172 protein-coding genes, 3 pseudogenes and 2 riboswitches are annotated in these 217,996 nt (G+C 71.7%); of the genes and pseudogenes, 85 read left to right on the top strand and 90 right to left on the bottom strand.

Annotated elements, in window-relative coordinates:
- Positions 1–250: 250 nt before the first annotated feature.
- The 3 genes from ABZ823_RS11880 to ABZ823_RS11870 form a co-directional block, all read right to left on the bottom strand.
- Positions 251–634 (bottom strand): DUF3040 domain-containing protein, encoded by a 384-nt coding sequence (locus tag ABZ823_RS11880; protein ID WP_361657357.1) that lies wholly within the window; start codon positions 632–634, stop codon positions 251–253.
- Between the two features lie 276 nt (positions 635–910).
- Positions 911–1,681, bottom strand: coding sequence for a methyltransferase (locus ABZ823_RS11875; RefSeq protein WP_361657354.1), 771 nt, complete (start codon positions 1,679–1,681; stop codon positions 911–913).
- A gap of 227 nt (positions 1,682–1,908) precedes the next feature.
- Positions 1,909–2,493, bottom strand: a complete 585-nt coding sequence (locus ABZ823_RS11870) for an SAV_6107 family HEPN domain-containing protein (protein ID WP_361657351.1) — start codon at positions 2,491–2,493, stop codon at positions 1,909–1,911.
- A 187-nt stretch (positions 2,494–2,680) separates the two neighbouring features.
- Between ABZ823_RS11870 and ABZ823_RS11865 the strand changes: the two genes are divergently transcribed.
- From ABZ823_RS11865 to ABZ823_RS11850, 4 genes are all read left to right on the top strand, one after another.
- Positions 2,681–3,589, top strand: a complete 909-nt coding sequence (locus ABZ823_RS11865; RefSeq protein ID WP_361657348.1) for an ATP-binding cassette domain-containing protein — start codon at positions 2,681–2,683, stop codon at positions 3,587–3,589.
- Positions 3,561–5,645, top strand: coding sequence for a YhgE/Pip domain-containing protein (locus tag ABZ823_RS11860; RefSeq protein ID WP_361657345.1), 2,085 nt, complete (start codon positions 3,561–3,563; stop codon positions 5,643–5,645). Before ABZ823_RS11865 ends, ABZ823_RS11860 begins: the two co-directional genes overlap by 29 nt.
- Before the next feature lie 56 nt (positions 5,646–5,701).
- The gene (locus ABZ823_RS11855) at positions 5,702–6,334 is read left to right on the top strand and encodes a TetR/AcrR family transcriptional regulator (RefSeq protein ID WP_361657342.1); all 633 of its coding nucleotides are present in this window, start codon (positions 5,702–5,704) and stop codon (positions 6,332–6,334) included.
- 420 nt (positions 6,335–6,754) lie between these two features.
- Positions 6,755–8,281: an NAD(P)/FAD-dependent oxidoreductase gene (locus ABZ823_RS11850; RefSeq protein ID WP_361657339.1), complete on the top strand. Its 1,527-nt coding sequence runs from the start codon at positions 6,755–6,757 to the stop codon at positions 8,279–8,281.
- A 76-nt stretch (positions 8,282–8,357) separates the two neighbouring features.
- Here ABZ823_RS11850 and ABZ823_RS11845 read toward each other — a convergent pair whose 3' ends face one another.
- The 5 genes from ABZ823_RS11845 to ABZ823_RS11825 form a co-directional block, all read right to left on the bottom strand.
- Positions 8,358–9,287, bottom strand: coding sequence for a hypothetical protein (locus ABZ823_RS11845; protein ID WP_361657336.1), 930 nt, complete (start codon positions 9,285–9,287; stop codon positions 8,358–8,360).
- A gap of 56 nt (positions 9,288–9,343) precedes the next feature.
- Positions 9,344–10,267, bottom strand: coding sequence for a methylenetetrahydrofolate reductase [NAD(P)H] (gene metF / locus ABZ823_RS11840; RefSeq protein ID WP_361657333.1), 924 nt, complete (start codon positions 10,265–10,267; stop codon positions 9,344–9,346).
- Between the two features lie 213 nt (positions 10,268–10,480).
- On the bottom strand, positions 10,481–11,131 hold the full coding sequence (gene thiE, locus ABZ823_RS11835) for a thiamine phosphate synthase (RefSeq protein WP_361657330.1): 651 nt from the start codon (positions 11,129–11,131) through the stop codon (positions 10,481–10,483).
- A gap of 112 nt (positions 11,132–11,243) precedes the next feature.
- A complete protein-coding gene (locus tag ABZ823_RS11830; protein WP_234514974.1) occupies positions 11,244–11,609 on the bottom strand; it encodes an Rv2175c family DNA-binding protein in 366 nt (121 codons plus the stop codon).
- A gap of 187 nt (positions 11,610–11,796) precedes the next feature.
- Positions 11,797–13,023: an FAD-dependent oxidoreductase gene (locus ABZ823_RS11825; RefSeq protein ID WP_361657326.1), complete on the bottom strand. Its 1,227-nt coding sequence runs from the start codon at positions 13,021–13,023 to the stop codon at positions 11,797–11,799.
- A 221-nt stretch (positions 13,024–13,244) separates the two neighbouring features.
- Positions 13,245–13,356, top strand: a riboswitch (TPP riboswitch).
- Between ABZ823_RS11825 and thiO the strand changes: the two genes are divergently transcribed.
- From thiO to ABZ823_RS11800, 5 genes and pseudogenes are all read left to right on the top strand, one after another.
- The gene (thiO, locus tag ABZ823_RS11820; RefSeq protein WP_361657323.1) at positions 13,355–14,521 is read left to right on the top strand and encodes a glycine oxidase ThiO; all 1,167 of its coding nucleotides are present in this window, start codon (positions 13,355–13,357) and stop codon (positions 14,519–14,521) included. (Overlaps the previous riboswitch by 2 nt.)
- Entirely contained in the window at positions 14,518–14,718 is a 201-nt protein-coding gene (gene thiS / locus ABZ823_RS11815) for a sulfur carrier protein ThiS (RefSeq protein ID WP_361657320.1), read from the top strand. Before thiO ends, thiS begins: the two co-directional genes overlap by 4 nt.
- Before the next feature lie 4 nt (positions 14,719–14,722).
- Positions 14,723–15,517: a thiazole synthase gene (locus tag ABZ823_RS11810; protein WP_361657317.1), complete on the top strand. Its 795-nt coding sequence runs from the start codon at positions 14,723–14,725 to the stop codon at positions 15,515–15,517.
- Positions 15,518–15,698: 181 nt separating this feature from the next.
- Entirely contained in the window at positions 15,699–17,627 is a 1,929-nt protein-coding gene (pknB, locus tag ABZ823_RS11805; RefSeq protein ID WP_361657314.1) for a Stk1 family PASTA domain-containing Ser/Thr kinase, read from the top strand.
- A gap of 58 nt (positions 17,628–17,685) precedes the next feature.
- Positions 17,686–18,582 (top strand): annotated as a pseudogene (locus ABZ823_RS11800) (deoxyribonuclease IV); the annotation flags it as partial.
- Between the two features lie 23 nt (positions 18,583–18,605).
- On the opposite strand, the gene ABZ823_RS11795 reads toward ABZ823_RS11800, so the two are convergent.
- Entirely contained in the window at positions 18,606–19,238 is a 633-nt protein-coding gene (locus ABZ823_RS11795; RefSeq protein WP_361657311.1) for a sulfite oxidase-like oxidoreductase, read from the bottom strand.
- Positions 19,239–19,392: 154 nt separating this feature from the next.
- On the opposite strand from ABZ823_RS11795, the gene bfr reads away from it, so the two are divergent.
- Positions 19,393–19,872, top strand: coding sequence for a bacterioferritin (bfr, locus tag ABZ823_RS11790; protein WP_361657308.1), 480 nt, complete (start codon positions 19,393–19,395; stop codon positions 19,870–19,872).
- A 13-nt stretch (positions 19,873–19,885) separates the two neighbouring features.
- Here the strand turns inward: bfr and ABZ823_RS11785 are convergent, their stop codons facing one another.
- Together ABZ823_RS11785 and ABZ823_RS11780 are read right to left on the bottom strand one after the other, a co-directional pair.
- Positions 19,886–20,152, bottom strand: coding sequence for a (2Fe-2S)-binding protein (locus ABZ823_RS11785; RefSeq protein WP_361657305.1), 267 nt, complete (start codon positions 20,150–20,152; stop codon positions 19,886–19,888).
- A gap of 148 nt (positions 20,153–20,300) precedes the next feature.
- Positions 20,301–21,653 (bottom strand): class II 3-deoxy-7-phosphoheptulonate synthase, encoded by a 1,353-nt coding sequence (locus ABZ823_RS11780; protein WP_361657302.1) that lies wholly within the window; start codon positions 21,651–21,653, stop codon positions 20,301–20,303.
- A 253-nt stretch (positions 21,654–21,906) separates the two neighbouring features.
- On the opposite strand from ABZ823_RS11780, the gene ABZ823_RS11775 reads away from it, so the two are divergent.
- Positions 21,907–23,841, top strand: coding sequence for an anthranilate synthase family protein (locus tag ABZ823_RS11775; RefSeq protein WP_361657299.1), 1,935 nt, complete (start codon positions 21,907–21,909; stop codon positions 23,839–23,841).
- A gap of 79 nt (positions 23,842–23,920) precedes the next feature.
- Here ABZ823_RS11775 and ABZ823_RS11770 read toward each other — a convergent pair whose 3' ends face one another.
- The 4 genes from ABZ823_RS11770 to ABZ823_RS11755 form a co-directional block, all read right to left on the bottom strand.
- Complete coding sequence (locus ABZ823_RS11770) at positions 23,921–24,949, bottom strand: 6-phosphofructokinase (protein ID WP_361657296.1); 1,029 nt, start codon at positions 24,947–24,949, stop codon at positions 23,921–23,923.
- 193 nt (positions 24,950–25,142) lie between these two features.
- On the bottom strand, positions 25,143–25,838 hold the full coding sequence (locus ABZ823_RS11765; RefSeq protein ID WP_361657294.1) for a response regulator transcription factor: 696 nt from the start codon (positions 25,836–25,838) through the stop codon (positions 25,143–25,145).
- Positions 25,835–27,076 carry a DUF5931 domain-containing protein gene (locus ABZ823_RS11760; RefSeq protein ID WP_361657291.1) on the bottom strand — a complete coding sequence of 414 codons (1,242 nt, stop codon included), beginning with the start codon at positions 27,074–27,076 and terminating at the stop codon, positions 25,835–25,837. The genes ABZ823_RS11765 and ABZ823_RS11760 overlap by 4 nt, the downstream gene beginning before the upstream one ends.
- Before the next feature lie 56 nt (positions 27,077–27,132).
- Positions 27,133–27,873: a lysophospholipid acyltransferase family protein gene (locus tag ABZ823_RS11755; protein WP_361657288.1), complete on the bottom strand. Its 741-nt coding sequence runs from the start codon at positions 27,871–27,873 to the stop codon at positions 27,133–27,135.
- A 146-nt stretch (positions 27,874–28,019) separates the two neighbouring features.
- Here ABZ823_RS11755 and ABZ823_RS11750 point away from each other — a divergent pair, with 146 nt between their 5' ends.
- Together ABZ823_RS11750 and ABZ823_RS11745 are read left to right on the top strand one after the other, a co-directional pair.
- The gene (locus ABZ823_RS11750; RefSeq protein ID WP_361657285.1) at positions 28,020–28,799 is read left to right on the top strand and encodes an alpha/beta fold hydrolase; all 780 of its coding nucleotides are present in this window, start codon (positions 28,020–28,022) and stop codon (positions 28,797–28,799) included.
- A complete protein-coding gene (locus ABZ823_RS11745) occupies positions 28,792–29,376 on the top strand; it encodes a hypothetical protein (RefSeq protein ID WP_361657282.1) in 585 nt (194 codons plus the stop codon). Before ABZ823_RS11750 ends, ABZ823_RS11745 begins: the two co-directional genes overlap by 8 nt.
- A gap of 9 nt (positions 29,377–29,385) precedes the next feature.
- Here ABZ823_RS11745 and ABZ823_RS11740 read toward each other — a convergent pair whose 3' ends face one another.
- The 6 genes and pseudogenes from ABZ823_RS11740 to ABZ823_RS11715 form a co-directional block, all read right to left on the bottom strand.
- Complete coding sequence (locus ABZ823_RS11740) at positions 29,386–30,141, bottom strand: endonuclease/exonuclease/phosphatase family protein (protein WP_361657279.1); 756 nt, start codon at positions 30,139–30,141, stop codon at positions 29,386–29,388.
- A 246-nt stretch (positions 30,142–30,387) separates the two neighbouring features.
- On the bottom strand, positions 30,388–31,341 hold the full coding sequence (locus tag ABZ823_RS11735; protein ID WP_361657276.1) for an ROK family glucokinase: 954 nt from the start codon (positions 31,339–31,341) through the stop codon (positions 30,388–30,390).
- A 186-nt stretch (positions 31,342–31,527) separates the two neighbouring features.
- Positions 31,528–32,052: a DUF5304 family protein gene (locus ABZ823_RS11730; protein WP_361657273.1), complete on the bottom strand. Its 525-nt coding sequence runs from the start codon at positions 32,050–32,052 to the stop codon at positions 31,528–31,530.
- Between the two features lie 101 nt (positions 32,053–32,153).
- On the bottom strand, positions 32,154–33,323 hold the full coding sequence (locus ABZ823_RS11725; RefSeq protein WP_361657271.1) for an ArsA-related P-loop ATPase: 1,170 nt from the start codon (positions 33,321–33,323) through the stop codon (positions 32,154–32,156).
- Between the two features lie 123 nt (positions 33,324–33,446).
- Positions 33,447–33,890: an SRPBCC family protein gene (locus ABZ823_RS11720; protein ID WP_361657269.1), complete on the bottom strand. Its 444-nt coding sequence runs from the start codon at positions 33,888–33,890 to the stop codon at positions 33,447–33,449.
- 160 nt (positions 33,891–34,050) lie between these two features.
- A pseudogene (locus ABZ823_RS11715) lies at positions 34,051–34,849 on the bottom strand (metallophosphoesterase).
- A 307-nt stretch (positions 34,850–35,156) separates the two neighbouring features.
- Between ABZ823_RS11715 and ABZ823_RS11710 the strand changes: the two are divergent.
- Positions 35,157–36,953, top strand: coding sequence for an AMP-binding protein (locus ABZ823_RS11710; protein ID WP_361657266.1), 1,797 nt, complete (start codon positions 35,157–35,159; stop codon positions 36,951–36,953).
- Positions 36,954–37,103: 150 nt separating this feature from the next.
- Here ABZ823_RS11710 and ABZ823_RS11705 read toward each other — a convergent pair whose 3' ends face one another.
- Positions 37,104–38,246, bottom strand: coding sequence for a glycosyltransferase family 4 protein (locus ABZ823_RS11705; RefSeq protein WP_361657263.1), 1,143 nt, complete (start codon positions 38,244–38,246; stop codon positions 37,104–37,106).
- Positions 38,247–38,395: 149 nt separating this feature from the next.
- On the opposite strand from ABZ823_RS11705, the gene ABZ823_RS11700 reads away from it, so the two are divergent.
- Positions 38,396–39,622: a glycosyltransferase 87 family protein gene (locus ABZ823_RS11700; protein ID WP_361657260.1), complete on the top strand. Its 1,227-nt coding sequence runs from the start codon at positions 38,396–38,398 to the stop codon at positions 39,620–39,622.
- Between the two features lie 35 nt (positions 39,623–39,657).
- Here ABZ823_RS11700 and ABZ823_RS11695 read toward each other — a convergent pair whose 3' ends face one another.
- From ABZ823_RS11695 to ABZ823_RS11675, 5 genes are all read right to left on the bottom strand, one after another.
- Complete coding sequence (locus ABZ823_RS11695; RefSeq protein ID WP_361657257.1) at positions 39,658–40,854, bottom strand: hypothetical protein; 1,197 nt, start codon at positions 40,852–40,854, stop codon at positions 39,658–39,660.
- Positions 40,855–40,894: 40 nt separating this feature from the next.
- Positions 40,895–41,920, bottom strand: a complete 1,026-nt coding sequence (locus ABZ823_RS11690) for an NlpC/P60 family protein (protein WP_361657255.1) — start codon at positions 41,918–41,920, stop codon at positions 40,895–40,897.
- Positions 41,921–42,210: 290 nt separating this feature from the next.
- The gene (locus ABZ823_RS11685) at positions 42,211–43,251 is read right to left on the bottom strand and encodes an NlpC/P60 family protein (RefSeq protein ID WP_361657252.1); all 1,041 of its coding nucleotides are present in this window, start codon (positions 43,249–43,251) and stop codon (positions 42,211–42,213) included.
- A gap of 329 nt (positions 43,252–43,580) precedes the next feature.
- Positions 43,581–44,930 carry an NYN domain-containing protein gene (locus ABZ823_RS11680; RefSeq protein ID WP_361657249.1) on the bottom strand — a complete coding sequence of 450 codons (1,350 nt, stop codon included), beginning with the start codon at positions 44,928–44,930 and terminating at the stop codon, positions 43,581–43,583.
- A gap of 34 nt (positions 44,931–44,964) precedes the next feature.
- Complete coding sequence (locus ABZ823_RS11675) at positions 44,965–45,204, bottom strand: hypothetical protein (protein WP_361657247.1); 240 nt, start codon at positions 45,202–45,204, stop codon at positions 44,965–44,967.
- Positions 45,205–45,363: 159 nt separating this feature from the next.
- Here ABZ823_RS11675 and ABZ823_RS11670 point away from each other — a divergent pair, with 159 nt between their 5' ends.
- Complete coding sequence (locus ABZ823_RS11670) at positions 45,364–46,095, top strand: rhomboid family intramembrane serine protease (RefSeq protein WP_361657244.1); 732 nt, start codon at positions 45,364–45,366, stop codon at positions 46,093–46,095.
- Positions 46,092–46,373, top strand: a complete 282-nt coding sequence (locus ABZ823_RS11665) for an Lrp/AsnC ligand binding domain-containing protein (RefSeq protein WP_265566520.1) — start codon at positions 46,092–46,094, stop codon at positions 46,371–46,373. Before ABZ823_RS11670 ends, ABZ823_RS11665 begins: the two co-directional genes overlap by 4 nt.
- Before the next feature lie 62 nt (positions 46,374–46,435).
- On the opposite strand, the pseudogene ABZ823_RS11660 reads toward ABZ823_RS11665, so the two are convergent.
- The 6 genes and pseudogenes from ABZ823_RS11660 to ABZ823_RS11635 all read right to left on the bottom strand — a co-directional run bounded on the left by ABZ823_RS11660 (position 46,436) and on the right by ABZ823_RS11635 (position 53,749).
- Positions 46,436–47,837: pseudogene (locus tag ABZ823_RS11660) on the bottom strand (aminotransferase class V-fold PLP-dependent enzyme).
- Between the two features lie 202 nt (positions 47,838–48,039).
- Positions 48,040–48,156, bottom strand: a riboswitch (SAM riboswitch).
- Between the two features lie 158 nt (positions 48,157–48,314).
- Positions 48,315–49,379 carry an anthranilate phosphoribosyltransferase gene (gene trpD / locus ABZ823_RS11655; protein WP_361657240.1) on the bottom strand — a complete coding sequence of 355 codons (1,065 nt, stop codon included), beginning with the start codon at positions 49,377–49,379 and terminating at the stop codon, positions 48,315–48,317.
- Positions 49,380–49,513: 134 nt separating this feature from the next.
- The gene (locus ABZ823_RS11650) at positions 49,514–51,151 is read right to left on the bottom strand and encodes a cytochrome bc complex cytochrome b subunit (protein ID WP_361657237.1); all 1,638 of its coding nucleotides are present in this window, start codon (positions 51,149–51,151) and stop codon (positions 49,514–49,516) included.
- Entirely contained in the window at positions 51,148–52,206 is a 1,059-nt protein-coding gene (locus tag ABZ823_RS11645; protein ID WP_361657235.1) for a Rieske 2Fe-2S domain-containing protein, read from the bottom strand. Before ABZ823_RS11645 ends, ABZ823_RS11650 begins: the two co-directional genes overlap by 4 nt.
- A complete protein-coding gene (locus ABZ823_RS11640) occupies positions 52,203–53,015 on the bottom strand; it encodes a c-type cytochrome (RefSeq protein WP_361657232.1) in 813 nt (270 codons plus the stop codon). Before ABZ823_RS11640 ends, ABZ823_RS11645 begins: the two co-directional genes overlap by 4 nt.
- Positions 53,016–53,128: 113 nt before the next feature.
- A complete protein-coding gene (locus ABZ823_RS11635) occupies positions 53,129–53,749 on the bottom strand; it encodes a heme-copper oxidase subunit III (RefSeq protein ID WP_361657230.1) in 621 nt (206 codons plus the stop codon).
- 182 nt (positions 53,750–53,931) lie between these two features.
- Here ABZ823_RS11635 and ABZ823_RS11630 point away from each other — a divergent pair, with 182 nt between their 5' ends.
- Positions 53,932–54,333 (top strand): hypothetical protein, encoded by a 402-nt coding sequence (locus tag ABZ823_RS11630; RefSeq protein WP_361657227.1) that lies wholly within the window; start codon positions 53,932–53,934, stop codon positions 54,331–54,333.
- Positions 54,334–54,487: 154 nt separating this feature from the next.
- Here the strand turns inward: ABZ823_RS11630 and ABZ823_RS11625 are convergent, their stop codons facing one another.
- From ABZ823_RS11625 to coxB, 4 genes are all read right to left on the bottom strand, one after another.
- Complete coding sequence (locus ABZ823_RS11625; RefSeq protein ID WP_361657224.1) at positions 54,488–55,759, bottom strand: Ig-like domain-containing protein; 1,272 nt, start codon at positions 55,757–55,759, stop codon at positions 54,488–54,490.
- 128 nt (positions 55,760–55,887) lie between these two features.
- Complete coding sequence (locus ABZ823_RS11620) at positions 55,888–56,286, bottom strand: cytochrome c oxidase subunit 4 (RefSeq protein ID WP_361657222.1); 399 nt, start codon at positions 56,284–56,286, stop codon at positions 55,888–55,890.
- The gene (gene ctaD, locus ABZ823_RS11615) at positions 56,283–58,025 is read right to left on the bottom strand and encodes a cytochrome c oxidase subunit I (RefSeq protein WP_361657220.1); all 1,743 of its coding nucleotides are present in this window, start codon (positions 58,023–58,025) and stop codon (positions 56,283–56,285) included. The genes ABZ823_RS11620 and ctaD overlap by 4 nt, the downstream gene beginning before the upstream one ends.
- Complete coding sequence (coxB, locus tag ABZ823_RS11610) at positions 58,022–58,981, bottom strand: cytochrome c oxidase subunit II (protein WP_361657217.1); 960 nt, start codon at positions 58,979–58,981, stop codon at positions 58,022–58,024. The genes ctaD and coxB overlap by 4 nt, the downstream gene beginning before the upstream one ends.
- Before the next feature lie 258 nt (positions 58,982–59,239).
- Here coxB and ABZ823_RS11605 point away from each other — a divergent pair, with 258 nt between their 5' ends.
- Complete coding sequence (locus tag ABZ823_RS11605) at positions 59,240–60,616, top strand: aminotransferase class V-fold PLP-dependent enzyme (RefSeq protein WP_361657214.1); 1,377 nt, start codon at positions 59,240–59,242, stop codon at positions 60,614–60,616.
- A 90-nt stretch (positions 60,617–60,706) separates the two neighbouring features.
- On the opposite strand, the gene ABZ823_RS11600 is transcribed toward ABZ823_RS11605, so the two are convergent.
- Positions 60,707–61,681, bottom strand: coding sequence for a carbohydrate kinase family protein (locus tag ABZ823_RS11600; protein ID WP_361657211.1), 975 nt, complete (start codon positions 61,679–61,681; stop codon positions 60,707–60,709).
- A 132-nt stretch (positions 61,682–61,813) separates the two neighbouring features.
- Between ABZ823_RS11600 and ABZ823_RS11595 the strand changes: the two genes are divergently transcribed.
- Both ABZ823_RS11595 and ABZ823_RS11590 read left to right on the top strand, forming a co-directional pair.
- Positions 61,814–62,023, top strand: coding sequence for a hypothetical protein (locus ABZ823_RS11595; RefSeq protein WP_361657208.1), 210 nt, complete (start codon positions 61,814–61,816; stop codon positions 62,021–62,023).
- Positions 62,024–62,182: 159 nt separating this feature from the next.
- On the top strand, positions 62,183–63,766 hold the full coding sequence (locus ABZ823_RS11590; protein ID WP_361657205.1) for a hypothetical protein: 1,584 nt from the start codon (positions 62,183–62,185) through the stop codon (positions 63,764–63,766).
- Between the two features lie 81 nt (positions 63,767–63,847).
- On the opposite strand, the gene ABZ823_RS11585 is transcribed toward ABZ823_RS11590, so the two are convergent.
- Positions 63,848–64,204: an iron-sulfur cluster assembly accessory protein gene (locus ABZ823_RS11585; RefSeq protein WP_055491910.1), complete on the bottom strand. Its 357-nt coding sequence runs from the start codon at positions 64,202–64,204 to the stop codon at positions 63,848–63,850.
- Between the two features lie 348 nt (positions 64,205–64,552).
- Here ABZ823_RS11585 and nadA point away from each other — a divergent pair, with 348 nt between their 5' ends.
- Positions 64,553–65,737, top strand: coding sequence for a quinolinate synthase NadA (gene nadA / locus ABZ823_RS11580; protein WP_361657201.1), 1,185 nt, complete (start codon positions 64,553–64,555; stop codon positions 65,735–65,737).
- 92 nt (positions 65,738–65,829) lie between these two features.
- On the opposite strand, the gene ABZ823_RS11575 is transcribed toward nadA, so the two are convergent.
- The 5 genes from ABZ823_RS11575 to ABZ823_RS11555 all read right to left on the bottom strand — a co-directional run bounded on the left by ABZ823_RS11575 (position 65,830) and on the right by ABZ823_RS11555 (position 72,360).
- A complete protein-coding gene (locus ABZ823_RS11575; RefSeq protein WP_361657198.1) occupies positions 65,830–68,955 on the bottom strand; it encodes an efflux RND transporter permease subunit in 3,126 nt (1,041 codons plus the stop codon).
- Positions 68,956–69,145: 190 nt separating this feature from the next.
- Positions 69,146–69,820: a response regulator transcription factor gene (locus tag ABZ823_RS11570; protein WP_361657195.1), complete on the bottom strand. Its 675-nt coding sequence runs from the start codon at positions 69,818–69,820 to the stop codon at positions 69,146–69,148.
- Between the two features lie 22 nt (positions 69,821–69,842).
- Positions 69,843–71,138: a histidine kinase gene (locus ABZ823_RS11565; RefSeq protein WP_361657193.1), complete on the bottom strand. Its 1,296-nt coding sequence runs from the start codon at positions 71,136–71,138 to the stop codon at positions 69,843–69,845.
- Between the two features lie 96 nt (positions 71,139–71,234).
- Positions 71,235–71,513, bottom strand: a complete 279-nt coding sequence (locus ABZ823_RS11560) for a hypothetical protein (protein WP_361657190.1) — start codon at positions 71,511–71,513, stop codon at positions 71,235–71,237.
- Positions 71,514–71,562: 49 nt separating this feature from the next.
- Entirely contained in the window at positions 71,563–72,360 is a 798-nt protein-coding gene (locus tag ABZ823_RS11555; protein ID WP_361657187.1) for a PspA/IM30 family protein, read from the bottom strand.
- Positions 72,361–72,687: 327 nt separating this feature from the next.
- Between ABZ823_RS11555 and ABZ823_RS11550 the strand changes: the two genes are divergently transcribed.
- The 3 genes from ABZ823_RS11550 to ABZ823_RS11540 all read left to right on the top strand — a co-directional run bounded on the left by ABZ823_RS11550 (position 72,688) and on the right by ABZ823_RS11540 (position 75,246).
- Positions 72,688–73,287: a DUF3043 domain-containing protein gene (locus ABZ823_RS11550; RefSeq protein WP_361657184.1), complete on the top strand. Its 600-nt coding sequence runs from the start codon at positions 72,688–72,690 to the stop codon at positions 73,285–73,287.
- 83 nt (positions 73,288–73,370) lie between these two features.
- Positions 73,371–74,108 carry a methyltransferase domain-containing protein gene (locus ABZ823_RS11545; protein ID WP_361657181.1) on the top strand — a complete coding sequence of 246 codons (738 nt, stop codon included), beginning with the start codon at positions 73,371–73,373 and terminating at the stop codon, positions 74,106–74,108.
- A gap of 67 nt (positions 74,109–74,175) precedes the next feature.
- The gene (locus tag ABZ823_RS11540; protein ID WP_361657179.1) at positions 74,176–75,246 is read left to right on the top strand and encodes a trypsin-like peptidase domain-containing protein; all 1,071 of its coding nucleotides are present in this window, start codon (positions 74,176–74,178) and stop codon (positions 75,244–75,246) included.
- Positions 75,247–75,300: 54 nt separating this feature from the next.
- Here ABZ823_RS11540 and ABZ823_RS11535 read toward each other — a convergent pair whose 3' ends face one another.
- On the bottom strand, positions 75,301–75,513 hold the full coding sequence (locus ABZ823_RS11535) for a hypothetical protein (protein ID WP_361657176.1): 213 nt from the start codon (positions 75,511–75,513) through the stop codon (positions 75,301–75,303).
- Between the two features lie 113 nt (positions 75,514–75,626).
- Here ABZ823_RS11535 and ABZ823_RS11530 point away from each other — a divergent pair, with 113 nt between their 5' ends.
- The gene (locus tag ABZ823_RS11530; RefSeq protein WP_361657173.1) at positions 75,627–76,826 is read left to right on the top strand and encodes a bifunctional adenosylcobinamide kinase/adenosylcobinamide-phosphate guanylyltransferase; all 1,200 of its coding nucleotides are present in this window, start codon (positions 75,627–75,629) and stop codon (positions 76,824–76,826) included.
- 81 nt (positions 76,827–76,907) lie between these two features.
- Here ABZ823_RS11530 and ABZ823_RS11525 read toward each other — a convergent pair whose 3' ends face one another.
- Positions 76,908–77,822 (bottom strand): class I SAM-dependent methyltransferase, encoded by a 915-nt coding sequence (locus ABZ823_RS11525; RefSeq protein WP_361657170.1) that lies wholly within the window; start codon positions 77,820–77,822, stop codon positions 76,908–76,910.
- Between the two features lie 197 nt (positions 77,823–78,019).
- On the opposite strand from ABZ823_RS11525, the gene cobT reads away from it, so the two are divergent.
- The 3 genes from cobT (at position 78,020) to ABZ823_RS11510 (ending at position 81,765) form a co-directional block, all read left to right on the top strand.
- Positions 78,020–79,096 (top strand): nicotinate-nucleotide--dimethylbenzimidazole phosphoribosyltransferase, encoded by a 1,077-nt coding sequence (cobT, locus tag ABZ823_RS11520; protein WP_361657167.1) that lies wholly within the window; start codon positions 78,020–78,022, stop codon positions 79,094–79,096.
- Between the two features lie 146 nt (positions 79,097–79,242).
- Positions 79,243–81,036 carry a phosphatidylglycerol lysyltransferase domain-containing protein gene (locus ABZ823_RS11515; RefSeq protein ID WP_361657164.1) on the top strand — a complete coding sequence of 598 codons (1,794 nt, stop codon included), beginning with the start codon at positions 79,243–79,245 and terminating at the stop codon, positions 81,034–81,036.
- Between the two features lie 27 nt (positions 81,037–81,063).
- Positions 81,064–81,765: a hypothetical protein gene (locus tag ABZ823_RS11510; protein WP_361657161.1), complete on the top strand. Its 702-nt coding sequence runs from the start codon at positions 81,064–81,066 to the stop codon at positions 81,763–81,765.
- Here the strand turns inward: ABZ823_RS11510 and ABZ823_RS11505 are convergent.
- A complete protein-coding gene (locus ABZ823_RS11505) occupies positions 81,705–82,466 on the bottom strand; it encodes a hypothetical protein (RefSeq protein WP_361657158.1) in 762 nt (253 codons plus the stop codon). The two genes, ABZ823_RS11510 and ABZ823_RS11505, sit on opposite strands and share 61 nt — an antisense overlap.
- An 89-nt stretch (positions 82,467–82,555) precedes the next feature.
- Here ABZ823_RS11505 and ABZ823_RS11500 point away from each other — a divergent pair, with 89 nt between their 5' ends.
- The 8 genes from ABZ823_RS11500 (at position 82,556) to ABZ823_RS11465 (ending at position 94,465) form a co-directional block, all read left to right on the top strand.
- Positions 82,556–83,338 (top strand): adenosylcobinamide-GDP ribazoletransferase, encoded by a 783-nt coding sequence (locus ABZ823_RS11500; protein WP_361657155.1) that lies wholly within the window; start codon positions 82,556–82,558, stop codon positions 83,336–83,338.
- Positions 83,339–83,752: 414 nt separating this feature from the next.
- Positions 83,753–85,294: a leucyl aminopeptidase gene (locus ABZ823_RS11495; RefSeq protein ID WP_361657152.1), complete on the top strand. Its 1,542-nt coding sequence runs from the start codon at positions 83,753–83,755 to the stop codon at positions 85,292–85,294.
- A gap of 386 nt (positions 85,295–85,680) precedes the next feature.
- The gene (gene lpdA, locus ABZ823_RS11490; RefSeq protein ID WP_361657149.1) at positions 85,681–87,069 is read left to right on the top strand and encodes a dihydrolipoyl dehydrogenase; all 1,389 of its coding nucleotides are present in this window, start codon (positions 85,681–85,683) and stop codon (positions 87,067–87,069) included.
- Between the two features lie 63 nt (positions 87,070–87,132).
- Positions 87,133–88,926, top strand: coding sequence for a 2-oxoglutarate dehydrogenase, E2 component, dihydrolipoamide succinyltransferase (gene sucB, locus ABZ823_RS11485; protein ID WP_361657146.1), 1,794 nt, complete (start codon positions 87,133–87,135; stop codon positions 88,924–88,926).
- Between the two features lie 261 nt (positions 88,927–89,187).
- Positions 89,188–89,811 (top strand): GntR family transcriptional regulator, encoded by a 624-nt coding sequence (locus ABZ823_RS11480; protein ID WP_361657143.1) that lies wholly within the window; start codon positions 89,188–89,190, stop codon positions 89,809–89,811.
- A 283-nt stretch (positions 89,812–90,094) separates the two neighbouring features.
- Positions 90,095–92,797, top strand: coding sequence for a pyruvate dehydrogenase (acetyl-transferring), homodimeric type (gene aceE, locus ABZ823_RS11475; RefSeq protein WP_361657140.1), 2,703 nt, complete (start codon positions 90,095–90,097; stop codon positions 92,795–92,797).
- Positions 92,798–92,879: 82 nt separating this feature from the next.
- Positions 92,880–93,854, top strand: a complete 975-nt coding sequence (locus ABZ823_RS11470) for a WYL domain-containing protein (RefSeq protein WP_361657137.1) — start codon at positions 92,880–92,882, stop codon at positions 93,852–93,854.
- Positions 93,855–93,946: 92 nt separating this feature from the next.
- Positions 93,947–94,465, top strand: coding sequence for a DUF4240 domain-containing protein (locus ABZ823_RS11465; protein WP_361657538.1), 519 nt, complete (start codon positions 93,947–93,949; stop codon positions 94,463–94,465).
- A 126-nt stretch (positions 94,466–94,591) separates the two neighbouring features.
- On the opposite strand, the gene ABZ823_RS11460 is transcribed toward ABZ823_RS11465, so the two are convergent.
- Positions 94,592–95,284 (bottom strand): peptidoglycan recognition protein, encoded by a 693-nt coding sequence (locus ABZ823_RS11460; protein ID WP_361657535.1) that lies wholly within the window; start codon positions 95,282–95,284, stop codon positions 94,592–94,594.
- 300 nt (positions 95,285–95,584) lie between these two features.
- On the opposite strand from ABZ823_RS11460, the gene ABZ823_RS11455 reads away from it, so the two are divergent.
- The gene (locus ABZ823_RS11455; protein WP_361657134.1) at positions 95,585–96,778 is read left to right on the top strand and encodes a MarP family serine protease; all 1,194 of its coding nucleotides are present in this window, start codon (positions 95,585–95,587) and stop codon (positions 96,776–96,778) included.
- A 37-nt stretch (positions 96,779–96,815) separates the two neighbouring features.
- Here the strand turns inward: ABZ823_RS11455 and ABZ823_RS11450 are convergent, their stop codons facing one another.
- Positions 96,816–97,304: a GNAT family N-acetyltransferase gene (locus ABZ823_RS11450; RefSeq protein ID WP_361657131.1), complete on the bottom strand. Its 489-nt coding sequence runs from the start codon at positions 97,302–97,304 to the stop codon at positions 96,816–96,818.
- Positions 97,305–97,400: 96 nt separating this feature from the next.
- Here ABZ823_RS11450 and ABZ823_RS11445 point away from each other — a divergent pair, with 96 nt between their 5' ends.
- Both ABZ823_RS11445 and ABZ823_RS11440 read left to right on the top strand, forming a co-directional pair.
- Positions 97,401–98,303: a TIGR01777 family oxidoreductase gene (locus tag ABZ823_RS11445; protein WP_361657128.1), complete on the top strand. Its 903-nt coding sequence runs from the start codon at positions 97,401–97,403 to the stop codon at positions 98,301–98,303.
- Between the two features lie 208 nt (positions 98,304–98,511).
- Positions 98,512–99,930, top strand: a complete 1,419-nt coding sequence (locus ABZ823_RS11440; protein WP_361657125.1) for an NAD(P)/FAD-dependent oxidoreductase — start codon at positions 98,512–98,514, stop codon at positions 99,928–99,930.
- A gap of 2 nt (positions 99,931–99,932) precedes the next feature.
- Here ABZ823_RS11440 and ABZ823_RS11435 read toward each other — a convergent pair whose 3' ends face one another.
- A complete protein-coding gene (locus ABZ823_RS11435; RefSeq protein WP_361657123.1) occupies positions 99,933–101,408 on the bottom strand; it encodes a regulator in 1,476 nt (491 codons plus the stop codon).
- Positions 101,409–101,707: 299 nt separating this feature from the next.
- Here ABZ823_RS11435 and lipB point away from each other — a divergent pair, with 299 nt between their 5' ends.
- From lipB to ABZ823_RS11415, 4 genes are all read left to right on the top strand, one after another.
- Entirely contained in the window at positions 101,708–102,505 is a 798-nt protein-coding gene (gene lipB, locus ABZ823_RS11430) for a lipoyl(octanoyl) transferase LipB (RefSeq protein WP_361657120.1), read from the top strand.
- 130 nt (positions 102,506–102,635) lie between these two features.
- Positions 102,636–103,601 (top strand): lipoyl synthase, encoded by a 966-nt coding sequence (gene lipA, locus ABZ823_RS11425; protein WP_361657117.1) that lies wholly within the window; start codon positions 102,636–102,638, stop codon positions 103,599–103,601.
- Positions 103,602–103,877: 276 nt separating this feature from the next.
- Positions 103,878–104,075 carry a hypothetical protein gene (locus ABZ823_RS11420; protein WP_361657533.1) on the top strand — a complete coding sequence of 66 codons (198 nt, stop codon included), beginning with the start codon at positions 103,878–103,880 and terminating at the stop codon, positions 104,073–104,075.
- 134 nt (positions 104,076–104,209) lie between these two features.
- A complete protein-coding gene (locus tag ABZ823_RS11415) occupies positions 104,210–104,911 on the top strand; it encodes a DUF4191 domain-containing protein (protein ID WP_361657114.1) in 702 nt (233 codons plus the stop codon).
- Between the two features lie 125 nt (positions 104,912–105,036).
- Here the strand turns inward: ABZ823_RS11415 and ABZ823_RS11410 are convergent, their stop codons facing one another.
- Positions 105,037–105,504, bottom strand: coding sequence for an RDD family protein (locus ABZ823_RS11410; protein ID WP_361657111.1), 468 nt, complete (start codon positions 105,502–105,504; stop codon positions 105,037–105,039).
- A 198-nt stretch (positions 105,505–105,702) separates the two neighbouring features.
- Between ABZ823_RS11410 and glnA the strand changes: the two genes are divergently transcribed.
- From glnA to ABZ823_RS11395, 3 genes are all read left to right on the top strand, one after another.
- Positions 105,703–107,112: a type I glutamate--ammonia ligase gene (gene glnA / locus ABZ823_RS11405; RefSeq protein WP_361657108.1), complete on the top strand. Its 1,410-nt coding sequence runs from the start codon at positions 105,703–105,705 to the stop codon at positions 107,110–107,112.
- 260 nt (positions 107,113–107,372) lie between these two features.
- On the top strand, positions 107,373–108,296 hold the full coding sequence (gene htpX / locus ABZ823_RS11400) for a zinc metalloprotease HtpX (RefSeq protein ID WP_361657106.1): 924 nt from the start codon (positions 107,373–107,375) through the stop codon (positions 108,294–108,296).
- Positions 108,297–108,302: 6 nt separating this feature from the next.
- Positions 108,303–108,887, top strand: a complete 585-nt coding sequence (locus ABZ823_RS11395) for a hypothetical protein (protein WP_361657103.1) — start codon at positions 108,303–108,305, stop codon at positions 108,885–108,887.
- A gap of 18 nt (positions 108,888–108,905) precedes the next feature.
- Here the strand turns inward: ABZ823_RS11395 and ABZ823_RS11390 are convergent, their stop codons facing one another.
- Positions 108,906–109,181, bottom strand: coding sequence for a hypothetical protein (locus ABZ823_RS11390; protein ID WP_361657100.1), 276 nt, complete (start codon positions 109,179–109,181; stop codon positions 108,906–108,908).
- Between the two features lie 267 nt (positions 109,182–109,448).
- Positions 109,449–109,757 carry a hypothetical protein gene (locus ABZ823_RS11385; protein WP_361657098.1) on the bottom strand — a complete coding sequence of 103 codons (309 nt, stop codon included), beginning with the start codon at positions 109,755–109,757 and terminating at the stop codon, positions 109,449–109,451.
- Between the two features lie 385 nt (positions 109,758–110,142).
- On the opposite strand from ABZ823_RS11385, the gene ABZ823_RS11380 reads away from it, so the two are divergent.
- From ABZ823_RS11380 to ABZ823_RS11365, 4 genes are all read left to right on the top strand, one after another.
- Complete coding sequence (locus ABZ823_RS11380; RefSeq protein ID WP_361657095.1) at positions 110,143–110,904, top strand: hypothetical protein; 762 nt, start codon at positions 110,143–110,145, stop codon at positions 110,902–110,904.
- Between the two features lie 311 nt (positions 110,905–111,215).
- The gene (glnII, locus tag ABZ823_RS11375; RefSeq protein WP_361657092.1) at positions 111,216–112,253 is read left to right on the top strand and encodes a glutamine synthetase; all 1,038 of its coding nucleotides are present in this window, start codon (positions 111,216–111,218) and stop codon (positions 112,251–112,253) included.
- A 378-nt stretch (positions 112,254–112,631) separates the two neighbouring features.
- Complete coding sequence (locus tag ABZ823_RS11370) at positions 112,632–113,228, top strand: winged helix-turn-helix domain-containing protein (RefSeq protein WP_361657089.1); 597 nt, start codon at positions 112,632–112,634, stop codon at positions 113,226–113,228.
- Between the two features lie 785 nt (positions 113,229–114,013).
- Complete coding sequence (locus ABZ823_RS11365; RefSeq protein WP_361657087.1) at positions 114,014–115,555, top strand: DUF1996 domain-containing protein; 1,542 nt, start codon at positions 114,014–114,016, stop codon at positions 115,553–115,555.
- 139 nt (positions 115,556–115,694) lie between these two features.
- On the opposite strand, the gene ABZ823_RS11360 is transcribed toward ABZ823_RS11365, so the two are convergent.
- The gene (locus tag ABZ823_RS11360) at positions 115,695–116,123 is read right to left on the bottom strand and encodes a hypothetical protein (protein WP_361657085.1); all 429 of its coding nucleotides are present in this window, start codon (positions 116,121–116,123) and stop codon (positions 115,695–115,697) included.
- Between the two features lie 197 nt (positions 116,124–116,320).
- Between ABZ823_RS11360 and ABZ823_RS11355 the strand changes: the two genes are divergently transcribed.
- The 3 genes from ABZ823_RS11355 (at position 116,321) to ABZ823_RS11345 (ending at position 119,716) form a co-directional block, all read left to right on the top strand.
- Positions 116,321–116,824 (top strand): tetratricopeptide repeat protein, encoded by a 504-nt coding sequence (locus ABZ823_RS11355; RefSeq protein ID WP_361657083.1) that lies wholly within the window; start codon positions 116,321–116,323, stop codon positions 116,822–116,824.
- 99 nt (positions 116,825–116,923) lie between these two features.
- On the top strand, positions 116,924–118,909 hold the full coding sequence (locus tag ABZ823_RS11350; RefSeq protein ID WP_361657530.1) for a hypothetical protein: 1,986 nt from the start codon (positions 116,924–116,926) through the stop codon (positions 118,907–118,909).
- Positions 118,910–119,026: 117 nt separating this feature from the next.
- Positions 119,027–119,716 (top strand): TetR/AcrR family transcriptional regulator, encoded by a 690-nt coding sequence (locus ABZ823_RS11345; protein WP_361657080.1) that lies wholly within the window; start codon positions 119,027–119,029, stop codon positions 119,714–119,716.
- Between the two features lie 8 nt (positions 119,717–119,724).
- On the opposite strand, the gene ABZ823_RS11340 is transcribed toward ABZ823_RS11345, so the two are convergent.
- The 7 genes from ABZ823_RS11340 to ABZ823_RS11310 form a co-directional block, all read right to left on the bottom strand.
- A complete protein-coding gene (locus tag ABZ823_RS11340; RefSeq protein WP_361657077.1) occupies positions 119,725–120,081 on the bottom strand; it encodes an isomerase in 357 nt (118 codons plus the stop codon).
- Positions 120,082–120,184: 103 nt separating this feature from the next.
- Positions 120,185–125,629, bottom strand: a complete 5,445-nt coding sequence (pulA, locus tag ABZ823_RS11335; RefSeq protein ID WP_361657074.1) for a pullulanase-type alpha-1,6-glucosidase — start codon at positions 125,627–125,629, stop codon at positions 120,185–120,187.
- A gap of 216 nt (positions 125,630–125,845) precedes the next feature.
- Positions 125,846–127,225 (bottom strand): alpha-amylase family protein, encoded by a 1,380-nt coding sequence (locus ABZ823_RS11330; protein WP_361657071.1) that lies wholly within the window; start codon positions 127,223–127,225, stop codon positions 125,846–125,848.
- 282 nt (positions 127,226–127,507) lie between these two features.
- Complete coding sequence (locus ABZ823_RS11325) at positions 127,508–129,187, bottom strand: glycoside hydrolase family 13 protein (protein WP_361657069.1); 1,680 nt, start codon at positions 129,185–129,187, stop codon at positions 127,508–127,510.
- Positions 129,188–129,397: 210 nt separating this feature from the next.
- Positions 129,398–130,309 (bottom strand): ABC transporter permease subunit, encoded by a 912-nt coding sequence (locus tag ABZ823_RS11320; RefSeq protein WP_361657066.1) that lies wholly within the window; start codon positions 130,307–130,309, stop codon positions 129,398–129,400.
- A gap of 13 nt (positions 130,310–130,322) precedes the next feature.
- Complete coding sequence (locus ABZ823_RS11315) at positions 130,323–131,327, bottom strand: sugar ABC transporter permease (protein ID WP_361657063.1); 1,005 nt, start codon at positions 131,325–131,327, stop codon at positions 130,323–130,325.
- A gap of 102 nt (positions 131,328–131,429) precedes the next feature.
- Complete coding sequence (locus tag ABZ823_RS11310) at positions 131,430–132,704, bottom strand: extracellular solute-binding protein (protein WP_361657060.1); 1,275 nt, start codon at positions 132,702–132,704, stop codon at positions 131,430–131,432.
- A gap of 426 nt (positions 132,705–133,130) precedes the next feature.
- Between ABZ823_RS11310 and ABZ823_RS11305 the strand changes: the two genes are divergently transcribed.
- Positions 133,131–134,165, top strand: a complete 1,035-nt coding sequence (locus tag ABZ823_RS11305) for a LacI family DNA-binding transcriptional regulator (protein WP_361657057.1) — start codon at positions 133,131–133,133, stop codon at positions 134,163–134,165.
- A gap of 107 nt (positions 134,166–134,272) precedes the next feature.
- Positions 134,273–135,142: a phosphatase PAP2 family protein gene (locus tag ABZ823_RS11300; RefSeq protein WP_361657054.1), complete on the top strand. Its 870-nt coding sequence runs from the start codon at positions 134,273–134,275 to the stop codon at positions 135,140–135,142.
- A 22-nt stretch (positions 135,143–135,164) separates the two neighbouring features.
- Here the strand turns inward: ABZ823_RS11300 and ABZ823_RS11295 are convergent, their stop codons facing one another.
- Positions 135,165–138,164 (bottom strand): bifunctional [glutamine synthetase] adenylyltransferase/[glutamine synthetase]-adenylyl-L-tyrosine phosphorylase, encoded by a 3,000-nt coding sequence (locus ABZ823_RS11295; RefSeq protein WP_361657051.1) that lies wholly within the window; start codon positions 138,162–138,164, stop codon positions 135,165–135,167.
- 612 nt (positions 138,165–138,776) lie between these two features.
- Entirely contained in the window at positions 138,777–139,697 is a 921-nt protein-coding gene (locus tag ABZ823_RS11290; protein WP_361657049.1) for a DUF72 domain-containing protein, read from the bottom strand.
- A 179-nt stretch (positions 139,698–139,876) separates the two neighbouring features.
- On the opposite strand from ABZ823_RS11290, the gene ABZ823_RS11285 reads away from it, so the two are divergent.
- From ABZ823_RS11285 to ABZ823_RS11270, 4 genes are all read left to right on the top strand, one after another.
- Positions 139,877–140,767 carry an alkaline phosphatase family protein gene (locus ABZ823_RS11285; protein ID WP_361657046.1) on the top strand — a complete coding sequence of 297 codons (891 nt, stop codon included), beginning with the start codon at positions 139,877–139,879 and terminating at the stop codon, positions 140,765–140,767.
- Between the two features lies 1 nt (position 140,768).
- The gene (locus ABZ823_RS11280; RefSeq protein ID WP_361657043.1) at positions 140,769–142,097 is read left to right on the top strand and encodes an MFS transporter; all 1,329 of its coding nucleotides are present in this window, start codon (positions 140,769–140,771) and stop codon (positions 142,095–142,097) included.
- Positions 142,094–143,110 carry a TolB-like translocation protein gene (locus ABZ823_RS11275; protein ID WP_361657040.1) on the top strand — a complete coding sequence of 339 codons (1,017 nt, stop codon included), beginning with the start codon at positions 142,094–142,096 and terminating at the stop codon, positions 143,108–143,110. Before ABZ823_RS11280 ends, ABZ823_RS11275 begins: the two co-directional genes overlap by 4 nt.
- Before the next feature lie 255 nt (positions 143,111–143,365).
- Entirely contained in the window at positions 143,366–144,784 is a 1,419-nt protein-coding gene (locus ABZ823_RS11270; RefSeq protein WP_361657037.1) for a sugar porter family MFS transporter, read from the top strand.
- A 154-nt stretch (positions 144,785–144,938) separates the two neighbouring features.
- On the opposite strand, the gene ABZ823_RS11265 is transcribed toward ABZ823_RS11270, so the two are convergent.
- Positions 144,939–146,300, bottom strand: coding sequence for a glutamine synthetase family protein (locus ABZ823_RS11265; protein WP_361657034.1), 1,362 nt, complete (start codon positions 146,298–146,300; stop codon positions 144,939–144,941).
- Positions 146,301–146,861: 561 nt separating this feature from the next.
- On the opposite strand from ABZ823_RS11265, the gene ABZ823_RS11260 reads away from it, so the two are divergent.
- From ABZ823_RS11260 to ABZ823_RS11250, 3 genes are all read left to right on the top strand, one after another.
- A complete protein-coding gene (locus ABZ823_RS11260; RefSeq protein ID WP_361657032.1) occupies positions 146,862–147,551 on the top strand; it encodes a DUF3105 domain-containing protein in 690 nt (229 codons plus the stop codon).
- Entirely contained in the window at positions 147,548–148,171 is a 624-nt protein-coding gene (locus ABZ823_RS11255) for a DUF305 domain-containing protein (RefSeq protein WP_361657029.1), read from the top strand. Before ABZ823_RS11260 ends, ABZ823_RS11255 begins: the two co-directional genes overlap by 4 nt.
- 223 nt (positions 148,172–148,394) lie before the next feature.
- Positions 148,395–150,335, top strand: a complete 1,941-nt coding sequence (locus ABZ823_RS11250; protein WP_361657026.1) for a S53 family peptidase — start codon at positions 148,395–148,397, stop codon at positions 150,333–150,335.
- Positions 150,336–150,412: 77 nt separating this feature from the next.
- Here the strand turns inward: ABZ823_RS11250 and ABZ823_RS11245 are convergent, their stop codons facing one another.
- Positions 150,413–150,565 (bottom strand): hypothetical protein, encoded by a 153-nt coding sequence (locus tag ABZ823_RS11245; protein ID WP_361657024.1) that lies wholly within the window; start codon positions 150,563–150,565, stop codon positions 150,413–150,415.
- Between the two features lie 168 nt (positions 150,566–150,733).
- Between ABZ823_RS11245 and ABZ823_RS11240 the strand changes: the two genes are divergently transcribed.
- Positions 150,734–152,488 (top strand): NAD+ synthase, encoded by a 1,755-nt coding sequence (locus ABZ823_RS11240; RefSeq protein ID WP_361657021.1) that lies wholly within the window; start codon positions 150,734–150,736, stop codon positions 152,486–152,488.
- Between the two features lie 105 nt (positions 152,489–152,593).
- Here the strand turns inward: ABZ823_RS11240 and ABZ823_RS11235 are convergent, their stop codons facing one another.
- The 4 genes from ABZ823_RS11235 to ABZ823_RS11220 form a co-directional block, all read right to left on the bottom strand.
- Complete coding sequence (locus ABZ823_RS11235) at positions 152,594–153,814, bottom strand: MFS transporter (protein WP_361657018.1); 1,221 nt, start codon at positions 153,812–153,814, stop codon at positions 152,594–152,596.
- Between the two features lie 85 nt (positions 153,815–153,899).
- The gene (locus ABZ823_RS11230; protein WP_361657015.1) at positions 153,900–154,937 is read right to left on the bottom strand and encodes an endonuclease/exonuclease/phosphatase family protein; all 1,038 of its coding nucleotides are present in this window, start codon (positions 154,935–154,937) and stop codon (positions 153,900–153,902) included.
- 180 nt (positions 154,938–155,117) lie between these two features.
- Positions 155,118–155,738 carry a TetR/AcrR family transcriptional regulator gene (locus ABZ823_RS11225; RefSeq protein WP_361657013.1) on the bottom strand — a complete coding sequence of 207 codons (621 nt, stop codon included), beginning with the start codon at positions 155,736–155,738 and terminating at the stop codon, positions 155,118–155,120.
- A gap of 104 nt (positions 155,739–155,842) precedes the next feature.
- Positions 155,843–157,435, bottom strand: a complete 1,593-nt coding sequence (locus ABZ823_RS11220) for an MFS transporter (protein ID WP_361657010.1) — start codon at positions 157,433–157,435, stop codon at positions 155,843–155,845.
- Between the two features lie 233 nt (positions 157,436–157,668).
- Here ABZ823_RS11220 and panB point away from each other — a divergent pair, with 233 nt between their 5' ends.
- From panB to ABZ823_RS11205, 3 genes are all read left to right on the top strand, one after another.
- Complete coding sequence (panB, locus tag ABZ823_RS11215; RefSeq protein ID WP_361657007.1) at positions 157,669–158,556, top strand: 3-methyl-2-oxobutanoate hydroxymethyltransferase; 888 nt, start codon at positions 157,669–157,671, stop codon at positions 158,554–158,556.
- Positions 158,557–158,790: 234 nt separating this feature from the next.
- The gene (locus ABZ823_RS11210; protein WP_361657004.1) at positions 158,791–159,816 is read left to right on the top strand and encodes an ATP-binding cassette domain-containing protein; all 1,026 of its coding nucleotides are present in this window, start codon (positions 158,791–158,793) and stop codon (positions 159,814–159,816) included.
- Positions 159,813–160,634 carry an ABC transporter permease gene (locus ABZ823_RS11205; protein WP_361657001.1) on the top strand — a complete coding sequence of 274 codons (822 nt, stop codon included), beginning with the start codon at positions 159,813–159,815 and terminating at the stop codon, positions 160,632–160,634. Before ABZ823_RS11210 ends, ABZ823_RS11205 begins: the two co-directional genes overlap by 4 nt.
- A gap of 26 nt (positions 160,635–160,660) precedes the next feature.
- Here ABZ823_RS11205 and ABZ823_RS11200 read toward each other — a convergent pair whose 3' ends face one another.
- Both ABZ823_RS11200 and ABZ823_RS11195 read right to left on the bottom strand, forming a co-directional pair.
- Positions 160,661–164,029 (bottom strand): BTAD domain-containing putative transcriptional regulator, encoded by a 3,369-nt coding sequence (locus ABZ823_RS11200; protein ID WP_361657527.1) that lies wholly within the window; start codon positions 164,027–164,029, stop codon positions 160,661–160,663.
- 114 nt (positions 164,030–164,143) lie between these two features.
- Complete coding sequence (locus tag ABZ823_RS11195; protein ID WP_361656999.1) at positions 164,144–164,650, bottom strand: DUF6578 domain-containing protein; 507 nt, start codon at positions 164,648–164,650, stop codon at positions 164,144–164,146.
- Positions 164,651–164,752: 102 nt separating this feature from the next.
- On the opposite strand from ABZ823_RS11195, the gene ABZ823_RS11190 reads away from it, so the two are divergent.
- The gene (locus tag ABZ823_RS11190) at positions 164,753–165,550 is read left to right on the top strand and encodes a site-2 protease family protein (RefSeq protein ID WP_361656996.1); all 798 of its coding nucleotides are present in this window, start codon (positions 164,753–164,755) and stop codon (positions 165,548–165,550) included.
- Here ABZ823_RS11190 and ABZ823_RS11185 read toward each other — a convergent pair.
- Genes ABZ823_RS11185 through ABZ823_RS11175 form a run of 3 tightly spaced genes read right to left on the bottom strand, consistent with a single transcriptional unit; the run spans position 165,540 to position 167,819 of the window.
- Entirely contained in the window at positions 165,540–165,779 is a 240-nt protein-coding gene (locus ABZ823_RS11185; RefSeq protein ID WP_361656993.1) for a hypothetical protein, read from the bottom strand. The genes ABZ823_RS11190 and ABZ823_RS11185 overlap by 11 nt on opposite strands.
- A 17-nt stretch (positions 165,780–165,796) precedes the next feature.
- Positions 165,797–166,501: an NADPH-dependent F420 reductase gene (gene npdG / locus ABZ823_RS11180; RefSeq protein WP_361656990.1), complete on the bottom strand. Its 705-nt coding sequence runs from the start codon at positions 166,499–166,501 to the stop codon at positions 165,797–165,799.
- A 37-nt stretch (positions 166,502–166,538) separates the two neighbouring features.
- Positions 166,539–167,819, bottom strand: a complete 1,281-nt coding sequence (locus tag ABZ823_RS11175; RefSeq protein ID WP_361656987.1) for an exo-alpha-sialidase — start codon at positions 167,817–167,819, stop codon at positions 166,539–166,541.
- 134 nt (positions 167,820–167,953) lie between these two features.
- On the opposite strand from ABZ823_RS11175, the gene ABZ823_RS11170 reads away from it, so the two are divergent.
- Together ABZ823_RS11170 and ABZ823_RS11165 are read left to right on the top strand one after the other, a co-directional pair.
- Positions 167,954–168,556 (top strand): hypothetical protein, encoded by a 603-nt coding sequence (locus ABZ823_RS11170; RefSeq protein WP_361656984.1) that lies wholly within the window; start codon positions 167,954–167,956, stop codon positions 168,554–168,556.
- 113 nt (positions 168,557–168,669) lie between these two features.
- A complete protein-coding gene (locus tag ABZ823_RS11165; protein WP_361657524.1) occupies positions 168,670–169,989 on the top strand; it encodes an MFS transporter in 1,320 nt (439 codons plus the stop codon).
- A gap of 70 nt (positions 169,990–170,059) precedes the next feature.
- On the opposite strand, the gene ABZ823_RS11160 is transcribed toward ABZ823_RS11165, so the two are convergent.
- Positions 170,060–170,290, bottom strand: a complete 231-nt coding sequence (locus ABZ823_RS11160; RefSeq protein WP_361656982.1) for a hypothetical protein — start codon at positions 170,288–170,290, stop codon at positions 170,060–170,062.
- 61 nt (positions 170,291–170,351) lie between these two features.
- Between ABZ823_RS11160 and map the strand changes: the two genes are divergently transcribed.
- Positions 170,352–171,209, top strand: a complete 858-nt coding sequence (map, locus tag ABZ823_RS11155; protein ID WP_361656979.1) for a type I methionyl aminopeptidase — start codon at positions 170,352–170,354, stop codon at positions 171,207–171,209.
- 128 nt (positions 171,210–171,337) lie between these two features.
- Positions 171,338–172,006 carry a biliverdin-producing heme oxygenase gene (locus ABZ823_RS11150; protein ID WP_361656977.1) on the top strand — a complete coding sequence of 223 codons (669 nt, stop codon included), beginning with the start codon at positions 171,338–171,340 and terminating at the stop codon, positions 172,004–172,006.
- A 56-nt stretch (positions 172,007–172,062) separates the two neighbouring features.
- Here the strand turns inward: ABZ823_RS11150 and ABZ823_RS11145 are convergent, their stop codons facing one another.
- A complete protein-coding gene (locus tag ABZ823_RS11145; RefSeq protein WP_361656975.1) occupies positions 172,063–172,707 on the bottom strand; it encodes a PhzF family phenazine biosynthesis protein in 645 nt (214 codons plus the stop codon).
- 197 nt (positions 172,708–172,904) lie between these two features.
- Here ABZ823_RS11145 and efeO point away from each other — a divergent pair, with 197 nt between their 5' ends.
- From efeO to ABZ823_RS11125, 4 genes are all read left to right on the top strand, one after another.
- Positions 172,905–174,038, top strand: a complete 1,134-nt coding sequence (gene efeO / locus ABZ823_RS11140; RefSeq protein ID WP_361656972.1) for an iron uptake system protein EfeO — start codon at positions 172,905–172,907, stop codon at positions 174,036–174,038.
- A 17-nt stretch (positions 174,039–174,055) separates the two neighbouring features.
- Positions 174,056–175,327, top strand: a complete 1,272-nt coding sequence (efeB, locus tag ABZ823_RS11135) for an iron uptake transporter deferrochelatase/peroxidase subunit (protein ID WP_361656969.1) — start codon at positions 174,056–174,058, stop codon at positions 175,325–175,327.
- 3 nt (positions 175,328–175,330) lie between these two features.
- Entirely contained in the window at positions 175,331–176,188 is an 858-nt protein-coding gene (gene efeU / locus ABZ823_RS11130) for an iron uptake transporter permease EfeU (protein WP_361656966.1), read from the top strand.
- Positions 176,189–176,340: 152 nt separating this feature from the next.
- Positions 176,341–177,333, top strand: coding sequence for a hypothetical protein (locus ABZ823_RS11125; RefSeq protein WP_361656963.1), 993 nt, complete (start codon positions 176,341–176,343; stop codon positions 177,331–177,333).
- A gap of 18 nt (positions 177,334–177,351) precedes the next feature.
- On the opposite strand, the gene ABZ823_RS11120 is transcribed toward ABZ823_RS11125, so the two are convergent.
- The 4 genes from ABZ823_RS11120 to ABZ823_RS11105 all read right to left on the bottom strand — a co-directional run bounded on the left by ABZ823_RS11120 (position 177,352) and on the right by ABZ823_RS11105 (position 181,849).
- Complete coding sequence (locus tag ABZ823_RS11120) at positions 177,352–178,089, bottom strand: bifunctional DNA primase/polymerase (protein ID WP_361656961.1); 738 nt, start codon at positions 178,087–178,089, stop codon at positions 177,352–177,354.
- Between the two features lie 266 nt (positions 178,090–178,355).
- The gene (locus ABZ823_RS11115; RefSeq protein ID WP_361656958.1) at positions 178,356–179,348 is read right to left on the bottom strand and encodes a small ribosomal subunit Rsm22 family protein; all 993 of its coding nucleotides are present in this window, start codon (positions 179,346–179,348) and stop codon (positions 178,356–178,358) included.
- 12 nt (positions 179,349–179,360) lie between these two features.
- The gene (locus ABZ823_RS11110; protein ID WP_361656955.1) at positions 179,361–180,539 is read right to left on the bottom strand and encodes a serine hydrolase domain-containing protein; all 1,179 of its coding nucleotides are present in this window, start codon (positions 180,537–180,539) and stop codon (positions 179,361–179,363) included.
- Positions 180,488–181,849 carry a multidrug effflux MFS transporter gene (locus tag ABZ823_RS11105; protein WP_361656952.1) on the bottom strand — a complete coding sequence of 454 codons (1,362 nt, stop codon included), beginning with the start codon at positions 181,847–181,849 and terminating at the stop codon, positions 180,488–180,490. Before ABZ823_RS11105 ends, ABZ823_RS11110 begins: the two co-directional genes overlap by 52 nt.
- A gap of 99 nt (positions 181,850–181,948) precedes the next feature.
- Between ABZ823_RS11105 and ABZ823_RS11100 the strand changes: the two genes are divergently transcribed.
- From ABZ823_RS11100 to ABZ823_RS11090, 3 genes are all read left to right on the top strand, one after another.
- Positions 181,949–182,707, top strand: coding sequence for an SDR family oxidoreductase (locus ABZ823_RS11100; RefSeq protein ID WP_361656949.1), 759 nt, complete (start codon positions 181,949–181,951; stop codon positions 182,705–182,707).
- Positions 182,708–183,136: 429 nt separating this feature from the next.
- On the top strand, positions 183,137–183,682 hold the full coding sequence (locus tag ABZ823_RS11095) for a DoxX family membrane protein (RefSeq protein WP_361656946.1): 546 nt from the start codon (positions 183,137–183,139) through the stop codon (positions 183,680–183,682).
- Positions 183,683–183,777: 95 nt separating this feature from the next.
- Entirely contained in the window at positions 183,778–184,146 is a 369-nt protein-coding gene (locus ABZ823_RS11090; RefSeq protein WP_361656943.1) for a MazG-like family protein, read from the top strand.
- Here ABZ823_RS11090 and ABZ823_RS11085 read toward each other — a convergent pair.
- On the bottom strand, positions 184,109–184,858 hold the full coding sequence (locus ABZ823_RS11085; RefSeq protein ID WP_361656940.1) for an alpha/beta fold hydrolase: 750 nt from the start codon (positions 184,856–184,858) through the stop codon (positions 184,109–184,111). The genes ABZ823_RS11090 and ABZ823_RS11085 overlap by 38 nt on opposite strands.
- 70 nt (positions 184,859–184,928) lie before the next feature.
- Positions 184,929–185,894: a 2,3-diaminopropionate biosynthesis protein SbnA gene (gene sbnA, locus ABZ823_RS11080; RefSeq protein WP_361656937.1), complete on the bottom strand. Its 966-nt coding sequence runs from the start codon at positions 185,892–185,894 to the stop codon at positions 184,929–184,931.
- Positions 185,895–186,625: 731 nt separating this feature from the next.
- Here sbnA and ABZ823_RS11075 point away from each other — a divergent pair.
- A complete protein-coding gene (locus ABZ823_RS11075; RefSeq protein WP_361656934.1) occupies positions 186,626–187,498 on the top strand; it encodes an AfsR/SARP family transcriptional regulator in 873 nt (290 codons plus the stop codon).
- Between the two features lie 76 nt (positions 187,499–187,574).
- On the opposite strand, the gene sbnB is transcribed toward ABZ823_RS11075, so the two are convergent.
- Genes sbnB through ABZ823_RS11060 form a run of 3 tightly spaced genes read right to left on the bottom strand, consistent with a single transcriptional unit; the run spans position 187,575 to position 190,980 of the window.
- The gene (gene sbnB / locus ABZ823_RS11070) at positions 187,575–188,618 is read right to left on the bottom strand and encodes a 2,3-diaminopropionate biosynthesis protein SbnB (RefSeq protein ID WP_361656931.1); all 1,044 of its coding nucleotides are present in this window, start codon (positions 188,616–188,618) and stop codon (positions 187,575–187,577) included.
- Between the two features lie 23 nt (positions 188,619–188,641).
- Positions 188,642–189,985, bottom strand: coding sequence for a cation:proton antiporter (locus ABZ823_RS11065; protein ID WP_361656928.1), 1,344 nt, complete (start codon positions 189,983–189,985; stop codon positions 188,642–188,644).
- A gap of 47 nt (positions 189,986–190,032) precedes the next feature.
- Positions 190,033–190,980 carry a TauD/TfdA family dioxygenase gene (locus ABZ823_RS11060; RefSeq protein WP_361656925.1) on the bottom strand — a complete coding sequence of 316 codons (948 nt, stop codon included), beginning with the start codon at positions 190,978–190,980 and terminating at the stop codon, positions 190,033–190,035.
- Between the two features lie 212 nt (positions 190,981–191,192).
- Between ABZ823_RS11060 and ABZ823_RS11055 the strand changes: the two genes are divergently transcribed.
- From ABZ823_RS11055 to ABZ823_RS11035, 5 genes are all read left to right on the top strand, one after another.
- Positions 191,193–195,689 (top strand): amino acid adenylation domain-containing protein, encoded by a 4,497-nt coding sequence (locus tag ABZ823_RS11055; protein WP_361656922.1) that lies wholly within the window; start codon positions 191,193–191,195, stop codon positions 195,687–195,689.
- 68 nt (positions 195,690–195,757) lie between these two features.
- The gene (locus ABZ823_RS11050) at positions 195,758–196,828 is read left to right on the top strand and encodes a ketoacyl-ACP synthase III family protein (protein WP_361656920.1); all 1,071 of its coding nucleotides are present in this window, start codon (positions 195,758–195,760) and stop codon (positions 196,826–196,828) included.
- A gap of 20 nt (positions 196,829–196,848) precedes the next feature.
- Entirely contained in the window at positions 196,849–202,074 is a 5,226-nt protein-coding gene (locus ABZ823_RS11045; protein ID WP_361656917.1) for an acyltransferase domain-containing protein, read from the top strand.
- Positions 202,075–202,124: 50 nt separating this feature from the next.
- Positions 202,125–203,681 carry a tryptophan halogenase family protein gene (locus ABZ823_RS11040; protein WP_361656915.1) on the top strand — a complete coding sequence of 519 codons (1,557 nt, stop codon included), beginning with the start codon at positions 202,125–202,127 and terminating at the stop codon, positions 203,679–203,681.
- On the top strand, positions 203,678–204,253 hold the full coding sequence (locus ABZ823_RS11035; protein ID WP_361656913.1) for a flavin reductase family protein: 576 nt from the start codon (positions 203,678–203,680) through the stop codon (positions 204,251–204,253). Before ABZ823_RS11040 ends, ABZ823_RS11035 begins: the two co-directional genes overlap by 4 nt.
- A gap of 61 nt (positions 204,254–204,314) precedes the next feature.
- Here the strand turns inward: ABZ823_RS11035 and ABZ823_RS11030 are convergent, their stop codons facing one another.
- The 5 genes from ABZ823_RS11030 to ABZ823_RS11010 form a co-directional block, all read right to left on the bottom strand.
- Complete coding sequence (locus ABZ823_RS11030) at positions 204,315–205,658, bottom strand: NAD(P)/FAD-dependent oxidoreductase (RefSeq protein WP_361656910.1); 1,344 nt, start codon at positions 205,656–205,658, stop codon at positions 204,315–204,317.
- Positions 205,655–205,936: an acyl carrier protein gene (locus tag ABZ823_RS11025; RefSeq protein WP_361656907.1), complete on the bottom strand. Its 282-nt coding sequence runs from the start codon at positions 205,934–205,936 to the stop codon at positions 205,655–205,657. Before ABZ823_RS11025 ends, ABZ823_RS11030 begins: the two co-directional genes overlap by 4 nt.
- A 47-nt stretch (positions 205,937–205,983) precedes the next feature.
- Positions 205,984–211,047 carry an amino acid adenylation domain-containing protein gene (locus ABZ823_RS11020; RefSeq protein WP_361656904.1) on the bottom strand — a complete coding sequence of 1,688 codons (5,064 nt, stop codon included), beginning with the start codon at positions 211,045–211,047 and terminating at the stop codon, positions 205,984–205,986.
- A gap of 137 nt (positions 211,048–211,184) precedes the next feature.
- On the bottom strand, positions 211,185–212,678 hold the full coding sequence (locus tag ABZ823_RS11015) for an MFS transporter (RefSeq protein ID WP_361656901.1): 1,494 nt from the start codon (positions 212,676–212,678) through the stop codon (positions 211,185–211,187).
- The coding region (locus ABZ823_RS11010) for an amino acid adenylation domain-containing protein (protein ID WP_361656898.1) at positions 212,675–217,996 on the bottom strand (5,322 nt) is incomplete at its 5' end. The genes ABZ823_RS11015 and ABZ823_RS11010, both read right to left, overlap by 4 nt.

The raw sequence follows: 217,996 nt of genomic DNA, 5'->3' as shown, positions 1-217,996 counted from the left end.
ACTCAAGGGGCCGTCCCGCCGGGCGGGGCGGCCGACGCGGGCGCCTTCCGTCCCGGGAGCGGCGGCGGATGGGCCTCCCTGGCCCCTCTCGCCTGCGCGAAGCGACCGGCGGCCTCCCGTGCCGGCCCACGGCCCGTGAAAGCGTGAGAGGCCCGCGCAACCGGAGCATCCGGCGGCCGGGTATGCGTGAGAGGGCGGCCACCCGATCGGTGGCCGCCCCCTCGCGGAAGTCCTTGGCTTGTGCCTGAGGCTAGTGACCCTGTTCGTCGCGGCGCCGCTGCCAGCGCTGTTCGATACGGTCCATCATGGAGCGCCGCTGCCTGGCCTGCCTGCGGGCGCCCGACGCCCCCTGTTCACCCGGCTTGGGAACCTTGCGCCAACCGGTCACGACTAGCACCGCGCAGCCCAGCATGACGAGGAACCCCACCACGCTGATCCAGATCTGCTGTGCGACCATACCGGCCATGAGGAGCGCGATACCCACCAGGAAGCCCGCCGCCGCCTGGTAGACCCGTCGCCGGGTGTACGTACGCAGCCCGCTTCCCTCAAGCGCTGTCGCGAACTTGGGATCTTCGGCGTACAGCGCTCGCTCCATTTGCTCGAGCATTCGCTGCTCGTGCTCCGAGAGCGGCACGGAGTCCTCCTCATCGTGCAGTCGCCGGGGCGACCGGGGGTCCCCTTCAGGATAGGCAGGGAATCGCCCCCTTGAAACCCGCCCCTCTACGCCAATTGGCCAACCGGGATCCGCCATGGCCGTCCTGGCTCACTGAGGCTTCCATTCCCCAGTGGCCGACCCGTCATGCCGGGCGGTCTCCCTCGATCATACGGCGCACACCCTCCGATCGGGGGTCCTGTGGCGTACTCCATCCGCCGCCGCTTCGCTGATCAGCAGCGCGTCACGGCAGCCGGATCAGACCCCGGCCGCACCCCGGGTCTCACCGAGGACATGGAGCTGTGTGGCCACGGAGTGGAAGGCGGGGACCTCCGCGGCCGTGGCCTCCAGCGCGAGGAGCGCGTCGAGGGCGCCCGGTTCGGTGTCCACGAGGACTCCGGGAACGAGGTCCGCGAAGACCCGGACGCCGTGCACGGCCGATACGCCGAGGCCCGCGTCCTCCACGAGCGCGGTGAGCTGCTCCGCGGTGAATCGGTGGGGCACGGGGTCGCCCTCGCCCCAGCGGCCGTCGGGGTCCTGGAGCGCCTGCTTGGCCTCCTTGAAGTGACCGGCGAGGGCCCGCGCCAGTACGGCGCCGCCGAGCCCCGCGGCGAGCAGGCTCAGCACGCCCTCGGGCCGCAGCGCGGCGACCACGTTGCGGACGCCCTCGGCGGGGTCGTCCACGTACTCCAGGACGCCGTGGCACAGCACGACGTCATAGCCCTCCGGCTCGACCACGTCGAAGAGGCCGTGCGCGTCGCCCTGGACGCCCCGCACCCGGTCGGCGACACCGGCCTCGGCCGCCCGGCGCTCCAGCGCGAACAGGGCGTTCGGGCTGGGGTCGACCACGGTGACGCGGTGGCCGAGGCGGGCGACGGGCACCGCGAAGTTGCCGCTGCCGCCACCGGTGTCGAGGACGTCCAGCACGTCCCGCCCCGTGGCCTTGACGCGGCGGTCCAGGGCGTCCTTGAGGACCTCCCAGACCACGGCGGTACGGAGAGAGGCGCGGGGGCGCATCGGGTCCGACACGGCAGTTGACTCCTCGGCGCGGCACCGCCTGGTGTACGGCGGAGCGATCGGACGGCCTTGGGCCCCGGTACCAGGGCGAAAGGCTTCAGGCGCCTCCACCCTATTGCCTCCGGCGCCCTGCCCGGAGCCCCGACCCACGCCGGCGCCCGGCCCCCACCACCGGGACCCGCACCGCCTCCCATGCCCCGGCGGAAGCCCCGGTGCAATCCGCGGCCGGACCCCCGCGGTCACCCCGCGTCCTGGATCTCCCCCTCTCCGGTCACCCTCTCGCCTGCCTCCCTCCCCCCGGTGTCCCGCCCGCCGCCTTGCCGTGGCTGCGGCAGAACCGGCTGGAGCAGCAGCGTCCGCTCGACCAGGCGCAGGAACATCGCCACGTCCCGTATCAGATCGTCGGCGTCGCGGGTGCTGGCCGCGCCCTGGATGCCGGCCTCGGCGCGGGCGCGGCGAGCGGCACCGGAGGCGAACAGCGCGCTCCACTCGGTGAGTTCGGGCGCGATCTCGGGGAGCACTTCCCAGGCGCTCCTGATCCTGGCGCGGCGGCGGGCCGTCGGCTCCGGCCGTCCGCGCGCGGCGAGCACGGCGGCCGCGGTGCGCAGGGCGGCCAGATGGGCCGTCGCGTACCGCTCGTTGGGGGTTTCCAGCCGGGCCGCCTCGTCCAGTCCGGCGCGGGCCTGGGCGAGCAGGTCCAGCGCGGCGGGCGGAGCCGTGGCCCGGCGCAGTACGGGGTGCACGTCGCTCGCCGGGCCGGTCAGTGAGGGGGCAGGGCCGGTGGCGCGGCGCCGGCGTGCGGCACCCGCGGGATAGCTGGCCATGACGAACCTCCTGTCGTCTGCGTGACGGCGCTGTGGCCGTATGTGCCCATCGTGGGGTACGGCACTGACAATCGGCTCTGACCTGCGCCTTTGCTTCGTTCGTAGGTTCGGGTTATTTTTGCACTGACCAGTCAGTTCAAAACCGGTTCCCGCGACTGGGCCGCGTGCCCCGGGGAACGAGGGGGGCATGGACATGCCGGAGGCAGCGGCCGCCGGGGCCACCGTGGAGGCCGTGGACCTCGGCCTGAAGGGCCCGCGCGGCCAGGTGTTCCGAGGAGTCCGCGTTAAGGCCCCGCCCGGCTCGCTCATCGCCATCGAAGGGCCGTCGGGCTCGGGCCGGACCTGTCTGCTGCTGACGCTCACCGGACGGATGAAGCCGAGCGAGGGCCGTGCCACCGTCGGTGGGCACCACCTACCCAAGGGGATGTCCGCGGTGCGCCGGATCAGCGCGGTCGCGAACGTGTCCGGTGTCACCGACCTGGAGCCGGCGCTGACCGTGGGCGAGCACCTGCGCGAACGGGCCCTGCTGGAGCGCCGGTTCGGCGACTCCCTGCGCGCGCTGCTGCGGCCGCGCAGGGAGCGCGCGGCGGCGGCGAGGCAACGTATCGACGCCGCCCTCACCGCGGCCGGGCTCGACCAGGACGCGCTGCCCAAGGGCCCCTGCACCGCCCTACGCGATCTGGAGCGCCTTGAGGCCCTGCGGCTGTCCGTGGCCCTGGCCCTGATCAGCCGGCCGCGCCTGCTCGCCGTCGACGACGCCGACCTCAAGCTCTCCGCCGGCGAACGCGCCGAGGTCTGGGCCCTGTTGAGGTCCGTGGCCGAGACCGGGACCACGGTGCTCGCGGTGTGTGCCGAGGCCCCGCAGGACGCGATGGTGGTGTCGACGACGCCCGGCCCTCAGGTGCCGCGAGACGGGGACGTGCACCCGCCGGACGGCGAACGCGGCGCGCAGGACGCGCCCCTGGAGGCCGCCACCCCCGAAGAGCCGTCCGGGGACACACCCGAGGAGGCCACCACCCCCGAAGAGCCGTCCGAGGACGGCGCAGACGACGACAAGGAGACGGCGGATGCGCTCGCCGAAACTGGCCGCGCTTGAGCTGAGGCGGTTCGGCAGGGGACGGCTGCCGCGCGCGGCACTGGTCGCGCTCCTGCTGCTGCCGCTGCTGTACGGCGCCCTGTACCTGTGTTCGTTCTGGGACCCGTACGGCCGCCTGGACCGCATCCCCGTGGCACTCGTCGACGACGACAAGGGGGCGACGGCGGACGGCCGGAGGATCACCGCGGGCGACGACCTCGCCGAGGGACTGCGCAAGAGCAAGACCTTCGAGTGGCACGAGGTGAACGCCGACGAGGCCAGGCGGGGCGTCGAGGACGGCACCTACTACCTGTCGCTGACGATGCCGTCCGACTTCAGCCAGCGGATCGCCTCCAGCTCCGGGAAGTCCCCCGAGACCGGCGCCCTCCAGGTGCGGACCAACGACGCGAACAACTACATCGTGGGGCAGATCTCCAAGACGGTGTTCAACGAGGTGCGCGCGGCGGCCTCCACCAAGGCGTCGAGGTCGTTCCTGGACAGGATCTTCATCTCCTTCTCCGACATCCACGGCAAGACCGTGCAGGCCGCCGAGGGGGCCGACCGGCTCACGGGCGGGATCGGCAAGGCGGAGAAGGGCTCCAAGGACCTCGCCGACGGACTCCAGGAGGCCGAGAACGGCAGCGGGAGGCTTTCGAGCGGCCTGACGAAGCTCACCAGGGGCGCGGGCGACCTCCAGAGCGGGGCACAGCAGGTCGCCGACGGCACCCGGGCGCTGGCCGACCGGGTGGACGGAACGGCCGAGAAGGTGCGGCCGTTCCTGAAGAAGAACAGCAGGCAGATCGCCGACACGGCGACAGTGGTGGCCGATTCGGCGGGCGTGATCAGGGACCACCTCGAGGCGTTCGTCACCACGGCCCCGGTCGCGGAGAGCGGCACCCGCAAGGCGTCCGAGACGCTGAACGCGGTCTACGAAAGGCGCTGTGTGGGGCAGCTCCTGCCCGATCCCGCGTGCGACGACCTCAAGAAGGCGAAGGACGCGGCGGCGCAGGCCGCGAAGCTCGCCCACGACGTGAACACGGTGGTGCGGGACTACCACGGCGACATGACCGCCCTGGACGCGGACCTGAAGACGCTCCAGCGGCAGGCCCGGGCCCTCGCCCAGGCGGCACCGCACCTGTCCGAGGACCTCGACGACGCGGTCGCCAAGGTGGACGCGCTCAACAGGGGCGCCGCCCAGGTCGCTCAGGGAGCGAGGACCCTGCACACCGGACTGGGCACCGCGCAGACGGGCGCGGCCGACCTGGACGAGGGCCTCGGCCGGCTGGAGTCGGGCGCGATCGACCTCAACGGAGGCATGTACAAGCTCGCCGACGGCTCCGGGAAGCTCGCGGGCGGGCTGCACGACGGCGCCTCGAAGATACCCGACTACGACAAGCATGACCGCGACCGCCGCACCGACGTGATGGCCGACCCGGTGCAGCTCGCCTCCAGGGACCTGCACAAGGCGCCCAACTACGGCACCGGTTTCGCCCCGTACTTCATTCCGCTGTCCCTGTGGGTCGGCGCCATGGTGGCGTACATGCTGATCCCGCCGCTGAACCGGCGCGCCCTCGCGGCGGGCGCCCCGGCCCGGCGGATCGCGCTGGCGGGCTGGCTGCCGGTGGCCGCCGTGGGCATCCTCCAGACTGCCGCGCTCATGGCCGTGCTGCACTGGGCCATCGGCCTGGAGATGGTGCGGGCGGCCGGCACGATCGGGTTCCTGTTCCTGGTGGCGGCGTGCTTCGCGGCAATCGTGCAGTGGCTGAACGCGTGCTTCGGGGCGGCGGGCCGGATCCTCGTTCTCGCCCTGCTGATGCTCCAGCTGACCTCCGCGGGCGGCACCTACCCCGTGCAGACCAGTCCGTCCTTCTTCAACGCGATCCACCCTTTCCTGCCGATGAGTTACGTCGTCGAGGCCCTCCGCAGGCTCATCACCGGCGGAGGTCTCGGGCCCGTGTGGCAGGCGTGCGCGGTGCTGACGGCATTCACCGTGGGCGCTCTCGCGCTCACCGCCCTGTCAGCCCGCCGCAGGCAGGTGTGGACCCTCAACCGGCTGCACCCGGAACTGACCCTGTGACCGCCGGGGCCGGGCCTGTGCCCTCGGACGCGCCCGTTCCTGTGAGAATCAGGTTCATGGAACGCAGCAGTGCCGCCGCGCCAGGCGGCTCGAGCCGCCGCGAGGCGACCCGGCAGAAGCTCTACGAGGCGGCCGTCACCCTCATCGCGGAGCAGGGCTTCTCCGCGACGACCGTCGACGAGATCGCCGAGCGGGCAGGGGTCGCGAAGGGCACGGTCTACTACAACTTCGCCAGCAAGTCCGTCCTCTTCGAGGAGCTGCTGCGACACGGCGTAGGTCTCCTCACCGCCTCCCTGCGGGAGGCGGCCGAGCAGACCGCCCGGGCCGGCGGCACCAAGGTGGACGCCCTGGACGCCATGATCCGCGCGGGACTCGGCTTCATCGCCCGCTATCCGGCCTTCACCCAGCTGTACGTGGCCGAGCTGTGGCGCACGAACCGGGCCTGGCAGTCCACGCTCATGGTGGTCCGGCGGCAGGTCGTCGCGGCCATCGAGGACGTGCTGCGCGAGGGCGTGGCCAACGGCGAGTTCAGCGAGGAGATCGACGTCCCGCTGACGGCGGCCGCGCTGGTCGGCATGGTCCTGGTGGCGGCCCTGGACTGGCAGTCGTTCCAGCCGGAGCGCTCCTTGGACGACGTCCACGCGGCGCTGTCCAGGCTGATCCAGGGGCGCGTGAGCGGCAGCCGGTAGTGCCTCCGGCGCACGAAGGCGCCGGTCCGAGGTGGCCGCGTCCCCCGCGGACCGCCTCGAACCGGCGCTCTTCGTGTTCCCCCGTGTCCCCCGTCGGGCCCCCGTGCGGTCGTTCCCCCGGGTCTCCCCGTGCCTCGCTTCCGCCGACGGGTCGGCGGAAGGAGCGGGCAAGGGCGCGGGCGCCGTTCCGCCGCCCCGTGCCGGCGGTGTCGGGCCGCACCCCTTTCCGTGCCTCCACTCTCTCGTTCGCGCAGGTCGGATCCCATCCGCGCGCGTACTCATCTCACCGACTAGGTACGGATACTCAGGCCTGAGCGTTCATCCCCACGACAGGGCGGGGCCGGCCTCCCAGATCGCGCCGAAAGGGCTGATCACAGGCTCGAGGCCAGGCTGTCGGCGGTGGCCTATAGAGTCACCGGCATGGCACGGATTGCGGTGATCGGCGCCGGGATGGGCGCGATGGCGGCCGCCGCCCGGCTGGCCGTCGCGGGCCACCGGGTGGTGGTGTACGAACGCACGGAGACATACGGCGGGGCGGTGCGCCGTTTCACACGCGACGGCTTCTCCTTCGACACCGGCCCGGGCCTGCTTCCCCTGCCCGCGGTCTACCGCGACCTGTTCGTCAAGACCGGCAAGGAGCCGCTGGAGAGCTGTGTCGAGCTGGTCCAGGTGGACCCGTCCGCGCGGCACGTCTTCGCGGACGGCACACAGGTCGCGCTGCCGAACGCGTCCCGCGCGGGTGTCGTCTCGGCGCTGGACGCGGCGCTCGGCGGCGGGGCGGGCGAGCGCTGGGGCGACTTCCTGGTACGGGCCCGCGAGGCCTGGGACCGCACGCGCCGCCCGCTCCTGGAGGAGCCGCTGTGGCCCAACTGGCCGGTCCTGGCCAAGCGCGAGCCGTACCCGGCGGTCCCCCACCGGAAGCTGCTGCGCACCCGGCGGGCCGGCACGCTCGCCGAGGTCGGCGCCTTCGAGCTGCGCGATGCGCGGCTGGCGGCCCTCCTGGAGAGCCACGCCCTGGCGCACGGCCTGGATCCCCGGACGGCCCCGGCGAGCGCGGCGGTGCTGCCGTACCTGGAACACGCCTTCGGCACCTGGTATGTGCGCGGCGGGATGCGGGAGCTGGCCCGTGCCGTGTACGAGCGGTGTCTCGCCAGGAAGGTGGAGTTCGTCTTCGGCGCCGAGGTCACCGGGATCGTCGAGAAGGACGGCCGGGCGGCGGGGGTGGAGCTGGCCGTGGACCCCTCCGGGCCGTCCGGCTCCAGGGGAGGGTCGGTGGCGGACGCGGACCATGTGGTCGCCGGGGTGGCGCCCGACGTGCTGGACCGGCTGATGCCGGGGACGGCGCCGGTGCGGGGGGCGCAGGAGGTCGGGCCGCAGCGCGGGATGCCCGGACGGCTGACGGTGCTGCTGGCGCTGCGCGGCGGCCGGCCGGAGGGCACCGCGCACCGGACGGTGGTCCACCCCGCCGATCGTGAGGGCGAGTTGGACCGCCTGTTCGGGGCGGCCGCCGGGCTGCCCACCGCTCCGACGGTGACCGTGCTGCGCCCGGACGATCCCGCGCTGGTGCCCGACACGGGGCACGAGGCGGTCACGCTGACGGTCACGGCGCCGGTGGGTCCCCGCCCGTCCGAGTCCGACGTGGACCGGATCGTCGAGGCCGCCGAGCACGCGATACCCGGTCTTCGCGGCCGTATGCTGTGGCGAGAGGTGCGCAGCCCGGACGACATCGCCGAGGAGACCGGGGCGCCCGGCGGCGCGGTCCCGGCACCCGCCCTCGCGGCGGCCGGCGGCCGGCTGCTACAGCCGTCCAACGGCACACGCCTGCCGGGTCTGTTCACGGTCGGCGGCTGGTCCCACCCCGGCGGCGGCCTCCCCCACGCCGGAATGTCGGGGGCCCTGGTCGCCGGACTGATCGTGGAGGGGCCGGACTTCCGGGGCTCACGGTGAGGCAGCGGGGCGCCCGGTCGTGCGCGAGGGCCCGGTGCTCGGCACCGGGCCCTCGGACACGCTCGACCGCGGTCGCTCAGAAGCGGTAGTGCTCGTCGAAGCCGTGCCCCTGCGAGGTGCTGTTCGACGAGGTGCCGTTCTCCTGGTAGGGGTACGGCTGCTCCTGCGGGAGTTCACCGCCGTACGCGTCGTCGGCGCTGCGCTGCTGGGGGACCCAGACACCGCCGGGCGGGGTCTGGCCGTATGTGCCGGTGGCGTACTGGTCCTGGCCGTACGCCTGCTGTCCGTACTGCTCCTGGCCGCCGTAGGCGGGGTCGTACACGCCTGAGCCGTAGCTCTGGGTGCCGTGGTACGGGTCGGAGTAGCCGTCGTACTGCTGGTGGGTGCCCGGGTAGCCGTAGCCCTCCTGGCCGTAGCCGGAGTAGCCCTCGTAGGCGTAGGCCTGCTGGTCCTGGGGCTGGCCCGCGCTCGCGTAGGACGGGTCCGTGGCGGCCGCGTACGCGGCGCCGTTGTAGACGCCGTACGAACCGGTCTCCTCGGGCAGAGGCTGCGGCTCGTACACGGCGGTCGTCTCGGCGGCGCTCTCCGCGGGCTGGGAGCGGGTGAAGACGTTGTCGTCGTCGTAGGCGTCGTCCTGCTGGTGGGTCGCTCCGGTCATCGGGCCGTCCGGGTCGGGGCCGACGTCCTCCGGTCCGGGCTCCTCGCGGGCCGCCTGGCCCCGGCGGCGCTTGCTGCCGCCGCCCTCGCGGGGACGGTGCCTGACCGCCCAGCCGGCCGCGAAGCCGCGGCGGAACGACAGCGTGACGTAGGTCTGCCCGACCGCGAAGGCGGCCGCGCCGAGTGCGATGACCAGCACGGAGGGGATCAGCACGCCGAACACGACCCCGAGGAAGCCGACGAACGCCAGCAGCCGCCAGCGCAGACGCGCCTTGTACTGCAGCAGCACCTCGCCGAGAAGCCACAGCGCGACGATGCCGAACGCGATGTAGAGGACCGTCCAGCCCATGTACGCCCCTCTCCCAGTGGCCGCTACGCAGTGTGTCGCAGATCGGTGCGACCGGTCTAGGCCCGCTGCGGGTGGTGCAGGCCCAGATTTTCGTAGATTTCCAGCGTCGCCGTCGAGTTGTTGAGTGTAATGAAGTGCAGTCCGGGAACTCCCTCGGCCAGCAGCCTCGCGCAGAACTCCGTGGCGAACTCGATACCGATTGAGCGTACAGCCGTCGGATCGTCTTTCGCTGTGAGGATCCGCTCTTTCAGGGCGGCGGGGAGGGAGGCGTTGCTGAGCTGCGGCAGCCGCTCCAGCATCCGCACACTGGTGACGGGCATGACCTCGGGGATGACCGGGGTCGCGCAGCCGGCCGCGGCGACCCGGTCGCGCAGCCGCAGATACGACTCCGGCTGGAAGAACATCTGGGTGATCGCGTAGTCGGCGCCGGCCCGGCACTTGTCGACGAAGTGCGAGACGTCCGTGTCCCAGTCGCTGGAGCGCGGGTGCATCTCGGGGAAGGCGGCGACACCCACGCAGAAGTCGCCCGACTCCTTGATGAGCCGGACCAGTTCGGCCGCGTAGGTCAGGCCCTTGGGGTGGGCGACCCACTCGCCCATCGGGTCGCCGGGCGGGTCGCCGCGGACCGCGAGCATGTTGCGGATGCCGGCGTCCGCGTACTGGCCGATGATGTTGCGGAGCTCCGCGACGGAGTGGTTGACCGCGGTGAGGTGGGCGACCGGGGTCAGCGTCGTGTCCACGACGATCTGCTGGGTCTCCTTCACCGTGCCCGCACGGGTGGAGCCGCCCGCCCCGTAGGTCACGGAGACGAAGTCCGGGGCGACCGCCTCGACCCTCCTCAGCGCGCTCCACAGGTTCCGCTCGCCCTTGGGGGTCTTCGGCGCCGAGAACTCGAACGAGTACGTCGTCTTGCCGGTGGCGAGGATGTCACGCACCGTCCGCGCGCGATCAGTCCTCGTGGATGCGGTTCCAAGGGCCATAGTCGCAGGTTAGCCAGGGTGAAGCGGTCCCCCAACCGGACGCATTGGATTTGCCCGAATTGTCGCCGTCCTGTCCACCAGTCGGACAGGACGGCACCCTCACGCCCGAATTGTCGATTTGTTGTCCACCAGTCGGACCGCGGCGCGACAAGGCCGGAGAGGCCCGCTGTCGCCGGGGACCCGCGGGCGCCGGGCGCACCGGCCGCGGCGGCGCTACGCCGTCCGCAGCCGCTTCGCGAACTCCGCCGCCGCCGTGCCCGGGTCGTCCGCCTCCGTGATCGCACGGACGACGACCACGCGACGGGCACCGGCCTCCAGCACCTCGTCCAGATTCCCGAGGTCGATGCCGCCGATGGCGAACCAGGGGCGGTCGGTGCCCAGGGCGGCGGTGTGCCGGACCAGGCCGAGGCCGGGGGCGGGACGGCCGGGCTTGGTGGGGGTGGGCCAGCAGGGTCCGGTGCAGAAGTAGTCCACCCCGTCTTGGACGGCGGCGGACTCGGCCTCCGCCGCGGAGTGCGTCGAGCGGCCTATGAGGACGTCGCCGCCGAGAAGGGCGCGGGCCGCGGGGACGGGCAGGTCACCCTGACCGAGGTGCAGAACGTCCGAGGCGGCGGCGTGGGCGATGTCCGCGCGGTCGTTCACCGCCAGCAGCTTTCCGTGGCGGGCACAGGCGTCGGCGAAGACCTCCAGGTGCTCCAGCTCCTCCGCCGCCTCCATGCCCTTGTCGCGCAGCTGCACGATGTCGACGCCGCCGGCCAGGACCGCGTCGAGGAACCCGGCGAGGTCGCCCTGGCGCTTGCGGGCGTCCGTGCACAGGTAGACGCGGGCGTCGGCGAGCCGGGCGGTGCGGGCGGTGTCGGGCACGGTGGATCCCCCCGGGGGTCGGTGGCGTACGGGCCGCGGCGGGCGCGGGCCGGCCGATCGCCGGGGGCCGTGGACCCGCGACCCGTACGCCGGATGGTTGTTCTCGATCGGTTCAGACGGCGAGCGCCTGAGCGCGACGCTTCACCTCCGTGCCGCGATTCTCCCTGAGTGCCTGCGCGGGCGTACCGGGCAGGGTCGGGTCGGAGGTGAAGAGCCACTCGATCATCTCTTCGACCGTAAAGCCGTCGTCCCGCAGCAGGGTCAGGGTGCCGGACAGGCCCTTGACCACCTTGTCCCCGTCGATGAAGGCGGCGGGAACGTGCAGTGCGCGGTTCTCGCCACGGCGTACGGCGATCAGCTGGCCCTCCTTGACCAGCTGCCGCACGCGGGTCACCTCGACGCCGAGTGCTTCGGCGATGTCGGGGACGGTGAGCCAGGCGGGGACGAGAGCATCGATCTTTGCGTCAATCTCGGTCACGGGATCAAGCGTGCCATCCCGGACTGACAGTCGGAAGCGGGGCGCCTCCGGCGGAGTGCCCGGTTGCCTCCGGCGGTGGACACGCAGGGCCCCGGCCTGCCCGCGAACGGAGCACGCCAAGGGGCCGGACGGAGCATGCCGAGGGCCGGACGGAGCATGCCAAGGGGCGGCACGGACGGCCCGGCCCTCAGGCCGTCGCCTCCTTCAGCGGGCGTGACGGATCCGCCAGCAGGTCGGGGTCCATCGGGGTGCCCGACTCGATCAGGCGACGGCCCTGCGCCAGGTCCCGGGGGCGGCCCACCGCCAGCAGGCCCACCAGACGGCCCGAGCGCAGCCAGCACACCGCCCAGGCGGGGCTCTCCGGGTCCCCGCGCCACACCGTCGTGTCGGCGGACGCGTGGTGGCCCACGTACTGGACGAACCGGCCGAACTGCTCCGACCAGAAGTACGGCACGGGGTCGTACGCCATCGGCGTCTCCCCGATGATGTTCGCGGCGACCGTGCGCGGGCCCTGGAGGGCGTTGTCCCAGTGGTGGACCAGCAGGCGCTGCTCGTACCGCCCCGAAGGGAAGGACGCGCAGTCCCCGACCGCGTACACGTCCGGCAACGACGTGCGCAGATGCTCGTCGGCCAGCACCTCCCCGTGCACGCCCAGCTCGATGCCCGAGCCGGCGAGCCACGCGGTGGCCGGGCGCGCTCCGATGCCCACGACCACCGCGCCCGCGGGCACCCGGGACCCGTCGTCGAGCACCACGGCCCCCGGCTCGACGCGGTCCACACGCGCGTGCGTGCGCAGTTCGGCCCCGCTGTCCGCGTACCAGGCCGCCATCGGTGCGGCCACCTCGGCGGGCAGCGCTCCCGCCAGCGGCCGGTCCGCGGCCTCCACCACGGTCACCGCGCAGCCCGCCTCGCGCGCCGCGGTGGCGAACTCGGCACCGATCCATCCCGCGCCCACGACCACGATGTCGTGCTGCTGGGCGAGGACCGGCCGCAGCCGCTCGGCATCGTCCAGCGTGCGCAGCAGATGCACCCCGGGGACGCCCTCCGCGCCCGGCAGCTGGATGGGTTCGGCGCCGGTCGCGAGGACGAGCACGTCGTAGGGGACGGGGCCCTCGGCGGTGTCCAGCTCGTGGTCGCCTGGGCGCAGGCCGACCACCTCGCGGCCCAGCCGCAGCTCGATGCCCAGGGCCTCGAAGTCGACGTCGAATGCGGAGCCCTCGGCCTTGCCGAGCAGTACGGCCTTGGACAGCGGCGGCCTGTCGTAGGGCTGGTGCGGCTCCGCCCCGATCAGCGTCACCGTGCCGGTGAAGCCCTGCTCACGCAGGGCGACCGCGGTCTGCACCCCGGCCATGCCCGCTCCCACGACGACGACGCGCCGTGCCGAACCGCCCCGTGCCTGCGTCTGCTCGCTCACCTGATCACCATAGTCAACTGACAATGTGTCAGTCAGGGGGCATGCTGAGTGACCTGCTGCACAGCACCCGTCCCGCTGCCTGGCACGACCCCGTCCGACCGCGCGTGTACCGGGAACCGGGGGGCGGTCCCTCTTCGCCTACCCGCCGCACGGTCGCACAACCTCGCCCCCATGAGGCTCCCTTACCGGCGCGGACGGGCACGGACTAGGGTGGCCCCCGTACAAGCACTCGCGGGAGCCCGGACGCACCGGGCTGAGAGGGAGGCTGGCGGCCTCCGACCGTACGAACCTGATCCGGGTCATACCGGCGAAGGGAGGGGGCTGGACGCCCATGTCGCCCATACGTACCTCAGACGTCCTCGTCGTCGGGGGCGGGATCATCGGACTGGTCACGGCCTGGCGCGCCGCGCAGCGCGGACTCGCCACCACCGTGGTGGATCCCTCCCCAGGCGGGGGAGCCGCCCAGGTGGCCGCCGGGATGCTCGCCGCCGTCACCGAACTGCACTACGGCGAGCAGACGCTGCTCGCGCTCAACCTGGAGTCCGCCCGCCGCTACCCGGACTTCGCCGCCGAGCTGACCGAGGCCACCGGCCGGGACCTCGGCTACCGCCGGTGCGGCACGCTCGCCGTCGCACTGGACACCGACGACCGCGCCAACCTGCGCGACCTGCACGCCCTGCAACAGCGCTCCGGCCTGGCGTCGGAGTGGCTGAGCGGGCGCGAGTGCCGGCGCCTGGAACCGATGCTCGCGCCGGGTGTGCGCGGCGGGCTCAAGGTCGACGGCGATCACCAGATCGACCCACGGCGGCTCGTCGCGGCGCTGGTCACGGCCTGCGAACGGGCCGGAGTCGTCTTCCACCGGGAGTGGGCCGAGCGGCTGACGGTGCTGAGGGAGCGGGCCGCCGGCATCAGGACCGCCGACGGCACCGACCTCGCCGCGGGGCAGATCGTGCTCGCCGCGGGGAGTCTCAGCGGGCGGCTCGCGGGGGTCCCGGACCAGGTCCTGCCCCCCGTGCGCCCGGTGAAGGGGCAGGTGCTGCGGCTGACCGTGCCGAAGCGGTACGCACCGTTCCTGAGCCGCACCGTGCGCGCCGTCGTCCGCGGCGGCCACCTCTACCTGGTGCCGCGCGAGAACGGCGAGCTGGTGGTGGGCGCGACCAGCGAGGAGCTCGGCTGGGACACGACGGTCACCGCGGGCGGGGTCTACGAGCTGCTGCGCGACGCGCACGAACTGGTCCCCGGGATCACCGAGCTGCCGCTGACCGAGACCCGGGCCGGACTGCGCCCGGGCTCCCCGGACAACGCGCCACTGCTCGGCCCGACGGAACTGGACGGCCTGCTGCTGGCCACGGGGCACTACCGCAACGGCGTCCTGCTCACCCCGGTCACCGGTGACGTCATGGCCCGTGTCCTGGCCACGGGCGAGCTGCCCGCCGAGGCCCGCCCCTTCACCCCCCGGCGGTTCGCCGCCGCCGCGCTCACGGAGCAGCCCGCATGAACATCTCGGTCAACGGGGAGTCCCGCCAGTTCGCTCCCGGCTCCGCGCTCGACGCCGTCGTACGGGCCCTCACCGCGGCCCCCTCCGGCGTGGCCGCCGCTCTCAACGAAACCGTCGTCCCGCGCGCGCAGTGGCCGTCGACGCCCCTGTCCGAGGGGGATCGCGTCGAGGTCCTCACCGCAGTCCAAGGAGGCTGATCCCATGGCCGACGATCCCTTCGTCCTCGGTGGTACGACGTTCTCGTCCCGGTTGATCATGGGGACCGGCGGTGCGCCGAGCCTCGATGTGATGGAGCGCGCGCTGGTGGCGTCCGGCACGCAGCTGACGACGGTCGCGATGCGGCGCGTCGACGCCTCGGTGCACGGCTCGGTGCTGTCCGTGCTCGACCGGCTCGGGATCCGGGTGCTGCCCAACACGGCGGGCTGCTTCACCGCGGGCGAGGCGGTCCTCACCGCCCGTCTCGCCCGCGAGGCGCTGGGCACGGATCTGGTGAAGCTGGAGGTCATCGCCGACGAGCGGACCCTGCTGCCCGACCCGATCGAGCTGCTGGACGCGGCCGAGACGCTGGTCGACGACGGTTTCACGGTGCTGCCGTACACGAACGACGACCCCGTCCTCGCCCGGAAGCTCGAGGACGTCGGCTGCGCCGCGATCATGCCGCTGGGCTCGCCGATCGGATCCGGGCTCGGCATCCGCAACCCACACAACTTCCAGCTGATCGTGGAGCACGCACGCGTGCCGGTGATCCTGGACGCGGGCGCGGGCACGGCCTCGGACGTGGCCCTGGCGATGGAGCTGGGGTGCGCGGGTGTGATGCTCGCCTCGGCGGTCACCCGGGCGCAGGAACCGGTCCTGATGGCGGAGGCGATGCGGCACGCGGTGGAGGCGGGCCGGCTGGCCCGGCAGGCGGGACGCATTCCGCGCCGGCACTTCGCGGAGGCATCGTCGCCGACGGACGGCATGGCTCGGCTGGACCCGGAGCGGCCCGCCTTCTGAGCCCCGGCCGCCTTCCGAGTCCCGGCCCGCCTTCCGAGTCCCGGCCCGCCGTCCGGCGCCGCGCGGCGGGCGGGCGGCGGACGTGCGGGCGCGTGCGGCGCGCGTCACATCTCGGCTGCAGTCCTGCCCCGGTGCAGCGGTGACAGAGAGGGCGGACAGGGTCCCTCGTAGACTCACCTGCGTGGACACGACCCTTCAGGACCCTCTCGTCGGGCAGGTGCTCGACGGCCGCTATCGCGTCGACGCGCGGATCGCGATCGGCGGGATGGCCACGGTCTACCGGGCCGTGGACACCCGTCTCGACCGCGTCCTCGCGCTCAAGGTGATGCACCCGGCGCTCGCAGCGGACGCGTCGTTCGTCGAGCGGTTCATCCGGGAGGCCAAGTCGGTCGCGCGCCTCGCCCACCCCAATGTGGTGCAGGTCTTCGACCAGGGCACCGACAGGTCGTATGTCTACCTCGCCATGGAGTACATCGCGGGGTGCACCCTGCGTGACGTGCTGCGCGAGCGAGGGGCGCTCCAGCCGCGCGCCGCCCTGGACATCCTGGAGCCCGTGCTGGCCGCGCTCGGCGCCGCGCACCGTGCCGGTTTCGTCCACCGGGACATGAAGCCGGAGAACGTTCTGATAGGCGACGACGGCCGGGTCAAGGTGGCCGACTTCGGCCTCGTCCGGGCCGTCGACACCGTCACCAACACCTCGGGCACCGTCCTCGGCACCATCTCCTACCTCGCCCCCGAGCAGATCGAACACGGCACGGCCGACCCCCGGGTCGACGTGTACGCCTGCGGGGTGGCCCTGTACGAGATGCTGACCGGTGCCAAACCGCATCAAGGCGGCTCCCCCGCCCAGGTGCTCTACCAGCACCTGAACGAGGACGTGCCCCCGCCATCGGCCGCCGTGCCGGACCTGGCGGCGGAACTCGACGACGTGGTCGCGGCGGCGACCGCCCGCCGCCCCGAGCTGCGTCCGGACGACGCGGTGGCCCTGCTGGGCCGGGTGCTCGAGGCGCGCAGCGCGCTCACCGCCGAACAGCTGGACGCCGTACCGCCGGGGGCCCTCGCCTCGGAGCACGACAACGCCGGGGACCGCACCAGCGTGATCCCGCGTCTGCTGCCGGTCCGCCCGGGGCACGGCGACCACGGGGTCTCCGAGGACGGTGAGGCCCTGCTCAACCGGACGAGCCGGCTTCAGACCCCGCCGCCCGAGCCCGCCGGGCGCTCCACGCGCCCCCGTGGGCTGCTCGCTCTCGTCCTCGCCGCTCTGGTGGTGTTCGGCGTCGGCGCGGGCGTCTGGTACATCAACTCCGGCCAGTTCACCAAGGTGCCACCGCTGCTGGCGAAGACCGAGGCCGAGGCCCGGGCGCGTCTGAAGGGGGCCGGACTCGAGGCCGGCCCGGTCAACCACGCGTACAGCGACACGGTGAAGCGGGGCACGGTGATCAGCACCGACCCGTCGGCGGGCGCGCGGATCCGCTCCCACGACTCGGTGACGCTGACCCTCTCGGACGGCCCCGAGACGGTACGGGTGCCAGAGGTGAAGGGTTACCCGCTGGCCAAGGCGCAGGACCGGCTGAAGAAGGCCGGTCTGGTCGCGGGCATGGTCACGCAGGCGTTCAGCGAGGACGTGCCCAAGGGCTCCGTGATCGGCACGGACCCGGGTGCGGGCACCCGACGCCACGGCGGTTCGGCGATCGCGCTCACCGTCAGCAAGGGCAGCCCGGTGCAGGTGCCCGAGGTGACCGGCTCCTCCGTCGACGACGCCACGGCGGAGCTGGAGGACGCGGGCCTGAAGGTGAGGATCGCGGACACCCAGGTCACCTCCGAGTTCGACGCCGGGGAGGTCGCCCGGCAGTCCCCGGACCCGGGCCAGGAGGCCGGCGAGGGTGACACGGTCACGCTGACGATCTCCAAGGGCCGCGAGCAGGTGGAGGTGCCGGACGTGGTCGGCGACAACGTCGACGACGCGACGAAGGCCCTGGAAGGCGCGGGCTTCCGGGTCGAGGAGGACCGCGGCCTGCTGGGCCTGTTCGGCGACACGGTCAAGGACCAGTCGGTGAAGGGCGGGCAGAAGGCGCCCAAGGGGTCCACCATCACCATCAAGATCCGCTGACGGGCCTCGGCGACGAGCGGACGTTCGGGCGCCCGGGCACGCGTGACACCCTTGGGGGGTGAGCACCTCCCCGTCTCGTGGCGCCCTCGCCGCGTCCGCCGTCCCCCGCAATCCCATCGGCAGTCATGTCCCCGTGGCGGGCGGTCTGCACTCCGTCGGGCTGGCCTACGCGCGGGACATCGATGCCGAGACCGTGCAGGTCTTCGTCGCCAATCCGCGCGGCTGGGCGACCCCCGCCGGCAGTCAGCGGCAGGACGAGGCGTTCCGGGCCGCGTGTGCCGCCGGGTCGATACCGGTCTACGTCCACGCGCCGTATCTGATCAACTTCGGCTCGCACACCGAGGCGACCGTCGAGAGGTCGGTGGAGTCGCTGAGGCACTCGCTGCGCCGGGGCCGTGACATCGGCGCGCTGGGTGTCGTGGTGCACACCGGCAGCGCCACCGGCGGACGGGAACGGACGATCGCGCTGCGGCAGGTGCGCGAGCGGGTGCTGCCCCTGCTGGACGAGCTGACGCACGACGACGACCCCTACCTCCTGCTGGAGTCGACCGCGGGCCAGGGCGCCTCCCTGTGCTCGCGCACCTGGGACTTCGGGGCGTACTTCGAGGCCCTGGACGCGCATCCCCGGCTGGGCGTGTGTCTCGACACCTGCCATGTCTTCGCCGCCGGGCACGATCTGACGGGGCCGAGCGGCATGCATCAGACGCTGGACCTGCTGGTGGACACCGTCGGCGAGGGGCGGCTGAAACTGGTCCACGCGAACGACTCCAAGGATGTGGTCGGCGCCCACAAGGACCGTCACGCGAACATTGGCTCCGGCCATATAGGCGAGGATCCGTTCCGCGCCCTGATGACCCACCCGGCCACCGCGGGCGTGCCTCTGATCATCGAGACGCCGGGCGGAAAGGAAGGCCACGCGGCGGACGTGGAGCGCCTGAAGAAGCTGCGGGAGGGTGAGCCGGGCCGTCGCGCCGCGGTTCAGAGCTCGGGGCCGTCGCCGGGTTCCTCCTGGTAGGAGTAGCGCTGTTCCCTCCATGGGTCCCCGATGTTGTGGTAGCCCCGCTCCTCCCAGAACCCGCGCCGGTCGGCGATCATGTACTCGATGCCGCGGACCCACTTGGGGCCCTTCCAGGCGTACAGGTGGGGGACGATCAGGCGCAGCGGGAAGCCGTGTTCCGCGGTGAGCAGTTCACCGTCCTTGTGGGTGGCGAAGATCGTGCGGTCCGAGGCGAAGTCGGTGAGGCGGAGGTTGGCGCTGTACCCGTACTCCGCCCAGACCATCACATGGGTGACGGCGGGGGCGGGCGGGGCGATGTCCAGGATCGTCCGGGCCGGGATGCCGCCCCACTCGGCTCCGAGCATGCTGAACTTGGTGACGCAGTGCAGATCCGCCACCACGGTCGCGTACGGCAGGGCCGTGAACTCCTCGTGGTTCCAGGAGTGCTTCTCACCGTCCGCCGTGGCCCCGAACACCCGGAAGTCCCAGCGCTCGGGGCGGAACTTGGGCACCGGACCGTAATGCGTGACGGGCCAGCCCCGCTGAAGTCGCTGTCCCGGCGGAAGCTCGGACCGTACCACTTCTCCTGACGCGCGCTCCACCGGATGACCCATGACTCCATCCTGACAGACCGCGGGGGGTGCATCCGACCAGCCCAACCCTAAATCGGACAACTCGGACTAAGTGTGGACTTACTGGACGCCTTCGTGTGCCGGTGCAATCATGCGGCGCAAGCCGCCAGTCCCCCGCTTGGAAGGAGCCCGGGCGATGCAGGGCGATCCCGAGGTCATCGAATTCCTCAACGAGCAGCTCACCGGCGAGCTGACGGCGATCAACCAGTACTTCCTGCACGCGAAGATGCAGGAGAACTTCGGCTGGTACAAGCTCGCCACGTACACGCGGCGGGAGTCGTTCGACGAGATGAAGCACGCGGAGGTGCTCACCGACCGCATCATCTTCCTGGAGGGTCTGCCGAACTACCAGCGGCTCTTCCATGTGCGGGTGGGGCAGACCGTCAGGGAGATGTTCGAGGCCGACCGGCAGATCGAGGTCGAGGCGATCGACCGGCTCAAGCGGGGCGTCGAGGTCATGCGGAACAAGGGCGACATCACATCCGCGAACATCTTCGAGTCGATCCTCGAGGACGAGGAACACCACATCGACTATCTGGACACCCAGCTGGAGCTGGTGGACAAGCTCGGTGAGGCGCTCTACATCTCGCAGATCATCAAGCAGCCGGACAGCTAGTGCTGCGACCGCACTAGGCGGCGTCCCGACGTCTCCCGGGGCTGCCCAGACCCTGGCCGTCCGGACCGGAGAGAACGGGCTCGCCCCGGTCGGCGAGTTCGCGACGCGGGCAGGCACCCCTGCCCAGCAGCGCCTGGATCCGCCGTACGCACGAGCCGCAGTCCGTGCCCGCCTTGCACGCGGACGCAATCTGCCGGGGGGTGCAGGCGCCGTTCGCCGCGTGCTCCTTGACCTGCCGCTCGGTGATTCCGAAGCAGCTACAGACGTACACGCGGTTCACCTCCCGACGGGATCGCTGGGTCGTGCCATCCCGAATCCTCGGTGAGGCAAACCTAACCTAACCTATCGTTCGGGTCCGCGGAAGCGGCTCGGGGCGCGGATCGCATGTGATCCGCGCCCCACTCAGCGCGCCGTCGTAAGGCCGCGGGCTACTGGTCCCGGTACATCTCCGCGACGAGGAACGCCAGGTCGAGGGACTGGCTGCGGTTCAGCCGCGGGTCGCAGGCCGTCTCGTAGCGCTGGTGCAGATCGTCGACGAAGATCTCGTCGCCGCCGCCCACGCACTCGGTGACATCGTCGCCGGTCAGCTCGACATGGATGCCGCCGGGGTGCGTGCCCAGCTCCTTGTGGACCTCGAAGAAGCCCTTGACCTCGTCGAGCACGTCGTCGAAGCGGCGGGTCTTGTGGCCGGAGGCCGCCTCGAAGGTGTTGCCGTGCATCGGGTCGGTCACCCACGCCACCACCGCACCGGAGGCCGTGACCTTCTCCACCAGCTCGGGCAGCTTGTCGCGGATCTTGTCCGCGCCCATGCGCACGATGAAGGTCAGCCGGCCGGGCTCCCGCTCCGGGTCGAGGCGCTCGATGTACTGGAGCGCGTCCTCGGCCGTGGTCGTCGGACCCAGCTTGATCCCGAGCGGGTTGCGGATCCGGGAGGCGAACTCGATGTGCGCGCCGTCGAGCTGACGGGTGCGCTCACCGATCCACACCATGTGCGCGGACACGTCGTACAGCTGCCCGGTGCGCGAGTCGGTCCGGGTCAGCGCCGACTCGTAGTCGAGCAGCAGCGCCTCGTGCGAGGAGTAGAACTCGACGGTCTTGAACTCCTCCGGGTCGGTCCCGCAGGCGTGCATGAAGTTCAGCGCGTTGTCGATCTCCCGCGCGAGCTGCTCGTAGCGCTGGCCGGACGGCGACGACCTCACGAAGTCCTGGTTCCAGGCGTGCACCTGGCGCAGGTCGGCGTAGCCGCCGGTGGTGAAGGCGCGCACGAGGTTCAGCGTCGAGGCGGACGTGTGGTACATCCGCTTCAGGCGCTCGGGGTCCGGGATCCGGGACTCCTCGGTGAACTCGAAGCCGTTGACGGAGTCGCCGCGGTAGACCGGCAGGGTCACCCCGTCGCGGGTCTCGGTGGGCTTGGAGCGCGGCTTGGAGTACTGGCCGGCGATCCGGCCCACCTTCACGACCGGCACGGAGGCGGCGTACGTGAGCACGGCGCCCATCTGGAGCAGGGTCTTGAGCTTGTTGCGGATGTGATCGGCGGACACCGCGTCGAAGGCCTCCGCGCAGTCGCCGCCCTGCAACAGGAACGCCTCGCCCCTGGCGACGGCTCCCATCCGGGCGCGCAGCTGGTCGCACTCGCCCGCGAAGACGAGCGGCGGATACGACTCGAGGTCCGCGATCACCTTGCGCAGAGCCTCGGGGTCGGGGTACTCGGGCTGCTGCGCCGCGGGCAGGTGTCGCCAGGTGTTGCCAGCGCTTGTGCTGGTCTTAGCGTTCACGGTCACGCTCCCAACATTACGGGGTCGCATGGGGCCTCCCTCCGCGCGCCCAGGAAGTGAGACACCCGCTACACCTGGTGGACATGGGATAGAGTGCGTCGCATGTACGCGCACACGAACCGGAACTGGTGGTGGACCGCTCCCTAGGCGGCCCACTGACGCGCGTACCCACTGACTTCGCGAAGGCCGCCCGAGGGGCGGCCTTCCGTGTTTCCTGCACCGGCCGTTCCCTCTCCCCTCACCGAGAAGGACACGGACCATGCACCTGACCGACCTGCTGACCGATCCACGCCCGTTCGCCCTGCTCCGCCGCCGCACGCCCGGACGTGATCACGACACCGTGGAGGTGCTGGTCGGCACGGTCCAGGAGTACGCGCGTCTCGCCGACCTGCCCGGCGAGGCCCTGGCCCTGGTGCCGTACCGCCAGATCCGCGAGCGGGGCTTCGACGTCCGTGACGACGGCACCCCGCTGCTCGCACTGACGCCCGAGGAGTCCTCGGCACTTCCGCTGGAGGAGGCCCTGGCGCAGCTGCCGCGGCACGACGTCCGGGTCGAGGACGGCGGCTTCGACGTTCCGGACGAGGAGTACGCCGGGATCGTCGGGCGGGTGCTGCGCGAGGAGATCGGGCGGGGCGAGGGCGCGAACTTCGTGATCCGCAGGACGTACGAGGGCCGGGTCCCGGGGTTCTGCCGGGCCGACGCGCTCGCGCTGTTCCGGCGGCTGCTCGTCGGCGAGCGCGGGGCGTACTGGACCTTCGTGGTGCACACCGGCGACCGCACTCTGGTCGGGGCCAGTCCCGAGGTGCATGTGCGGATGTCCGGTGGACCGGGCGAGCGCGAAGCGCTCTCGGCCGAGGGTGGTGGGAGACGGGCGGGCGGGACCGTCGTGATGAACCCGATCAGCGGGACCTACCGCTATCCGGCCGGCGGCCCGACGCCCGAGGACCTGCTGGCGTTCCTCGCCGACGGCAAGGAGATCGAGGAGCTGTCGATGGTGGTGGACGAGGAGCTCAAGATGATGTGCACCGTCGGCGACAGGGGCGGGGTCGTCGTCGGGCCGCGGCTGAAGGAGATGGCGCACCTCGCGCACACCGAGTACGAGCTGCGCGGGCGGTCGTCCCTGGACGTGCGTGAGGTGCTGCGCGAGACCATGTTCGCGGCCACGGTCACCGGCTCCCCCGTGCAGAACGCCTGCCGGGTCATCGAGCGGCACGAGGTCGGCGGGCGCGGTTACTACGCGGGGGCGCTGGCGCTCATCGGCCGGGACGCGGGCGGCGCCCAGACGCTGGACTCCCCCATCCTGATCCGCACCGCCGACATCGACGCGGACGGACGGCTGCGGGTTCCGGTCGGCGCCACCCTCGTGCGCGGCTCCGATCCGGAGGGCGAGGTCGCGGAGACCCACGCCAAGGCGGCGGGGGTACTGGCGGCGCTGGGGGTGAGGCCGTCCCGGCCGGGCGGGGAGCGGCCGCTGCCCCGGCTGGCCGACGACCCCCGGGTGCGGGCGGCGCTGGACGGACGGCGGGCCTCCCTCTCGCCGTTCTGGCTGCGGATGCAGGCACCGTCCGCCGAACTGACCGGGCACGCCCTGGTCGTCGACGGTGAGGACACCTTCACGGCGATGCTCGCGCACGTCCTGAGGTCGTCGGGCCTGGAGGTGACCGTACGGCGCTACGACGAGCCGGGGCTGCGGGAGGCGGTGCTCGCGCACGAGGGTCTCGTGGTGCTCGGGCCGGGCCCCGGCGATCCGTCGGACATGACCGACCCCAAGATGCGCTCCCTGCGGGCGCTGACGGCCCAGGTCGTCCGGGGGCACCCTCACGGGGTGCTGGGTGTCTGCCTGGGCCATGAGCTGCTCGCGGCCGAACTGGGGCTGGAGATCGTCCGCAAGGCGGTGCCGCACCAGGGCGCGCAGACGGAGATCGATCTGTTCGGCCGGCGGGAGACCGTCGGCTTCTACAACAGCTTCGTGGCGCGCTGCGACGACGAGGCGGCGGCGGAGCTGGCCGCGCACGCCGTCGAGGTGAGCCGCGGGGAGGGCGGCGAGGTGCACGCGCTGCGCGGACCCGGTTTCGCGGGGGTGCAGTTCCACCCGGAGTCGGTGCTGACGCTCGACGGCGCCGGCATCGTACGGGAGCTCGCCGGGCGGCTGAGCGGCGCCGGCACGCTCTCCGGGCGGCGACCGGCCCGGTAGCCGTACGGCGCCGGGGGCGGGTGGGCGTGGGGGTGCCCGTGCGGACGGCACCCCCACGAGGAGAGCGTGCGCGGGTCCGTCAGCCGAAGAAGACGCCGACCTCTTCGTACAGCTTCGGGTCGACCGTCTTCAGCTTGGCCGTGGCCTGGGAGAGCGGGACACGGACGATGTCGGTGCCGCGCAGGGCGACCATCTTGCCGAAGTCGCCGTCGCGGACGGCCTCGATGGCGTGCAGGCCGAAGCGGGTGGCGAGCCAGCGGTCGAAGGCGCTGGGGGTGCCGCCGCGCTGGACGTGGCCGAGGACGGTCGTACGGGCCTCCTTGCCCGTGCGCTTCTCGATCTCCTTCGCGAGCCACTCGCCGACACCCGAGAGGCGCACATGCCCGAACGAGTCCAGCGACTGGTCCTTCAGCACCATGTCGCCGTCCTTGGGCATCGCGCCCTCGGCCACCACCACGATCGGGGCGTACGACGCCTTGAACCGTGACGTCACCCAGGCGCACACCTGGTCGACGTCGAAGCGCTGCTCGGGGATGAGGATCACGTTCGCGCCGCCGGCGAGCCCGGAGTGGATCGCGATCCAGCCCGCGTGGCGGCCCATCACCTCCACCACCAGGACCCGCATGTGCGACTCCGCCGTCGTGTGCAGGCGGTCGATCGCCTCGGTCGCGATGTTGACGGCGGTGTCGAAGCCGAAGGTGTAGTCCGTGGCGGACAGGTCGTTGTCGATGGTCTTCGGGACGCCGACGACCTTGACGCCGTACTCGTCGGCCAGGCGCGCCGCGACCCCGAGGGTGTCCTCGCCGCCGATCGCGACGAGCGCGTCGACCTCGTCCTTGGCGAGGTTGTCCTTGATACGGCGGATGCCGTTCTCCTGCTTGAGCGGATTGGTGCGCGAGGAGCCGAGGATCGTGCCGCCGCGGGGCAGGATGCCGCGCACGGCGGGGATGTCCAGTCGCACGGTGTTGCCTTCGAGGGGACCCCGCCAGCCGTCCCGGAAGCCGACGAAGTCGTAGCCGTACTCCTGCACGCCCTTGCGCACGATGCCCCGGATGACGGCGTTGAGCCCGGGGCAGTCGCCGCCTCCGGTCAGTACTCCGACCCGCATGGAAATGTCCCTTCGCCGCGGTTGCCTGATGCGGGTCACGCTAATGGTGACCCATGTCACTTCGGCATGCCCTGAAAGGTCAATTCCGGTGAATGGTCGGCTAGTTGATCACTAGGGACGATTCGGACTTCACTCGAAGGTGGGAAGTGGATGCACCCGTGGCGGTTCGCTCCCGCCGTGCGCCCGGCGTGTGTCAGTCCTCGTCCAGTCCTCGTTCGATCGCGTACCGCACCAGTTCCACCCTGTTGTGCAGCTGGAGCTTGCCGAGGGTGTTCTGCACGTGGTTCTGCACGGTGCGGTGCGAGATGACCAGCCGCTCGGCGATCTGCTTGTAGCTCAGGCCCTTCGCGACCAGCCGCAGCACTTCGGTCTCGCGGTCGGTCAGCCGCGGCGCCTCCGGGTCGCCGGTCCCCGCGGCGGACACCGGCTCGGCGGCGAGACGGCGGTACTCGCCGAGGACCAGGCCCGCGAGACCGGGCGTGAACACCGGGTCGCCGACCGCGGTACGGCGCACCGCGTCGATCAGCTCCTGCGTGGACGCGGACTTCAGCAGATAGCCCGTCGCACCCGACTTCACCGCCTCCAGAACATCTGCGTGCTCACCGCTCGCCGACAGCACCAGGACCCGCAACGCGGGGTTGGCGCCCACGAGTTCCTTGCACACCTGGACACCCGGCTTCGCGGGCAGGTTGAGGTCCAGGACGAGCACGTCGGGGGCGGCGGCCAGGGCGCGGCGCACCGCCTGCTCGCCGTCGCCCGCGGTGGCGACCACGTCGAAGCCGGACTCGGTCAGGTCGCGGGCGACGGCGTCCCGCCACATGGGGTGGTCGTCGACCACCATGACCCTGATCGGTTCCCGCCGCGCGTCGGTGCTGTCGTCCGCGGTCATCGCGTCCCCGTCCTCCCCCGTGAGGCCCCCGGGCCCCCCGCGTCCTTCGGTATCTTCAGTTCCACTTCCGTGCCCTGGCCGGGGAGCGAGACCAGCTCGGCCGTGCCGCCGATGTCGCGGAGCCGGCCGCGGATCGACTGGGCCACCCCGAGCCGCCCCTCGCCCTCGGCCTGGGCGAGCCGTCCCTCCGGGATGCCGGGACCGTCGTCCCGTACGGTCACCACGATGCCGTCCGGCTCGTCCTCGATCAGGATCCAGGCGTGTGCCTCCCGCCCGGCGTGCCTGCGGACGTTGTCCAGGGCGGCGCCGACGGCGGCGGCCAGTTCCCGCGCGATGGCCGGGGCGAGCGGCACCGGGGAGCCGGGCTGGGAGAGCGTCACCCGGGCACCGGCGTACGGGGCCAGCAGCAGGCGCAGGTCCACCGGGCCGTCGCCCTCTTCTCCGTCCGGCTCGTCGACCACGCGGACGACCGCGCCGAGCGCCGCGTCCTCCGACACCCGCGAGGGGGGCACGAGTCCGCCCGAGACCAGGGTGCGCAGCGCGATCTCCTGCTCGCCGGCGAGCCGGCCCAGCTCCGCCGCCTCGCCGCCGAGGGCGCTGCCGCGCCGCTGCACCATGGCCAGCACCTGGAGCACGCTGTCGTGGATGTCCCGGGCCAGCCGCTCCCGCTCACGGGTCGCCGCCTCGATCTCCAGGGCGCGGGCGAGGGTGCGTTCGGAGGCACGGGCGACCTCGACGACGTAGCCGATCGCGATGGAGGCGACCCAGACGAGGACCACGTTGTGGACGGTGTCCCGGGCCGGCGCGCCGCGTTCGACGAGATTCGCCGCGGCGACCAGGGTGGAGGCGAGGGCCGCCCAGCGCCAGCCGCCCTTGACGGCGTACGCGAGGACGGACCCGGCGGTCCATATCGACGGCAGGGTCGGGCCACCCGCGAGGATCCGTTCGTGGCTGTCGGCGAGGGGCGTCAGGAGGATGCCGGAGAGCGCGATGGCGAGGTCGACGGCGAGGAACCGCTTGGTGCAGCTCGCCGCGTTCGCCACCTTGGGCAGCGTGGCCAGCGTCCACACGCTCAGCACCACGTAGTAAACGATCGCCGGCCAGGGCCGTGCGAACCTGCCGTAGGCGGTCGCGAACAGCCCGATCGCGTAGAGCATCGTCAGCACTCGGTACGCGGTGAGCGCGCGCCACAGGGGCTGCTCGACCGACATCCTGACGACCCGCTCGCGCTTGGCCATCCCCCGTGTTCCCCCTCTTCGCCGAGCTCTTGTGCCGAGCCGGACGGACCCTGTCCCTAGGAGCCCTTGCTCTCCTTCGCGGCGTCCTTCTGGACCTGCTTCTCCGCCTTCGCGGCCTCCGCGATCTGCCGCTTGGCGGCGGTCGCGTAGATGTCGACGTATTCCTGGCCGGAGAGCTTCATGATCTCGTACATGACCTCGTCGGTCACCGCGCGCAGCACGAAACGGTCCTGTTCCATGCCCTGGTAGCGACTGAAGTCGAGCGGCCTGCCGATACGGATGCCCGGGCGCATCAGTTTGGGGACGATCTTCCCCGGCGGCTGGATCTTCTCGGTGTCGATCATGGCGACGGGGATGACGGGTGCCCCGGTGGCGAGCGCCACCCGGGCCAGGCCCCCGGGCTTGCCCCGGTAGAGCCGGCCGTCGGGCGAACGGGTGCCCTCCGGGTAGATGCCGAACAGCTCGCCGCGCTCCAGTACCTCGATGCCGCTCTTGATGGCCGCCTCGCCCGCCCCGCGCGCTCCGGAGCGGTCGACGGGGAGCTGGCCCACCCCCTTGAAGAAGGCGGCGGTCAGCCGCCCCTTCACGCCGGGCGTGGTGAAGTACTCGGCCTTCGCGATGAAGGTGACCTTGCGGTCGAGGACCGCGGGCAGGAAGAAGGAGTCCGAGAAGGACAGGTGGTTGCTCGCCAGTATGGCGGGGCCCTCGGCGGGGACATTCTCGAGGCCTTCCACCCAGGGTCTGAAGGCGAGCTTCAGCGGCCCCCCGATGGATACCTTCATCGCGCCGTACAACAACCGAGTGCCTCCTGTGTCCGTGGAACAGACCTTAACCCGGTCCGCCACCAAAGAGTCCGACGGCCCTGGTCGGTGTCAGTACCGTCGCGTACGGTGAAGTACCTGCAATCGCGTGCCCAGCCCCTTTTCATGAACGGAGACCGAACGTGCCGGTCCTCCCCGGAGCCGAGCCGTACCGCCACGAAGGCGGGGAAGTCGGCGTCCTCCTCTGCCACGGCTTCACCGGTTCCCCGCAGTCGCTGCGCCCCTGGGCGGAGTATCTCGCCGAGCGCGGCCTCACCGTCTCGCTGCCGCTGCTGCCCGGGCACGGCACGCGCTGGGAGGACATGCAGCTCACCGGCTGGCACGACTGGTACGCGGAGGTGGACCGCGCTCTGCGCGCCCTGCGCGAGAGCTGCGCACAGGTGTTCGTGGCCGGGCTGTCCATGGGCGGCGCCCTGGCCCTGCGGCTCGCCGCCCGGCACGGGGAGGCGGTCAGCGGCATCGTGGTCGTCAACCCGGCGAACAAGATGCACGGCCTGTCCGCCTACGCCCTCCCGGTGGCCCGTCACCTCGTCCGGGCGACGAAGGGCATCGCCAGCGACATCGCCAAGGAGGGCAGCACGGAGCTGGGGTACGACCGGGTGCCCCTGCACGCCGCGCACTCCCTGCGGAGCTTCTTCCGTGTCGTCGACGGCGAGCTGCCGCAGGTCACCCAGCCGCTGCTGCTTCTGCACAGCCCCCAGGACCATGTGGTCCCGCCCGCCGACTCGGCCCGGATCCTCAGCCGGGTCTCCTCCACGGACGTGCGGGAGATCCTGCTGGAACAGAGCTACCACGTGGCGACGTTGGACCACGACGCGGACCGGATCTTCGAGGAGAGCCTCGCGTTCATCGGCCGGCTCGCGCCCAGCGTCGGCAAGGAAGGGACGGCCGCAGGTGGCTGAGCACGACTCGGACCGAGACAACCGCGAGGACCGCGACCGCGAGAACCGGGAGCCGGACGAGAAGGGCGTTCCCTTCGACGAGGATGCCGCCTGGGCGGCGATCGTCGCGGGGTACGGCCAGGAGCCGCCGGACCCGCCGGAGGCCAGACCGTTCCGGTCGGTCGAGGATCTGGCACTGCCCGATCCGGAGCCGATCGGCGGCAAGGGCGACGAGACGAAGATCGAGCCGGCGAAGCCGCTGGGCAGTTCGATCTCCTTCGCGCCCGGCGTCGGCCCGCGCGACTACAAGGTCCCTGAGTCCTCGGAGGACGATTTCGACGAGGACGACGAGGGGCATTTCGTCCCCCCGGAGCCGCCGCCGCTGCCGATGGCGGACACCACGGCGAAGTTCGCCTGGCTCGGCATGATCGGCGGGCCGGTCCTGCTCCTGCTGGCGGTGGTGTTGGGCTGGGAGATGACGTGGTGGCTGACCACGCTCGCCGTCGGCGGTTTCCTGGGCGGCTGCGCGACGCTGGTGGTGCGGATGAAGACGGACGACGAGGACGGCGACGACCCGGGCCGGGGCGCGGTGGTCTGACCGGCCCGGCTAGGACGAGGGAATCCTGAGGGCGGCCAGGACCGGAAGGTGGTCCGTGGCCGCCCTCAGGTCCGTCTGGGTCACGCCCGGGTGACCGAGCGGGACGCCGCAGCCGAGGACCTCGACGCCGTGCGTGGCGAAGATCGCGTCGATGCGCTGGTGGGGATCGGACGGCGTCCAGGTGTGCTCGCCGCCCCAGGGGGCGGTGGCCCGGGCGTCCTGGAGTGCGGCGGCCAGGCGCGCGAAGGTGGCGCCGTCCGGCCGTTCGTTGAGGTCGCCGCCGACGACCGCGTGAGCCGTGCCGAGGCCGGCGAGCCGGTCGAGCAGCATGCCGCCCTGCGCGTACCGCTCGTCCTTCTGCAGGCTCAGATGGCAGCTGATCACGCCGAGCCGCGCACCGCCGAACCGTACGACCGCCGTCGCGAGCCCCCGCCGGTGCAGGCCCGGGGTGAGCGGCAGCAGCACGTCCTCGGTGCGCTCGACCGTGGCGCGCAGCGAGCACAGCAGGGCCGGTCCGGCGGCGGTGGCGCCGCCCGAGAGGACCACGAGGTTCGAGGCCGCCGCCAGCCGGGCGAGCTTCTTGCGCCAGCGGAAGAAACGGGGGGCCTCCTGGACGAGCACCAGGTCGGGCGCGCAGGCGCTGATCACGCGGGCAAGCGCGTCGGTGTCGTCGCGCATGGAGCGGATGTTGTAGCCGAGGACACGGATGACGGCCGAACCGTCGGGTTCGGTGCGGGAGTTGGGCAGCGTGACGGTCGTCGCCATGCCGATCAAGATACGCCGGGGCGTGGGGCTGCGCGTGCGGGAGGGCGCGTGGGGGCAGCGCTTCGTGGGGCGCGCGGGGAAATCGCAGCCTCCGCCCCGCCGTGATCGCGACTGGGGCTGGCGGCACGCGGAGACAGCGCTTCGTAGCGGCCGCGGGGGCGCAGGTTCCTGGCGTCGCGTGGGGGGCGGAGGTGACCGCCGGGGGAGGCATCCCCTGCGTGCGGTCCGCATCCGCCCCCGGTCGCGTCACATGATCGGGTCGGGCTCCCGGGCCAGGTCCGCGGCGCCGACCAGGCCCGCCTTGTTGCCGAGCTGCGCGGCGATGACGTCGGCGACCGGGCGCCAGTTGCCGCCGACCAGCCAGCGCCGGTACGACTTGCGGATCGGGTCGAGCACCAGCTCGCCCTCGTCCGAGAGGCCGCCGCCGACGATGAAGGCGGAGGGGTCGAACAGCGAGGCCAGGTCGGCGAGCCCGGCCCCGGCCCAGCGGGCCAGCTCGCGGTAGGAGTCGACGGCCACCGCGTCGCCCTGGCGGGCGGCCATGGAGATGTGCTTGCCCTCGATGCCCTCGGGGGTGCCGTCACCGAGCGACAGCAGCACCTCGGCGTTCTCCGGGGTGGCGTTGGCGCGCTGCTTGGCGTACCTCACGAGGGCGCGGCCGGAGGCGTACTGCTCCCAGCAGCCCTGCGAGCCGCAGCCGCACAGCAGGCCGTCCGGGACCATCCGGATGTGGCCGAACTCGGCGGCCACGCCGAAGTGGCCGCGGCGGAGCTTGTTGCCGATGATGATGCCGCCGCCCAGGCCGGTGCCGAGCGTGATGCAGATGACGTTGCGGTGGCCCTTGCCGGCGCCGAACCTGTACTCGCCCCACGCGGCCGCGTTGGCGTCGTTCTCGACGACCACGGGCAGGCCCACGCGGGCCTCGACCTTCTCCTTCAGCGGCTCCTGGCGCCAATCGATGTTCGGCGCGAAGTAGACCAAGGACCGCTGGCGGTTGACGTAGCCGGCTGCGCCGATCCCCACGCCCACGATCTCGTGCCCGGCACGGGCGCCCTCTACGGCAGCGGCAATGGCGTCCACGATGGCCTCGGGCGTGCCCGGAGTCGGCACCTCGTGGCTCGAGAGGATGTTGCCTTCCTCGTCGACCACACCGGCCGCGATCTTCGTACCACCGATGTCGACGCCGATGGTGAGTCCCATGAATCCCTCAGTTTCGGTCGAGCCCCGCTACGGCCAACCGTACCCGAGGGTGCTGAGGGCTGTCGGACGCTCCCCGCGGCCTCCTGGCCGCCGGGCGCTCCGGTGGGACCCGGGAGCCCGGAAGGGGCCGGAGGGGCGGCCGGCCGGGGCCGGGTCGGCGTCGCCGGGCGCCCAGCCCGACGCCCCCTAGTCCAGGTCGATGTGCTCCCCCGGCCCCGGCTCGCCGCCCCGGCGGCGGGGGTCGGCCTCGCCTGAGGTGCGGTTCGTCCAGCGCCTCTCCTGGGCCTCGACGGCGGAGCGGTAGGCCGCGAGCAGCTCCGAACCGGCCGCGGCGAGATGGTCGAAGACATCCGGATTGCGCTCTATCACCGGTTCCACGGCGGCTTTGGCCTGCTGGACCACCTGCTGGACCATCTGCTGGGCCGCACCGGAGGCGGCGGCACCGAACAGGGGTGTCGGCAGCTCGGACAGCTTGTCCGCGACGGCGTCGACGAGCTTGCGCAGCTCCTCGGCGGCCGAGCCGGGCGGCGATCCGTACCGGGCACGGCGGCGGGCCTTTTCCGCGGCGAGGTCCTCGGCGCACGCTGCGGCCCAGGCGTCGGCGTCGGACGCCGTCTCCCCCACGTTCCCGGCCGCGTCGGTCCAGGGGGTATCCCCACCGTCGGCGGCCTTCCCCTGAGCGGCGTCGGACGGGGGGCGCTCTTCGCTCATGGCGGACTCCTGACTGCGGTTCGTACCCCCGACGTTACCCGAACGGGGGTACGCGCCTCACCGTGTACGGGGCCGTTTCCGGGCAGCCCGGACGGCTCTCCTCAGGCCCGGGGCGGCCACAGCTCCGGGTCCGGCGCGAACCGGATGCGCAGCTCGCCCTCCCGCAGCGCGGCCCCGGACACGGTGCAGCGGCGCAGGACCGAGGGCAGCGGGACGACCCGGCGGAACGACCCCGTGGTCACGACCAGTTCGTCCCCGCGCCGGACGAGGTCCAGTTCGTCGCGTATGACGCCGGGCAGCGGGATGTGCCATACGAGCACGCCGTCGTCGGCGAGCCGGTCCGTCACAGGCCACTCGACCGGGGCGGGAGCCTGGTTGACGGCGGGGGCGGCGAGCGCGGCGAGGTCGTCGGCGCCGCGCGGATCGCGGCCGAGGTGGGGCAGGCCGTGGATGCCGTAGGTGCTCCGCCACTCCTCCACGGCCTTGCGCTGCTGGGCGACGAGCCCGGCCGGCCAGGGGTCGAGGGCGTTCTCGGGCACAAGGCGGTTGGCGACCAGGATCTCGGGGCGCAGGGCGCGCAGGGCGAGGCCGGTGGCGGCGGACCGGACGGCGGCGGCGCCGGCCGGGCCCGGTTCGGCGACCAGCCATACGCTCGTGGCCCGGTCGGCGACGACGGCCTCGACGGCGGCCAGTTCGACGTCCCAGCGGGCTGCGGTCTCGTACAGCCACTCGGCGGGCATCGGCACGCCCGCGAGACGGCCGAGGACGGGGCGCAGGGCGCGGGCGGCCTGCCGCTCCGGCGGAAGCAGCCGGCGCAGATAGCGGCGGAGTTCCTCGGGGAGGGCGAGGAGGGCGAGAGCCTGCGGGGCGGGGGGTAGGTCGACGACGAGGAGGTCGTAGGAGTCCGAGAGGGCGGCGTCGCGCAGGGCGCGCAGGAGGGCGAGTTCCTCGGCGCCGGGCAGCGGGGTGACCTCCTCGGGGTCCAGCCGGGCGGCGCCTAGCAGGTCGAGGGCGCCGGACGCGCGGTCCTGGAAGGTGACGAGGTCCTCCCGGAAACGCGCGTCGGCGTCCGGGCGCCAGGCGGTGAGTCCGGGCGCGGCCTCGGCGGGGGTGGTGCCGGTGCGGAGCCCGAGTACGGCACCGAGGGTGTCGGTGCGGTCGGCGCTGAGGACGAGGGTGCGGGTGCCCCGTCGGGCCGCTTCCAGCGCGGTGGCCGCGGCGAGGGTGGTACGGCCGGAGCCGCCGGGGCCGGTGATCAGGATGGTGCGCATGGTCGTGAACGCTACCCGGGCCCGGCGGCGGGGCTGAGCAGGACACCGGCGCGCCCGAGTTGCCGTACCGTTCGGCGCGGCGCCCCGGGTCCCGCTCCGGCAGGGGAAGGCTGAGCCGTTCCCCTACTTCTCGCCCGACTCCACCCGCTTCTTCAGCCCGGCCAGGGCACGGTCGATGATGACCTTCTCCGCCTTGCGCTTGATCATGCCGAGCATCGGGATCTTGACGTCGACCGTCAGCTGGTACGTCACCTCCGTGCCGCCCGAGGCCGCCGGCTTCAGCAGGTACGAGCCGTCGAGGGACCGGAGCATCTGGGACTTGACGAGGGTCCAGGAGACCTCGTTGTCGCCCGTCCAGGTGTATGCCAGCGTCTGGTCGTCCTTGATCGCGCCCGCGTCCATGACCAGGTGCACCTGTTCGGCACGGCCCTGCGCGTCCGTCGCGAGCACCTCGGCCTCCTTCACCTCGCCCGTCCAGTCCGGATAGCGCGCGAAGTCGGCGATCACCCGCATGACATCGGCCGGAGCCGCCTCGATCGTGATGCTCGAGCTGGTGTGTTCCGCCATCGCCGTGGCTCCTCCAGATGCGGTCCGGTGAGGGAGGGTGGTGCGCCCGTGCGCACGTGTGTGCAGCGTGAAGGCTACCGCGCACGCGCCGCGGCGCTACCACCCCACCTGCGGTTCGGCCACCGACCCGTCGCGAGGGGGCGGCCCGGGCGCCCGGGCGTCACCACTGCAGTGCCCAGGGCCTCCCGCTGCCCGCGAAGTGCCCCACGTTCACGCACTCGGTGGCGCCGATCCGCATCCTGCGCACCAGCGGCTGGTGCACATGGCCGAAGAGCGAGTACCGCGGGCGCGTGCGGCGGATCGCCTCCAGCAGGGCCCGGGCTGCCGCGCTCGAAGCGGCGCGCCACCGTGTCGTACACCAGCTCGGGCACCTCCGGCGGGATGTGGGTGCACAGCACGTCCACCTCGCCCACCGCCTCGATCTTCGCGGCGTACTCCTCGTCGCTGATCTCGTACGGGGTCCGCATGGGGGTGCGCAGACCCCCGCCGACGAAGCCGAAGGTCCAACCGCCGATCTCCACCCGCTGGCCGTCCAGCAGGGTGGTGCCGGGGCCCGCGTACTCCTGCCACAGGGCCGGCATGTCGACGTTGCCGTAGGTGGCGTAGGTCGGGGTCGGGAAGGCGGCGAACAGCTCGGCGTACTGCCTGCGCACCGCCTTCTCGATCGCCGCGGCGCGGTCCTCGCCCAGGCCGGCCCACAGCCGGGCGCCGAACGCGCGCGCCTCCTCGAAGCGGCGGGCGGTGCGCAGTTCCACGATCCGGTCGGCGTTCTCCTTGCCGAACAGGTCCGGGAAGATGCCGCGCGAGTGGTCGGCGTAGTCGAGGAAGAGGACCAGGTCGCCCAGACAGACGAGGGCGTCCGCCCCGTCGCCTGCCCTGGCCAGGTCACGTGCGTTGCCGTGCACGTCGCTGACCACATGAACGCGCGTCCTCGGGTTGCCGTCCGGGGTGGGTGCCATGACGATCAAGCGTAGGGGTGTGGGACATATGTGAACAGTGGCGGCCGGACCTGCGGTTACTGGCCAGTCGGGAAAGGGGTGGACTACTGTGCGCGAAGGAACGCCAAGACGTGTGACGCACGGAACATCTCGCCGGGACCCCCTGTCCCGGAGGCCATACCGGCGGGTAACGTCCGGGCAGTCCAGTCGTGCTCAGGGTTTCAACCAACGTCTGCCCGAGGAAACCCTGCGCACCTGCCCGAGCCTTGGACCGCACCGTCGCAGGACACACCGTCGTGGCGTCGGCGCCCTATGAGGAGCAGCAGTCTTGCGCGAGTTCAGCCTTCCGGCTTTGTACGAGGTCCCTGCGGACGGAAATCTGACCGACATCGTCCGCAGAAACGCCGCGCAGCATCCGGACGTCGCCGTTGTCGCCCGCAAGGTGGGCGGTGCCTGGCAGGACGTCACCGCCACCACCTTCCTCGCCGAGGTCCGCAGCGCGGCGAAGGGACTCATCGCCTCCGGTGTGCAGCCGGGCGACCGGGTGGGTCTCATGTCCCGCACCCGCTACGAGTGGACCCTGCTGGACTTCGCGATCTGGAGCGCCGGGGCGGTCACCGTGCCCGTGTACGAGACCAGCTCGCCGGAGCAGGTGGAGTGGATCCTCGGCGACTCGGGAGTGACCGCCTGCCTCGTGGAGCTGGACGCGCACGCCGCGGCCGTCGAGTCGGTGCGCGACCGGCTGCCCGCGCTCAAGCACGTCTGGCAGATCGAGGCCGGGGGCGTTGAGGAGCTGGGCCGCGCCGGCAAGGACGTCAGCGACGCGACGGTCGAGGAGCGCAGCTCGCTCGCCAAGGCCGACGACCCGGCGACGATCGTCTACACCAGCGGGACCACCGGGCGCCCGAAGGGCTGTGTGCTCACGCACCGCAACTTCTTCGCCGAGTGCGGCAACATCGTCGAGCGGCTGCGCCCCCTCTTCCGCACGGGCGAGTGCTCCGTCCTGCTCTTCCTGCCGCTCGCGCACGTCTTCGGGCGTCTGGTGCAGATCGCGCCCATGATGGCCCCGATCAAGCTGGGCTGCGTCCCGGACATCAAGAACCTCACCGACGAACTCGCCGCGTTCCGGCCGACGTTGATCCTCGGCGTGCCGCGCGTCTTCGAGAAGGTCTACAACTCGGCGCGGGCCAAGGCGCGGGCCGAGGGCAAGGGGAAGATCTTCGACAAGGCGGTGGACTCGGCGATCGCCTACAGCCGGGCCCTGGACACCCCGTCCGGTCCCTCGCTCGGTCTGAAGATCAAGCACAAGGCGTTCGACAAGCTCGTCTACAGCAAGCTGCGCGCGGTGCTGGGCGGTCGCGGCGAGTACGCCATCTCCGGCGGCGCCCCGCTCGGCGAGCGCCTCGGCCACTTCTTCCGCGGCATCGGCTTCACGGTCCTGGAGGGCTACGGCCTGACCGAGACCACCGCGGCCACCGCCTTCAACCCCTGGGACCGGCAGAAGATCGGCACGGTGGGCCAGCCGCTGCCGGGCTCGGTGGTCCGGATCGCGGACGACGGCGAGGTGCTGCTGCACGGCGAGCACGTCTTCAGGGAGTACTGGAACAACGAGGCCGCGACCGCGGAGGCGCTGGCCGACGGCTGGTTCCACACCGGTGACATCGGCACCCTCGACGAGGACGGCTATCTGATGATCACCGGCCGCAAGAAGGAGATCATCGTCACCGCGGGCGGCAAGAACGTCGCCCCGGCCGTGATCGAGGACCGCATCCGGGCGCACGCGCTGGTCGCGGAGTGCATGGTGGTGGGTGACGGGCGGCCGTTCGTGGGCGCGCTGATCACCCTCGACGAGGAGTTCCTCGACCGCTGGGCCGCCGAGCAGGGCAAGCCGGCGGGTTCCACCGCGGGGTCGCTGCGCGACGACCCGGATCTGATCGCGGCGATCCAGGACGCGGTCGACGACGGCAACGCCGCGGTGTCGAAGGCGGAATCGGTGCGCAAGTTCCGCATTCTCCCCTCCCAGTTCGACGAGGAGTCGGGTCATCTCACGCCGTCGCTGAAGCTCCGGCGCAGCGTCGTGGCGAAGGACTACGCGGAGGAGATCGAGGCCATCTACCGGAAGTAGCGGCCCGGATCTCAGGTCATGACGCGGTGTCCCCGGCGAGGACCCGCGTCATGGTGCGTTCCGCGCGAAGTCAGGTGACGAGGCGTCGGTTTCTCTGTCATGGCCGCAGCAGCGGCAACAGCCTCACGCCCCTCACGGGGGCGCGCTCCCCTAGAGCAGTTCCCTGAGCGTCTCCGCCAGCAGATCCCAGCGCCACTTCTCCTCGACCCACCGCCTGCCCCGCTCGCCCATGCGGCGGCGCAGCTCCGGGTCGCCGAGGAGGGTGACAATCCGGTCCGCGGTCTCCTCCACGGAGCCGCCCCGCACCACCCAGCCGGTCTCGCCGTCGAGCACCGCGTCCGGGGCGCCGCCCGAGTCGCCGGCGACCACCGGGAGGCCCGTCGCTGACGCCTCCAGGTACACGATGCCGAGGCCCTCGACGTCCAGGCCGCCCCGGCGGGTGCGGCACGGCATCGCGAAGACATCGCCCGCACCGTAGTGCGCGGGCAGCTCGGCCCACGGGACGGCGCCGGTGAAGTGGACGGCGCCTGCGACCCCGGTCTCGTGGGCGAGTCGGCGCAGGTCCTTCTCGTAGGGCCCGCCCCCGACGATCAGCAGGACCGCCTCCGGCTCCTTGGCCAGGATCCGCGGCATCGCCCGGATCAGCGTGTCCTGGCCCTTGCGCCGGACCAGCCGGGACACGCAGACCACCACCGGGCGGTCCGTGAACCCCAGGCGGGCGCGGACCTCGCCGCCGCCCGAGTCCGGATGGAACGTCTTCTCGTCCACCCCGGGGGGCAGTTGCACCATCCGCCCGGCCGCCTGCGGGCTCAGCGCGGAGGCGATCCGCGAGCGGGTGTACTCGCCGAGGTAGGTGATCGTGTCCGTCGACTCGCCGATCCGGCGCAACAGGTCGCGTGCCCCGGGGAGTTGGGCCCAGCCCGCCTCGTGGCCGTGGGTGGTGGCCACCAGTCGCTCCGCCCCGGCCCGGCGCAGCGCCGGCGCCATCAGGCCGAGCGGCGCCGCCGCTCCGAACCACACCGACGTACAGCCGTGCTCCCGCAGCAGCCCCACGGCCCGCCGGGTGGCACCCGGCGTCGGCAGCAGCATCGTCGTCCGGTCCCGTACGACGGTGAAGGGCTGCTCGGCGTCGAAGGCGGCCGTCGCCCGGGCACCTTCGACGCCGCGCTTCCAGGTGGAGGCGTAGACGACCAGGCGCTCGGGGTCCAGGCGCAGCGCCATGTTGTGCAGGAACGCCTGGATGCCGCCGGGGCGGGGCGGGAAGTCGTTGGTCACGATCAGGGTCTTGTGCATCGTCGTTCGACAGTACCGAACCCGACGTGAGACCGTACTCACAGCTCCGTACGGCCGCGCTTGTTGGCCCTCGCACAGTCCGGCGGGCAATCATGGGCCCCGCAGGGCGGCAACGACGCGCGACGCGCCGGAACAGGGGTCGAGTGGACATGGCGGGCACACGGAGGTTCCCGGTCTGGCTGCTCGCCGTATGGGGCCTGACCAGGACGGTCCTGCTCCTCTTCGTCTTCAGGGTGTTCCTCTTCCCCGGCCCGGACGTCACCACCGACGTCTCGGTCATCTACCACGGCTGGTACGAGACCCTGAGCACCGGGACGTTCCCGCGCGACGACGTCACCTGGCAGTACCCGCCCGCCGCCGCGCTCGCCATCCTCTCCCCCGCGCTGCTGCCCTTCCTGGACTACGCGGGGGCCTTCTTCGTCCTCGCCCTCCTCGCCGACCTGGCGGTCCTCTGCCTGCTCGGGTACGCGGGCACCCGCCCCGGCAGGACACTGCGCGGGGCCTGGCTGTGGACGGCCGGCGTTGCCCTCCTCGGCCCGACCGTCTACGCCCGCTACGACGTGATGGTGACCGCGGTGGCGGTGGCGGCGCTGCTGGCCGGGGCCAGGCGACCGTGGGTGATGGGGGCGCTCGCGGGCTTCGGAGCGCTGCTGAAGGTGTGGCCGGTGCTGCTGCTGGCGGGGTCCGCGAGCCGCCGGGCCTGGGCCTCGGCCGCGGCGACGGCCGGTGGCCTGGCCCTGCTGTTCGGCCTGACGGCGCCCGGCGCCTTCGCCTTCCTCACCGCCCAGCGCGACCGCGGCACCGAGGTGGAGTCGATGGGCTCGCTGGTCTTCCATGCCGCCCGGCACTTCGGCTGGAAGGGGCAGGTGCTGCTCAACTACGGCTCGGTGGAGTTCCTCGGCCCCTACGTGGACTGGGTCAGCACGGCGGCCCTGGCCCTGACCGTGATCGCCTTCGGGTGGCTGCTGCTGTGGCGGCTGCGCGTCCGCCGTCTGCCGCCGCACGCGCTCGCGGACGCGGCCTTCGTCGCGGTACTGCTGTTCACGGTGACCAGCCGGGTCATCAGCCCCCAGTACCTGGTGTGGCTGGTGGGGCTCGCGGCGGTGTGCCTGTGCCACCGGGGCAGCCGGATGACCCTGCCCGCCGGACTGATCCTGGCCGCCTGCCTCGCCACCGTCCTGGAGTTCCCCGTCTACTTCGCGAACGTCGTCGCCAGTGACCGGCTGGGCATCGCCCTGCTGCTCGCCCGCAACGTACTGCTGCTGCTCGCCACGGTGACCGCCGCCCACCACCTGTGGCGCACCACGGTCTCCGCGCCGCCACCGACCGTACCGCCCCAGACCCCGCGCACCCAGGAGACTCTCGCGCCCTCCTGACGGGCGTCGGCGAGGACCGCAGGGCGTCCCGCGCCTCAGCCCAGTCGCGCCCGCAGATACGCCCGCCACTGCTCGGTGAACCTCTCCGGTGTCGTGCCGAGGACCCGTTCGAGGGCGGTCTCCACCGCTCCCGTGCGGCCGGGGTGGTCTCCCACCGTGCGGTAGAAGGCGTTCAGCCGGGCCTGTCCCCAACGGTCGGCGATCATCCGGCAGGCCATCCAGCCGCCCTCGTACGCCCGCGCCAGCGCGCCCGGGTCCCGGGAGAAGGCGAAGTCCGCGTCGTTCGGCAGTGCGGCCGGGACGCGTCCCAGGGCGATCGAGCGGCCCAGCTCGGGAGCCGCCTCCCGGGCAGTGCGGCCGCTGCCGCGGTAGGCGACCCAGTCGGCGTATCCCTCGGACAGCCACAGGGGCGTGGCCGCCGTGGTGTGGGCGCGGGTGGCCACATGGGCGGTCTCGTGCCGGACCACGATCTGCTTGCCCAGGTCACCTAGTACGGCGTACGCGTCCGGGTTGACGATGATCCGGTCCGCGGGCGCCTTCCCCGCGCCTCCCGCCTCCCCGGTGGTGACCGCGGCGATCCCCCGGTATCCGGAGGCCTGCGCGCCGAGCAGCCCCGCCATCCCCTGAAGCGACCGAGGTACGAGCACCACGACGTGCCCGACCCAGTCGGTGCCCCACGCCTCGGTGACGGCGGGCACCGACCGGTCGGCGAGGTCCGCGTAGGTCCGCAGTACGTCCCGTGGCTGCCCCACGCCGAGGACGATGCTGTGCGCCCCGCGGACGGTCTCGACGGCGCCCTGCTCCCACAACTGCTCGGGGACCTTCTTCGCGGGCTCGTCGGCGCTGACGTACCAGCGGCCGCCGGTGCGGATCAGCCGCAGCTCACGGGCGGCGGTGACGGGAGCCCGGTCATAGCCCTTGATGCGGTAGCGCAGTTCGGCGACGGCGCTCGCCCGGTCGCCGCTGCGGTGCAGGGCCGTGAGGCGGTACGACCAGGCGGCCAGCGGCACGGCACGCAGGTTGTCGAACTCCGCTGTGCCGGCGCGCTGAGCCTCGGTCGCGAGGAACGCGGGCCGGTTCCCGTCGAGGACGGCGGCCGCGCGCCGGTCGAGGACCTGCTGCACGGCGGCCGTCTGGCTGTCCGGCGCGGGCCGCCCGCCGCAGCCGACGAGCCCGGTGAGCAGCAGCGCACAGCACGCCACGACTCCCCGGACACTCCCACCACCAGCCACCGTCAGATCGTACGTGTCGCTCCCCGTACCCGCGTCGCGCTCAGGGCCGGGTGATCGAGGAGATCGGCATCATCCCGACCGGGTCGTAGCGGACCGCGGCTCCCGGGTGGGGTGCGTGGATGACCTGGCCGCCCCCGACGTACATGGCGACATGGCTCGCGTCGGAGCGGTAGACGACCAGGTCGCCGGGGCGTGCCTGGGAGAGAGGCACCTGGTGGCCGGCGTAACGCTGCTCCTGGGAGGTGCGCGGCAGTCCGACACCCGCCTGCGCGTACGCCCACTGCATGAGGCCCGAACAGTCGAAGCCGCCCGGCCCGTTGGCGCCCCACACATACGGGCGGCCGAGCGCGGAGCGGGCCGCGGCGAGCGCGGCCGCCGCCCGCCCGTCGGGCGCGGACATGCCGGTGAGGTCGGGCACGTCGCCGCCGGAGCGGGACGCCCTGTCGTAAGCGGCGCGCTGGGTCGCGGGCAGGGAGTTGAGCAGCCGTCTCGCCGTGGCGAGTTTCCGCTCGACGGTCCTCTTGTGCCGTGCGACGGCCGCGCGGTTCCTCTCCAGCTCGGCCAGCTCACCGGTGGCGTCCGCGCGTTCCTGGGCCAGCTCGCGCAGGGCGGTCCGGAGGTCCCTGAGCTGCCCTGCCTGGCGGGAGCCGATCCGGTCGAGGGCGGCCGCCCGGTCCAGGTACTCGCCCGGGTCGTCGGACAGCAGCAGCCCGAGGGAGGAGGCGAAGCCGCCGGAGCGGTACTGGGCCCCGGCGAGCGAACCCAGCGCGTCCCGCAGGGCGTTGACGCGCTCCTGCTGCCGGGCGATCCGGTCCTGCGCCTGGTCGACCTGCCGGCGCAGCGAACCGGCTTGCTCACTCGCCTTGTTGTATGCCTCGGTGGCCTGCTCGGCCTCCAGGTACAGCCGGTCCACCGTGACCCCGGGGTCACGGGGCGGAGCCGGAGCGGCGTCCGCCGGTGCGGCACCGAGCGCCGTGGCGGCTGCCGCCGCCGCGGCGGCGGACAGAACGGCGGCTGTCTTCCTCAGAGCCTGGTTCGCCTCCGGAGCGCCCGAGCCGGTGTCCATTCGGCGCGTCGGACGCATGGCGCCACGGCCCCGGCCGAGGCCGGTTGGTGCAAGGCGACGATGGGACCCCACGACCGGTCGCACTCCCTTCCGCTGACAAACCCCGCCGCACGGCGGGGGAAACGCGGCAGACAGTAGCCGGGCGATCACTCGTGGTCCAAAGACCGAGACGGGCACACAACGCGGCGCCCCGCCGCTGACGCAGGTCATCGGCGGGGCGTGGGGTCAGCGGGCGTCGCCGGAATTCGCCCGTTCGGGCGGGAGTGGCGTCCCGGTCGCGGGGGACCCGGTCAGACTCGGACGCCGAACATGAAGGGCCCGCCGATCGTGTTCATCGACTCGTAGCGGACGACGGTGCCGGTGCGGGGGGCGTGCAGGATCTGGCCGTTGCCCGCGTAGAGGCCCACGTGGTGGATGTCGTTGAAGAAGAAGACCAGGTCGCCGACCTTCAGGTCGTTGACCGAGTAGATCCGGGTGCCTATGTTGGCCTGTTCCTGCGAGGTGCGCGGGATGGAGACGCCGGCCTGCGCGTACGCCCAGGAGGTCAGGCCCGAGCAGTCGAAGGAGGTCGGGCCCGTGGCGCCGTAGACGTAGGGCGAGCCGATCCTGGTCTGGGCGGCGGAGAACGCGGCGCCGGCCCGGCTGGAGGCGGAGCCGGTGTCGCCGCCGAGGACGCTGCGCTCACTGGCGCGGCTGGCCCTGCTCTGCTCGGCGGCGAGTGCCGCCTTCTCCTTGGCGGTCAGGGAGTTGAGGAGCTTCTGCGCCGCGGCGAGCTTGCCCTGCACTTCCCGCTTCTTCTTGCCGAGCTCGGTCCGGGTGGCGGCGAGGTCCTTGAGCTTGTCGGAGGCCTCCTGGCGCTCCTGGGCCAGCTCGCGCTGCTTCTCCTGGATCTTCTTCAGCGCCTCGACCTGCTGACTGCTCAACTGGTCCAGCGTGGAGGCCTTGTCGAGGTAGTCGTCCGGGTTGGAGGAGAGGAACAGCTGTACGGAGGGGTCGATGCTGCCGGTGCGGTACTGGGCGCTGGCCATGGTGCCGATGCCCTCGCGCAGCTGGTTGAGCTCGTCCTGACCCCGGGCGACCTTGTCCTGCAGGGTGGAGATCTGCTTCTCCAGCTTGTCCTGCTTCTCCTTGGCGCCGTTGTACTTCTCGGTGGCCTGCTCGGCCTCCTGGTAGAGCTTGTCGACCTTGGACTTGACCTCGTCCTTGCTCGGCTTCTCGCTGGGGGCGGCACTGGCGGCCTGCGCGCTGAGGGCCACGGCAGCGGCGGCGGCGGTGGTGAGCACGGTCACACGGGCACGGCTCGGCTGCTTGGGTCGACGGTGGGACGCCACGGGGGCGAGCTCCTTCTTCCTCCAGCCGCCTACCGATACGCCGGCGGGCGGTGCCCTCCGCCGTCACTCACCCCATGTGAGTGATCACTCGTGCGGAGGTTCGAGGCCAGACCCTAGTGACCTTGCTGTGATCAGTTCAAATCCTGAGTGGGCAAAATCCGGTCACGCAATGCAATTTTTGCACGGAACTCACGTGCAGTGATGCGACATTGACGCTACGTTGCGTCATGACCGGCCCAATTCGGGCATGCCTGGCGGACGTTACGCTTGGGGCGTAGGCGACCCATGGGGCGTTCGACGCAACGGGCATGGCGCGACAGGGAAGTCCGTTATGCCCTGGAAAGCCGCTTGAGCAGGACCGCCGATGCGACCGGGCGGGCGCCCGCCCTGGCGACCCCGTCGGCCACCTCGCGGTCGGTGGAGACCACGATGACCGGCCGGCCCGGCGGCTCCGCACGCACCAGTTGACGGATCAACTCGTCGGCGGTGACGCCCGGCTTGGAGAACAGCACCCGCACTCCGCGCGGCGGCGCGAGCAGCACGGGGGCGGCCAGTTCGGCCCCGTCGAAGACGCACGTGACCTCCGCGCCGGTCTGCGCGGCGAGCTGCGAGAGCTGCCCGAGGAGCCTGAGCCGCTGCTTCTCCAGCGGCATCTGCGGATAGCCGGTCTTGGTGACGTTGTACCCGTCGACGACCAGATGCGCCTGCGGCAGCGCGAGCAACTGGTCGAGGATGGCGGGATCGTTCTCGGACAGCGCCCGTGCGGCGATGTCCTTCGGCGTCATCCGTCCCGGTTCGACCGCGTCGACGGTCTCCGCGGGCCGCACCGAGACCGGCGGCAGCGCCAGCTCCCGCCGCAGCCCCTGGGCGGCGTCCAGCACGGTGTCGAGCAGCAGCCGCACCCGCATGTCCTCCATGCTGCGCCCCTCGCGCGCCGCCCGGCGGGTGGCCTCGAGGGCGGCCTCCGCCTCACCGAGCCGCGCCTTGAGCCGCCGGGTCTCGCTCTCCGCGACGGACACCTGCGCCTGGCTCTCGGCGCGCACGGCCTCGACCTCGCCCTGGACCTTGCGCAGGGCGGCCTCGCCGCGTTTGACGTCACTGAGCGCGGAACGCAGCTTGCGGTGAAGCGATTCGGCTTCCTTGCGGGCCGACTCCAGCTCCCCGCGCAGCCGTTCGGTCTCCGTGCGGGTCTGCTCGCGGGCGGCCGCCAGCTCCGCGCGCAGCCGCTCCAGCTCGGCCCGGTTCTCCTCGTCGGCGCGCTCGGCGTCCGCCCGCTGGGCTTCCTCGCCCGCGGCGGTCACCAGCTTCACCCAGCCCGCCGGGCGCAGTACATAGGCCGCGGCCGCCACGTCGAGCGGGTCCGCGGCCGGGGGCGGCGAGCCGGAGTCGAGGGCGCCGGTGAGTTCCGGCTGCGCCTCTCTGAGCCTCTCCGCGATCCGCTGCCGGAACAGCGCATCGCCCTCCAGGGCCGCCGCCATGGCGTTGCCGGCGAACTTGATCCGGCGGTTCGGGGTGAACCGGGCGTACTGCCGCAGCTGTGCGGGCAGTTCGGCCAGCGTCAGTCCGCCGAAGCCGTCCGAGACGATCTGGACGACCCGGCGGCGCACTCCGTCGGGCAGCGGGCGGTCGAGCACCTCAGCGGTGCCGTCGACCGGCTCCCCGCCCGAAGTCTCCGCCATCCGTCACCCCAATGTCTGTGCGGGGCCGCCTCCCTCAGGAGCCGGCTCCCGGCCTGTCCACGAGCTCCACCTGATCCAGGGCGTTGCACCAGCGGCAACGCACCGACTCGATGGTCTCACTGACCACGTCGCGCTCCTCGACCTTCGGCTCCCCGGCCAGATCGAGGTGCACGTACTCGACGACCTTCGACGAGCGGGTCACGTCGAACCGGGTGAGGTTGCCGCAGAGCATGCAGCGCCAGCGGGTCGTCTCGGTCGGCAGGGGAACCGTCATCGTGGCTGCTCTTCCCTCTTCTTCCAGTCTCCGTGATGCGCCAGTTTCCCTGGAGCGTGTGGCTCGTAACCCTACGGCCTGGCGGGTAGTCGCCGCCCGCCCGTATCCCGCGGCGAGGCGCTCTGTGCGGATCGATCCCGTTACGCCATGCTCTGTCCCATGATCAGCACCTGGAGCAGTACGGTCGGCAGGGCGCTGCGGGGACAGTCGGCGCCCGTGACGTACGGACTGATTGCCCTGTGCTGTCTGATCTTCGCGCTGGGACCGGCCTCGGGCCTGAATCCGGCGTACGGCAGGGGCGACGAGCTGCTCGCCGCCCAGCGGGCCTATTTCACCCGCTGGGGGGTGGTCCCCACGGAACTGTTCAGCGGGGCCCCACGGGCCGCCCTCACGCCCGCGACGGCACTGTTCGTGCACGGCAGCTGGGTGCATCTGCTCGGCAACATGCTGTTCCTCTATGTCTTCGGGGCGATGACCGAGGAGCGGATGGGCCATCTGGAGTTCGCCCTGTTCTACGGGGGCTGCGGCTTTCTCGCGCTGCTCGGGTACGCGGCGGCCAACGCCGACTCCGCACAGACGCTGGTCGGGGCCTCCGGGGCGATCTCCGCGGTTCTCGGCGCGTTCCTGTTCCTGTTCCCCGGAGCCAGGGTGACCAGTCTCTTCCCTTTCCTCTTCTTCCTGCCGCTGCGCTTCCCCGCCTGGGTGGTGCTGCCCTTCTGGGCAACGCTCCAGTGGATCGCCGCGGGCCGCGCCTCCCAGGGCCCGGGCGTGGCCTATCTGGCCCATCTCGTGGGCTTCGCGCTGGGCTTCCTGTACGCGTGGGTGCGCTATGGCAGTACGAGTAGGGTGAAACCACCAGCCCAGGCCCCTGAGGGAGAACACCAGCCGTGATCACCGCGATCGTGCTCATCAAGACCAGCGTGGACCGGATCCCCGAGATCGCGGAGTCGATCGCCGCGCTGGACTCCGTCAGCGAGGTCTTCTCCGTCACCGGCACCTACGACCTGATCGCCATGGTCCGGGTGAAGGCCCATGACGACCTTGCGGACGTCATCCCCGGCCGGATCAGCAAGATCCCGGGCGTCCTCGGCACGGACACGCACGTCGCCTTCCGCACGTACTCCCAGCACGACCTGGAGGCGGCGTTCGCGATCGGGCTCGACAACTAGCTCGACGACCAGGCGATCGGGCTCGACAACTAGCTCGACGACCAGGCGATCGGACTCGACAACTAGCTCGACGACCAGGGGGTACGGCGACAGGGCCCGCGGTCACACCGCCGGGACGCACCGCCCGTCCTGCGTGCGGTACTGCCACCGGGCGCCGTCCCGGACCATCTCCCCGACCGCCCGGACGAAACGCTCCACGTGCTCGTCGGGCGTGCCCGCGCCGAAGCTGACGCGGATGGCGTTCAGGGACTTCTCTCCGGGGGCGGCCTCGGGGGCCCCGCACTCGCCCTGGGTCCCAGGGTCGCTGCCGAGCAGGGTGCGCACCAGCGGATGGGCGCAGAAGAGGCCGTCACGGACACCGATGCCGTACTCGGCGGAGAGCGCGGCGGCGAAATGGGAGCTGTTCCAGCCCTCGACGACGAACGAGAGGACGCCGACGCGGGGCGCGTCGTCACCGAACAGGGAGAGGACCGTGACCTCCGGGACCTGGGCGAGCCCTTCCCTGACCTTGCGGACGAGGTACTGCTCACGGGCGACGAGCGTGTCGAAGCCCGCTTCCGTGAGGGCCTTGCAGGCGGAGGCGATGGCGTAGGCGCCGATGACGTTGGGTGAACCGGCCTCGTGCCGGGCCGCGGTCTCGTGCCACTCCACGTCCACTCCCCCGTCCGTGCGCCGCGTGACCTTGCGGCTGGCGCCGCCGCCGGCGAGGTACGGCTCGGCCTCGCGCAGCCAGTCGGCGCGGCCCGCCAGCACGCCGGAGCCGAACGGGGCGTACAGCTTGTGGCCGGAGAAGGCGACCCAGTCGACGTCGAGGTCCCTCACCGACACGGGGTGGTGCGGGGCCAGCTGGGCGGCGTCCAGGACGATACGGGCGCCGTGGGCGTGGGCGGCCGCCGCAAGCTCGCGTACGGGCCACAGCTCGCCGGTGACGTTGGAGGCACCGGTGACACAGACGAGGGCCGGTCCGTGGGGCTCACGGTCCGCGAGGGCGCGCTCCAGGGTCCGTACGGCCTGCTGGGGGGTGCGCGGGGCGTCGAGGAAGGTGACGCGGGCGTCCCGCCAGGGCAGCAGCGAGGCGTGGTGCTCGGTCTCGAAGACGAAGACCTGGCAGCCGGCCGGCAGGGTGGCTGCGAGGAGGTTGAGCGAGTCGGTGGTGGACCGGGTGAAGACCACCTGGTCCTCCTCGCGGCAGTCGAGGAACGCGGCGACGGTCCGGCGCGCGTTCTCGAAGAGGTCCGTGGACAGCTGCGACAGGTACCCGGCGCCCCGGTGGACGCTGCCGTAGTACGGCGCGTACGCCGCCACGTCGTCCCAGACCCGCTGGAGCGTGGGGGCGCTGGCCGCGTAGTCGAGCGCGGCGTAGGTGACTTCGCCGCCGGTGACGAGCGGGACGCTGACATCCCGGCCCAGAACGGGCAGCGGGGCACAAACGGACTGGTCGACGGCAAGGGCGGAGACGGACATGGGTGCACTCCCGTGAAGGCGTAGGTGATCACCGCGCCGGACGGCGCGCAGGGCGGCGCGCGGCTGCGTCAACGGCACGGGAAAGGGTGAAAAGGGGGATGCGGAGGCGGGGCTCTGCGGCCCTAGCGCATTCGCTTGCTCACGGAAGGCTCCCTCGAACGACCAGGACCCCTGGCCCCACGCTCATCCCAAGCGTGCGAGGGGTCCGCGCTTGCCGCAGACCTCGCTGCCTGCGGCCCGGTCTTCACCCGGGGCACCCCGCCACGGACGGAGGGTTGCCGGACAGCCGGCCGGGGCCGAGTGGCTGTCGCTCATGACCTGGGCAGGACGCTACGTGAGGTGATCACCCGACCGCAACCTCTGTCCGGATGCCGGGACATACGGCATCCCTCCGCGCCGGTAGGGCGGGGGCAAGGGGGGACGGGGCGGGAACGTTGGGGAGCCCGGCCGGGCCGGGCTCCCCAACGCCATGGGGCACTACCGGTTGCTCGCGGCCACCCAGCGTTCCAGCGTCCGCCTCGCGGCCCCCGAGTCGATCGACTCCGCCGCCTTCTGCATCCCCGCGCGCAGCTGCTCGGTCAGCGGGGCCTGTGTCGGCTCCAGGGCAACCAGCGCCGCCGCGGAGTTCAGCAGCACCGCGTCCCTCACCGGCCCGGTCTCCCCGTTCAGCAGGCGCCGCGCCACGTCGGCGTTGTAGGAGGCGTCAGCCCCGCGCAACGCCTCCACCGGCACCAGCTCGATGCCGGCGTCCCGGGGGTCGAAGGCCTCCTCGGTGACCTTGCCGTCACGGACCACCCACACCCGCGACGTCGAGGTCGTCGTCAGCTCGTCCAGTCCGTCGTCGCCCCGGAAGACCAGGGACGAGTTGCCGCGTTCGGCGAGGACGCCCGCCACGATCGGCGCCATCCGCGGGTCCGCGACGCCCACCGCCTGCGCCTTCACGCGCGCCGGGTTGGTCAGCGGGCCCAGGACATTGAACGTCGTACGGATTCCGAGCTGGCCGCGCGCCGCGGCCACATGCCGCAGGGCGGGGTGGAACTTCACCGCGAAGCAGAAGGTGATCCCGGCTTCCTCGGCGACCTCGGCCACCCGCCGCACCGGCAGCTCCAGATTGACGCCGAGCTTCTCCAGCACGTCCGAGGCCCCGGACGCGGAGGACGCGGCCCGGTTGCCGTGCTTGACGACCTTGGCTCCCGTGCCGGCCACCACGATCGACGACATCGTGGAGATGTTCACGGTCCTCGCGCCGTCACCGCCCGTCCCGACGATGTCGACCGTCGGCCCCGGCACCTCGATGACGTTCGCGTGCTCGTACATCGCCCGGACCAGTCCGGTGATCTCCTCCACCGTCTCGCCCTTGGCGCGCAGCGCCACCGCGAACCCGGCGATCTGCGCGTCCGTCGCCTCGCCGCGCATGATGCGGTCCATCGCCCAGGCCGTGTCGTCCGCGCTCTGGTCACGGCCGTCCAGCAGCCCGTTCAGCACCTGGGGCCAGGAACGGCCCGCCGCGGTGTCGCCTCCAGCGGGGGTCACAGCGCTCATAAGCCGCTCCTGGGTCGATGTCCCGGTCGGGGACGCACGTTCCGAACAGGTCCACCCTATCCAGCCCGGGACACGGCAAAGGACCCCGTCCAGGAGGACGGGGCCCTTCGACCGTGGCGTGGCGCGCGCAGCGATCAGTGGTGGCCGTGGCCGCTCGTGATCTCCTTGTACTCCTCGACCGTGGGCTTGGGGATCTGGTTGTTCTCCCCGTAGTAGGCGTTGCTCAGCCTGGCACGCAGCTTCTCCGGGCCCTTGACCTTCCGCTCGACGCCGTTCTCGTCGACCGTCGGGCCGATCTCGGCCGGCTTGTACTGCTCGTGCGCCGTGAGCGTGTGCAGCTGCTCCTGGCTGAGCGGCTCGTGGACCTCGATGAACTCACCGTGCGGCAGCCGCTTGATGATGCCCGACTCACGGCCGTGCAGCACCTTGTCGCGGTCGCGGCGCTGAAGGCCGAGGCAGATCCGCTTGGTGACGATGAACACGAGCACCGGCACCACGAAGAAGGCGATGCGGACGAACCAGGTGATCGCGTTGATCGACAGGTGGAAGTGCGTGGCCCACAGGTCGTTGCCGCCGGCGACCAACAGCACGAAGTACCACGCGATCCAGGCGGCACCGAAGGCCGTACGCGTCGGCGCGTTGCGCGGGCGGTCCAGGATGTGGTGCTCGCGCTTGTCGCCCGTGACCCAGGACTCGACGAACGGGTAGACCGCGATCGCGACCAGGACCAGCGGGAAGATCATCAGCGGGACGAGCACGCCCAGGGCGAGCGTGTGGCCCCACAGGTTGATCTCCCAGCCCGGCATCGTACGGATGAGACCCTCGGAGAAGCCCATGTACCAGTCGGGCTGGGCGCCGGTGGACACCTGGTCCGGACGGTAGGGGCCCATGGCCCAGATCGGGTTGATCTGGGCGACCGCCGCGACGGCCGCGATGACACCGAAGACCAGGAAGAAGAAGCCTCCGGCCTTGGCCATGTAGACCGGCAGCAGCGGCATGCCGACGACGTTGTTGTTCGTCTTTCCGGGACCCGCGAACTGCGTGTGCTTGTGGTAGAAGACCAGGATCAGGTGGCCGACCACCAGGCCGAGCATGATGCCCGGCAGCAGCAGGATGTGGATCGAGTAGAACCGGGCCACGAAGTCGCCGCCGGGGAACTCGCCGCCGAAGAGGAAGAACGACAGGTACGTGCCGACGATCGGCACGGACAGGATCGCGCCCTCCATGAAGCGGACACCGGTGCCGGAGAGCAGGTCGTCCGGGAGCGAGTAACCGGTGAAGCCGGTGAACATGCCCAGGACGAACAGCAGGAAGCCGAACAGCCAGTTGATCTCACGCGGCTTGCGGAACGCGCCCGTGAAGAACACGCGCATCATGTGCACGAACATGCCGGCGAGGAAGATCAGCGCCGCCCAGTGGTGGATCTGCCGGATCAGCAGACCGCCACGGACGTCGAAGCTGATGTGCAGCGTCGAGTTGAACGCCTCGCTCATCAGCTGACCCTGGAGCGGCACGTAACTGCCGTGGTACACCACCTCGTTCATCGAGGGGTGGAAGAACAGCGTCAGGTACACACCCGTGAGGATGATGACGATGAAGCTGTAGAGGCAGACCTCACCCAACATGAACGACCAGTGGTCGGGGAAGATCTTGCGCATGTTCGACTTGGCCAGGGAGTAGATCCCCAGGCGGCCGTCGGCCCAGTCGGCGAGGCGCTCGCCGGCCGGTGCCCCTCCGCGCGAAGCGGACTCATTGCTCGGTGTAGTGCTCATCCGCGCTCCCAGAAAGCAGGACCGACGGGCTCTTCGAAGTCGCCGAGCGCCTCGAGGTAGCCGTCCGCGTTGACGCCGATGCGCAGCTGCGGCAGGGCGTGACCGGCCGGGCCGAAGATGACCCGGGCACCGTCGGAGAGGTCGAAGGTGGACTGGTGGCACGGGCAGAGGACGTGGTGCGTCTGCTGCTCGTACAGGGAGATCGGGCAACCGACGTGGGTGCAGATCTTCGAGTAGGCCACGATGCCCTCGTGGGACCACTCGAGTTCCTTCTTGTCCTTGATGTTCTCCGGCTGGAGCCGGACGAGCATCAGGGCCGCCTTGGCGATCTCCTTCTGGAAGTCCTCGTTGGTCTCCTCCAGGCCCTCGGGCTTGGCGAAGGTGAGGGAACCGACCGCGACGTCCGACGGGCGCATCGGCTGGTTCGTGTTCATGTTGACGATGAGCCTGCCCTTGCGCCACATCGTGTGGCGCAGCTTGGTGCCGGGCAGCGGACCGAGGTCGCGCAGCAGGAACAGGCCGGAGAGCGGCACCAGGGCCAGCGCGCCGAACATCGTGTTCCGGATCAGCGTACGGCGGCCGAGCTGCGACTCCTTGGCACCCTCCTGGAAGTCGGCGAGGACCTTCGCCTTGACCTCCGGCGGGGCCTCGATCGGGTGACGCTCGTCGGCGACCTCGACGTCGGACATCAGGGTGCGGGCCCAGTGGACCGCGCCCGCGCCGATCGCGAACAGCGCCACGCCCAGCGTCAGGCCGAGCGCGAAGTTCATCGCGCTCAGGTGCCCGATCGGGAAGACGTAGATCGACCTGTCGTTCGGGATCGTGACGTACGAGGCGATGAAGCCGAGGGTGGCCAGCATCGACACGGTGAACAGCATGGCGACCGTGCGCTCGGAGCGCTTGGCGGCCCGCTCGTCGATGTCCTGGACCCGGTGCTCGTGCGGCGGCAGGCCCGGGTCGGCGAACGGGTTCTCCTCGTCCGCGACGGCTACGGCACCGTGCTCGGTGTCCTGCTCGGCGGGCAGGTTCTCTTCGGGAATGTCTTGGCTACTCATGACTTCTTGGCCTTTGCGGTCCGAGCGGCGACCCAGACGGCGACCGCGATCAGCGCGCCCAGTCCGAAGATCCAGGCGAAGAGGCCCTCGGAGACCGGGCCGAGACCGCCCAGGTCGAGACCGCCGGGGTTCTCGGTCTGGTCACCGTTGACCGCCTTGAGGTAGGCGATGATGTCCTTCTTGTTCTGCTGCGACAGCGTGGTGTCCGGGAAGGACGGCATGTTCTGCGGGCCCGTCTGCATGGCCTCGTAGATGTGCTTGGGCTCGACGCCCTCGAGGCTCGGCGCGAACTTGCCGTGCGTCAGGGCGCCGCCCTTGCCGGTGAAGTTGTGGCACTGCGCGCAGTTGGTGCGGAAGAGCTCGCCGCCCTTGGCGATGTCGGCGCCCTCGGGGCTGTAGTCGTTCTTCGTCGGCACGTCCGGGCCGGCGCCGAGCGAGGAGATGTACGCCGCGAGCTGGTCGATCTGGGCCTGCGTGTAGATGTTCCTCTTCTTCGGCACCTGGGCGCCCTGGGAGGTGGCGGCCGGCATACGGCCGGTGCCGACCTGGAAGTCCACGGCCGCGGCGCCGACGCCCACCAGGCTCGGACCGTCGGAGGTCCCCTGACCGCCGGTGCCGTGGCAGCTGGCGCAGCCCACCTGGTAGAGCTTCTTGCCCTCCTCGATGGCGAGGGACTGGGAGGTTTCATCGGCCTGCGCCTTGCTCGCGGGCGCGAACGCGGCGTACAGCCCCCCAGTGGCCGCCAGCGCGAGGAGTAGGACGACGACAGCCGCCAGCGGATGGCGTCGTCGTGCGGAGAGCTTTTTCACGGATTACCCCGGTGTCAGGATCTTCTGCGTCGATGCTTCTGGAAATGGATCGGATCGTCGCGGGCGATCGGTTCTCCCCGTTCGGGTGACCTTCCGCCGCGGCCGAAGGCCGACTACCTGATCATGTAGATCGTGGCGAAGAGGCCGATCCAGACGACATCGACGAAGTGCCAGTAGTAGGACACGACGATGGCGGCGGTCGCCTGCTCGTGGGTGAACCTCCGCGCCGCGTAGGTGCGGCCGAGGACCAGCAGGAAGGCGATGAGACCACCCGTCACGTGCAGGCCGTGGAAGCCGGTGGTCAGGTAGAACACCGAGCCGTACGGGTCCGAGGAGAGCGAGAGGCCGTCCTTCTTGACCAGCTCGGTGTACTCGAAGATCTGCCCACCGACGAAGATCGCCCCCATGATGAAGGTGACGATGAACCAGCCCCGGAGCTTCTTCACGTCACCGCGCTCGGCGGCGAAGACGCCGAGCTGGCAGGTCAGAGAGGAGAGCACCAGGATCGTGGTGTTGGTCGCCGAGAACGGGAAGTTGAGATGGCTCGCCATCTCCTTCCAGTGAGTCGGCCCTGTCACCGATCGCAGGGTGAAGTACATCGCGAAGAGGGCCGCGAAGAACATCAGCTCGGAACTCAGCCAGATGATGGTTCCGACGCTGGTGAGGTTCGGCCGGTTGACCGACGGGTGCGCGTGCCCGGTATCTACTGTCGTTGCTGTCGCCACGACCGACATTATGTCGGGCGCTTATCCCGCCCTCACTCCGGGGGGTGCCGTTCGGAGTGTCCGTACCGTCTGTAGTGCCCGTATGGCCCATCGAAGCCGTGTGCGGACCGCTGTTGACCCGGTGTGCAAAGGAGTAGCATCCGCCCCAACGTTCCGTACGACGGCAGACACCACTGCGTACCGGAGGAAGCATGCAGCCGACCGCCACGGTGCTGGTCTACAGCGACGACTCCCGCACCCGCGAGCAGGTGCGGCTCGCGGCCGGGCGCAGGCCCGCGCCGGACGTTCCCGAGGTCCGGTTCGTGGAGTGCGCCACGCCCGACGCGGTCGTCAGGGAGCTGGACAAGGGCGGCATCGACGCATGCGTGCTGGACGGCGAGGCCGTGCCGATGGGTGGCATGGGCGTGTGCCGGCAGATCAAGGACGAGGTCTTCCACTGCCCTCCGGTGCTGGTGCTGATCGCGCGGCCGCAGGACGCCTGGCTGGCGACGTGGAGCCGGGCCGACGCGGCGGTCGCGCTGCCGGTGGAGCCGGTGGAGTTCGCCTCCGCGCTGGCCTCGCTGTTGCGGCGCCGGGCTCTGGCGAGCACCTGACCGCTTCCTCCCGTTCCTCCTGTTCCTCCTGTTCCTCCCGTTCTTCTTGCTCTTCCGGGGCCTGAGGACTCGGTGACAGCGCCTGGTCGGCCTCGGCGGGCCCGCCGTGATGGGGCCCGCCGACGGGTCGGAGCCGCCCGCGGTCACGACCCGGTCACACCGACTGCGGGCGCAGCCTCGCCCTGTCCGCCGCGCTCGGGCCCTGTTTGTCCGGGGCCAGGGCGCTGCCCTTGCTCCAGGCGTCCCAGTCGAGGTTCCAGTCGCCGTAGCCGTTGCCGAAGGGGTCCATCTGCTTGCCCCGGGAGTTGACGACCTGGACGATGTCGCCCAGCCGCACGGTGTTGAAGAACCAGTGGGCGTTGCCGGTTGTCATCCCGGTGCAGCCGTGGCTGACGTTGCGGTAGCCCTGGAACCCGACGGACCAGGGCGCGGCGTGCACGTATTCGCCGCTCCAGGTCACCCGGGCCGCCCAGTAGACCATCAGGTCGAAGGAGTCGTTGGAACTCGAGGAGATGCCGATGGTGGTTCCGCGCATACGTACGGCGGGCTGCTTGGCGATGACGACCTTGACCCCGTTGCGGGTGTCGTAGCCGGGCCTGCCGGTGGTGACGGGGATCCGTCTGAGCACCTCGTCGTTCTTGTAGACCGTCATCCGGTGCGCGCCTGCGTCCGTGACGGCGATGAGGCGGTCGCCGGTGGTGAGCCGTACCGGCTTGCTGTCGGCGCCCCACAAGCGGTCCGAGACCTTCACGCCGGCGAGGCTGCTGCTCACCGTGACGGTGGCGTGGGCGGGCCAGTACTCCTTGGGGCGGTAGTGCAGCTCCTTGTCGTTCACCCAGTACCAGGAGCCCTCGACCTCGGGCGCCGACTCCACCTTGAGGGAGCGCTCGACGATCGCCCGGGACGCCTTGTCCTTGACGGGCTCGCTGAGTTCGGCCGTGACGGGCTGGCCGACGCCGTAGGTGCCGGCCTCGGGGCCGAGAGCGACGTTCAGCAGCTTTTTCTTCGGGGCGGCGGTGTCGAACTCGAGGAGCTTGCGGCCGGGTAGGCCGTCCTCGTCCTCGATGCTCACCCGCACCAGGTAGTGGGTGCCTGCGGCCAGCGGTGAGGTGCTGTGCCAGCGGCTGCCGTCGGCGGTGAGTTCACCGGCCACGTAGCGTCCTCGGGAGTCCACGGCCGTGACGTCCGTGATGCGTCCGTCCGAGTCCGAGGCGGTGATCTCGAGTGGCTTGTCGGGATCGGCCTTCTTTCCGTTGTCGTCGGGGGCGTTGTACGAGATGTCGTCCGCCGCGTCGAACGGATGCACGGCGAGCGGGTCGCCGTCTGTGCCGCAGGCGACAGGGCCCGCGGCGAGGGTTATCAGCAGCAGGGTGCAGCCGACGACCGTGCGGCGTCGTGGCCCCCGGAAGAACACTGAGTGGCTCATGACCTCACGCTATGAATCCCGTCCGCCCGCGGCGCGCCGAGTGATCCGTGCGGGGGACGTGAAGCGTGGCAAAAGAGGGAGCCCGGACACTTCGGAGAGTGTCCGGGCTCCTGTGCGCTCGGCGCGTGTTACTGGGTGCGGTTCTCGCCGCGGTAGTACTCGAAGACCCAGCCCCACAGGCCCACCAGGATCAGCGGGGCGGAGAAGTACATCAGCCACCAGCCGACCGCGATGGCCAGGAACGCGAAGGCGCCACCGACGGCCAGGGCGAGCGGCTGCCAGCTGTGCGGGCTGAAGAAGCCGATCTCACCGGCGTCGTCCGCGACGTCGGCCTCCTTGTTGTCCTGGGCGCCCGCGTCGACCCGCCGGGCCGTGAAGGCCAGGTAGTAGCCGATCATCACGCTCAGGCCGAAGGCCAGGAAGAGCGCGGTGGTACCGGCCGGTTCCTTCGACCACAGGCCATAGATGATGGCCATGGCGAGCATGAAGACGGCCAGCCAGAGGAACATCTTGCCCTGGATTTTCACTTTCCGGCCTCCTTGCCACCGGCGACGGCCTTGCTGCCGGCACCCGCACCCGCGAGCTCGAGCTGCTCGAGAGCGGTGATCTCCGGGTGGTGCAGGTCGAAGGCGGGCGATTCGGAGCGGATCCGCGGCAGCGTGAGGAAGTTGTGCCGCGGCGGCGGGCAGGACGTCGCCCACTCCAGCGAACGGCCGTAGCCCCACGGGTCGTCCACGGCCACCGGCTTGCCGTACTTCGCCGTCTTCCACACGTTGTAGAGGAACGGCAGGATCGACAGCCCGAGCAGGAACGAGCAGATCGTCGAGACCGTGTTCAGGGCGGTGAAGCCGTCGGCCGCGAGGTAGTCCGCGTAGCGGCGGGGCATGCCCTCGGCGCCCAGCCAGTGCTGCACCAGGAAGGTGCCGTGGAAGCCGACGAACAGCGTCCAGAAGGTGATCTTGCCGAGGCGCTCGTCGAGCATCTTGCCGGTGAACTTCGGCCACCAGAAGTGGAATCCGGCGAACATCGCGAAGACGACCGTACCGAAGACCACGTAGTGGAAGTGCGCCACCACGAAGTACGAGTCGGAGATGTGGAAGTCCATCGGCGGCGCGGCCAGGATGACACCGGTCAGACCACCGAAGGTGAAGGTGATCAGGAAGCCGGTCGCCCAGAGCATCGGTGTCTCGAAGGACAGCGAGCCCTTCCACATCGTGCCGATCCAGTTGAAGAACTTCACGCCGGTCGGGACGGCGATGAGGAACGTCATGAAGGAGAAGAACGGGAGCAGCACGCCACCGGTGACGTACATGTGGTGCGCCCACACCGTCACGGACAGACCGGCGATGGCGATGGTGGCACCGATGAGGCCCATGTAGCCGAACATCGGCTTGCGGCTGAAGACCGGGATGATCTCGGAAATGATGCCGAAGAACGGTAGCGCGATGATGTACACCTCTGGATGGCCGAAGAACCAGAAGAGGTGTTGCCACAGCAGGGCGCCGCCGTTGGCCGCGTCGAAGACGTGGGCACCGAACTTGCGGTCCGCCTCCAGGGCGAACAGCGCGGCCGCGAGGACCGGGAAGGCCAGCAGGACCAGGACACCGGTCAGCAGCACGTTCCACACGAAGATCGGCATGCGGAACATGGTCATGCCGGGCGCGCGCATGCAGATGATCGTGGTGATGAAGTTGACCGAGCCGAGGATCGTGCCGAAGCCGGAGAAGGCCAGACCCATGATCCACATGTCGGCGCCGATGCCCGGCGAGCGGACCGCGTCCGACAGCGGGCTGTAGGCGAACCAGCCGAAGTCGGCCGCGCCCTGCGGGGTGAGGAAGCCACCGACCGCGATGAGCGAGCCGAACAGGTAGAGCCAGTAGGCGAACATGTTCAGTCGCGGGAACGCCACGTCGGGCGCGCCGATCTGGAGCGGCATGATCCAGTTGGCGAAACCGGCGAACAGCGGCGTCGCGAACATCAGCAGCATGATCGTGCCGTGCATCGTGAACGCCTGGTTGAACTGCTCGTTCGACATGATCTGCAGACCCGGCCGGGCGAGCTCGGCGCGCATGAGGAGCGCCATGACGCCGCCGATGCAGAAGAACGCGAACGACGTGACCAGATACAGCGTGCCGATCGTCTTGTGGTCCGTGGTGGTCAGCCACTTGACGACGACGTTGCCGGGATTCTTGCGCCTGACCGGCAGCTCGCTCTCGTAAGAGGCCTCAGCTGCGGCGGCACCCTGGGGTTCGTTGAGGATGCTCACAGGTTGTTCGTCTCCCGGTTCTTCTCGTGGCTCGTCTGCGCGATGCCCGCGGGGATGTAACCGGTCTGCCCCTTCTTCGCCAGGTCCTTGAGGTGCTGCTCGTAACGCTCGGGCGAGACGACCTTCACGTTGAACAGCATCCGGGAGTGGTCGACACCGCAGAGCTCGGCGCACTTGCCGCGGAAGGTGCCCTCCATGTTGGGGGTCACCTGGAAGGCATTGGTGTGGCCCGGGATGACGTCCTGCTTCATCAGGAACGGCAGCACCCAGAAGGAGTGGATGACGTCGCGCGAGGTGAGGACGAAGCGGACCGTCTTGCCCTTGGGGAGCCAGAGGGTCGGGCCGGGGTTGTTGTTCTGCGGGTTCCGCGTGCCGGGCGTGCCGAAGTCGTAGACACCGCCGGCGTTCGCCGGGAAGTCCCTCTTGTACCGGTCCGGGATCGCCTTGAGGTTCGGATCGGTCTTGGCGTCACCGGTCACTCCGCCGACGGGGGTGACGTAGTTGAAGCCCCAGCTCCACTGGTAGCCGACGACGTTGACCGTGACGTCGGGCTTCTTGTCGAGGCTGAGGAGCTTCGACTCGTCGCGGGCGGTGAAGTAGAAGAGCACCGAGACGATGATGAGCGGGACCACCGTGTACAGCGCCTCGATCGGCATGTTGTACCGGGTCTGCGGAGGAACCTCGACCTTGGTGCGGCTGCGCCGGTGGAAGAACGCGCTCCACAGGATCAGGCCCCAGACCAGGCAGCCGACGGCGAGCGCGGCCGCCCAGGATCCCTGCCACAGGGAGAGGATCCGGGGAGCCTCTTCCGTGGTCGGGGTGGGCATACCAAGGCGGGGGAAGTCCTTGTATGTGCAACCGGTGGCGGTCGCCAGGACCAGGCCCGCGGTCAGTGCCTGCAGCAGCTTCCGCCGCATCGGGCGCCGCGGCGAGCGGTCGGAGCCGTTGGGACTCACGTAGCGCCTTCCCGAGAGTCTCGCCCGCGCGGTTGGCTGCGGCCTTCTCGCTGGTCGGTCGCCGCCCTGCGTCGGGCAGGGGTTTGGATGTTTATGCGGACCAAACCCTACTGGACGCCATTTGGGGCTGCGCGGGGAGGGTACCCAACGCGCCGCCGGACACCCCGAAGGGAGGGAATGCCCGGTTGCGGCCCCCTTCCGGCAGGTCCTTAGGCCGCTGCGAGGGGCCGCGCGGTTCGCAGGAGTTAGCGTTGCGGTGTGTCCTACTTCGACGCCGCCTCCGCCGCTCCTCTGCATCCCGTCGCCCGTCAGGCCCTGCTGGCCTCCGTCGACGAGGGGTGGGCCGACCCCGCCCGGCCGTACCGCGAGGGGCGGCGGGCCCGGCTGCTGCTGGACGCGGCGCGCGAGGCGGCCGCCGAGGCGGTGGGCTGCCGCCCGGACGAGCTTGTGTTCACCCCTTCGGGCACGCGGGCGGTGCACTCCGGGATCAAGGGGGCGCTGGCCGGCCGCCGCCGGGTCGGACGTCACCTGATCGCGTCCGCGGTCGAACACTCCTCTGTCCTTCATTCGGCGGAGGAGTTCGAGGCCGACGGGGGAACGGTGAGCCGGGTTCCGGTCTCCCGGTCGGGCACGGCCGGCGCGGAGGCGTACGGGGCGGCGCTGCGCCCCGACACCGCGCTGGCCTGCCTCCAGTCCGCCAACCACGAGGTGGGCACGGTGCAGCCGGTGGCCGAGGTGGCCGCCGTGTGCCGTGCGGCGGGGGTGCCGCTGCTGGTGGACGCGGCGCAGTCGCTGGGCTGGGGCCCGGTGGAGGGCGACTGGTCGCTGCTGACGGCAAGTGCGCACAAATGGGGTGGACCCTCAGGTGTCGGACTTCTCGTCGTACGGAAAGGGGTGCGGTTCGCGCCCCAAGGGCCCGTGGACGAGCGGGAGTCGGGTCGGGCGGCCGGATTCGAGAACATCCCGGCGATCGTGGCGGCCGCGGCGTCGCTGCGCGCGGTACGGGCGGAGGCGGCAGAGGAGGCCGCCCGGCTGCGGGAGCTGACCGGGCGGATCCGGGCGCGGGTGCCGGAACTGGTCCCCGATGTGGAGGTGGTGGGCGACCCGGTGCGGCGGCTGCCGGGGATCGTCACCTTCTCCTGTCTCTATGTCGACGGGGAGACGGTGCTGCACGAGCTGGACCGTGCGGGCTTCTCCGTCTCCTCGGGGTCTTCCTGTACGAGCAGCACGCTGACCCCGAGCCACGTTCTGAAGGCGATGGGGGTGCTGAGCGAGGGCAACGTCCGGGTGTCGCTACCGCCGGGGACGCCGGCCGAGGAGGTCGACCGGTTCCTTTCGGTGCTGCCGGACGTCGTCGCGGCGGTGCGCGAGAAGCTCGGCGCGCCGGCTCCGCGGACGGCCGCGCACGAGGACGCCCTTCTCGTCGACGCCCTCGGCAAGCGGTGCCCGATCCCGGTGATCGAGCTGGCCAAGGTCATCGAGGACGTCCCGGTGGGCGGCACGGTGCGCGTCCTGTCGGACGACGAGGCGGCCCGCCTCGACATCCCGGCCTGGTGCGAGATGCGGGGGCAGCAGTACGTCGGGGAGGAGCCGGCGGAGCGGGGCTCCGCCTATCTGGTCCGCCGGCTCTCTTAGGGCGCGTTTCGACGGGACCTTCGAAACACGCCCTGGGCGTCCCGTTCGGATCAGCCCGGGTCCCGCGACGTCCCGGGGGGCGGCCCGCGGTCAGGCCAGGTGCTCCTGGACCTCCGCCGCGGCCTCGTCGCCGTAGGCCTTGGTGAAGCGGTCCATGAAGTGGGCCCGGCGCAGCTGGTACTCCTGGGTGCCCAGCGTCTCGATGACCAGGGTCGCGAGCATGCAGCCGACCTGGGCCGCGCGCTCCAGCGGAACGGCCCAGGCGAGGCCCGACAGGAAGCCCGCGCGGAAGGCGTCGCCGACGCCCGTCGGGTCGACCTTGGCCGTCTCCTCCGGCACACCGACCTCGATCGGGTCGTCGCCGGACCGCTCGATGCGCACGCCACGCGAGCCGAGCGTGGTCACCCGGTGGCCCACCCGGGCCAGGATCTCGGCGTCGGTCCAGCCCGTCTTGTTCTCGATGAGCCCCTTCTCGTACTCGTTGGAGAAGAGGTAGGTCGCCCCGTCCAGCAGTATCCGGATCTCGTCGCCGTTCATCCGCGCGATCTGCTGGGAGAAGTCCGCGGCGAAGGGGATGTCCCGGGAGCGGCACTCCTCCGTGTGGCGCAGCATCGCCTCCGGGTCGTCGGCTCCGATCAGCACCAGGTCGAGGCCGCCCACCCGGTCGGCGACCGTCTTGAGCTCGATGAGCCGGGCCTCGCTCATCGCGCCGGTGTAGAAGGAGCCGATCTGGTTGTGGTCGGCGTCGGTGGTGCAGACGAAACGGGCCGTGTGCTGGGTGTCGGAGATACGGACGGAGGCCGTGTCCACCCCGTGCCGGTCCAGCCAGGCGCGGTACTCGTCGAAGTCCGAGCCCGCCGCGCCGACCAGGATCGGCCGGGTGCCGAGCTGCCCCATGCCGAAGGCGATGTTCGCGCCCACCCCGCCCCGGCGTACGTCGAGGCGGTCGACCAGGAAGGAGAGCGAGACCGTGTGCAGCTGGTCCGCGACGAACTGGTCGGCGAAACGACCGGGGAAGGTCATGAGGTGGTCGGTGGCGATGGAGCCGGTGACTGCGATACGCACGACGAGGCACGCTCCTGTGGAGGAGGGGGATTGACAGTTCACGCTACCCGGTCGACCGGACCCACTGAAGCAGGCGAAACTACCCAATAGTAGATCTTTCTTCGCCGGCTTCCGCGTGCCTACGGTTCCGCTATGACGAACCTCGAGTTCCACGGCACGGGCCCGCTCGACCCGGACGGAGAGCTGGCGGCACTGCGCGGCGACTGCGCCCGGATGGTCCCGCACTGGGCCGCGCCCGAGAAGAGCGCCTCCCGGCCGGTCTCCCCGTCCCTCATCCACGGCGTCCGTGTGCCGCCCGCCTCGGCGCGCCTCCTGGAAGCGATGTCCGACTACGGGGACTGACCGGCCCGCCCCCGGGCGCGCCCACAAGGGAACCGCGCGCTCCCCCATCGCGTCCCATCGCCGTCCCCCTTGAAGGGGAGGCGGTATACGACCCCTGTGTGCCGCTTTCCGACGCGGCGGGGTCTACCGGGACAGCAGTGGAGCCGAAGGAGCGATGCGGTGAGCACCGAGCGACCCGACGACACGAACGGCGCATCCGGCGTCACCGACGATCCGAACGGCGGATCCGGCGTCACCGACGATCCGGGCGGCACCGCGCCACGGCGGCGCTCCCCCGCGGTGGTCGCCTCGGTCGCGGCCGCGGTTTTGCTCCTGGGCGGCGGCGGGGCCTTCCTCGCGGCGAGCGCGTCCGGCGGATCGGGCGGTGCCCCGGCGCCGGGCGGCGACGGCGCTCCCCCAGTGCTGGCCCTCGACGGCTACAGCGAGGGCGGCGCTCCCGGGATCGCGGTGGGCGAACCCAACCCTTACGGCACCACGTACACCGTGCGCGGCCCGCTGCCCGACGGGCCGAAGTCCGCGCCGGTGTACTGGGCGAAGGGCCGGGTGACGAAGGACGAGGTGGCGCATCTCGCCAAGGCCCTCGACCTGAGCGGCACGCCGAGGCTCGTCGGGGACACCTGGCAGGTGGGGGCGGTGAAGGACAGCGCCGAGCCGAATCTGCGGGTCAACAGGGACGCGCCGGGCACCTGGACGTTCAGCTCCTATGTGCCCGGCACCGACAACTGCCCCCGGGGCAAGATATGCCGGCCCGCCGGGTCCGGGGCGGCGGGGGCGCGGCCGGGCCCGGTGAGCGAGGAGGCGGCGAAGCGGGCGGCCGCTCCGGTGCTCAAGGCGGTGGGCCAGGACCGCGCGAAGCTGGACGCGTCCCAGCTCATGGACCGGGTACGGGTGGTGAACGCCGAACCGGAGGTGGGCGGGCTGCCGACGCACGGCTGGACGACGGGACTGCGGATCGGCTCCGAGGGCAAGGTGATCGGCGGCAGCGGCAACCTCACGCCACCGGTGAAGGGCGCGGCCTATCCCGTGCTCGGCGCGAGGAAGACACTGGACCTGATGAACGGCGCGCCGTCGCCGTACGGCCGCGAGGGCATCGGCGGCTGTCCCGGCCCCGTACCGGTCAAGGACCGGGACGAGGCGCCGTGCAGGGCGGGCGCGTCCACGCCGCAGCGGGCGTCGGCGTCCGTGGTGGGCGCGGTGTTCGGGCTGGCCGTGCACTCGGTGGGCGGGAAGGCGGTGCTGGTGCCGTCGTGGCTGTTCGAGGTGCGGGGCGCGGGCGGCGGGGACGGCTTCACGGTGACGTATCCCGCGGTCGAACCGCGGTATCTGGCCGCGCCGCGGCCGCCCGGGCAGCCGAGCGGGACGCCGGTCCCGCAGCCGAGCCCGTCGACGAGCGGCCCCGGGGGCCGGCCCTCGCCCGCGCCGACGCACCGTGAGGCGAAGGTGCTGGGTTACACCGCCGACGGCCGAGGGCTCACCATCGCCTACGCGGGCGGGGTGTGCGCCGACTACGCGGCGTCCGTGCGCGAGGACTCCGAACGGGTGACGGTGACCGTGACCGAGACGCCCTGGAAGGGCAGGGTCTGCATCACGATCGCCAAGGTCTACCACGAGACGCTGCGCCTGAAGGAGCCGCTCGGGGACCGCCAGGTGGTGGGCTCGGACGGCAGGCCGATCCCCAAGGACACGGCGGACGCGCCGCCCGCGGCGTCCCCCGGCGGTGCGAAGTCCACGCTCCCCCGGTGACGGCGGTCCCTGGCAACGCGAAGGCGGCGCCCCCCGGGAGGGGGCGCCGCCTTCGGGCACAGCGGGATCGCCGGTGCCGGCTCAGCTGAAGGAGTCGCCGCAGGCGCAGGAACCCGTCGCGTTCGGGTTGTCGATCGTGAAGCCCTGCTTCTCGATCGTGTCGACGAAGTCGATGGTGGCGCCGCCCAGGTACGGGGCGCTCATCCGGTCGGTGACGACCTTGACCCCGCCGAAGTCCTTCTCCACGTCGCCGTCGAGCGAACGCTCGTCGAAGAAGAGCTGGTAGCGCAGGCCGGAGCAGCCGCCGGGCTGAACCGCGACGCGCAGCGCCAGGTCGTCACGGCCTTCCTGGTCGAGCAGCGCCTTGACCTTGGCCGCGGCGGCGTCGGTCAGGATGATGCCGTCGGTGACGGTGGTGGTCTCGTCCTGTACGGACATCTACATCTCTCCCGGGTTGTACGGAGACTGCTTGCCGACGAGTGCAACCGGCGTGGCCGCGGATTCATTCCGGGCCGAGCGCGTTTCTTCTCGCTTCCCCCCTTCATGCTCGCACATGCACCGGGACCCGGACAGCGGCCTGTGGACGACCCGGGTGACACCGCCGCGCCCTCGGGGGGAGAGGCCGCCCGCCGGACCGGGATTCACGTCACATCGACAATATGGCCATCGTCAAACTGACGTGAAGCAGTTATGATAGATAGCGTCAATTCGACGAAAAGGCTTGTCCCGCATGTCCCGCCGCCCCGCACTCGGGCGGCGAGCCGCAGAACAGAAAGGGTGCGTGCCGTGACCACCGCCCAGACCCAGGAGCTCGACGTACAGCCGACGCCCCTAGCCCTCCTTCTGCTCGGCCGTGAGGCCGACCCGAAGAGCGAACGGGGCGTCGAGTGTCCCGGCGACCTGCCCTCGCCGTCCGACCCGGACCTGGTGGAGCGCGCCCGCGCGGCCAAGGAGAAGCTCGGGGACAAGGTCTTCGTGCTCGGCCACCACTACCAGCGCGACGAGGTCATCCAGTTCGCCGACGTCACAGGCGACTCCTTCAAGCTGGCCCGGGACGCGGCGGCCCGCCCGGAGGCCGAGTACATCGTGTTCTGCGGTGTGCACTTCATGGCGGAGTCCGCGGACATCCTGACGTCCGAGGACCAGAAGGTGGTCCTGCCGGACCTCGCGGCCGGCTGCTCCATGGCCGACATGGCGACGGCCGAACAGGTCGCCGAGTGCTGGGACGTGCTGACCGAGGCGGGGATCGCCGAGCAGGTCGTACCGGTCTCGTACATGAACTCCTCCGCGGACATCAAGGCGTTCACGGGAAAGCACGGCGGCACGATCTGCACGTCGTCGAACGCGAAGCGGGCCCTGGAATGGGCATTCCAGCAGGGTGAGAAGGTCCTGTTCCTGCCGGACCAGCACCTGGGCCGCAACACGGCGGTGCGGGACATGGGCATGTCGCTGGACGACTGCGTGGTCTACAACCCGCACAAGCCGAACGGCGGGCTGACGGCCGAGGAACTGCGCGCCGCGAAGATGATCCTGTGGCGGGGCCACTGCTCGGTGCACGGCCGCTTCAACCTCGAATCGGTCAACGACGTACGGGAGCGGATCCCGGGCGTGAACGTGCTGGTGCACCCGGAGTGCAGGCACGAGGTCGTCGCCGCCGCGGACTACGTGGGCTCGACCGAGCACATCATCAAGACGCTGGAAGCCGCTCCGGCCGGCTCCAAGTGGGCCATCGGCACGGAGCTGAACCTCGTCCGGCGGCTGGCGAACCGTTTCGCGCCGGAGGGCAAGGAGATCGTCTTCCTCGACAGGACGGTCTGCTTCTGCTCGACGATGAACCGCATCGACCTGCCGCACCTGGTGTGGGCGCTGGAGTCGCTGGCCGAGGGCAACCTGGTCAACCGCATCGAGGTCGACAAGGAGACGGAGGCGTTCGCGAAGCTGGCGCTGGAGCGGATGCTCGCGCTGCCGTAGTTCGCCCGCCGGGCCGACGCCCGTCCGCCCCGCGCACGCTGAGGCCCGGCCCGCACCTTCGTGCGGGCCGGGCCTGTGTCGCACCCGGGGCGCTACACCCCCGCGGGCTCCGGCTCCCCGGACTCGGCCGGCTCGACCGGTGCACCCGCCTTCTTCGCCCGCTTCGCCCCCCTCTTCTTCGCGCGGCGCTCCTTGCGGAGCTCCAGCATCGCGTAGAGGGTGGGGACCAGCAGGAGGGTCAGCAGGGTCGACGTGACGAGGCCGCCGATCACCACCACCGCCAGCGGCTGGGCGATGAAACCGCCCTCGCCCGTGACACCCAGGGCCATGGGCAGGAGCGCGAAGATGGTGGCCAGAGCCGTCATCAGGATCGGGCGCAGACGGTGGCGGCCGCCCTCGACCACGGCCTCCACCACGCCGTAGCCCTGCTTGCGGTACTGGTTGATCAGGTCGATCAGCACGATCGCGTTCGTCACCACGATGCCGATCAACATCAGCATGCCGATCATGGCCGGAACGCCCATCGGGGTGCCCGTGGCGACCAGCAGGCCGATCGCTCCGGTCGCCGCGAACGGGATGGAGACCAGCAGGATCAGCGGCTGGGCCAGGCTGCGGAACGTCGCGACCAGCAGCATGAACACGATCGCCACCGCGGCCAGCATCGCCAGGCCCAGGTTCTTGAACGCGTCGCTCTGGTCCTGCGAGACACCGCCGATCTCGGCCGTCGCGCCCGCCGGCAGCTTCAGCGCCTTGATCTTCGCCTGGAGGTCCGCGCTCACCGCGCCCGTGTTGTCACCGGTCGGGCGCGCCGTGATCGTCGCCGCGCGCCGGCCGTCGATCCGGGTCATCGACACCGGGCCGTCCACCAGCTTCACCGTCGCGATGTCACCCAGCTTCACCGGGCCGAGCCGAAGCTGCTTCAGCTGCTCCAGCGTCTGCGCCGGCTTCGCCGTCTTGATGACGATGTCCCGCTCGGTGTCGTCCAGGATCGCCTTTCCGGTCGTGGTGCCCTGCACGGCCTGGGCGACCGCGGCGCCGAGCGTCTGGTCGTTGAAACCGGCCGCCGCCGCACGGGAGTTGGCCTTGACCGAGATACGCGGAACACTCTGCGCAAGGTCGCTCGACACGTCCGTGACGCCCTTGAGCCCGGCGACCTCGGCGCGGACCCGCTCCGACGCCGTACGCAGCACATCCGCGTCGGCCGCCTTCACGACCACGCTCAGGTCCTGGCTGCCGAACCCGTCACCGGCCGACACCGTGGTCGTACCGATCCCGGAGAGCTTGGCCAGCCCGTCCTCGACGCGGGTCCGCACGTCCTCGTACTTCGCGGAGTCGTCCAGCATGACCGTGTACGACGCCTGGTTGCTGCCGGTGCCACCGCCGAAGGCGGCCATGAAGCCCGACGAACCGACGGTGACCTGGTAGTCCTTGACGCCCTTCACCCCGGCGAGCATCTTCTCGACCTTCTGGGCCTGGGCATCCGTAGCCTCCAGGCTCGTGCCCGGCTTCAGCTTCTGCTTGACGGTGAGCACCTGCTGCTCGCCCTGGTCGAAGAAGTTCGTCTTCAGCAGCGGCGCCATGCCGAAGGTGCCGATCAGGACGACCACCGCGATGGCCACACTGGTGAGGCGGCGACGGGTCGCGAAGCGCAGCACGGGCACGTAGAAGCGCTGCAGCCGGCTCTTCGCCTCCTTCTCCTCGGCGACGCGGCGTGCCTCCGCCGCGTCCGCGGGCATGGTCTTCGGGGCGCTCAGGAACCAGTACGAGAGAACCGGAACGACCGTCAGCGACACCAGCAGCGAGGCCAGCAGGGCCGCCGTCACGGTGAGGGAGAACGAGCCGAAGAGCTCGCCCACCATGCCGCCGACCAGACCGATCGGCAGGAAGACCGCCACCGTCGTCAGAGTGGACGAGGTCACCGCGCCGGCCACCTCGCGGACCGCGGTGAGGATCGCCGACTGCCGCTCCTCGCCGTAGCCGAGGTGCCGCTTGATGTTCTCCAGGACCACGATCGAGTCGTCCACGACCCGGCCGATGGCGATGGTCAGCGCGCCGAGCGTGAGCACGTTCAGCGACACGTCTCGCGTCCACAGGACGATCAGGGCGAGCACCACCGACAGCGGGATCGAGACCGCCGTGACGAGGGTCGAGCGCACCGACGCCAGGAAGACCAGGATCACCAGGACCGCGAAGAGCAGGCCCAGCCCGCCCTCGGTCGTCAGACCGCTGATGGACTTGGAGACCGCCGGCCCCTGGTCGCTGACCACGGTGACGGTGGAGCCGGAGCCGAGGTCCTTGCGCAGGCCCGGCAGCTTGTCCTTGACGGCCTTGGAGATGGCGACCGCGCTGCCGTCGTGGTCCATGGTGACGGCCACGGCGAGGCTCGGCCTGCCGTCGGTGCGGGTGATCGAGTCGGCCTTGGCCTCCTGCTGCCGGACCGTGGCGATGTCACCGAGGCGTACGGGCTTCTTGGCGCCCTCGCCGGTGACCATCAGGTCCTCGATCTGCTGGAGCGAGGTGAAGCCGCCGCCGACCTGGACCGTGCGGTTGCTGCCGTTCTCGTCGAAGGAGCCGGCGGGGACCGTAGCTCCGCCCGCCTGCAGGGCCTGGCCCAGCGCGGCCGGGGTCAGCCCCGCCCGGGCGAGCTTGGCGTTGTCGGGCGTGACCGTGACCTGGAGGTCCCGGACGCCGTTGACGGTCACCTGGCCGACGCCGGAGATGTCCTTCAGCGCGGGCACGACCGTCTTGTCGAGCTGGTCGGACAGGGCCTGCTGGTCCTTGTCCGAGGTGACGGCCAGGACGACGGTCGGGATGTCGTCCGTCGAACCGGCGATGACCTGCGGGTCGACGGAGTCCGGGAGCTTGATACGGGCCCGGTTGACGGCCTGCTGGACATCGGCGACGAGTTGCTTGGTGTCGTTGCCGTAGTCGAAGGACGCCATGATGACGGCGTTGCCCTCGCTCGCCGTGGAGGTGACGCCCTTGATGCCGGAGACGGCCTGGAGGGTGTCCTCGAGGGGCTCGACGACCTGCTTCTCGACCACGTCGGGCGACGCCCCCTGGTACGGCGCCAGGACGGACACGACGGGCAGGTTGATGGTGGGCAGGAGCTGCTGCTTGAGCTGCGGGATCGCGATCGCCCCGAAGACGAGCGCGACGATGGACATCAGCGCTATCAGGGCCCGTTGCGCGAGGCTGAATCGTGACAGCCAGGACATGGGTCGGCGTCTCTCTCTGTGGCTGAGCGGAAGGTTCGGGGCACACATGAGCGCCCCCCCATTACTCTGAGGCATCAGACGGGGTGGTTCCGTCGCCCCGAGGTCCCTTTCCTTGTGCGACGCCTACTGCGGGCGCAGTACGGCCCGATGGAGCGCACTCCACCCATGGACGTACCGGACCCGGCCCCGCTCACTCCACCCTCGGGCGCACCAGCCCCGACTCGTAGGCGATGACGACGAGTTGGGCCCGGTCGCGGGCGCCCAGCTTGGCCATGGCCCGGTTGACGTGTGTCTTCACCGTCAGCGGGCTGACCTGAAGACGTTCGGCGATCTCGTCGTTGGAGTGGCCGCCCGCGACCTGGACGAGCACCTCGCGCTCCCGGACGGTCAGGGTGCCGAGCCGGTCGGAGCGGGCCGGGTCGCGCCCGTCGTCGCCCTGGGCGAGGAACCGGGCGATCAGCCCCTTGGTAGCGGCGGGGGACAGCAGGGCGTCGCCGCCCGCCGCGACCCGGATGGCGTTCAGCAGTTCCTCGGGCTCGGAGCCCTTGCCGAGGAACCCGGACGCCCCGGCCCGCAGCGACTGCACGACGTAGTCGTCGACCTCGAAGGTCGTCAGGATGACCACACGGACCTCGGCGAGTGCGGGGTCGGCGCTGATCAGACGGGTCGCGGCGAGACCGTCCGTCCCGGGCATCCGGATGTCCATGAGGACCACGTCGGCACGCTGCTCCCGGGCCAGCCGGACCGCCTCCGCGCCGTCGGACGCCTCGCCCACCACCTCCATGTCCGGCTCGGAGTCGACGAGAACCCGGAAGGCGCTCCGCAGCAGCGCCTGGTCGTCGGCGAGCAGGACACGGATGGTCATACGGGCCCTCCCTGGGCAGCGGTCACACGCTCTCCCCGGCCGCGGTCGTGGTGCGTGTCTCGAGCGGCAGGATCGCATGGACCCGGAAGCCGCCTCCGTAGCGGGGACCGGTGGTGAGGGCGCCGCCGAGGGCGGTGACGCGTTCCCGCATGCCCAGCAGTCCGTGCCCGCCGTGCCCGTGAGGGACGCCGTGCCCGCCACGCCCCCCAGGTCCGCCAGGTCGGCCGTGTCCGCCGTGCCCGTGGTCGTCCTCGGGCCCGGTGTCCTCGCCCGAGCCGTCGTCGAGGACCGTGATCTCCACCCGGGGCCCTACCCGGACCACGCTGACCTCGGCATTCGCCGCCCCGCCCGCGTGCTTCTGCACATTGGTGAGGGCCTCCTGGATCACGCGGTACGCGGCCAGGTCGACGGCCGCGGGCAGGGTGGTGCCGTGGTCGGCGCGGGCCACCTCCACGGGCAGACCCGCGTTGCGGAAGGTGTCGGCGAGTTCGTCGAGACGGGCGAGACCGGGGGCGGGCTCGGTGGGTGCCTCCGGGTCGCCCGACTGCCGCAGCAGGCCGACGGTGGCGCGCAGTTCGTCGAGCGCGGAGCGGCTGGCCTCGCGGACGTGCCCGAGGGCCTCCTTCGCCTGGTCGGGCCGCTTGTCCATGACGTGCGCGGCGACCCCGGCCTGCACGTTGACCAGGGCGATGTGGTGGGCGACGACATCGTGCAGGTCCCTGGCGATACGCAGCCGCTCCTCCGCGACCCGGCGGCGGGCCTCCTCCTCGCGGGTGCGTTCCGCGCGCTCGGCGCGTTCCCTGATGGCGTGCACGAAGGCCCGGCGGCTGCGGACGGCGTCGCCCGCTGCCGCGGCCATGCCCGTCCAGGCGAAGAGGCCGAGGTTCTCCTGCGTGTACCACGGGAGCGGACCGGAGAGCATGGCGGCGCCGGTGAGCAGCGCCATGGTGGGCAGGCCGACGCGCCAGGTCGTGGGGCGGTCGGTGGTGGCGGCGACGGTGTAGAGGGCGACTACCGCGGACATCGCGACGGGGGCGCGCGGGTCCGCGGTGAGGACTTCCACGAGGGCGAGGGCGACCGTGACGCCGAGGACGGGCAGCGGGGCCCGGCGGCGCAGGACGAGCGCCGCCGCACCGAGCACCATGAGGGTGAGGCTGAGCGCGCCCGGGCCTCGCGCGCTCCAGGTGGCGCCGTGCTCGCCGTGGGGGTCGACGAAGGAACCCGCCGTCATGGAGAGCAGCACGCCGAAGGCGAGGGCGGCGTCCAGGGCGAGAGGATGGGCGCGGATTCGGCACCGCGTGCGTTCCAGGGTGCTCACGGGCTTACGGTACGGGGAGCCCGCGGCGGGCGGAACCGGGGTGGTGGGGTGCCCCCCGGTGTGCGCTGCCCTCGGCCGGCGCCCGTGCCGGGACCCTCAGCCCGGGATCAGGCCGTCGTCGTCGAGCATCTCTCGGACCTCCGCGAGGCTGGCCTCCGGTGACGGCAGGATCAGCTCGGACGGTTCCAGGGAGTCGTCCGGCAGGGGGGTGCCCAGGCGGCGGACCGCGTCCAGGAGGGCGTTGAGGGTGCGGCGGAAGCCCTGCTCGTCGCCCCTCTGCATCTCCTGGAGCAGCTCGTCGTCCAGTGTGTTCAGTTCGGTGAAGTGGACGTCGTCCAGCTTCACCTGCCCCTCCCCCATGATCCGTACGATCATGTGGCCCTCCTCAGGTGTGGGACCCGGTGGATGACGGGGTTACCGTGCGTCACTGCTTGTCGAAGCGGGGGGTGTCCTGCGGCTGGGACTGCGACGTGCCCTGGTCCGTGCCGCCTTCGAGCGCCTGCCGCTGCTCGGACGAGCCTCCTGCCAGCTCCGCCTTCATACGCTGGAGCTCCAGCTCCACGTCCGTGCCGCCGGCGAGCCGGTCCAGCTCCGCCTGGATGTCGTCCTTGGCCATGCCGGAGGGGTCGTCCAGGGCGCCGGAGGCCAGCAGTTCGTCGATCGCGCCGGCACGGGCCTGGAGCTGTGCCGTCTTGTCCTCGGCTCGCTGGATCGCCATGCCGACGTCGCCCATCTCCTCGGAGATACCGGAGAACGCCTCGCCGATCCGGGTCTGTGCCTGGGCGGCCGTGTACGTCGCCTTGATGGTCTCCTTCTTGGTGCGGAAGGCGTCCACCTTGGCCTGGAGGCGCTGGGCCGCCAGCGTCAGCTTCTCCTCCTCGCCCTGAAGGGTCTGATGCTGGCTCTCCAGGTCCGTCACCTGCTGCTGGAGCGCGGCGCGCCGGGACAGCGCCTCCCTGGCCAGATCCTCGCGGCCGAGCGCGAGCGCCTTGCGGCCCTGGTCCTCCAGCTTGGAGGACTGCTGCTGCAACTGGTTGAGCTGGAGCTCGAGGCGCTTGCGGCTGGTCGCCACGTCCGCGACGCCGCGGCGCACCTTCTGGAGCAGCTCCAGCTGCTTCTGGTACGAGTAATCGAGGGTCTCGCGCGGGTCCTCGGCCCGGTCAAGGGCCTTGTTCGCCTTCGCGCGGAAGATCATCCCCATACGCTTCATGACACCGCTCATGGGCTTCGCGCGCCCCCTTCTGACGGACTCCAGCTCACAGGTCTGCGACAGGACCCACAGTACGGGCCCTACATCCATTACCGCACTGTTCCGGAACGGATGCGGTCATCCCCAAGGACGACTGGGCATCCTCCCGCTCCGGCGTAGGGAGTAGGTGTCCCCCGAGGTTGCGTACGGGGTGACTGCGTGTGTCCCCGGGACGCCGTACGGAAGAACGCCGGCGGTCTTCCTTTTCAGCCCCTCTGTCCCAGTACAGACGTCCGGTGATGCCGGATCGTTCCCCTCGGGGCTGGGGTCCCCGCGGGGAACCCCGTACCCTTGGGTTTTGTGTTCCGTAGCCGTGCCAAGGAAGAGAAGGCTCCGAGCGCCGACAAGGCGCCGGTGACCGACTCCAAGCAGCCCCGTGACCCGCAGGCCCCGAAGGGCCGCCCCACGCCCAAGCGCAGTGCGGCCCAGGCCCAGCGGCGCAGCGTCGCCCATACGCCGACCACGCGCAAGGATGCCGCCAAGCGGCAGCGCGAGGAGCGCCGGGCCCAGATGGAGAGGCAGCGCCAGGCCCTGGCCGGTGGTGACGAGCGGTATCTGCCGGCGCGGGACAGGGGCCCGGTCCGCAAGTTCGCCCGCGACTACGTCGACGCGCGCTTCAACGTCGCGGAGTTCTTCCTGCCGATGGCCGTGATCATCCTGGCGCTGAGCCTGGTGAAGGTCGCCTCGTTGCAGAACATCGCGCTGCTGCTGTGGCTCGTCGTGATCGTGCTGATCGTGCTGGACTCGATTCTCTCCGGGTTCCGGCTGCGCAAGCGGCTCAGCGAGCGCTTCCCCGGCCAGAACACGAAGGGCGCGGTCGCCTACGCGCTGATGCGCTCCCTCCAGATGCGCCGACTCCGGCTGCCGAAGCCGCAGGTCAAGCGCGGAGAGCGGCCCTGAGCGCGGATTCCTTCTCGGGGGATGCGGCGGATGCCCGGCCGAACGAGCCGGGCGGCCTGCGTGATGTCGTCCGGCAGACGCTGGTGGCCCGGCAGCTCGACGAGCAGATAGCCGGGCGGTTCCCGGTCGGGCAGCGGCTGCGGGTGCTCGATGTGGGGATGGGCCAGGGCACCCAGGCATTGCGACTGGCCCGGGCGGGGCACCGGATCACCGGGATCGAACAGAACCCGAGGATGATCGCCGTGGCCCGCGAGGCCCTGGCCGAAGAGCCCGAGGGCATCCGGGAGCGGACGCGGATCATCGAGGGGGACGGCCGGGACACGGGAGTGCACTTCCTGCCGGGCAGTTTCGACGTCGTCCTGTGCCACGGGGTGCTCATGTACGTGGACGAGCCCGATCCGCTGCTGGCGGGGCTTGCGCGGATGCTCGCGCCCGGGGGGCTGCTGTCGCTGCTCGTACGGAACGGGGACGCGCTGGCGATGCGTCCGGGGCTGTCCGGGGACTGGGGGGCGGCGCTCGCCTCCTTCGACACCACCGCTCGCTCACCCGCTGCCGACTCCGTGCCGGCGGAGGGACTCCCGTCCCGGCCGGCCCTTGCCGTACGGGCCGACCGGCTGGCGACGCTGACCGCGACGCTCGCCGGGATCGGGGCCCCGCTGCACGCCTGGTACGGGGTGCGGGTCTTCACGGACACGGCGCCCGACGAGGCACCGCTGCCCGAGGACGTGGACCGTCTGCTGGCCGCGGAGGAACGGGCGGGGCGTACGGACCCCTACCGGGGCGTGGCCGCGTTGCTGCATCTGTGCGGAGTGCGCGGCTGAGCCGGGGCCGGCCCCGTTCGGACGCGCAGGAAAAGCCGTAGGGCCCTCCCGAGGCGAGACTCGGGGCATGGACGCTTCCCGTACCCGTGCCGTTCGGCGGTGCGTTCCGCTCCTGCTGTGGTGCCTGGTGCTGCCCGTCGGCTGCACCGACCCAGGACCGCCGGGCGGGAAGGAGGGCCCGACCAGCGCGCGGGCGGCCACCTCTGTCCCGAGGGCCAACGAGCTCCAGAGCGACTACCAGCGGGTCATCAGAAACGTGCTGCCGTCGGTGGTGCAGCTCCAGGCCGGCGATGCCGTGGGCTCCGGCGTGGTGTACGACGGCAAGGGACACATCGTCACCAACGCGCATGTGGTGAGCGACTACAAGACCTTCAAGGTGATCACCGCCAACAGTCAGGAGGTGATCACCGCGAGCCTCGTCTTCTCGTACCCGCAGCAGGACCTCGCGGTCATCCGGCTGGACCGGATGCCGGCGGGGTTGCGGCCGGCCGTCTTCGGCGACTCCGCCAAGGTCGAGGTGGGGCAGATCGTCCTCGCCATGGGCTCGCCGCTCGGGCTTTCGTCGAGCGTGACCGACGGGATCGTGTCGGCGACCGGGAGGACCGTCAGCGAGGGGGGCGACCAGGGCGGCGCGGGCGCGACCCTCGCGAACATGGTGCAGACCTCGGCGGAGATCAACCCGGGAAACAGCGGGGGCGCACTCGTCGATCTGAACAGCCACGTCATCGGCATCCCCACGCTCGCCGCGGTCGACCCCGGACTCGGCAACGGCGCGGCGCCCGGTATCGGGTTCGCGATCCCGGCGTCCCAGGTGAAGCGGATCACCGACCAGATCATCAAGAGCGGCCGGGTCACCAACTCGGGGCGGGCCGCACTCGACATCACCGGCCGCACGGTGGTGAACGGCGGCTACCGGCCGATCGGGGTCGCGGTGGTCGACGTCCAGCCGGGCGGCGCGGCCGACAAGGCGGGCCTGAAGACCGGGGACGTCATCGTCGGGCTCGGTGACCGGCGTATCACCACCATCACCTCACTCGCCGAGGCGCTCGCCGGCGACAGGCCGGGGCAGCGGACGACCCTCACATACACCCGGAGGGGCGTCCGCAGGACGGTCGGCATCACCCTGAGCGAGCAGTAGCGGGGTGAGGGCGGGCGCGGGCCGTGCGGTCCCCGCCCGCCCTCGCGGCCACGGCTACGACTCTTCGGCGTGCAGGCTCATCGGCCCGTAGATCTCCGTGGAGTCCTCGTACAGCCGCACCTGGTCGGCGCCGCCGTCGAGCAGTTCCCTCCAGTGCTCCCCGATCCAGGACTCGGCGTCCCCCTGCGTGGTGAAATCCTCGGGCACGACCGCGGGCTGGACCTCCGCCCCGTCGGTCTTTTCGAACCGCCACGTCCATGCCGCCATGTACGCCTCCCAGATGTGAGCACATGCAGAGCACAGGCCGGATCTTGGTCCGGCCGCTGTCCCGAGCCTAGCCGGACGCGCAAGACCTGCGCCGACCCGGGAAAATCGGGTCCGTGGAACTGACTCTGCTCGGCACCGGTGCCCCCGCGGGACTCCCCCGCCCCGACTGTCCCTGCGCGGCCTGCGCGCGTGCGCTCGGCCCCGAGGCGCGCGCGGCGACCGCGCTGCTCGTGGACGGCACGCTGCTGCTGGACCTGACGCCGGGTGCGGCGTTCGCCGCCGCACGCGCCGGGCACTCGCTCGCCGGGGTGCGGCAGGTGCTGCTCACGCACCCGCACGAGGGGCCCCCGGTGGAGGTCCCGGCGGGCCTGCCGCAGCCCGGACGGGTGCCGGACGGGCGGGAGTTGGCGCTGCTGACCGGGCATCGGGTGCGGGCGCTCGCGATGGACGCGCCGGGCACGGGCTACGCGGTGACGGGCCCGGACGGGCTGCGGCTGCTGTATCTGCCGCCGGGCGGGGCGCCCGCGGGGCTCGAGGGGCCGGTGGAGTCGTACGACATGGTGGTCGCCGATGTGGTGGGGCGGCCGGACGCGCTGGCCAAGCTGCGGGCGGTGGGGGCACTCGGGGCGACCACCGACGTCATCGCCGTCCACCTCGACCACGATGTGCCGCCGGGCGCCGAGCTGCGGCGACGGCTCGCGGCGGCGGGGGCGCGGGCGGTGCCCGACGGGACGACGCTGGCCGTGGGCGCGTACGACGAGGTCCCGGACGTGCCACGGCGCACGCTGGTGCTGGGCGGGGCGCGCTCGGGCAAGTCGGTGGAGGCCGAACGGCGTCTGGAGGCGTTCCCGGACGTGCTGTACGTGGCGACGGGCGGGTCGCGGGGCGGGGACGCGGAGTGGGCCGCTCGGGTGGCCGCGCACCGGGAGCGGCGGCCCGGGTCCTGGCGCACCACCGAGACCTGTGACCTCGTACCGCTGCTGAAGGAGGACGGGCCGCCGCTGCTTGTCGACTGTCTGTCGCTGTGGCTGACCGACGCGATGGACGCGGTGGACGCGTGGGACGACGCGGAGTGGGCGGGTGGCGGTGAGCGGGCGCTGCGCGCGCGGGTGGAGGAACTGGCGGCGGCGGTGCGGGGAACCCGCCGGACGGTCGTCGCCGTCTCGAACGAGGTGGGCTCCGGCATCGTCCCGGCCACGGCCTCCGGCCGCCGCTACCGCGACGAACTCGGCCGTCTGAACGCGGCGTTGGCGGCGGAGTGCGAGCATGTGCTGCTGGTGGTGGCCGGGCAGGCGCTGACGCTGCGCGAGTGACGGGGGTCCGGCCCGCGCTGGGCGGGTGGCGGCGGTCGGCCGGTGTACCGGTGTGTGCGGGCGGCGGGGGTCCGGCCCGGGTTATGCGGGTGACAGGGGTCTGCGTGCGATGACCCGGTAGGCGTTCGACAAGCGGATGAGCCGCGGCGGCGTATGGTCCGCCGCTGGGGCCGTGGCCGCGACGATCGCGCAGCCCAGGGCCTCGAGTTCGGCCAGCAGGTTGGCCTGCGGCACGAGGTGGAGGTGGTGTGGCAGGCGGTACGGGACCCACCACGTGCCGAGCAGCCGGCCGGAGGCGCAGCCGGGGTCGGCGGCTTCGACGAGCAGATGGCCGCCGGGGCGCAGCACGGTCAGGGCGGCACGCAGTTCCGCGCGCGGGTCGGGGGTGCGCTCCAGGTGGTGGATCATGCTGACGACGTCGTAACGGGAACGCAGGCGCGTGAGGATCGAGGCGTCGGTGAGGTGTCCGCGGTGGGCCTCCTCGACACGGCCCGCGACCCGCGCCCGGTGGACGCGGCGGGTGGGATCGAGTCCGTCGAAGGACGTGTACGGGTGCGTCTCCTTGGCCGCTTCGCAGAAGTGGCCCTGCCCGGTGCCCACGTCGAGCCAGCTCTCCGGCTCCGCGTGGGGCCCCAGCGCGCGGGCCGCGGCCCGGTGGCGCCGGGCGCTCACGCGGGCGCCGAGGAGGCGCGCGGCGAAACGGTCGCGTCCCCGGCGGCCCTCGGCGACCTCGTGGTCGTGGCGGGCGAGTTCCTCGGCGGTGGGGCGGGGGTTGCGGAAGACGTGGCCGCAGTCCCGGCACTCGTCGACGCCGCACATGCCCGGCCGCGCCGGGTCCGGGGTTCCCAGCCGGGTGCGCGGTCGGCCGCGCAGCCGCGGGGAGCCGCACCACGGGCAGTTTTCGCGGCGTGGCTCAGGCAACCGGCCGGTGTCCGGGGCGGGTTCGCCGGGGCTCTCGGCGAGGCGCGTGGCAGCCGTCCGCGGGGTGCGGCGCATGGGCGGCTCCTGGGGGCGACGGGGTGACGGCTGGGGCAGGGGTCAGGGGGCGACGGCGACAAGGGCGTACGGCCGTGACCGCGGGGTGCGCGACCATACATGCCCAAAAGGTATGTAGGGGACACCGGTCAGGGGTGCAATGACGTGCCGTCGACGTGGCGCCTCGGCTCTTGATCGGGGCCGGTACTGTTCGGCGAATGAGCTCGCTTAATCTCGACGACTTCACCGATCTGATCGAGCGCCCCGACGGCGGGGTGCGCCGCGACGCGGAGGCGCGCAGGGAGCGTCAGAGCGTGCCGCCCGGGGCACTGGGCCGCCTGGACGATCTGGGCGAGTGGCTGGCGGCCGCGCAGTCCGCCGTACCGGTGCGGCCGATCGAGCGACCGCGCGTGGTGCTGTTCGCGGGTGACCACGGCATCGCCGCGCTCGGTGTGTCCGCGCGGCCGGCGGGCACCGCGGACCGGCTGGTGCGGGCGGCGCTGGAGGGCGCGAGCCCGGCGTCGATCCTGGCGCGGCAGCTGGACGTGCCCGTGCGCGTGGTCGACATGGGGCTGGACTGCGATCCGGACGAGCTGCCCGAGGACGTCGTACGCCACCGGGTGCGGCGCGGCAGCGGACGCATCGACGTCGAGGACGCGCTGACGCCCGAAGAGGCGGAGGCGGCGTTCCGGGCGGGGGTCGCGGTCGCGGACGAGGAGGCGGACAGCGGGACCGACCTGGTGGTCCTCGGTGATGTGAGCGTCGGCGGGACCACTCCGGCGGCCGTGCTGATCGCCGCGCTGTGCGGGACGGACGCGTCCGTGGTGACCGGGCGCGGGGGCTTCGCGATCGACGATCTGGCGTGGATGCGCAAGTGCGCGGCCGTACGGGACGCGCTGCGGCGGGCCCGGCCGGTGCTGGGCGACCAGTTGCAGCTGCTCGCCGCGGTCGGCGGGGCAGATCTGGCCGCGATGACGGGCTTTCTGCTCCAGTGCGCCGTGCGCAAGACCCCGGTGATCCTGGACGGGGTGGTGTCGGCGGCGTGTGCGCTGGTCGGGCAGCGGATCGCGTTCCGCGCGCCGGACTGGTGGCTGGCCGGGCAGAACAGCGGGGAGCCCGCGCAGGCCAAGGCGCTGGACCGGATGGCGCTGGAGCCGCTCCTCGACCACGGTATGACCGTCGGCGAGGGGGCCGGGGCGCTGCTGGCGCTGCCGCTGGTGCAGGCCGCCGCCGCGCTGGCGGCGGAGCTTCCGGAGAAGTCCACCGAGGCCGGGGGCGAGGAGTCGGAGGAGTAGGAGGAGCAGCCGGGAACGGCCGGCCGAGGAGCCGGGGCCCGGCGAGCGCCCGGACGCCACGAGCGGCCGGCACCCGCGGCAGCGACCGGATTCCGCCTCCCACCGCTCCCCCGTACACACCCGACCGCCCCATATCATCACCCTTCATGGGAGATGCCCGTTTTACCGCGGAACAGGAGCGCACGGTCCGGCCGGGGAGCGAGGCGCGGCGGCCCGGTCGGGCTCCCCGGCGGGCCGCCGCATGCGCCGTCTGGTACCTGCGCGCCGTCACCTTCATCAACTTCCTCTCCGCCGTATGGGTCTCCCTCGGCCAGGACGTACGGCGGCACAACCAGGAGAACCTCTTCACCCCGTACCTGCTGACCGCGGGTTTCGCCTCCGGCGTCTTCACGATGTTCCTGGCCGTGACCATGCGGCGGCGCAAGCGGGCCGCGTGGATCCTCAACCTCGTGCTCGGCGGGCCGTTCCTGCTGCTGTTCGCCTTCGCCATGACCTTCCCGGAGATCCGGCAGTACGCGCAGAACTGGGTCTCCCTGGTGCTCACCGCGGGATTCGTCGGCGCCCTCCTCGTCGGGCGGCGCGAGTTCTACGCCAAGGGCGACCGCTCCAACCCCCGGCTCGCCGCCGTGGTCGCCCTCGGCGGCCTGCTCGCCTCCTCGCTGCTCGCCGCGCTCCTGGTGACCGTCACCAACGCCGCGCACGACCCGCACCGCTCGACCTTCCTCGACCGGTGGCGCTACGGCACCCTGCGGCTGGTCTCGGTCGCCGCCGACGAGTCGCACCACCCCGGCATCTCCACGCCGAACTGGGTCAACGTCACCATCAACGTGTTCAGCACGCTGCTGGTCCTCGCCGTGCTGTACGCCGCCTTCCGCTCCCGGCGCGCCGTCGACCCTCTCACCGAGGACGACGAGAAGCGGCTGCGGGCGCTGCTCGCCCGGCACGGCGAACGGGACTCCCTCGGGTACTTCGCGCTGCGCCGCGAGAAGAGCGTGATCTGGTCGCCCACCGGCAAGGCCGCGGTCGCCTACCGGGTCGTCGGCGGAGTCTCGCTGGCCTCCGGCGACCCGCTCGGCGACCCCGAGGCGTGGCCCGGTGCCATCGAGCCCTGGCTCGCCGAGGCCCGTGCGCACGGCTGGATCCCGGCCGTGATGGGCGCGAGCGAGGAGGCCGGGACCGTGTACGCGCGGCACGGGATGGACGCGCTCGAACTCGGTGACGAAGCCATCGTGGAGGTCGGCGAGTTCACCCTCGACGGACGGGCCATGCGCGCCGTCCGCCAGGCCTGCAACCGGGTGAGGCGCGCCGGGTACACGGTGCGCATCCGGCGCCACCGGGACATCCCCGCGGACGAGATGGCGTTCCTGCTGCAGAAGGCCGACGACTGGCGGGACGGGGCCACCGAGCGCGGGTTCAGCATGGCGCTCGGACGGCTCGGCGACCCGGAGGACGGGCAGTGCGTGATGCTGGAGTGCGCGGACGCCGAGGGCCGGTTGCGGGCGCTGCTGTCCTTCGTCCCCTGGGGACCGCGCGGGCTGTCGCTCGACCTGATGCGGCGCGACCGCGACTGCGACAACGGCCTCATGGAGTTCATGGTCATCGAACTCCTGCGCCGCGCCCGGGAGATCGAGATCACCCAGGTGTCGCTCAACTTCGCCATGTTCCGGTCCGTCTTCGAACGTGGTGCGCGCCTCGGCGCCGGACCGGTGCTCAGGCTGTGGCGTTCACTGCTCAGCTTCTTCTCGCGCTGGTGGCAGATCGAGTCGCTGTACCGGGCCAACGCGAAGTACCGGCCGATCTGGGAGCCCCGGTTCCTGCTTTTCGAGAAGAGCGCGGACCTGCTGCGCATCGGGGTGGCCTCGGCGCGCGCCGAGGGCTTCCTGGAGGCTCCGGGACTGCCGAAATGGCTGCACCGCAAGCACCTGGAGTCACACAGATGAGGAGCGCCGGACGATGAGGAACGCGGGATGAACCCACTCGCCCGCCTGGTCCGCGCCGAATGGGGACCGTTGTACGTCACCGTGCGCCAGGCCCTCGAGCGGCGGAGTTGGCGGGCGGTGCCGATGACGCTCGCGGCCGTGTGTCTGACGTCGGTCCTCCAGTTCACGCAGAACCGGTCGTGGGGCTTCGGATTCGTGCAGCTCATCGGGTCCGTACGGGCCGAGGAGCCGCTCGGGCGGGCGCTGCTGCGGACCCCGCTCTCCCTCTTCGTACCGGCCCTCGACCTGCCGGTGTGGGGGGCGCTGCTACAGATCCTGTGCGTGTTCGGCATCGCCGAGATCTGCCTGGGCTGGTGGCGCACGCTCGGCATCGCCTACGTCGCCACGCTGGCCGGCACGCTCTACGCGCGCGTGGGGATCGAGCTGGGCCCCCACCATCCACTGGGGCTGCCCGCGTCGGATGCGCAGGTCGTCGACACCGGTCCGTCGGCGGCGGTGATCGGGCTGGCGCTGTATCTGTGCTGGCGGTACCGGGCGTACGTCACGGGCGGCCTGGTGACCGCGGCGATGGCCGGGGAACTCCTGCTGAAGGAGAACCTCGCGGGCAAGGAGCACATCGCCGCGATCGCCGCGGTGCTGGCGCTGTGCGGGGTGTCGGCGCTGCGCCGTCACTGGCGCTGGGGCACCCGGGTGTCCTGCGAGTCGGGCCTGCCGCCGATCCAGTCCTGAAGTCTGCGGCTGCGGGCCGCCCAGCGGCGGTCGTGGTGGTATGCGCGCAGGCCCGCCCTGGCGCGGGCGCGCGGCCGGCGGCGGTAGAACCGTCTGGCCCACAGGGAGCCGGGCCGGGCCAGCCGTACCGCGCCGATCACGGCGATCAGCGGGACGATCACGCCGAACAGCGCGGTACGGGCCTTGCCCTTGCACAGGGCGAGCAGCGAGAAGAGGAAGTTCGCGCCGACGCTCACGATGACGGTGGCGCGGTCGTGCAGTTCTCCCGTGGAGAGGTTGTTGACGCCGAAGGGCGCGAAGCCCCCGAGGACCAGGCCGCCCAGGGCAGCCGTGAGCACGACGGCCTCGACGCTCTTGCGGCCCTCCTCCGTCCAGTAGACGTCGGCGAGATGCAGGATCAGGGCGAACTCGTCCAGGACGAGGCCCGCCCCGACACCGAAGAGGACCGCGCACACACCGGAGCCCGGGCCGTGGCGGCTGGCGAGCGCGCCGAAACCGCCGGCCACGACGAGGAGGACACCGGGGACGACGTGGTGGACGTGCAGACCGCCCGCGCTCACGTTGCCGAACGGGCCCTTGCCCGCACGGATGAGACGGGTGACGACCCGGGTGACCACGAACGTCAGTACGAACGAGCCCAGCGCGAGCAGCAGCGGGAGCTTGCCCGGTTCGACGATGTTGCGGTCCAGCCAGTGGCCCATGCGGCAAGTGTGCCCGCGGCGGGCCCGAACCCGCCTGTTCTCATCCGCCCGACGGAGGCACGGCCGCACCGGTCCCGTACCCTTCGGCCGTGTCCAAGACCCCTTGCCTGCACGGCCTCCGCTTCGCCTTCGGCACCCTCACGGTGCTGCCCGTCACGGTGACCCGCTGGGACCGGCGGGCCGCACGCGGCGGCATGGTGTGCGCGCCGCTCGCAGGTGTGGTGGTCGGAGTCCTCGCCGGACTGCTCGGCTCGGTCCTGCTCCTGCTGGGCGCGGGTGCGCTGACTGCCGCCGTCGCCGGCGCCGCCGCACCGGCCGTGCTGACCCGGGGGCTGCATCTGGACGGGCTCGCCGACACCGCGGACGGGCTGGGCAGCGGGAAGCCCGCCGAGGACGCGCTGCGGATCATGAAGCAGTCGGACATCGGGCCGTTCGGCGTGACCGCCCTGGTGCTGGTGCTGCTCGCCCAAGTGGCGGCCCTCGCGCAGGCGTACGGCGCCTCCTGGACGCGGGGCCTGCTGGCCGCCGTCGTCTCGGCGACCGCCGCGCGGCTCGCCCTCACGCTGGCCGCGCGCGACGGGGTGCCGGCCGCGCGGCCGGAGGGGCTGGGGGCCGCGGTCGCGGGGGTGGTTCCGGTGGGCGGAGCGCTCGTGGTGGGGCTCGCCGTGACGGTGGCGGCGGCGGCCGGGGGCGCGCTGTTCGGCCCCTGGGGCGCCGTCCGCACGGCGGCCTCGGTGGTGGTCGCGGTGGCCGCCGCGGAACTGCTGCTGCGTCACTGCACCCGGAGGCTCGGCGGGGTGACCGGTGATGTCTTCGGCGGCCTCGCGGAAACGGCCGCGACGACCGCGCTCATCGTGCTGTCCCTGGGCTGACCGCCTGGCGTCCCGGCAGGCTCCGCTCGGCCGACCGCGTCCATGCCGTGGCCGCCGCCCCCGTTTCGGCGCGCCCGGCATCGAGGCTCCCGCAGAGCCGCCGCTGCCAGGCCACGCCGGGACGCGGCCGCCAACGGACTTTGCCCGAGGCCCGCTTGCCGTCGGTGCGGTGGCGCACCCGGCGAGCAGCACAAGCAGGACGGGCACGCCCGGCACCCGCGGTCCGGCGGGGCGCCACCGACGGGTGAGCACCCTCGGCAAGGCGAAATGCGCCACCGCGCGTAGGCTCGTGGCGGGTGTTTCCCTGCCCAGGTGAAGACCGAACGATCGGAGCAATCTAGGGTCGGTGCCCGGGCCGGTCGACCCCATCCCGTTCGGCCACCGAAACTCAATTGGAAGCGAGATTTCACCACCGTGACTGCTCTCACTCTCAGCACCGCCGCGGCGGCCGGCCAGCGCGCCGACGCGATCGTGGTCGGTGTCGCGAAGGGCGCCGAGGGCCCGGTCGTCGCACCGGGCGCCGAGGCCGTGGACCAGGCGTACGACGGCAAGCTCGCCGCCGTCCTGGAGACCCTGGGCGCCTCGGGTGCCGAGGGCGAGGTGACGAAGCTGCCCGCACCCTCCGGCTTCAAGGCTCCCGTCGTGGTGGCGGTGGGCCTCGGTGCCGCGCCGGAGAAGGACGAGGCCTACGCCGCCGAGTCGCTGCGCCGGGCCGCCGGCTCGGCGGCCCGCGCGCTCGCCGGCTCCAAGAAGGCCGTCTTCGCGCTGCCGATCACGGACGCCGCCGACGCGGGCGCCATCGGCGAGGGCGCGCTGCTGGGCGCGTACTCCTTCGACACGTACAAGCAGAACGCCGCCACGAACGGCAAGAACGCCAAGAACGGCAAGAACGGCAAGGCCCCGCTCGCCGAGGTCGCCCTGCTCGGCGGCAAGCCCCGCGACAAGGCGTACAAGGCGGCCGTCGAGCGCGCCGTCGCGGTCACCGAGGAACTCAACCGCGCCCGCGACCTGATCAACATGCCGCCGAACGATCTGAACCCGGCGGCCTTCGCGGCCATCGCGCAGACCGCGGCCAAGGACCACGGCCTCAAGGTGCAGGTGCTCGACGAGAAGGCTCTCGCCAAGGGCGGCTACGGCGGCATCCTCGGCGTCGGCGCGGGCTCGGCCTCCGCCCCCCGCCTGGTGAAGCTGTCGTACACGCACCCCAAGGCGAGCAAGCACCTGGCCTTCGTAGGCAAGGGCATCACCTACGACTCGGGCGGCATCTCGCTCAAGCCGGCCGGCCACAACGAGACCATGAAGTGCGACATGAGCGGCGCTGCGGCGGCCTTCGCGGCGGTCGTGGTCGCCGCCCGCCTCGGTCTGGAGGTCAATGTCACCTGCTGGCTCGCCCTGGCCGAGAACATGCCGTCCGGGTCGGCGACCCGCCCCGGCGACGTGCTGCGCATGTACAGCGGCAAGACCGTCGAGGTCCTCAACACGGACGCCGAGGGCCGTCTGGTCCTCGCCGACGCGCTGTGGGCGGCGTCGGAGGAGAACCCGGACGCGATCGTGGACGTCGCGACCCTGACCGGCGCGATGATGCTGGCGCTCGGCAGCCGCACGTTCGGGATCATGGCGAACGACGACGCGTTCCGCGCCGCCATCCACGAGGCCGCCGACGAGGTCGGCGAGGAGTCCTGGCCGATGCCGCTGCCGGAGCACCTGCGCAAGGGCATGGACTCCCCCACGGCGGACATCGCCAACATGGGCGAGCGGATGGGCGGCGGCCTGGTCGCCGGTCTGTTCCTGAAGGAGTTCGTCGGCGAGGGCATCACCTGGGCCCACCTCGACATCGCCGGCCCCGCCTTCAACGAGCAGGCGCCCTACGGGTACACGCCGAAGGGCGGCACGGGCTCGGCGATCCGCACTCTGGTACGGCTCGCGGAGCTGACCGCCGCGGGCGACCTCGGCTGACACACCCCGCGCCCACGAGGCGCACACGGAGGGCGGCCCCGGGTGCCACGGCACCCGGGGCCGCCCTCGTCACGGCACGCCCGGGACCGCCGCCCTCGGCGCGCACCCGGCATCCCTGGTCGCCGCACACCCGGAGTCCTCCCGGCGGGGCAGGCGTTACGCCCTTGACGAAATACGCGCGGGCGGGGACGGCCGCGACCTCCCGACGTGATGCATCAGACGTCCCAGACAGCGGCCCGGCGTCTCCTCGGCCGCCCACAAGTGCAAAGATGGGGTCTCGGCAGGACAGGGCCCCACCGAAGGGCCGAAGCAACGAGCGGCCGGACACCAGCCGCCTGCCGGTCAGCGACGACCGGCGCACGGCGCACATGCATGGAGGACGTGACGTGGCGAACGACGCCAGCACCGTTTTCGACCTAGTGATCCTCGGCGGTGGTAGCGGTGGTTACGCCGCGGCCCTGCGCGGGGCGCAGCTGGGCCTGGACGTCGCCCTGATCGAGAAGGACAAGGTCGGCGGCACCTGCCTGCACCGGGGTTGCATCCCCACCAAGGCCCTGCTGCACGCGGGCGAGATCGCCGACCAGGCCCGCGAGAGCGAGCAGTTCGGTGTCAAGGCCAGCTTCGAGGGCATCGACGTCCCGGCCGTCCACAAGTACAAGGACGAGGTCATCTCGGGCCTGTACAAGGGTCTGCAGGGCCTGATCGCCTCCCGCAAGGTGACCTACATCGAGGGTGAGGGCCGGCTGTCCTCCCCGACCTCCGTCGACGTGAACGGTCAGCGGATCCAGGGCCGCCATGTCCTCCTGGCGACCGGTTCCGTGCCGAAGTCGCTGCCGGGTCTCCAGATCGACGGCAACCGCATCATCTCCTCGGACCACGCGCTGGTCCTGGACCGGGTGCCCCAGTCCGCGATCATCCTCGGCGGCGGCGTCATCGGCGTCGAGTTCGCCTCCGCCTGGAAGTCCTTCGGTGCCGACGTCACGGTTATCGAGGGCCTCAAGCACCTCGTCCCGGTCGAGGACGAGAACTCCTCCAAGCTTCTCGAGCGCGCCTTCCGCAAGCGCGGCATCAAGTTCAACCTGGGCACCTTCTTCCAGAAGGCCGAGTACACCCAGGACGGTGTCAAGGTCACCCTCGCCGACGGCAAGGAGTTCGAGGCCGAGGTCCTCCTCGTCGCCGTCGGCCGCGGCCCGGTCTCCCAGGGTCTGGGTTACGAGGAGGCCGGGGTCGCCATGGACCGCGGCTATGTCCTCGTCGACGAGTACATGCGCACCAACGTCCCGACCATCTCCGCCGTCGGCGACCTGGTCCCGACGCTCCAGCTCGCCCACGTCGGCTTCGCCGAGGGCATCCTGGTCGCGGAGAGGCTGGCCGGCCTGAAGGTCGTGCCGATCGACTACGACGGTGTGCCGCGCGTGACGTACTGCCACCCGGAGGTCGCCTCCGTCGGGATCACCGAGGCCAAGGCCAAGGAGATCTACGGCGCGGACAAGGTCGTCGCTCTCAAGTACAACCTGGCGGGCAACGGCAAGAGCAAGATCCTCAAGACCGCGGGCGAGATCAAGCTCGTCCAGGTCAAGGACGGTGCCGTGGTCGGCGTCCACATGGTCGGCGACCGCATGGGCGAGCAGGTCGGCGAGGCGCAGCTGATCTACAACTGGGAGGCGCTGCCGGCCGAGGTCGCCCAGCTCATCCACGCCCACCCGACGCAGAACGAGGCGCTCGGCGAGGCCCACCTGGCCCTGGCCGGCAAGCCCCTGCACTCCCACGACTGACGCCTTCAGTCTTCGGACGCGACGACACAGACTTCCGTACTTCGTTAAGGAGCAACCGAAACCATGGCGGTTTCCGTAACCCTTCCGGCGCTCGGCGAGAGCGTCACCGAGGGCACTGTCACGCGCTGGCTGAAGGCCGAGGGCGAACGCGTCGAGGCCGACGAGCCGCTGCTCGAGGTGTCGACCGACAAGGTCGACACCGAGATCCCGGCGCCCGCATCCGGCGTGCTGTCCTCCATCAAGGTCGCCGAGGACGAGACGGTGGAGGTCGGCGCCGAGCTGGCCGTCATCGACGACGGCTCGGGCGCCCCCGCCGCCGCTCCGGCCCCCGCGGCCGAGCAGGCTCCGGCCGCCGAGCCCGCCCCCGCCCCGGTCGCCGAGCCCGCCCCGGCTCCGGTCGCCGAGGCCCCGGCGCCTGCCGCCGCCCCTGCCGCTCCGGCCGGTGCCGCCCAGGGCACCGACGTGGTCCTGCCCGCGCTCGGCGAGTCGGTCACCGAGGGCACCGTGACCCGCTGGCTGAAGTCGGTCGGCGACTCCGTCGAGGCCGACGAGCCGCTGCTCGAGGTCTCCACGGACAAGGTCGACACCGAGATCCCGGCGCCCGCCTCCGGCGTGCTGCTGGAGATCGTGGTCGGCGAGGACGAGACCGCAGAGGTCGGCTCCAAGCTCGCCGTCATCGGTCAGCCGGGTACCGCTCCCGCCGCCGCCCCGGCTCCGGCCGCTCCGGCTCCGGCCCCCGCCCCGGCCCCCGCGGCCCCCGCCGCGGCCCCCACGGCCCCGACCGCGCCCGCCGCCCCGGCGCCCGCCGCTCCGGCGGCCCCCGCCGCTGCCGCCCCGGCTCCGGCCCAGCCCGCCGCCCCGGCTCCCGCTCCGGCCGCGGCCGCCCCGGTCGCTCCGGCTCCGGCCGCCGCCCAGCCGACCGACGAGGGCGCCTACGTGACCCCGCTGGTGCGCAAGCTCGCCGCCGAGAACGGCGTCGACCTGTCCACCGTCAAGGGCACCGGCGTCGGCGGCCGCATCCGCAAGCAGGACGTCCTCGCCGCCGCGGAGGCCGCCAAGGCCGCCGCTGCCGCCCCGGCTCCGGCCGCCGCCGCTGCCCCGGCCGCGAGGAAGGCCCCGACCCTCGAGGTCTCCCCGCTGCGCGGCCAGACCGTGAAGATGCCGAGGATCCGCAAGGTCATCGGCGACAACATGGTCAAGGCCCTGCACGAGCAGGCCCAGCTGTCCTCGGTGGTCGAGGTCGACGTGACCCGCCTGATGCGTCTGCGCGCCCAGGCCAAGGACGCGTTCGCGGCCCGCGAGGGTGTCAAGCTCTCCCCGATGCCGTTCTTCGTGAAGGCGGCGGCCCAGGCGCTGAAGGCCCACCCGGTCATCAACGCCAAGATCAACGAGGCCGAGGGCACCATCACCTACTTCGACGCCGAGAACATCGGTATCGCGGTGGACTCCGAGAAGGGCCTGATGACCCCGGTCATCAAGCACGCGGGTGACCTCAACATCGCCGGCATCGCCAAGGCCACCGCCGAGCTGGCGGGCAAGGTCCGGGCCAGCAAGATCACCCCGGACGAGCTGTCCGGCGCGACCTTCACCATCAGCAACACCGGTTCGCGCGGCGCCCTGTTCGACACGATCATCGTGCCGCCGGGTCAGGTCGCGATCCTCGGCATCGGCGCCACGGTCAAGCGCCCGGCCGTCATCGAGACGGAGGAGGGCACGGTCATCGGCGTCCGCGACATGACCTACCTGACCCTCTCCTACGACCACCGTCTGGTGGACGGCGCCGACGCGGCCCGTTACCTGACCGCGGTCAAGGCCATCCTGGAGGCGGGCGAGTTCGAGGTCGAGCTCGGGCTCTGAGTCCCTCGGCCCGTGAGGGCCGGGGAACCCGACGAGGTCGAGCTCGGGCTCCGAGCCGCCGACAGATGACCGACTTCCACGGCGCCCCCGTCCGGGACCTTCCGGGCGGGGGCGCCGCTTTTGTCGGTCGTGGTGGTGTGTAAGCCTCGTCTCACCTGCGGGAAAGCGCCCCCGTGCGCCCTTCCCGCACGGGGATGCCGCCGTATTGTCTAAGGCGTCGAACGCCCCAGGGGCCGATGGGCCCCACTGAAGGAGCCCCTCATGACCGCGCCCGTCGTCCACTCGCTGCGCGAACAGATCCGCGAGCACATCGTGGAGGGGATCGTCAGCGGGCGCTGGAAGCCGGGCGAGCGGATCGTGGAGCGGCGGATCGCCACGGAGCTGGAGGTCAGTCAGACGCCGGTCCGGGAGGCGCTGCGGGAGCTGGAGTCGCTGCGGCTGATCGAGTCGGCGCCCAACAAGGGTGTGCGGGTGCGGAACCTGACGGCCGCCGACCTGGAGGAGAGCTACCCGGTCCGGGCCGGTCTGGAGGCCATCGCGGCCGAGCTGGCGGCGGCGCGGCTGGCGGAGGACTGCTCGGCCCTGGAGCCGCACGTCGCGGCACTCTACGAGGCGGACCGCAGGTCGGACGGCACGGGCCAGGTGCGGCACACGGTGGCGTTCCACCGGGAGTTGGTGCGTGCGGCCGGGAACTCGGTGCTGTTGCACACCTGGGAGGGCCTGGGCATCGAGGTGTTCACGGCCCTGTCGATCCGCTGGCTGGGGACGGTGCAGCAGTCGTACGCGGAGGAGCACGAGGAGCTGGTGGCCGCGTTCCGCAGGCGCGACCCGCGTATCGCGGAGATCGTGAAGGCGCACGTCCTCGGCTGCGCCCCGCGGGCCTAGGAAGGGTGCGTCCGAACACCGGAGCGCTCCCCCGCTCAGACGCATGCGACCTGCGAAAACCCTCCGGGAAAGAGCGACACTCGGTGTCTCTTGCCAAGGCACCGCGTGCCGACTTTCTCGGAATCAAGAGATTTTGCCCCGACGCCTTTGATCGATCATCGATCAAGGGGTTACAGTCGCCGACGGACTTCCACCGAAGTCCACAGCCCTGTCCTGCCAAAGACCTAGGGCACCCCGGCCCTTACCGATGAGGGCACCCCCTTCGACTGAGGAAGGCGGCGACATGACCGACCCCAACGCCATCCAGCCGAGCGAGCTCGACCAGCTCCCGGACCGCGACCCCGAGGAGACCGCCGAATGGCAGGCCTCCCTGGACGCCGTCGCCGAGGCTGCCGGGCCGCACCGTGCCGCGTATCTGATGCGCCGCACGCTGGAGCGCGCCGAGGGCACCGGCATCGCGCTGCCGAAGCTTCTCGAGACCGACTACGTCAACACCATCCCGACCGCCGCCGAGCCGGCCGTCCCCGGTGACGAGGCGATGGAGGCCCGGATCACCGCGTGGAACCGCTGGAACGCGGCCGCCATGGTGACCCGCGGCAGCAAGTACGGCGTCGGCGGGCACATCGCCACCTTCGCCTCCGCGGCCTGGCTCTACGAGACCGGCTTCAACCACTTCTTCAAGGGCAAGGAGGGCGACGGCTCCGGCGACCAGCTGTACATCCAGGGCCACGCCTCCCCCGGCATCTACGCCCGCGCCTTCCTCGACGGCCGCCTGAGCGAGCAGCACCTCGACAACTTCCGCCAGGAGGCCGGCGGCAACGGCCTGCCCTCCTACCCGCACCCGCGCCGCCTGCCCTGGCTGTGGGAGTTCCCCACCGTCTCCATGGGTCTCGGCCCCCTGTCGGCGATCTACCAGGCGCGCTTCAACCGCTACCTCACCAACCGCGGCATCAAGGACGTCTCGGCGTCCCACGTCTGGGCCTTCCTCGGCGACGGCGAGATGGACGAGCCGGAGTCGACGGCCGCCCTCGCACTCGCCGCCCGTGAGGAGCTGGACAACCTCACCTTCGTCATCAACTGCAACCTCCAGCGCCTCGACGGCCCGGTCCGCGCCAACTTCAAGATCGTGCAGGAGCTGGAGGCCCAGTTCCGCGGCGCCGGCTGGAACGTCGTCAAGACCCTGTGGGGCGGCGCCTGGGACGAGCTGTTCGCCCTCGACACCACGGGCGCGCTGGTACGCCGGCTGCGCGAGGTACCGGACGCGCAGGTCCAGACGTACCAGACCCGCGACGCCGCCTACATCCGCGAGGACTTCTTCGGCAAGGACCCGGCGCTCGTCGAGATGGCGAAGCTGCTGAGCGACGACAAGATCCTCGACTGCTTCCACTTCTCGCGCGGCGGTCACGAGCCGCGCAAGGTGTACGCCGCCTACAAGGCCGCCCTGGAGCACAAGGGCGCCCCGACGGTGATCCTGGCCCAGACGGTCAAGGGCCACACCCTCGGCCGGGGCTTCGCATCGAAGAACGCCAACCACCAGATGAAGAAGCTGACGGTGGACGAGTTCAAGGCGATGCGCGACCTGCTGGAGCTGCCGATCCCCGACGCACGGTTCGCCGACGGCGTGGTGCCCTACGGCCACCCGGGTGCCGACTCCCCCGAGGTCCGCTACCTCCAGGAGCGCCGCGCGGCCCTCGGCGGTCCGGCCCCGGCCCGCCGCGTCCACCCGGTCGCCGCGCTGCCCGCCCCCGCCGAGAAGGCCTTCGCCTCCTTCGACAAGGGCTCCGGCTCGCAGAACGTGGCCACCACCATGGCGTTCGTGCGCCTGGTCAAGGACCTGGTCCGCGACAAGGAGACGGGCAGGCGCTGGGTGCCGATCGTCCCGGACGAGGCGCGTACCTTCGGCATGGAGTCGCTCTTCCCGTCCCTCGGCATCTACTCGCCGAAGGGCCAGACGTACGAGCCGGTCGACCGCGACCAGTTGATGTACTACAAGGAGGCCAAGAACGGCCAGATCCTCAACGAGGGGATCACCGAGGCCGGTTCGATGGCCGACTTCATCGCCGCATCGACGTCGTACGCGACGCACGGCGAGGCGATGATCCCGTTCTACATCTTCTACTCGATGTTCGGCTGGCAGCGCACCGCCGACCAGATGTGGCAGCTCGGCGACCAGCTGGGCCGCGGCTTCCTGGTCGGTGCCACGGCCGGCCGTACGACGCTGACGGGCGAGGGTCTCCAGCACGCCGACGGCCACTCCCCCGTGATCGCGGCGACCAACCCGGCCGCGCTGACCTACGACCCGGCCTTCGCGTACGAGATCGCGGTGATCGTGAAGGACGGTCTGCGCCGTATGTACGGCGAGACCGCGCCGGGCGAGGACCCGAACGTCTTCTACTACCTCACCGTCTACAACGAGCCGCTGCCGCAGCCGGCGAAGCCGTCCGGCCTCGGCATCGACGAGGGCATCGTCAAGGGCCTGTACCGCTTCAACACGGCGGAGTCGGCGGGGCTGGCCCCCATGGCCAACGCCCCGCGCATCCAGCTGCTGGGCTCCGGTACGGCGATCCACTGGGCGCTCGAGGCGCAGAAGCTGCTCGCCGAGGAGTGGGGCGTCGCGGCGGACGTGTGGTCGGCGACGTCCTGGGGCGAGCTGCGCCGGGACGCCATGGAGGCGGACGCGGCGCTGCTGCGCGGCGAGGAGCGGGTGCCCTACATCCGGCAGGCGCTCCAGGGCGCCGAGGGCCCGGTCCTCGCGGTGTCCGACTACATGCGCCAGGTCCCGGACCAGATCGCGCAGTGGGTGGAGCAGGACTACTCCTCGCTGGGCGCCGACGGCTTCGGCCTCTCGGACACGCGTGAGGCCGCGCGCCGCCACTTCGGTGTCGACGCCCCGTCGATCGTGGTCGCGGCCCTCGCCCAGCTCGCCCGGCGCGGCGAGGTCAAGGCGACGGCCGTCAAGGAGGCCCGCGAGAAGTACGGCCTGTAAAGGCCCGTGACGCGGTGAAGGTGAAGGGGTACGGCGGCTGCCGTACCCCTTCGCTGTCGGCGGCCGGGGGCATGATGGCCGCATGCGTGCCGCTCGACTGATCAGGATGGTGCTGCTGCTCCAGTCCCGGACCTCGATGACCGCGGCCGAGCTGGCCCGTGAGCTTCAGGTGTCCGAGCGGACCGTCACCCGGGACGCCCAGGCGCTGTCGGAGGCGGGGGTCCCGGTGTACGCGGAGCGTGGGCGGGCCGGGGGCTACCGGCTCGTCGGCGGCTACCGCACCGGGCTGACGGGTCTCGCGCGCGGCGAGGCCGAGGCGCTGTTCCTCAGCGGGGTGCCGGGGGCGCTGCGCGAGATGGGACTCGAGGACGCGGCCTCCGCGGCACGGCTGAAGGTGTCCGCGGCCCTCCTGCCCTCCCTGCGCGACGCCTCCCGTACGGCGGCGCAGCGGTTCCATCTGGACGCGCCCGCCTGGTTCAGGGAGCCGGAGAGCCCGCCGCTGCTGCCCCGGATCGCGGACGCGGTCTGGGACGACCGGCGGGTCACCGCGCGGTACCGGCGCGGTGCGGAGGAGGTGGAGCGGGAGCTGGAACCGTACGGGCTCGTGCTCAAGGCGGGGGTGTGGTACCTGTGCGCGCGGCCGGCCGGGACCGGGGCCTTCCGGGTGTACCGCGTCGACCGTTTCACGGCCGTGGCCGACGGGGCGGAGCGGTTCGCGCGGGAGGAGGAGTTCGATCTGCCCGCCTTCTGGGCGGAGCGGGCCGAGCAGTTCGCGCGGTCCCTGCTGCGCGCCGAGGTCGTCGTGCGGCTGTCCGCGGAGGGCATGCGCAGACTGCCCCAGGCCGTGGATCCCGCGTCGGCCCGCGCGGCGCTGGAGGCCGCGGGCGCCCCGGACGGACAGGGCTGGGTGACGGTGGCCCTGCCGGTGGAGTCCGAGGAGGTCGCGCAGGCGCAACTGACGGCGCTCGGGCCGGAGGCCGAGGTGCTGGCACCGCCGGGACTGCGCGCCCGATTCGCGCGGGACGCTCTGCGGCTCGCCCGGCTGTACGGCCCGTGACGCACATCGGCTCGCCCGCCTGTACCGCCCCCGTGACGTTGCTCCGGACTCCGCGTGCGCTCCATCCCCCGAGGGCCGATGCTGGTCCCGTGATGGACGAGACGGAGTTCTGGGAGCTGGTGGACGCGAGCCGCGAGGCCGCCGGGGGCGACGCCGACGAGCAGGCCGACCAGCTCGTCGAGCGGCTGCTGCGGCTGGACCCGGACACCGTGCTGGACTTCGCCCGCCACTTCGAGTGCCGCTACAACCGCGCCTACCGCTGGGACCTGTGGGGTGCCGCCTGGGTGCTGCTGGGCGGGGCGAGCGACGACGCGTTCGACTTCTTCCGGTGCTGGCTGATCGCTCAGGGGCGGGAGGTCTTCGAGGGTGCCCTGCACGACCCCGACTCGCTCGCCGGCCTCCTGGACGACTTCGACGAGGAGGTCGACGGGGACGGCGAGGAGCTGGGCTACGCCGCGGACGAGGCCTACGAGCAGCTGACCGGGACCGTGGCACCCGACCTGGGCATCCCGCCCGCGGCCTCCGAGCCGGAGGGGACGCCGTTCGACCTGGAGGACGAGTCGCAGCTCGCCGAGCGCTACCCCAGGCTGTGGGAGCGCTTCAAGGGCTGACACCGCCCGCCAGGAGGACCCACGAGCGAGGACTACAGAGACGAGGAGTACGGGGACGAGGACGGACCCCGGCCGGGGCCGCGCCGTGCGCCGCCATGCCCCGTGGGCCCCGTCCCGCCGGGGGGGTCACCGCCTGCCCTGAAGATGCGCCGCCCGGTCCCTGATCGCCGGGAGGAGGGCGCTGAGGGCCGCGCCCGGGCAGCTGGTCGAATAGCCGTCCCGGTGCCCCGCCAGTGCGGGCAGCAGAACGGTGGCGCCCTCCTTGTACCGGCTCTTGCCGTTGCTGGAGACGAGCCGCACCTTGGTGCGCGGGTCGATCTCCGCGAGGCCCAGCTTCCACGCGGCCAGGGCGGCGATCGCGTCGGCCATGGCCCGGGGGACGGGCACGCCCGCCGTGAAGGTGCCGATGGCGGCGATGCCCGCGGTGCGGTGGTTGAAGCCCTGGGTGTGTGCGCCGGTGACGGGACGTTCGATGCCGCCCGCGCGGCCCTCGTAGATCGTGCCGCAGCGGTCGACGAGGAAGTTGTAGCCGATGTCGTCCCAGCGGCGGTAGCCGATCTGGCCCGCGTACAGCGCCCGGATGATCCGGGGGACGTCCGCGCAGCCGTACCGGTTGGGCGAGTCGGTGTGGTGCACGAACACCGCGATGACCTTGTCGTCGTAGCGCGGCGGCGGCCGGCGCCGCGTGCCGTCGCGCGCCCAGGCCCACCGCGGGACGATGCGCGGCCTGGGCGCCTGGTGCAGCACGGCGGAGCGGGCCCCGACCGGGTGCGCGGGGCCGACCGTCACCGTCCGCTCGACGCGGGAGGCGCAGGTCATCAGCGTGAAGGAGGCGGTGAACCCGGGCAGACAGCCGAGCAGCAGCAGGGCGGTCCCGGGAAGCCGCACACACCGTGGTCGGATCATCGGCCTGGCTCTCGGCAAGACACGCATGGACCCACTGTCGGCCGGTCCCCGCGCACTTGCGATGTGTGCTGTGCCACCTGGCGGAACCATTGCCCCGGTCCGGGACGTTTTTACAGGTTGACGCCCGCGGCCGTCTTCCCGGCGGCCCGCACGCGTGGCTGATCACTGGGCTCCTGCGGCGCGTACTAGGGGGCCCAAGAGAAAGGCGGCTCCGTGGACCTGCTCGACATCCTGCTGATGCTGGTCATCCTGGCCTATGCGGCGTCCGGCTACCGGCGCGGGCTGGTGGCCGGCTGTGTCTCCCTGGCCGGCTTCGTGGGCGGGGCCGTCGTCGGTGTGTGGATCCTGCCGTGGGTGATGGACCTGGTGACACGCGGGACGACGGCGGCCACGGTGACCGCGGTGTTCACGGTGCTGGTCCCGGCGGTGGCGGGCCACGAGCTGGCGGGACGTCTCGCGCTGAGGCTGCGGCGCGAGCTGGACCGTGCGGGTCGGGGCCCGCTGCGGGTGGCCGACGGGATCGGCGGGGCGGCGGCCAACACGCTGGCCGTGCTGATCGTGGCGTGGGTGGCCGCGAGCGTGCTGGGGGCCTCCTCCTCCCCGCTGGTCACGGAGTCGATACGGGAGTCGCGGCTGCTGGGCACCGTGCAGAAAGCGATGCCGGACACCACCCCGGCCTGGTTCTCGCGCGCCACGACCGCCCTCGCCCAGGCGGGCTTCCCCCAGGTCTTCAACCCGTTCGAGAACGAACCGGCGGTCGGGGTGGCCAGACCGTCGGGGGACAGCGTCACGCCGAGCGCGACGAACGCCGCCAAGCTCAGCACGGTGAAGATCGAGGGCGCCGCGGGCACCCAGGGCCGTGAGGGCAGCGGCTTCGTGTACGCGACACGGCACGTCATGACCAACGCCCACGTGGTGGCGGGCATCGACCACCCCACGGTCCGCGTCGGCGGCGTCGGGCCGTCGTACGCGACCCGGGTGGTGCTCTTCGACCCGGACCGGGACGTGGCCGTGCTGTACGTGCCGGATCTGCGGGCGCCCGTCCTGCGCTTCGACGGGGAGGCCAGGCGGGGCGACGCGGCCGTGGTCGCGGGATATCCGCAGGACGGCGATCTGACGATGCGAGCCGCCACGGTCGCGAGCCGCATCCGGGCCACGGGTCAGAACATCTACAGCACGGACACCGTCAGCCGGGACATCTATTCGATCCGCTCCACCGTGCTGCCCGGCAACTCCGGCGGCCCGCTGCTCACCACGGACGGCCGGGTCTACGGCGTCGTCTTCGCCCGCTCCACCTCGGACCCGGAGACGGGGTACGTGCTGACGGCGGACGAGGTCGCGGGCGACGCCGGACGCGCGGCGCGCGCCACGGCGCCGGTGGACACGGGCGACCTCGTCACCCCCTGAGAGCTCGCCCGCGGGCCTCCTCCGCCGGGGCTCACGCTCACAGGAAGCGGCCCATGAGCACGTCGTCGACGTACTTGCCGTCCAGCAGGAACTCCTCGGGCAGGATCCCCTCCACCGTGAACCCCTCGGACTCGTACAGCCGCCGGGCCGGGGTGTTGTGTCCGAGTACGCGCAGGGTGAGGCGCCGTGCTCCGCGCCGCCTCGCCTCCTCCCGGGCCGCTCGCAGCAGCGCCCGGCCGACCCCCGCGCCGCGGGCCTCGTCGGCGACGGCGAGGCCCTGGATCTGCCGGACGTGCGCGTTGCACTCCAGCCTCGTCGGGAAACCGAGCCGGAGGTAGCCGACGACGGCGGCGCCGAGTTCGGCGACGAGGTGGTCCCGCGGCCCGAACCGCTCGGTGAAGAAGGGCTCGTACGGCGGCTCGGGACGCGGCTGTACGGAGTGCAGCGGAGACCAGGTGAGCCGGTCGAGGCGGCCGAGCGCCTCCTCGTCGTCGGGCGTGGCGAGGCGTATGTACGGAACGGGCATGGGGGTCACTGTACGGGCGGGGCACAAGGATCCGTCCGGGGTTTTTTCGCGGGTCGCCGGGCGGGTCGGGCGGGGGGCACGGGGAAGGATGGGCGCATGGAACGTTCCCGAATCGCCGTGGCCGGTGCGTCCGGTCTGATCGGCAGTGCCCTGGTGCGATCGCTGACCGCGGACGGACACGAGGTGGTGCCGCTGGTGCGGCGCGCGGCGCGGGGCGAGGGCGAGGTCTGCTGGGACCCCGAGGGGCAGTACGTCGACGCGGCGGGGCTCATCGGGTGCGACGCCGTGGTGAACCTCGCCGGGGCCGGTATCGGCGACCACCGCTGGACGGCCTCGTACAAGAAGACGCTCCGCGACAGCCGGGTGCTGGGCACGGCGGCGCTCGCGGAGGCGGTGGCCTCCCTGCCCGAGCCGCCGCGGGTGTTCGTGAACGGCAGCGCGATCGGCTACTACGGCGAGACGGGGGACCGGGTGGTCGACGAGCAGGCGCCGCCCGGGGACGGGTTCCTGCCCTCGCTGTGCGTGGAGTGGGAGGAGGCCGCGGCACCGGCGCAGGAGGCGGGCGTGCGGACGGTGTTCGCGCGGACGGGGCTGGTGGTGGCCCGCGGTGGCGGGGCCTGGGGGCGGCTGTTCCCGCTCTTCCAGGCCGGGCTGGGCGGACGCATGGGGGACGGGAGCCAGTACTGGTCGTACATCGCGCTGCACGACGAGGTGGCGGCGCTTCGCCATCTGATGGACCGTGAGGACCTGTCCGGGCCGTTCAACCTGACGGCTCCGCAGCCGCTGACGAACCGTGAGGTCACGGAGGCGATGGGGCGCGTGCTGCACCGCCCGACGCTGCTCTCGGTGCCCGCGCCGGCGCTGCGGCTGGCGCTCGGCGAGCTGTCCAGGGACGTGCTGGGCAGCGCGCGGGTGGTGCCCAAGCGGTTGCTGGAGTCCGGGTTCTCCTTCGCGTTCCCGGGGATCGAGGAGGCGCTGCGGGCCGCCCTGGAGCGGTAGGGGAAGGGGCGGCCGAGGGGGTCGGCGAGGCGCGGGAGACACGCGATCGCCACTCTCGCCCGTATGCGACCGCCGTGCGACCGTGCTCTGTTCATGCGCGACTACACCTGACTGTTCACAGACCTACGCTCGGTCCTAACTCGGGTATTTCTCCAGCGAGTTGGGGGCATGACGTCTCCACCGGCCGCACAACCTCGAGGAGGGGCACGTGCTACAGCCCGTGTATCAGGCGGAGGTCGTCATCGTAGGAGCCGGGCTCGCCGGCCTCGCGGCGGCCCACCGGCTGACCAGCGCAGGTGTCACCACCGCGGTCCTGGAGGCCGCCCCTTACGTCGGCGGGCGCATGTCGACCGAGAAGGTCGACGGCTTCCGGCTCGACCGGATCGGACAGCTCCTGTCCACCGCGTACCCCGAACTGCGTTCGACGCCAGGGCTCGAGTCCCTCGTCCTGCGTCCCTTCGCGCCCGGCGTCCTGGTGCACAGCGAGGGGCGCCACCACCGTGCGGGCGCCGCCCCGGCGGGCGGGGGCGCAGGGGGCGCACGGACGGCGCTGAGCGCCGTACGCGCCCTGGCAACCGCTCCCCGCACGGCCTCCGCGCCGCGGCCGGGGAGCGGGGCGCATCTGGCGCGCACCGCCCGCTCGCTGGCGTTGGGGGCACGCGCGACCGGATCGCGGCCCGGCGCCCCTCTGGGCGGCCCCATGGACCAGGCCCGGGTGAGCGCGGCGCTCGCGAGGATCGCCGCGACCCCGGTGGAACGGCTGCTGGCCCGGCCCGAGTCGGCCGCCGGGGATGCCCTCACGGCACGCGGGATCCCCGCCCGTAGTGTCGACGGCTTCCTCCGCCCCCTGCTCGCCGCCCTGTTGTGCGACCCGGAACTGACCACGTCGAGCCGCTGTGCCGATCTCGCGCTGCACGCCTTCGCGAGCGGCCGGCTGTGCTTGCCGGAGGGCGGCGCGGACGTCCTGCCGGAGCTGCTGGCCCGGGCGCTGCCGCCGGGCACCGTGCACACCGGGGTCCGCGCCACCTCCATCTCCACGACGTCGGTGACCACGGCGGAACACGGTGAGGTGCGGTGCCAGGCCGTCCTGCTGGCCACCGACGCGTCCGCCGCCGCCGAGCTGCTGCCGGGACTGCGCGTGCCGGACTTCCACCCCGTCACCGTCGTCCACCACACCATGGAGGAGCCGCCGTCGACCGGCGCCTCGCTGCTGCTCGACGCGGACCGCGACGGCCCGGTGGCGCACACGGCGGTCGTCAGCCTGGTGGACCCGTCCCGGGCGCCCGCGGGCCGCGCCCTGGTCTCCTCGACGGTCCTCGGCACGCCCCCCGACGGTGTCGACGGTGCCGTACGGGCGCATCTGGCACGGGTGTACGGCACTTCGACCACGCGCTGGGAGACCCTCGCCGTGCATCACACCGCGCGGGCCGTGCCGGCGATGCGGCCGCCGCACGATCTGCGCAGGCCGGTTCGGCTGCTGGCCGGGCTGTATGTGTGCGGCGACCACCGGGACACGAGTACGGTCCAGGGCGCGCTGCACTCGGGCCGCCGGGCCGCGTCGGCCGTCCTGGCCGACCTGGGCGCGGGCCCGACCCGCCTGGCGGACCCACTGCCCAGGGCGGCCTGAGCTCACTGGAGCGCGGCCACCTTGTCGCGGTACCCGCGCACCGGTGCCGCGTCCCGGTACGGCTCCAGGCGGCGCTCGAAGTCCCGTACGTACTCCACCGCCCGCACCGACCGCATCTCCGACGCCTGCCCGGCGGCCTCGGCGGCCAGCTGGCAGGCCAGGTCCAGCTCGCCGAGGCCGAGCCGCGCCGAGGCGAGCACGACCCGGCAGAACAGCCGGCTGCGGGCATAACCGGGCGCCCGCAGCTGGAGCGAGCGCTCGGCGTGCTGGACCGCCGCCCGGTACTGCTGGAGGTCCCGGTGGCAGTGCCCGAACTCGTCGGCGAGCTGCGCCTCGTCGAAGAACCGCGCCCAGTAGGGCACTTCGTCCCCCGGCGCCGCGGACTCCAGCGCGCGTTCGGCCCTCACCAGCGAGGCCGTGCACGCGCGTACCTCGCCGAGCACACCGTGACCGCGCGCCTCCACGGCGTGCAGCAGCGCCTGGACGACCGGGGGCGCCGAGGTGGCCACGCCCTGCTGGGCCACGCGGGCGAGCTGTACGGCCTCGCGTCCATGGCCGAGGTAGACGGCCTGGCGGCTCATGGTGATCAGGACGTAGGCCCCGTAGACGCGGTCCCCGGCCGCCTGGGCGAGCCGCAGCGCCTGGACGAAGTAGCGCTGGGCGAGGCCGTGCGCGCCGATGTCGTACGACGTCCAGCCCGCGAGCCGGGTGAGGTCGGCGGCCGCGGTGAACAGACGGCGGCCGGTCTGCTCGCCATAGGTGCCGCGGAGCATCGGCTCGGCCTCGTGCTCCAGGTAGCGCACGAGCGCCTGGCGGGCGTGGCCCCCGCCGTAGGCGTTGTCGAGAGCCCGGAACAGCTCGCCGACCGAGCGCAGCGCGGCGATGTCCCCGCCGGTGACCTTCTGACCGGGTCCGCGCTCGGACTGGCCTCGCTGCCGGGAAGGGTGTCCTCCCTGGTCGAGCGGGATGGAGAACCTGGGGGACGCGGGGCGGCCCTGGGCGGGGACGCGGGCGACCGTCTCGCCTCGGCTCACCTTGTCGTCGGCCCGGCCGATCAGCCAGTCCCTGCTGGGCACCACGAGACCGGCCGGGGTGAACGCGATCTTGCGCAGCTCGGCGTGGCTGCCGGAGTCCTTGCGCCACAGACCGCTGACGATGTCCACGGCCTCCTCCGGCGTGGCGGCGAACTCCAGGCCCGCGTACACCGGGGCGCAGGCGTCCAGCCCGAGATCCTGTGCGGTGAGCCGGCGGCCGAGCCGCCGGGTGAACACCTCGGCGATGAGTGCCGGCGTGGTGCCGCGTGGCTGCTGCCCCCGCAGCCACCGGGTCACGGACGTCTTGTCGTATCTGAGATCGAGCCCGTGTTCGAGACCCAGCTGGTCGACGCGACGGGCGAGACCGGCGTTGGAGAACCCCGCTTCTGCGATGAGCGCGGCGAGCTGTCGGTTGGGGGTGCGCTGCGCGGGTCGTTCCGTCATCTGCGGTGCGGTCTCCTGCCTTCCGGGCACCGTCGCGCGACCCCGGGGAGGCATGCCTGCCTCCCCGGGTCGTCGTGGTGCCCGTATCGCCTTGGTGAGCAGCCCTTATGGCCTTATGGACGGCGCGAATGTAGCGGAGAGTGAGCGAGTGATCGCAGAGTTCGGTATGCATTCATCCGATCGTGTGAGGATTGCCCGGTCGGGCTGACGTGCCACCGGACGCCACCGCCGTCCGGGCGGGTCGTACAGTGGCGTGGGCGCCTGTCGCGCCTTACGAAGCTTCTAAGGAGGCGCTTGCCGTGAGTGAGCTGCGATTCGTCCGCATGGGGTTCGGGGCCGGGGCCGTCGAGTACCAGGAGGCCTGGGACGAGCAGCGCCGGGTGCATGCCGCCCGCTTCGCGGACGAGATCCCGGACACCTGCCTGCTCCTGGAGCACCCGCCGGTCTACACGGCGGGCCGGCGCACGGCGCCCGAGGAGCGCCCCCTGGACGGTACGCCGGTCATCGACGTGGACCGCGGCGGCAAGATCACCTGGCATGGCCCCGGCCAGCTGGTGGGCTACCCGATCCAGAAGCTTCCGCGCCCGGTCGACGTCGTCGCCCATGTGCGCCGCCTCGAAGAGGCCCTCATCCGCACCTGCGCGGAGTTCGGCCTGGAGACGACCCGGGTGGAGGGCCGCAGCGGCGTCTGGGTCCTCGGCGACCCGGTGGAGCAGCGCCCGTCCCTCGGCGGCCTGTCCCTCGACTTCGACCCGCGCCTGACCGACGAGGAGTTCGACCCCCGGCTCAACGGCCCGGAGTACGCGCCCTCCAACGCCGGCCAGCGCCGGGAGGACCGCAAGATCGCCGCGATCGGCATCCGGGTCGCCAAGGGCGTCACCATGCACGGCTTCGCGCTGAACGTGAACCCCGACAACGCCTGGTTCGACCGGATCATCCCGTGCGGGATCCGGGACGCGGGCGTCACCTCCCTCGCGAACGAGCTGGGGCGGGACGTCACCATCGGCGAGGTGCTGCCGGTGGTGGAACGGCACCTGAAGGACGTCCTGGAGAACGCCGAGCCGAAGCCGCGGGAGATCGAGCGGGCGTCGGCGTAGCGGCAGCGGGCGCAGGGGGAATGCACCCCCGCTGCCCGAGGTTGGCCCACACACGGAGCCGTACACATCACGGGCGTACGCTGTGTACGCCGAAGAATCGAAAGTCTACGCAGACAGGCAGGGAGCCGACGTGTCCGCAGTCGCACCCGACGGACGCAAGATGCTGCGCCTGGAGGTCCGCAACAGTCAGACCCCCATCGAGCGCAAGCCCGAGTGGATCAAGACCCGGGCGAAAATGGGTCCCGAGTACACGAAGATGCAGAACCTCGTGAAGAGCGAGGGCCTGCACACGGTCTGCCAGGAAGCCGGCTGTCCCAACATCTACGAGTGCTGGGAGGACCGCGAGGCCACATTCCTCATCGGCGGCGACCAGTGCACCCGGCGCTGTGACTTCTGCCAGATCGACACCGGCAAGCCCGAGGCGCTCGACCGCGACGAGCCCCGCCGCGTGGGTGAGTCCGTGGTCACCATGGACCTGAACTACGCCACCATCACCGGTGTCGCCCGCGACGACCTGGAGGACGGCGGCGCCTGGCTGTACGCGGAGACGGTCCGGCAGATCCACCGGCAGACGGCGGACCGCGAGGGCGGCCACACCAAGGTCGAGCTCCTCGCCCCCGACTTCAACGCGGTGCCCGAGCAGCTCGCGGAGGTCTTCTCCTCCCGCCCGGAGGTCTTCGCGCACAACGTCGAGACCGTCCCGCGCATCTTCAAGCGCATCCGTCCCGGCTTCCGCTACGAGCGCTCCCTGAAGGTCATCACCGAGGCCCGCGACCACGGCCTGGTGACCAAGTCGAATCTGATCCTCGGAATGGGCGAGACCCGCGAGGAGGTCAGCGACGCGCTGCGCCGGCTGCACGACGCCGGCTGCGAGCTGGTCACCATCACCCAGTACCTGCGCCCGAGCGTCCGCCACCACCCCGTGGAGCGGTGGGTCAAGCCGCAGGAGTTCGTGGAGCTGAAGGAGGAGGCCGAGCAGATCGGCTTCTCCGGTGTCATGTCCGGCCCCCTGGTCCGCTCCTCGTACCGCGCGGGACGGCTGTACCGGATGGCCGTCGAGAAGCGCGGCACGTATGTCGCCTCGCAGGCCGTCTGAGCCCGGTTCGCATATGCTTGTGGCACGCCGTGCCACTTTCCGCGTGTGAATCCGCACACAAGCGACTACCGCCCGGTAGTGGCCGATTGACGCGGTCCCGACCGTCCCCGCAGCTTGGGGCGCCGTCAGGGCCGCGTCAGGCTTTCGGGGGTCCGCGACAAGGCTTCATTGGCGTTTGACCGGTCGGTCACGCCCTGGTAACACCAAACAGTGACGCTGGACTCACGCCATGTACAGCTCCTGACCGAGCCGCCGACCCGAGGGGGGCCCTCCGCCATGCAGGCCGCGCCCGTACGCGCCACCGCGATCCCGTCGTTCACCCATGCACTCCGTGCCATCGAATCGCTTCTGATGAGCGGCGGCCAGCGCACCGCCCGACAGAACGCCTGGACATCGGTCCTGGAGGACCGCCGCCGCGCCAAGGCCCGCGTCGAGGCGCAGCGCGTGTTCGAGTCCGTGGCGTCCCGCCCGTAGCGACGACCGTCCCGTCCATGGCGCCCCGCCCATAGCGACGACCGTCCCCTTACCTCCCCCAGGGAGCGTCCCCACCGCTCCCCCACTCGGCACTGCCGTCGTCGCCGCTTCCCGGGCCACGTAGACTTCGTGACATGGCGAGGAAGGAACCGGCAGCGGACGCTGCGAACGCCGGGCGACTGAAACAGATCGCCCTGACCTACAAGATGACCCGCAAGGCCGATCCCAAGATCGGTCTTGTACTCGCGGCTGTCGGAATCGTCACCTTCGGTGTCTTCCTCGCGATCGGTTTCTTGATCGGTCACCCCATCTATCTCGGCATCCTGGGCCTCCTGCTCGCCTTCCTCGCGATGGCGATCGTCTTCGGACGCCGGGCCGAGCGCGCCGCCTTCGGCCAGATGGAGGGCCAGCCGGGCGCCGCCGCGGCGGTCCTGGACAACATCGGCCGTGGCTGGACCACCACTCCGGCGGTCGCGATGAACCGCAGCCAGGACGTGGTGCACCGCGCGGTCGGCAAGGCCGGCATCGTGCTGGTCGCCGAGGGCAACCCGAACCGGGTCAAGAGCCTGCTGGCCGCCGAGAAGAAGAAGATGGCCCGTATCGTCGCGGACGTGCCGGTGCACGATCTGGTCGTCGGCACGGGCGAGGGCCAGGTCGAGCTGAAGAAGCTCCGCACGACGATGCTGAAGTTCCCGCGTGTGCTGACCGGTCCGCAGGTGACCGCGACCAACGACCGGCTGCGGGCGCTGGGGGATCTGATGACCAACATGCCGCTGCCGAAGGGACCGCTGCCCAAGGGGATGCGGATGCCGCGGGGCGGTCCGAAGGGCCGCTAGTCCCACCGACTCTCGATGGGCCGTTCCCGAACCTCAGGGTTTCGGGGGCGGCCCATCGCCGTAGTGCGCGACCGCGTGCCGCTGGGGGCCGCTCGCGCGGTTCCCCGCGCCTCTGATCGCGGACCTCAGAGCCGGATCTCGACGGTTCCCGCCAGGCGGTCGTGCAGCCCCCTGCCGTCGCGGTCCCAGATCAGGGCCGGGATGGCGAGGAACAGCAGGACCGTGCGCACAAGGGCGCGCAGCGGGCTGACGCGCCCCGTGCCCAGGGCGACCACCCTCAGACCGAAGAGCCGCTTGCCCGGGGTGAAGCCGACCGTGCCGACGGTGAGGACGATCAGCGCGAAGAAGATGAGCGGCGCCCAGACCTGGGCAGCCCGGTTGTAGCTGTCGGTGATGAGGCTGTATGCGATCAAGAGGCACAGGCCCCAGTCGACGACCAGCGCGCCGATGCGCCGGCCCGGGCGGGCGATCGAGCCCGGCCCCTCCTTCGGCAGACCGAGCTGCTCTCCCCGGTACCCGAAGTCCGCCCCGGCTTCCTCCATGGCCGCGCGGGGACCGGAGAGCCATGAGCCGATTGCTTGCCTGTTGTCCACCCGTCCACGGTACTGCGCCCGATTTCGCACGCGGTGAGGTGGGGTCACCCGGCCTCCGGCTGGTTAACCTGGGAGAAACAAACGGGTCACGCCCGAGAAATCCCCCGTCCTTATGGTCGGCTGCAGCGTGTGCCACCGCACTGGCCGCACGAACGAACTACCACCCCGGCACGGACGGTCGGGAGTAGGAGGAGCTGGATGTTCCAGAACGCCGACGAGGCCAAGAAGTTCATCGCGGACGAGGACGTCAAGTTCATCGACGTCCGCTTCTGCGACCTGCCGGGCGTCATGCAGCACTTCACGGTGCCCGTTGAGGCGTTCGACCCGGACGAGGAGCTGGCCTTCGACGGATCGTCGATCCGTGGTTTCCAGGCCATTCACGAGTCCGACATGGCGCTGCGCGCGGACCTGTCGACCGCTCGGGTCGACCCCTTCCGCCGCGACAAGACACTCAACATCAACTTCTTCATCCACGACCCGATCACGGGCGAGCAGTACTCCCGTGACCCGCGCAACGTGGCGAAGAAGGCCGAGGCCTACCTCGCCTCCACCGGGATCGCCGACACGGCCTACTTCGGTCCCGAGGCCGAGTTCTACGTCTTCGACAGCGTCCGCTTCGCGACCAGCGCGAACGAGTCCTTCTACCACATCGACTCCGAGGCGGGTGCCTGGAACACCGGTGCCCTCGAGGACAACCGCGGTTACAAGGTCCGCTACAAGGGCGGCTACTTCCCGGTCCCGCCGGTCGACCACTTCGCCGACCTGCGCGCCGAGATCTCCCTGGAGCTGGAGAAGAACGGCCTGAAGGTCGAGCGCCAGCACCACGAGGTGGGCACCGCCGGCCAGGCGGAGATCAACTACAAGTTCAACACGCTGCTCGCCGCCGCCGACGACCTCCAGCTCTTCAAGTACATCGTGAAGAACGTCGCCTGGCGCAACGGCAAGACCGCCACCTTCATGCCGAAGCCGATCTTCGGCGACAACGGCTCGGGCATGCACGTCCACCAGTCGCTGTGGAGCAACGGCGACCCGCTGTTCTACGACGAGGCCGGCTACGCGGGCCTGTCGGACACCGCCCGCTACTACATCGGCGGCATCCTCAAGCACGCTCCGTCGCTGCTGGCCTTCACCAACCCGACGGTGAACTCGTACCACCGTCTGGTGCCGGGCTTCGAGGCGCCGGTCAACCTGGTGTACTCGCAGCGCAACCGCTCCGCGGCCATGCGCATCCCGATCACGGGCTCGAACCCGAAGGCCAAGCGCGTCGAGTTCCGCGCCCCGGACTCCTCCGGCAACCCGTACCTGGCCTTCTCGGCCCTGCTCCTCGCGGGCCTGGACGGCATCAAGAACAAGATCGAGCCGGCCGAGCCGATCGACAAGGACCTGTACGAGCTGGCTCCCGAGGAGCACGCGGGTGTCCCGCAGGTCCCGACCTCGCTCCCGGCCGTACTCGACTCGCTCGAGGCCGACCACGAGTTCCTCCTCCAGGGCGACGTCTTCACGACCGACCTGATCGAGACGTGGATCGACTTCAAGCGCACGAACGAGATCGCCCCGTTGCAGCTGCGTCCGCACCCGCACGAGTTCGAGCTCTACTTCGACGTGTAAGCCCCCTCAGGGCACGCACCCGGGCCTCGCTCCTTCCGTACGGAGGGGAGCGGGGCCCGGTTCGTTGTTCGGGGCCGGGCGGCTCACGCTCAGGGCCGGGCAGGCGGGTCGTGAGCGACCACCCTCGCGGAAGGCAGCCGGGAGGCCATCGGGACTCTTTGCCTGCCATGGAGCCTTTCCGGACCGGTTCATGGGGAGGGGGTGGCGCACAATGGGGGTGGGACGAGTGCCTCACTGCGGGTACTGCGGGGTGATGCAGGATGCAGAGCCGGTTCCGGAGCGATCGGCGGCTGACCGTGCGGATGACGGTCACGCTGTTTCTGCTGGGATTGCTGTACGTGGCGTTCGTCGCCGCGTTGATCGCGTTGCTGAAGTCCTGGGTGCTGGTCGTCGTGATCGCGGCCGTCGCGCTCGGCGCGCAGTACTGGTTCTCGGACCGGATCGCGCTGTACGCCATGCACGGGCGGATCGTGGAGCGGGACCGCTATCCGCAGCTGCACGGTGTGGTGGACCGGCTGTGCGCCGTGGCCGACATGCCCAAGCCCCTCGTAGCCGTCTCCGAGCTGGACATGCCGAACGCGTTCGCGACCGGGCGCAACCCCGACCACGCCGTGGTGTGCGTGACCACCGGTCTGCTGCGGCGGCTGGAACCCGACGAACTGGAGGGCGTGCTCGCCCACGAGCTGTCACATGTGGCGCACAAGGACGTCGCCGTGATCACGGTGGCCTCGTTCCTCGGAGTGATCGCGGGGCTGGTCGTCCGGTTCGCCTTCTACTCGGAGCTCTTCGGCGGGCGGGGGCGCAAGGACCAGAACACCATCGCGATCCTCGGCGCGGTGATGGGGATCTCCGCGCTGGTCTACGCGATCAGCTTCCTGCTGATCCGGGCCCTGTCCCGGTACCGGGAGCTGGCCGCCGACCGGGCCGCCGCCCACCTCACCGGGCGCCCCTCGGCTCTCGCGTCCGCGCTGACCAAGGTCACCGGCGACATCGCCCGCATCCCGACGAAGGACCTGCGGACGGCTCAGGCGTTCAACGCGTTCTACTTCACGCCCGCGTTCGGCGCCGAGCCGGGTCTCTCGCGCTTCTTCTCCACCCATCCGACCCTCCAGCAGCGGCTGGAGCAGCTCGGGCGCATCTCCGCGGAGCTGGGCGAGGCCGCCACGCCGGGGAAGGCGGGCTGAGGGCCGATGGGATGGCTGGACATCCTGCTCGGCCGGACGAAACCCGTGGCGCCCGATCTCGACCAGCTGTTCGCCCTGCCGTCGGCGGCGGTGACGCTGGAGGCCGCCGCCGGGTTCACCCCGACCGGGGCCGGCGCGGTCTGCTTCGCCACGGTCGAGGGCGGCGCCTTCAGCGAGGCGAACCGCGAGGTCCAGGCGCTCCTGGACGCCGACAGCGACCGCACGGGGCCGCCCGTGGAACTGCGGCGGGACGACTACGGCTACTCCTGGCTGGTGTCGCACCGCTCACCCGACCAGCTGTCCGCCCTGGTCAACGATCTGCACGCGGTGAACAGCGCGATGGAGGTCAACGGGTTCGGGCCGCAGCTGCTGTGCTCGGTGGCCGGTTTCCAGGACGAGCGCGGGCGGCGGCTCGGCCTGGTCTATCTGTACAAGCGCGGCACCTTCTACCCGTTCGCACCGCTCCCCGGGCCGGGCGAGCGCCGCGACAACGCGCTGGAGCTACAGGTCAAGGCCGCGCTGGCCGGTGATCTGCGCATCGAGCAGGACCTCGGGCGCTGGTTCCCGATCTGGGGTGCGCCGGGTCTGTGAACCGGCGCACCCCAGGGATCACTTGCTCTTGTTCCGCGCCTGGCGGCGGGCCTCGAAAGGGCGCTCGCGGCGGTAACGGCGCTCCCACTTGGCCTGCTGGTCGCGGCGCTCGCGGTATTGCCGGTAGGTGGCCGCCGACCCCGGGGCGGCTCCCGAGCCCGACGACGCCGAGGACGAGCCACGTCCGTACTGGGCGTACAGGAAGAGCAGGGCGACGGCGGCGAGCCACCAGGAGTGGTCGGTGAATCCCAGGACGACGAGGACTGCGGTGGCGGCGAGGACGATGGTGCCCATGACGGGCCTCCGTGGCGTGAGTGGTTGAGCCAGGGGGTGTCCGGCGGTCGCTGGGGGTGGGCGCCGCCGACGGTGCGCAGAGAGCAGCCCCGAGTCCACCGGCTGGTACCAGCCCTTCGGAAACCGGTCGGGGGCGGCTCCGGAACGCGTATCCAGCGTAGGGACACGGTTACGGGCCGTGCATCTCTTTTTCCCCGCGGTCACTACTCGCCAGGGGTGGGCCGGGCGCCCCGTACCACGAGGCACCCGACTGCAACGCCGTGCCGCTCAGCGGCTGTACCGCATCAGCGCCCGCACCATGTGGCAGGTCGTGTCCGACGGCGGGTGCACACCGATCTGCTCCGCCGTGCTGCGTATCGTCTCGTTGCGGGCCTGGTTCGGTACGTACACCCCGGAGTCGAGCAGGGCGATCGCGAGACGCATCGCCTTGAGACGCCGGTTGTGCGTGACGTACCACTCGCGCGGACGCCCCGGCGGGAGCGGGCGCTTGTCCACCGGCGCGTACGGCAGGTCCATGGGGACCGGCCGTCCGGCGGTGGACTGGGTCGGCTTCGGCTTGGTTGCGGCAGCGGGCACAGGCATCCTCCTGTCGCGGTCAGGGAGCCGTCCGAACGCCCGGCAACTCCCTCGAACACTGCCTCCAGTCTACTGGCCGCCACTGACATTCGGGGAGTCCGCCAATCACGGTAAAGCACCTGATGAGCTGCTTAATTGACGGGGAGTCACAGCTGTTTCGGGAGAGGCGCGCGGGCTCGGGGAAATTCGAACACAGAGTTTGCGGGAGCGCCTCGGCGACGGGTGCCCGGTCTCCGACGGGCCAGGGAGCCCCCAACTCCAGTGTGATCCACGTTACTTCGCCGACTTCCGTAACCGGTGAGTAACGGCGTTCGGCATCTCGTACATAGCGGCGTACCTATCGCGACCGGCCGCCGACGGAGGTGGCCGGGGACAGGAGGCGCGCATGTCGCGTAGGAGAACCGTCAGTCCCAAGAAGAAGATCGCGCTGGCGGTCACCGCCGTCGCCGTGGCCGGCAGCGGGGCCTTCGCCCTCGCGGCCACCTCGAACGCGGCGAACGTGCAGAACGCGTCCAACTCGACGGTCTGCCAGGGCCTGGCCACCGCGCTCGGCAACAACGAGTCGTTCATCGCGGCGCAGAAGGCGAACCCGGACGCCCAGTCGGCGGCGCGGATCGCCAACCGCGAGGCGGTCGTCGCCGAGATCAAGCGCAAACAGGAGGCGTCCGGCTGCCAGGTCGGGGAGTCCGTCCAGGCGGGCGGGGCGGCGCAGTCCGGCGGTGCGGCACAGGCCGGGGGGTCGGCTCAGGACCCCCAGGCCGGGCAGTCCGGGCAGGCCGGGCAGTCCGGGCAGTCCGGGCAGGCCGGGCAGTCCGCCGCGCCGGCCACGACGGCACCCGCGGACGGCGCGGGAGGCAACGGGGACGCGGGGAACGCCGGAAACGCGGGGAACGCCTCGGGCCAGCAGGTCTGCAAGGGCTCGACCGTGACGCTCTCCGGCGAAGGCGGCGCCCCGGCGGCGTCCAGCAACCAGTTCCCGTCGGGTACGAAGCTGAAGGTCACCAACCTGGACAACAGCAAGTCCACGACGGTGACGGTCACTTCGGTCTCCGGCAGCTGTGTGCTGCTCAACAACGCTGCCTTCGAGCAGGTCCGAGAGCCCGGCAAGTTCCTGATCCGCCGGGCGGTCATCGAGAAGGTGGGGTGAGAACGGCGGTTTAGGAACTCCGGGTGGCGGCGGTTCGCGTCCCCCGGAGGGGGTCATGGGTCCTGCCGTTCGCGGCCACGAGCGGCAGGACCCGTGCGTGCGCCCGAGCGCAGCGCGGCGGCGCTCGGGCGCGGAGCCGTATCCGCTCTCAGAGAGCCGTCGTCCCCGCCCAGCCCTGGGTAACACGGGGTTCACAGAGGGGCAATGGGCGAGAAATCGCCCATTGGCAAGCTGCCGGGCAGAAATCGCGGTGCTGTGGCGCCGCGGCACCCGCAAGTGCGCCAAGACCCACCCCCCGAAGGATGTGGCCCGTGACCTTCAAGGCTGAGTACATCTGGATCGACGGCACCGAGCCGACGGCCAAGCTCCGTTCCAAGACGAAGATCCTGGCGGACTCCGAGAAATCAGCCACCGGCGCCGAGCTTCCGATCTGGGGTTTCGACGGGTCCTCCACCAACCAGGCCGAGGGTCACTCCTCGGACTGCGTGCTCAAGCCGGTCTTCTCCTGTCCCGACCCGATCCGCGGCGGCGACGACATCCTGGTGCTGTGCGAGGTCCTGAACACGGACATGACCCCGCACCCCTCCAACACGCGGGCCGCGCTGGCCGAGGTCGCCACGAAGTTCGCAGCACAGGAGCCGATCTTCGGCATCGAGCAGGAGTACACCTTCTTCGACGGCTCGCGCCCGCTCGGCTTTCCGGAGGGCGGCTTCCCGGCCCCGCAGGGCGGCTACTACTGCGGTGTCGGCGCCGACGAGATCTTCGGCCGTGAGATCGTCGAGGCGCACCTGGAGAACTGCCTGAAGGCGGGCCTCGGCCTCTCCGGCATCAACGCCGAGGTCATGCCGGGCCAGTGGGAGTTCCAGGTGGGCCCGCTCGCCCCGCTGGAGGTCGCCGACCAGCTGTGGGTCGCCCGCTGGCTGCTGTACCGCACCGCCGAGGACTTCGGCGTCTCCGCCACCCTCGACCCCAAGCCGGTGAAGGGCGACTGGAACGGCGCGGGCGCGCACACCAACTTCTCCACCAAGGCGATGCGCGAGGGCTACGACGCGATCATCACCGCGTGCGAGGCGCTCGGCGAGGGCTCCAAGCCGCTCGACCACGTCAAGAACTACGGCGCCGGCATCGACGACCGCCTGACGGGCCTGCACGAGACCGCCCCGTGGAACGAGTACTCCTACGGCGTCTCCGACCGCGGTGCCTCCGTCCGCATCCCGTGGCAGGTCGAGAAGGACGGCAAGGGCTACATCGAGGATCGACGCCCGAACGCCAACGTCGACCCGTACGTGGTCACCCGCCTGCTCGTCGACACCTGCTGCACGGCCCTGGAGAAGGCGGGCCAGGTCTGACCGGCGTCCCACGCCCTGCGAAGGGGGGCGCCCACCGTCCGGTGGGCGCCCCCCTTCCCGTGGTCCGGCCGTCCGAGGAAGCGTCCGATGCGTGAGAGGAGACTCCTGCCGGGCCCGGCCGTCTGCTTCAATGGGGCCATGGCCAGCTTCCAGAAGTGCAGCGCGACGGGTCACCATGACCTCGAGCCCTTCTGGCCCTCCCGCCAGCACCACGACTTCGACCGGGTGTGTTGTCGCGCGCGGAACGCGCGGGCCCTCTAAAGCCGTACACCCCGGCCTTCGGCCAGCGCGCACGACGTACGTCCCAGACGACCCGACCACGAACTCGCGGTCGTCGGCCTCCCCGACGAATTCCTCGCGCGAAAGAGCTGACCTCCCATGGCGACCACTCGTTCTTTCCCGACCGCCGCCCTCAACACCCCGACCGCCCCGGCGAACGGCCTCGCACGGCACCGGCTGCGTGCCGTCGACCGGGAGGAGACCGCCGGCGTGCCCGACTTCCTGCCGCCGGGTGCCACCTGGCTGCCGGCGCCCCCGCACTCCCTGCCCGAGCTGCCGGGCCGGCCGCCGATGATCGGCTATCTGGTGCTCGTACCGGCCGACCAGCGGCCGCTCTTCCCGCCGGTCGCCGTGCCCGACCCCGCGGACGACGCCCCGGCCGCGCAGGCCCCGGACGGCACCGTCGCGGACCCGCTCGTCCGCATCGACACCGCGCGCCGCACGGCCGAGGTGGCCGGGCGGCCGCTCGACCTCACCTATCTGGAGTTCGAGCTGCTCGCCCATCTGGTCGCGCACCCGCACCGGGTGCACACCCGGGACCAGCTGGTGAGCACGGTGTGGGGCTACGGGCATGTGGGCGACGGACGCACCGTCGACGTCCACATCGCGCGGCTGCGGCGCAAGCTCGGCGCCGAGCACCGTCAGGCGATCCAGACGGTACGGCGCGTGGGCTACAAGTACACGCCGGGCCGCTGACCCGGCCGAATCTTCCGTCAGCAGAGCCGGGTTCCTGCGCCGCGGGCCGACCGGGCACAGTCATCGCACGAGACTTCTGATCCTGGGCGGTACGGAGTTCGCGGGGCGGGCCGTCGCCGAGGCGGCGCTCGAGCGGGGCTGGGAGGTGACCGTCTTCAAGCGGGGGCGGCACCAACCCCCGCCCGGAGTACGGCGGCGGCCGGGCGACCGTACCGCGCCCGGGGGGGGCACCGCGCTCGCCGGGGCCGGGTCCCCGCCGCTCGGGCGAAGCGGGAGCCTGGGGAATGGGACGCCGTCGTCGACACCTGGTCGTCGGCGCCGGGATCGAACACTGGACGCAACTTCCGGTGTGGGTGCGGCGGACAGCGACTACCACGCGGCCCTGCACCGTGCGGACGTGTCGCGGGCGGTACGGGACGGGCTGCGCTGCCGGCCCGTCGCGGAGACCGTGGCCGACACCTGGAACTGGCTGAGGAGCATCGGCGTAGAGTGCCCCGGCGGCAGGACCGTCCGCGGGTGGGGCTCGATCCCGCGGTGGAGGAGAAAGTGCCGGCCGGTACAGGCGAGGGCGGTTCGGCAGATTGAATCGAATTCAAAGAATCACAGTTACCCTTCTCAACTCCCCGTGAAACAGGGGCTTCTGTGGCTCTTGCGCCCGAAATGGCCTCATGAAGTTCTAAGTTTTTCCGAGGTTTCTGAACACCCCACGGGACCCCTGCGTATGGGATGGCGCCGCTTCACCCCTGTCGGGCGCCTCCGCCCCGAAAGGAAGTCAGAGGAGTTCCATGGGACGCAACACTCGAAAACGCCGTACGCCGCTGGCCACCAAGGCCATTGCCGCCTCGGCAGCCCTAGCGCTCGGTGGGGGCGGGCTGATCTGGGCGAACTACTACGCATCGGCGCACGAGACGAACAAGGCCTGGGGCAACCAGACCAAGGCCGCCGGCGCGCAGGTGGCGACCATCTCGTGCCCGGACGTGGGCCAGAAGCTCACCAACGTGCCGAACCAGGCACGCAACGAGGTCGCCGGCGAACTGGCCAACCTCGACCGCCAGATCACCGACGCCTACCAGCGTCTGGCGACCACGCGGGACGCCCAGGCGAGGGACGGGAGTTTCGTTCAGAACTCCATCCTCCAGCCGCTGAAGGACCGACGGCAGGTGATCCTCGACCGGATCAAGCTGGAGATCACCCGCGTCGGCGGCACGGCGCCGAGCAACCTGAACGTCCTCGCCTCCTGCACCGGCACCCCCGCCACCCAGACCACCGCCGGTGGCCAGCAGCAGAACGCCGGTGGCCAGCAGCAGAACGGCGGCGGCCAGCAGCAGAACGGCGGCGGCCAGCAGCAGAACGGCGGCGGCCAGCAGCAGAACGGCGGCGGCCAGCAGCAGAACGGCGGCGGCCAGGCCGCCAACGGCCCGGTGGCGGCGGACTTCGTCGACATCACCAAGGTGCAGCCGAACGTCGCCGCCAAGCCGCAGAAGACCGGCAACGCCTCGACCGGCACGTTCACCACCCGGTGCGGTGTGAACGCGAACAAGAACCACAACACCGACAACGTGATCGTGGCGCCCGGCGTGACCAACGGCGCGCACCACCTGCACGACTACGTCGGCAACCAGAAGATCAACGCGTTCTCCAGCAACGACACGTTCCTGCAGGGCGGCACCAGCTGCCAGAACGGGAACGACCTGTCCTCGTACTACTGGCCGGTGGTCCGGGTCCAGGACGGCACGCAGGACTTCGACCAGAACGCCGACGGCGGTGGCAAGGAAGGCAACGTCGGCAAGATCCTGACCCCCGTGCAGGCCCAGATCAAGTACGTCGGCAGCCCGACCGGCAAGGTCGTCGCCATGCCGCAGTTCCTGCGCATCATCACCGGGGACGCCAAGACCACCACCAACGGCCTGGCGAACGCCAACGCGCACTGGAGCTGCACCGGCTTCGAGAACAAGGTCCAGCTGACGACCCAGTACCCGATCTGCCCGCAGGGCAGCAAGGTGGTCCGCACGTTCGCGTTCCAGAGCTGCTGGGACGGCCAGAACATCGACAGCGCCAACCACCGCACGCATGTTGCCTTCGCCGACGCGGGCGGCAACTGCCAGAACGGTTTCAAGGCCATTCCGCAGCTGACGATGCGCCTGGTGTACGACATCACCCCGCCGACCATCCAGAACGGTCAGGTGAAGAACGCCTACGCGGTGGACGGCTTCCCGGAGCAGCTCCACAAGCCGGCCACCGACCACGACGACTTCATCAGCGTCACGACCGGCGGACTGGCCAACAAGATCGCCAACTGCATCAACCGCGGCCAGCGGTGCCAGTGACCCACTGAGCCGGTGACCCACTGAGCCGGTGACCCACTGAGCCGGTAACCCACGGAAGAAGGCCGGTGGCGGGAGTTTCCGCCACCGGCCTTCGGCGTGTGCGCCGCAGGGCGGCCGAGCCGCCCCGGGGCGCCGCGGCTCAGCCGCCGTGCCCGGCGTGGGCGTGGTGGTCGACCCCGATCTCGACGTCGCCGCCGAGCGTGCCGCGCAGCGCCCTGACCACCCCGTCGTCCCCGACGGCGACCCATTTACGGCCCACGAGGTAGTAACCGCCGTAGTCCTTGGCGTCGTTGATCCACTCGCGCTGCCCCCGGTCGGTGGCGAAGGTGGCGAGGACGAACTTGCCGTCGGGGTTGGTGCAGATGGCCTGCCGGATCTCGTCGGCGTCCGTCTGGATGTTCGGCTTGCACTTCACGTCCGCCGCCAGGTCCTCCAGGCTGCCGGTCGCGGTCGCCGGGGCCTTGCCCTGTGCGGCGCCCGACCCGCCCGACCCGCCCGACCCGGCGCAGCCGGTCAGTAGCAGCAGGGCGACGGCCGCACCGGCCGCCAGCTTCTCGCGCGTCCTCATGTGTTCCTCCGGTCGTCCGGCCCATGCCGCTGGAAGCCCCCGCGAGGGCCCTGCCCTTCCCTACGGCTGTGAGAGCCCCTGTGCTCAACGGCACCCCGGCGCCCTTCAGGATCGCGCAAATCCCTCGCCCCCACCGGCACACGTGTGCGAAGGTGAGCTGCCGGGCACCCAAGACGCACCCAAGAAGGCAGGGCAGTGTGAGCAGGCAGGACTGGGACGAGCGGGTGGCCGCCGCGTGGGCGGCCTTCGACGACTACGCCCAGGAGGACGCGGCGGACTTCCGGGCGGTGATCGACGCCCTCGTCGCCGAGCTGCCCGCCGGCAGTGCGCTCGGCCCCTTCGAGCGGGCCTGCGCATGGGACTCCACGGGCCACTCGGACAAGGCGGTGCCGCTGTACCGGGAGGCGCTGGCGCTCGGTCTGGACCGTTACCGCGAACGCCGGGCGAAGATCCAGCTGTCCAGCTCGCTGCGGAACATGGGGCGGGCGGAGGAGGGCGTCGAGCTGCTCACCCCCGAACTCACCGCACCCGGCGACGAACTGGACGACGCGGTGCGTGCCTGCCTGGCGCTGTGTCTGTCGAGCCTGGGCCGTGACCGCGAGGGACTGTCCCTGGTGCTCGGCGCGCTCGCGCCCCGTCTGCCGCGCTACCAGCGGTCGATGGCGAACTACGCCCGCCTGCTCGTCGACCCCGGCAACTGACCGCCCGCCCGCTCGCCGTGGCGGCGGATGCCGAAGCCCGGCGGGGAAGCCGCTCCCGCGTCCAGGTGACCAACCCCCGTGTGGCTCGTTCTGCTGAACGTGCAGTCACAGGACTCCGCCCCGCACCGAGCATCGGCCTTCGGACCGGTCATCGACGTCCAGCAGGCCGAGGCCGCGCTCGTCGAGCACTATCCCCGGCTCGTCCGGATCGCCTATCTGGTGCTGCCGCCGGGCCTCGGCCGCAACCGGCGGGTGCTGACCGCGCATGCCCTCGTCCAGCGGGCGCTGCCCCGCAGGCGCTTCCCGGCGGCCGTGATCCCGGCCCAGAGCGGGGGACGCCACGGCGCACGGCCCTCCCGCTCCGGCGAAGCCCGCGAGGCAGGAGCCGACGGCGTGGCCCAGGGCCGCGACGGCGACCCCGGGTACCCCCTGCTGCGCCTGCGGGTGGTGCGCTCCGCGCTGGAGGCGGGCCTGCCGCTGCGGCGCACGGCCTGGCCGAAGCGGTCCCAGCTGCCGCCGCTGCTGCCCCAGGTGTGGGGGCTTCGGCTGTTCCCCCGTTCGGGCGGAGCGGACGAACTCGCCCTGGACCAGCGGCTGTCCGCGCTGTCCGGCCCGGCCCGCGCCGCCCATGTGCTGCGCGGTCTGGAGAAGCTCCCGCAGGACGGCGTGCGCGCAGTGCTGGGCGCGGCGGGCGTCAAGGACCCGGCGGCGGCGATCCGCGAGGCCGCGGCCGTACCGGAGCGGGACACACTGCTGCACTCCCCCGAGTTCGATCCGTGTGCGCTCCAGGCCCGGCCGACCGATCTGCTGCGGCGCCGGCAGCACACCAAGGCCGCGCTCGCCGCCGCGGCGGCCGCCGCGGTGTGCGGGGCGCTGTTCGCGCTGCCGAGCGGCGGCTGGGGCCCGGACGGCGCGGCGGCCCCCTTGGACGCGCAGAACCCGGCCGCCCGGGCCGCCCTGGATCCGGCCCGGGTGACACGGGTGGCGCCCACCGCGTGGCGGACGTCGACGCGCACCGACTTCTCCGTGTGGCCCGCCCGCGGCGGTCTGACCGGGGACAGGGCGCTGCTGCGGCGCGCGCTCGCCGTATGGGCGCGGCCCGGCGGGTCCGTGCGGGTCGCGGCCACCCCCGGCACGCCCTCGGGCGGGCCCGCCGGGCCGCCGCAGCTGCTGTACGCGGGACAGGTCGACGCGGCCCGCGTGGTGGTCTTCCACGACGGTCTGCGCATCGTGCGCTACGCCGAGCCGTTGAACGGCACGAGCGGGGCCGCGCTCGACTTCGCCCGTGCGGACGCGGCGACCGGAGCGGAGGCGGAGGCGCTGGTGCTGATCCGGGCCGACCACAACGTCCGCTATCTGACGGCCCCTTGGGTGACCGGAGCGGCGGAACGGGACCTGGTGAAGCCGTTGTCGGGATCGACGGACCTGCATCCGGCGGACGGGGTGACCGCCCCGCTGGCGAGTCCGGCCCAGCAGACCGGCTCCTGCGTGTCGTGGAACGTGTTGCAGCTGACGGACGGTTCGGGCACACGGCTGCTGACCGACCTCGGGGAGCTGACCCCGGCGCACCTCACCGTGGGGCGGCCGGCCGCGCCGCGGGAGGCCTCCGGGGCGGTGGCGCTGCGCACCTGGGCGCCGCTGGCGTGCTCGCTGGCGGCGGTGCGGTCGCAGGGTGTGCGGTCCGTGAACGCGTGGGAGTACGCGCGGCAGTCGCTGCCGGAAGATTCCGGGGCCGCCGTGTGGGTGTGCACCCGGGCGGACACCTGGCGGGGCGACGCCCCGCGGGTGCTGGCGCAGTTCCGCACCCCGGGCGCGCGATCCGGGGCGGTCGCGGCGCAGGCCGAGGGCGTCGCGGCGTGCGGGGCGAAGGATCCCCATGTGCTGGCCGGAGTGTTGTGGAAGTCGGCGAGGGGCGCCTGGTACCTGCTCGCCGCGGGCAGCGAGGACACCGCCTCGATCAGGGCGACCGGCGGGGTGAGCGGGGCGGCGCGGGGAAACCTGCTGGCGGTGCGGACCCGGCAGGGGGCCCGGGCCGGGCTGCGGGGGACGCTGACCGACGGAAGGGAGGTCGGCGCGCTGCGGTGAGCGCGCCGAACGGAACTGCGGGTCGCGGGAGTTCGGTGAGGGAACTGCGATGAACTTGTGAACGCGTCACAGGGATCCGGACGGTTCGGGGCTGGATTCGATCGGTAAGGTGTTCGCATGACTACCGGGGTACGCCGCAGAATGGGAGTCGAGGAGCGGCGGCAGCAGTTGATCCGCGTCGCGCTCGAACTGTTCAGCCAGCGCTCCCCGCACGAGGTCTCCATCGACGACATAGCGTCGGCCGCGGGCATCTCGCGACCGCTGGTCTACCACTACTTCCCGGGCAAACTCAGCTTGTACGAGGCCGCGTTGAAGCGTGCCTCGGAGGATCTGGCGGAGCGCTTCGTGGAGCCGCAGGAGGGCCCTTCGGGTGTGCGGCTGCTGCGGGTGATGCGGCGGTTCTTCGACTTCGTCGACGACCACGGGCCCGGTTTCGCGGCGCTGATGCGCGGCGGACCCGCCGTCGGCTCCTCGCGGACGAACGCGCTCGTCGACTCGGTGCGCCAGGCGGCGTATGTCCAGATCCTCGCGCACCTGGGGGTCCAGGATCCGCCCGCGCGGCTGGAGCTGGTGGTCCGCTCCTGGATCTCGCTGGTCGAGTCGACGGCGCTGATCTGGCTGGACGGGCGGCGGATCCCCCGGCAGGAGCTGGAGGCACAGCTCGTGCACGACTTCGTGGCGCTGACGGCGGTGAGCGCGGCCCGCGACGACGAGATGGCGGCGCTGCTGCGCCGCATGCTCCGGGACGAGCCGGCCGACGGGCCCTTCGCGGACCTGACCGCCCGGCTGATCTCCCTGGCGTCCTGAAAGGCCCGTCAGCTCTCGAACTTGCGGTACGACGCGTCGAGGTCCCGCACCTCGGCGGACGCGTGCAGAGCGAGATCCGCGGTGGGCCTCACAAACTGCCGCAGCAGCTCCAGCGTCGCCTCGGCGAGCCGGGCCTTGGTCTCCTCGGTGCGCCCGGCCAGCAGCCCCACGGTGACGTGCACGACGGCGTGACCGTCCGGATCGGCGCCGACCGCGGTGTCCTCGGTGCGGCGGAACTGCGTCTTGCAGGCCTCGATGCGCGCGGCCGCGATCTCGACCACCTGGGCGTGCAGCGCCGAGGCGAACCCGGGCCGGTCGAAGGAGTCCGCGAGCGGTGCGGAGTAGTCGACGGTGATCTGCGGCATGAGGGCGCTCCTGCTCCACGACAGGCGCCCACCCTAGCCGGGTTGTGCGGGCCAGGGGTGGGGCCGGGACCCCGGCCCCACCCCTGGCCCGTACGCCGGAGCCCTACCGCGTGGACCGGGAGAACACCGCCACCGTGCGCCCCGGGACGGTGAAGGTGCCGGACTCCGCCGCGTAGGAGGCGGTCTTCACGACCGGGTCCGCGCCCGCGGCCTGCGCCGGGTGCAGGGCGTAGCCCTTCCCTGCGAGGGCCGTCACCGTCTGCTCCTGCTTGGTCGGTGTCGCGTTGAAGACCACGACCAGATCGCCCAGCCTCATGGTGATCACGCCGGGGGTCTCGTCCTTCCCGGACAGCGGGAAGGACAGCTTCGACCGCACCTGGTCGGTGGTGGCGAGGGAGAAGACGGGCTCGGCGGTACGGACCCGCAGCAGGTCCCGGTACGCCGCGGAAGCGCCCTCGATCTGCTCGCAGCCCACCTCGACCGCGTTCAGCAGCGGCTTGGCGTACGTCCACTTGGACTGGTTGTCGGCGGCCGTCGGCAGTCCCCGCCCGAAGCCGTTGCCGTCCCGGCAGTCCCAGTGGACGGCGTTGAACCAGTCACCGCTGTCGAAGGAGTTGCGGTCGAGGGACTTGGAGCGGAGCAGATCGGATCCCGCCTGGGCGAGCGACGGGCCCTGGGAGAGGGTGGCCGTGGCCATGGCGAGCACCTGCATCCGGGCCCGGTCGGAGGCGGAGGTGTCCTTCGGCAGCTTGTACGTCAGCGCGTCGAACAGCGACTCGTTGTCGTGTGCGTCGGCGTACGCGAGCGCGTCGCCGGGCGCCTGCGCGTAACCGGCGGGCGAGCCACCGTAGTCGACCTCGGCGCCGGTGACCTCCTTGCCGTCGTCGCCGGTGAAGCGGTACCCGGCGAGGTTGCCGGTCAGCCCGACCTTGATGAGGTCCTGGTAGTGCAGGAGGCGGGCCTTCTGCTCGGCCGGCGTCCCGTTGGCCGCGGAGGAGTTGGGGTCGGTGTACAGCCCGGACGCGAAGCCCTGGATGCCGGGGTCCGCGTCGAAGGGGCCCCCGCCTCGCACGGCGTCACGAGCGCGGTCGGAGAAGGTCGCGATGCCGGTGCCGGCCATGTTCTTCTGGGTGGCCTGCACAAAGCGGGCATCGTTCGCGACCTCGCCGAAGTTCCAGCCCTCGCCGTAGAGGATGATCTTCTTGCCGTCGACGCCGTCCTTCGCGACGGTAAGCGCGTCGAGGGCCTTGCGCACGGCCAGGATGTTGGCCTTCGGGTGGTGACCCATGAGGTCGAAGCGGAACCCGTCGACCTTGTACTCCTTGGCCCAGGTGACGATCGAGTCCACGACCAGCTTGCCCATCATGGCGTTCTCGGGCGCGGTGTTCGCGCAGCAGGTGCTGTTCGCCACCGAGCCGTCGGCCAGGAGCCGCTGGTAGTAGCCCGGCACGATCCTGTCCAGGACGCTGGTGTCCGCCTGGCCGCTCGCCGCCGTGTGGTTGTAGACGACGTCCATCACGACCCTGAGGCCGTCCTCGTTGAGTGCCTTCACCATCCTGCGGAACTCGACGGTGCGCCGGGTGCCGTCCGGGTCGGTGGCGTAGGAGCCCTCGGGGACGGTGAAGTGGTACGGGTCGTAACCCCAGTTGTAGGCGTCCTTCGCCGCGGTCGCGGCGACGCAGGCCTGCTGCCGGTCGGAGTCGGCGGCGTAGGAGGCGAGGTCGCAGGCGGGACGGGCCTGCTCGGACTTCTTCTCGGGGATGGTCGCGATGTCGAAGGCCGGCAGCAGGTGGACGTAGGAGGTGCCCGCCTTCGCCAGTGCGCGCAGGTGCCGGGAGCCGTCGCTGCTGCGGTCGGCGAAGGCGAGGTAGGTGCCCTGGTCCTTCGCCGGCACGGTCGTGTCCGCGACGGAGAAGTCCCGGATGTGCAGCTCCTGGATCTGGGCGTCCCGCAGCGGTACGGCCTTGGGCTTGACGAGGGCCGACCAGCCGCCGGGCGCGAGCGCCCTGTCGTTCAGGTCGACGACGAGGCTTCGCGCGGAGTCGGCGGTGAGGGCGAGCGAGTACGGGTCGGTGACCTTGTTGGTGACCACCTTCGCGACGGAGGGCGCCCAGACCTTCACGACGTACCGGTACGGCTTGTTCTTCCAGGACGCGGGGCCGGTGACGGACCACACGCCGGTGGTGCCGTCGCGCTTCATGGCGACGGTGGAGCCGTCCAGGTCGAGTTTCACCGACTGCGCCGTCGGCGCCCACACGGCCAGCGTGGGGCGGCCGTGGCGGAAGGTCGGGCCGAGCGCGGCCCTGGTCGCGTCGTACACGTCGTCGAGTACGCCGGCGATCTGGACGCCCGTGGCAGTGAGCACCGCCCCGTTCGCGGCCCGCTGCGAGGCCACGATCTGGCCGCTGAGCGCCTCGCGCACCCGGTCGCGGTCGCGCGGGTCGACGGACCAGGCCGTGGAGTCCTTCAGATGCGGGTACTTCGCCTTCTGCGCGTCGGTGAGCGTGGTCTTCGCAAGGCGCAGCCAGCGCTCGTCGTCGCTCGTGAGCGTGCCGTCCTTCACGGCGATCGAACCGTCGCGGGAGGAGAGAAGCTGTGTGGAGGCCGCGCCCTCGACGCCGTTCCAGGCGAGCGTGTTCCGGTCGATCCAGATCGCCTTGGAGGTGGTGAGGTCCAGGGCGGCCGCGCTGCCCGCGGGCTGCGGCAGCAGATACTTCTCCTGGCCGCCGAGGAGCCACACCTCATGGCCGTTCGCCCGGAGGTCGAGCGACTGGTCGGCCGGGAGGTCCTTCTCGTCACCCTTGTGGAGGATGTAGCTGAGGCTGGTGGCGCCGTCGGCGAGGGGTACCTCGAAGACCGCGCCGTACGCATCGATCCGTACCGGCTTCAGCGGTGCGGACCAGTCGGTGGGGTGCGCGGCGCCGGTCCAGACGTGCAGGCCCCAGCCGTCGTAGTTCCCTTCCCCAGAGCCTTCGGCCTGGGAGGTACCCCCGGCGCGGTGGTAGTGGAGGACCGCCTTGGTCTTGTCCTGCGCCGGGTAGTCGGCGGCCGGCTTCTCGGTGAGGACGCTCTCCTTGCCCTGCTCGACCCAGACCTCGCCGGTCTTGGTGACGTCGATGGTGCGGTCGGCGGAGACGTCCTTGTCGCCGTTTTTGTCGATGACCAGGAAGCCGACGTCGGAGGCGCCCGGCTTGAGCCTGACGTAGGCGAAGGCGCCGTACGCGTCGCGGCCCGCGAAGGGGTGGCTGTCCGGCCAGGTCGTCGCCTCGCCGTCGGCGAGGTCGCCCCAGGCGTACAGGCCCCAGTTGCCGTAGTCGCCGTCGGTCCGCCTGTAGTGGACGACCACGTGGTCGCGGGAGGAGGCGGTGGGGGTCTGCACGACCGGCGGGGTGCCGGTGGTGCTCGTGGCGGTCGCGCCGGCCGTACGGCCGGCCGAGTCGGTCACGACCGCCTTGTAGCGCAGGGCGGTTCCCGCCGGGACACCCTTGGCGATGGTCTGGGTGACCTTGTACGGGGCGTGGTCCGCGGAACCGAGGGTCCGCCAGGGGCCGTTGCCGGTCTGGGCGGCGAAGACGACCCGGTTGAGCTGCCCCCCGTCGACATCGGCGGAGACCTCCACCGTTCCGGTGCTGCCCGCGTCCGGGGCCTTCAGGGCGATCGTCGGCTTGGAGGCCGGTGCGCCGAGCGGGCGGGCGGCCTTGAGGACGACGGCGGACAGGGCCGGGACGGTGACGGTGACCTTCTTGCCGGCGTCGCTCTCGAGCGACCCGTCCGTTCCGTGGATGCCGCGGAACGTCATGCCGGCCGATCCGGTCGCGAAGGTGGCCGTCCGCTGCTCCTCGGCGTTGTTGAAGGCGACGAGGTACTCGATGCCGTCGGTGCCGGTGCGGGAGAAGGCGTAGATGCCGGCGCCGTCGGCCGCGTAGCGCTCGGTCTGGACGCCGTCGGCGAGGGCGGGGTTGGCCTTGCGGAGCCCGGAGAGAGCGGCGATCTCCCGGTAGAGCGGCGCACTCGTGTCGTACGCGTCGCTCGCGTGGGTGCGGCCGGTGCCGATCTCGTCGTCGTCCAGGTAGTCCGCGACCTTGGAGGCGAACATGGTCTGCCGGGCGTCCTTGTCACCGCCGGAGCCGGTGAAGCCCTGTTCGTCGCCGTAGTAGACGACCGGGTTGCCACGGCTGAGGAACATCAGCTCGTTGGCGAAGCGGTCCTTGCGCAGCAGCTCCGCGTCGGACGCCTTCGGGTCGTCCTGCTTCAGGAAGTACCCGATCCGGCCCATGTCGTGGTTGCCGAGGAAGGTGACCTGCTCGTACGCGTTCGCCTTGTCGGTCGTGTACTTGTAGTCGTCGGCGAAGACACTCGCGAGCTTGCGGGCGCTGCCGCCCTGGGAGGCGTACTGGCGTGCCGCCTCCTGGAAGGGGAAGTCGAGTGTGGCGTCGAGACGGCCTCGGGTGACGTACGGCGCGGTGATCGAGGGGTCGGCGGAGTAGACCTCGCCGAACATGAAGAAGTTCCTGTGGCCGTGCGCGGCGGCGTACCTGTCGAGCGCCGTCGCCCACTGTGTCCAGAACTCCATGTTCACGTGCTTCACGGTGTCGATCCGGAAACCGTCGACGCCGAAGTCCCGTACCCAGCGCTGATAGATCTTCTCCATGCCCTTGACGACCTCGGGACGCTCGGTCCACAGGTCGTCGAGGCCGGAGAAGTCGCCATAGGTGGCGTTCTCGCCGGCGTAGGTCGAGTCGCCGCGGTTGTGGTACATCGCCGGATCGTTGAGCCAGGCGGGGACCTTGACGTCCTTCTTGGCGGCGGGCACGACGGGTGTGCGCGGGAAGGAGCCGGCGTCTGTGGCCGGGAAGCTCTTGGTGCCGTCCGCGTAGTCGGCGTCGTCGAAGGGGCGGCCGTCCTCGGTCAGGTAAGGGAAGGCGCCCTTGGACAGGTAGTCGTGGGACTGGTCCTCGTAGTCGACGACGTCGGCGGTGTGGTTGGTGATGACGTCGAAGAAGACCTTCATACCCTTGGCGTGCGCCTTGGAGATGAGGGCCGCCAGGTCCTTGTCGGTCCCGAAGTGCGGGTCGACCTTGGTGAAGTCGGTGATCCAGTAACCGTGGTACCCGGCCGAGGCGTTGGCCCCGGTTCCCTGCACGGGCTGGTTCTTGAAGAGGGGGGCCAGCCAGATGGCGGTGGTGCCGAGCCCCTTGATGTAGTCGAGCTTCTTCGTCAGGCCCTTGAGGTCACCGCCCTGGTAGAAGCCCTTGTCCGTGGGGTCGTACCCGGTGGCCAGACGCGAACCCGTCAGGCCGCCCCGGTCGTTGGACGGGTCGCCGTCCGCGAACCGGTCCGGCATCACGAAGTAGAACTGCTCCCGGGTGGCGTCGTGCCGGGCGGGCTCGGCCGCGAGCCGGGCGTCGGACGGGGGCGCGGGCGGTGTGTCGGCCCGGGCGGCTAGGGGCGGCAGGAGCGCTGCGGCGAGCGCGGTGACGGTGAGGGCCGTGACCCTTCTCCGGCTGGGAGTGCGGCGCCTCGGGGGCGCCTGCCATCTCGGTATCACAGGCGTGAACTCCTTGGAACTGCGGCTCGATCGGGTCCGGCCCACGCACCGCGGGACGGCTTCGTCGCCGGGCGCCCGCGCGACCGTATCGCCCGCGCAAGGTTTACAGCAAGAGGCTTGAAAGCGACGGAAAGAAGTTTCATCGAAGGGGGTGCGACGGCCGAAGGCCCGCTGCCCGCGTGCGACGGACAGCGGGCCTTCGGCGGAACGCCGGCCTCAGCAGCTCGACTTCCCCGCGTAGAGGGCGAGCGCGGTGTTCGGGGCGACGGAAGCCTGGAACCAGCCACTGCTGTTCACGGTCACGGTCCTGTTGCCCTGCACATCGCAGTAGGTGCCGGCGGGCAGCGAGGTCTCGAACGACCGGTCAGCCGTCGTGTTCTCGTGGTTGATCACCACATAGCCCTTGGTGCCACGGCCGAACGCGATGAGGTTGTTGCCGTTGTCCCACCACTTGGTGACCGCCTGGCCGCGTGTGGCGTTGCGGAAGGCGACCATCGACTTGATCTCCGGCCAGGCGTGCTGGCACTTCCAGCCGTTCTGCCAGCAGGCGTTCACCTGGCCGCCGTTGGGCGGCCCCGCGTCCGCGTCGGACCACTCGTAGCCGGAGTTGACGTCGGGGGCGCCGTAGGGCCAGGCCAGCATGAAGACGTTCGCCAGGGTGTAGTTGGCGCCGCTCTTGTAGTTCAGGGTCGAGCCGTTGCGTTCGGTGTCGTGGTTGTCCACGAAGACCCCGGCGACCGAGCCGCTCAGATAGCCCCAGCCCTCGCCGTAGTTGTTCAGGTACGCGAGCTTCTCACTGTTGAACACCCGCTTGAGGTCATAGGCGTAGCGGAACTCCTGGACGTCGCCGTTGCCCGTGTACTCGCCGGGCTGGACCGCCTCGCCCGCGCCGTAGATCACCTCCTGTTTCCAGTACGCGGACGGGTTGCTCAGCCGCGACTTGACGGCGGCCAGGTCGGCGGCCGGGATGTGCTTGGCGGCGTCGACGCGGAACCCGTCCACGCCGAGGGTGAGCAGGTCGTTCATATAGCCGGCGATCGTCCTGCGGACGTAGTCCTCACCGGTGTCCAGGTCGGCGAGGCCGACCAGTTCGCAGTGCTGGACGTTCCAGCGGTCCTGGTAGTTGGTGACCTGGGCGGTGCAGTCGTCGAAGTCGGCGGACGAGTACAGACCCGGGTAGTCGTACTTCGTGTACGAGGAGCCTCCCGTGCCGGTGCCGCTGCCGGCCGACATGTGGTTGACGACGGTGTCGACGACGACCTTCACACCCGCCGCATGGCAGGTGTCGACCATGTTCTTGAAGGCCGCGCGGTCACCGAGGCGGCCCGCGATCCGGTAGCTCACCGGCTGGTACGAGGTCCACCACTGGGAGCCCTGTATGTGCTCGGCGGGCGGGGAGACCTGGACGTAGCCGTAGCCCGCCGGACCGAGGGTGGTGGTGCACTCCTTGGCGACCGAGGCGAAGTTCCACTCGAACAGGACCGCGGTGACGTCCTTGGCGCCGGGCGGGGAGGCGTGCGCGGTCCCGGAGGGGACGGCTAGTGCGACCGACGCCGCCGCGAGGGCGAGGGCGCCGGAAAGCGTTCTGCTGGCCATGTGGGGGTCCTTCTCCGTTGAAGGATCTGCTGAGGGGGCCTGGGGTACCCGGAGATCCCCTGAAGGGAATTGCTGCAAGTTTTCAACTACTTGCAGTGCAGCAGACCGTACGAGTCCCGACCTCGGTGGTCAACCCCTCGGACATGCTCCTGTCACTTACGCGAAACAGGACCGGTTCACGGCTCATTTGGCGCCACGTCAGCCCCCGGGCGGCACACGACAGGGCCCGCCGTCCTTGCCGGACGACGGGCCTCTGGAACCGGATGAAACGTGTGCGACGGGTCAGGCGGTGGTCCACCACACCGTGGTGTCGGCGGGCACCTTGGTCTCGCCGTCCGCCTCCGCCACCTCGCCGCTGACGACCAGGACACGGCCGTAGGACGGGACCGTGACCGCCTCGCCCGTGGTGTTGGCGACGCAGACGAAGTCCCCGCGGCGGAAGGCGAGCACTCCCTCGGGCGCCCTGAGCCACTCCACCGAGTCGCCCGCGCCCAGGCCGGGATGCTCGCGCCGCACGGACAGGGCGGTGCGGTACAGCTCCAGGGTGGAGCCGGGGACGCCCTGCTGGGCCTCCACGCTGAGGTCGCCCCAGCACGCGGGCTGCGGCAGCCAGCTGCCGCCACTGCCGAAGCCGTACGACGACCCGGTGCGGGTCCACGGGATGGGCACCCGGCAGCCGTCACGGAAGCCGTCCTGGCCCGCACCTCGGAAGTATGCCGGGTCCTGGCGCACCTCGTCCGGCAGGTCCACGACGTCCGGCAGGCCGAGTTCCTCCCCCTGGTAGACGTACGCCGAGCCGGGCAGCGCCAGCATCAGCAGGGTGGCCGCGCGGGCCCGGCGCAGGCCGAGCTCGCGGTCGCCGGCCGTGCGGATCTGGGTGCCGAGGCCCGGCTCGTTGGCGAATCGGGTGGCGTGGCGGGTCACGTCGTGGTTGGACAGCACCCAGGTGGCGGGGGCGCCGACCGGGCGCATCGCGTCGAGGGTCCGGTCGATGACCACACGCAGCCGCTCCGCGTCCCAGTCGGTGCCCAGGTACTGGAAGTTGAACGCCTGGTGCAGCTCGTCGGGGCGGACGTAGAGGGCGGTGCGCTCGACGGTCGGGGTCCAGGCCTCGGCGACGAAGATCCTCTCGCCGGAGTACTCGTCGAGGATCGTGCGCCACTGGCGGTAGACGGTGTGGACGCCGTCCTGGTCGAAGAATGGCATGACATCGTTGCCCAGCAGCTTGAGCTGGTCGTGGCCGCCGAGGTCGGGCAGTCCCTCGGCCTTCACCAGGCCGTGGGCGACGTCGATGCGGAAGCCGTCGACGCCCATGTCCAGCCAGAACCGCAGGATCGAGCGGAACTCGTCGCCGACCGCGGGGTGGTCCCAGTTGAAGTCGGGCTGCTCGGGCGCGAACAGGTGCAGGTACCACTCGCCGGGGGTGCCGTCCGGCTCGGTGACACGGGTCCAGGCCGGGCCGCCGAAGATGGACTCCCAGTCGTTGGGCGGCAGCTCTCCGTTCCCGCCCTTGCCGGGGCGGAAGTGGTAGCGATCCCGCAGCGGCGAGCCCGGACCCTCCGCGAGGGCCCGCTTGAACCACTCGTGCTGGTCGGAGGAGTGGTTCGGTACCAGGTCGACGATGATGCGCAGCCCCAGCTCATGGGCGTCGCGGATCAGCGCGTCGGCGTCCAGGAGGTTGCCGAACATGGGGTCGACGGCACGGTAGTCGGCGACGTCGTAGCCGGCGTCGGCCTGCGGCGAGGCGTAGAAGGGGCTGAGCCACACGGCGTCCACGCCGAGATCGCGCAGATAAGGAAGTCGGGAACGTACGCCCTCCAGGTCGCCCATGCCGTCGCCGTTGCTGTCGGCGAAGCTGCGCGGATAGACCTGGTAGATCACCGCGTCCCGCCACCAGTCGCGGTGGCGGGCGACGGTGGCGAGTGCGGTGTTCGGGGCCGGGTCGGCGGAGTGCTGGCTCATGGCGTCCTTGATGCGATGGGGGTTCCCCCGGTCGGGCGAAGCCGAGCGCGGGGACGGGATCGGGTCATGGGGGCATGCGTACGGCCGGGGGTGACCGGGCGGCCGCGGTGACAGCGGGGACTGGGGTTCCCCCCTGCTCCGGAAGCAGGGGGGAGGCCACCGCGGCCGCCACCCGCGCGGAACAGCCGCGCGGGAGCCCCGGGAGGGTGGTCAGCCCTTCGTGCCGCCCGCGGTGAGGCCGGTCACCAGGTTCTTCTGCACAAGGTAGAAGAAGACGGACACGGGTATCGCGATCAGCACCGCGGTCGCGGCCATCAGGTTGCGCTGGGCGTCGTGCTCGCTGATGAAGCTCTGCAGACCGACGGCGAAGGTGTACTTGTCGTCGCTCAGCATGAACGTCGAGGCGAAGGCGACCTCGCCGAAGGCGGTGAGGAAGGCGTAGAAGGCGGCGACCGCGAGACCCGGCTTGGCGAGCGGCAGGATCAGCCGGACGAAGGTGCCGAACGGGCTGAGCCCGTCGACCCGGCCGGCCTCGTCGATCTCGAAGGGGATCGTGTCGAAGTAGCCCTTCAGCAGCCAGGCGCAGTAGGGCACGATCGTCGTGCTGTTGATCAGGATGAGCCCGAGGTAGGTGTCGACGAGACCGAGGTCCGACATGATCTGGTACATCGGCACGATCAGGACGGCGATCGGGAACATCTGGGTGAGCAGCAGCAGCCACATGAACTTCTTGTAGCCGGGGAAGCGCATGCGGGAAACCGCGTAGCCGGTGGTGGCGGCGATCATCACGCCGAAGACCGTGGTGCCCAGCACCACGACGAGCGTGCTCTTCAGCCAGTCGAAGAAGCTCGTGTGCTGCAGGACGAACGAGTAGTTGTCCAGGGTCATCGTGTGCCAGATGTGCCCGGGGTGCAGGTAGTCGTCCTTGTCCGGGCCGAGGGACAGGAAGATCAGCCAGCCGACCGGGAAGAAGGCGATCAGGCTCGCCGTGATCAGCAGGGCGTGGGAGGCGAGGGTCGCGAGCGGCCCGCGCCGACCGCGTCCGCGCGCCCTGCGCCGTGGCGCGTCCGCGACGGACTGCCGGGTCACCGCGGCGGAGGTCTCGACGGTGGTCGTACTCATGGGAGCTCCTGCCTCAGATCGCGAGCTGCTGCTCGTTGCGGTTCAGCCAGCGGCGGTAGAACGAGGTGAAGACGATCAGGATGGCCAGCAGCAGGATGCCGTAGGCGGCGGACTGCGCGAAGTCACGCGGCTGCTGTCCGAAGCCCAGTCGGTACGCCCAGGTGACGAGGATCTGGGCGTCGGGGGCGGTGTTGCCGAACAACAGGAAGATGATGGCGAACTGGTTGAAGGTCCAGATGATGCCGAGCAGCACGACGGTGGAACTGACGGACCTCAGGCCCGGCAGGGTGACGTACCTGAAGCGCTGCCAGGCGCTCGCGCCGTCCATCTCGGCCGCCTCGTACAGCGAGGCGTCGATGGCCTGAAGGCCGCCGAGCAGCGAGAGCATCATGAACGGCACACCGCACCAGGTGTTGACCATGATGGCGGCGGCGCGCTGCCAGAAGGTGTCCTCCAGCCACTGCGGTGCCGGCAGGTGCAGGGCCTGGAGCGCCGTGTTGATGATGCCGCTGTCGGCGAGCATGAAGCGCCAGCCGAAGACGGTGACGAAGGTGGGCACGGCCCAGGGCAGCACCAGCACCAGCCGGTAGAAGGTCCGCCCGCGGAACTTCTGGTTGAGCAACAGCGCCAGGCCGAGGCCGATGGTGAAGTGCAGGGTGACGCAGAGGGCGGTCCAGACGACCGTCCAGACGAGGTGCGACCAGAAGCGGTCGTAGGACGTCGGGCCGAACAGGATGTCCTTGTAGTTGTCGAGCCCGATGAACTTGTACGTGGCGTCGATGTGGTTGACGCCGATCGTGCGGGCCGTGTTGAGGCTGTTTGCGTCCGTGAGCGTGAGGTAGAGGCCGTACACCAGCGGGTACAGCACCAGGACCCCGAGCACGACGGCCACGGGAGTGATCATCGCGTAGGCGTACCAGTGCTTCTGGTACCCGTTCCTGATGCGCCGGCCCAGGCCGGGCCGCGGCGCGCGGTCACCGTGGCGCTTGCCGGTCGCGCGGTCGATGGCGACTGTCATGGTTCGACACCTTCGGGAAGATCGAGGGGTGGGCCTGGGCACAGGCCGGTGGCCGCCGGATCCTTCCCCCGGATGCGCGGAGGATCCGACGGCCACGCGTGCTTACTTGCTGAAGTCGGGGACCAGCTTGGCGATCGCGAGTTCCGCGTTGCTCAGGCCCTTGTCAAGCGACTCCTTGCCGCCCGCGATGTTGGACAGCTCGGTGTCGAGCGGGACCCACAGCGAGCTGTACTCGGGCAGCGCCGGGCGCGGCTGGGCGGCGGCGAGCACGCTCTGGTAGCCGGCGATGCCGGGGTCGGCCTTGACCTGGGCGCTGTAGGCGTCCTGACGGGTCGGCAGCGTCGAGTTCTTCTGGGCGATGGTCTCCTGGGACTTCGCCGAGGTCATGAAGTTGACGAACTTCAGCGCCGCCTCCTGGTGGGCCTTGTCCGAGCCCGCGTACACGGAGAGGTTGTGGCCGCCGGTCGGGGCGCCCGCCTTGCCGGTGGAACCGGCCGGGACGGTGGCGATGCCGAGGTTGGCCTTGTCCGTGAAGGCCGACCCCTTGTAGAAGTTCGTGATCTCCCAGGGACCCTGGATGATCGCGGCGACCTTGCCGTTGACGAACGCGTCCTGGATGTGGGCGTAGGCGTCGGCGGTGGTGTCGGCCTTGTGCAGGCCCTTGCCGGAGAACAGGCTCAGCCAGGTGCCGTACGCCTTCTTCGCGGCGGCCGAGTTCACGGTGATCTTCTTGGCGGACGCGTCGACCGTGTCGGTGCCCTCGCCGTAGAGGAAGCTCTGGGCGTAGTAGGCCTGGGTGGAGCCCCAGTAGCCGTCGACGCCGGCCTTGTCCTTGATCTTCGCGGCGTCGGCCTTCAGCTCGTCCCAGGTCTTCGGCGCCTCGGTGATCCCGGCCTTCTTGAAGAGGGCCTTGTTGTAGACCAGCGCGAGGGTGTCGGTCACCAGGGGCGCGCCGTAGGTCTTGCCCTGGTACTGGGCCTGCTGGATCAGGCTGGACTGGAACTTGTCCTTGTCCGCGAGGGCCTCGGTGCCGTCCAAGGGCAGGAAGTAGCCCTTCTTGGCGAAGGCGGGGGTCCAGCCGACCTCCGAGCGCAGCACGTCCGGGGCGCCCTTCGAGCCGGCGGCAGTGTCGAACTTGTTCTGCGCCTGGTCGAAGGGGACGTTGACGTACTGGACCTTGATCTTGGGGTTGGCCTTCTGGAAGTCCTGGATCAGCGCCTTGTACGTCGGCGCCTCATTGGTGGCGTTGGAGGTGTCCCACCAGGTGATGGTGACCGGGCCGTCGGACTTGCCGCTGCCGCTGTCACTTCCGCCGCAGGCCGTCGCCGCGAGGGCAACAGACGCCACCAGCGCGGTGGCCGCTATGCCACGCCGCATGAGTTCTCCTTGAGGGTGAAAGCCCGTGTAGCTACAGGTGGCGGTCCCGTCCGCCGCCCCTGCCGACTCCGACCGCGCCGTTGCCGCCGCCGGGCGACGTGAACGTAACAGCGATGCAATCGCCGCGAAAGAGCTTGCAGAAAAAAAGTGCAAGGACTGACGATGGTTACCGGTCCGTGACCTCTCCGTGAGGGCGGGTATACCTGGTTTCCGTGCAGATCTGCGGGGCAGCGGACACTTGTGCAAGACTCTGCAAGCTCTTGCCACACGTCTTTGGTGCGGGGATCATCCCCTTGCGGACACGGACGCCGATCACGATCACGAGGGAGCGCGATGAGGCAGCAACCCGCAGCGGGCCGGTCAACCGCCCGGGCCCGGCGTCCGATTGGTGGGCAAGCCGAGTCGCGGCCGGTACAGTCCAATCCCGTGACCACACGGCTTGCCGACATCGCGGCGCAGGCAGGGGTCAGCGAGGCGACCGTCAGCCGCGTCCTCAACGGGAAGCCGGGCGTCGCCGCGACCACCCGCCAGTCCGTCCTGGCCGCGCTCGACGTACTGGGCTACGAGCGTCCGGTACGGCTGCGCCAGCGCAGCGAGGGCCTGGTCGGCCTGATCACCCCGGAGCTGGAGAACCCCATATTCCCGGCCCTGGCCCAGGTCATCGGCCAGGCGCTCACGCGGCAGGGGTACACCCCGGTCCTGGCGACGCAGACCCCGGGCGGCTCCACCGAGGACGAGCTGACGGAGATGCTGGTGGACCGCGGGGTCGCGGGCATCATCTATGTCTCCGGACTGCACGCGGACACCACCGCCGACATGCAGCGCTACGAACGGCTGCGCGCCCAGGGCGTGCCCTTCGTGCTGGTGGACGGCTTCTCCCCCAAGGTGCAGGCACCCTTCATCTCCCCCGACGACCGGGCCGCGATGTCGCTGGCGGTCACCCACCTGGTGTCCCTGGGGCACACCCGGATCGGACTGGCTCTGGGACCCAAGCGCTTCGTGCCGGTGCAGCGGAAGATCGAGGGATTCATCCGCGCGATGCAGGACCAGCTCGGACTGTCACCCGAGGACATCGAGTCACGGCTGATCCAGCACTCCCTCTACACCCTGGAGGGCGGCCAGGCGGCGGCGACGGCCCTCATCGACCGGGAGTGCACGGCGGTGGTGTGCGCCAGCGACATGATGGCCCTGGGGGCGATACGCGCGGCGCGGCAGCGCGGGCTGGAAGTGCCCACGGACATCTCGGTCGTGGGCTTCGACGACTCCGCGCTCATCGCCTTCACGGACCCGCCGCTGACGACGGTCCGCAAGCCGGTCCCGGCGATGGGGCAGGCGGCCGTGCGGACGTTGCTGGAGGAGATCGGCGGGACGCCCGCGCCCCACAGTGAATTCGTCTTCATGCCGGAGCTGGTGGTGCGGGGATCCACTGCTTCGGCTCCTGGGGACCGCATTCGTACCTGAGCAGGAGTCTCCGGGACCCGAAGGGGTCCTCCAGGTGGAGAACATGCGGCCGCCACCCTTCCAGGGGATGATCGGTGGGGAAAGCTTTTCTGGCAGACTCTGTGCCTATGGGTGACAGGACCGTGACGACAGTGGAGGGCCGGGGGCCGGCCGCGCCACAGGGCGTCACGGACGAAACGGAGGAGCGCGCGGGGCCGAGCCTCCTGTGCAGGCTCCGCACTCCGCGCAGCCCGCGCTTCTGGTTCGAAATCCTGCTGATCGGGGTCAGTTACTGGACCTACTCCCTGATCCGCAACGCCGTACCGGAGCAGAAGGCGCAGGCGCTGGCCAACGCGGACGGGCTGTGGCGCCTCGAGCACCGCATGGGGATAGCTGTCGAGGACTCGGTCAACCACGCCGTCAACTCGGTGACATGGCTGATCGTCGGAATGAACTACTACTACGCCACGCTGCACTTCGTGGTGACGCTCGGGGTACTGGTGTGGCTGTACCACAGTCATCCCGGGCGCTACGCGGCCACGCGGCTCGCGCTGTTCGCCACGACGGCGGTGGCGCTGCTCGGCTACTACTTCTTCCCGCTCGCGCCGCCCCGCCTGATGCACGGTGGGGAGTTCGTCGACACAGTGGTGGTGCACCACACCTGGGGCTCGATGGCGTCGGGCGACCTGAAGCACATGTCGAACCAGTACGCGGCCATGCCGTCGATGCACATCGGCTGGTCGCTGTGGTGCGGCCTGACGCTCTTCGCGCTGGCCACAGTGCCGTGGGTGAGGGTTCTGGGCCTGCTGTACCCGACGGTGACGCTGACGGTGATCGTTGCCACGGCGAACCACTTCTGGCTGGACGCGGTCGGCGGGACGCTCTGCCTCTCGGTCGGCTTGGCGACGGCGTGGCTCTGGTACGGCGCCCTGCCGTACACGCTGCCACGCCGGGTGCCGGGGGTCGGCAGCCCGGTGCTGCTGCCCGTGGAGGCGTGACGAGACGCCTCCACGGGCGCCGTCACGAGCCGTAGAACAGTTCCTCCACCACGGCCCTGGCTCTGCGCGTCGTACGCCGGTAGTCGTCCAGCATGTCGCCCACGTGCCCCGGCCCGTACCCCAGGTAGCGGCCCACCGCGGCGAGCTCCCGGCTCTCGGACGGAAACGTGTCCCCGGCCCGCCCCCGTACCAGCATCACCGCGTTGCGCACCCGTGACGCGAGCACCCAGGCCTCGTCCAGGATCGCCGCGTCCTCCTCGGACATCAGTCCGGCCCGGCGGGCGGCGGCCAGGGCGGCGCGGGTGCGGGTGGTGCGCAGGCCCGGTTCCGCCCAGCCGTGCCGTAGCTGAAGCAGCTGGACCGTCCACTCCACATCCGACAGACCACCACGGCCCAGCTTGGTGTGGAGCGTCTTGTCCGCGCCCCTCGGCAGCCGCTCCGACTCCATGCGGGCCTTCAGACGCCTGATCTCGCGTACGGCGTCGCCGTCCAGCCCCTGCGCCGGATAGCGCAGCGGGTCGATCAGCTCGATGAAGCGGCGGCCCAGGTCCTCGTCCCCGGCCACGGGCTCGGCCCGCAGCAGCGCGTGCGACTCCCACACCAGCGACCAGCGCCGGTAGTACGCCTCGTACGACGCCAGGGTGCGCACGAGCGGCCCCGACTTGCCCTCGGGCCGCAGGTCCGCGTCGATGAGGAGCGGCGGGTCGGTGCTCGGCAGCTGCAGCAGCCGCCTCATCTCCGCCACCACCTTGTTCGCGGCCTGGCCCGCCTCGCGTTCGTCCACCCCCTCCCGCGGCTGATGCACGAACAGCACGTCCGCGTCGGAGCCGTAGCCCAGTTCGTGCCCGCCGAAGCGGCCCATGCCGATCACCGCGAACTTCGTGGGCAGGGTCTCGCCCCAGCCGGCCCGCACGACCGCGCGGAGCGTGCCCGCCAAGGTGGCCGCCGTCAGGTCCGAGACCGCGCCGCCGACCAGGTCGATCAGCTCGCCCTGGTCCGAGCGGGCGGGCGCGTCCTCGCTGCCGTACGAGCCGACGATGTCCGCGGCGGCCGTACGGAACAGCTCACGTCGGCGCACCCCGCGTGCCACCGTGACCGCCTGCTCGGCGTTCCCGGCGCGGCGGACCGCGGCAAGGATCTCCTGCTCGAGCTGGGCACGCCCGCGCGGTTCGAGCCCGCCTCCCTCGCCGTCACCGAGGAGGGCCACCGCCTCGGGCGCCCGCATCAGCAGGTCGGGGGCGAGCCGGCCCGCGGACAGCACACGGGCGAGGTTCTCGGCTGCGGCGCCCTCGTCCCTCAGCAGCCGCAGGTACCAGGGGGTCTTGCCGAGCGCGTCCGAGACGTTGCGGAAGTTCAGCAGGCCGGCGTCGGGGTCGGCGGAGTCCGCGAACCAGCCGAGCAGGACGGGCAGCAGGGTGCGCTGGATGGCGGCCTTGCGGGTGACGCCGGAGGCCAGCGCCTCCAGGTGGCGCAGGGCGGTGGCCGGGTCCGCGTAGCCGAGCGCGACGAGCCGTTCCCGGGCCGCTTCCGGGCTCAGCCTCGCTTCGCCGGGCGCGAGTTGGGCGACAGCGTCGAGCAGGGGCCGGTAGAACAGCTTCTCGTGCAGCCGGCGTACGACACCGGTGTGCCGCTTCCACTCGCGCATCAGCCCATTGACGGGGTCGGTGCGCAGGCCGAGGGAGCGGCCGAGGCGCCGCAGGTCGGCCTCGTCCTCGGGGACGAGGTGGGTGCGGCGCAGGCGGTAGAGCTGGATGCGGTGCTCCATGGAGCGCAGGAAGCGGTACGCCTCGTCCAGCTGCACGGTGTCGGCGCGCCCGACGTAGCCGCCGGCCGCGAGCGCCTTCAGGGCGTCCAGGGTGGTGCCGCTGCGTAGCGAGGTGTCGGTGCGCCCGTGCACCAACTGAAGGAGCTGCACGGCGAACTCGACGTCCCTGAGGCCCCCCGGACCGAGCTTCAGCTCCCGCTCGACCTCCCCCGCGGGGATGTTGGCGACGACCCGGCGGCGCATCTTCTGTACGTCCGCGACGAAGTTCTCGCGCTCGGCGGCCCCCCACACGAGAGGGGCGAGGGTGGCCACGTACTGCTCGCCGAGGTCGCTGTCGCCGGCCACCGGGCGGGCCTTGAGCAGGGCCTGGAACTCCCAGGTCTTGGCCCACCGCTGGTAGTAGGCGAGATGGCTGCTCAGTGTGCGCACGAGCGGGCCGTTTCTGCCCTCGGGCCGCAGATTGGCGTCGACGGGCCAGATGCTGCCCTCGACGGTCGTCTCGGAGCAGATCCGCATCATGTGCGAGGCGAGCCGGGTCGCGGCCTGGAGGGCCTTGCGCTCGTCGGCGCCGTTCGCGGTCTCGCCGACGAAGATCACGTCCACGTCGGAGACGTAGTTCAGCTCGTGGCCACCGCACTTGCCCATCGCGATCACCGCGAGCCGGCAGCTCACGGCGTCGTCGGGGGCGGCGGCCCGGGCGATGGCGAGAGCGGCGCGGAGGGTGGCGGTGGCGAGGTCCGCCAGCTCGGCGGCGGTCTCGGCGACGTCGGTGGTGCCGCAGACGTCGCGCGCGGCGATCGACAGCAGACAGCGGCGGTAGGCGACGCGCAACGAGACGGGGTCGGAGGCGCCCGCGAGCTGCCGTTCGAATTCCTCCACCCCGGGGTGGAGGTCGTGGGGTTCGTAGGTCACCAGCACGTGCCAGTCGCCGGGGTGGCGCGCGAGGTGGTCGGCGAGCGCGGCGGAGGCGCCGAGAACGCCGAGCAGCCGGTCCCGCAGGGGTTTGGCCGCGATCAGGGTGTCGAGCAGCTCACGCCGGGCGGTGGGGGCGGGCTGCGCCTCCAGGAGCCGGACGAGTCCGAGCAGCGCCAGATCGGGGTCCGCGGTCGCGCCGAGGGCCTCCAGCAGCACGGGGTCGGCCTTCACCGGCGCCAGCTCGTCGCTGTCCAGGAGCCGCTCGGCGGCGGAGGGGTCGGTGAAGCCGTGCCGCAGCAGCCGGGTGAAGGTGCTGCTCCTGCGTCCTTGGGGCACGGTCATCCCTTGGCCTCCCGAGCGTCGATCAAGGCCCTGCGGCTTTGAGCCTAACCGGACTTCCGGAAGGGAGCGCACACGCGGTGCGCGCAGAAGCGGGCGCGGCCCGGTGGATACGCGGGCGTGGTCCGGAGGGTGGGGCCGGCGTGGGGTGGGTGGGCGCGGTCCGGGGGCCTGCGTGGGATGGGTCGGCGCGGTCCGGGGGCCTGCGTGGGATGGGTGGGCGAAGTGCGCGGGCCGGCGTGGGGTGGGTCGGCGCGGTCCGGGGGCCTGCGTGGGGTGAGCGGGGGCGGCTCGAGGGCCCGGTGTGGGTGAGCGGGCGCGGCCCGGGTTGGGTGGCGCCGGCCGGCCTGGGATGCGCGGGGCCCGGCCCCCGAAACGGGCCGCACCGTGCGCGGCCGACCGCCTCAAGGCCCCCCGCGGCCTCCCGGGCCTCCCACCGCGACCTCACAGCGCCCGCCGCGGCTGCGCATCGGTCGCCGGGCTCGGCCGGGCTCGGCCGGGTAGGAGTCCCCGGCCGCGGGCGGGACGCCCGCACGCCCGCACCGCGCCGGGCCGGGCACTCGTCACGGGCCCGCTCGGGCCCCGGGACCTGGCCCCGTTCCGGGCCCCGGCCCGTCAGGTTCGGGTCTCGGTTCGGGCAGGCCGTAGCTGGTGCGCGAGTTGGTCCCCCAGGAGCCGCCGCATGGCCTCGGCCGCGCGGACCGCCGCGTCGCCGCAGCAGTTGTTGAACAGGACATGGACCTGTTCGGTCCGCTCGGCCAGGGCGCGGATGCGCGGCACCCACTCCCCCAGCTCACGGTCGGTGTACGCGTGGCGGAAGCGGTCCTCCTTGGACCCGGTCCCCCATGCCGGGCTGCGCCCGTGGAAGCGTACGACGGAGAGCCGGGGCGTGGTCACGGGGGTGACGGGCGGCAGGGAGGTGGGCAGCCGCTGTGCCGTGTCCACGGCCACGGCGGCGGCGTCCAGGTCCGCGAGCAGCGCCACGGTGGTGGCCTCGCGGCCGTCCTGCCACCAGTGCGGATGCCGGAACTCCACGGCGAAGGGCCAGCCACGGGCCCGTTCGCGGCAGCGCCTCACGAACTCCTGTGCGCGCGGGCCGGGCGCGAGCGACGGCGGGAACTGGAACAGCAGTGTCCCGAGCCGCCCGGCCTCCCGTAGCGGTGAGAGCGCCTCGGTGAAGCGCGCCCACACCTCGTCCAGCAGCCCCGCGTCCCCGCCGTCCGGCGAGGGCGCCCGACGCCCGGACAGGGCCGGGCGCAGATCGGCGGGCAGCGCCGCCGGCCGCGTCGGATGCCCCGTCAGCAGGGAGAAGGCCTTGACGTCGAAGACGAAGCCGTCCGGTGTGCGTTCCGCCCACAGCCGACTGGTGCGCGCGCTGGGCAGCGCGTAATACGAAGAGTCCGCCTCCACCACCGGGAACCGCTCGGCGTAGAATCTCAGCCGTCCCTCGGCGTCGCGCCGCCCCCGCGGATACCACCCGCTCGTCACCAGCGCCCGGTCGGTCCAGGAACACGTCCCCACGAGGATCTCACCCATGGGCCGCGGATACCCGCCCGACGCGGCGTCAGCACGGCGGCCCCCAACCGGCATTGCGGCGGCAGCAATTCACCGGCTCTTCATCCGTGGGGTGAGACGGCGTGAGGCCACGGAACGTTGGCGTGTGCATGCTCTGTCCGCACCGTCACCCCCGTACCCTCCCCCCTCCGGAGGTTCAAGTGTCCGGCAGTTCCGTCTACCGCCGTACCCGCGCCGCAGTGGCATCCGCCACGGCCCTCGCCGCAGCAGCGATCGGGCTGTGGGCCGGGATCGGCGGCGAGTCCCCCGCACACGCCGCGGGCGCCGTGCCCAGCCCGGACCATGTGGTCGTCGTGGTCTTCGAGAACCACGCCTACAGCCAGGTGATCGGCTCCTCCAGCGCTCCGTACATCAACTCGCTGAAGTCCGGCGGCGCCAACCTGACCCAGTCGTACGCCGAGACCCACCCCAGCCAGCCCAACTACTTCGCGCTGTTCTCCGGCTCCACCCAGGGCATCACGGACGACAGCTGCTACACGCCCGGCTTCTCCTCCGCCCGCAACCTGGCCTCCGAGCTGATCGCCGCGGGCCGGACCTGGGCGAGCTACAACGAGACGCTGCCCAGCCAGGGCTCGACCACGTGCAGCAGCGGCAACTACGCGCGCAAGCACAACCCCTGGTTCGGTTTCAGCAACGTGCCCACGTCGACCGCGAAGACCTTCGCGCAGTTCCCCACCGACTACTCGACGCTGCCTCAGGTCTCCTTCGTGGTCCCCAACCTGTGCAGCGACATGCACGACTGCTCGGTGTCGACCGGTGACACCTGGCTGAAGAACAATCTGGGCGCGTACGCCACCTGGGCCAACACCCACAACAGCCTGCTCGTCGTCACCTTCGACGAGGACAACCGGCTCAGCGGCAACCGCATCCCCACGGTTCTGTACGGCCAGCCGGTCGCGGCCGGGTCCAGCAGCTCCACCACGTACAACCACTACGACCTGCTGCGCACCCTGGAGGACACCCAGGGCCTGACCACGCACGCGGGCAACGCGGCCTCCGCCAAGGACATCACCGGCATCTGGGCGCCCTGACGTGTACGTAGCGGACAGCCGCGCCGGCTCCCCATCGGCACCGGCGTCCGCGGACGGCGCCGTCCGGCCCCCCGCCGGGCGGCGCCGCGCCGCGGTCGCTCCCACGGTGTTCGCGCTGGGCACGGTCAGCCTGGTCACCGACGTCTCCTCCGAGATGGTCACGGCGGTGCTCCCGCTGTACCTGGTGGCGGGCCTCGGCCTGTCCCCGCTGGGCTTCGGGCTCCTGGACGGCATCCACAACGGTTTCTCCGCGCTCGTACGGCTGGCCGGGGGCCATCTGGCCGACCGGGGCGGGGGACGTCACAAGTGGGTGGCGGGCCTCGGCTACGGCATCTCGGCGCTGTGCAAACCCCTCCTGCTGCTCGCGCACACCCTCACCCCCATCGGCCTGGTCCTGGCCGCCGACCGCACAGGCAAGGGCCTGCGGACGGCCCCCAGGGACGCGCTGATCTCCCTCTCCAGCACGCCGGAGAACCGGGGCCGCGCCTTCGGCGTGCACCGGGCGATGGACACGGCGGGCGCGCTGCTCGGGCCGCTCGTGGCGTTCCTGATCCTGCGGGCCACGGTGGACGGGTACGACGCGGTGTTCACGGTGAGCTTCTGCGTGGCCGTGGCGGGCGTACTGGTGCTGGTCCTGTTCGTGCCGGGCGGCGGGTCCCGCACGCCGCGCGCCGCGGAACCCGGTGACGGCCCCCGGCCGACCCTGCGTGCCGCCCTGTCCCTCCTGCGCCGCCGCGAGCTGCGCCGGATCACGGTCTGCGCGCTGCTGCTGGGCCTTGCCACGGTCAGCGACTCATTCGTCTATCTGCTGCTGCAACGGCGCCTCGGTGTCCCCGACCGCTGGTTCGCGCTGCTTCCGCTGGGTACGGCGGCGGCGTTCCTGGTCCTGGCGGTGCCGCTGGGGAGGCTCGCGGACCGGGTGGGCCGCTGGCGGATCTTCCTGGCGGGCCACGGGGCGCTGCTCCTCGCGTACGGCCTGCTGCTCACCTCATGGCACTCCGCCGCGCTGCCGTACGCCGTGCTCGCCCTGCACGGCGGCTTCTACGCGGCGACCGACGGGGTGCTGATGGCGGCGGCGTCGGACGGCGTACCGGAGGCGTTGCGCTCCTCCGGTCTCGCCCTGGTGCAGACGGGTCAGGCGCTGGCCCGGTTCGCCTGCTCACTGGGGTTCGGAGCGCTCTGGACGGTGTGGGGCGACCGCAGCGCGCTCCTGGCGTCGACGGCGGCGCTGGCGGTGTGCGCGGCCTTCTCCCTGGCCCTTCGCCCGCGAGCCACGGCGACCCACCCTGCGCAGACCACGGCGGCCCACCCCCCGGGAGGCACGGCATGACGGTACGCACCCGCATCCTGGTCCTGCTGTCGGCGCTCGTGGTGCTGACCGGCGTCGCCACGGCCTCGGTGCTGCACGCGTCGGCGCGGGCGGAGCGCAGAGACCAGCCCCGGGCGGGCGGCCCGAGGATCGCCTCCGGGGCGGTCACCCTGACGGAGCCCGGCCGCCTGGTCTTCCGGAACATGGCGTGGGGGCCGCACCGCGACGAGCTGGTGGCGACCCCCGCCACGGACCCCGCCGGCCCGCGGACGGCATCCCGCATCAAGTGCCTGCGCTTCTACGCGGCTTCCGGCACCGGGATCTGCCTCCAGTCGGTGCACGGCCCGGTCTCGGACACCTACCGCGCGGTGATCCTCGACGCCTCCCTGCGCCTCCGGGCCCGCTACGACGTCCCGGGCATCCCGTCGCGCGCCCGGGTCTCCCCGAGCGGCCGCTATGCGGCGTGGACGGCCTTCGTGGGCGGCGACTCGTACGCGGGTACGAACTTCTCGACTCGTACGGCGATCGTGGACACCCGCACCGGTGCGCTCACCCCGTCCCTTGAGGCGTACCGGATCGTCAAGGACGGCAGGACGTACCGGGCGGCGGACACGAACTTCTGGGGCGTGACCTTCGCCTCCGACGACCGCGCGTTCTACGCGACGCTCGCCACGCACGGGACGACGTATCTGGTCCGCGGCGACCTGCGCAGCCACACGGTGACCACCCTGCACACGAATGTGGAGTGCCCGTCCCTGTCCCCCGACGGCACCCGGATCGCGTTCAAGAAACGCGTGCGGGGCCTGCCGAAGGACGCCCCCTGGCGCCTGTACGTCCTGGATCTGCGCACGCTCCGGGAGACACCGCCGGCGGAGCGCCGCAGCGTCGACGACCAGGCCGTGTGGCGGGACGACCACACCCTGGTCTACGCACTCCCCGGCGACTACGGGGCGGACCTGTACGAACTCCCGGCGGACGGCTCGGGCACGCCGCGGCGCATCAGCACGGCGGCCGTGTCCCCGGCCTACCTCTGATGCACGCCCGAACCTGCCAGCACTGTCGTCGACGAGTGTGACGTGGTTGGTGAGGGGCCCGCTGTCGATCGTGGAGAGGATACGGAAGGGCGGCCAGGCGCTCATGACCTGGGTCCTGCCGCTGTCCTTGAGCGTGAATGCGGCACCCGGGCCACGTCGGTGCCGTCCCGGCTCACCGAGGTGCGCGGCTCAGTCGGGTCCCGCTCCTCTGGGTGCAAGATGGAACAAGAGGGGGTTCGCCGCTCTGGAGGAGCCATGCCCTCAGCCCTCGCCACAGCGAAGGCGCCACCGGTCAAGGAGCTGAACGGGCGCATGCTGATGGCGGCCGTGGTATCCGCGGTCAGCGGAATGCTGTACGGCTACGACACGGGCATCATCTCCGGTGGGCTGCTGCAGATCTCCAGGGAGTTCCACATCGGGACCGGCATGAAGGAGGTCATCGCGGCCGGGATCCTGCTGGGCGCCGTGATCGGAGCCCTCACCTGCAGTGTGCTGTCCGAGCGCATCGGTCGGCACCGCACCATCCTGCTGATCTGCTCGGTGTTCATTCTGGGCAGTGTGACCTGCTCGCTCGCCCCTACAGCGGTCACCCTGGCCCTGTTCCGGGTACTGCTCGGCTTCGCCGTCGGCGGCGCGACCCAGACCGTGCCCATGTACGTGGCCGAGCTGGCGCCCAAGAGGATCCGCGGACGGCTCGTCCTCTGCTTCCAGCTCGCCATCGGTGTCGGCATCGTCATCGCGACGCTGGTGGGCGCGAGCCAGTCGGTGTCGTGGCGGGCGGCGATCGGCGTAGCCGCCGTACCGGCACTGGTGATGCTGATCCTGCAGTTGCGCCTGCCCGAGAGCCCGCGGTGGCTGGTCCTGAAATACCGCCGCGCGGACGAAGCGGCAAAGGTGCTCGAGCAGATGCGGCCCGATGGATACGACATCTCCTCCGAGCTCCAGGAGATCGTGGCCCTGGAGGGACGCCGGCAGCGGACCAGCAGCGAGCACCGCGGGTGGAGGGGGCTGCGGCAGCCATGGGTGCGGCCGGCCTTGGTGGTCGGCTGCGGCATCGCCGTCTTCACCCAGCTGTCCGGCATCGAAATGATCATTTACTACGCCCCGACCATCCTGACCGACAACGGATTCTCCAAGACGGTCGCCCTGTGGGTCAGCGTGGCGCTGGGCGTGACCTACCTGGTGATGATGGTGGTCGGCCTGGTGATCGTGGACAAGGTCGGGCGGCGCCGGCTGACCCTGGTCATGGTGCCCGGGGCGGCACTCAGCCTGTTCGCGCTGGGCGCCTTCTTCGTCACCGGCCACTCCGACCGCGCATATGTGCCATCCATCGTCGCCTGCCTGCTGGTCTTCATGTTCTTCAACGCCGGCGGGCTCCAGCTGATGGGCTGGCTGACCGGCTCCGAGATCTATCCGCTGGCGGTGCGTGCCGCCGCCACAGCCGTGCAGTCGGCCACGTTGTGGGGCACGAACCTGGTGATCACGCTGACCTTGCTGACGATGATCAGCGTCTTCGGTGTGGGTCAGGTGTTCTGGATCTACGGGATGTTCAACGTCGCGGCATGGCTGTTCGTGTGGTGGCGGATGCCGGAGTTCTCCGGGCACAGCCTCGAGGACATCGAGAGGCATCTCAGGAGTGGGAAGTTCCGCCCCCGCGACTTCGTCCGCGTCTGACGCGAGCCACGCGGCGCGGTGGGCCAACGGTCCGCGACCGTCGGCCCCACGTGCGGACTCCGGGGCCAAGAAGCGGTAGGAAGCCACGGGGCCGTCGGTCCATGACCGACGGCCCCAGACGCAGAGTCGGTGGCGAGCCCGCCCTGACCCGCGCCTACAGCACCGGCAGGTTCTTCCGCAGCTCGAACGCCGTGACCTCGCTGCGGTACTCCTCCCACTCCTGCTTCTTGTTGCGCAGGAAGAAGTCGAAGACGTGCTCGCCCAGTGTTTCGGCGACGAGGTCGCTGCGCTGCATCAGGGCGAGGGCCTCGCCGAGGTTCTGCGGGAGGGGCTCGATGCCCATGGCCCGGCGCTCGGCGTCCGTGAGCGCCCACACGTCGTCCTCGGCGCCCGGCGGCAGCTCGTAGCCCTCCTCGATGCCCTTCAGGCCGGCGGCCAGCAGGACCGCGTAGGCCAGATAGGGGTTGGCGCCCGAGTCGAGCGAGCGGACCTCGACCCGCGCCGAGCCGGTCTTGCCCGGCTTGTACATCGGGACGCGGACCAGGGCGGAGCGGTTGTTGTGGCCCCAGCAGATGTACGACGGCGCCTCGCCGCCCGCGCCCGCGGTGCGCTCGGAGCCGCCCCAGATGCGCTTGTAGGAGTTCACCCACTGGTTGGTGACCGCCGAGATCTCCGCCGCGTGGTGCAGCAGGCCCGCGATGAAGGAGCGGCCCACCTTCGAGAGCTGGTATTCGGCGCCCGACTCGTAGAACGCGTTGCGATCGCCCTCGAAGAGGGACAGGTGCGTGTGCATACCGGAGCCGGGGTGCTCCGAGAACGGCTTCGGCATGAACGTCGCCTGCACGCCCTGCTCCAGCGCCACCTGCTTCATGATCAGGCGGAACGTCATGATGTTGTCGGCCGTGGAGAGCGCGTCCGCGTAGCGCAGGTCGATCTCCTGCTGGCCCGGCGCACCCTCGTGGTGGGAGAACTCGACCGAGATGCCCATCGACTCCAGCATCGTGATCGCCTGGCGGCGGAAGTCCATGCCGACGTTCTGGGGGGTGTGGTCGAAGTAGCCGGAGTTGTCCGCGGGGGTGGGGCGGGTGCCGTCGAGGGGGCGGTCCTTCAGCAGGAAGAACTCGATCTCCGGGTGGGTGTAGAAGGTGAAGCCCAGGTCGGAGGTGCGGGCGAGGGCGCGCTTGAGGACGTAGCGCGGGTCCGCGAAGGACGGGGAGCCGTCCGGCATGAGGATGTCGCAGAACATACGGGCCGTGCCCGGCGCCTCGGCCCGCCAGGGCAGGACCTGGAACGTCGAGGGGTCCGGCTTGGCGATCATGTCGGACTCGTAGACGCGGGCGAAGCCCTCGATCGCGGAGCCGTCGAAGCCGATGCCCTCGTCGAAGGCCTGCTCCAGTTCGGCGGGCGCCACGGCCACGGACTTGAGGAAGCCCAGCACGTCCGTGAACCACAGACGTACGAAACGGATGTCGCGCTCCTCCAACGTCCGGAGTACGAACTCCTGCTGCTTGTCCATCTTCCGCTTCCCCATTCTTGCTGGTCAGGCCGCCTGTCCCCGATACGGCGGGAGAGACGGTCGGGCACCTGAACATCCCACCACAACACCGTTTCATGCACGTTGCGAACCTTGATCGGCGGACCGACTCCGGACTGAACGCCTTACTTCGGCGGGTGTTCCGCTCTGCCGCCCATCTTGCCTGCTCGTCGGCCCATCCGTAATGGCCGACCGCGTCCGGCTTCCCTATGGAAAATTGCATCTCACCGAGCAGCGTGGCGTCCGCAGGGGGCACGGTGCGCGACGACCTTGGCGGCGTGCGCGTGGGGCACGTCCATGCCCGTCGCGACCTCGCGGGCTGCACTCACCCGGCGGCGCCAGCCGCGTCAGAACGCGCAACGCGAGGTCGGTGGAGTGCAACAGCCGCATGCCTCAGCGTAAAGAATGCGCATCTCGCTTTCGAATTATCGGAACGAAAGCCGCTTCTTCGGTCATCCGCGTGTCCGGCCTCCATCCGGGCCCTCCCCTCCCACTACCATCAGCGGTCCCGAACGTCCTCCCTTCCCCCCAAAAGGACTGGCCATGGGTTCCGCCAACAAGACCGGCTCCGCCGACCGCAAGGCCCGGATAGAGGAGATGCGTCGCGCAGAGCGCGCCCGGGACAGGCGCAACCGGATCCTCACGATCGCGGCCAGTGCGGTCGTCGTCGGCGGTCTTGTCGTCGGCGGTGTCGTCCTCATCCAGTCGCAGAACGGCGACAAGGCCGTCGCCCAGTCGCAGAGCGACGACAAGGCCGTCGCGAAGAGCCCGGGCCAGGGCCACTTCGTCAGCGGCGCGGACGGTGTCAGGACGTGGAAGGGCACGCTGGGCCGCACCCACACCACGAAGACCGTGACCTACCCCATGGAGCCCCCGGTGGGCGGCAACCACCACCCGGTGTGGCAGAACTGCGACGGCGACGTCTACGGCAAGCCGGTCGACAACATGAACGCCGTGCACTCCCTGGAGCACGGCGCGGTCTGGGTGACGTACAACAGCAAGGCCGCCAAGGCCGACGTCGACGCGCTCGCCGCCAAGGTCAGGAAGACGCCGTACACACTGATGAGCCCGGTCGAGGACCAGAAGGACCCCATCATGCTTTCCGCCTGGGCCCACCAGCGCTCGGTGAAGAGCGCGGGCGACCCGGCCGTGGACGCCTTCTTCGCCCGGTTCGTCCAGGGCGCCCAGACGCCCGAGCCGGGCGCCGCCTGCACGGGCGGGCTGGGCCAGTGAGGCACATCGGCTGGATCGCCGGGTGCGCCGCGGCCGCGCTCGTCGCGGCGGGGGCGATCACCTACGCGGTCGCGGAGGACGCCGGGGCCACGACGAAGGTGCCCACCGCCGACTCGGCGGACGCGGGCTTCGCGCGGGACATGGCGGTCCACCACCAGCAGGCCGTGGAGATGTCGTACATCGTGCGTGACCGCACGAGCAACGAGGAGGTGCGCCGGCTCGCGTACGACATCGCGCAGACGCAGGCCAACCAGCGCGGCATGCTGCTGGGCTGGCTCGATCTGTGGGCACTGCCGAAGGTGTCCGCCGATCCGCCGATGACCTGGATGGGCATGGGCGACATGGCCTCGGACAAGGACGGTGCCCTGATGCCGGGCATGGCCACCGACACCGAGCTGAGGAAGCTGAACACGCTGCGGGGCACCCAGGCCGAGATCCTCTACCTCCAGCTGATGACCGATCACCACAAGGGCGGTATCCACATGGCCGAGGGCTGCGTCGCCAAGTGCACCGTGGGCGTGGAGAAGAGGCTCGCGCAGGGCATGGTCGACGCACAGCAGTCGGAGATCGAGCTGATGTCGACGATGCTCAAGGAGCGGGGCGCGAGGCCGCGCGACTAAGGGCCCTCCCTGTTCAATGAGGCCCTCCGTGCCCAATCGGGTCAAATACCCCATATCCATGGCCACTTGAGGTCTTCTTGGCCTTTTCATTCCCCTGGCATGAACCGTTCATCGAAAGAGTGGCCCCCGTCCTGTGATCCCTTCACCTCGCCGTCACCGCGCGGTGGTCTACGCGGATCACAGGCCGACCACTCCATGCGACGAACCGCATCCAGGGGGTTTTATGAGATCCAACCGCGCCAAGGCGCGCGCCGGCGTGAGCCTGGCAGCGACACTGCCGCTGCTCACCGGCGCACTGGCGCTCGGCATACCCGCGGCGCACGCCGCGGACAACCCCGGCCGGGCCTCGCTCACGGGTACCAAGCCCGTGTGGGCCACGGCCAAGGCGGACAAGGGCACCGCCTCCGACAGCGCGCAGGTCTCCGCCCGCGTCTACCTCGCGGGCCGTGACGCCGCGGGCCTCGCCGCGTACGCCAAGGCCGTCTCCGACCCGAGCTCGCCGCTGTACGGCAAGTACCTCAACGCCCGGCAGGCGCAAGCGCGCTTCGGCGCGACCAAGGCCCAGGTGGCCGCGGTCACGTCGTGGCTGAAGTCCTCGGGCCTCAAGGTGACCGCCGTCACGCAGCACTACGTCGCCGTCACGGGTGACGTGGCCGCCGCCGAGAAGGCGTTCGGCACCGAGCTGCACAACTACACCAAGGGCTCGAAGACCTACCGGGCGCCGTCGAAGACGGCCTCCGCTCCGGGGGCCCTCAAGGGTGCCGTCCTGACCGTCACCGGCCTGGACAACGCCCCGCACAAGGCGAGCCACAAGGACCAGCTGCCGCCGCCGGACGCCGTGTTCAGGAACTCCGGGCCGTTCTCCTCGTACCACGGCTCGAACATCGCGACGACGCTGCCGGACGCGTACGGCACCAAGATCCCGTACGCCGTCCGGGGCTACACCGGCAAGCAGCTGCGGGCCGCTTACGGCGCCGGGACGTCCACGGGCAAGGGCGTCCGGATCGCCATCACCGACGCCTACGCCTCGCCGACCATCGCCTTCGACGCGGCCACCTACGCGAACAAGCACGGCGACGCCGCGTACACCAGCAGCCAGCTGCGCCAGGTGCTGCCGGACCACTACACGAAGACCAAGGAGTGCGGGGCCGCCGGCTGGTACGGCGAGGAGACCCTCGACGTCGAGGCCGCGCACGCGGTCGCCCCCGCCGCGGACATCACGTACGTCGGCGCCGCCTCCTGCTACGACGACGACCTGCTCGACTCGCTCAGCAAGATCGTCGACAACCACCTGGCCGACATCGTCTCCAACTCCTGGGGCGACATCGAGGCCAACCAGACGCCGGACCTGGCGGCCGCCTACGACCAGGTCTTCCAGTTCGGCGCGGTGAAGGGCATCGGCTTCTACTTCTCCTCCGGCGACAACGGCGACGAGGTCGCCAACACCGGCACGAAGCAGGTCGACACCCCGGCCAACTCGGCGTGGGTGACCGCGGTCGGCGGCACCTCGCTGGCCGTCGGCAAGGGGGACTCGTACCTGTGGGAGACCGGCTGGGGCACCGAGAAGGCCTCGCTGTCCGCGGACGGCAAGAGCTGGGTGGGCTTCCCCGGCGCGTTCACCTCGGGCGCGGGCGGCGGCACCAGCAGGACCGTGCCGCAGCCGTACTACCAAAAGGGCGTCGTCCCGAAGGCGCTGGCCACGGCGAACAACGCCGCGGGCAACCGTGTCGTCCCGGACATCGCGGCGATCGCCGACCCCAACACCGGCTTCCTGGTCGGCCAGACGCAGACCTTCCCCGACGGGTCGCAGCGCTACAGCGAGTACCGGATCGGCGGCACCTCGCTCGCCGCGCCGGTGATCGCGGGCGTCCAGGCCCTGGCGCAGGAGGCGCTCGGCGGTAAGGCGATCGGCTTCGCCAACCCGGCGATCTACGCCAAGTACGGATCGAAGTCGTTCCACGACGTCACGGACCACCCGACGGGCTCCGGCCTCGCGGTGGCGCGTGTCGACTTCGTCAACGGCCTCGACGCGAGCGGCGGTCTGAGCACCTCCGTGCGCAGCCTCGGCGAGGACAGCTCTCTGAAGGCAGTGAAGGGCTACGACGACGTGACCGGCGTGGGCTCGCCCGCCCCGGGCTACGTCAACTCGTGGCGCCGCCACTGACCGGCGGCCCACCGCGGTGACCGCCTCGCGCCCGTCCCCCTCGCGGGGGCGGGCGCGCGTACGTGCGCGACCCGGGATCAGGACGAGGCGGGGCGGCCCGGCCCCTCGTCGTCGGCGCGGTAGGTCCTGGTCCAGGTGGCTCCGCACCGGCAGCGGGTCCGCTCGATCAGTTCCCCGTCCTCGGACACCCCGAGCCCCTCGTTGACGCGAACGTGTACATGCTCGCCCATAAAGCCTCACCTTTCGTTGTCCCGTGTCCGGACTTCGACCTCATCGTCCCCTTTGCCGCCGTCGATGGCAGTGCCCTGGGTCACATGCCCGGCCCCCGAGCGGGCCTCGGGCCGCCGCGTGGGCTGGGCCACACCCCATTGCGTCGCTTTGACGATTACACTGGGCGCGTGCCTCAACTACGCCTCGCCCTGAATCAGATCGACTCGACCGTCGGAGACATCGCCGGAAACATCGAGGCGATCGTCCGCTGGACCCGGCACTCCGCCGATCAGGGAGCGCACCTGGTGGCGTTCCCGGAGATGGCGCTGACCGGATATCCCGTCGAGGACCTGGCCCTGCGGTCGTCGTTCGTCGAGGCCTCGCGCACGGCCCTGAGGGACCTCGCCGCGCGTCTCGCCGGCGAGGGCCTCGGAGAACTGCCGGTGATCGTCGGCTACCTGGACCGCTCCGAGACCGCCCAGCCGAAGTACGGCCAGCCGGCCGGCGCCCCGCAGGACGCGGCGGCGGTGCTGCACCGCGGCGAGGTCGCCCTCACCTTCGCCAAACACCACCTGCCGAACTACGGCGTCTTCGACGAGTTCCGCTACTTCGTGCCCGGCGACACGATGCCCGTCGTGCGGCTGCACGGGATCGACGTCGCGCTCGCCATCTGCGAGGACCTGTGGCAGGACGGCGGCCGGGTGCCGGCCGCGCGCACCGCGAAGGCCGGGCTGCTGCTGTCGATCAACGCCTCCCCGTACGAGCGTGAGAAGGACGACACGCGCCTGGAGCTGGTGCGCAAGCGGGCGCAGGAAGCGGGCTGCACCACCGCCTACGGCGCCATGATGGGCGGACAGGACGAGCTGGTCTTCGACGGGGACTCGATCGTCGTCGGCCCGGACGGCGAGGTGATCGCGCGGGCACCGCAGTTCACCGAGGGCTGCGTGGTCCTGGACCTCGACCTGCCGGCGGCACAGCCGGACGCGCCGGAGGGGGTCGTCGACGACGGTCTGCGCATCGACCGCCTGGTGCTGTCCGAGGAGCCGCTGCCGCCGTACGAGCCCGAGCTGACGGGCGGCTACGCGGAGCGGCTCGAGGACGACGAGGAGGTCTACTCGGCGCTGGTGACGGGCCTGCGGGCGTATGTGACCAAGAACGGCTTCCGGTCCGTCCTCATCGGCCTCTCGGGCGGTATCGACTCGGCGCTGGTCGCGGCGATCGCGTGTGACGCGGTGGGCGCGGAGAACGTGTACGGGGTCTCGATGCCGTCCAAGTACTCCTCCGAGCACTCCAAGGACGACGCGGCGGAGCTGGCCCGGCGCACGGGTCTGCACTTCCGCACCGTCCCCATCGAGCCGATGTTCAGCGCCTACATGAACGCCCTCGGGCTCACCGGCCTGGCCGAGGAGAACCTGCAGTCCCGGCTGCGCGGCACGCTGCTGATGGCGATCTCCAACCAGGAGGGCCACATCGTGCTGGCACCCGGCAACAAGTCGGAGCTGGCGGTGGGCTACTCGACGCTGTACGGCGACTCGGTGGGCGCGTACGGCCCGATCAAGGACGTGTACAAGACGTCGGTCTTCCAGCTGGCGCGGTGGCGCAACCGTGCGGCCGCGGAGCGGGGCCAGACGCCGCCGATCCCGGAGAGCTCGATCACGAAGCCGCCGAGCGCGGAGCTGCGTCCGGGCCAGGTCGACACGGACTCGCTGCCCGACTACCCGGTCCTGGACGCGATCCTGGATCTGTACGTGGACCGGGACCAGGGCGCGGACGCCATCGTCGCGGCGGGCTTCGACCGCGACCTGGTGGTGAAGACGCTGCGCATGGTCGACGCGGCGGAGTACAAGCGCCGGCAGTACCCGCCGGGCACGAAGATCTCGGCGAAGGGCTTCGGCAAGGACCGCCGGCTGCCGATCACGAACCGGTGGCGCGAACGGGCGTGACCCTCGGCGGTCGGTGACGGGGGCGCGGGTGCGGGTGAGCGGCCCGTCCGGTGTTCGAGGACAGGCCGCTCGGGGCTCTGGGGGCCGTGGGCCCCCAGAGCCGCCTCAGCCGCGCACGCTCTCCACGTGCTCCGGTACGTGCGCCGCGACCAGCCGCTCCCGGCCGGGCCGAGGAGCATCCCGGCGACGGTCCGCGGCGTAGGCGACGCCCGCCACGGCAAGACCCAGCACCGCCAGCGCCGCGCCCGCGAGCGCCGGGGAGGTGACGCCCAGGCCCGCGGCCAGGGCGAGACCGCCGATCCAGGCGCCGCCCGCGTTGGCCAGGTTGAAGGCCGCCTGATTGGCCGAGGACGCCAGGGAGGGGGCGGCGGACGCCTTCTCCATGACCATGAGCTGGAGGGGGGAGCCGGTGACGAACGCGGCCATGCCCAGCAGGGCCACGCCGAGGGCCGCGCTCCACCCGGAGTTCATCAGCAGGGGGAACAGCCCCAGTACCGCCGCGAGCGCGATCAGGCCGCCGAAGAGGGTGCCGCGCAGCGAGTGGTCCGCGAGGCGGCCGCCCGCCAGATTGCCGATCGTCGCCCCCACGCCGAACAGGGCCAGGAGCAGGGTCACACTGGCCTCCGCGTAGCCCGCCGCGTCCGTCAGCATCGGCGTGATGTAGCTGTACGCCGCGAACAGCGCCCCGAAGCCCGCCACCGTCGTACCCAGCGCCAGCCAGACCGGCAGGGAGCGCAGGGGGGCCAGCTCGCTCCTCAGACCGCCGGCCGGGGCGTGGGTGGGATCGCGCGGGATCAGGAGGGCGAGCGACACGATCGCCGCCACGCCGATCGCACTGACGCCGAGGAACGTCGCCCGCCACCCGAGGTGCTGGCCCATCAGGGTGGCGACCGGCACGCCGGCGATGTTGGCGACCGTGAGGCCCATGAACATCAGGGACACCGAGCGTGCCTTGCGCTCGGGGGCGACCAGACCGGTCGCGACGACCGCGCCGACGCCGAAGAAGGCACCGTGCGGCAGTCCGCTCAGGAAGCGGGCGGCCAGCAGCCAGCCGTAGCCGGGCGCGAGGGCCGAGAGGGCGTTGCCCAGCACGAACAGGGCCATCAGGCCGATGAGGACCTTGCGGCGGGACAGCCGGGCGGTGACGGCGGCCAGCAGCGGCGCGCCGATCACCACGCCCAGGGCGTACGCCGAGACCAAGTGCCCGGCGGTGGGGATGGATATGTGCAGGTCGTCCGCGACATTGGGCAGCAGGCCCATCATCACGAACTCGGTGGTGCCGATGCCGAAGGCGCCCACGGCGAGGGCGAGCAGGGCCACGGGCATGAGGGACCTTTCAGAGCGGGTTCCGTACAGTTCGCTATATGTTCAGCTACGGAACAAATGGTCCCACGCCGAGTATTCCAACGGGTTAAGGCTCCGTGTCGATCTTCACCCGGGCCGCGACCGGGAGGTGGTCGCTCCCCGTGCGCGGCAGGGTCCACGAGCTCATCGGCTCCACGCCCCGGACCATGATCTGGTCGATCCGCGCCATCGGGAACGACGCCGGCCAGCTGAACCCGAAGCCGCTGCCCGCGGCGCCCTGCGTGGAGCGCATCTGCGAGGTGACGGCGTTGAGGGCGCGGTCGTTCATCGTGCCGTTGAGGTCGCCGAGCAGGATCACCCTGCTCAGCTCCTCGTCGGCGATGGCCTCGCCGAGCGCGTCCGCACTGGTGTCGCGCTGCCGCGCGGTGAATCCGGCCGCCAGCTTGACCCGCACCGAGGGCATGTGCGCGACGTAGACGGCGATCCGCCCCTCGGGCGTGTCCACGGTGGCCCGCATCGCGCGGGTCCAGCCCAGCTTGATGTCCACGGCCTTCACGTCGCCGAGGGGATATTTGCTCCACAGCCCGACCGTGCCCTGCACCGAGTGGTACTTGTACGTCGACGCCAGCGCCCGCTCGTAGACCGGGACCTCGGACGCCTTCAGCTCCTCCAGGGCCAGCACATCCGCTCCTGAGGCGGCCACGTCCCGGGCGGTGCCGGAGGGATCGGGGTTCTCGGCGTTGACGTTGTGCGTGGCGACGGTCAGATCGCCGCCGCTGCCGGTCTTGTCGCCGAGCAGCCCGCCGAAGAGGTTCAGCCAGACCGCCACCGGCACGAGCACGGCGATCAGCGCGGTCGCCGACCTCCGCACCAGCGCGAGGATCAGCAGCAAGGGGACACCCACGACACCGAGCCAGGGCAGGAACGTCTCGCTGAGACTGCCGAGGTTGCCGACGGCGTTGGGGATCTGCGCGTGCAGCAGCATCACCAGCGCGAGGAGGAGGGCGAGAGCGGCCACCACGATGCCGCGGCGCCAGATGCCGCGGCCGCCGCCCGGGCCCTGCAAGAGGCGCCGGAGCCGGGATCCTGGGCGGTGGGGATCCGTGCCGCCGCTGCCCGTCTCCGTCATGTACGCCTGCGCCATACGTCGCCTCACACCTTGCCGTGCCCACCGTCGTCCCCCCGGGTTATGACCCTAGGGGATGATCGGTCCGATCCCGCCGTCCCATGACGGCCGTACGGGGACGAGGACGAAGACGGCGGCTCGTGGAGTTCCGGACGCGGCACGAGAGGGGCCTTCTGTGACAAAACCCGCACACACCGGCTAGGAACTGACGGGCCGCAGCCCCTCCAGAACCGTGTCGACGATGCGCTCGGCGAGGCCCTCCTCCAGTTCGGCGCGGGGGCGCAGCACGGAGCGCACCAGCATGGGGCCGACGAGGATGTCGTTCATCAGGTCGATGTCCACGTCCCCTCGCAGCTCGCCGTTCTCCTGCCCGCGGCGCAGGACTTCGAGCCCGAGCCGGCGCCGGGGAGCGACGACGGTGGCGTGATAGGCGGCCCAGATCCTGGGGCTGCTCTTCATCTGGACGTGCACGTTGTGCAGGATCGCCGAGGAGCGGCTGGCCAGGCCGCGCTGCCGCAGCGACTCAAGGAGCATGACGAGGTCGTCGCGCATCGAGGTGCCGGGCAGTTCGGGGTCCTCGGGCTCGGTGGCTCGCATGACGTCGACGAAGAGGTCCTCCTTGTTGCTCCACCGGCGGTAGATGGTGGCCTTGCCGACTCCGGCGGTGCGGGCGATGCGCTCTATGGACAGGTCCGCGAGGGGCACACCCTCCTCGATGAGCTTCATCACACCTTCGATGATGGCCCGTTCGACGGCCTCGCTGCGGGGGCGTCCGCGCACGAGGCAGTCCTGCTGGGGTCGGCTGTCGGCGAGGCTCACGTTCGACTCCGTCCTTGCTTCGCTGGGGTCATTCTCCCCCGTGCGCACCATGCCGGACACCGGCACCTTGCCGGTGCCCGGCATTGACGCGCCGTCAGCGGCCGTCAGTGGTCCGCGGCCACCAACTCCGCCTCCCGCTCGCCACTCGGCGCGGTGGGCGTCTTCCCGGGCAGGAACAGCGCTACCACGATCGCGCCGAGCACCGCCACGCCCGCCCCGCACAGCGCCGTCACATGCATCGCGTGCAGGAAGGCGTCGTTGGCCGGGGAGACGAGGGCCTTGCCGTTCGGGCCGAGCTTCGCGGCCACGCCGAGCGTAGCCTCTATGGACTCGCCCGCGGTGTGCCGGAGACCGGCCGGGAGGGGGGCGAGCTTGTCCTCGATGCCGTCGCGGTACGCCGCCGACAGCACGGAGCCGAGCACGGCGATGCCGAGCGCGCCGCCGACCTGGCGGAAGGTGTTGCTGAGCGCGGAGGCGGAGCCCGCCTTCTCGCGCGGCAGCGCCTGCATGATGACGACGCTGGTCGGGGTCATGATGTGGGCCATGCCGGTGCCCATGAGGAAGAAGACGACCTCGAGGATCCAGATCGGCGTGTCCGCCTTCAGGGTGGCGAACGCGGCCAGCATCAAGGCGATGACGATCATGCCGGCGGTGGTCGTGGCCCGGTTGCCGAACCGGTCCACCAGCAGCCGGGCGCGGGGCGCGAAGATCATCTGCGCGGCGGCCAGCGGCAGCATCAGCAGACCCGTCTGCAACGGCGAGTAGCCCCGGACGCTCTGGGTGTAGAAGACGGAGAAGAAGGTCACGCCCATCAGCGCGAAGAAGACCAGCGCGATCGCGGCGATGGCGGCGGAGAAGACCTTGTTCTTGAAGTACGTGACGTCTATGGACGGATGGTCGCTGCGCTTCTCGAACACCACGAACAACGCGAGGACGGCGAGACCGGCGGCGATCGTCGACAGCACCTTGGTGTCGGTGAAGTCGGCGAGCTGGCCGCCCTTGATGATGCCGTAGACCAGCAGGACCAGGCCGATGACGGACAGGACCACGCCGATGGGGTCCACCCGGCCGGGGCGGGGGTCACGGGAGTCGGGGACCAGCCAGATCATCAGGGCGAGCGCGAGGATGACGATCGGCAAGTTGATCAGGAAGACGGAGCCCCACCAGAAGTGGGCGAGGAGCAGACCGCCGGTGATCGGTCCTATCGCGATGGCGAGGCCGACGCCGCCGGCCCAGATGCCGATGGCCTTGGGCTGCTCGTCCCGCTCGAAGACGTTCATGAGAACCGCCAGCGTCGCGGGCATCACGAAGGCCGCGCCGAGGCCCATGAGCGCGCGGAACGCGATGAGCTGGGCCGGGGAACCGGACTCGGCCGCGAGCGCCGACCCCGCGCCGAACACGGCGAGACCGGCCAGCAGCGTCTTCTTCCGGCCCAGGCGGTCGCCGAGGAGGCCCGCGGTGAACAGCAACCCGGCGAATACGAGTGTGTAGGCGTTGATGGCCCACTCCAGCTCGCTCTGGGTGGCACCGAGACCGGTCGGTGCCGGAGTGGAGATCGTCTTGATGGCGACGTTCAGGATGGAGTTGTCGAGCACCACGATCAGCAGGCTGAGCATCAGGACGCCGAGGATGGCCCATCGGCGCTGATGCACCGCCTCCGGCACCCGCCGTTCGACAGAGGCAGCTGGAGTAGTCATGGACACGAGCCTAGGACATTTACGAAACGGAACCGTCTCGTATCGAAACTCTTTACCAGGCCTTGAACTCTTTACGGGGACCTTGAGGACGGGTCGAGGGTGCCCCGGTCCGGCCGGCGCCCGGACTGACGCAGGCGCCTCCCCCCACTAGCCGCCCGTGGCACGAGGTGCCACCATGGGGTGATCCGGGGACGCCGTCAGGGCGCCTCGAGATAACGTGAGGAGCCGTTGCGATGACGCAGCTTCCGGCTGCCCAGGAGCAGCCCGTTCAGGGTGCGCTCAAGCCCTCCGACAGCAGCAAGGCGCTGTACGGGGGAAAAAGCACCCGCCGCATCACCGTCCGCGACATCACCGCCGCCAAGGAGCGCGGTGAGAAGTGGCCCATGCTCACCGCCTACGACGCGATGACCGCGTCCGTGTTCGACGAGGCCGGCATCCCGGTCATGCTCGTCGGCGACTCGGCGGGCAACTGCCACCTCGGGTACGAGACGACGGTACCCGTCACCCTGGACGAGATGACCATGCTCTCCGCCGCGGTCGTACGGGGCACCCGGCGCGCCCTGATCGTCGGCGACCTGCCCTTCGGCTCCTACCAGGAGGGCCCGGTGCAGGCGCTGCGCTCCGCCACCCGTCTGGTGAAGGAGGCCGGGGTCGGCGCGGTCAAGCTGGAGGGCGGCGAGCGTTCGCACCGCCAGATCGAACTGCTGGTGGAGTCCGGCATCCCGGTCATGGCGCACATCGGACTGACCCCGCAGTCGGTCAACGCGATGGGCTACCGCGTGCAGGGCCGGGGCGAGGAGGCCGCGGCGCAGCTGATGCGGGACGCCAAGGCGGTGCAGGACGCGGGCGCGTTCGCGGTGGTCCTGGAACTCGTGCCCGCCGAGTTGGCGGCCGAGGTGACGCGGATGCTGCACATCCCGACGGTCGGCATCGGCGCCGGTCCGGACACGGACGCGCAGGTGCTCGTGTGGACCGACGCGCTCGGCCTGACCGGGGGCCGCGTGCCGAAGTTCGTGAAGAAGTACGCCGATCTGCGCCAGATCATGGGCGACGCGGCAAGGGCGTTCGCCGAGGACGTCGTGGGCGGAACGTTCCCGCTCGAGGAGCACTCGGTGCACTGAGCGGCCACCGGGTCCGCCGACCGACCCACTGCGGGCCGTTTCAGGCCGGCCACGCAGTTCCCGCGCCCCCCTGACGGGGCGCCGCGACAGCCCGCCGATCTTCCCCCGTCGGCGGGCTGTCGCGCCTTCCCGGGTGGTGGTCGTGGCGGTCGTCGGGGAATCGTCGGCCGCTGTCGGTGATCCTGTAGGCGACCTGTCGGCGGTTTGTCGGTGGCGGCTGGCACCTTGGTCGGCATGACGCGAAACGACAACAACCCCAGCGAGGCCGCCCCGGGTGCGGCCGTCACCGTACGGGGGCTGGTCAAGCACTACGGCGAGACCAGGGCGCTGGACGGCGTCGACCTCGATGTGCGCGAGGGCACCGTGCTCGGCGTGCTCGGGCCGAACGGCGCCGGCAAGACCACCCTGGTCCGCTGCCTGTCCACCCTCATCACCCCGGACGCCGGCCACGCCACGGTCGCGGGCTACGACGTCGTCCGGCAGCCGCGCCAGACCCGGCGCGTGATCGGGCTCACCGGCCAGTACGCCTCGGTCGACGAGAAGCTCTCCGGCTACGAGAACCTGTACATGATCGGCCGGCTCCTCGACCTGCCCCGCAAGGAGGCCCGGGCCCGGGCCGACGGGCTGCTGGAGCGGTTCTCGCTCACGGAGGCCGCCCGGCGCCCGGCGCGCACCTACTCCGGCGGTATGCGGCGGCGGCTGGACCTCGCCGCCTCGATGATCGGGCATCCGGCCGTCCTGTACCTGGACGAGCCGACCACCGGCCTGGACCCCCGCACCCGGAACGAGGTGTGGACCGAGGTCAAGCGGATGGTCGCGGAGGGCGCGACCGTACTGCTCACCACCCAGTACATGGAGGAGGCCGAGCAACTGGCCTCCGAGCTGACCGTCATCGACCGCGGCAAGGTCATAGCGGGCGGCGGCATCGACGAGCTGAAGGCCAAGGTCGGCGGTCGCACGCTGCGCATCCGCCCGGCGGACCCGCGGGAGCTGCGCCCGACGGCCACGGCGCTCGACGAGTTCGGCCTCACCGGTCCCGGCCACGCGACCGTGGACGGCGAGACCGGCACCGTGCTCGTGCCGATCCTCAGCGACGAGCAGCTGACCGCGGTGGTCGGCGCGCTCACCGCCCGCGGTATCACGCTCGCCGGCATCGCCACCGAACTGCCCAGCCTGGACGAGGTGTTCCTGTCGCTCACCGGCCACCGGGCCGGCGCCACACAGGACGCGTCCCCCGCCCACGAGGAGGTCGCCGTATGAGCACGGCCACCGCCACCGCGCCCACCGCTCCGGTCGCCGACGCCCGCATCGGGCTGCGCGGCAATCTGCGCCACATCGGCGCTCTGGTCCGCCGCAACCTGCTGTGGATCCGCCAGGACCCGGAGTCGATGTTCGACGCGATCCTGTTCCCGATCGTCTTCTGTCTGCTGTTCGTGTTCGTCTTCGGCGGCGCGATCGCCGGAGCCGGCAACCGGGACGCCTACGTGAACTACGTGGTTCCCGGCCTGATGGCGATGATGGGCATGAACATCGCCCAGGGCGTCGGCACCGGATTCAACGAGGACTTCCAGAAGGGCGTGATGGACCGCTTCCGGTCCCTGCCCATCAGCCGGGGTTCCGTCCTGATCGCCAAGATCACCGTGGAGATCGGGCGGATGCTGGTCGCCACGGCGGTCCTGCTCGTGGTGGGCTTCCTGCTCGGCCTGTCGGTGTCGAACGTGCCCGGCCTGTTCGCGGCCATCGGCCTGTCGATGGTCTTCGGCTTCGGGGTCATGTGGATCTTTCTGACCCTGGGCGTGGTGATGAAGAGTGCCCAGGCCGTCCAAGGGATGGGATTTCTCGTGCTGATGCCGCTCCAGTTCGGTTCGTCGATCTTCGCCCCCACCAAGACCATGCCCGGCTGGCTCCAGGCCTTCACCGACTACAACCCGCTGTCGACGCTCGCGGACGCGGCCCGCGGCCTGATGAACGGCCACCAGCCCGTCGCCCACGACGTACTGATGACCCTCGCCTGGTCGGTCCTCCTCACGGCGGTGATGGCACCGATCGCCATCCGCAAGTTCACCACCAAGAGCTGATCCGGCCGGCGGCACCGTGATCCGCGTCAGACAAGGGCGGTGGCCTCCTCGACGGAGAGGCCACCGCCCTCCGCGTACGCGGCCTCGTACGCCGCGTCGCCCAGCACGGCCCGCGCGTCCGCCTCCGCCCTGGCCCGGGCCTCGCGCTCCATCGTTCCCTGGAAGTGGCCGAGCGGCAGCAGACCGTCGGCGGCACCCAGGCAGACCGCCGCGTTCCGGGCGCGGCTCCCGCCGCCGGCACCGACGAGCGCGATCGCGGCGGTCGTCAGGTGTATCGAGGCCAGGTGCGGCGCGATCATCACGGCCATCCGGTCCCCGGCCCGCCGCAGGGCCTGCCGCACCGTGGTCAGCGCCTGCGAGTATCGCTCCTCCAGCACGTCCAGCCAGGCGTCCAGACCGAGCACGATCCCGTCGAAGACCGGAAAGGTGATGGCGCTGAACTCGCTGCGCAGCAGGCGCACTTGATCGCGTGCCTCGGGTACCCGGCCGGTACGGCTGAGCCACCACGCCAGGGAGAGCCGGGCGAACGGATTGGCGTCGTTCGTCGTACCGTGGGCTTCCTCGATGACCTGGCGCAGCAGCCGCTCCCCCTGCTCTGCCTGCCCGGCCTCCAGCAGCACACTGCCGAGGCGGGCACCGAGCACGGCCATCTGGGAGTGGGCACCGAGCTGCTCGGCGTACTCCTGGGCGGCCCGGTAGTCGTCGGCGGCGGACAGGCAGTCGCCGCGCCGTTCACGGGCCTCGCCCCGGGCGGACAGAGCCTCGGCCGCGCCCCAGGCGTCCCCGAGCCGGCGGAAGATGTCCAGTGCCTCGTCCGCGTCCCGGGACGCGTCCCCCGACCAGTGGCTGCGGTTGGCGAGCATGTTGGCGCGCACCTGGAGGGTCTGCGCCAGCTCCCAGGTGTAGCCGAGTGCGCGGCAGGTGCGCACGGACTCGTCGAGCACCACGAGCATCCGCTCCAGGTCGGCGCCGAGCAGGACCGCGAAGAACCACAGGAAGCCGGGGACCCGGCAGGTCTGCGGCTGGCCGGGGCGGTACGTCTCGCTGATGACACGCAGCTTCTCCCGGGCCTGCGGCGTGTCCCACGCCTCGACCTCCAGGTCCATGCAGGCGAGATGCACGAGGTGGGCGCCGCGGCGGGCCTCGTCGAGGATCTCCGGGCGCATCGGCGGCGGGCTGTCGGTGCACCGCTCGGGCAGGTCCGGCACCGGCCGCGCGGGCGCGACGAAGGGGTCGGGGCCGAGCGCCATGACCGCGGTGGACCAGGTGCGGGCCTCGGCGCGCAGATCCCGCATCTGCCAGTACCAGCACAGCGAGAGCAGCAGGCACAGTGCCTCGTCCTCGTCGCGGGCGGCGACGGCATGGCGCAGGGCGGTGCGCAGGTTCTCGTACTCCACCTGGAGCCGTTCGATCGCGGCGCGCTGGGCGGAGGAGCGCAGCAACGGGTCCGTGGTGCGGGCCAGTTCCCGGTAGTAGGTGAGATGGGCGCGCTCGGCGTCGGGCCGTTCGCCCGACTCGTCGAGTCGTTCGCCCGCGTACTCGGCTACGGTCTCCAGGAGCCGGTAGCGCATCTCCCCCTCGCCCGAGGGAGCGGCCACCACAAGGGACTTGTCGACGAGCGAGCCGAGCACCTCCAGCGCGGCGGGGCCGCACACGGCCTCGGCCGCGGTGAGGTCGCAGCCGCCGGCGAAGACGGAAAGCCGGCGCAGCACCGCGCGTTCGTCCGCGTCCAGGAGGTCCCAGGACCAGTCGACGACGGCCCGCAGGGTCTGCTGCCGGGGCAGCAGGGTGCGGCTGCCGGAGGTGAGCAGCCGGAAACGGTCGTCGAGCCGGTCGGCGATCTGGCGCGGCGACAGCATCCGCAGCCGGGCCGCCGCCAGCTCGATGGCGAGCGGGAGTCCGTCCAGGCGGCGGCAGATCTCGGCGGCGGCCTCCGCTGTCCTGTCGTCGGCGTCGACACGGAAACCCGGCCGGGCGGCGGCGCCGCGGTCGGCCAGCAGTTTCAGCGCGTACGGCTGCGGCAGCGGCTCGACCGGGCGCAGCAACTCCCCCGGTACGCCGAGAGGTTCGCGGCTGGTGGCCAGCACGGTCAGCCCGGGGCAGCGTTCGAGGAGATGCTCGGCGAGGCGGGCGGCGGCGTCCACGACGTGCTCGCAGTTGTCGAGGATGAGCAGCATGCGCCGGCGCGCGCAGTGCTCGGCGAGCCGGACGAGCGGGTCGTCGTGCCGGTCGGCGACGACGCGCATCTCCTCGGCGCCCGCGCCGCGCAGCACGGTCTCGCGGGCCCCGACGGCGGTCAGCACGGCCTCGGGCACCGCCTCGGGGTCGTCGACGGGCGCCAGCTCGGCCAGCCACACCCCGTCCGGCGCGTCGTCCGCCACGGCCTCGGCTGCCTCCTGCGACAGCCGTGTCTTCCCGGCGCCGCCGGGCCCGAGCAGGGTCACGAGCCGGGCGGCCGCGAGGTCACGGCGCAGGGTGTCGATGTCGGTGTCCCGCCCGACGAAAGAGGTGAGGCGGGCCCGGAGGTTGCCGGGGCGCGGCGACGGGACGGGTCTCGACCCGCCAAGGAGCGCGGCGGCGGGCGGGGTGGTCGGCGGGGCGGCGCCTTGGGGGCTGATCGTGTGCGGCGGGACGGCGGGCGGCACCGATGCGGGGGTGCGCGGCACCTGCCCGTGCAGCAACTCCTCGTGCAGAGACCGCAGTTCCGGCCCCGGATCGGAACCGAGGCGGTCCGCCAGCAGCTGTCGTACGTCCTCGTAGGCGGCCAGGGCCTCCGCCGGGCGGCCCGCGTCGCGCAGCACGCGCAGACGCAGTGCCTGGAGGGACTCGTCGAACGGGTGCAGGTCGCACAGGGCGGTCAGCTCGGGCAGGTGCCGTTCCCCGTCGCCTAGGGCGAGGGCGGCGGCCAGACGGGCGCGCCGCGCGTCGAGGCGGCGGGTCTCCCAGCGGGCCGCTTCGGCGGCGCGGTCCGGGAGGTCGGCGAGGGAGGGCCCCTGCCACAGGGCGAGGGCGTCGTCGAGCACGACCGCCGCCTTCTCCGGGTCGCCGTCGGCCAGCGCCCGCAGCCCCTCGCCGGCGAGCCGCTCGAAGCGGTGCAGGTCGACGTCGTCCGGGGCCGCCGCCAGCCGGTAGCCGCCGTCCGCCGATTCCACCGCGTCCGCTCCGAGCGTCCGGCGCAGCCGCCCGACCAGCGCCTGGAGGGCGCCGGTGGCGTCGGCGGGCGGGTCGCCGTCCCACACCTCGTCGACGAGCAGGGCGACGGGGACCGGCCGTCCGGCCCGCAGGGCGAGCACGGTCAGCAGGGCACGCAGCCGGGCCCCGCCGACCGGGACGGGCGTGCCGTCGGCGCGGAGTGCCTGGGTGGTGCCGAGGATGCGATAGCGCACGGGATTCATTGTCTCCGGTAGCGAGGGGAGTACCGCACGGCTCATGGGCTCCTCCCCCGCTCGAGCGGCGCCGGGAGGGCGGGCAGGGGGCGAGGGGGAGAAGCCGAGAGCCTGGCGAGCCGGTCACGGGCCTGGCGGGGCCCCGCCGGACACATCGAGGTCGACGAGGACGCCCGACGGTGCCTCACCGAACCACTTCGGGCAGCGGTACACGACTTCCAGCGAGCGCTCGCCGGGCACGGGCGCGGGGGTGCGCGAGCCGGGCGAGAGGGGGGCGAAAGCCTGGCGCACCACCCGGATCGCGCGCACGTACCCGGTGGTCTCGGCCCAGGCGGCGCTGTGGCGCTCGACGCAGAGCAGACCGCTCGGGTGGCCACCCGTCCGCGCGCTGTCCCCGGGCAGCGCGGCGACCAGCCCGTCCGCCGCCCGTACCAGCCGGAGCGCGCCCCTGTCGTCGCGCGCCTCCTCCGTCGGCCCGGCGAGGGTGCTGAGCGCGTCGTCCCAGCCGCCGCCGAGCACGTCGTCGGCGTCCGTGAGCAGCAACGGCCAGCTCACCTCCTCGCCCACCGAGAACGGCGAGCCGCAGCACTCCATCTGCCAGTCCGCATAGAACACCTTCCGGATTCCCACGCCCCCCACCTTCGCGGAACTCGGTCGCCACGGCGAGACGTTTTCCGGGTGTACCCGGTACGGTCGGGCAGTCCACCGCACACGCCGAGTCCAGGGAGCCCCATGACCACCGCCGCCACCCGGCGCAGCGACCGGAGGATCAGCCCCGTCTTCGTCGGGCTGCTGGCCGTGACGGCGGTCACCGGCTGGGCCGCCTGGACCGGCTTCGCCGCGCAGCCGGGCGTCGCCGTGTTCCTGTTCGTGACGGCCGCCTGGATCGTCTCGCTGTGTCTGCACGAGTACGCGCACGCGCGCACCGCCCTGCACAGCGGTGACATCTCGATCGGCGCGAAGGGCTATCTCACGCTCAACCCGCTGAAGTACACGCACGCGCTGCTCAGCATCGTGCTTCCGGTGATCTTCGTGATCATGGGCGGGATCGGTCTGCCGGGCGGCGCGGTCTTCATCGAGCGGGACCGGATCAGGGGCCGCTGGCGGCACAGTCTGATCTCGGCGGCGGGCCCGCTGACCAACGTCCTGTTCGCGGTGGTGTGCACGGCCCCGTTCTGGCTGCACGCGCTGGACGGGGTGCCCGCCGACTTCCGGTTCGCCCTGGCCTTCCTGGCACTGCTCCAGGTGACGGCCGCGATCCTGAACTTCCTGCCGGTGCCGGGCCTGGACGGCTACGGGGTGATCGAGCCGTGGCTGTCGTACAACGCCAGGCGTCAGGTGGAACCCTTCGCGCCGTTCGGCCTGCTCGCCGTGTTCGCGATCCTGTGGATGCCGTCGGTGAACGTCGCGTTCTTCGACGCCGTCCACTCGATCCTGAGCGCGCTGGGCATCGACGCCTTGCATGGCTACTGCGGCCAGGAGCTGTACCGCTTCTGGCGGCCGACCCCCGACATCTGCGTCAGCCGGTGACCGAGCGGCCCCGGTTCCGGCCCCGGCGCAGGTAGTACCAGGCCATGTTGGACGACACGCCCGCGAGCAGCACCCAGACGATCCCCAGCCAGCTGCCCTGGACGAAGGAGACGACGGCCGCCGCGACGGACAGGACGCACACGGCGAGGGCGTAGAAGGCGAGGCGGGGCATGGGGGTCGGCTCCTGACGGACGGATGCGGTGGTCGTACGGCCTCCAGTGTCCCCCATGCCCCGGGGCCCGCTAGCTAGACGTCGGTCACCCTCAGCCCGGCGTGCGCCTTGTACCGCCGGTTGACGGAGATCAGGTTCGCCACGAGCGCCTCGACCTGGTGGGCGTTGCGCAGCCGCCCGGCGAAGATGCCGCGCATACCGGGGATGCGGCCGGCCAGCGCCTGCACGATCTCGACGTCGGCGCGCTCCTCGCCGAGGACCATGACGTCGGTGTCGATCTGCTCGACCTCCGGATCCTCCAGGAGGACGGCGGACAGGTGGTGGAAGGCGGCGGTCACCCGCGACTGCGGCAGCAGCGCCGCGGCCTGCTCGGCGGCGCTGCCCTCCTCGGGCTTGAGCGCGTACGCGCCCTTCTTGTCGAAGCCGAGCGGGTTGACACAGTCGACGACGAGCTTGCCCGCCAGTTGCTCGCGCAGGGACTCGAGAAGCGGGCCGTGGCCCTCCCACGGCACGGCGACGATCACGAGGTCGCTGCGGCGCGCGGTCTCGGCGTTGTCGGCGCCCTGGATGCCGTGGCCGAGCTGCTCGGCGGCGGCCTGGGCGCGCTCGGTGGCACGGGAGCCGATGATCACCTTCTGGCCGGCCCTGGCGAGCCGGTAGGCGAGGCCCTTGCCCTGCGGACCGGTTCCGCCGAGCACGCCGACGACCAGCCCGGAGACGTCGGGGAGGTCCCAGGGGTCCTTGGCGGGGGCCTTGGGTGCACTGTCGCTAGAGGTCATGGGCCGACTCTACGTGCGCCCCGGTCCCGCCCGCCGCTCAGGTGAGGGCCGCCACGGGTATCCGGCGGAAGGTGATCGTCTCGTAGGCGCCGAAGTCGCCCGTCTCGTAGAGCAGGCCCACGGTGTCGGCGTCGACGCGGACCAGGTCGGAGTATGCGGCGGGCAGTCCGTCGACGGTGTACGCGGGCCGCCAGGTGGTGCCGGCGTCGCCGGAGGCGCGCACGGTCATCAGGGCGCGGAAGGCGGGGTCCGCGGGGCCGGAGAACAGGAGCAGGTCGGGGTCGCGCAGCTGGAGGACGCTGCCCTGGCACACGGGGGCGACGAGACCCGCCTGCGGACGGAAGGGCTTCACGAGGGTGCGGCCGCCGTCGGCGGAGTGGGCGTCGGCGCGGTTGCCGGGGGACAGGGAGTCGTTGCGCGTGTTGAAGTAGACGCGCCCGTCGGGGAGTTCGGCCGCAGTGGTCTCGTTGACGTTGACATAACCGTCGGTGTTCTCGTCCAGGTAGCCGAGGTACCAGCTCTCGCCGCGGTCGTCGCTGAGCAGGCAGTGGCCGCTGTTGTACTTGGCCTCGGTGCCGGTGTCGGTGCCGGTGGGCGGGAGAGTGTGGTTGCCGGGGACGAGGACGCGTCCCGTGGTGAGCTGGAGGGCGTGGCCGGGTGTGGTGGCGTACCAGCGCCAGCCCTGCTTCTTCACCTGCCCGGTGATCTCGCGCGGGCCGGACCAGGTCAGACCGTCGTCGTCGCTGTGCTGCACCCAGACGCGGCGCCCGTCGGCGGCCTTGACCTTCCCGCGCAGGATGGCGTCCTCCGTCGCGGTCGCCGCCGCACGGACGTGGACGAGCAGGATGCGGCCGGTGTCCAGGACGACGGGGGCGGGGTTGCCGGCGAGGTTGTTCCCGTTGCGGGCGACGACCCGGAGCGGGCCCCAGGTGCGGCCGCCGTCCGTGGACCGCTTGAGCACGATGTCGATGTGCCCGTGGTCGGAGGCGGAGGTCACCCGGCCCTCGCAGAAGGCGAGGAGCGTACCGGCTCGCGTCGCGACGACGGCGGGGATCCGGTAACTGGCATAGCCCTCACGCCCGCCCCGGAAGACCACGGATGCCCCGACGACCTCGCCGCCCCCGGCAGGCTCGACGCTCTGGACGACCTCATCGGTCCCGGCGGGTTCGGCGGTCCCGGCGGGTTCGGCGGTCCCGGCGGGTTCGGCGGTCCCGGCGGCCTCGACGCTCTGGACGGCCTCGCCGGTCCCGGCCGGCTCCGTGGACGCGGCGGGCTCGGTGGGCCGGGCGGGCTCGGCTGCCCCGGTTTTCTCGGTCATGCGGCTCCTCGGACGGAACGGCTGTGGTACGGGAAGCGGCCCCCGTGATCCATGGTTCGGCTCCTTGCCCGGTGAGGGCGAACTCGGGGTGAACTCCGGGTCACGAGTGGCCGATTGCGGCAGGATGCATGGGTATGGACGCTGTACGGGTCGCATTGCTGCGGGAAGTGCTCGCCGGGACCGAGTGGCTGGGTGCCACGAGGCGGTTCGGGGGAACCCTGCGCGGTTCCGTGGTGTCGGACGGGGGCGGGCTGCTGCTGGTCGGCACGGAGGAGTACGAGCCCTGGCACCTGGCCGCGCACCTGGTCGACGAGGCGGCTTGGTCGGGTACGCCGGAGCTGTCCCCCACGCTGGTGCGGCACGCGGCGCGGACCTCGGACCCGGCACATCTGGCGGTCGGGCTCGGGCGGCTGTCGGCGGCCCGGCGCGGGGAGACGCTGCTGGTGGTGTCGCCCGCCGCGCCCGGCGCCGGGCTGCTGGAGCGGGTCCATGACGCGCGGCGGGCCGGCGCGACGGTACTGGCGCTGGAGTCCGGGGACCGCGAACTGGTGGCCATGGCGCACGAGGCGCTGACGGTACCGGTGGACACGGATCTCGATCTGGACACGGTGCAGCACCTGGTGAGCGCGGCGGCCGGGGAGAACGCGCTGCCGGCCCCGCGGGGACGCAGCCGCTTCCGGGACCGGCTCTCGCGTCTGGCCGACCAGTTGACGTCTCCGCCGCCGGCCCAGTGGTGAGAACCCCGGGAAAACCGGTTGCCCCGGGCGCCCGGGGCGGCTGAGCATGGCCCGTCGTGACCGACGACGCCCCAGCTTCCCTCGTACCAGCATCCGTACCGGCCCCGGTGCCGGTGGACGAGCCCGCGCCGGAGGACTCCGGCCCCTCCTCCGCCCACTGTGCCGGGCTGCGCGCCCTGCTCCCCGACCTCGCGCCCTGGCACGCGTCGGCGGACTTCCGCAGGCTGTGGCTGGCCGGGCTGATCACCAACTTCGGCACCTTCCTCACCTTCGTCGCGGTGCCGGTGCAGCTGAAGGACCTCACCGGCTCGGCAGCGGCCGTGGGCGCGATCGGTGCCGTGGAACTCGTACCGCTGATCGTCTTCGGTCTGTACGGCGGAGCGCTCGCGGACGCGTACGACAAACGGAAGCTGATCCTCGCCACCGAGGGCGGGCAGGGGCTGCTGTCCGCCGTGCTGCTGCTGAACGCGTCGCTGCCCCGGCCCGCCGTCTGGCCCCTGTACGCCGTCGCGGCCGTGTCCTCCGCTCTCGGGGCCCTCCAGCGCCCCGCCCTCGACTCGCTCGTCCCGCGGATCGTGGCGCACGACCACCTCCCGGCCGCGGCCTCGCTCAACTCCTTGCGCTGGACGGTCGGCGGGGTCGCGGGACCGGCGCTGGCGGGCGTGGTCGTCGCCTACGCCGGGCTGGGCGCGGCATACGGCGCCGACCTCGTGACCTTCGTGGTGTCGGTGGTGCTGTGCCTGGGGCTCGCGGCCTCGCCGGCATCCCACGAGGCCGTGAAACCGTCGCTGCGGTCGATCGCGGAGGGCGCGCGCTACGCGTGGAGCCGCAAGGAACTCCTCGGCACCTACGTCGTCGACATCGCCGCGATGCTCTTCGCCATGCCGCTGGCGGTCCTGCCCTTCCTCGCCGACGAACTGGGCGCCGAGTGGTCGCTGGGGCTGATGTATGCCGCCATCCCGGCCGGTGCGCTGATCGTGTCGCTGACCAGCGGCTGGACGTCACGCGTCCACCGGCACGGCCGGATGGTGGTCCTCGCGGCGGCCGGCTGGGGGCTGGCGGTCGCGGCGGCGGGCGTAGCGGGGGACGTCTGGCTGGTGCTGGTCTTCCTGACCCTGGGCGGCGGATTCGACATGGTCAGCGGGATCTTCCGGGCGGCGATGTGGAACCAGACGATCCCTGACGAGCTGCGCGGCCGCCTGGCCGGCATCGAGCTGCTGTCGTACTCCGTGGGCCCGCAGCTGGGCCAGGTCCGCTCGGGCGGCATGGCCGCGTGGCGAGGTGTGCGTACGTCGGTCTGGTCGGGCGGGCTGCTGTGCACCGGCGCGGTGGCCCTGCTGGCCCTGTGCCTCCCCGGCCTGATGCGCTACGACGCCCGCACGAACGAGCACGCGGTACGGCTGAGGGCTCGGCGGGCGGGGACGGCCGTCTGACCTCCGCGCGGGCGGGACCAGCCGTCCGATCTTCCAGCAGGCGGGACCGGCCCCACCCGCGCGGGACCGCTCAGTCGTCCTCCCGCTCCCCCGCGGGAGCGTCGTGCCACCGGGGGTCCGTGTCCCACTCCTCGTTCCGCTCGCGCGCGATCTCCATCGCGTGCTCCGCCTCCCCGCGGGACGCATACGGCCCGAAGCGGTCCTTGGCCGGGCACTCCGGGCCCTCCTCGACCTTGTGGTGCTCCAGGCAGTAGTACCACTCTCCGGGCTTGCCGACCGTCCGCTTCTTGAACAGCGCCATCGCAGAGGCTCCTTTCACCAGCGCCCATGTTCCCCCACAGCCGCTGGATAGACTCGTTCGCATGTCTGGCCAGTCGCTGCTCGTACCAGGAGAGCTCTCTCCCACCCGTTCCGTGCCCGGAAACATCCGGCGCCCCGAATACGTCGGCAAACCCGCGCCGACCCCGTACACCGGGCCCGAGGTGCAGACTCCGGAGACCATCGAGGCGATGCGGGTCGCCGGGCGGATCGCGGCCCGGGCGATGGCCGAGGCCGCGAAGATGATCGCTCCGGGCGTCACCACGGACGAGCTCGACCGGGTCGCGCACGAGTACATGTGCGACCACGGCGCCTACCCTTCGACGCTCGGCTACCGCGGTTTCCCCAAGTCGCTGTGCACCTCGATCAACGAGGTCGTCTGCCACGGCATCCCGGACTCCACGGTCCTGCGCGACGGCGACATCATCAATCTGGACGTGACGGCGTACATCGGCGGCGTCCACGGCGACAACAACGCCACGTTCCTGGTAGGCGACGTGGACGAGCAGTCCCGGCTGCTGGTCGAACGCACCCGCGAGTCCCTGAACCGCGCGATCAAGGCCGTCCGGCCTGGCCGCCAGGTCAACGTCATCGGACGGGTCATCGAGTCGTACGCCAAGCGGTTCGGCTACGGCGTGGTGCGGGACTTCACCGGGCACGGGATCAACTCGTCGTTCCACTCCGGGCTGATCATCCCGCACTACGACAGCCCGCACGCGACCACCGTGATGCAGCCCGGCATGACCTTCACCATCGAGCCCATGCTCACCCTCGGCACCTACGAGTACGACATGTGGGACGACGGCTGGACCGTGGTGACGAAGGACCGCAAGCGCACGGCCCAGTTCGAGCACACGCTGGTCGTCACGGACACGGGCGCGGAGATCCTCACCCTGCCGTAACGCCGCGACGCGCCCGTCCGCACCCGGGAGCCCGCTCCGTCCACGGAGTGGGCTCCCGTCATGTGGAGAGCCCCCGGAATCCTGGGTACGGTCTTACCGACAGCCTGTCGGTAAGCCGAGGAGGCCCCATGAACGCGCCGCAACCGTCCCGCACGGCGTTCTCGACACTCCTGCGCACCGCGTCGTACGACGGCCACCGGGAGGCGAGCACCTCGGCCTTCATCACCGGTCTGCTCGGCGGGAGCTTCGGCGTCGAGGCGTACACGCGGTACACCGAGCAGCTGTGGTGCGTCTACGAGGCCCTGGAGGGCGGGGCAGAGCGGCTGGCCGGCGACCCGGTGGCGGGCCCCTTCGTACGGCCGGAGCTGTTCCGGCTGGCCGCGCTGGAGCGGGACCTGACCCATCTGCGCGGCCCCGGCTGGCGGGCGGGCCTCGCCCCCCTGCCCGCGACGCGGACGTACGCGGCCCGGGTGCGGGAGTGCGCCGAGCGGTGGCCCGCCGGGTATGTGGCCCACCACTACACCCGCTATCTGGGCGACCTCGCCGGCGGCCAGATCATCCGCGACACGGCGGAGAGGACATGGGGTTTCACCCGGAAGGGTGATGGGGTGCGGTTCTATGTGTTCGAGGGGATCCCCAACCCGGCGGCGTTCAAGAGGGCGTACCGGGCGCTGCTGGACGGCATCCGGGCGGACGACATGGAGAAGCAGCGGGTCATCGCCGAGTGCCGGCAGGCGTACGCGCTGAACACGGCGGTCTTCCGGGCGCTGGGCGAGGAGTTCCCGCAGAGCGCGTAGGGGACCGCTTGGGGGGATGGCCGGACGCTCCCTCGCCCTCGCCCTCGCCCGGCGGCTCAGCGCTCCAGGCGGACCCGGCCCCCGACCTCGACCCATCCCTCCGGCTGCGGTGCCGTGAGGATCTGTGAGCCCGCGCCCTGGCGGATATTCAGGGCGCGGCCGAGCCGTGCCGTCAGCAGCAGCGCCGCCGCACCCGTCGCCTCGTCCTCGTCGATGCCGTCGTCCCGGCCGGGGAAGCCTCGCGCCCGGATCCGGCCCGCCGCCTCGTCCTCCCACGCCCAGGCGTACAACCACTCCCCCGGCGGGGGCACCGCCAGGCCGTCCACCTCGGCGGCCGTCGCGTACTGCTTCAGCGTGCGCGGCGGCGCCCACTGCGGGAGGGCCTCGATCCAGCTGAACTCGCCGTCCAGGCGCGCTGCCACCACACCGGCCGGGGTGAGGAGTTCGGGCACGTCGAGCAGCCAGCCCGCACCCACACACGGGTGCCCCGCGAACGGCAGCCGCAGCGTGGGGGTGTAGATGTCGATGACACCGCGCTCGGGATCGTCGACGAAGACGGTCTCGCTGAAGCCGAGCTTCGCGGCGAGCGCCTGCCGGTCGCCGCGCTCGGGGACCGCCGAGCCGTCGCGGACGACGCCCAGTTCGTTGCCGTACCCGCCGTCCGGCCCGCAGAAGACTCGCAGCACGTCGTAGTCAGTCACGCGGGCATTGAAGCACCCTCCACCCACTTGACCATCCCTTGACTTTTATTGGTGTTCACTTTGCGCGGGCGTGACGAAGCCGTGCCTGTGATCCTTTCGTTAGAGCCGAATCGCGGCAGGGGTGGGTACGAGCCAGGGAGGCCTCGGGTAGGTTAGGGCAGCCTCACCAAAGTTTCCCGCCTCAGCCTGGAGCACGTATGCGAGCCGTCCGACTCTCCGTTGTCACCGCAGCCACCGTGGCCGCTCTGACCGCCGTCACGGCCTGCACCGCCAAGAGCGACGCCAAGGACGGCGACGCGATCCGGGTGACGGCCGCCGACTCAACCTGCGACACCTCGGCCAAGTCCGTGCCGGCCGGCCGGGTCACGCTGAAGGTCGAGAACAAGGGCTCGAAGGCCACCGAGGTCGAGATCGTCTTCCCGGACGACCGGATCGTCTCCGAGAAGGAGAACATCGGCCCGGGCACCAAGTACACGCTGACCGCCGAGGTCAAGGCCGGTTCGTACGAGATCGCCTGCCGCCCGGGCATGAAGGGCCACGGCGTGCGGCAGAAGCTGACCGTCACCGGCGGCTCGGTCGCCAAGCGGGACCCGAAGCTGGACCACGCCGTCGCCGACTACCGCGCGTACGCGCAGGGCCAGGCCGACGAGACGCTGCCGCGCGTCGAGGCCTTCGCGAAGGCGGTCAAGGACGGCGACCTGGAGGCCGCGAAGAAGGCCTACGCGCCCTCCCGCATCGGCTGGGAGCGCACCGAGCCGGTCGCCGAGTCCTTCGGTGACATCGACCCGAAGGTCGACACCCGCGCCGACGGCCTGGAGCAGGGCCAGAAGTGGACCGGCTGGCACCGGCTGGAGAAGGCCCTGTGGCAGGACAAGAAGATCGGCACCGAGGAGAAGACCCTCGCCGACCAGCTCGTCACCGACCTTAAGGACTGGCAGGCCCGGGTCGGCAAGGCCGAGATCACCCCGACCTCCATGGCCAACGGCGCCAAGGAGCTGCTCGACGAGGTCGCCACCGGCAAGGTCACCGGCGAGGAGGACCGCTACTCGCACACCGACCTCGTCGACTTCAAGGGCAACGTCGAGGGCGCGCAGAAGGCGTACGAGCTGCTGAAGCCGGTGGCCCAGAAGAACGACGCGGCGCTGACCGGCGAGTTGGACAAGCAGTTCACGGCCCTGAACACGCTGCTGGACAAGTACCGCTCGGACAAGAACTCCTACGACTTCGTCTCCTACGACAAGGTCGGCAAGGACGACCGCAAGGAGCTCTCGGACGCGGTGAACGCGCTCGCCGAGCCGCTGTCGAAGCTCGCCGCCGCGGTCGTGAAGTGAAGCAAGGAGCCGGGACCATGACGGACACGACCACTCCGGAGACCGCCGCCGCCTCCTCCGCACCCTCGCGGCGGGCCCTGATCGGCTGGGGCGGTGCGGGGCTCGCGCTCGGCGCCGCCGCGGCCGGCGGTGCCGTGGCCATGGCTCGTACGGGCGACGACGTGGACCCGGCGGACGCCGCGACGGGTGCCGCCGTCGCTTTCCACGGCGCGCACCAGGCGGGCATCGCCACCCCCGTGCAGGACCGGCTGCACTTCGCCGCGTTCGACGTGAAGACCGACGACCGCGCCGAGCTCGTCCAGCTGTTGAAGGAGTGGACGGCGGCGGCACGGCGGATGACCGCGGGCCAGGCGGTCGGTGAGGGCGCCTACGGCGGGCTCGCCGAGGCCCCGCCGGACGACACCGGCGAGGCGCTGGGCCTCAAGCCGTCGCGGCTGACGCTGACGATCGGTTTCGGACCGTCGTTCTTCGAGAAGTTCGGGCTCAAGGACAAGCGGCCCGAGGCGCTGGTCGATCTGCCCCCGTTCCCGGGCGACAACCTCGACAAGTCCCGCACGGGCGGCGATCTGTGCGTCCAGGCCTGCGCGGACGACCCCCAGGTCGCCGTGCACGCGATCCGCAACCTGGCGCGCATCGGCTTCGGCACGGTCGCCATCCGCTGGTCCCAGCTCGGCTTCGGCAAGACCTCGTCGACCACGCCGGGCGCCCAGACCCCCCGCAATCTCATGGGGTTCAAGGACGGCACCCGCAACATCGCGGGCACGGAGACCGACCGGCTGAAGAAGTTCGTGTGGGTGGGCGACGGCGACGGACCGGACTGGATGACGGGCGGCTCGTACCTCGTCGCCCGGCGCATCCGCATGAACATCGAGACCTGGGACCGCACGTCGCTCCAGGAGCAGGAGGACGTCTTCGGCCGCGACAAGGGCGAGGGCGCCCCCGTCGGCAAGGCCAAGGAGCACGACGAGCCGTTCCTGAAGGCGATGAAGCCCGACGCGCATGTGCGGCTCGCGCACCCCGACTCCAACGACGGGATCACGATCCTGCGCCGCGGCTACTCCTTCACCGACGGCACGGACGGACTGGGCCGCCTGGACGCGGGCCTGTTCTTCCTCGCCTACCAGCGCGACCCCCGCAGGGGATTCATCCCGCTGCAGCGCAGGCTCGCGGCGTCCGACGCACTCAACGAGTACATCCAGCACGTGGGTTCGGCCGTCTTCGCGATCCCCCCCGGCGTCCGCGACAAGGACGACTGGTGGGGACGGACCCTGCTGACCAAGGAGGCGTAGCCCGTGTTCTCGAACTATCTGATCGGCCTGCGCGAGGGGCTCGAAGCCAGCCTCGTCGTCTGCATCCTGATCGCCTATCTGGTCAAGACCGGCCGCAGGGAGGCCCTGAAGCCGATCTGGACCGGTATCGGCATCGCGGTCGCCATCGCGATGGGCTTCGGCTGCGTCCTCGAATTCGGTTCCCAGGAGCTGACGTTCAAGGCGCAGGAGGCGCTCGGCGGCTCACTGTCGGTCCTCGCGGTGGTTCTCGTGACCTGGATGGTCTTCTGGATGCGGCGCACCGCACGGCATCTGAAGGCCGATCTGCACGGCAAGCTGGACGCGGCCCTGCGGATGGGCACGGCCGCGCTGGTCGCCACGGCGTTCCTGGCCGTGGGCCGCGAAGGCCTGGAGACCGCGCTGTTCGTGTGGGCGTCGGTGCACGCGGCCAGCGACGGCACCCCGCGCCCGCTCATCGGGGTCGCCCTGGGTCTGGCCACCGCGGTCCTCCTGGGCTGGCTGTTCTACCGCGGCGCCCTGAAGATCAACCTCGCCAAGTTCTTCACCTGGACCGGCGGCATGCTGGTCGTCGTAGCCGCGGGCGTGCTCGCGTACGGCTTCCACGACCTTCAGGAGGCCGGCTGGCTCCCGGGCCTGACGAATCTGGCCTTCGACATCAGCGGCGTCATCCCGCCGGACAGCTGGTACGGCACCCTGCTGAAGGGCGTCTTCAACTTCCAGCCCGACCCGACGGTGCTTCAGCTCACGGTGTGGGGCCTGTATCTCGTCCCCACGCTCGCGCTCTTCCTCTCCAGGATCGGCCTCAAGCCGGTCGGGACCAGGCAGCAGACCGCGCCTCCACCGGTGCGCGACACGGTCTGACGGGGTGCCGGCCGCCGTCGGCGGTGTCACGGTGCGGACGCGGTAGGGGATCTGGCCGCTCGCCGCTCGCCCCGCCCCGGTAGGGTTCGCCTCCGGGAAGGGGAAGGTGAAGATCACTGATGAGCAGGGATCGCGGGGATCGCAGCCCTCGAATGCTTCGTAGTCTCAGTCCTCGAACGCTGGGCGGTCGCGGCCGCTTCGCCCTGGCGACGACGGTGGCCGCCGCTGTGTCCATGACGGCGAGCGGCTGCGTCGTCGTCCACGGGGAACGCGAGGTCGTGCCCACGGCGACCAGGGCGGAGGCCGCCCACGCGCTCAAGGACTTCCTCACCGCCTACAACAAGGCGGACAAGACCTACGACCGTTCCCAGGACGCCGACCGGGTCACCGGCGCCCTCGCCGCCATCGACGGGGGCAAGCTCGAGGCGGGGCACAGGAACAACCCGAACGGCAATCCCGGGCACGTGCCGCTCAAGCTCAGCGACGCCACGTTCACGATCCCCAAGAAGGCCGGCTGGCCCCGCTGGTTCGTCGCCGACACCCATGCCAACAAGGGCAGCGTGGACGCCCATTGGCTGTTCGTCTTCACCCGCTCCGACCCGGACAAGGTGTGGGCGGTGTCGTATCTGACGATTCTCGGGGCCGATGACGTGCCGACGTTCGAGAAGGACAAGGACGGCTGGGCCGAACCCGTCACCGCCGACGACACGGCGCTCGCCGTGCGCCCGCGCGGTCTCTCGGCGGCGTACACGTCGTATCTCCGGAACGGCGGGGACGCCTTCGCGCCCGGCACGCACACCTCGCAGTGGCGGGACACCCGGCTGAAGAACGCGCGCAAGCCCGGGCTGGCCCGGCAGTACCTCGACGAGCCGCTGACCAGCGGCACGTACGCCCCGGTGGGACTGCGCACCACCGACGGCGGCGCGCTGGTGTTCTTCGCCACGCGCCACTACGAGAAGCAGACGGCCGCGCCGGGCGTGAACATCAACGTCAGTGACGCGAACATCAAGGCCCTGGTGACCGGTGAGGTCAAGCAGTCGCTGACGCTGGAGTTCGTCTCCAACCAGGCGGTGCTGGACCCGGCGCGCGGGAAGGTGCGGTTCCTGAGCCGGGTGGTGGGGCTGACGGGCGCGAAGGGGGAGTAGATGGCCCGGTGTTCCGGCTCAGCGCCGGTGCGGCCAGCCCGCGAGCCGCTCCTCGGAGGCGTCCCCGGCGTATCGCGCGCACGCGTCCGTCAGGAGCTCCAGCAAGGTCAGCGGGTCCGGCAGCGCGTGCTCCGGCCCGCGTACCCACTCGACCGTCAGATCACCGGGCAGCTGCGCGGGCGGCACGAGCACGTAGGAGCCCCGGCAGTGCCAGCGCAGGCCCGGGTGCTCGTCCATGGTCTCCGGGTGGCAGTCCAGCTCGCACGGCCACCACTCGTCCTCGTCCTCCGGGGTGCCGCGGGTCAGGGTGAAGAACAGCATGCGTCCGTCGCCGGTCGTGGCGACCGGTCCGACCTCCACGCCGGCGGCGAGCAGCCGCTCCAGTGCCTCCTCGCCGGCCTCCCGCGGGACGTCCAGCACGTCGTGCACCATGCCGGTCGCGGTGATGAAGTTCGCCTCGGGCTGGTGCCGGGCCCAGCGCTCGACCTGCGCCCGGTCCGTCGTGGACTGGGTCTGCCAGGCGAAGGAGACGGGGTGCCGGGCGGGTGTGGGACAGCCGATGCGGTCGCAGGAGCAGCGGTAGCCGACGGGGTGCGCGGCGGGCGCGAGCGGCAGTCCCGCGGCGGCGGCAGCCAGCAGCATCGCCTCACGGCCGCCCTCGTCGGCGTCCTCCTTGAGACGGGCGGGACGGCGTCCACGCAGCCACTGGGAGATCCTGCCCTGCCCGCCCGCGCGGCGGCCGAACTCTGCGCTCATCTATCCCCTCGCCTACTGCCGTGGTCGGGACGTATCCCCCTATGGTCGCACCATCCTGCGCCGCGGGTGACCGGCGCCCCCGTGCGGGGCGGCCGGGGCGATGCCGATGGGGGGCCGGTATGAGGAGCCATTGCGGGATTTACCGCGATGTGTCCGGCGGGCGGGGTGAGCGTCGGGTGCCCGACGGGGTGTCTGTCCGTACTGGCGTACAACCGGGACTTCTCCGGGGCCCGCGGCTCCGGCCGGGGTCCCGGCCCGGCCTCGGTCTAGTCCGCGTGCGGCGGGGGCCATGGGTCGCCCCAGTCCGTGTCGCGGGCCGCCCGGTAGAGGGGGCCGTGCCGTTTGCTCACGGTCTCGCGGTGCAGGAACTCGTCCGGGCCGCACAGGTCGAGGAGCACCTGGCCCTTGCGGATCTGCGGTCTGCGGACGACCCGGGAGGCGGCGGGTTCCACCGGGAAGCGGGCGGCGGCGACATAGCTGAACTTCTCGTCCTCGTACGCCAGTGAGCCGCCCTTGACCTGCCGGTGCAGCGAGGAACGGCTGACCCGGGCCGAGAAGTGGCACCAGTCCTCGCCGGGCACGATGGGGCAGGCCGCGCTGTGCGGGCAGGGGGCGGCGACGCGGAAACCGGCGCCGATCAGACGGTCGCGGGCCTCGATGACGCGGGCGTAACCGTCCGGGGTGCCGGGTTCGACGACCACGACGGCCTGCGCGGCGGCCGCGGCGGCGTCGACGACCGCGGCGCGGTCGGCGTCGGCCAGCTCGCCGAGGACGTAGGAAACCGTGATGAGATCAGTGCTCTCCAGAGAGAGCGCCGATCCGATACGGGAGCGGCGCCACTCGGCGGCCTTCAGCGCCGGGTTGGCGGCGGCGATCTCCCGTCCCAGCGCGAGCGCCGGCTCGGCCCAGTCGAGCACGGTGACCGGGCGCTCCCCGTCCCAGGTCGCACTGACGGCCCAGGTCGCCGCGCCGGTGCCGCCGCCGACGTCCGTATGGGCGGCCGGCGCCCATCCGGGCGCGGCGTCGGCGAACGCCGCCAGCGCCGAAGACACCGCCTCGAATGTCGCGGGCATCCGGTAAGCGGCGTAGGCGACGACGTCCGAGCGGTCCCGCAGCACGGGCGCGTCCGTCGGGGTGCGGCCCCGGTAGTTGGCGATCAGCCGCTCCACGGCCTGCGCGGCCTGCTTGGGCGGAAGCCCGTCGAGCAGCCCGGCGAGGGCGGCGCGAAGGGTGTCGGCTGGGGAGACGGGGGCGTTCACCCAGCGATTCTCTCAGGTGCCCCGGACCGCCCGCGCCAGCCGATCCCCCGCCGCGGCACGCACCCGGTGGTCCGGGTCCCGGCGGCGGGGATGGACCGTGTTCGCGAGGAGGACGAGGAACGTGTCCGTGGCCGGGTCCAGGACCAGGGACGTGCCCGTGAAGCCGGTGTGGCCCGCCGCGCCCCGGCCCGCCAGCGCGCCCATGAACCACGGCTGGTCGACCGCGAGGCCCAGACCCGGCGGGGTGAGCATCAGCTCGACGAAGTCGGGGCCCAGGATGCGGGCGCGCCCGTAGGCACCGCCGGACAGCAGGGTGCGGCAGAAGACGGCCAGGTCCCGTGCCGTCGAGAAGAGGCCCGCGTGCCCGGCCACCCCGCCGAGCGCCCACGCGTTCTCGTCATGGACCACCCCCCGCAACATGCCCCGGTCCGCCTTGGCCCACGGTCGCCGCTGGTCCTCCGTCGCCGCCGCGTCCGGGCACGGCCCGAAGCCCGTCGCCGCCATCCCGAGCGGGCGGGTGACGCACTCATGGACGAGCACGCCGAGTGTGCGGCCGGTGATGCGTTCCAGGACGTGCTGCAACAGCAGCAGGTTCAGGTCCGAGTAGCGGTAGGTGCCGGGTGGGCCGACCGGGACCTCCGCGCGCAGCAGTGCGAGCCGGGCCGCGTCCGACGGGCAGTCGTACAGAGGGAGTTCGGGCCGCAGTCCGGAGGTGTGGGTGAGCAGCTGCCGTACGGTGATGCCGCCTTCCGCAGCCGCGTGGAAGTCCGGCAGGTAGTTCGCCACGCGCGCGTCGATGCCGAGCGTGCCTCGCTCCAGTTGCTGCATGGCGGCGACCGCCGTGAACAGCTTGGTGAGCGAGGCCAGGTCGAAGGGGGTGTGCACGGTCATCGGCACCCGCGCCTCCGGCGGCAGTTCGACGCCCCGATCCGTCTCCGCGTCGTACGCGGCGTACCGGACCGCCCATCCCGCCGCCTCCTCCACGGCGATCACCGGGCCGCGTCCGGCGATCACCACGGCGCCCGCCGCCCAGGGGCGCTCCCCGCCGACGGCGTCGCGCAGGTCCCGTACGAGAAGACGCAGTTCCTCCGGATCGAGCCCGGCCCGCTCCGGCGTGTCGATGCGCAGTCTCGGCGCGCTCAGCTCTCCTCCCCCGGGGTCTCGGCCGTGTGGGTGTTCCAGGGACGGCACAGTGCCACGAAGCAGGCGACCGCCACCAGTGCTGCCGCCAGTTGGACGACGGCCATCGGGACGGCGGTGTTCTCGCCTGCGATGCCGACGAGCGGCGAGGCGACGGCACCGATGAGAAAGGAGGAGGTGCCGAGCAGCGCGGAGGCGGAACCGGCGTGGTGACGGGTGCGCATCAGGGCCAGCGCCTGGGTGTTGGGAAGGGTGAAGCCCATCGCCGACATGAGGACGAAGAGCGCGGCGGCGACCGGTGCCAGGCCGACGCGCCCCAGGGCGCCCGTCGCCATCAGCAGCAGCGCGGCGGCGGCGAGCGTGACCACCGTGAGGCCCGCCGTCAGCACCTTGTCCAGGCCGACCCGGCCGACCAGGACCTTCCCGTTGATCTGCCCGGCGATCACGAGTCCCACGGAGTTGAGGCCGAACAGCAGGCTGAAGGTCTGCGGGGAGGCGCCGTAGATCTCCTGGATCACGAACGGGGAGGCGCTGACGTAGGCGAAGAGCGCGGCGAAGGCGAAGCCGCCCGCGAGGGTGTAACCGGTGAAGGCGCGGTCGGCGAGCAGGGCCCGCATGGAGCGCAAGGTCGCGCCCACTCCCCCGCCGTGCCTGCCCGCCGGGGGAAGCGTCTCGGGCAGCCTCGTCCACACGAGCGCGGCGAGCGCGAGCGCGACGGCCGTGAGAACGACGAAGACACCGCGCCAGTCCGTGAAGCGCAGGATCTGGCCCCCGATCAGCGGCGCGACGATGGGCGCCACCCCGGAGATCAGCATGAGGGTGGAGAAGAAGCGGGCCATGGCCACGCCGTCGTACAGATCGCGGACGACGGCGCGTGCGATCACGATTCCGGCGGCTCCCGCGAGCCCCTGCACCAGCCGGAACGCGATGAGCGTCTCGACAGAGGGCGCGAGCGCGCACAGCAAGGTGGCGACGAGGTAGACGGCCAGACCCGCGAGCAGCGGGCGTCGTCGGCCCCACTTGTCGCTCATCGGGCCGACCAGCAACTGGCCGAGCGCCATGCCGGCGAGGCAGCCGGTGAGGGTGAGCTGCACGGTCGCGGCGGGCGCGTGCAGGGACGTGGTGACCTCCGGCAGGGACGGGAGGTACATGTCCATGGCCAGCGGGGTGGTGGCGGTGAGCGCGCCGAGGAGAAAGGTGATGAGGGGGCCGGTACGGGGCAGCGCGGCACCGGCCCGGGCGGGGGGCGGCGACGGCGTGGTGGCGGTCGGCGGCGGTGCGGCGGGCGCCGTCGCCTCCGCCCCGGGTATGTGGTCCTCCGGCTCTCTGCGGTGATGTGCGGTGCGGCCCCGCTCGGCCATGAGCCCCTCCCTCTCCTCGCGGTCCGCCCTCCATGCTCTCAGCTCGTGCGGGGTGGCGGGCGCAAGAGGTCGCGGGCCGGGCCCCTACGCTGCGGGTCCATGACGGACAGACAGACGAGGATCGCCGTGGTGACCGGCGCGGGCTCCGGTATCGGCCGCGCGGTCGCCGTGGAACTGCTGCGCGGGGGCTGGTCGGTGGCGCTCGCCGGGCGGCGCGTCGAGGCACTTTCGGAGACGGCCGCGCTCGTGCCCGGGGGCACCGCGCTGGCCCGGCGCGCGGACGTCTCACGGCCCGACGAGGTGACGGCCCTGTTCGGGGCCGTACACGACCGGTTCGGGCGGCTCGACCTGCTCTTCAACAACGCGGGGACGTTCGGTCCCGGCGGCGTTCCGGTGGAGGAGCTCTCCTACGACGCCTGGCGGCACGTGGTGGACACCAACCTGAACGGCGCGTTCCTGTGCGCGCAGGCCGCGTACCGGCAGATGAAGGACCAGTACCCCCAGGGCGGCCGGATCATCAACAACGGCTCCGTCTCGGCGCACGCGCCCCGACCGCACTCGGTGGCGTACACGGCGACGAAGCACGCCCTGACCGGCCTGACCAAGTCCCTCTCGCTGGACGGTCGCCCGTACCGCATCGCGGTCGGTCAGATCGACATCGGTAACGCGGCGACCGAGATGACGGCCCGCATGAGCGAGGGGGTTCTCCAGGCGAACGGGGAGGTCGCGGCGGAACCCGTGATGGACGTGGCCGACGTGGCGCGCACCGTGCGGCACATGGCGGAGCTGCCGCTGGAAGCGAATGTGCAGTTCGCGACGGTGCTGGCGACGACGATGCCGTACGTGGGGCGCGGCTGACCCGGCCCGCGGTTGGGAGACCGTTCAACCTCCACAAGCGGAATGTGGAACTTCGTCCCACGAGGGCCGGTGTCGGGCTTATGCTCAAAACTCCTCCACCAGAGCTTCACAGTTGGAGCGGCGAGGTTCCGAACGACCACACCAGGGGGCGGCAGCCGTTCCGCGGACCGGCAAGGGGTGGACCCCGCTTGGGACCGCGGGGTGCGCACGGATCGCGGAACGGCTGCCCACATCTGGACTCGACGGCGGCCGGTGACACACCGTGCCGACTCCGATGACGCATGCGCGCGACGCCGGTGGGGCGCACGACGCGCCCCGGCGTTGCCCCGGCCGCCACTCGAACGGCACCGTGGACGGGCCGCGACTGTGGGGGCGGTGGGACGGTGAGTACGGAAGGAACCGTTCCTGCCGTCCGGCCCGGGAGTGATCGTGGACTGTGTCGACCGACGTGACGTGGGATTGCTGTTGCTCAGGCTGGGAACCGGCGGAGTGCTGGCCGCGCACGGCGCGCAGAAGCTGTTCGGCTGGTTCGGCGGCGGCGGTATCGAGGGGACCGGACAGTTCATGGAGGCCGTGGGCTTCCAGCCGGGAAAGGCGAGTGCGACGGCGGCCGGGCTCGCGGAGGCGGGCGGCGGGGTGCTGCTGGCTCTGGGTCTCGCGACGCCGGCGGCGGGCGCGGCGGCAGCGGGTGCGATGGCGGGGGCGTCAGCGGTGCATGTACCGAACGGGTTCTTCGCCCAGAGCGGCGGCTACGAGCACGCGGCGTCCCTCGGCCTCACGGCGGCGAGCCTGGCGATCACGGGTCCCGGTCGGCTCTCCGTGGACGCCCTGTTCGGACACGCCGTGAACCGCGACTGGATGGTCCCGGCGGCGTTCGCGGTGACGGCGGCGGCCACGGCACTGGTGATCGGGGCACGGAACAAGCGGCTGCGGAGAAGGACGGAAGGGGAGCAGGAGTCCCTGTTCGACGAGTAGCCGCAGCCCCGGTTCGCAGGGGAGCCGCAGCCGCTGTCGAAGGAGTGGGCGCAGCCCAGGTCCGACGCCCGGCCGCCGCATGGCACGCTGGGGGGATGAACGACGATGCCCCAGCGGACCTCTGGGACGCGATCGGCCGACTGCACGCCTGGCTGGACGCGCACCGCGCGCACGACGGCCCGGACGGCCTGCTGCTGCGGATCCTGAAGCTGTCGGAGGAGGTCGGCGAGGTCGCCGAGGCGGTGATCGGCGCGACGGGTCAGAACCCCCGCAAGGGCACGACGCACAGCTGGGAGGACGTCCAGGCGGAGCTGTGCGATGTGGTGATCACGGCCTTGGTGGCGCTGCGCACGATGACCCCGGACGCGCGCGAGGTGTTCACGGCCCACCTGGAGCGGGTCACGGCACGCTCGCTTCCCGCGCCGGTCACGGGGCCCGATCGCGCAGCCCCAGACCGGCCTTGACAAGGGCCGCAACCTCCGGGAGCCGCTCCTCCACATAGAAGTGGCCGCCGCGGAACACCGCGACCTCGGCCCCGGTGACTGAGTACTCGGACCAGCCCTTGGCCAAGTCGGCGGTGGCCACGGGATCGCTGTCGCCGACGAGCGCCGTCACGGGGCAGCGCAGCCGGGGCCCGGGCTCCCAGACGTAACGCCGCAGTGCGCGGTAGTCGGCGCGTATCGCGGGCAGGACCAGCGCCATGAGGTCGGGATCCGCCAGAACGGAACTATCAGTTCCGCCGAGGGCCCGCAGCTCCCTGACGACATCGTCGTCGCTGTCCGCGTACCGGCCCTCGAGCGCGCGGTCACCGGGCGGGACCTGAGCCGAGACGAACAGCCGGTGCGGCCCCGCGACCGACCACCGTTCCAGGCAGCGCGCCGCCTCATAGGCGATCAGGGCGCCCATGCTGTGCCCGAACAGGGCGTACGGGGCCAAGGCCAGGGGGGACAGCGCCCGGGCGACCTGCTCCGCCAGGTGGGTGATGTCCTCGGCCGGAACCTCACCGAGGCGCTCCTGGCGGCCCGGGTACTGCACGGCGAGGACGTCGACGTCGGGTGCGAGTTCCCGGGAGAGCGGCACGAAACTGCTGGCGGCACCGCCGGCATGGGGGAAGCAGACCAGTCGCGGCGCGCCGACCGCGCTCTCGTCGAAGCGCCGAAGCCACTTGCCGCCCATCTTCCCCACCCCTCGTTCGCCTTCTCTCACCCGCGGCCGCCGGGCCACTCGTTCAGGTCGGACGTGACGGTCACAGGCCCAGCGGCCCTGGGCCGTAGGAGTGCGTCAGCCACCCGTCGTCATAGATCGTCTCCAGGTAACTGCCGCCGAAGTCCGGTGAGACGGCCACCGCGGTCAGCTCCTCGGCCTCTTGGCCGCGCCGTTCCAGCCAGGCCAGCGCACCGCTGAGGACCGTGCCGGTCGAGCCGCCGAAGAGGAAGCCGTGGTCCACGAGTCTGTGGCACATCCTGACCGTGTCCGGCTCGGCGACATGGACGACGTCGTCCACCAGCGACGCATCGAGGATCTGCGGGCGGACGCCGGTGCCGAGCCCCGGGATCAGCCGGGGGCCGGGCTGTCCGCCGAACGTCACGGAACCCACCGTGTCCACGGCCACCACGGTCACCGACGGAAGGTTCTCACGGAAGTAGTTGGCGCATCCCATGAGCGTTCCCGTGGTGCCGGCCCCGATGAACAGCACATCCACCTCGGGGAATGCCTTGGCGATGGCCGGGGCGGTCGTCCGGTAGTGGGCCGTCCAGTTTCCCGGGTTGGCGTACTGGTTCAGCCACAGGTAATCGGAGTTCTTCTCGAGTAATTCCTGTACACGGGCGAGCCGGGCGCCCAGGAATCCACCCCTGGGATCTGGTTCCGTGACGACGTGGACCTCACTGCCGAGCGTCTCCATGAGTCGCCGGGCGTTGGGTGTGCAGCGGACGTCGGTCACGCAGACGAAGCGGTAGCCGTGGCTCGCGGCGACAATACTCAGGGCAACGCCCATGTTTCCGGACGAGGATTCGATCAGGGTGCCGCCGGCCCGTATTTCACCCGACCGTTCCTTCGCCTCGACCATTTCGGCAGCGGCCTTTAATTTGATCGACCCGGCGAAGTTGAATCCCTCGCATTTCAGGAAGACTCGACACCCGAGGCTCGGCCGGAGATCGACATACAGGTCTTCCACGTTGAAATCTACGGGGTTCGAGATGATAGTCGTCATCTGGTGCAGCCCAATCTCGTCCGCGAGGAGTACGCGACCCCGGAAACAGCGCTCCCCTGACCGCCTGCCGATCATCGCCACGGCGCCAATATTTGACCTATAGCGGAGCTATCCACCCCTCCACGAAGGCCGGATATCGTCGCATGCTACTAAACGTAAGCACCTGCAACTAATGTTTTGCAGGACGGCCATCAGGGCGGCCTTGAGGCCCTGACCAGCGATCACCACCATGTCAGCGATCGCTACAACGTCGGACATAACCGTCTTCTTCGGAGGCAAGTAAGAAAAGAGAGACGTCCGCTCTACGCCCCTTCCGCCAGGGGAATTGTTCGGCCTGTCCCGTCGGCGTGTCACATCCGTGGACCCTGTTTTCGACCTTGACTGGACCTTGAAGGCGGGATTAGAGTTCCCGAGTGGCGTGGCTTAATTGACATGCCGTCCGACCATTGGGAGCGACGGGGGAACGGGGCTCTACATGCCTTTTCATCAACAAGCAGACCGACCATCTGCCTGTCTCGCGGCGCACCTGTGCGCGCCCGCGTCTTCCTTCCCCTGGGATTCCTGAGGATTCTCTGAGAATCCGCTGTGCGCGACACGGTTCCCTGCATTTGAACAGGAGAACAGACCCGTCCCACCGGACGGTGAATAGTCGTGCCCGCCCGTCAAAGGGAAGTCTTGCGCCTCGACACCCACTGTTCGACCCGTACGGCCAGTAAGGAGCGCACCACGTCATGGAGTTCAAGATCCTGGGTCCGGTCAGCGTATGGTCTGAAAACACGGAAATTCCGCTCAGTGGAACAAAGCAGCGCACCATGCTCGCCGCGCTACTCCTGGCAGACGAAAGAGTCGTTCCGGACTACCAGCTGAGCCATGTGTTATGGGGGAACGAGCCACCGTCCACCCATCAGGCGCAGATCTACACCTATGCGTCACGGCTGCGACTGCACCTGGAAAACCATGCGGAAATAGTGCGCAAAGGCTCTGGTTACATGATGCGCATCATCGCCGGCTGGTTCGATTACAGCGCCTTCAGTACTCTGTGCCGCGCCGGGCGCTCCGCCCTGCACGCCGGCGGCTACGCCGAGGCCGCCGACAAACTTCGCGCCGCTCTCGGTCTCTGGCACGGACCGACCCTCACGGATGTGACCGACCACCTGGGCGAGGCCGAGAGACCCATCATCGAAGAGGCCTACATGGAGGCTCTGGAGAGCCGCATCTTCGCCGACCTCGCGCTCGGCCGGCACGACCGGCTCGTCTCGGAGCTTGTCGGCCTGGTGCAGGCGCATCCGCTGCGCGAAAGCCTCCGGGCGCAGCTCATGCTGGCCCTCTACGCGAGCAACCGCCAGGCCGAGGCGTTCGCCGTGTTCCACGAAGGACGCCAACAGCTGAAGGACGAGCTGGGCGTCGACCCGGGCTCGGCGCTGCGCCGCGCGTACGCGGCCATCCTGGCCGGCCGTGTCGACCGTACCTGGTACAAGGATTTCGTCGGCGCGGACGCCCAGAGCGCGCCCGCCGGGCGGCAGCCAGCCGGTCCGCTCACCGGGATGGCGATGCGCATGCCCGCCATCACCCTCGCGTCCGGCGCGTCCGTCAGCTCCGCCTGACCGACGTCCTGGGTGGCCGGGCCCGAAGTCCCCGCGCGTCCGCGGGCTCGGGGCGTCCCGGCCACCAAGGGCGTGCTCAGCCGTAGCGTCTCAGCTCACTGAAGAAGCCGGGTACGGTGCCGAGGGTGCCGTCCTCGGTCACCCGGTCGTACACGTACAGGGCCAGGGCCAGGTCGAGGACCCCCAGACCGAACGGGGAGAAGACCACCGGCCGGTCCGCGGGGCAGTCGACCTTGCCGTCGAGCACGCCGACGAGCGTGCCGGCCACGAAGTCGCGGTGGCCCACCCGCTCCTCGGTGAGGTGCAGCGATGTCCGCGCCTTCATACAGTGCTCGGTGTCGTCGGTGATGTTGTGCGCCCCCAGAACGACCTCCGGTGCCAGGTCGCGCAGGGAGATGTGCAGGACGAGGGGGTTGTGCTCGAACCACTCCGGCCTGTGCACATGCGGCTGTCCGGCCACTGTGGCGAACACGATCAGATCGGAGGAGCGGATGAGGTCCTCGGGCAGTTCGTGGACGACGGCATTGCCGCTTCCGCTCCGCTCCAGGTACTCCCGGAAGCCCTGCGCGTGCTCCTCCGAGAGGTCGTGAATGCCCGTCTCGTCGGCGGTGAACCCGCTCGCGGCCAGGTACGTGTGGACATAACGCGCGATCAGTCCCGTGCCGAAGAAGCCGATCCGGCGCGGCCGGCTGCCGCGCCGCTCGCTCAGGGCGGTGGCCGCCAGTGCGGCGGACGCCGCCGTCCGCGCCGCGCTGATGATGGAGCTCTCCAGACACGCGAACGGGTACCCGGTCTCGGCGTCGTTGAGGATGAGCACCGCGGAGGCGCGGGGCAGGCCGGTGGCCACGTTCTCCGGAAAGCTCGAGATCCACTTCAGCCCGTGGACGTGTGCCTCACCCCGCAGGGAGGCCGGCAGGGCGATGATCCGGGCGGAGGGCCGGTCCGGAAAGGTCAGGAAGTAGGAGTCGGGGTTCACGGTCCGGCCCGCGCCGTGCAGCCGGTAGGCCTCTTCGACGGCCCCGATGACCTCCTTTTCCCTGCCCCGGATGACGTCGTGCACCTGGGTGCCCGGGATGACGGCGAAGTCCGGGACCCCGGCCCGGGTCGCTGAAGTACTCACTTGGGGCGCCTTTCGTTCTCGTCTCACGTGTGTTCCACCGGCCTGCGGTCGTCCTTGTGGACAGTGGCCCGCAACTCCGACTCCCTCAGCCGTTCCTCCGCGGTCAGGTCGATCCGGCCCATGGCCAGGCGCAGGACGGGGGGACTCATCAACGAGGTCGCCACCGCGATCAGCACGACGATGGTGTACGTCCCTGTGGTCAGCACACCGAGGCGGAGCCCGACCATGGCCACGATCACCTCGACCACCCCGCGAGCGTTCATTCCGGCTCCGAGCGCGACGGCCTCCCACCGGCTCAGACCGCTGGTCCAGGCCCCGACGAACGACCCGACGAACTTGCCGACGGTCGCGATCAGCAGCAACAGCACGGCGACGAGCAGCACCGTGGGATCGGCGAGCGCCGTGAGGTCCATCCGCAGACCCGCCGTGGCGAAGAACACGGGTGCCAGAACCGCCATGACGAAGGTGCGCAGCGGAGCCAGCCGGCCGAGCACCTCCTTGCCCGCCGTCCGGATGAGCACACCGGCGGTCAGGGCACCGAGAACCGCCTCGAATCCCAGCGCCTGCGTGGCCGCGCTGAGGGCGATGACGATCACGACCGCGGTGCCGAGCGTCACCCCGCCGTCCGAGGAGCGCGCCGACCGGCGCATAGCGCCGCGCACCACGGGCCGGCCGATCAGCGCGGCGGCCGCAATGAACAGCAGCAGACTCGCGCCGGTCCGTACAAGACCGGACGCGTGGAGCCCGGTGGTGGCCATGGCCGTGACGACGGAGAGGCCGAACCAGCCGAGGACGTCGTCGACGGTGCCGGAGATCAGGATGAGCTGACCGACGTTGCGGTGCAGCAGATGGAGGTCCATCAGCGTCTTGGCGATGACCGGAATGGCGCTCACGCACATCGCGATGCCGAGGAACGCCGCGAAGACCGTGCGCCCGGAGCCCTCCGCGAGCAGCGACTCCGGCATCAGCCATCCCGCGGCGACTCCGAGGCCGAACGGGATGACACAGCCGGGCAGGCTGACCCGGACGGCCGCGGAGGCGCGCTTGCGCACCAGCTCGGTGTCCAGATGGAGTCCGGTGACCGCGACCAGCAGGACGACACCGACCTGACCGAACGCGTCGAGCAGATGGGCCTGTTCCGGTGTCCGCGGGAAGAGCCGCGCGAACAGCCCCGGCAGGACATGCCCGAGGAGGGAGGGGCCGAGCAGGACGCCGGTCAGCAGCTCGCCCACGACGGCGGGCAGACCGAATCGCGCCGCCAGCCGCCCGAGCAGCGTGGCGAGCAGCAGCAGAAGACCGACCTGGACGAAGAACAGGGCGAGCGCGTGGCCTCCGAGAGGCGGCACTGGCCCCGCAGCGATCTCCACGGATCCTCCGATCGGGGACGGAGCGAAGCGGCGGCAAGCGGACGGGGTCAGTCGGACATCGCGACCAGCACCCGGCGCGGGCCGGTGTAGGGCCGGCGGCCGTGGGCGACGAGCACGTTGTCGATGAGCAGCAGGTCCCCGGCCTCCCAGTCGACGTCGACGGCGGCCTGGAGTCCGCGGTCGCGCACCTGGGTGACGTAGGCCTCCGGGATGGGCGACCCGTCCGCGAAGGACACCGACTGGGGCAGGTCCCGCTCCGGCATGATCCGGGCCAGGGCGGCCGCCGTCTCGTCGCCGAGTCCCGCGGCGTGCCACTGGTCGGCCTGGTTGAACCAGACCTCCGTGTCCGTAACGGGGTGCCGGACCGTGGCCCGTCTTACCTGCGTCACCCGCAGGCCGCCGTCCGGCTGCCACTCGTACTCGGCTCCGGCGCCGTCGAGGAATTTCTCGACGTCGTCCCGGGAGTCCGTCTCGAAGGTCTCCTGCCAGCTCTTGCCGAAGCCCTGCCCGGAGTGCAGGTTCTGTGTGTAGCGCACCCCCGCGGCGAAGTGCTCCCGCACCTCGGGGTCGAGGGATGCGAGCCACCGCTCGCCGTCCACGACCGGGGTGGCGCCGCCCGACTCGGGAGCGCGCTCGCAGAAGAACAGCAGCCGGGCCGGCCACTGATGGGCGTAGCTCAGCTCGTTGTGCATGGAGATCGTGTACTGCGGCGGGTACTCGGTCGAGGTGTAGACGTTCCGCCCTACCTTGGTGCGCGGCGAGTTGCCGTGGACGTAGGCCAGGCGGTCGGGCAGCAACACGTCCATGACCTCGTCCAGTTCCGCCGGCGTGACGGCGAAGCCGCGGAACACCACGGCCTTCCGGCGGGCCAGCAGGTCCGTCAGGTCGCCGGCGGCGCGCAGGTGGCCGAGCAGTCCGCGCGCCGTGGCCGGGGCGTGGGCGGCGGCCGGGGTGACGACGTGCGGCGCCCACTCGCGGTCGCGGTCTTCCTCCACCTGATTCTCCTTTCGGCTGGAGCGTGCGTCCGAGCCTGGAGAACGCTCCTATATTTCTTCGCTATTCGATCGATACAGGAGTTCGGGGCGGGCCGTATAGGTCGGATATAGCCACTGTCCCCATGGTGACCGGGATCAGGCGTCCTTGCGTCGGAGCCGGCAGGAATCGGCGGGCGCCGACCCCGCGGAAACGGCGAGCAATGGAGTCGAGAATGGGAGAGAGCGACGCGATGCGGCTGCCTTTGTCCGCCGGCCAGCGCGGAATCTGGTTCGCCCATCAACTGGATCCCTCGGGGCGGATGTACACCTGCGCCGAGTACATCCTCATCGACGGCCCCGTCGACCTCACCAGGCTCCGCACCGCCTGGTCCCTCCTGCGTGCCGAGGCCGAGGTGGTGCGCGTCCGGGCCGTGGTGCAGGACGACGGCCTGTGGCAGGTGGTCGACCCGGAGCACGCGGCCGAACTTCCGCTGCTCGACTTCACGGCCTCCCGCACGGCACGGCAGGACGCGCAGCGCTGGATGCACGAGGACGTGCGGCGCCCGATCGAACTGAGCACCGGACCGCTTTCCGCGTTCGCCCTCCTGAAGATCTCGGCGACCAAGGTCATCTTCTACTACCGAATACACCATGTCGCCGTCGACGGATATGGGGTTCATCTGCTGGGCCGGCGCCTGGCCGATATCTATTCGGCACTGGAACGTGGTGAACATGAGCCCGCCCGGGTCTTCGGCTCGCTGGCCGGCCTGTACGCGGAAGAACAGAACTACCGCGCCTCCCGCGATTTCTCGGAAGACCGGTCCTACTGGCTGAACCGGTTTTCCGACCGTCCCGAACCCGCCCGGGTGCCCGGGCCGGCCGAGCCGGCGCCGCTGCCGCGGGACATGCTGCGAACGCGCCTCACCCGCACGCTCGAGCGCGGGGACCTGGACCTGCTGGAGAAGGCGTCGGCGGCGACCGGCTCCACCTGGCAGCTCGTGTTCATGACCGCGGTCGCCGCCTACGTCCGGCGTCTGACCGGTCGTCGCGACGTGGTCCTGGGTGTCCCGGTGACGGCCCGGCGCAGCCTGGCGGCGCGTCGCGTGCCGGGCATGGTGACCAACACGGTGCCGGTGCGACTGGACGTGGCTCCCGGCAGCACCCTCGCAACGCTGGTGCCACGGCTGACGCGCGAGGTCCAAGGAGCGCTGCGGCACGAGCGGTTCCGGCTGGAGGACCTGCACCGGGAACTGGGGCTGGACAGCGACATGAGCGCGCTGCTGGGGCCCATCGTCAACTTCATGCCGTACGGCGGAAAGCTGCGGTTCGGCGATTGCCCGGCCACCTCGCACAACCTGGCCTCGGGTCCCGTCCCCGACCTGTTCGTCACCGTCCGGCCGGACCCGGAGGGCGAGGCGACGACCCTGGTCCTGGAGGGCAACGCCGAACGGCACGACCTCGCCGGCCTGGAGCAACACCTCGCGCGGCTCACGGCTTTCGTCCGGGCGCTCGCCCAGGAGCCGCACGCCGTGATCGAGACGGTCGACGTGCTCTTCCCCAAGGAGCGGGCCCAACTCCTCACCGGCTACAACGCGACGGACCTGCCGCTGCCGGGGGGCACGGTGCCGGAGCTCTTCCGGCGGCAGGCGGCCTCCGCCGCGCGGCGCGTCGCCATCGTGGACGGCACCACCACCCTGTCGTACGGGGAACTGGACGCGCGCTCCGACCGGCTGGCCCGGCAGCTTGCCGAGCGGGGTGTCGGCCCCGAGGACCTGGTGGCGCTCGCCCTGCCCCGCTCCCCCGAGCTGGTGACGGCGATGCTCGCCGTACTCAAAGCCGGTGCGGGATTCGTTCCCGTCGATCTGTCCCATCCCGCCGAGCGGATCGCGTACACGCTGGACGACACCGCTCCCCTCCTCGCGGTCACCACCACCGACGCCCGGTCGCGGCTGCCCGCGTCCCTGCCCTGCCTGCTTCTGGAGGACGGGCGTCCGGCCGGGGGCGCGTTCCGGCCGGGAACGCAACCGGACCCGGAGCAGTCCGCCTACGTGATCCACACCTCGGGCTCCACCGGCAAACCGAAGGGCGTGGTCGTAACCCACCGGGCGTTGCACAACCTGGTCGCCGACCACATCACCCGCTACGGCCTCACCCAGGACAGCAGGGTCCTTCAGCTGGTGTCGCCGGGCTTCGACGTGGCGATGGCCGACATCTGGCCGGCCCTCCTGGCGGGCGCCCGCCTCGTGCTGGCCCCCCGGGGCCAGACCACCACAGGTGAGGCGCTGGCCCGGCTCTTGCGGGACCAGCGGGTCACCCACGCGGCGATCCCTCCGGCGTTCCTCGCCCGGCTTCCCGCGGACGGCCTGCCCGAGCTGCGGGTCCTGATCACCGGGGGCGAACCGCCCGCCCCGGACGTGCTGCGCCGCTGGACCGTCGGTGGCCGGCGCGTCTTCAACGAGTACGGCGTGACGGAGGCGACCGTCACCAGCACGGTGAGCCGGCCGCTGTCCGGCGGGGCCGCCCCGCCGATCGGGGTCCCGGTCGCCAACTGCCGGGTGTATGTGCTGGACGAGGCGCTCATGCCGGTCCTGCCGGGCGCGGTCGGCGAGTTGTACGTCGCGGGCGCCGGAGTGGCCCGCGGCTATCTGCGCCGCCCCCGGCTGACGGCCGAGCGGTTCCTGCCGTGCCCCTACGGCGATCCGGGCTCCCGCATGTACCGCACGGGCGACCTCGTGCGATGGCGCGCCGACGGGCAGCTGGAGTACGCCGGCCGGTCCGACGACCAGATCAAGATCCGCGGTCATCGGGTGGAACCCGGTGAGATCGAAGCCGTGCTCGCCCGCCATCCCTCGGTCGACATCGCGATCGCGACGGTCCGTGAGGACCGGCCGGGCCGCAAGCAGCTGGTGGCCTATGTGCTGCCCACGCGGGACGCCGTACCGGACGCCGACGCGCTGCGCCGGTTCGCGGCCGAGTCCCTGCCCGGCCACATGCTCCCCGCCGCGGTGGTTCCGCTCACCGAGGTGCCCCTGACCCCGAACGGCAAGGTGGACCAACGCGCCCTGCCCGCACCGGACTTCGCCTCCGTCGGCCTGAGACGTCCGCAAGACGCCCGCGAGGAGGCGCTGTGCGCCGTCTTCGCCGAGGTGCTCGGCACTGAGCGGGTCGGCGCCGACGACTCGTTCTTCGACCGGGGCGGCGACAGCATCGCCGCCCTCCAGCTGGTCACCCGGGCACGCGAGCGGGGGCTCGGTCTGGAGCTGGCCGAGGTATTCACGCACCCCTCCCCCGCCGCGCTCGCCCGGCTGGCACGGGAGGTCGGGCCGGGCGCTGCGGGCCAGGTGCCCGACGGGGGTGTGGCCACCCCCGGCCCGGAACCGGTGACGCTGGCCGAGGACGAGCGGGAAGCACTCGCCGCAGCCCACCCCGGGATGACCGACGTCCTGCCCCTGACACCGCTCCAGGAGGGCCTGCTCTTCCACAGCGTCCTGGCCGGGGAGTCCGGGGACGGGGTCGACGCGTACACGGCCCAGCTGCGGCTGGACCTGGAGGGGCCTCTGGACCCGGGGGTGTTGCGGGCGGCCGCCACCGCGCTGGTGGACCGGCACACCGGCTTGCGTGTCGCGTTCCGGCACGCCGACACGTCCCGGCCCGTACAGATCGTGTGCGCGGACGTCCGGCCGCCGTGGGCCCAGGAGGACCTGGCCGGGCTGCCCCCGGACGAGCGTGCCGCGCGGGCGGAACGGCTCGCGGCCCGGGAGCGGGAGCGCCCCTTCGACATGACGGCGCCCCCGCTGCTGCGGTTCCTGCTGCTCAGGCTGGCGGACCACCACCACCGCATAGTGCTGACAACCCATCACATCCTGTGGGACGGCTGGTCCACGGCGATCCTGATCCGTGAGCTGTTCGCCCTGTACGAGCACGGGGGCGCCCCCGGGGCCCTGCCACCCGCCCCGCCGCACAGCGGCTATCTGACCTGGCTGGCCGGGCAGGACCGCGCGGCGTCCCGGCAGGCGTGGGGCGAGGCCCTGCGGGGTCTGGCCGGACCCACGTACGTCGCCCCGGACATGCCGGGGGCGCCGCTTCAGCGGCAGCGCCATCTGGTGCGTGCCCTCGACGAGCGGACCACCGAGGCGCTCGGCGCGCGTACCCGCGCCCGCGGGCTCACGCTCGGCACCGCCGTCCAGGCCGCGTGGGGGCTGCTGCTCTCCCAGATCACCGGCAGCGACGACGTGCTGTTCGGCACCTCGGTGTCCGGCCGGCCACCGGAGCTGCCGGGGGTGGAGAACATGGTCGGCCTGCTCACCAACACCGTGCCCGTCCGGCTGCGGCTGCGGCCCGACGAGCCGCTGCCGGACATGCTCGCCCGGTTCCAGGAGGAGCAGACGCTCCTGCTTCCCCACCACCACCTGCCGCTGGCCGACACGCAGCGGCAGGCGCACGGCCCGGGCCCCGGCCTCGCCCACCGCGACGGCGCCCTCTTCGACACGGCGACCACCTTCGTCACCTACTCCTTCGACACCGCCGGACCCGCCGCCCCGGGCGGTCTGCGTCTCGCCTCGGTCGACGTCGAGGACGGCACCCACTACCCCCTGCGGCTCGTCGCCCTGCCGGGGCGGGCGCTGACGCTGCGCCTCGGGTACCGGCCCGACGCCTTCTCCCGGGCGGAGGCCGGCCGGCTTCTCGACCGGCTGGTCCAGGTGCTCCACACCGCGGCGGACCGGCTGTGAGCCCCGCACGCCCACTGCCTGCACCACCCGACCAGCCGACCGAACACGACCGAGGAGGCGAGGCGGCCTTGCGGACGCCGGACGTATTCATCAAGGGGCTCGGGGTCCACCTGCCCGAAACGACGAGCATCGACGAGGCCGTGGCCCAGGGGCTCTACCCCGCCTTCGAGGCTGAGGTGCACGAGCTGGGCGGCGCCGCGGTGGCAGGGGATCTCCCGGCGCCCGAGATGGCCCTGCGGGCCGCCCAGGAGGCGTGCAAACGCGCCGGCCACCGACCCGACGAGACCGACCTGCTGCTGTACGCCGACTCCTGGCACCAGGGGCCCGACGGCTGGCAGCCGCAGTACTACCTGCAACGGCATCTGGTCGGGGACGAGGCGCTCGCCGTCGAGGTCCGGCAGGGCTGCAACGGCATGTTCGCGGCACTGGAGCTGGGCGCGTGGTTCCTGCGCGGCCGGTCCGGCACGGCGGACGGGAAGGACGCCGGGCGGGCGCCGACGGCGCTGCTCGTCGCGTCCGACAACTTCGGCACACCGATGATGGACCGCTGGCGGATGGGCCCGGGATACGTCGCCGGGGACGCCGGGAGCGCGGTGCTGCTCACCACCCGGCCGTCGTTCGCGCAGCTGCTCGCGGTGGGGTCGGTCACCGTGTCGGAGGCCGAGCAGATGCACCGTGGCACGGAACCGCTGTTCCCGCCGGGGCCGACCACGGGCCGGTCGCTGGACTTCCAGGCCCGCAACGCCGAGTTCAAGCAGGCCGCGCTGGCCTCCGGCAGCGGCACCGGGGCCCTGGTCCGGGTGCACGGCAGAACGCTGGAGCTGGTCGAACGCACCTTGTCCGAGGCCGGAATCGACCTGTCCGACATCACGCGCGTCGCCTACATGAACTACTCGCGGGAGATCGTGGAGCAGCGGTGCATGGCCGCGCTCGGCCTTCCGCTGGAGAAGTCGACCTGGGAGTTCGGCCGGACCGTCGGCCATCTCGGCGCCAGTGACCAGATCGTCTCCCTGGACCACCTCCTCAAGGTCGGCGAACTGGCCGCCGGCGACCACCTGCTGATGCTCGGGGTGGGCCCGGGCGTGACCCTCTCCAGCGCGGTCGTACGCATCCTGCACCCCGCTCCGTGGTGCGGCTGACAAGGCAAGGAGACAAACCAGTGTCTGCTGTTGAACCGATCGCCGTGATCGGGGCCGGGTGCCGGCTCGCCGGCGGCGCGGACTCTCCCGCCGCCTTCTGGGACATGCTGCTCTCCGGCCGCGACGGCATCGGCGCGATGCCGCAGGACCGCTGGGCCGGCTACCGGGCCCTCGGGCCCCGGCACGGTGCCGCGGTCCGCCGCGCCGACATCCCCGGCGGTTTCCTGACCGACATCGAGGGTTTCGACTCCGCCTTCTTCGGTCTCTCCCCGCGGGAGGCGGAGCTGATGGACCCGCAGCAGCGGCTGCTGCTCGAGGTCGTGTGGGAGGCGCTGGAGCACGCGGGCATACCGCCGCACAGCCTGGCCGGCGGCGACACCGGGGTCTTCGTCGGGATCGGCTCGGACGACTACGGGCGACGGCTGCTGGAGGACCTCCCGACGATCGAGGCGTGGACGGGCATCGGCAGCGCCCTGTGCGCGGCCGCCAACCGGATCTCCTACGCCCTCGACCTGCACGGCCCGAGCATGGCGGTCGACACCGCGTGCTCCGCCTCGCTCGTCGCCACCCATCTGGCCTGTCAGAGCCTGCGCACCGGGGAGAGCGGCATCGCCCTCGTCGGCGGGGTGAACCTGATCGTCGGACCCGGGCTGTCGCTCACCCTGGAGTCCGCGGGCGCCACCGCGCCGGACGGCCGGTGCAAGCCCTTCGACGCGTCGGCCGACGGCTACGGGCGCGGCGAGGGCGGCGCCGTGCTCGTCCTCAAGCGCCTCGCAGACGCCCGGCGCGACGGTGACCGGGTGCTCGCCGTGATCCGCGGCAGCCACGTCGCCCAGGACGGCCGCACCAACGGCATCATGGCGCCGAGCGGTACGGCCCAGCGGCAACTGCTCGAGGAGACCCTGCGCCGCAGCGGTGTCGACGCCGGCAGCGTCGACTACGTCGAGGCGCACGGCACCGGCACCCGGCTGGGCGACCCGCTGGAGGCGGGCGCGCTGTCCGCCGTGTACGGCTCCGGGCGCACGGCCGGCGGCGAGCTGCTGATCGGCTCGGTGAAGCCCAACATCGGCCACCTGGAGGCCGGGGCGGGGGCGGCCGGCCTGCTCAAGGCCGTACTCGCCCTGTCGCACGGCGAGATCCCGCCGACCCTGAACCACAGCAAGGGCAACCCCGCGATCGACTGGGAGCACAACGGACTGCGCGTGGTCACCGAGCGCACCCCCTGGCCGGACCGCGACCGGCCGCGACGCGCCGCCGTCTCCGGGTTCGGCTACGGCGGCACGATCGCCCACGTCCTGCTGGAGCAGGCACCGGTCGACAGGACACCCCAGGCGCCGGCAGCCGACGGCGCGGATGCCGTACGGCTGTTCCCGCTGTCCGCCAGGTCCCGGGCGGGACTGCGCGCCTACGCACGGGATGTGGCCGCATGGCTCACCGGCGCCGGGCGGGACGCCGGTCTGGACGCGGTGGGTCACACCCTGGCGCTGCGCCGCTCCCACCTGGAGCACCGGGCCGCTTTCGTCGCCGCGGACCGAGCGGAGCTGGTCGCCGCGCTGCGCCTCGTCGCCGACGGCGAGCAGTCCCGTCAGGCGGTGGTCGGCACCGTCCCGGCCGACCGGGGCCGGGGACTGGTCTGGGTCTTCTCCGGCCACGGCTCGCAATGGGCCGGGATGGGCCGCGAACTGCTGGCCGCTGAGCCCGCGTTCGCGGAGGCGATCGACGAACTCGAGCCCGTCTTCCAGGAGGAGATCGGCTTCTCGCCGCGGCAGGTGCTGCTCGACGGCGACTTCGAGACCGTGGACCGCATCCAGACCATGATCTTCGCGGTGCAGATCGGACTGGCCGCGGTCTGGCGGTCGTACGGGGTGGAACCGGAGGCCGTCATCGGTCATTCGGTGGGGGAGATCGCGGCGGCCGTGACCGCCGGGGCGTTGTCCGTGACGGACGGCGCCAAGCTGATCTGCCGCCGCTCGCGGCTGCTGCGGCGAGTGGCCGGCCAGGGCGCGATGGCCATGGTGGGCCTGTCCCTCGAGGAGACCGTCGAGCGGCTGGGCGGCCGGGAGGACGTCGTGGCGGGCATCTCCGCCTCGCCGGGCTCCACCGTCGTCTCCGGCGACCGCGCGGCCGTCGAGGCGTTGATCGACGCATGGCGGGCCGATGATGTACAGGTGCGGCGGGTGGCATCCGACGTCGCCTTCCACAGCCCGCAGATGGACGCGCTCGTGGACGACCTCGCCACCGCGGCGCACGACCTGTCTCCGCGCACGCCGCACATCCGGATGTACAGCACCGCACTGCCCGACCCGCGCCGGACGCCCGCCGCGGACGGCGCCTACTGGGCGGCCAACCTGCGCAACACGGTCCGCCTGGCGGCGGCGACCAGGGCCGCCGCGGAGGACGGCTACCGGGCGTTCCTGGAGATCTCCGCCCACCCGGTGGTGGCCCACTCCCTCAACGAGACGCTGGGGGACCTGGACGTCGAGGACGTGTTCGTGGGCTCCTCGCTGCGCCGCGACCAGCCCGAGCCGGTGTCCCTGTGCTCGGCGCTTGCCGCCGTGCACACCGCGGGCCTGCCGCTGGAGTGGGCCCGGCTGCACCCTTCTGGTGGCCTGGTCACCCTGCCGACGGCGCCCTGGCAGCGGCAGCCGCACTGGCGCGACACCTCCGCGCCCGCCGCCGCAGGAGGCCTGGAGCACGACGTCGACTCCCACACCCTGCTGGGCGCGCCGGTGTCCGTGTCCGGCCGCCCGCTCAAGCTGTGGCGTACCCACCTGGAGGACGCCAACCGCCCCTACCCGGGCAGCCACACCATCGACGGGGTGGAGATCGTCCCCGCGGCCGTGCTGCTCAACACCTTCCTCGGCGTGCCGGGCGACGCCTCGGCCGGGGCGCTGCGCGAGGTCGCGCTTCAGGTGCCGCTGACCGTCGACGAGCGGCGCGAACTCCAGGTGGTGTCCGAGGACGACACCCTACGGATCGCCTCCCGCGCCGCGGGCGGCGACGGCGACTGGCTCGTGCACACCACCGCCGTGACCGCCGCCGATGAGGCGACACCGCTCGGCACACTGCCTCCGGCACCCGTCGGCGCGATCGCCGCGGATCCGGCCGGGATACTGCGTCATCTGGCCTCCGTGGGCGTCCCCACCATGGGCTTCGACTGGTCCGTGCACACCCTGCTACGGGCCGACGGCGTGCTGCACGCCCGGGTGCGGGCCGAGCAGCCGGAGCGGGCGCCCGCCACCTGGGCCCCGATCCTGGACGCCGCCCTGTCCATCGCCCCCAGCGCCTACCCGGGCCCGGCGACGCTGCGCATGGTCGCGGGAGCGGCGGAGGTACGCGTCCTGTCCGCGCCCCCGGCGGCCGGTGCCGCGATGAGCGTCCGCGTCACCCACGATCCCGGCACCGACACGGTGGACGTCCTGGTCGCCGGGGCCGACGACCAGGTGGTCGCCGCGCTGCGCGGGGTGCGCTACGCGAGTGTCGGCCGGGGTCCGGCGGGCGCCGCACCGGCGCGGGAACTGGTCCATGAGGTCCAATGGCGGCCCGCCGACCTCGGCGACGGCACACGGAGCGGGCGCGGGGTCGAGGACGTCGTCCTGGTCGGCGCGATCGACACCCCCGTGGCGGCCGCCCTCGGAGAGCGGCTCACCGACGAGGGGGCCGCCGTACGGCTCCTGAAGAGCGCCGCCGAACTGGACGGTCTGCCCGGCCTCGGCGCCACGACCGACGTCATCGTGCTGCCGGCCCTTCCCGCGCCGGGTGAGACCGGCCCCGACCCGGCGGCCGGTGCCTGGCTGCTGCTGGATGTCACCCGGCGGCTGGCCGGCGCGGCCGGCACGGTGTTCCCCCGGCTGTGGGCGCTGACCGCCGGGGTGCGGGAGGGCCGCGACGCCGCGTCGACGGCGCATGCCGCCCTGTGGGGCCTCGGCCGGATCGTCGCCACTGAGCACGGTGAGCTGTGGGGCGGGGTGGTCGACCTTCCCGCGGACGATCCGGCGGACGCGCTGGAGCCGCTGCTGCAGGTGCTGCGCGCGGCCCCGGGCGAGGACGTGGTGGCGGTCCGGGACGGGGCCGCCCTCGTCGCACGGCTGGCGCGCCCGGCCGGGGATGCCACCGGGGAGCCGCTTCGCTGCCGAGCCGACGGCACCTATCTCGTCACCGGCGGTCTCGGCACGCTGGGCCTTCGGGTGGCGGGTCGGCTGGCCGAGCGCGGTGCCCGGCGCCTGGTCCTGGCGGGGCGCGGCGGGCTGCCCCCGCGCTCGGGCTGGGACGCGGTCACCGACGGGCCGACTGCCGAGCGGGTCGCCGCCGTCAGGGAGTTGGAGGCGAGGGGCGTCACCGTCCGCGTGGTGGCCCTGGACATCGCCGACGCCGCCGAGGCGGCCCGGGTCCTCGCGCCGGACGCCCTCGGGCTGCCGCCGGTGCGGGGCGTGGTGCACGCGGCGGGGGTGCTGGACAACCGGCTCGTCGCGCAGGTGGACGAGGATTCGCTGCGCGCGGTCATGCGGCCCAAGGCGGAGGGTGCCCGGGTGCTGCACGAGCTGTTCCCGGCCGGCAGCCTGGACTTCTTCGTCCTGTTCTCCTCCTGCGGCCAGTTGCTCGGCCTGCCCGGCCAGGCCAGTTACGCCTCGGCCAACGCCTTCCTCGACACGCTGGCCCGGCACCGCAACGCGGTCGCCGCCGAGGCCGGCGGGGCCGGTGACGCCACCAGCTTCGCCTGGACGTCGTGGCGTGGCCAGGGCATGGCGGTCAACGAGGTCGTCGACCGGGAGCTGAGGGAGCGCGGGGTCACCGACATCACGCCCGCCGAGGCGTTCGCGGCCTGGGACTACGCGGCCCGCCGGGGCCCCGGCTGCTTCCCCGTGCTCGGAGTGGTGCCGGCGCCGGGCGCGGAGCGCCTGCCGGTGCTGCGCGAGATGCTTCCCGCGGACGGCCCCGACGTGTCCCCCGCGCGCGAGGCCGCGGACGGCCCGTCGTATGCCGAGCTGGCGCCTCAGGAGCTGAGGGAGCGTCTGCTCGACGAGGTCGCCGCCGAGATCGCCGGGGAGATGCGCCTGCCGCTCGCCTCGCTCGACGTACGCCGTTCGCTGGTGGAGCAGGGCCTCGACTCAGTGCTGACCATCGTCGTCCGCAGGCGCCTGGAGAAGCGGTTCGGCCACAAGCTGCCGGCCGCACTGCTGTGGCACCAGCCCACTGTCGCGGCGATCGGCGAGCACCTGGCGGAGCTGCTGTCCGCCCGGTCGTAGGACGCCGGCGCACGGAACACCTACGTGGAATCACTGGATTGGGGACACACATGCGCAACAGAGTCGTGATCGTCGGCGGCGGCACGGCGGGCTGGATGACCGCCTCCTACCTCAAGGCCGCCTTCGGCGACCGCGTGGACCTCACCCTCGTGGAGTCGGGGAAGGTCGGCACCATCGGTGTCGGCGAGGCGACGTTCAGCGACATCCGGCACTTCTTCGAGTTCCTGGGGCTCAAGGAGCAGGACTGGATGCCGGCCTGCAACGCCACCTACAAACTGGCCGTCCGGTTCGAGGACTGGCGGGAGAAGGGCCACTACTTCTACCACCCCTTCGAGCAGATACGGTCGGTCAACGGCTTTCCGCTGACCGACTGGTGGCTGCACAACGGCCCCACGGAGCGGTTCGACAAGGACTGTTTCGTGATGGCCTCGGTCATCGACGCGGGGCTCAGCCCGCGCCGACTCGACGGGACCCTGCTCGACCAGCCCTTCGACGAGAACGCGGAGGAGATGCAGGGGCTGACGATGTCCGAGCACCAGGGCAAGACGCAGTTCCCCTACGCCTACCACTTCGAGGCGGCCCTCCTCGCCAAGTACCTGACCCGGTACGCGGTGGAGCGCGGCGTCCGGCACGTCGTCGACGACGTCACGAGCGTGGACCTCGACGAGCGGGGCTGGATCCGGGGGGTCAGGACCGCCCAGCACGGCGACCTCACCGGCGACCTGTTCGTGGACTGCACCGGCTTCCGCGGCCTGTTGCTGAACCAGGCCCTGGAGGAGCCCTTCGTCTCGTACCAGGACACCCTGCCCAACGACAGCGCGGTCGCCTTGCAGGTGCCGATGGACATGGAGAAGCGCGGCATCCGTCCCTGCACCACCGCCACCGCGCAGGACGCCGGATGGATCTGGACGATTCCGCTGATGGGGCGGGTGGGCACCGGATACGTCTACGCCCGGGACTATCTGTCGCCGGAGGAGGCCGAGCGCACCCTGCGCACGTTCGTCGGCCCGGCGGCGGCCGACGCCGAGGCCAACCACATCCGGATGCGGATCGGCCGCAGCCGCAACTCCTGGGTGCGCAACTGTGTCGGCGTGGGTCTGTCCAGCGGGTTCGTCGAGCCGCTGGAGTCGACGGGCATCTTCTTCATCCACCACGCGATCGAGCAACTGGTGAAGAACTTCCCCGGACCGGACTGGGACCCGGGTCACCGGGACCGGTACAACGCCGCGGTGGCCCATGTCATGGACGGCGTACGGGAGTTCCTGGCGCTGCACTACGCGGCGGCGAAGCGCTCCGACAACCAGTACTGGCGCGACACCAAGACCCGTCCGCTCCCGGACGGGCTGGCCGAGCGCATCGCGTCGTGGCGTGCCCAACTGCCCGACAGCGAGACCGTGTTCCCGTACTACCACGGGCTGCCGCCGTACTCGTACATGTGCATCCTGCTCGGCATGGGCGGCATCGACGTCAAGCCGTCGCCCGCCCTGGGGCTCGCCGACTTCTCCGCGGCGCAGCGGGAGTTCGACGCGATCCGGGAGAAGACCGAGCAGCTGACCCGGACCCTGCCGGAGGCGTACACCTACTTCTCGCGGATGCACCAGCCGTGAGCGGTCTCTCCCGTCGGGCGGGCCGGGGCGGGCCGCTGTCGCCCGCCCCGGCCGGTTCCGTACCTGCCGGCGAGCGGCAGCGGGGCATGGCGTCACCGGACGAGTTCCGCGCGCTGATGAGCGGGTTCCCCACGGGCGTCGCCGTGGTGGCCGCGGCCGATGCCGACGGTACGCCGCGCGGGATGACCTGCTCGTCGCTGTGCGGTGTCTCGCTGGAGCCCCCGGTGCTGCTGGTGTGCCTGCGGCAGGGCAGCCCCACCCTGGACGCGGTGCTGGGTTCAGCGGGGTTCGCGGTGAACCTGCTGCACTCCGGTGCCCGGGGCACCGCGGAGCTGTTCGCCTCCGGCGACCCCCGCCGCTTCGAGCGGGTGCCCTGGGAGACGGGGCCGGAGGCGAGCGGGCCCCATCTGACCCGGGACGCCCACTCCGTCGCCGACTGCGGGGTGCGCTTGGCCCAGCGGATGGGCGACCATGTGTCGGTGTACGGGGAGATCCGCCGGGTCACCCGGCGGGGCGAGCGTGTTCCCCTGCTGTACGGCATGCGGCAGTTCCGCACCTGGCCCCTGGCGTGACCAGTCGAAGGGCCGCCCACCGGATTCCGCTTCCGGTGGGCGGCCCTTGCGCGTTGCCGGGTCAGAAGGCGGGCGCCGAGGCGGGTGCCCTGAGGGTGCCGAGGTAGGGGTGCCACAGATGGCGGGGGTTCTTCTCCACCTCCGCCACGACCTCCCGCATGGCCGCGAGGGCCTTGGGCTCCTCGCCGTCGTACACGTCGCCCTGGAGCATCTTCAGGACGTCGATGCGGTAGCGCGGGTCCTGGACGAAGGCGGTGAACAGGACGTTGAGCCGGTAGTAGATCGAGATGAACTCGTACCAGTACATCACCGCCCGCCGCAGTTTGGTCTCGTACGTCTCGAACCGCTTCTTGCCGAAGTCGTCCGCCGCGTGGGCGGCGATGATGTCCTGCGCGGCGATGCGCGCGCTGTTGAGGGCGACGCTCACCCCGCTGGAGAAGATCGGGTCGACGAACCGTGCCGCGTCCCCGATGAGGACGAACCGGTCGCCGCAGATCTGCTTCATCGCGTAGCTGTAGTCGCCCTCGGCCTTGAACTCCCGGATACGGCGGGCGTCCTTGAGCGCGTCGTGCAGTTCGGGCCGACCGGCGACGAAGTCCCAGAAGAAGCCCTCGCGGTCGGTGGATGCGGCGGCGAAGCGCTTCTTCTGTGTCACCACGCCGATGCTGGTGATGGTGTCGGTGATCGGGATCTGCCACACCCAGGTGTCCTTGATGGGCAGGAAGTGCACGAAGATGTGGTCGACCTGGGCGGCGTCCCTGGCGATCCCCTCCCGGTCCAGGCCCTCGAACCAGGTGTGGACGGCGTACTGGTCGAAGACCGGGTCGGCGACCTTCACCTTGAGCTGCCGCCCCAGCAGGGTCGAGCGGCCCGAGGCGTCGACCACCATCCGGGCGGTGACGTCCGTCTCCTTGCCGGCCATGCGGGTGGTCAGCCGTACCGCCTCGGGGTCCTCGAAGTCGACCTGGAGGACGCGGACTCCGTTCAGCACCGTGGCGCCCTGCTCGTCCGCGTGGCGCAGCAGGATGGCGTCGAAGCGTCCGCGGTCCACGTGGAAGGTGTAGTCGCGGTCGACCCCCGGCTGGTTTCGCTCGACGAAGGCGATGTCGGCGGTCCAGCCGTGGCTGAGCCCGGTGTATCCCAGCCGGGGGATGTCCCGCGACTCGGCCGAGGTCCAGGAAGCGCCGTACTTCTTCGGGAAGTTCGCCTCGTCGATCTTCTCCAGCGCGCCTATTTCGTGCAGCACCGGCGTCGTCGCCGGCACCAGCGACTCGCCGACGTGGGGGCGGGGGAAGGTCTCGCTCTCGAAGACGACCACGGACAGGCCGGCCCGCGCGAGGTAGGAGGCCATCGTCGAACCGGCGGGGCCGCCGCCGATCACCGCGACGTCGAAGTCCGCCCTCATGCGCTCTTCTCCTCGGTCTCGCCCGCCGTCGACAGCTCGTGCAGCATCCGGGCGATGGTCCGGACGTCCTTGAAGTGCTCGGTGTCGATCCACGCCGGCGACACATACAGGCCCAGCTCGTCCCGGATGTGGCTGAGCAGGAGCGCGACCCGCAGCGAGTCCAGTACTCCCGACTCCATCAGCGGATAGGTGTCCGTGAACTCCGCCCGGGCGTCGTCCGGGAGGAACTCCTCCTTGATGAAGGTCAGGAGCGCGGACACGTACTCTTCTTCGGTCATACCTTCTCGCTTTCTGTGCGACGCGGGGGTGTCCCGGTCTGCTGCTGTCATTCGCCCGGGTCCTGCTCGTCGAGCTGCCGGGCCCGCGCGAGTAGTTCCGCCGGAGTCATCCGCCCGACCTCGGCCCGCACCTCCGCCTCGACGGCCGCGGCCAGTTCCGCCACGGTGCTGCCCTCGAAGACGGCCCTGGCGGGGAAATCGATGTCGAACGCCTGCTGGATCTCCGCGATCAGCCGGATCGCCAGGATCGAGTTGCCGCCGCCGCGGAAGAAGTGGGTGTGCCTGCCGGCCCGTGCGCCGAGAAGGTCCTCGAAGATCTCCGCGAGCCGTTCCTCGACGACGCCGCGCGGCTCCTCGTCGGCCTCCGCCGCCTCCTGCCGGGGGTCGGGCAGCGCGGCCCGGTCCAGCTTGCCGTTCGCGGTCAGCGGGACGGTCCCGATCGGGGTGAAGGTGGTGGGCACCATGTAGTCGGGGAGCCTCCCGGCGCAGTACGCGGCGAGTTCCTCGCGCGGGTGCGCGGACGCCTCGGCCGGGGAGGCGGGCACCCAGTAGGCGGCCAGGCCCGTGACGCCGCCGTGCTCGACCACCACCACGACGGCCTCCCGCACCGCGGGATGGGTCTCCAGAACGGTCTTGACCTCGCCGGTCTCCACACGGTGGCCGCGGATCTTCACCTGGCCGTCGCGCCGGCCTACGAAGTCGACGTCGCCGTCCGGAAGCCGCCGGGCCAGGTCCCCGGTGCGGTACAGACGCGCACCGGCGGGCCCGTACGGGTCGGGCACGAAGGACGCGGCGGTCAGCTCGGGACGGGCGGCGTAGCCGCGGGCGACACCGAGGCCCCCGATGTACAGCTCGCCCACGACCCCCACCGGCACCGGACGCATCAGGTCGTCCAGCACCTGCATGGTGACACCGGGCAGCGGGCGTCCGATGGGCACCGATCCGCCCGTCACCGGGGCCGTCACCGGATGGGTGCAGGCGCCGACGGAGGTCTCGGTGGGGCCGTACTCGTTGATCAGTCTGCCGGGTCCCAGGATCCGTGCCCAGGTGTCCGCCCGGCTCACCGGGAGCGTCTCGCCGGCCGCGACGACGACCCCGGCGAGCCGGGCCAGCCGGTCGGCATCCAGTTGCCGGGAGAGGATCTCCAGGTGACCGGGCGTCAGCTTCAGGAAAGACAGCGGCGCGACCGCGTCCAGGCGCGGGCCCAGTTCGGACAGGTCCAGGTCGTGCGGGAGCAGGTGCAGCGGCTGTCCCGCCAGCAGCGGCGCCCAGAGGTTGGGCACCACGAGGTCGAAGGCGGCGGAGGAGAAGAGCGCAGCGCCCGAGCCGCCGCGTGCGGTCAGCTCGTCGACGGCCCAGCGGACGTGGTTGACGAGGCCGCCGTGGGTGATCTGGACGCCCTTGGGCCGGCCCGTGGATCCGGAGGTGTAGATGACGTAGGCCAGCAGGTCGAGGTCCCGGCCGTGCCGGGGGTCCAGGTGAGCCGGGTGGTCCGGCGGTCCGCCCGGGTGGGCCGCGATCGCGGCCGCGTCGGTGTCGACGGCGATGACCTCGCCGGTGAAGTGGGGGGCGAGCAGGCCCCTGTGGGCGGCCTGCGTCACCACGACCCGTACCCCGGCGTCGGCCAGCACCTGTCCCACCCGGGTGGCGGGGGTCGCCGGGTCCAGCGGCAGATAGGCGCCGCCCGCCTGCCACACCGCGAGGAGCGCGGTCGGCAGCTCCACACCGCGGTCCAGCAGGACGCCGACCACCGACTCCGGTCCCGTCCCTCGCGCGCGCAGATGCCGGGCCAGGCGGGCCGCGCGGCTCTCCAGTTCGGCGAACGTGACCGTGGTGCCGTCCGCGACCAGCGCCGGGCGTGTTCCGTCGGCCTTTGCCGCCTGGGCGAACAGCGCCGGTACGGACCGTGCGGGCGCGGACGCCCCGGTGTCGTTCCGGCGGGCCTGCGCGCGCCGCTCGGCGTCGGACAGCAGATCCAGGCTGTCCAGGCGGCGCTGCGGTGCGGCGGAGGCACAGGCGAGGAGCTGCCCGAAGTGGCTCGCCATCCGCTCGACGGTGGTGTGCTCGAAGAGCGAGGTGGCGTACTCGAGCGCCCCGAGCAGCGTGCCGTCCGCCTGTCTGCGCATGTACAGCGTGAGGTCCGTCTTCGCCACCGACGACACGCCCGTCACCGCGTCCAGGTCGGTGGTGTCGGCGGCGGAGCCCGACAGCGCCTCGTCGTGGTAGTCGAACGCCACCTGGTAGAGCGGGGTGCGCGAGGGGTCGCGCTCGGGTGCCAGTTCGGCCACCAGCTCCTCGAAGGGCAGCTCCTGGTGGCCGAACGCCTCCTTGCAGACGTCCCGCACGCGGTCCAGGGCCTGGGCGAAGGTGAGCGAGGCGTCCAGCGCGCAGCGCAGCACCAGGCTGTTGAGGAAGAAGCCCACGACGCCCTCGATCTCCGGGCGTTCCCGGCCGGCCACGGGGGAGCCGATCACCACGTCCCAGCGGGCGGTGTAGCGGGCCAGCAGGGTGGAGAACGCCGTCAGGAGCACCATGAAGGGGGTCGCGTCGCCGCGTCGGCCCAGCTCTCCGAGGGCGTCGGCGACCGCGGCGGGCACGGTGAAGGTGACGATCGCGCCGTGCGCGTCCCGCACCGGGGGCCTGGGCCGGTCAGTGGGCAGCGTGAGGGGTTCGGAGCCGTCCAGTGCGGCCTTCCAGTACGCCAGTTCGCGGCCGACCAGGTCCTCGGTCAGGCGCGCCCGCTGCCAGACCGCGTAGTCGGCGTACTGCACCGGCAGCGTGCGCAGCCGCGGTTCGCGTCCCTCCCGCAGCGCCCGCAGCACCTCCTCGAACTCCTCGCGCAGGACGGTCGCCGACCAGCCGTCGGCGACGATGTGGTGCATCAGGACGACGAGTCGGCGCTCGCCGCGTGCGTCGGCGGGTTCCCGCTCGGGGGCGCCGATGAGCAACGCCCGGACCACCGGCCCCTGTGCGAGGTCGAAGCCCTCCCGGGCGCTGCGCTCGACCACCTCCGCGACACGTTCGCGCGGGGTGGTGACGACGTGCAGTTCCATGGGGGACGGAGCGTCGACGACCTGCGACGGCTCCCCGGCCGGGTCGCCACCGGTGACGAACCGGGTGCGCAGCGCCTCGTGACGGGCCTTCAGGACGTCCAGTGCGGCCTGGACACGCTCGTCCGGGTCGTCCGCGGGGACGCGCAGGAGCACCCCGGTCACCCACTCGCGCCCGCGCGGGTTGATCTGTTCCAGCAGCCACAGCCGGCGCTGGCCCGGCGACACGGGCAGCGGGCCGGTGCGCGGTACGGGCCGCACGGGCGGCGTCCGGTCGCCGTCCGGCTCCAGGAGGCGGGCCTGTGCCGCCACCGTGGTCGCCCGCAGCAGCCGGGACACCTCGACGGGCGTGCCGGTGGCGGTCCGCAGCCGGTTGGCGAGACGGGTGAGCTGGAGGGAGGAGCCGCCGAGCCGGAAGAAGTCGTCGTGCGGGGCGACGGCGTCGACGCCGAGCACCTCGCGCCACAGCCCGGCGACGAGTTCCTCGGCCTCCCCTGCGGGCGCGGTGACCGGCTCGCCCGGTGCCTCGGGCGGGGGCAGCGCCCGCCGGTCCAGCTTGCCGCTGGACGTCCTGGGGAAGGACTCCACGGCCACGCAGACGGACGGCAGATGGCTCTGCGGGAGCCGGTCGGCGAGGAACCGGCGCAGTTCGTCGGGGTCCGGTGTGCCGCCGCCCTCCCGGTGACGGACGTAGGCGGCCAGCCGGGTCCCCCCGCCCGGGGCGGTGAAGGAGGTGACGGCGGCCTCGTGGATCCCGGGATGCGCCTCGAGGGCGGCCTCCACCTCGCCGGGTTCGATACGGACGCCGTTGACCTTCACCTGGTCGTCGGCGCGGCCCATGTGGACGAGGGCCCCGTCGGCGCGCTCCCGCACCAGGTCGCCGGTCCGGTACAGCCGGGCGCCGGGCGGCCCGTACGGATCCGGTACGAAGCGTTCCGCGGTGAGGTCGGGGCGGCCGAGGTATCCCTGCGCCAGCCCGATGCCGCCGATGTGGAGTTCGCCGCTCTGGCCGGGCTCAACCGGCCGGCCCTCCGAGTCCGCGATCAGGAAGCGGATGCCGTCGACGGGGGTGCCGACGGGCACGGGGCCCGAGCGCTGCACGGGGTCGAAGCAGTGCCCGGCGACCTCGTTGGAGCACTCCGTGGGGCCATAGGTGTTCCACACCTCGATGTCGGCGGGAGCGTCCTCCACGCACCGCAGGAAGCGCCGTACGAGCTCGGCGTGCAGTTGTTCACCGCCGGAGGAGAGCAGTCTCAGGGTGGTGCACGCCGACCAGCCCGGCTCGTCCACGAGCATCCGCAACAGCGACGGCACGACCTGGAGGACGGTGATCCGCCGCTCGGTCACGGTGCGGACCAGCAGGGCCGGGTCGCGTTCGGCGCCGACGGGGGCCATCACCACGGTGCCGCCGCTGATGAGCGGGGCGAAGATCTCCCAGCCGGCGGCGTCGAAGGTGACGGGCGTCTTGTGCAGCACCCGGTCGCCGGGGCCGAGCCGGTGGGTGCGCACCCGCCACGCGACCTGGTTGGCGAGGCCCTCGTGGGTGACGACGACGCCCTTGGGACGTCCGGTCGAACCCGATGTGTACAGCACGTACGCCGGGTGCACGCCGGTGATGGCGACGTCCGGGTCCTCGGACGGCAGGCCGTCGAGCGCCGTGAACGAGGGGTCCACCACCACTGGGCGGACACCGTCCGGGATGCGGTGGGCGAACTGCGGCTCCGTCACCACGACGGTCGCGCCCGTGTCGGCGAGGATGCCCTCCGTGCGGGCGGCCGGGTGGTCGGGGTCGAGGGGGACGTAGGCCGCCCCCGCCTTCCACACGGCCAGCAGGGCGACGGCGAGCCGGACGTCCCGGTGCAGCAGGACGGCGACCGGTACCCGGTCTCCGGCACCGGCGCTCAGCAGGAGCCGGGCCAACTGGTTGGCCCGGCCGTCGAGCTGCTCGTACGTCAGCTCCCGCTCGCCGTCGGCGACGGCGACGGACCCGGCGTTCGACGCGGCCCGGCGGGCGAAGAGCCGGTGGAGCGGCCCCGCCGCGGACGGATCTGACGCATGCATGGTTTCTCCCCATGGATCGGCGGTGCTCGGGCCGGCCCCGGCGTAGGGTCCGGTCACGCGCCGGCCCCGCGGCCCGACTCCGCAGATGCTGGTCAGTTCGCCGATAGCGGGCCGATAGCCGGGCTATACCGTGGTGCTCACTCGATGTCGGACGACGGCTTTCCCGGCCTCTGGTCCGGCCGCTTCCCCTGCTTCTCGTCCGGCCGCGCTTCGGGCTTCTCGTGCGGCCATACGTCCGGCTTCTCGTGCGGCCGAACGTCCGGGTTCTCGTGCGGCCGTACGTCCGGCTTCTCGTGCGGCCGAACGTCCGGGTTCTCGTACGGCCGTACGTCCGGGTTCTCGTCCGGCCGCCTCGCGGTGGCTTCCGGTTCCGGTGGGCCGTCCGGCCGCCTGGCTTCGCGGACCGCCGGGATCAGCGCGGCGGTGACCGCAGTCGCCGCCATGACCGCCCCGACCGCCAGCACGGTGCCCGTCGAGCCGAGGCGGCCCAGCGCGTACCCCCCCGCCAGGGCGCCCAGCGAACCGGCGCCGGAGCTGAGCAGGCCGGCGACGCCGCCCACTCGGCCCTGCAACTCGTCCGGGGTGGCCTGTACCTGGTACACCCCGGCCATCACGTTCAGCACCGCGCCGGCGCAGGAGGTGCCGGCGAACAGCGCACCCAGCAGAAACACGTTCGACGTCAGGGCGACGAGCGGCATCAGCAGCGCCCACACCGAGAAGACGGCGATCATGACGGTGCCGGGGTTCAGCCGCCGTACGACACGGGAGCCGCCGACGGCTCCCACGACGCCGCCGATGCCCGACACCACGCCCACGAGTCCGATCGCGGCCGGTGATCCGCCGCCCTCCTTGATGATCAGCACGAGGGCCAGACTGAGCGCCTGGAACAGCACATTGGTGACCGCGACCAGGGTGATGGCCGAGCGCAGAAAGCGCTGGCGCAGCAACCACTGGAAGCCCTCGGCCAGTTCGGCGCGCGGCCGCCACGGGGCGGGCTCACGCGGGGTCTGGAACCTGCCATGGATGCACAACAGGCTCACCAGGGCCAGCAGATGGCCGAGCGCGGCGGTGAAGAAGGGGGACCACCTGGCCCACCCGTACGCCGCGCTGCCCAGCGGCTGTCCGAGCAGACCGGCCGCACGGGACCTGGCCTCGTTCTGGGAGAGGGCGGTGGAAACCTGGCCGTCGTCGACGACGTGGGGCACGGCCGCCCGCTCCGACAGCCGGTAGAAGATCGAGGCGGTCCCCTCGACGAACGCCACGGCCATGATGTGCGGCAGCCACAGCTTCCCGCACAGCAGGGCCGCACCGAGACCGGCCATCGCCAGCAGACCGGCCAGATCGCAGACGATCATCGTGGTGCGGCGGTCGAGCCGGTCGACCAGTACCCCGGCCGGAAGCTGGAACAGCAGCATCGGCAGCAGCCCGGCGAACCCCACCAGACCTGCCTCGCCGGGCGAGTTCCCGTACCAGATCATCAGCAGCGGGAAGGCCACGGTGGCCGCGCGATCACCCAGCACGGACAGGCCCGCGCCGACCCACAGCAGCAGGAAGTCGCGGTTGCGCCGCAGGGGTCTGCCCGGCGGCCGCGGGCGGGACTCCACGACCGGCCCGCCGTCCACCGCGCTCACCGGGACCGCTCCCCGGCCCGAGTGGACTCCAGAAGCGGTACGCAGCGTCTGGCCACCGCGTCGCCCGCGTCGCTGTTGGTGAGGACGACGAAGCCGCTGCCCTGCCCGATGCGGCACATGGCCAGGGCGTGGTAGCCGCCGCCCGCACCGCCGTGCCCGAACTGGACGTCCGTGCCGAGGTCGTCGACGACTGCTCCGAGGCCGTACGCGCTGTGCGGATGCTGCGGGGTCAGCAGCAGCCGGGCGGTGTCGGGCCGCAGCAGGGCCAGCGGCCTGCCGAGCCGGGAGCGGCGGATCTCCAGCAGCACCTTGGCCAGGTCGGCCGCGGTGGTCCACAGGCCCGCCGCGGCCGTGTCCGGCCACAGCCGCCAGCCGCCCTCGACGGGGCGTCCGGCCTCGTCGTGCCCGCCGGCCACCGCACGGCCGGCGCCGTCCGGGTAGCACTGGTCGAAGCTGCTGGCCGTCATGACCAGCGGCTCGAACACCAGGCGGCGCATCAACGCGTCGAAGCTCTCGCCGGTCGCGTCCGTGAGCACCTGCTGGACCACGGAGTAGTGGACATTGGCCTTGCGGAACACGGTGCCGGGCGCCAGCTCCGGGCGGACCGGCGGGCCGGCCTGCGGATGCCGGCCGTTCAGCAGCTCCGGCAGCGCGAGGAGCGGCTCCCCGTGCGGCTGCCCGGTGCTCGGGGTGGGTGCGAGGCCCGCCAGGTGCCCGAGCAGGTGGCGCAGCGTGATCCCGGTGCCGTCCGGCAGCCGCCAGCCACGGAGGTAGGCGTTGACGTCCTCGTCGAGGTCCAGGAGGCCCTTGTCGACCAGGCGCAGCGTTCCCAGCGCGGTGACCAGTTTGCTGACCGACCCGACCTGGAAGGGCGTCTCGGGGGTGACGTCCCCGGCGGCCCCCGCGGAGCGCACCCCGTGCGTCTCGACGGCCACCAGCTCGCCTTCGGCGATCACCGCGAGGCTCACACCGGGAACCTGCGCGTGGTGCAGGGACAATCCGGACGAGGTGGCGCCGGAGGCGGAGGGGGCGGCCGTCGCGGAAGCGGCGGCGTCGCCCGCCGCGGACGTACCCGCCGCGGTGACGGCCTCGTCGATGGCCGCGGCCACCGCCTCCAGGCTGTCGTCGCGGTAGAGCATCAGGAGCGACAGCGGCAGCCGCTCGCGGCGTGCCGCCGCCAGGACCCGGAAGACCAGGAGGGAGTGGCCGCCCAGGGCGAAGAACCGGTCCCGGCGCCCCACCCGGCCGGCCTCCAGGACCTCGGCCCACACCCCGGCGAGCCACCGCTCGGTCCGGGTGCGGGGAGCGTCGTAGGCGCGCCGGGCGAAGGCGGTGTCGTCCGGGGCGGGCAGGACCCGCCGGTCCAGCTTGCCGTTGGCTGTCAGCGGAAGCGCCTGGAGGGGGACGAAGGCCGAGGGGACCATGTACTCGGGCAGGTGCCGGGCCAGTTCCCCGCGCAGTTCCTCCGCCGTCGGTGCGCCCCGCTCGCCCGCGACCAGGTAGGCGACGAGCCGGGCTTCGGCCGGCCGCTCGCCCCACAGCACCACCCTGGCGTCGGTGACGTCGGGGTGCGCGGTGAGCGCGGCCTCGATCTCGCCGAGTTCGACCCGGTGGCCGCGGATCTTGACCTGCCCGTCGCCGCGCCCCAGGAAGTCGATGTTCCCGTCGGGCAGCACCCGTGCCATGTCTCCGGTGCGGTAGAGGCGGGCACCGGGCGGACCGAAGGGGTCGGGGACGAACCGCTCGGCGGTCAGCTCCGGCCGGTTGACGTAGCCGCGCGCCAGGCCGGCTCCGCCGACGTACAGTTCCCCGGTCACGCCGAGCGGGACGGGGTCCAGCCGCTCGTCCAGGACATGGGCGGTGACACCCGGCAGCGGGCCTCCGATGGGCAGGCCGTCGCCCGTGTGCGACGCGGTGACGACGAACTCGTTGGTCGTCACCGACGCCTCGGTCGGTCCGTAGGAGTTGACCATCCGTCCGCCGCCCAGCAGCGGACGGGCCTGCTCCACGTTCCGGGCGGTCACCGTCTCCCCGCCGACCACCAGGGCGCGGGTGACGGCGCTCGCCGCGGCGCCGCCCGACTGGGCGGACACCAGATCGAGGTGACCGGGAGTCAGCTCGATGAAGTCGAAGGGACCGCTCTTGGCCATCCAGGCGCCCAGCTCGTCCAGCTGACGGCCGTGCGGGAACACATGCACCGGCAGGCCCGCCATCAGCGGGCCCAGCAGGCCGGAGACCGCCATGTCGAAGGCGACAGAAGAGAACAGCGGCGCCCCGTGCGCCCCGTCGGCCAGATAGGTGTCCACGAGGTATCGGAGGAAGTTCGCCAGCCCGCGGTGGGGGATCTGGACGCCCTTGGGGCGGCCGGTGGAGCCCGAGGTGTAGATCACGTAGGCGATACCGTCGGCGTCGCCGGTGCGCTCCGGCGCGGTGGCGGGCCGCGCGTCGATGCGCTCCCGGTCCCGGTCGAGCAGGACGCAGGGCCCGTCGAAGGTCCAGGCGTCGCCGTCCGTGTACGCCGACTCGGTGACCAGGGCCGTGGCGCCCGAGTCGGAGAGCATGTACGTCAGCCGCTCCGGCGGGAAGGACGGGTCCAGGGGAAGATAGCCCGCTCCCGCCTTCCAGACTCCCAGCAGCGCCGTCAGCAGGCCACGCCCGCGTCCCAGCAGCAGACCGACCGTCGAGTCGGCGCCGACCCCGAGGGCGCGCAGCTCGTGGGCCATCCGGTTCGCGTCGGCGTCGAGTTCCCCGTACGACACCACGAGGTCGTCCACCACGAGCGCCGGTGCCTCGGGGGTGCGCTCGGCCCACTGCTCGAAGCGGTCGGGCGGGCACCAGGCGGGCGGAGTGGCCGGGTTGGCCGACCATCCCTCCAGCCGGGCCCGCTCCCCCTGAGGCAGCAGGGGCGACCTGGCGTCTCCGTCCGGGTCGGCCGCCATGGCCTGAAGGACCGCCCGGTACAGGGAGGCGAGCCGCTCGCCGTTGGCGCTGCTCACCGCGTGACTGTCGAGGTCGAGGATGATCTCCTCGTCGCCGGCGGTGACGGCGAGCGGGAACTCGTCGTGGCTGAAGCCCATCGAGCGCTCGCCCGCGGTGGGGGCCGCTGCGGTGTCGGGGGTGCCGAAGTCCTCGTAGCTGAAGTACACCTCCACGAGCCGGGCCCCGTCGGTGAACTGGTGCTGGATGGCCGGCATCGGGAAGTTACGGTGCTGCCACACCTCGAGCTCCCGCTCGAAGGTGTCGCGCACCAGCTCCCGCCAGGTCGCCGGCAGCGGCCCGGCGGGGAACGGCAGGGTGTTGAGGTGGGTGCCGTAGACACGTTCGGCGCCCGGTGCCTCCGGCCGGCAGTGGGTGACCACCCCGGAGGAGAACCGCCGCTCCGGGGTCAGCCTGCCGAGCACCTTCAGGTGTGCGGCGAGCAGCACGCTCTTGACCGGGGCACCGGCGGCGGACGCGAGGTCCCGCAGCCGGCCGGTCAGGTCGCGCAGCGGGACGCGGAGCTGGTAGCCCGCCCGCGGTGATCCGGGAACGTCGCCCCAGCCGTCCGGCAGGACGAACCGGGGATGGCCGCTCACCACCTCACGCCAGTACGCGCGGTCCTCGTCGGACTCCAGGGCGGTCAGCTCCGCGGCGACGGTGTCGGCGAAGCGGACCGCGGGCGGCTCGTACGCCGGGATCCGCTCGCCGTCCCGGAACGCCCGGTACAGGGCGAGCAGTTCACGGCGCAGCAGGCTGAAGGTCCAGCCGTCCACGATCAGGTGCGACTGGGTGACGGTGAGCTGCCAGTCGCCGTCCCCGAGCCGGTGCACGGTCAGGCGCAGCAGCGGCGGGGTGCCGTGCGGCAGCGGTGTGCGGCTCTCCTCGTCGAGGAACCGGCGCAGTGTCCGCTCCCGCTCCTGCTCGTCCGCGCCGGTCAGGTCGACCACGCGCAGCGGGACGGGGGCCGTGGCCCACACCAGTTGCAGCGGCACGCTGTACGACTCGGCGTCGACCGAGGTGCGCAGCGCCTCGTGCCGGGTGATCAGCTCCTCCACGGCGCGCTGGAGGGGCTCGCGGGAGAACGGCTCGTCGGCGCCCAGGCGCACGGAGGAGACACGGTGGTAGGAGAGCGGTCCGTCCCCGGCCGAGAGCATCTCGGCGAGCATGCCGGTCTGGGTCTGGGTGAGCGGATAGGCGTCGACGGCACCGGCGGGCAGGGCGGCCCGGTCGGTCCCGGCAAGCAGCGCGAAGGGCTCCACCGGCGCCACGCCCGGGGCCGGGGCCGGCCCGTCCGCCACACGGGCGGTCAAGGCCTCGATCGTCTGGTGCTCGAGCATGTCGCGCGCCGTGACGTCGTGTCCGGCCTCCCGCATCCGGCCGACGACCGCCACGGCCTTGACGGAGTCACCGCCGAGGTCGAAGAAGCGGTCCTGGACACCGACCCGGTCGGCGCCGAGCACGTCCCGCCAGAGGTCCGCGACCCGTTGCTCCAGCGAGGTGCGCGGGGCGACGTAGTGGGAGCGGGCGTAGGCGGTGCGGTCGGGGGCGGGCAGGGCGCGCCGGTCGAGCTTGCCGTTGGCCGTCAGCGGGATCCGCTCGATCTCCTGGTAGGCGGCCGGAATCATGTAGTCGGGCAGGTCCCGAGCGAGCAGGCCCCGCACCTGCGCGGGGTCCAGGTCCTGTTCGCCGGACGGTACGACGTAGGCGACGAGGCTCGGTCCGCCGCCGGTGTCCTCCCGGGCGATCACCACAGCCTCCCGCACCCCGGGGTGGGCGGTGAGCGCCGTCGCGATCTCGCCCAGTTCGATGCGGTAGCCGCGGATCTTCACCTGGTCGTCGGCGCGGCCGAGGAAGTCCAGGCTGCCGTCCGGGCGGCGGCGGGCCAGGTCGCCCGACCTGTACAGACGGGAGCCGGGCGGGCCGAACGGGTCGGGCACGAAGCGTTCCGCGGTCAGCTCCGGCCGCCCGAGATAGCCGCGGGCCACACCCGGGCCGCCCACATGGATCTCGCCCCGGGTCCCGTCGGGCACCAAGTGGCCGTCCGCGTCGAGCAGATGGATGGTGAGGTCGCTCAGCGGCCTGCCGATCGGGTTGCCGGCGCCCTGGTCGAAGTCGCGCCGGGTCAGGCGGTGGTAGGTGGTGTGGACGGTGGTCTCGGTGATCCCGTACATGTTGACCAGGGCGACCCGTCCAAGGCCCCAGCGTTCGGTCCAGGGCGTGAGTTCGCCGATCTCCAGCTTCTCGCCGGCGAAGATCACCGACCGCAGCGCCAGCCGGCCGATCCGCTCGTCCCCCACTGCCGCCGCCGACACCAGCGACCGGAACGCCGACGGCGTCTG

Origin of the sequence: Streptomyces sp. NPDC047079 (assembly GCF_040643755.1) — a bacterium.
Taxonomy (GTDB): Bacteria; Actinomycetota; Actinomycetes; order Streptomycetales; family Streptomycetaceae; genus Streptomyces.
The sequence above is the reverse complement of the archived record's forward strand: the minus strand, read 5'-3'. Positions and strand labels throughout refer to the sequence as shown.

What these genes read in the sequence shown, in the direction of transcription:
- panB (WP_361657007.1), top strand. Translation starts at nt 157,669, where the DNA reads ATGACGCAGCTTCCGGCTGCCCAGGAGCAGCCCGTTCAGGGTGCGCTC.
- ABZ823_RS11235 (WP_361657018.1), bottom strand. Translation starts at nt 153,814, where the DNA reads ATGCCCGTGGCCCTGCTCGCCCTCGCCGTGGGCGCCTTCGGCATCGGC.
- ABZ823_RS11845 (WP_361657336.1), bottom strand. Translation starts at nt 9,287, where the DNA reads ATGGGCTGGACGGTCCTCTACATCGCGTTCGGCATCGTCGCGCTGTGG.
- ABZ823_RS11075 (WP_361656934.1), top strand. Translation starts at nt 186,626, where the DNA reads ATGGAGTTCAAGATCCTGGGTCCGGTCAGCGTATGGTCTGAAAACACG.
- ABZ823_RS11515 (WP_361657164.1), top strand. Translation starts at nt 79,243, where the DNA reads ATGGGAGATGCCCGTTTTACCGCGGAACAGGAGCGCACGGTCCGGCCG.
- aceE (WP_361657140.1), top strand. Translation starts at nt 90,095, where the DNA reads ATGACCGACCCCAACGCCATCCAGCCGAGCGAGCTCGACCAGCTCCCG.
- metF (WP_361657333.1), bottom strand. Translation starts at nt 10,267, where the DNA reads ATGGCCCTTGGAACCGCATCCACGAGGACTGATCGCGCGCGGACGGTG.
- ABZ823_RS11090 (WP_361656943.1), top strand. Translation starts at nt 183,778, where the DNA reads ATGAACGACGATGCCCCAGCGGACCTCTGGGACGCGATCGGCCGACTG.
- ABZ823_RS11105 (WP_361656952.1), bottom strand. Translation starts at nt 181,849, where the DNA reads ATGGCCGAGCGGGGCCGCACCGCACATCACCGCAGAGAGCCGGAGGAC.
- ABZ823_RS11415 (WP_361657114.1), top strand. Translation starts at nt 104,210, where the DNA reads ATGGCGAGGAAGGAACCGGCAGCGGACGCTGCGAACGCCGGGCGACTG.
- ABZ823_RS11055 (WP_361656922.1), top strand. Translation starts at nt 191,193, where the DNA reads ATGGGAGAGAGCGACGCGATGCGGCTGCCTTTGTCCGCCGGCCAGCGC.
- ABZ823_RS11575 (WP_361657198.1), bottom strand. Translation starts at nt 68,955, where the DNA reads ATGTCCTGGCTGTCACGATTCAGCCTCGCGCAACGGGCCCTGATAGCG.
- ABZ823_RS11465 (WP_361657538.1), top strand. Translation starts at nt 93,947, where the DNA reads ATGGACGAGACGGAGTTCTGGGAGCTGGTGGACGCGAGCCGCGAGGCC.
- ABZ823_RS11865 (WP_361657348.1), top strand. Translation starts at nt 2,681, where the DNA reads ATGGACATGCCGGAGGCAGCGGCCGCCGGGGCCACCGTGGAGGCCGTG.
- ABZ823_RS11395 (WP_361657103.1), top strand. Translation starts at nt 108,303, where the DNA reads ATGGGATGGCTGGACATCCTGCTCGGCCGGACGAAACCCGTGGCGCCC.
- bfr (WP_361657308.1), top strand. Translation starts at nt 19,393, where the DNA reads ATGCAGGGCGATCCCGAGGTCATCGAATTCCTCAACGAGCAGCTCACC.
- ABZ823_RS11205 (WP_361657001.1), top strand. Translation starts at nt 159,813, where the DNA reads ATGAGCACGGCCACCGCCACCGCGCCCACCGCTCCGGTCGCCGACGCC.
- ABZ823_RS11185 (WP_361656993.1), bottom strand. Translation starts at nt 165,779, where the DNA reads ATGGGGGACACTGGAGGCCGTACGACCACCGCATCCGTCCGTCAGGAG.
- ABZ823_RS11380 (WP_361657095.1), top strand. Translation starts at nt 110,143, where the DNA reads ATGTCGCGTAGGAGAACCGTCAGTCCCAAGAAGAAGATCGCGCTGGCG.
- ABZ823_RS11245 (WP_361657024.1), bottom strand. Translation starts at nt 150,565, where the DNA reads ATGGGCGAGCATGTACACGTTCGCGTCAACGAGGGGCTCGGGGTGTCC.
- ABZ823_RS11460 (WP_361657535.1), bottom strand. Translation starts at nt 95,284, where the DNA reads ATGACCTGCGCCTCCCGCGTCGAGCGGACGGTGACGGTCGGCCCCGCG.
- ABZ823_RS11315 (WP_361657063.1), bottom strand. Translation starts at nt 131,327, where the DNA reads ATGACAGTCGCCATCGACCGCGCGACCGGCAAGCGCCACGGTGACCGC.
- ABZ823_RS11160 (WP_361656982.1), bottom strand. Translation starts at nt 170,290, where the DNA reads ATGGCGCTGTTCAAGAAGCGGACGGTCGGCAAGCCCGGAGAGTGGTAC.
- ABZ823_RS11720 (WP_361657269.1), bottom strand. Translation starts at nt 33,890, where the DNA reads ATGGCGGAACACACCAGCTCGAGCATCACGATCGAGGCGGCTCCGGCC.
- ABZ823_RS11365 (WP_361657087.1), top strand. Translation starts at nt 114,014, where the DNA reads ATGGGACGCAACACTCGAAAACGCCGTACGCCGCTGGCCACCAAGGCC.
- map (WP_361656979.1), top strand. Translation starts at nt 170,352, where the DNA reads ATGTCTGGCCAGTCGCTGCTCGTACCAGGAGAGCTCTCTCCCACCCGT.
- ABZ823_RS11260 (WP_361657032.1), top strand. Translation starts at nt 146,862, where the DNA reads ATGGGTTCCGCCAACAAGACCGGCTCCGCCGACCGCAAGGCCCGGATA.
- ABZ823_RS11290 (WP_361657049.1), bottom strand. Translation starts at nt 139,697, where the DNA reads ATGGGTGAGATCCTCGTGGGGACGTGTTCCTGGACCGACCGGGCGCTG.
- ABZ823_RS11265 (WP_361657034.1), bottom strand. Translation starts at nt 146,300, where the DNA reads ATGGACAAGCAGCAGGAGTTCGTACTCCGGACGTTGGAGGAGCGCGAC.
- npdG (WP_361656990.1), bottom strand. Translation starts at nt 166,501, where the DNA reads ATGACCTCTAGCGACAGTGCACCCAAGGCCCCCGCCAAGGACCCCTGG.
- ABZ823_RS11120 (WP_361656961.1), bottom strand. Translation starts at nt 178,089, where the DNA reads ATGAGCGCAGAGTTCGGCCGCCGCGCGGGCGGGCAGGGCAGGATCTCC.
- ABZ823_RS11675 (WP_361657247.1), bottom strand. Translation starts at nt 45,204, where the DNA reads ATGACGGTTCCCCTGCCGACCGAGACGACCCGCTGGCGCTGCATGCTC.
- ABZ823_RS11725 (WP_361657271.1), bottom strand. Translation starts at nt 33,323, where the DNA reads ATGCGCACCATCCTGATCACCGGCCCCGGCGGCTCCGGCCGTACCACC.
- ABZ823_RS11585 (WP_055491910.1), bottom strand. Translation starts at nt 64,204, where the DNA reads ATGTCCGTACAGGACGAGACCACCACCGTCACCGACGGCATCATCCTG.
- ABZ823_RS11860 (WP_361657345.1), top strand. Translation starts at nt 3,561, where the DNA reads ATGCGCTCGCCGAAACTGGCCGCGCTTGAGCTGAGGCGGTTCGGCAGG.
- ABZ823_RS11450 (WP_361657131.1), bottom strand. Translation starts at nt 97,304, where the DNA reads ATGCCCGTTCCGTACATACGCCTCGCCACGCCCGACGACGAGGAGGCG.
- ABZ823_RS11795 (WP_361657311.1), bottom strand. Translation starts at nt 19,238, where the DNA reads ATGGGTCATCCGGTGGAGCGCGCGTCAGGAGAAGTGGTACGGTCCGAG.
- ABZ823_RS11390 (WP_361657100.1), bottom strand. Translation starts at nt 109,181, where the DNA reads ATGGGCACCATCGTCCTCGCCGCCACCGCAGTCCTCGTCGTCCTGGGA.
- efeB (WP_361656969.1), top strand. Translation starts at nt 174,056, where the DNA reads ATGACGGACACGACCACTCCGGAGACCGCCGCCGCCTCCTCCGCACCC.
- ABZ823_RS11125 (WP_361656963.1), top strand. Translation starts at nt 176,341, where the DNA reads ATGCTTCGTAGTCTCAGTCCTCGAACGCTGGGCGGTCGCGGCCGCTTC.
- ABZ823_RS11310 (WP_361657060.1), bottom strand. Translation starts at nt 132,704, where the DNA reads ATGCGGCGTGGCATAGCGGCCACCGCGCTGGTGGCGTCTGTTGCCCTC.
- ABZ823_RS11445 (WP_361657128.1), top strand. Translation starts at nt 97,401, where the DNA reads ATGGAACGTTCCCGAATCGCCGTGGCCGGTGCGTCCGGTCTGATCGGC.
- ABZ823_RS11300 (WP_361657054.1), top strand. Translation starts at nt 134,273, where the DNA reads ATGGGTGACAGGACCGTGACGACAGTGGAGGGCCGGGGGCCGGCCGCG.
- ABZ823_RS11025 (WP_361656907.1), bottom strand. Translation starts at nt 205,936, where the DNA reads ATGACCGAAGAAGAGTACGTGTCCGCGCTCCTGACCTTCATCAAGGAG.
- ABZ823_RS11210 (WP_361657004.1), top strand. Translation starts at nt 158,791, where the DNA reads ATGACGCGAAACGACAACAACCCCAGCGAGGCCGCCCCGGGTGCGGCC.
- ABZ823_RS11295 (WP_361657051.1), bottom strand. Translation starts at nt 138,164, where the DNA reads ATGACCGTGCCCCAAGGACGCAGGAGCAGCACCTTCACCCGGCTGCTG.
- ABZ823_RS11645 (WP_361657235.1), bottom strand. Translation starts at nt 52,206, where the DNA reads ATGAGTAGCCAAGACATTCCCGAAGAGAACCTGCCCGCCGAGCAGGAC.
- thiS (WP_361657320.1), top strand. Translation starts at nt 14,518, where the DNA reads ATGAACATCTCGGTCAACGGGGAGTCCCGCCAGTTCGCTCCCGGCTCC.
- ABZ823_RS11595 (WP_361657208.1), top strand. Translation starts at nt 61,814, where the DNA reads ATGACGAACCTCGAGTTCCACGGCACGGGCCCGCTCGACCCGGACGGA.
- ABZ823_RS11040 (WP_361656915.1), top strand. Translation starts at nt 202,125, where the DNA reads ATGCGCAACAGAGTCGTGATCGTCGGCGGCGGCACGGCGGGCTGGATG.
- ABZ823_RS11730 (WP_361657273.1), bottom strand. Translation starts at nt 32,052, where the DNA reads ATGAGCGAAGAGCGCCCCCCGTCCGACGCCGCTCAGGGGAAGGCCGCC.
- ABZ823_RS11085 (WP_361656940.1), bottom strand. Translation starts at nt 184,858, where the DNA reads ATGGGCGGCAAGTGGCTTCGGCGCTTCGACGAGAGCGCGGTCGGCGCG.
- ABZ823_RS11230 (WP_361657015.1), bottom strand. Translation starts at nt 154,937, where the DNA reads ATGGCGCAGGCGTACATGACGGAGACGGGCAGCGGCGGCACGGATCCC.
- sbnA (WP_361656937.1), bottom strand. Translation starts at nt 185,894, where the DNA reads ATGACGACTATCATCTCGAACCCCGTAGATTTCAACGTGGAAGACCTG.
- ABZ823_RS11765 (WP_361657294.1), bottom strand. Translation starts at nt 25,838, where the DNA reads ATGACCGCGGACGACAGCACCGACGCGCGGCGGGAACCGATCAGGGTC.
- ABZ823_RS11345 (WP_361657080.1), top strand. Translation starts at nt 119,027, where the DNA reads ATGACTACCGGGGTACGCCGCAGAATGGGAGTCGAGGAGCGGCGGCAG.
- ABZ823_RS11650 (WP_361657237.1), bottom strand. Translation starts at nt 51,151, where the DNA reads ATGAGCACTACACCGAGCAATGAGTCCGCTTCGCGCGGAGGGGCACCG.
- ABZ823_RS11570 (WP_361657195.1), bottom strand. Translation starts at nt 69,820, where the DNA reads ATGACCATCCGTGTCCTGCTCGCCGACGACCAGGCGCTGCTGCGGAGC.
- htpX (WP_361657106.1), top strand. Translation starts at nt 107,373, where the DNA reads ATGCAGAGCCGGTTCCGGAGCGATCGGCGGCTGACCGTGCGGATGACG.
- ABZ823_RS11420 (WP_361657533.1), top strand. Translation starts at nt 103,878, where the DNA reads ATGCAGGCCGCGCCCGTACGCGCCACCGCGATCCCGTCGTTCACCCAT.
- ABZ823_RS11535 (WP_361657176.1), bottom strand. Translation starts at nt 75,513, where the DNA reads ATGGCGGCATGGACGTGGCGGTTCGAAAAGACCGACGGGGCGGAGGTC.
- ABZ823_RS11170 (WP_361656984.1), top strand. Translation starts at nt 167,954, where the DNA reads ATGGACGCTGTACGGGTCGCATTGCTGCGGGAAGTGCTCGCCGGGACC.
- sucB (WP_361657146.1), top strand. Translation starts at nt 87,133, where the DNA reads ATGGCGGTTTCCGTAACCCTTCCGGCGCTCGGCGAGAGCGTCACCGAG.
- ABZ823_RS11740 (WP_361657279.1), bottom strand. Translation starts at nt 30,141, where the DNA reads ATGGCGACGACCGTCACGCTGCCCAACTCCCGCACCGAACCCGACGGT.
- ABZ823_RS11555 (WP_361657187.1), bottom strand. Translation starts at nt 72,360, where the DNA reads ATGAGCGGTGTCATGAAGCGTATGGGGATGATCTTCCGCGCGAAGGCG.
- ABZ823_RS11320 (WP_361657066.1), bottom strand. Translation starts at nt 130,309, where the DNA reads ATGAGTACGACCACCGTCGAGACCTCCGCCGCGGTGACCCGGCAGTCC.
- trpD (WP_361657240.1), bottom strand. Translation starts at nt 49,379, where the DNA reads ATGAGCGCTGTGACCCCCGCTGGAGGCGACACCGCGGCGGGCCGTTCC.
- ABZ823_RS11435 (WP_361657123.1), bottom strand. Translation starts at nt 101,408, where the DNA reads ATGACGGAACGACCCGCGCAGCGCACCCCCAACCGACAGCTCGCCGCG.
- glnA (WP_361657108.1), top strand. Translation starts at nt 105,703, where the DNA reads ATGTTCCAGAACGCCGACGAGGCCAAGAAGTTCATCGCGGACGAGGAC.
- ABZ823_RS11330 (WP_361657071.1), bottom strand. Translation starts at nt 127,225, where the DNA reads ATGGCCAGCAGAACGCTTTCCGGCGCCCTCGCCCTCGCGGCGGCGTCG.
- ABZ823_RS11705 (WP_361657263.1), bottom strand. Translation starts at nt 38,246, where the DNA reads ATGCACAAGACCCTGATCGTGACCAACGACTTCCCGCCCCGCCCCGGC.
- ABZ823_RS11150 (WP_361656977.1), top strand. Translation starts at nt 171,338, where the DNA reads ATGAACGCGCCGCAACCGTCCCGCACGGCGTTCTCGACACTCCTGCGC.
- ABZ823_RS11505 (WP_361657158.1), bottom strand. Translation starts at nt 82,466, where the DNA reads ATGGGCCACTGGCTGGACCGCAACATCGTCGAACCGGGCAAGCTCCCG.
- ABZ823_RS11270 (WP_361657037.1), top strand. Translation starts at nt 143,366, where the DNA reads ATGCCCTCAGCCCTCGCCACAGCGAAGGCGCCACCGGTCAAGGAGCTG.
- ABZ823_RS11680 (WP_361657249.1), bottom strand. Translation starts at nt 44,930, where the DNA reads ATGGCGGAGACTTCGGGCGGGGAGCCGGTCGACGGCACCGCTGAGGTG.
- ABZ823_RS11855 (WP_361657342.1), top strand. Translation starts at nt 5,702, where the DNA reads ATGGAACGCAGCAGTGCCGCCGCGCCAGGCGGCTCGAGCCGCCGCGAG.
- ABZ823_RS11220 (WP_361657010.1), bottom strand. Translation starts at nt 157,435, where the DNA reads ATGACTACTCCAGCTGCCTCTGTCGAACGGCGGGTGCCGGAGGCGGTG.
- ABZ823_RS11325 (WP_361657069.1), bottom strand. Translation starts at nt 129,187, where the DNA reads ATGAGCCAGCACTCCGCCGACCCGGCCCCGAACACCGCACTCGCCACC.
- ABZ823_RS11020 (WP_361656904.1), bottom strand. Translation starts at nt 211,047, where the DNA reads ATGCATGCGTCAGATCCGTCCGCGGCGGGGCCGCTCCACCGGCTCTTC.
- cobT (WP_361657167.1), top strand. Translation starts at nt 78,020, where the DNA reads ATGAGCTCGCTTAATCTCGACGACTTCACCGATCTGATCGAGCGCCCC.
- ABZ823_RS11870 (WP_361657351.1), bottom strand. Translation starts at nt 2,493, where the DNA reads ATGGCCAGCTATCCCGCGGGTGCCGCACGCCGGCGCCGCGCCACCGGC.
- ABZ823_RS11770 (WP_361657296.1), bottom strand. Translation starts at nt 24,949, where the DNA reads ATGCGGGTCGGAGTACTGACCGGAGGCGGCGACTGCCCCGGGCTCAAC.
- ABZ823_RS11370 (WP_361657089.1), top strand. Translation starts at nt 112,632, where the DNA reads ATGGCGACCACTCGTTCTTTCCCGACCGCCGCCCTCAACACCCCGACC.
- ABZ823_RS11340 (WP_361657077.1), bottom strand. Translation starts at nt 120,081, where the DNA reads ATGCCGCAGATCACCGTCGACTACTCCGCACCGCTCGCGGACTCCTTC.
- ABZ823_RS11540 (WP_361657179.1), top strand. Translation starts at nt 74,176, where the DNA reads ATGGACGCTTCCCGTACCCGTGCCGTTCGGCGGTGCGTTCCGCTCCTG.
- ABZ823_RS11850 (WP_361657339.1), top strand. Translation starts at nt 6,755, where the DNA reads ATGGCACGGATTGCGGTGATCGGCGCCGGGATGGGCGCGATGGCGGCC.
- ABZ823_RS11735 (WP_361657276.1), bottom strand. Translation starts at nt 31,341, where the DNA reads ATGGGACTCACCATCGGCGTCGACATCGGTGGTACGAAGATCGCGGCC.
- ABZ823_RS11700 (WP_361657260.1), top strand. Translation starts at nt 38,396, where the DNA reads ATGGCGGGCACACGGAGGTTCCCGGTCTGGCTGCTCGCCGTATGGGGC.
- ABZ823_RS11200 (WP_361657527.1), bottom strand. Translation starts at nt 164,029, where the DNA reads ATGAATCCCGTGCGCTATCGCATCCTCGGCACCACCCAGGCACTCCGC.
- ABZ823_RS11190 (WP_361656996.1), top strand. Translation starts at nt 164,753, where the DNA reads ATGACCACCGCCGCCACCCGGCGCAGCGACCGGAGGATCAGCCCCGTC.
- ABZ823_RS11630 (WP_361657227.1), top strand. Translation starts at nt 53,932, where the DNA reads ATGCAGCCGACCGCCACGGTGCTGGTCTACAGCGACGACTCCCGCACC.
- ABZ823_RS11525 (WP_361657170.1), bottom strand. Translation starts at nt 77,822, where the DNA reads ATGCGCCGCACCCCGCGGACGGCTGCCACGCGCCTCGCCGAGAGCCCC.
- ABZ823_RS11810 (WP_361657317.1), top strand. Translation starts at nt 14,723, where the DNA reads ATGGCCGACGATCCCTTCGTCCTCGGTGGTACGACGTTCTCGTCCCGG.
- ABZ823_RS11760 (WP_361657291.1), bottom strand. Translation starts at nt 27,076, where the DNA reads ATGGCCAAGCGCGAGCGGGTCGTCAGGATGTCGGTCGAGCAGCCCCTG.
- ABZ823_RS11100 (WP_361656949.1), top strand. Translation starts at nt 181,949, where the DNA reads ATGACGGACAGACAGACGAGGATCGCCGTGGTGACCGGCGCGGGCTCC.
- ABZ823_RS11670 (WP_361657244.1), top strand. Translation starts at nt 45,364, where the DNA reads ATGATCAGCACCTGGAGCAGTACGGTCGGCAGGGCGCTGCGGGGACAG.
- efeO (WP_361656972.1), top strand. Translation starts at nt 172,905, where the DNA reads ATGCGAGCCGTCCGACTCTCCGTTGTCACCGCAGCCACCGTGGCCGCT.
- ABZ823_RS11470 (WP_361657137.1), top strand. Translation starts at nt 92,880, where the DNA reads ATGCGTGCCGCTCGACTGATCAGGATGGTGCTGCTGCTCCAGTCCCGG.
- ABZ823_RS11275 (WP_361657040.1), top strand. Translation starts at nt 142,094, where the DNA reads ATGACGGTACGCACCCGCATCCTGGTCCTGCTGTCGGCGCTCGTGGTG.
- ABZ823_RS11510 (WP_361657161.1), top strand. Translation starts at nt 81,064, where the DNA reads ATGAACCCACTCGCCCGCCTGGTCCGCGCCGAATGGGGACCGTTGTAC.
- ABZ823_RS11175 (WP_361656987.1), bottom strand. Translation starts at nt 167,819, where the DNA reads ATGACCGAGAAAACCGGGGCAGCCGAGCCCGCCCGGCCCACCGAGCCC.
- ABZ823_RS11560 (WP_361657190.1), bottom strand. Translation starts at nt 71,513, where the DNA reads ATGATCGTACGGATCATGGGGGAGGGGCAGGTGAAGCTGGACGACGTC.
- ABZ823_RS11360 (WP_361657085.1), bottom strand. Translation starts at nt 116,123, where the DNA reads ATGAGGACGCGCGAGAAGCTGGCGGCCGGTGCGGCCGTCGCCCTGCTG.
- ABZ823_RS11775 (WP_361657299.1), top strand. Translation starts at nt 21,907, where the DNA reads ATGCACCTGACCGACCTGCTGACCGATCCACGCCCGTTCGCCCTGCTC.
- ABZ823_RS11030 (WP_361656910.1), bottom strand. Translation starts at nt 205,658, where the DNA reads ATGAGGGCGGACTTCGACGTCGCGGTGATCGGCGGCGGCCCCGCCGGT.
- ABZ823_RS11250 (WP_361657026.1), top strand. Translation starts at nt 148,395, where the DNA reads ATGAGATCCAACCGCGCCAAGGCGCGCGCCGGCGTGAGCCTGGCAGCG.
- ABZ823_RS11690 (WP_361657255.1), bottom strand. Translation starts at nt 41,920, where the DNA reads ATGGACACCGGCTCGGGCGCTCCGGAGGCGAACCAGGCTCTGAGGAAG.
- ABZ823_RS11480 (WP_361657143.1), top strand. Translation starts at nt 89,188, where the DNA reads ATGACCGCGCCCGTCGTCCACTCGCTGCGCGAACAGATCCGCGAGCAC.
- thiO (WP_361657323.1), top strand. Translation starts at nt 13,355, where the DNA reads ATGTCGCCCATACGTACCTCAGACGTCCTCGTCGTCGGGGGCGGGATC.
- ABZ823_RS11625 (WP_361657224.1), bottom strand. Translation starts at nt 55,759, where the DNA reads ATGAGCCACTCAGTGTTCTTCCGGGGGCCACGACGCCGCACGGTCGTC.
- ABZ823_RS11635 (WP_361657230.1), bottom strand. Translation starts at nt 53,749, where the DNA reads ATGTCGGTCGTGGCGACAGCAACGACAGTAGATACCGGGCACGCGCAC.